Annotated in this window: 172 protein-coding genes, 1 tRNA gene and 3 pseudogenes (2 of these 176 only partly in view); 76 read left to right on the top strand and 100 right to left on the bottom strand. The window is 41.4% G+C overall.

Features of this window, described 5'->3' with window-relative positions; genetic code table 11:
- From LK453_RS11645 to xseA, 8 genes are all read right to left on the bottom strand, one after another.
- A protein-coding gene (locus tag LK453_RS11645; RefSeq protein ID WP_201534060.1) for a D-alanine--D-alanine ligase family protein crosses the window boundary here: on the bottom strand, positions 1–62 show its start. Its footprint begins 1,093 nt before the window's first position; only the first 62 of its 1,155 coding nucleotides appear in the window; it begins with the start codon at positions 60–62; the stop codon falls past the left edge of the window.
- Positions 63–168: 106 nt separating this feature from the next.
- Complete coding sequence (ggt, locus tag LK453_RS11640) at positions 169–2,034, bottom strand: gamma-glutamyltransferase (RefSeq protein WP_227673744.1); 1,866 nt, start codon at positions 2,032–2,034, stop codon at positions 169–171.
- Between the two features lie 65 nt (positions 2,035–2,099).
- Entirely contained in the window at positions 2,100–3,329 is a 1,230-nt protein-coding gene (locus tag LK453_RS11635; protein WP_201534057.1) for a glycerate kinase family protein, read from the bottom strand.
- Positions 3,330–3,369: 40 nt separating this feature from the next.
- The gene (locus LK453_RS11630; RefSeq protein ID WP_265088892.1) at positions 3,370–3,945 is read right to left on the bottom strand and encodes a GntP family permease; all 576 of its coding nucleotides are present in this window, start codon (positions 3,943–3,945) and stop codon (positions 3,370–3,372) included.
- 10 nt (positions 3,946–3,955) lie between these two features.
- Complete coding sequence (locus tag LK453_RS11625; RefSeq protein ID WP_227945213.1) at positions 3,956–4,924, bottom strand: IS4 family transposase; 969 nt, start codon at positions 4,922–4,924, stop codon at positions 3,956–3,958.
- Between the two features lie 153 nt (positions 4,925–5,077).
- On the bottom strand, positions 5,078–5,929 hold the full coding sequence (locus LK453_RS11620; RefSeq protein ID WP_265088901.1) for a GntP family permease: 852 nt from the start codon (positions 5,927–5,929) through the stop codon (positions 5,078–5,080).
- A gap of 110 nt (positions 5,930–6,039) precedes the next feature.
- Positions 6,040–6,312: an exodeoxyribonuclease VII small subunit gene (xseB, locus tag LK453_RS11615; RefSeq protein ID WP_227673745.1), complete on the bottom strand. Its 273-nt coding sequence runs from the start codon at positions 6,310–6,312 to the stop codon at positions 6,040–6,042.
- A gap of 160 nt (positions 6,313–6,472) precedes the next feature.
- The gene (gene xseA, locus LK453_RS11610) at positions 6,473–7,984 is read right to left on the bottom strand and encodes an exodeoxyribonuclease VII large subunit (protein WP_201534054.1); all 1,512 of its coding nucleotides are present in this window, start codon (positions 7,982–7,984) and stop codon (positions 6,473–6,475) included.
- Positions 7,985–8,297: 313 nt separating this feature from the next.
- Between xseA and LK453_RS11605 the strand changes: the two genes are divergently transcribed.
- Together LK453_RS11605 and LK453_RS11600 are read left to right on the top strand one after the other, a co-directional pair.
- Positions 8,298–9,968, top strand: a complete 1,671-nt coding sequence (locus LK453_RS11605; protein WP_201534051.1) for a fatty acid--CoA ligase — start codon at positions 8,298–8,300, stop codon at positions 9,966–9,968.
- Positions 9,969–10,375: 407 nt separating this feature from the next.
- The gene (locus tag LK453_RS11600; RefSeq protein ID WP_201534048.1) at positions 10,376–12,046 is read left to right on the top strand and encodes a fatty acid--CoA ligase; all 1,671 of its coding nucleotides are present in this window, start codon (positions 10,376–10,378) and stop codon (positions 12,044–12,046) included.
- Between the two features lie 786 nt (positions 12,047–12,832).
- Here the strand turns inward: LK453_RS11600 and LK453_RS11595 are convergent.
- A complete protein-coding gene (locus LK453_RS11595; RefSeq protein ID WP_201534045.1) occupies positions 12,833–14,275 on the bottom strand; it encodes a right-handed parallel beta-helix repeat-containing protein in 1,443 nt (480 codons plus the stop codon).
- Between the two features lie 262 nt (positions 14,276–14,537).
- Entirely contained in the window at positions 14,538–15,329 is a 792-nt protein-coding gene (locus LK453_RS11590; protein WP_201534042.1) for a metallophosphoesterase family protein, read from the bottom strand.
- Positions 15,330–15,777: 448 nt separating this feature from the next.
- Here LK453_RS11590 and LK453_RS11585 point away from each other — a divergent pair, with 448 nt between their 5' ends.
- From LK453_RS11585 to LK453_RS11570, 5 genes are all read left to right on the top strand, one after another.
- On the top strand, positions 15,778–17,016 hold the full coding sequence (locus LK453_RS11585) for an enoyl-CoA hydratase/isomerase family protein (RefSeq protein ID WP_227674424.1): 1,239 nt from the start codon (positions 15,778–15,780) through the stop codon (positions 17,014–17,016).
- 175 nt (positions 17,017–17,191) lie between these two features.
- The gene (locus LK453_RS11580; RefSeq protein WP_201534023.1) at positions 17,192–18,400 is read left to right on the top strand and encodes an alanine racemase; all 1,209 of its coding nucleotides are present in this window, start codon (positions 17,192–17,194) and stop codon (positions 18,398–18,400) included.
- Positions 18,388–19,551: an FAD-binding protein gene (locus LK453_RS11575; RefSeq protein ID WP_265088900.1), complete on the top strand. Its 1,164-nt coding sequence runs from the start codon at positions 18,388–18,390 to the stop codon at positions 19,549–19,551. Before LK453_RS11580 ends, LK453_RS11575 begins: the two co-directional genes overlap by 13 nt.
- Entirely contained in the window at positions 19,548–19,715 is a 168-nt protein-coding gene (locus tag LK453_RS14350; protein ID WP_265088899.1) for a D-arabinono-1,4-lactone oxidase, read from the top strand. Before LK453_RS11575 ends, LK453_RS14350 begins: the two co-directional genes overlap by 4 nt.
- A 167-nt stretch (positions 19,716–19,882) precedes the next feature.
- On the top strand, positions 19,883–21,001 hold the full coding sequence (locus LK453_RS11570) for a WG repeat-containing protein (RefSeq protein WP_201534020.1): 1,119 nt from the start codon (positions 19,883–19,885) through the stop codon (positions 20,999–21,001).
- Positions 21,002–21,104: 103 nt separating this feature from the next.
- On the opposite strand, the gene LK453_RS11565 is transcribed toward LK453_RS11570, so the two are convergent.
- The 5 genes from LK453_RS11565 to LK453_RS11545 all read right to left on the bottom strand — a co-directional run bounded on the left by LK453_RS11565 (position 21,105) and on the right by LK453_RS11545 (position 26,514).
- Positions 21,105–21,734, bottom strand: coding sequence for a glutathione S-transferase family protein (locus tag LK453_RS11565; RefSeq protein ID WP_201534017.1), 630 nt, complete (start codon positions 21,732–21,734; stop codon positions 21,105–21,107).
- 11 nt (positions 21,735–21,745) lie between these two features.
- Positions 21,746–22,423, bottom strand: a complete 678-nt coding sequence (locus tag LK453_RS11560) for a type 1 glutamine amidotransferase domain-containing protein (protein ID WP_201534014.1) — start codon at positions 22,421–22,423, stop codon at positions 21,746–21,748.
- Between the two features lie 69 nt (positions 22,424–22,492).
- Complete coding sequence (locus tag LK453_RS11555) at positions 22,493–23,572, bottom strand: NADP-dependent oxidoreductase (RefSeq protein ID WP_227674423.1); 1,080 nt, start codon at positions 23,570–23,572, stop codon at positions 22,493–22,495.
- Positions 23,573–23,769: 197 nt separating this feature from the next.
- Entirely contained in the window at positions 23,770–24,978 is a 1,209-nt protein-coding gene (locus LK453_RS11550) for an iron-containing alcohol dehydrogenase (protein WP_201541888.1), read from the bottom strand.
- Positions 24,979–25,824: 846 nt separating this feature from the next.
- Positions 25,825–26,514 carry a TetR/AcrR family transcriptional regulator gene (locus LK453_RS11545; RefSeq protein ID WP_007393568.1) on the bottom strand — a complete coding sequence of 230 codons (690 nt, stop codon included), beginning with the start codon at positions 26,512–26,514 and terminating at the stop codon, positions 25,825–25,827.
- Positions 26,515–27,134: 620 nt separating this feature from the next.
- Between LK453_RS11545 and LK453_RS11540 the strand changes: the two genes are divergently transcribed.
- The 3 genes from LK453_RS11540 to bilR all read left to right on the top strand — a co-directional run bounded on the left by LK453_RS11540 (position 27,135) and on the right by bilR (position 34,565).
- On the top strand, positions 27,135–32,000 hold the full coding sequence (locus tag LK453_RS11540; RefSeq protein WP_201534008.1) for an NAD-glutamate dehydrogenase: 4,866 nt from the start codon (positions 27,135–27,137) through the stop codon (positions 31,998–32,000).
- Between the two features lie 205 nt (positions 32,001–32,205).
- Entirely contained in the window at positions 32,206–32,487 is a 282-nt protein-coding gene (locus LK453_RS11535) for a colicin immunity domain-containing protein (RefSeq protein ID WP_201534005.1), read from the top strand.
- Positions 32,488–32,600: 113 nt separating this feature from the next.
- On the top strand, positions 32,601–34,565 hold the full coding sequence (bilR, locus tag LK453_RS11530) for a bilirubin reductase, long form (protein ID WP_201534002.1): 1,965 nt from the start codon (positions 32,601–32,603) through the stop codon (positions 34,563–34,565).
- Between the two features lie 111 nt (positions 34,566–34,676).
- On the opposite strand, the gene LK453_RS11525 is transcribed toward bilR, so the two are convergent.
- Together LK453_RS11525 and LK453_RS11520 are read right to left on the bottom strand one after the other, a co-directional pair.
- Positions 34,677–38,693, bottom strand: a complete 4,017-nt coding sequence (locus LK453_RS11525; RefSeq protein ID WP_201541886.1) for an AAA family ATPase — start codon at positions 38,691–38,693, stop codon at positions 34,677–34,679.
- Positions 38,694–38,802: 109 nt separating this feature from the next.
- A complete protein-coding gene (locus LK453_RS11520; protein ID WP_201533984.1) occupies positions 38,803–40,437 on the bottom strand; it encodes an exonuclease SbcCD subunit D C-terminal domain-containing protein in 1,635 nt (544 codons plus the stop codon).
- Positions 40,438–40,669: 232 nt separating this feature from the next.
- Here LK453_RS11520 and LK453_RS11515 point away from each other — a divergent pair, with 232 nt between their 5' ends.
- Both LK453_RS11515 and LK453_RS11510 read left to right on the top strand, forming a co-directional pair.
- A complete protein-coding gene (locus LK453_RS11515) occupies positions 40,670–41,881 on the top strand; it encodes a methyltransferase (protein ID WP_201533981.1) in 1,212 nt (403 codons plus the stop codon).
- Between the two features lie 269 nt (positions 41,882–42,150).
- Positions 42,151–42,924, top strand: coding sequence for a SpoIIAA family protein (locus LK453_RS11510; protein ID WP_201533978.1), 774 nt, complete (start codon positions 42,151–42,153; stop codon positions 42,922–42,924).
- A 452-nt stretch (positions 42,925–43,376) separates the two neighbouring features.
- Here LK453_RS11510 and LK453_RS11505 read toward each other — a convergent pair whose 3' ends face one another.
- The gene (locus LK453_RS11505; RefSeq protein WP_201541884.1) at positions 43,377–43,922 is read right to left on the bottom strand and encodes a hypothetical protein; all 546 of its coding nucleotides are present in this window, start codon (positions 43,920–43,922) and stop codon (positions 43,377–43,379) included.
- A gap of 100 nt (positions 43,923–44,022) precedes the next feature.
- Here LK453_RS11505 and LK453_RS11500 point away from each other — a divergent pair, with 100 nt between their 5' ends.
- The gene (locus tag LK453_RS11500; protein ID WP_227945173.1) at positions 44,023–45,042 is read left to right on the top strand and encodes an IS701 family transposase; all 1,020 of its coding nucleotides are present in this window, start codon (positions 44,023–44,025) and stop codon (positions 45,040–45,042) included.
- Between the two features lie 74 nt (positions 45,043–45,116).
- On the opposite strand, the pseudogene LK453_RS14415 reads toward LK453_RS11500, so the two are convergent.
- Both LK453_RS14415 and LK453_RS11490 read right to left on the bottom strand, forming a co-directional pair.
- Positions 45,117–45,209: pseudogene (locus LK453_RS14415) on the bottom strand (type II toxin-antitoxin system YafQ family toxin); the annotation flags it as partial.
- A 1,186-nt stretch (positions 45,210–46,395) separates the two neighbouring features.
- The gene (locus tag LK453_RS11490) at positions 46,396–46,857 is read right to left on the bottom strand and encodes a winged helix-turn-helix transcriptional regulator (protein WP_201533972.1); all 462 of its coding nucleotides are present in this window, start codon (positions 46,855–46,857) and stop codon (positions 46,396–46,398) included.
- Between the two features lie 275 nt (positions 46,858–47,132).
- On the opposite strand from LK453_RS11490, the pseudogene LK453_RS11485 reads away from it, so the two are divergent.
- Positions 47,133–47,309: pseudogene (locus tag LK453_RS11485) on the top strand (DsbA family protein); the annotation flags it as partial.
- Between the two features lie 240 nt (positions 47,310–47,549).
- A complete protein-coding gene (locus LK453_RS11480) occupies positions 47,550–48,506 on the top strand; it encodes an alpha/beta hydrolase family protein (RefSeq protein WP_201533955.1) in 957 nt (318 codons plus the stop codon).
- Positions 48,507–48,804: 298 nt separating this feature from the next.
- On the opposite strand, the gene LK453_RS11475 is transcribed toward LK453_RS11480, so the two are convergent.
- The 3 genes from LK453_RS11475 to cysG all read right to left on the bottom strand — a co-directional run bounded on the left by LK453_RS11475 (position 48,805) and on the right by cysG (position 51,590).
- Positions 48,805–49,011, bottom strand: coding sequence for a hypothetical protein (locus tag LK453_RS11475; RefSeq protein ID WP_201533952.1), 207 nt, complete (start codon positions 49,009–49,011; stop codon positions 48,805–48,807).
- A 125-nt stretch (positions 49,012–49,136) separates the two neighbouring features.
- The gene (locus LK453_RS11470) at positions 49,137–49,703 is read right to left on the bottom strand and encodes a hypothetical protein (protein ID WP_201541597.1); all 567 of its coding nucleotides are present in this window, start codon (positions 49,701–49,703) and stop codon (positions 49,137–49,139) included.
- A 408-nt stretch (positions 49,704–50,111) separates the two neighbouring features.
- Positions 50,112–51,590, bottom strand: a complete 1,479-nt coding sequence (gene cysG / locus LK453_RS11465) for a siroheme synthase CysG (RefSeq protein ID WP_201533945.1) — start codon at positions 51,588–51,590, stop codon at positions 50,112–50,114.
- A gap of 206 nt (positions 51,591–51,796) precedes the next feature.
- Here cysG and LK453_RS11460 point away from each other — a divergent pair, with 206 nt between their 5' ends.
- Positions 51,797–52,156: a hypothetical protein gene (locus LK453_RS11460; protein WP_201533942.1), complete on the top strand. Its 360-nt coding sequence runs from the start codon at positions 51,797–51,799 to the stop codon at positions 52,154–52,156.
- 147 nt (positions 52,157–52,303) lie between these two features.
- Here LK453_RS11460 and LK453_RS11455 read toward each other — a convergent pair whose 3' ends face one another.
- The 3 genes from LK453_RS11455 to LK453_RS11445 all read right to left on the bottom strand — a co-directional run bounded on the left by LK453_RS11455 (position 52,304) and on the right by LK453_RS11445 (position 55,339).
- Positions 52,304–52,933 (bottom strand): phosphoadenosine phosphosulfate reductase domain-containing protein, encoded by a 630-nt coding sequence (locus LK453_RS11455; protein ID WP_007393548.1) that lies wholly within the window; start codon positions 52,931–52,933, stop codon positions 52,304–52,306.
- Positions 52,934–53,070: 137 nt separating this feature from the next.
- A complete protein-coding gene (locus tag LK453_RS11450) occupies positions 53,071–53,664 on the bottom strand; it encodes a DUF934 domain-containing protein (RefSeq protein ID WP_201533940.1) in 594 nt (197 codons plus the stop codon).
- Positions 53,657–55,339 (bottom strand): nitrite/sulfite reductase, encoded by a 1,683-nt coding sequence (locus LK453_RS11445; protein ID WP_007393546.1) that lies wholly within the window; start codon positions 55,337–55,339, stop codon positions 53,657–53,659. Before LK453_RS11445 ends, LK453_RS11450 begins: the two co-directional genes overlap by 8 nt.
- 376 nt (positions 55,340–55,715) lie before the next feature.
- Between LK453_RS11445 and sat the strand changes: the two genes are divergently transcribed.
- The 4 genes from sat (at position 55,716) to LK453_RS11425 (ending at position 59,846) form a co-directional block, all read left to right on the top strand.
- Positions 55,716–56,975 (top strand): sulfate adenylyltransferase, encoded by a 1,260-nt coding sequence (gene sat, locus LK453_RS11440; protein WP_201533937.1) that lies wholly within the window; start codon positions 55,716–55,718, stop codon positions 56,973–56,975.
- Between the two features lie 419 nt (positions 56,976–57,394).
- The gene (locus LK453_RS11435; RefSeq protein WP_007393544.1) at positions 57,395–57,763 is read left to right on the top strand and encodes a hypothetical protein; all 369 of its coding nucleotides are present in this window, start codon (positions 57,395–57,397) and stop codon (positions 57,761–57,763) included.
- Between the two features lie 202 nt (positions 57,764–57,965).
- Positions 57,966–59,405: a cardiolipin synthase gene (gene cls / locus LK453_RS11430; RefSeq protein WP_201533919.1), complete on the top strand. Its 1,440-nt coding sequence runs from the start codon at positions 57,966–57,968 to the stop codon at positions 59,403–59,405.
- A 39-nt stretch (positions 59,406–59,444) separates the two neighbouring features.
- On the top strand, positions 59,445–59,846 hold the full coding sequence (locus LK453_RS11425) for a hypothetical protein (RefSeq protein ID WP_201533916.1): 402 nt from the start codon (positions 59,445–59,447) through the stop codon (positions 59,844–59,846).
- A gap of 313 nt (positions 59,847–60,159) precedes the next feature.
- Here the strand turns inward: LK453_RS11425 and LK453_RS11420 are convergent, their stop codons facing one another.
- Entirely contained in the window at positions 60,160–60,696 is a 537-nt protein-coding gene (locus tag LK453_RS11420; RefSeq protein ID WP_201533913.1) for a hypothetical protein, read from the bottom strand.
- Between the two features lie 112 nt (positions 60,697–60,808).
- Between LK453_RS11420 and LK453_RS11415 the strand changes: the two genes are divergently transcribed.
- Entirely contained in the window at positions 60,809–61,480 is a 672-nt protein-coding gene (locus LK453_RS11415) for a hypothetical protein (protein WP_201533910.1), read from the top strand.
- A 70-nt stretch (positions 61,481–61,550) separates the two neighbouring features.
- Here the strand turns inward: LK453_RS11415 and LK453_RS11410 are convergent, their stop codons facing one another.
- Entirely contained in the window at positions 61,551–62,297 is a 747-nt protein-coding gene (locus LK453_RS11410; RefSeq protein WP_201533907.1) for a M48 family metallopeptidase, read from the bottom strand.
- Positions 62,297–65,617 carry a type I restriction endonuclease subunit R gene (locus tag LK453_RS11405; protein ID WP_201541595.1) on the bottom strand — a complete coding sequence of 1,107 codons (3,321 nt, stop codon included), beginning with the start codon at positions 65,615–65,617 and terminating at the stop codon, positions 62,297–62,299. The genes LK453_RS11410 and LK453_RS11405 overlap by 1 nt, the downstream gene beginning before the upstream one ends.
- A 332-nt stretch (positions 65,618–65,949) precedes the next feature.
- On the opposite strand from LK453_RS11405, the gene LK453_RS11400 reads away from it, so the two are divergent.
- Entirely contained in the window at positions 65,950–66,525 is a 576-nt protein-coding gene (locus LK453_RS11400) for a hypothetical protein (RefSeq protein WP_201533883.1), read from the top strand.
- 110 nt (positions 66,526–66,635) lie between these two features.
- Here LK453_RS11400 and LK453_RS11395 read toward each other — a convergent pair whose 3' ends face one another.
- The 9 genes from LK453_RS11395 to LK453_RS11355 form a co-directional block, all read right to left on the bottom strand.
- The gene (locus LK453_RS11395; RefSeq protein WP_201533880.1) at positions 66,636–67,148 is read right to left on the bottom strand and encodes a hypothetical protein; all 513 of its coding nucleotides are present in this window, start codon (positions 67,146–67,148) and stop codon (positions 66,636–66,638) included.
- A 245-nt stretch (positions 67,149–67,393) separates the two neighbouring features.
- Positions 67,394–68,074, bottom strand: a complete 681-nt coding sequence (locus tag LK453_RS11390; RefSeq protein WP_201533877.1) for a hypothetical protein — start codon at positions 68,072–68,074, stop codon at positions 67,394–67,396.
- Positions 68,075–68,295: 221 nt separating this feature from the next.
- Positions 68,296–69,222, bottom strand: coding sequence for an Abi family protein (locus LK453_RS11385; RefSeq protein ID WP_201541594.1), 927 nt, complete (start codon positions 69,220–69,222; stop codon positions 68,296–68,298).
- 408 nt (positions 69,223–69,630) lie between these two features.
- On the bottom strand, positions 69,631–70,269 hold the full coding sequence (locus LK453_RS11380) for a hypothetical protein (protein WP_201533871.1): 639 nt from the start codon (positions 70,267–70,269) through the stop codon (positions 69,631–69,633).
- Positions 70,270–70,367: 98 nt separating this feature from the next.
- Complete coding sequence (locus LK453_RS11375; protein ID WP_227953999.1) at positions 70,368–70,553, bottom strand: restriction endonuclease subunit S domain-containing protein; 186 nt, start codon at positions 70,551–70,553, stop codon at positions 70,368–70,370.
- Between the two features lie 166 nt (positions 70,554–70,719).
- Positions 70,720–71,340 carry a DUF3239 domain-containing protein gene (locus LK453_RS11370; protein WP_201533866.1) on the bottom strand — a complete coding sequence of 207 codons (621 nt, stop codon included), beginning with the start codon at positions 71,338–71,340 and terminating at the stop codon, positions 70,720–70,722.
- Positions 71,341–71,366: 26 nt separating this feature from the next.
- Positions 71,367–72,569, bottom strand: a complete 1,203-nt coding sequence (locus LK453_RS11365; protein ID WP_201533864.1) for a restriction endonuclease subunit S — start codon at positions 72,567–72,569, stop codon at positions 71,367–71,369.
- Complete coding sequence (locus tag LK453_RS11360; protein WP_201533854.1) at positions 72,559–74,097, bottom strand: type I restriction-modification system subunit M; 1,539 nt, start codon at positions 74,095–74,097, stop codon at positions 72,559–72,561. The genes LK453_RS11365 and LK453_RS11360 overlap by 11 nt, the downstream gene beginning before the upstream one ends.
- 44 nt (positions 74,098–74,141) lie before the next feature.
- Positions 74,142–74,579, bottom strand: coding sequence for a hypothetical protein (locus LK453_RS11355; protein ID WP_227678557.1), 438 nt, complete (start codon positions 74,577–74,579; stop codon positions 74,142–74,144).
- 359 nt (positions 74,580–74,938) lie between these two features.
- Between LK453_RS11355 and LK453_RS11350 the strand changes: the two genes are divergently transcribed.
- The 3 genes from LK453_RS11350 (at position 74,939) to LK453_RS11340 (ending at position 76,571) form a co-directional block, all read left to right on the top strand.
- Positions 74,939–75,223 (top strand): hypothetical protein, encoded by a 285-nt coding sequence (locus tag LK453_RS11350; RefSeq protein WP_201533848.1) that lies wholly within the window; start codon positions 74,939–74,941, stop codon positions 75,221–75,223.
- Between the two features lie 5 nt (positions 75,224–75,228).
- Positions 75,229–75,912, top strand: coding sequence for a WG repeat-containing protein (locus LK453_RS11345; protein WP_201533845.1), 684 nt, complete (start codon positions 75,229–75,231; stop codon positions 75,910–75,912).
- 314 nt (positions 75,913–76,226) lie between these two features.
- Entirely contained in the window at positions 76,227–76,571 is a 345-nt protein-coding gene (locus LK453_RS11340) for a hypothetical protein (RefSeq protein ID WP_201527406.1), read from the top strand.
- A gap of 128 nt (positions 76,572–76,699) precedes the next feature.
- On the opposite strand, the gene LK453_RS11335 is transcribed toward LK453_RS11340, so the two are convergent.
- Together LK453_RS11335 and LK453_RS11330 are read right to left on the bottom strand one after the other, a co-directional pair.
- The gene (locus tag LK453_RS11335) at positions 76,700–77,839 is read right to left on the bottom strand and encodes a thermonuclease family protein (protein ID WP_201533841.1); all 1,140 of its coding nucleotides are present in this window, start codon (positions 77,837–77,839) and stop codon (positions 76,700–76,702) included.
- 198 nt (positions 77,840–78,037) lie between these two features.
- Positions 78,038–78,580, bottom strand: coding sequence for a hypothetical protein (locus LK453_RS11330; protein WP_227674351.1), 543 nt, complete (start codon positions 78,578–78,580; stop codon positions 78,038–78,040).
- Between the two features lie 512 nt (positions 78,581–79,092).
- Between LK453_RS11330 and LK453_RS11325 the strand changes: the two genes are divergently transcribed.
- The 5 genes from LK453_RS11325 (at position 79,093) to LK453_RS11305 (ending at position 84,823) form a co-directional block, all read left to right on the top strand.
- Positions 79,093–80,214 (top strand): sulfate ABC transporter substrate-binding protein, encoded by a 1,122-nt coding sequence (locus LK453_RS11325; protein ID WP_379652737.1) that lies wholly within the window; start codon positions 79,093–79,095, stop codon positions 80,212–80,214.
- Positions 80,215–80,625: 411 nt separating this feature from the next.
- Positions 80,626–81,738, top strand: coding sequence for a sulfate ABC transporter substrate-binding protein (locus tag LK453_RS11320; protein ID WP_201533836.1), 1,113 nt, complete (start codon positions 80,626–80,628; stop codon positions 81,736–81,738).
- Between the two features lie 310 nt (positions 81,739–82,048).
- Positions 82,049–82,933, top strand: a complete 885-nt coding sequence (gene cysT / locus LK453_RS11315; protein WP_201533833.1) for a sulfate ABC transporter permease subunit CysT — start codon at positions 82,049–82,051, stop codon at positions 82,931–82,933.
- 114 nt (positions 82,934–83,047) lie between these two features.
- Positions 83,048–83,995, top strand: a complete 948-nt coding sequence (gene cysW, locus LK453_RS11310) for a sulfate ABC transporter permease subunit CysW (RefSeq protein WP_007393529.1) — start codon at positions 83,048–83,050, stop codon at positions 83,993–83,995.
- A 105-nt stretch (positions 83,996–84,100) separates the two neighbouring features.
- Complete coding sequence (locus tag LK453_RS11305; protein WP_007393528.1) at positions 84,101–84,823, top strand: sulfate/molybdate ABC transporter ATP-binding protein; 723 nt, start codon at positions 84,101–84,103, stop codon at positions 84,821–84,823.
- 172 nt (positions 84,824–84,995) lie between these two features.
- On the opposite strand, the gene LK453_RS11300 is transcribed toward LK453_RS11305, so the two are convergent.
- Both LK453_RS11300 and LK453_RS11295 read right to left on the bottom strand, forming a co-directional pair.
- Positions 84,996–85,973 carry a universal stress protein gene (locus tag LK453_RS11300; RefSeq protein ID WP_227674349.1) on the bottom strand — a complete coding sequence of 326 codons (978 nt, stop codon included), beginning with the start codon at positions 85,971–85,973 and terminating at the stop codon, positions 84,996–84,998.
- 129 nt (positions 85,974–86,102) lie between these two features.
- Positions 86,103–86,375 (bottom strand): ArsR/SmtB family transcription factor, encoded by a 273-nt coding sequence (locus tag LK453_RS11295; RefSeq protein ID WP_007393526.1) that lies wholly within the window; start codon positions 86,373–86,375, stop codon positions 86,103–86,105.
- 148 nt (positions 86,376–86,523) lie between these two features.
- Between LK453_RS11295 and LK453_RS11290 the strand changes: the two genes are divergently transcribed.
- The 3 genes from LK453_RS11290 (at position 86,524) to arsH (ending at position 89,461) form a co-directional block, all read left to right on the top strand.
- Positions 86,524–87,813: an arsenic transporter gene (locus LK453_RS11290; protein WP_201533828.1), complete on the top strand. Its 1,290-nt coding sequence runs from the start codon at positions 86,524–86,526 to the stop codon at positions 87,811–87,813.
- Positions 87,814–87,953: 140 nt separating this feature from the next.
- A complete protein-coding gene (locus LK453_RS11285; protein WP_201533825.1) occupies positions 87,954–88,484 on the top strand; it encodes an arsenate reductase ArsC in 531 nt (176 codons plus the stop codon).
- 182 nt (positions 88,485–88,666) lie between these two features.
- Positions 88,667–89,461, top strand: coding sequence for an arsenical resistance protein ArsH (gene arsH / locus LK453_RS11280; protein WP_227674348.1), 795 nt, complete (start codon positions 88,667–88,669; stop codon positions 89,459–89,461).
- A gap of 160 nt (positions 89,462–89,621) precedes the next feature.
- Here the strand turns inward: arsH and LK453_RS11275 are convergent, their stop codons facing one another.
- From LK453_RS11275 to LK453_RS11265, 4 genes and pseudogenes are all read right to left on the bottom strand, one after another.
- A complete protein-coding gene (locus LK453_RS11275; RefSeq protein ID WP_044297934.1) occupies positions 89,622–90,365 on the bottom strand; it encodes a peptidase in 744 nt (247 codons plus the stop codon).
- A gap of 118 nt (positions 90,366–90,483) precedes the next feature.
- Complete coding sequence (locus LK453_RS11270; protein ID WP_201527428.1) at positions 90,484–91,269, bottom strand: transglutaminase family protein; 786 nt, start codon at positions 91,267–91,269, stop codon at positions 90,484–90,486.
- A gap of 3 nt (positions 91,270–91,272) precedes the next feature.
- On the bottom strand, positions 91,273–91,992 hold the full coding sequence (locus LK453_RS14410) for an alpha-E domain-containing protein (RefSeq protein ID WP_265088890.1): 720 nt from the start codon (positions 91,990–91,992) through the stop codon (positions 91,273–91,275).
- 87 nt (positions 91,993–92,079) lie between these two features.
- A pseudogene (locus tag LK453_RS11265) lies at positions 92,080–93,606 on the bottom strand (circularly permuted type 2 ATP-grasp protein); the annotation flags it as partial.
- Between the two features lie 246 nt (positions 93,607–93,852).
- Here LK453_RS11265 and LK453_RS11260 point away from each other — a divergent pair.
- Positions 93,853–94,278 carry an MgtC/SapB family protein gene (locus LK453_RS11260; protein ID WP_007393516.1) on the top strand — a complete coding sequence of 142 codons (426 nt, stop codon included), beginning with the start codon at positions 93,853–93,855 and terminating at the stop codon, positions 94,276–94,278.
- 5 nt (positions 94,279–94,283) lie between these two features.
- The gene (locus LK453_RS11255; RefSeq protein ID WP_201533819.1) at positions 94,284–95,063 is read left to right on the top strand and encodes a YidX family protein; all 780 of its coding nucleotides are present in this window, start codon (positions 94,284–94,286) and stop codon (positions 95,061–95,063) included.
- Between the two features lie 125 nt (positions 95,064–95,188).
- Here the strand turns inward: LK453_RS11255 and gdhA are convergent, their stop codons facing one another.
- The 3 genes from gdhA to LK453_RS11240 form a co-directional block, all read right to left on the bottom strand.
- Positions 95,189–96,541 carry an NADP-specific glutamate dehydrogenase gene (gdhA, locus tag LK453_RS11250; RefSeq protein ID WP_007393514.1) on the bottom strand — a complete coding sequence of 451 codons (1,353 nt, stop codon included), beginning with the start codon at positions 96,539–96,541 and terminating at the stop codon, positions 95,189–95,191.
- Positions 96,542–96,823: 282 nt separating this feature from the next.
- Positions 96,824–98,275, bottom strand: a complete 1,452-nt coding sequence (locus tag LK453_RS11245) for a DHA2 family efflux MFS transporter permease subunit (protein WP_201533816.1) — start codon at positions 98,273–98,275, stop codon at positions 96,824–96,826.
- A 134-nt stretch (positions 98,276–98,409) separates the two neighbouring features.
- Complete coding sequence (locus LK453_RS11240) at positions 98,410–99,279, bottom strand: alpha/beta fold hydrolase (protein ID WP_201533813.1); 870 nt, start codon at positions 99,277–99,279, stop codon at positions 98,410–98,412.
- Between the two features lie 338 nt (positions 99,280–99,617).
- On the opposite strand from LK453_RS11240, the gene yghU reads away from it, so the two are divergent.
- The 3 genes from yghU (at position 99,618) to LK453_RS11225 (ending at position 103,399) form a co-directional block, all read left to right on the top strand.
- Positions 99,618–100,463 carry a glutathione-dependent disulfide-bond oxidoreductase gene (yghU, locus tag LK453_RS11235; protein ID WP_201541588.1) on the top strand — a complete coding sequence of 282 codons (846 nt, stop codon included), beginning with the start codon at positions 99,618–99,620 and terminating at the stop codon, positions 100,461–100,463.
- Between the two features lie 486 nt (positions 100,464–100,949).
- Positions 100,950–102,440, top strand: a complete 1,491-nt coding sequence (locus LK453_RS11230) for a DEAD/DEAH box helicase (RefSeq protein WP_379652736.1) — start codon at positions 100,950–100,952, stop codon at positions 102,438–102,440.
- Between the two features lie 248 nt (positions 102,441–102,688).
- On the top strand, positions 102,689–103,399 hold the full coding sequence (locus LK453_RS11225; protein WP_201541586.1) for a DsbA family oxidoreductase: 711 nt from the start codon (positions 102,689–102,691) through the stop codon (positions 103,397–103,399).
- Positions 103,400–103,531: 132 nt separating this feature from the next.
- Here LK453_RS11225 and LK453_RS11220 read toward each other — a convergent pair whose 3' ends face one another.
- Positions 103,532–105,010 carry an L-serine ammonia-lyase gene (locus tag LK453_RS11220; RefSeq protein WP_201541584.1) on the bottom strand — a complete coding sequence of 493 codons (1,479 nt, stop codon included), beginning with the start codon at positions 105,008–105,010 and terminating at the stop codon, positions 103,532–103,534.
- 578 nt (positions 105,011–105,588) lie between these two features.
- On the opposite strand from LK453_RS11220, the gene LK453_RS11215 reads away from it, so the two are divergent.
- From LK453_RS11215 to LK453_RS11205, 3 genes are read left to right on the top strand one after another with little or no spacing between them, the layout of a single operon-like run.
- Positions 105,589–106,434, top strand: coding sequence for an amino acid ABC transporter substrate-binding protein (locus LK453_RS11215; protein ID WP_201541582.1), 846 nt, complete (start codon positions 105,589–105,591; stop codon positions 106,432–106,434).
- Positions 106,431–107,168 carry an amino acid ABC transporter permease gene (locus LK453_RS11210; RefSeq protein ID WP_320157892.1) on the top strand — a complete coding sequence of 246 codons (738 nt, stop codon included), beginning with the start codon at positions 106,431–106,433 and terminating at the stop codon, positions 107,166–107,168. The genes LK453_RS11215 and LK453_RS11210 overlap by 4 nt, the downstream gene beginning before the upstream one ends.
- A gap of 27 nt (positions 107,169–107,195) precedes the next feature.
- A complete protein-coding gene (locus LK453_RS11205; RefSeq protein WP_201541581.1) occupies positions 107,196–107,939 on the top strand; it encodes an amino acid ABC transporter ATP-binding protein in 744 nt (247 codons plus the stop codon).
- Between the two features lie 115 nt (positions 107,940–108,054).
- Here LK453_RS11205 and LK453_RS11200 read toward each other — a convergent pair whose 3' ends face one another.
- The 5 genes from LK453_RS11200 to LK453_RS11180 all read right to left on the bottom strand — a co-directional run bounded on the left by LK453_RS11200 (position 108,055) and on the right by LK453_RS11180 (position 113,882).
- A complete protein-coding gene (locus LK453_RS11200; RefSeq protein ID WP_201533788.1) occupies positions 108,055–108,708 on the bottom strand; it encodes an anthranilate synthase component II in 654 nt (217 codons plus the stop codon).
- Between the two features lie 139 nt (positions 108,709–108,847).
- A complete protein-coding gene (locus LK453_RS11195; RefSeq protein ID WP_201541601.1) occupies positions 108,848–110,233 on the bottom strand; it encodes an anthranilate synthase component I family protein in 1,386 nt (461 codons plus the stop codon).
- Between the two features lie 184 nt (positions 110,234–110,417).
- The gene (locus LK453_RS11190; RefSeq protein ID WP_044298056.1) at positions 110,418–110,714 is read right to left on the bottom strand and encodes a Trp family transcriptional regulator; all 297 of its coding nucleotides are present in this window, start codon (positions 110,712–110,714) and stop codon (positions 110,418–110,420) included.
- 185 nt (positions 110,715–110,899) lie between these two features.
- Positions 110,900–111,589: a hypothetical protein gene (locus LK453_RS11185; RefSeq protein ID WP_201541579.1), complete on the bottom strand. Its 690-nt coding sequence runs from the start codon at positions 111,587–111,589 to the stop codon at positions 110,900–110,902.
- 22 nt (positions 111,590–111,611) lie between these two features.
- Positions 111,612–113,882, bottom strand: a complete 2,271-nt coding sequence (locus LK453_RS11180; RefSeq protein ID WP_201541577.1) for an ornithine decarboxylase — start codon at positions 113,880–113,882, stop codon at positions 111,612–111,614.
- A 449-nt stretch (positions 113,883–114,331) separates the two neighbouring features.
- Here LK453_RS11180 and LK453_RS11175 point away from each other — a divergent pair, with 449 nt between their 5' ends.
- The 7 genes from LK453_RS11175 to LK453_RS11150 all read left to right on the top strand — a co-directional run bounded on the left by LK453_RS11175 (position 114,332) and on the right by LK453_RS11150 (position 122,193).
- A complete protein-coding gene (locus tag LK453_RS11175) occupies positions 114,332–115,591 on the top strand; it encodes a DUF819 family protein (protein ID WP_201533741.1) in 1,260 nt (419 codons plus the stop codon).
- A gap of 254 nt (positions 115,592–115,845) precedes the next feature.
- The gene (gene capB / locus LK453_RS11170) at positions 115,846–117,624 is read left to right on the top strand and encodes a caprolactamase subunit beta (RefSeq protein ID WP_201533738.1); all 1,779 of its coding nucleotides are present in this window, start codon (positions 115,846–115,848) and stop codon (positions 117,622–117,624) included.
- Positions 117,625–117,683: 59 nt separating this feature from the next.
- A complete protein-coding gene (locus LK453_RS14335; protein ID WP_265088887.1) occupies positions 117,684–118,487 on the top strand; it encodes a hydantoinase/oxoprolinase N-terminal domain-containing protein in 804 nt (267 codons plus the stop codon).
- On the top strand, positions 118,385–119,776 hold the full coding sequence (locus LK453_RS11165; protein WP_265088889.1) for a hydantoinase/oxoprolinase family protein: 1,392 nt from the start codon (positions 118,385–118,387) through the stop codon (positions 119,774–119,776). The genes LK453_RS14335 and LK453_RS11165 overlap by 103 nt, the downstream gene beginning before the upstream one ends.
- Positions 119,777–120,029: 253 nt before the next feature.
- Positions 120,030–120,989, top strand: a complete 960-nt coding sequence (locus LK453_RS11160; RefSeq protein ID WP_227953998.1) for an AraC family transcriptional regulator — start codon at positions 120,030–120,032, stop codon at positions 120,987–120,989.
- Positions 120,990–121,023: 34 nt separating this feature from the next.
- Positions 121,024–121,776: a M90 family metallopeptidase gene (locus LK453_RS11155; RefSeq protein ID WP_201533732.1), complete on the top strand. Its 753-nt coding sequence runs from the start codon at positions 121,024–121,026 to the stop codon at positions 121,774–121,776.
- A gap of 231 nt (positions 121,777–122,007) precedes the next feature.
- Positions 122,008–122,193, top strand: coding sequence for a hypothetical protein (locus tag LK453_RS11150; protein WP_227674347.1), 186 nt, complete (start codon positions 122,008–122,010; stop codon positions 122,191–122,193).
- 19 nt (positions 122,194–122,212) lie between these two features.
- Here LK453_RS11150 and LK453_RS11145 read toward each other — a convergent pair whose 3' ends face one another.
- From LK453_RS11145 to LK453_RS11125, 5 genes are all read right to left on the bottom strand, one after another.
- A complete protein-coding gene (locus tag LK453_RS11145; RefSeq protein ID WP_201533729.1) occupies positions 122,213–122,914 on the bottom strand; it encodes a hypothetical protein in 702 nt (233 codons plus the stop codon).
- Positions 122,911–123,774, bottom strand: a complete 864-nt coding sequence (gene bioD, locus LK453_RS11140) for a dethiobiotin synthase (RefSeq protein WP_201533726.1) — start codon at positions 123,772–123,774, stop codon at positions 122,911–122,913. The genes LK453_RS11145 and bioD (LK453_RS11140) overlap by 4 nt, the downstream gene beginning before the upstream one ends.
- A 170-nt stretch (positions 123,775–123,944) precedes the next feature.
- Positions 123,945–124,703, bottom strand: coding sequence for a dethiobiotin synthase (bioD, locus tag LK453_RS11135; RefSeq protein ID WP_201533723.1), 759 nt, complete (start codon positions 124,701–124,703; stop codon positions 123,945–123,947).
- Between the two features lie 41 nt (positions 124,704–124,744).
- Complete coding sequence (gene bioA / locus LK453_RS11130) at positions 124,745–126,049, bottom strand: adenosylmethionine--8-amino-7-oxononanoate transaminase (protein ID WP_201541599.1); 1,305 nt, start codon at positions 126,047–126,049, stop codon at positions 124,745–124,747.
- Between the two features lie 792 nt (positions 126,050–126,841).
- The gene (locus LK453_RS11125; RefSeq protein ID WP_201541575.1) at positions 126,842–127,972 is read right to left on the bottom strand and encodes a flavin monoamine oxidase family protein; all 1,131 of its coding nucleotides are present in this window, start codon (positions 127,970–127,972) and stop codon (positions 126,842–126,844) included.
- Between the two features lie 341 nt (positions 127,973–128,313).
- On the opposite strand from LK453_RS11125, the gene LK453_RS11120 reads away from it, so the two are divergent.
- Together LK453_RS11120 and LK453_RS11115 are read left to right on the top strand one after the other, a co-directional pair.
- The gene (locus LK453_RS11120) at positions 128,314–129,231 is read left to right on the top strand and encodes a homocysteine S-methyltransferase family protein (protein ID WP_265088888.1); all 918 of its coding nucleotides are present in this window, start codon (positions 128,314–128,316) and stop codon (positions 129,229–129,231) included.
- A 4-nt stretch (positions 129,232–129,235) separates the two neighbouring features.
- Positions 129,236–130,573 carry a basic amino acid/polyamine antiporter gene (locus LK453_RS11115; RefSeq protein ID WP_201541572.1) on the top strand — a complete coding sequence of 446 codons (1,338 nt, stop codon included), beginning with the start codon at positions 129,236–129,238 and terminating at the stop codon, positions 130,571–130,573.
- A 126-nt stretch (positions 130,574–130,699) separates the two neighbouring features.
- Here LK453_RS11115 and LK453_RS11110 read toward each other — a convergent pair whose 3' ends face one another.
- Both LK453_RS11110 and dkgB read right to left on the bottom strand, forming a co-directional pair.
- The gene (locus LK453_RS11110) at positions 130,700–131,284 is read right to left on the bottom strand and encodes an NAD(P)H-dependent oxidoreductase (RefSeq protein ID WP_201528750.1); all 585 of its coding nucleotides are present in this window, start codon (positions 131,282–131,284) and stop codon (positions 130,700–130,702) included.
- A 35-nt stretch (positions 131,285–131,319) separates the two neighbouring features.
- Positions 131,320–132,123: a 2,5-didehydrogluconate reductase DkgB gene (dkgB, locus tag LK453_RS11105; RefSeq protein ID WP_201541570.1), complete on the bottom strand. Its 804-nt coding sequence runs from the start codon at positions 132,121–132,123 to the stop codon at positions 131,320–131,322.
- Positions 132,124–132,254: 131 nt separating this feature from the next.
- Here dkgB and LK453_RS11100 point away from each other — a divergent pair, with 131 nt between their 5' ends.
- The gene (locus tag LK453_RS11100; RefSeq protein WP_201541568.1) at positions 132,255–133,154 is read left to right on the top strand and encodes a LysR family transcriptional regulator; all 900 of its coding nucleotides are present in this window, start codon (positions 132,255–132,257) and stop codon (positions 133,152–133,154) included.
- Positions 133,155–133,223: 69 nt separating this feature from the next.
- Here LK453_RS11100 and LK453_RS11095 read toward each other — a convergent pair whose 3' ends face one another.
- Together LK453_RS11095 and LK453_RS11090 are read right to left on the bottom strand one after the other, a co-directional pair.
- Positions 133,224–133,934: a DarT1-associated NADAR antitoxin family protein gene (locus LK453_RS11095; RefSeq protein WP_201528745.1), complete on the bottom strand. Its 711-nt coding sequence runs from the start codon at positions 133,932–133,934 to the stop codon at positions 133,224–133,226.
- A 260-nt stretch (positions 133,935–134,194) separates the two neighbouring features.
- The gene (locus LK453_RS11090) at positions 134,195–134,581 is read right to left on the bottom strand and encodes a DUF962 domain-containing protein (RefSeq protein WP_201528743.1); all 387 of its coding nucleotides are present in this window, start codon (positions 134,579–134,581) and stop codon (positions 134,195–134,197) included.
- Between the two features lie 217 nt (positions 134,582–134,798).
- On the opposite strand from LK453_RS11090, the gene LK453_RS11085 reads away from it, so the two are divergent.
- Positions 134,799–135,794: an IS4 family transposase gene (locus LK453_RS11085; RefSeq protein ID WP_265335061.1), complete on the top strand. Its 996-nt coding sequence runs from the start codon at positions 134,799–134,801 to the stop codon at positions 135,792–135,794.
- On the opposite strand, the gene LK453_RS11080 is transcribed toward LK453_RS11085, so the two are convergent.
- From LK453_RS11080 to LK453_RS11055, 6 genes are all read right to left on the bottom strand, one after another.
- Positions 135,772–136,185, bottom strand: coding sequence for a hypothetical protein (locus LK453_RS11080; protein ID WP_201541730.1), 414 nt, complete (start codon positions 136,183–136,185; stop codon positions 135,772–135,774). The genes LK453_RS11085 and LK453_RS11080 overlap by 23 nt on opposite strands.
- A 410-nt stretch (positions 136,186–136,595) precedes the next feature.
- The gene (locus tag LK453_RS11075; protein WP_201528739.1) at positions 136,596–138,278 is read right to left on the bottom strand and encodes an AMP-binding protein; all 1,683 of its coding nucleotides are present in this window, start codon (positions 138,276–138,278) and stop codon (positions 136,596–136,598) included.
- 250 nt (positions 138,279–138,528) lie between these two features.
- On the bottom strand, positions 138,529–139,599 hold the full coding sequence (locus tag LK453_RS11070; RefSeq protein ID WP_201541732.1) for a CaiB/BaiF CoA transferase family protein: 1,071 nt from the start codon (positions 139,597–139,599) through the stop codon (positions 138,529–138,531).
- Positions 139,592–141,763: a 3-hydroxyacyl-CoA dehydrogenase NAD-binding domain-containing protein gene (locus tag LK453_RS11065; RefSeq protein ID WP_201528735.1), complete on the bottom strand. Its 2,172-nt coding sequence runs from the start codon at positions 141,761–141,763 to the stop codon at positions 139,592–139,594. Before LK453_RS11065 ends, LK453_RS11070 begins: the two co-directional genes overlap by 8 nt.
- A 115-nt stretch (positions 141,764–141,878) precedes the next feature.
- Positions 141,879–143,087: an acetyl-CoA C-acetyltransferase gene (locus tag LK453_RS11060; RefSeq protein WP_201528733.1), complete on the bottom strand. Its 1,209-nt coding sequence runs from the start codon at positions 143,085–143,087 to the stop codon at positions 141,879–141,881.
- Positions 143,088–143,354: 267 nt separating this feature from the next.
- Positions 143,355–144,506, bottom strand: coding sequence for an acyl-CoA dehydrogenase family protein (locus LK453_RS11055; RefSeq protein WP_201528731.1), 1,152 nt, complete (start codon positions 144,504–144,506; stop codon positions 143,355–143,357).
- A gap of 195 nt (positions 144,507–144,701) precedes the next feature.
- Here LK453_RS11055 and LK453_RS11050 point away from each other — a divergent pair, with 195 nt between their 5' ends.
- From LK453_RS11050 to LK453_RS10975, 16 genes are all read left to right on the top strand, one after another.
- Positions 144,702–145,373 carry a TetR/AcrR family transcriptional regulator gene (locus LK453_RS11050; protein WP_201528729.1) on the top strand — a complete coding sequence of 224 codons (672 nt, stop codon included), beginning with the start codon at positions 144,702–144,704 and terminating at the stop codon, positions 145,371–145,373.
- 355 nt (positions 145,374–145,728) lie between these two features.
- The gene (locus tag LK453_RS11045) at positions 145,729–146,976 is read left to right on the top strand and encodes an NRAMP family divalent metal transporter (RefSeq protein WP_201528727.1); all 1,248 of its coding nucleotides are present in this window, start codon (positions 145,729–145,731) and stop codon (positions 146,974–146,976) included.
- Between the two features lie 78 nt (positions 146,977–147,054).
- Positions 147,055–148,329: an NRAMP family divalent metal transporter gene (locus tag LK453_RS11040; protein WP_201528725.1), complete on the top strand. Its 1,275-nt coding sequence runs from the start codon at positions 147,055–147,057 to the stop codon at positions 148,327–148,329.
- A gap of 416 nt (positions 148,330–148,745) precedes the next feature.
- Positions 148,746–149,504, top strand: coding sequence for a hypothetical protein (locus LK453_RS11035; RefSeq protein WP_201528723.1), 759 nt, complete (start codon positions 148,746–148,748; stop codon positions 149,502–149,504).
- A 149-nt stretch (positions 149,505–149,653) separates the two neighbouring features.
- A complete protein-coding gene (locus LK453_RS11030) occupies positions 149,654–150,610 on the top strand; it encodes a LysR substrate-binding domain-containing protein (RefSeq protein ID WP_201528721.1) in 957 nt (318 codons plus the stop codon).
- Between the two features lie 405 nt (positions 150,611–151,015).
- On the top strand, positions 151,016–151,909 hold the full coding sequence (gene prpB / locus LK453_RS11025; protein WP_201533642.1) for a methylisocitrate lyase: 894 nt from the start codon (positions 151,016–151,018) through the stop codon (positions 151,907–151,909).
- A 103-nt stretch (positions 151,910–152,012) separates the two neighbouring features.
- A complete protein-coding gene (gene prpC / locus LK453_RS11020; RefSeq protein WP_201533639.1) occupies positions 152,013–153,143 on the top strand; it encodes a bifunctional 2-methylcitrate synthase/citrate synthase in 1,131 nt (376 codons plus the stop codon).
- A 187-nt stretch (positions 153,144–153,330) separates the two neighbouring features.
- On the top strand, positions 153,331–155,982 hold the full coding sequence (acnD, locus tag LK453_RS11015) for a Fe/S-dependent 2-methylisocitrate dehydratase AcnD (RefSeq protein ID WP_201541750.1): 2,652 nt from the start codon (positions 153,331–153,333) through the stop codon (positions 155,980–155,982).
- A 141-nt stretch (positions 155,983–156,123) separates the two neighbouring features.
- A complete protein-coding gene (locus LK453_RS11010) occupies positions 156,124–157,887 on the top strand; it encodes an ATP-dependent nuclease (RefSeq protein ID WP_201541734.1) in 1,764 nt (587 codons plus the stop codon).
- Between the two features lie 56 nt (positions 157,888–157,943).
- Complete coding sequence (prpF, locus tag LK453_RS11005; RefSeq protein WP_201533630.1) at positions 157,944–159,191, top strand: 2-methylaconitate cis-trans isomerase PrpF; 1,248 nt, start codon at positions 157,944–157,946, stop codon at positions 159,189–159,191.
- A 225-nt stretch (positions 159,192–159,416) separates the two neighbouring features.
- A complete protein-coding gene (locus LK453_RS11000; protein WP_201537689.1) occupies positions 159,417–159,944 on the top strand; it encodes a GNAT family N-acetyltransferase in 528 nt (175 codons plus the stop codon).
- Positions 159,945–159,949: 5 nt separating this feature from the next.
- A complete protein-coding gene (locus LK453_RS10995) occupies positions 159,950–160,450 on the top strand; it encodes a GNAT family N-acetyltransferase (RefSeq protein ID WP_201537691.1) in 501 nt (166 codons plus the stop codon).
- A 50-nt stretch (positions 160,451–160,500) separates the two neighbouring features.
- Complete coding sequence (locus LK453_RS10990) at positions 160,501–162,348, top strand: ABC transporter ATP-binding protein (RefSeq protein WP_227674393.1); 1,848 nt, start codon at positions 160,501–160,503, stop codon at positions 162,346–162,348.
- Positions 162,349–162,462: 114 nt separating this feature from the next.
- Entirely contained in the window at positions 162,463–163,047 is a 585-nt protein-coding gene (locus LK453_RS10985) for a GNAT family N-acetyltransferase (RefSeq protein WP_201537693.1), read from the top strand.
- 366 nt (positions 163,048–163,413) lie between these two features.
- Complete coding sequence (locus tag LK453_RS10980) at positions 163,414–164,754, top strand: DUF2868 domain-containing protein (protein WP_201537695.1); 1,341 nt, start codon at positions 163,414–163,416, stop codon at positions 164,752–164,754.
- A 58-nt stretch (positions 164,755–164,812) separates the two neighbouring features.
- Positions 164,813–166,459 (top strand): DUF3482 domain-containing protein, encoded by a 1,647-nt coding sequence (locus LK453_RS10975; RefSeq protein WP_201541736.1) that lies wholly within the window; start codon positions 164,813–164,815, stop codon positions 166,457–166,459.
- On the opposite strand, the gene LK453_RS10970 is transcribed toward LK453_RS10975, so the two are convergent.
- From LK453_RS10970 to LK453_RS10950, 5 genes are all read right to left on the bottom strand, one after another.
- Complete coding sequence (locus LK453_RS10970; protein ID WP_201537699.1) at positions 166,456–167,466, bottom strand: ArsA family ATPase; 1,011 nt, start codon at positions 167,464–167,466, stop codon at positions 166,456–166,458. The two genes, LK453_RS10975 and LK453_RS10970, sit on opposite strands and share 4 nt — an antisense overlap.
- Before the next feature lie 50 nt (positions 167,467–167,516).
- A complete protein-coding gene (locus LK453_RS10965; RefSeq protein ID WP_077450315.1) occupies positions 167,517–167,783 on the bottom strand; it encodes a cory-CC-star protein in 267 nt (88 codons plus the stop codon).
- 149 nt (positions 167,784–167,932) lie between these two features.
- Positions 167,933–169,600, bottom strand: coding sequence for a carbon starvation CstA family protein (locus tag LK453_RS10960; protein WP_201537701.1), 1,668 nt, complete (start codon positions 169,598–169,600; stop codon positions 167,933–167,935).
- A 259-nt stretch (positions 169,601–169,859) separates the two neighbouring features.
- Positions 169,860–171,716 carry an efflux RND transporter periplasmic adaptor subunit gene (locus LK453_RS10955; RefSeq protein ID WP_201537703.1) on the bottom strand — a complete coding sequence of 619 codons (1,857 nt, stop codon included), beginning with the start codon at positions 171,714–171,716 and terminating at the stop codon, positions 169,860–169,862.
- Between the two features lie 52 nt (positions 171,717–171,768).
- Entirely contained in the window at positions 171,769–173,523 is a 1,755-nt protein-coding gene (locus LK453_RS10950; protein WP_201537705.1) for a TLD domain-containing protein, read from the bottom strand.
- A 295-nt stretch (positions 173,524–173,818) separates the two neighbouring features.
- On the opposite strand from LK453_RS10950, the gene LK453_RS10945 reads away from it, so the two are divergent.
- The gene (locus tag LK453_RS10945) at positions 173,819–174,481 is read left to right on the top strand and encodes a hypothetical protein (RefSeq protein ID WP_201537707.1); all 663 of its coding nucleotides are present in this window, start codon (positions 173,819–173,821) and stop codon (positions 174,479–174,481) included.
- A 244-nt stretch (positions 174,482–174,725) separates the two neighbouring features.
- Positions 174,726–175,292 (top strand): hypoxanthine-guanine phosphoribosyltransferase, encoded by a 567-nt coding sequence (locus LK453_RS10940; protein WP_077450320.1) that lies wholly within the window; start codon positions 174,726–174,728, stop codon positions 175,290–175,292.
- A gap of 123 nt (positions 175,293–175,415) precedes the next feature.
- On the opposite strand, the gene recD is transcribed toward LK453_RS10940, so the two are convergent.
- The 5 genes from recD to truC form a co-directional block, all read right to left on the bottom strand.
- The gene (gene recD / locus LK453_RS10935) at positions 175,416–177,761 is read right to left on the bottom strand and encodes an exodeoxyribonuclease V subunit alpha (RefSeq protein ID WP_201541738.1); all 2,346 of its coding nucleotides are present in this window, start codon (positions 177,759–177,761) and stop codon (positions 175,416–175,418) included.
- Between the two features lie 84 nt (positions 177,762–177,845).
- Positions 177,846–182,345: a UvrD-helicase domain-containing protein gene (locus LK453_RS10930; protein ID WP_201541740.1), complete on the bottom strand. Its 4,500-nt coding sequence runs from the start codon at positions 182,343–182,345 to the stop codon at positions 177,846–177,848.
- Positions 182,346–182,444: 99 nt separating this feature from the next.
- Positions 182,445–186,908: an exodeoxyribonuclease V subunit gamma gene (locus tag LK453_RS10925; RefSeq protein WP_201541742.1), complete on the bottom strand. Its 4,464-nt coding sequence runs from the start codon at positions 186,906–186,908 to the stop codon at positions 182,445–182,447.
- Positions 186,909–187,257: 349 nt separating this feature from the next.
- Positions 187,258–188,364, bottom strand: coding sequence for an RNA-guided endonuclease InsQ/TnpB family protein (locus tag LK453_RS10920; protein WP_201537715.1), 1,107 nt, complete (start codon positions 188,362–188,364; stop codon positions 187,258–187,260).
- 136 nt (positions 188,365–188,500) lie between these two features.
- The gene (gene truC / locus LK453_RS10915; protein ID WP_201537717.1) at positions 188,501–189,271 is read right to left on the bottom strand and encodes a tRNA pseudouridine(65) synthase TruC; all 771 of its coding nucleotides are present in this window, start codon (positions 189,269–189,271) and stop codon (positions 188,501–188,503) included.
- 229 nt (positions 189,272–189,500) lie between these two features.
- Here truC and LK453_RS10910 point away from each other — a divergent pair.
- Positions 189,501–189,576 (top strand) — tRNA-Arg (locus LK453_RS10910).
- Between the two features lie 140 nt (positions 189,577–189,716).
- Here the strand turns inward: LK453_RS10910 and LK453_RS10905 are convergent.
- The 3 genes from LK453_RS10905 to LK453_RS10895 all read right to left on the bottom strand — a co-directional run bounded on the left by LK453_RS10905 (position 189,717) and on the right by LK453_RS10895 (position 194,022).
- Positions 189,717–190,358, bottom strand: a complete 642-nt coding sequence (locus tag LK453_RS10905; RefSeq protein WP_201541744.1) for a hypothetical protein — start codon at positions 190,356–190,358, stop codon at positions 189,717–189,719.
- Between the two features lie 1,146 nt (positions 190,359–191,504).
- A complete protein-coding gene (locus tag LK453_RS10900) occupies positions 191,505–192,572 on the bottom strand; it encodes a 2,3-butanediol dehydrogenase (protein WP_201541746.1) in 1,068 nt (355 codons plus the stop codon).
- 307 nt (positions 192,573–192,879) lie between these two features.
- Positions 192,880–194,022, bottom strand: coding sequence for a M14 family metallopeptidase (locus tag LK453_RS10895; RefSeq protein ID WP_201541748.1), 1,143 nt, complete (start codon positions 194,020–194,022; stop codon positions 192,880–192,882).
- A gap of 301 nt (positions 194,023–194,323) precedes the next feature.
- Between LK453_RS10895 and LK453_RS10890 the strand changes: the two genes are divergently transcribed.
- Positions 194,324–195,319, top strand: a complete 996-nt coding sequence (locus LK453_RS10890; protein WP_265335061.1) for an IS4 family transposase — start codon at positions 194,324–194,326, stop codon at positions 195,317–195,319.
- 128 nt (positions 195,320–195,447) lie between these two features.
- Here LK453_RS10890 and LK453_RS10885 read toward each other — a convergent pair whose 3' ends face one another.
- The 9 genes from LK453_RS10885 to LK453_RS10845 form a co-directional block, all read right to left on the bottom strand.
- Positions 195,448–196,581 carry an ATP-binding response regulator gene (locus tag LK453_RS10885; protein WP_227674498.1) on the bottom strand — a complete coding sequence of 378 codons (1,134 nt, stop codon included), beginning with the start codon at positions 196,579–196,581 and terminating at the stop codon, positions 195,448–195,450.
- 42 nt (positions 196,582–196,623) lie between these two features.
- Complete coding sequence (locus LK453_RS10880; protein WP_227945203.1) at positions 196,624–197,151, bottom strand: IS630 family transposase; 528 nt, start codon at positions 197,149–197,151, stop codon at positions 196,624–196,626.
- Between the two features lie 26 nt (positions 197,152–197,177).
- Positions 197,178–197,681 carry a winged helix-turn-helix domain-containing protein gene (locus LK453_RS10875; RefSeq protein ID WP_201534378.1) on the bottom strand — a complete coding sequence of 168 codons (504 nt, stop codon included), beginning with the start codon at positions 197,679–197,681 and terminating at the stop codon, positions 197,178–197,180.
- Positions 197,682–197,719: 38 nt separating this feature from the next.
- Positions 197,720–198,712, bottom strand: coding sequence for a hypothetical protein (locus LK453_RS10870; RefSeq protein ID WP_227953997.1), 993 nt, complete (start codon positions 198,710–198,712; stop codon positions 197,720–197,722).
- Between the two features lie 54 nt (positions 198,713–198,766).
- Positions 198,767–199,408: a response regulator transcription factor gene (locus tag LK453_RS10865; RefSeq protein WP_201530123.1), complete on the bottom strand. Its 642-nt coding sequence runs from the start codon at positions 199,406–199,408 to the stop codon at positions 198,767–198,769.
- Between the two features lie 418 nt (positions 199,409–199,826).
- Positions 199,827–202,568, bottom strand: coding sequence for an Ig-like domain-containing protein (locus LK453_RS10860; RefSeq protein ID WP_201542227.1), 2,742 nt, complete (start codon positions 202,566–202,568; stop codon positions 199,827–199,829).
- Between the two features lie 319 nt (positions 202,569–202,887).
- Positions 202,888–212,169: a Calx-beta domain-containing protein gene (locus LK453_RS10855; protein WP_379652669.1), complete on the bottom strand. Its 9,282-nt coding sequence runs from the start codon at positions 212,167–212,169 to the stop codon at positions 202,888–202,890.
- Positions 212,170–212,400: 231 nt separating this feature from the next.
- Positions 212,401–213,768 (bottom strand): Calx-beta domain-containing protein, encoded by a 1,368-nt coding sequence (locus LK453_RS10850; protein ID WP_201542002.1) that lies wholly within the window; start codon positions 213,766–213,768, stop codon positions 212,401–212,403.
- A gap of 92 nt (positions 213,769–213,860) precedes the next feature.
- Positions 213,861–214,775, bottom strand: a complete 915-nt coding sequence (locus LK453_RS10845) for an OmpA family protein (protein ID WP_201530127.1) — start codon at positions 214,773–214,775, stop codon at positions 213,861–213,863.
- A 613-nt stretch (positions 214,776–215,388) separates the two neighbouring features.
- Between LK453_RS10845 and dnaE the strand changes: the two genes are divergently transcribed.
- From dnaE to cysE, 3 genes are all read left to right on the top strand, one after another.
- Positions 215,389–219,006, top strand: a complete 3,618-nt coding sequence (gene dnaE, locus LK453_RS10840; RefSeq protein WP_201542003.1) for a DNA polymerase III subunit alpha — start codon at positions 215,389–215,391, stop codon at positions 219,004–219,006.
- Positions 219,007–219,138: 132 nt separating this feature from the next.
- On the top strand, positions 219,139–220,041 hold the full coding sequence (locus LK453_RS10835) for an RNA methyltransferase (protein WP_201542004.1): 903 nt from the start codon (positions 219,139–219,141) through the stop codon (positions 220,039–220,041).
- A gap of 168 nt (positions 220,042–220,209) precedes the next feature.
- Positions 220,210–221,082, top strand: coding sequence for a serine O-acetyltransferase (gene cysE / locus LK453_RS10830; protein ID WP_201542005.1), 873 nt, complete (start codon positions 220,210–220,212; stop codon positions 221,080–221,082).
- Positions 221,083–221,133: 51 nt separating this feature from the next.
- Here cysE and LK453_RS10825 read toward each other — a convergent pair whose 3' ends face one another.
- From LK453_RS10825 to pheA, 6 genes are all read right to left on the bottom strand, one after another.
- A complete protein-coding gene (locus tag LK453_RS10825; RefSeq protein WP_201542007.1) occupies positions 221,134–221,790 on the bottom strand; it encodes a hypothetical protein in 657 nt (218 codons plus the stop codon).
- 79 nt (positions 221,791–221,869) lie between these two features.
- Entirely contained in the window at positions 221,870–222,250 is a 381-nt protein-coding gene (folB, locus tag LK453_RS10820) for a dihydroneopterin aldolase (protein WP_201542009.1), read from the bottom strand.
- Positions 222,251–222,342: 92 nt separating this feature from the next.
- Positions 222,343–223,296, bottom strand: coding sequence for an EamA family transporter RarD (rarD, locus tag LK453_RS10815; RefSeq protein WP_201542011.1), 954 nt, complete (start codon positions 223,294–223,296; stop codon positions 222,343–222,345).
- Positions 223,297–223,542: 246 nt separating this feature from the next.
- Positions 223,543–225,840, bottom strand: a complete 2,298-nt coding sequence (locus LK453_RS10810; RefSeq protein ID WP_201542013.1) for a bifunctional prephenate dehydrogenase/3-phosphoshikimate 1-carboxyvinyltransferase — start codon at positions 225,838–225,840, stop codon at positions 223,543–223,545.
- Between the two features lie 126 nt (positions 225,841–225,966).
- Positions 225,967–227,070: a histidinol-phosphate transaminase gene (gene hisC, locus LK453_RS10805; RefSeq protein WP_201542015.1), complete on the bottom strand. Its 1,104-nt coding sequence runs from the start codon at positions 227,068–227,070 to the stop codon at positions 225,967–225,969.
- A gap of 76 nt (positions 227,071–227,146) precedes the next feature.
- On the bottom strand, positions 227,147–228,325 hold the full coding sequence (pheA, locus tag LK453_RS10800) for a prephenate dehydratase (RefSeq protein WP_227674456.1): 1,179 nt from the start codon (positions 228,323–228,325) through the stop codon (positions 227,147–227,149).
- A gap of 310 nt (positions 228,326–228,635) precedes the next feature.
- Between pheA and LK453_RS10795 the strand changes: the two genes are divergently transcribed.
- Entirely contained in the window at positions 228,636–229,583 is a 948-nt protein-coding gene (locus LK453_RS10795; protein ID WP_201537822.1) for a transaldolase, read from the top strand.
- A gap of 151 nt (positions 229,584–229,734) precedes the next feature.
- On the opposite strand, the gene LK453_RS10790 is transcribed toward LK453_RS10795, so the two are convergent.
- Both LK453_RS10790 and LK453_RS10785 read right to left on the bottom strand, forming a co-directional pair.
- On the bottom strand, positions 229,735–230,322 hold the full coding sequence (locus LK453_RS10790; protein WP_201537814.1) for an adenine phosphoribosyltransferase: 588 nt from the start codon (positions 230,320–230,322) through the stop codon (positions 229,735–229,737).
- 55 nt (positions 230,323–230,377) lie between these two features.
- Positions 230,378–230,686: the 3' portion of an RNA-guided endonuclease InsQ/TnpB family protein gene (locus tag LK453_RS10785; RefSeq protein WP_227953996.1), read on the bottom strand. The gene runs 798 nt beyond the window's last position; only the last 309 of its 1,107 coding nucleotides appear in the window; the start codon falls outside the window, past its right edge; it ends in the stop codon at positions 230,378–230,380.

Here is a 230,686-nt window from a genome sequence, read left to right as displayed (position 1 = left end):
TGACCACCTAAAATAATAGCAACGTGTTTTTTTTGAGAGCTGCTAGAGGTTTGAGTTGTCACTTTAAGTTCCTTTGTCGTCTTTTATGAATCTGGCCTTAGGCCTGTACGGTGTTAATTAGGTATAGTCTAAATTATATTGCATATAAATGCTTTAATTGATGATTTTTTAATATCCTACGACTGCTGAATCAACAAGTCTCGGATCAGTCGAGCCATATTTTCCTGATGGCGTTATCATAATCGATTGAGTAGAGCCCATGGTTTCTTTCGGTGTTATTGTATGGCCCATAGACTCAAGCTTCTTGATGGTATCAATATTGAGTGCCTTCTCAATGCGAATTTCATCTGGCATCCATTGGTCATGTATTCGCGGTGCGTGCGTCGCTTCGGCAATATTTAAATCGTGATCGATTACGTTAGAAATAATTTGAGTCACTGTGGTGATTATTCGACTACCACCAGGGCTACCGGTCACAATATAAGGTTGGCTATTTTTGAACACAATAGTCGGGCTCATAGAAGAAAGAGGGCGTTTATTACCCGCTACGGCATTGGCATCGTTGCCCAAAAGTCCATAGGCATTAGCTGTACCAGGTTTGGCAGAGAAGTCATCCATTTCGTTGTTTAACAAAATCCCCGTTCCTTCAGCCACCAACCCTGTCCCATACGAGAAGTTCAGAGTGTAAGTATTAGAGACCGCATTACCTAGACTGTCCACCACTGAAAAATGAGTGGTTTCATCACTTTCGTAAGGTAAAGGATTATTGGGTTTAATAGCGGTAGCTGGCGTGGCTTTATCAGGATTAATGCCACTGCGAAGCTTTTGAGCATAGGCTTTAGAAGTAATGCCTGTTAAAGGTACGTCAATAAAATCTGCATCGCCTAAATACTCAGACCTATCCGCATAGGCCAGTTGCATCGCTTCGGACATTAAATGAATGGTTTGTGCACTATTATGTCCGTAGTCTTTGAGAGGGTAGCCTTCTAATATATTTAGAATCTGGATGATATGTGCGCCACCCGAAGAAGGTGGGGGCATTGAGGCAATTTCATAACCGCGGTAAGTACCCCGAACCGGTTCGCGTTCAATGGCTTTATAATTAGCGAAATCTTCTAAACTCATGATTCCACCTGCCTCGTTAATAGCTTTAACAATTTGTTCGGCAGTTTTACCTTTATAAAATCCATCAGCGCCTTGATTTGAAATAAGTTTCAAAGACTGAGCCAACTCTGGTTGATATAAGCGTTCGCCTACTTGATAGGCACTTCCATCGGGCTTAAAGAAGATTTTAGCGGTACTCGGCCATTTTTTGAGTCTTTTTTCTAGTGCTAATAAAGAATCTGCTAGCCCAGGAGTGACTTCAATACCTTCTTCAGCCAGTTTAATTGCTGGAGCCATGACTGTCTTAAGGGGAAGGCTTCCGTGATTCTCTAAAGCGCTAACCAACCCAGCCACCGTACCGGGAACGCCCACTGCTAAACCATGGTAACGAGACAGATCACTATCTGCATTACCCTGTTTATCTAGATACATGTCTTTGTAAGCTTTGCTTGGGGCTTTCTCACGATAATCTAGCGCAATGGTTTTGCCAGATTTGGCGTCATAAATAAGCATAAAACCACCGCCACCGATATTACCGGCACGAGGAAGGGTAACGGCTAAAGCAAACCCCACAGCGACGGCAGCATCCACCGCATTGCCCCCATCTTTTAGAATTTGCAGCCCAATATCTGAGGCCAATGCTTCTTGTGAGGCCACCATGCCATTTTTAGCCCACAAAGGATGCTCAATAGCATTTGATGAGAATATAGCTGAATCAACAGTGGGTTGACTTGTAGCCACAGCGCTGTTGTGAATAGGAGGCAGGACTTTATAGGTTTTGTTCTCAGATATTTGCAACGATTGGCTGTCTGCACTTGCTAGACTTGCTAGCCCTAGTCCTATACCGAATACAAAGGTTAACACCAGCTTTTTACCCACTTGATGAGGCGTATTTTTTGCTGTCATTGATTTTTCTGGATTATTTTTCATATGAGCTACTCATTTCCTTTGAGAGTGGGGTGCTGTAAATTTATTTTCAAAATCTATTTCATTGGCTATCGAGACTTAATGGCTGCAATATTCTTACCAAGTTTTAAGGCAGTGGCTATCTGATACGCGGTATGTGCCACATTACGGTTAGCGTTGGCAAAAACTTGTTCTAAGCTATCGAGCTTTTGAAGACTAGGAACCACTATATCAAATAAATCGGTCTCAAATTGCAGAGACGTTAATAATGGAGACTCATCGATGCTGGCGGACTTTATGTCGTTCGTAGTGGCAGCAGACAGCTCATTGGGTCGATCAACGGCGCCGCAAATAGCAATGACAGGTACGTTATGTTGCTTGGCACATTTCGCCACGCCACTGGCAACTTTACCCATCGCTGTTTGAGCATCAAACATGCCTTCTCCTGTGATAACCACATCGGCTAATGCTAAATGTTTGTCTAATTCAACGATATCAGCAATAGTATCAAATCCAGATTTGAGCTTAGCATTACAATAAGCCATTAAGCCAAAGCCTAGACCGCCAGCAGCACCGGCACCCTCAAACTCACGGCAGTCAGTCTTGCTGATATTATGGGCATTAGTTACTTGTGCAAAGATTCCTAAGGCGTTATCTAAGCTCTGAACCTGTTCAGGTGTTGCGCCTTTTTGTGGACCGAAGACATGACTGGCACCCGTAGGGCCACATAGCGGGCTTGTCACATCACAAGCAACAGTAATCGTAACGTCAGACAGTAGATTATAAAGTGCTTGGTGCTCAATACTGTGCAGCTGAATGAGGTTACTGCCTCCTGGTTTTAGCGCAGTGCCTTTAGCATCTTGTAATTTGACCCCCAACGCTTGAAGCATGCCAGCCCCCGCATCATTGGTCGCGCTACCTCCTAGACCGATTAGGATATTTGTCGCCCCTTGATCAATTGCATCGACAATCATCTCGCCCACACCAAAGCTACTGGCAATTAGGGGGTTGCGCTCATCTTTAGTTAATAAATGTAGGCCACAAGCTTCAGCAATTTCAATAACAGCTATACCATCAGCGGTAAGAAAATACTTTGAAGTAATCGGCCGCATTAAGGGGTCATGAACCTGAATCTGTCGCCATTGACCGTCTAAAACGTAAGATAAGACGGCAGAGGTGCCTTCGCCCCCATCAGCAAGGGGCAAAAGCGTGTAGGCGGCCTCGGGGAACACGTTGCTAAAGCCTGCTTTTATTGCTTCGCACACTTCAATGGCTTCTAGGCTCTCTTTAAATGAATCTGGGGCGATTAGGATGTTCATATTTATTTAACCATTCACAGCATATTATTAAGAGGTCAGATTATAAGAAAACAAGAGTCAATAACCAGATAAAGATAATACTGGTGACCCCTTGAATACCTGTTGCCACAGAGTGGGTTTTATACGCTTGAGACACACTCATACGGCTAAATTGGCTGACAATCCAGAAGAAGCTGTCATTTGCATGAGAGACAGTCATCGCACCGGCACCAATGGCCATGACCACAAAGACTCTGCCCAGCTCACTGTCCAAGCCAATTTGACTCAGTAGCGGAGCCACCATGGCCGAGGTGGTCACCAATGCCACTGTGGTTGAGCCTTGGGCTGTCTTTAATGCCGCAGAGACTACAAATGGCATGAATATACCCAAGCCTAAACCTGAAAGCGTAGTGCCTAAATAGTCACCAATGGGTGTCACTTTCAACATAGCGCCAAAAGCACCACCAGCGCCAGTAATTAATAAAATAGGGGCGGCCACTACCAGACCTTCTGAAATAGAAGTGCTGACTCGTTGAGTTTTATTTTCGCCCTGAATCAGTAAAAACGACAAAAATAGACCAATTAACAGAGCAGTTAATGGATTGCCTAAAAAGATAATAATATCAACTCTGCACACGACAAAAAAATCATCCCCACCGGATTTTCATAGGTTTAGGGGTTAAAAAGCTAACTAACTGTCGAAAGACAGTCTTATCATTGTTAAAAAACACCAAACGAAGACCTTCAATCAATAAATCCAGACCAAGCGCAAACAAACTGGCTTGAGGTCGAGCGTTTGACTTCAACTTGCGTTTTAACGGCTTATCTTTGTCTTTATAAATACCGACATGATAAGCCCAACAAAATGCTAAGGCGTTCACTGCGACTAATTTACTGACCCGATCAAGATGGGTTAAGTGGGTATCTTCAAGATTAAAGCCACTCCCCTTTAGACAAGCAAATAAAGTCTCAATTTCCCAACGCTTGCCATAGCTTATCATCGCATCCACTGTTTCTAGTTGATTGGTTGCCACAATCACTAAACCGTAGTCTTTATCACGCTTGGCAAATACTCGAACCAAACAACCATCGACAGTCAGTATTCGCCCATGTCGATATGTTTCTTGATGGCCAACATGGCGAAATAACTCTTTAATCTGTACCAACTTGCCATGATGATTCTTAACTTTACTGTTCTTCTTAATCCGTATGGCAAAGGGTATGTGATTATTGGTGAGCCAGTTAAACCATTTTTCGCCAACAAACTCTCTGTCTGCTACTATCATCTCAAGGTTATCTTTGCCAAATTGTTTGATAAACCGCTCAATAAGTTCACAGCGTTCAAGATGGTTTGTATTACCTCGCTTATCTAGCATTTGCCAGTATAAGGGGATGGCTATCCCTTTATATACCACCCCTAGCATAAAGATGTTGAGGTTACTTTTACCCCATTTCCAGTTGGTGCGGTCAATGGTTAAGGTGACTTTGCCTAGCCCAAACAGTCGATATATCATTAAAGCTAATTGATCATAGTCTATCCTCGCTTCGGCAAAAAATCGCTGTAGTCTGCGATAGTGACTGTCGGTCTTGCCACCCTTAGGAATGTGTCTTGCTATTTTTTTTAAGATTACTGCTTTGAGCAGTAATCAGGGCTATTATCATTAAGCTCAAACATGTGATTCTTGCCTTGTTCATACTCAGGTTTTGGGTTAAAGTTTCACTAAGTCTGTTAAAGTTTGGCATGGTCTGATTCGTCTTAAAAATTACTATTATGCCTTTGCTTTAACAGACTTTTTTGTTTTTTTTGTCGTGTGCAGAGTAATATCAATTAAACTGCCATCGCCGAATGGTTTGCTCGGGATATTAGCCACTGAGGACAAGCAAATTAAAACAATGGGTACGATAATCGGTAAAAAGGCCATCAATGCTGAAGGCATATAAGGATAATCAGCTCGAGTTTTTTGATTTTCAGGCAATATTGAATCGAGAGCATTTACTGCATTGGTATTATCCGGCTCTACATTTAAAAATCGATTGGACCACCACCAGCCAGCCATAACCGCAACAAAGGTCACGACTACTCCGACCATAATGACCAAACCTAGGTTGTTTTCTAAGCCTAAGTTCCCCGCTGCTGCAATAGGGCCTGGGGTGGGTGGCACAAAGGTATGGGTGGCGTAAAGTCCGGTTGCTAGCGCCACACTCATTGCCACACTAGATACCTTCATGCTTTTTGCTAGTGATTCTTTTAAAGAGTTTAGAATCACGAAACCTGAATCACAAAAAACAGGAATAGAAACCACCGCGCCAACTATAGACATGGTCAAAGTGGGAAAGCGTTTTCCAATCAGCTTAATCACCGACTCAGCCATAACGATGGCCGCGCCTGTCTTCTCCAAAATTAAACCAATAATCGTCCCAAAAACGATAACTAAGCCAATATAGCCTAAGATGCCGCCAAAGCCATCGGAGATAATCTTAGCCACATCGGCAATAGGTACTTGGTAAAACAAAGCCACCAAAAATGCCGACAAGATTAGCACTAAGAAGGGATGCCATTTTAATTTTGCAGTGGTAAAAATAATAAAAATAATGGTCAATAGTAACCAAATGACGGTCATAGTATTCCCCAAGCAGTGACAGGCTGGTGCAGCTATTTAACTAGCTATTTCGTCGATTTTTGTTTCAATATTAAAAATTGGTGGCTTAATTTTTAATGAGTATTAGCGGTTTATTCAGCTCTATTATCGACACTGTCGTTTTCAGCTTCATCCACATCATCAGAGTCAGTCTCTGTTTCTTCATCAAAAGCAGCATCTAAGGCTTGCTGTACTGCTTCAATGCGAGCTTGGCAAACTTTATAAGCGGCTATAGATTGCTCAACCGTATCCATTAAATTATCAATATCTGGCTCATTTGAGTTTTGCAGTTCTTCTGCATTGGTTTTTAGGATTTGGTAAGCAGCTTTAAACGTTTTTGGGGCGACTTTCTTACGAACAGCCATCATAGACTCCTTATAAAATGTTGGGCAGAAATATAATAAAAATAAATGATTTTAAAAAAGACTAAAGTTTAAAAAGTTAACATCAACGGTAAATGGGATTAAAAAACGAATAGGGCTAAGGCAAAGTAAAGACAAATAACACTATTGGTGAACGTTCTGATTATGAGTTTTGGTCATTAAGGACATCATAGACCACTGCCTTAAAGTGGCCATCGCTCATGGCGACAGTAACGAAGTCGCCTTTGTCGATGCTTTCCACTGAATTGAGGTAAGTATCTTCAGCATTTTTGACAAACGCATAGCCTTGATTGAGCAAACGGGCAGGGTTCTGAATTAATACCACTTGTTGGTAGTAACGGACTTGTTTTGCCACTTCGCTGAGCAGTTTTTGACTGTTGTATTTAGTACTGTGATGAAGCGACTCGATAGAATCAGTGGTACGTGCTAACTGGTTATAGCTCATCTGACGAATGCGATGCATATTGCTTTCGGTTGTCATGGACACTTCACGCAGCTGAAACTTCGTATGCTGTTCAATGCTGGTAAAATGACGGTCACTTAAGTGTTGCCAATGCTGCAAATTATGAGTGCTTGAGCTTTGTATCGCCGAAAACTGGCGTTCAGTGGCCATGGCAGCTTGCGTCAACTGCTGTTGGCTCAAATGTTGAATCGCATCAGCATAGCTTTGGGTACGCTGCATTAGGCTGGCAAGATGGTTAACGATACCGGCGATAACTTTTGAGGGAGTATCAAAACTGGTGTGCGCCACCTCATCTAAAATCACCGAATCCCGCTCATGACCAATACCTACCCAAACTGGGACAGGCTGCTCGGCCACCAAGGCTGCCAATTCGTAATCATTTAAGTAAGCTAAATCCCCAACGGCACCACCGCCACGAATAATAACCATCACATCTGGGTCACGCTCATATTGCTTCCTAAAGGTGAGCATGCCTTTGGTAATGGCATGTCTAAGCTCTTTGGGCGCATGATTGCCTTGGAAAGTGGCGTAATGATAGTGAAAATGACAAGCGTTGGTACTCTCAAGCTTATCCGCATCGGCTCGGAAATCACCAAGCCCTGCGGCTTTCTCTGGCGCGATAACTAGGACATGCTCGATATCAAATGGGGCAGGGAGTTGCTTGTTTAAATTGAGCAGCCCTTCACCGCTTAAACGCTCAAGCATGGCCGCATATTGACGCGCCAAATCGCCTAAGGTGTAGCTGGGATCGATGTCATTAATGGCCAAAGAAAAGCCATAAAGAGGGTGGAAGCTTGCGGTAACATTAAGCAATACGGTGACATCACGCTCAAGTTTCATACCTGTCGCACGTTCAAACTTAGTAAGTACCCGAGCCGCTTTAAAGCGCCACAAGTTACCACGGCAACTGGCGATTACCTTACCATCATCGTCTTTTTCGGCCAATTCAAAATAGTAATGGCCGCCCTTACTAGACAGATTGCGAATCTCTGCTTTGACCCAAACGCTGTGGCGAAAAGTTTCTTTAATTACCAGCTCAACCGCGGCTAAATAGTCGCTTAATCTGAGAACGGTATTCTCAAGCTCATTGTCGATTGAGTCATTAAAGTTATCTGCATCAAAACTATCAACATCAAAGTCGCTATCCTGTGAGGATAAAGTATCAAGGCGAGACAAATCTGGCTTAGGCATAGTTATTAGTCTTAATCTTAAAGTTTATACTTCAGTGGCTGTAATAGGGAGAGCATACAAATAGGTCTGCAATAGCATAGCACTTAAGCTAGGCTTTTAAAAAGGCGGTATTTAAGCATAGTCTGGCTAAAAACAATAGTTCGTTAAAAATAACAACCAATAAGGTTAGCGTCGCTTTAAAATCGCTCAAAGTAATACTTTTCTTTACATATCTCTTTGAGTTGATTATGATTATTCGCGATTAAAAAACATACAAAGCTTAGACCATCTAAGTTCATCAGCCCATATCGATAACCAAATAATGGACTATTCAATGATCAATCATTACACTTCCGCCCCTCAAGCTTATAGCTTTCCTTTAACTATCAAGCAATTATTAAACCGTACAAAAGCCACTTCAATGCATGAAGAAATTGTTTATGCAGATAAAGTACGTATGACTTACACAGAAGCGTTTAAGCGCGTTGCCAAATTGGCCAACGTCCTTGACGGTTTAAATTTGCAAAAAGGCGATGTTATTGCTGTTATGGATTGGGATACGCACCGCTTTTTAGAAGCCTATTATGCGGTACCTATGTCGCAATATATATTACAGACCGTAAATATTAGACTGTCTCCAGAAAAAGTATTGTATACCATCAACCATGCCAAACCTAAAGTGTTGCTGTTAAACTCTGAATTTGCACCGATGGTAAAAGACTACCAGTTTGAGAACTCATCAATTGAGCACATCATTTGGATGGATGATGCCGGTATGAGTAGCGATGGGGTTTTTGGTAAAAACCAATCATGGGTATTAGGTGAGTATGAGTCTCTACTTGAAGAGGCCAGTGATGAGTTTGAGTTTGAAGATTTTGACGAAAATACCATTGCCGTAACTTTCTATACTTCAGGTACGACCGGTAATCCAAAAGGGGTGTTCTTTAGCCACCGTCAATTGGTACTACATACTTTAGCGGAAACCGCTATTTTGGGGGTACAGCCACAGAAGCAGGGATTGGTATTGGGTGATGTTTATATGCCAATGACACCTATGTTCCATGTGATGGCGTGGGGTCTGCCTTATACCGCCACTATGCTAGGCTTAAAACAAGTTTATCCTGGTCGTTATGCACCAGATGTGTTGGTCAAACTTATTAAAGAAGAAAAAGTGTCGATCACTCACTGTGTGCCTACCATCTTGCAAATGCTATTGAAGCAGGCTGAGGCCGAAGGGTATAAGTTCGAAGGGCTTAAAATGGTTATTGGCGGTTCGCGTCTTACTGAAGGCTTGGCCAAACAAGCACTTAGCGCTGGCATCGAGGTCTATACCGGTTATGGTATGTCAGAAACAGCACCGCTTATTGCGTTAACTGAATTTAGAGCTGATGATCCGGAGATGACATTAGAGGAAGAGGCTAAGCGTCGTAGCTTTACTGGTAAGCCTATCTTTATGGTCGATGCACAAATTTGGGAGGGTGACAATAAATCATTACCACATGATGGCAAGCAAACCGGTGAGTTGGTACTGCGTGCTCCTTGGTTAACTCAAAGCTACTTCAAAAATGCCGATGCGGGTAATGAGTTATGGGAAGGCGGCTATATGCACACCCAAGATATTGCCAACATGGATGAAACTGGCGTAATGAAAATCACAGACCGTCTAAAAGACGTGATTAAGTCAGGTGGCGAGTGGATTTCTTCATTGGAGATTGAAACGATCTTATCGCTGCATCCTTCAGTAGCGGATGTGGCTGTCATCGGCGTTCGTGATGAAAAGTGGGGCGAGCGTCCATTGGCTGCCATCATTCTTAAGCCCCAATGCCAAAATACAACGGTAGATGACATTAAAGCCATGGCGGAGCAAGCTGCAGAGAAGGGTATGATTCCTAAATATGGCGTACCTGAATACTTCAAGTTTGTTGACGAATTACCCAAGACTTCTGTGGGTAAACATGACAAAAAATTGATCCGAGAAATGTTTGTGGGCCAAACTGAAGTTTAATTTCTATTAAATTGACAGCCGAGGAGTGAGCGCAGAATATTAAAACAATAATCTGTTCTCACTCCTTTTAATTCTATAAGTAATCAACGCTTTATCGTTTTTTACTCTATTTTTTGTTCTACTAGTTTTTTCTGTTTACATCGTTGAATTAATTGACTATGATTAATTACTGTCACATGGATTTGGACAGTATTGTCATTATTCTGATTTTAAGTGTCAGTTTGCTCTTAACAAATACTGCTATAGTGACAGCACTTCAGACTGTTTAACCTAACTTATCAAATTTTTCTTATTGTTAAAATTTACTTGTTTGTAATTTTTACTTGTAACGGTTAAATAGGCTTAGTGGACCTAATAGTGATAATACTAAATATCCCCCTTTAATTTATGAAATAACGGACTATATCATGAGTAATCTTTACCCTTCTGCAGCACAAGCTTATAACTATCCTCTAACAATCAAGCAATTACTTAACCGCGCTAGAATGACCTCTACACAACAAGAAGTGGTCTTTGCAGATAAACAGCGTATGACTTATGAGCAACTTTTTGGCCGTATTGCTAAACTTGCCAATGTGTTAGATGGGTTAAACCTTGATAAAGGCGATGTTGTTGCCGTAATGGACTGGGATACTCCTAGATTCCTCGAATCATATTTTGCTATTCCTATGTCGCAATACGTTTTGCAAACCGTAAACGTGCGACTCTCTCCCGAAAAAATTCTGTACACCATCAATCATGCTAAGCCTAAAGTTTTGCTATTAAACTCTGAATTTGCACCGATGGTAAAAGATTATCAATTTGAAAACTCTTCTATCGAGCACATCATTTGGCTTGATGATAATGGTGTGACCTGTGAAGATGTTTTACCTGGAAGAAAATCTATGGTGCTGGGCGAATATGAAGAACTATTAGAAGCGGCCAGTGATGAGTTTGAGTTCCAAGATTTTGATGAGAATACCATTGCTGTAACTTTCTATACTTCAGGCACAACCGGTAATCCAAAGGGAGTGTTCTTTAGCCATCGTCAATTGGTATTGCATACCCTTGTTGAGGCCGCCTCTTTAGGTACTTTACCTCAAAAACAAGGCGTGGTACTTGGTGATGTCTATATGCCAATGACCCCAATGTTCCATGTTATGGCTTGGGGCTTCCCATATACCGCCACCATGTTAGGTTTAAAACAAGTTTATCCAGGACGTTATGCACCAGACTTACTGCTGAAATTGATTGAAACTGAAAAAGTCAGCATTACCCATTGTGTACCGACTATCCTGCAGATGCTATTAAAACAGGCAGAGGCAGAAGGCAAGAAGTTTAATGGTCTAAAAATGATTATCGGTGGCTCTCGCTTAACCGAAGGTCTGGCTTCGGCGGCGCTATCAAGTGGCATCGAGGTATATACTGGATATGGCATGTCAGAGACTGCACCACTGATCAGTATTACCGAATTTAGTAGTGATGAGGGTGAACTTAGCTTTGAAGAAGATGTCAAACGTCGCTGCTTAAGTGGTAAGCCTGTAATGTTGGTTGAGCAGCAGCTATGGAATGGTGAAGGTAAGGCAGTGGCTCATGATGGAAAAGAGACCGGTGAGCTGGTACTAAGAGCCCCTTGGTTGACTCAAAGCTATTTCAAAAATGCAGATGCTGGCGATGAATTGTGGGAAGGTGGCTATATGCACACTCAAGACATCGCTTCGATTAAAGCAAATGGCTGGTTAAACATATCTGACCGATTAAAAGACGTCATCAAAACGGGCGGTGAGTGGATTTCATCACTGGAGATTGAGACGATTTTATCACTACATCCATCAGTAGCCGATGTCGCGGTGATTGGTATTCAAGATGAAAAATGGGGCGAGCGTCCGCTTGCTGCTATCGTGTTAAAACCAGGCGCTGAAGATACCAATCCAAAAGACATTATTGCCTTGGTAGAACAAGCCGCCGAAAATGGACTAATTGCTAAATACGGCGTTCCTGAAAACTACATGATTGTTGATGAATTACCTAAAACTTCGGTGGGTAAACATGATAAAAAAGTGATGCGTGAACTGTATGCCAATCAGACTGGTGTTTAATTTCTTTTTTATATACCAACAGTCTTAACATTTGAATGTTGTATAGACTTAATGGCCGTCACATGATTTTGTGGCGGCTATTTTGTTTAAGGAGTGAGTGATCTGTATTAAAGTAAGGGGTATATAAACCTTAAGAGATCAAATAATATGAAACAGATAATAACTGTCTTAATGGCAGTAGCTTTAACCGCCTGTAGCTTTAGGGGTTTTAAACCTGCAACTAGTCCTTATTGTTAGATATTACTTGGACTTGAAAATATGGGATTTAAAGGTAATGAATATATAGATAAGAAATGAAAGAATGCGGTATAGATCCTTATGTAGGTAATCCAAGCGGAAACACAGTTAAGTATAGTGGCATAATATTAGAATTGCCTATCATTTAATATAATTTAAATTCCAATTAAGGAATAACTTAAATGCCTACACTATTTTTTGTTAGTGCTGCTATCATAATACTTGCAGAAACCCATTTAAAAGACAGTAAATATCTAATTATAATACGTTTAATTACGATTCCAATATGTTTAGGCCTAGTATTATTAGGAATACTCGGAAAGCTAGAGTAATTTTTATACAGCTATGATTTGTAACTTTAAATCGGAACTGATTAAAGGAAGGCAGTTATCGTATGCTTAACTTGCGAAATTAAACTCAAATACTTATTCAAGCCTAATTTTTCATCATAACAATGTAGTAGATAAAACAATCGCGCTAATCTTTGGGAATTAACTTTTGGTAGTTAACTAAGGCACAGTTAAAAAAACCACATTTAACATCTGCATGCTATTTGCATTGTTGCAATACTGCACATTTCTCAAAAGCCCTACTACTGTTAAACTCTTTATTACCTAGTACCCATATTAAGGACGAATTACTATTGTGAGGCAGATAACGGTTATTTTGGAAGCTAACTTCGCCGCGATCAAGCTGATTGGCAATGATAATATAGCGTGATGGTGAGCTGGTAAATGTATTATCCTTAATAGCTAACTGTTGAATATTAAATTGCAGTAGTAGCTGTCCACCTTGCTGTTTACCAAGGTCATTGTTTGTGACCGTATTATTAACAAGGGTGATTTGTCTGACGCCGCCGCGTTGCTCATCATAGCCACCCACTGCAAGACCAGCATAGATGCTGTTGATGACCGTATTGCTCTCTACCCAGACCTCTTCTGTCAGCTTTTGGAAGTTTTCACTGGCGACTTCGATACCAATATCATTGTTAGTCACGGTATTGTTCTGAATAAATACCTGTTTGCTACCATCGACATAAATACCACCCGCTGAAGGGTCTTCGCCTTTGTAGCCGGGATTGCCACTGATACTATTGCGCGTGACCGTATTGCCGATGATATCGCCACGTCTAGCATAGTCGTTATCGGTCGTGGCTGTCCCTTCAAAACCAATGATGTCGATACCAATATTATTGTTATTATTGACTTGGTTGTTGTTCACTTCAAAGTTAGTGACATCCCCATTTATGACCACCGCTTCACTATGACCTAAGCTGAGGTTTTCTACTCGATTATTATTAATTTGAATGTCTTTAATAGGTCGAGTACCGTAAACCGCAATGCCATGCGCATTACCCTTGTCATTGTTAACACGCGTACCTAGATCATGAATATAATTGTTCTCGATCAGGAGGTTATGACTACTGCCAGTAACATAGATGGCAGTGGGCGTAATCTGCTCGTTATTTGTCCAAAATTTAGTAAATTCTAAGCCGCGAATGATCACATAAGCTTGATTTTCGATATGGAACAGATGCTCATCAGCCACGCTTGGCGTGCCGGTAATGATAACTTTGGCAGCTTGCATTGGCTCAAAAATAATCGGCTTCGCCAGTGTTCCAGAATTTTCAATATACACAGGGCCTTTATAAGTGCCTGCGGCAATATGTACCGTCGTACCCGCAGTTGCCAGATCTGCGGCTCTTTGTAGAGTCAGAACAGGTGAGCTGGCACTACCTGATGCGGTATCACTGCCCGTTGTCGCCACGTAGATATGCTGACGGGTACTGTCATCGAGTTGTAAATTATCAAGTGCTGAGCTGCTATCATAAAACGCCTGGCCACTAGATATCGGTGGTACATTTAGCGTTGTAAGAGCTGTGACTGTGCTCAGTTCAGAAGTAGCAGGCAGGTTTGAAGCACTGGAATCTTCCACCGAGTAACCAGCGCCACAAGCCGGTAAGGTAAAAAATGCTAATACCAGTAAACTCATCGGCAACAATGTTGCGAATTGGCACTTTGGATGTGACGTTGACCGACTGGTTTTAATAATATTTCCTTAGGGTGTGTTGAACATTGGGAATAAAATGCTGAAAAGAGCTTAATAGCTATGACCACATGAATCGTTCTCATTCAAAATAGATGCTTAAATATTTTGGCTAGTAGCCCCAATGGTTTGTTTGAATAAAATTGTCTTAGTTACTTGTGAGTGTACATATGGCTGATATTACGAGATTATTATTAATTTACTATACTTATAAAGTTCGTCCAGTTCTTAACGCAAACTCCCAATCTTTGCGATTGTTTTCTAAGGCTAGTTTAGCTGCTGCTTCAAAATCGTAAGGGACTTTGATATGTTCGACTTTCCAATGTTTACCTTGTTCGGTTTCAATAGCTTTTACAAGAGCATAGCTTGCATCAGGGGAGTAATTTTGCATCTTATGGACAACGGGCAAATCATCAGTATAGGCAGGGTAGCCTACACTCCCAGTATTAATTACAATTTGACCTGTCGATAACTTTACCATACGGGGGGTGTGAGTATGACCGCATAGGATAATGGGCTTATCAATATCGTTAAGTAGGCTCAAAATATCTGAATCACTACGAACTATTGGCTGCCCAGTTTCTACATTTTCTAACAGACATACCATGTCATCAGTTGGTGAGCCGTGGCATAGATAAACATCCTCATCTAATTCATAGTCGAAAGGCAAACCTTTCATCCATTGAATAGCCTCATTGGGTAAGTCCTCTACAATAAACTGTAGCGTTGGGTTGCTATTAATATCAGCCGTTGTAGCTTCATAAATCTGCCTATCTTGGTTGCCACGAATAGTAGTAATATCTTTTTGATGTTTCATCAATAATTCATAAGTGGCTTTAGGCGCAATTGGACCGTATAAAATATCTCCAAGGTTTACAATATGAGTAGCATTTCTTTGTTTAATATCTTCTAGTACAGCTTCGAGAGCGAAAACATTACTGTGTATATCAGAAATGGCCGCTATAGTAATTATCGGCTTAGCTTCTTTGCAATACGACATTACAATTATTTCCTTTAAAAGGTTTTTTTAGAATATGCAAGTATACCCTAGCTGAACCATTCAGGTGCTGCCTCTAATTGGATAATAGACCAGCTAAAATAGACAAGATACATTCGAATATGAAATGGTAAATTAATTAATAAGGAGTATGAATAATTATTACCCAAGGTCTATATAAACCGTTTCTATAAAAGTAGTATGCATTTATCTATCACTAAAAGCCGCCGCATAATATGCTGCGGCTTTTTGTATGTCAGGCAGTATGCTAGTATAACCACCCTTTTATTATAGAGTCATAGGCAAGATAAAAGTTACAGCGTTAACCTGACTAAGCCTACCATAGTAGTACTTGTATTCGGTTGCCTTGTACCTCATTTGCCTGCCTATGATGACAGTGGGCAACTATAATTCATATCAAAACAACCATAAAATCAGGGCAATGATAGTTATGAGAAATGATGAAAACGTGTCTGTGACTAAGACATCGAAGGGGGCAGCGACACACTCTTTAAGCTCGGTTACTGATAACGATGAAGTGCTGTTTGAGACGATTGATATTCAACAAGGGCTCAGAATAGGCTTAATAACGTTAAATCGAGAAAAATCACTCAATGCGTTAACCACTTCCATGTGTCAACTTATTAGTGTCCAGCTGACGATATGGGAGACCGATGATAGTTTGGTTGCGATAGTTTTGCGCGGCGCGGGCGAGCGAGCTCTGTGCGCTGGTGGAGATATTCGCAATCTATACGCTGCACGCCAGCAATGGGACGGGGAAGGTATTGCGCCTCCAGAAGCGGTGGATTTCTTCACTAATGAGTACCATCTAGACACCCAAATGCATGAATATCATAAGCCTATTATTACTTGGGGCAATGGTATCGTGATGGGCGGCGGTATGGGCGTACTCAGCAGCAGTAGCCATCGTATTGTGACTGAAACCACTCGGGCGGCGATGCCAGAGGTGAATATTGGCTTATTTCCTGACGCAACAGGAAGTTGGTTCTTACAGCGTTTTCCAGCAAAGTCAGGACTATTTATGGGCTTAACAGGCGCAGATGCCAATGCCAATGATGCCTTACTGTGTAACCTAGCTGACTTCAGAATGAACAGCCAAGATTTTGACAAGATGGTTCAATGTTTGGCAGAGGCGGACTGGAGTAATGTGGTCACATTAAAAAACAAACAGTTCCAAAGCTTAAAGCTAAATAATGTCGTGACTAAAGCATTGAGTCAATGCAGTATGGAGTCGATCAAAAATACAGACTTTGCGCCGAGTAATATTGCCAAGCACTTGTCTTCTATTCAGAATCTTATGACCTGTGGGGGTTTGGATAAAATCGATAGTATTTTGATGTCAGATGAACAGCTACAACAGTTTTGTCCCAATTTAGCCAACGATCCTTGGTTTAAATCAGCGCTTGGCAATTACCGTTACGGTTGCCCAGTGACTAAAGCCATTACTTATGAGATGTACCAACGTGCGCACAATTTGTCATTAAGTGAAGTAATGGCCTTAGAAACCAACGTCGCACTACATTGCATTGTCTATCCTGACTTTAGTGAAGGGGTAAGAGCCTTGTTAATAGATAAAGACCGCAATCCAAAATGGAGCCGTACCATGGAAGAGTGTTTGGATCTTGAAGGTCAGGCTTATATTCAAGGTCATTTTGAGGAACTACACTAGATTAACAAGCTTAATGCCAAATTAGGCGGGTTATATGTGACAATAGCAGCAAGATAAAACTCAATTTGTCTTGCTGCTTTTTTATGCTTTATGATTAACGTAATCTGTTAGCATAAAGGGACTGCTATAGAATCGCACTTTAATAGTTTTTAAATTGTTGTTAAGGACCATAAAAATGGATTTTGCCCAACTACCTGCACCGTCTATGGTAAGTGCCTGGCTAGATATGGATGCGCTAGATCATAATATTGAACTGGTTAATCAAAAGACTCAAGCGATCAATTTACGCATCGCAACCAAGTCAATTCGTTCTATTGATGTTCTGCGTTACATTCAAAAAAAGACCCCTCATTTTATTGGCCTCATGTCTTTTAGTGCTGCCGAGTCTGTGTATTTGCTGCAAAATGGCTTTAATAATATCTTATGTGCTTATCCCACTTTAGACGCTCAAAGCGTGGCGCAGACGCTTGAATATACTCAGCAAGGTGCCACCATGATTTGGATGGCCGATCGCATTGAGCATTTGCGTCTGCTGGATGAGATAGGCAAGCAGCATAGTCAAAATATTGAGGTGTGTTTGGATATTAATATGTCGATGCCATTGCCGAAGCTGTATTTTGGCACTAAGCGTTCAGCACTGATGCGTAAAAGTGATGTCAAAAAGCTAATGGAGAAGGCAGGCGGTCTATCGCATATTAAGCTAAATTCGGTGATGGGTTATGAGGCTCAGATTGCTGGATTGCCAGAGTATCTGCCCGGTAAATCACTGCTCACGCCTGCCATTAAAGTATTGAAAAATGGCTCAAAAAAGCAAGTCAGCCGACGTCGCTCAAGCATAGTGCGCTGGATCACTGAGCAGTGGCATCAGCTTGATCTAGTCAATGGTGGTGGCAGTGGCAGTATGGATTTCACCTCAAGCCAGCCTGAAGTGACCGAGATTACGGTGGGGTCAGCCTATTACAAGCCAGCTTACTTTGACTATATGGACAGCATGAAAGAATTTAAGCCTGCTGCAGGATTTGTTTTACCCATCACTCGGCAACCTGAAAAAGGTGTGGTTACTTGTCAGGGTGGCGGCTTTATTGCGTCAGGGTCGATTGGTATTGATAAGGCGCCCGTCATTCATTACCCAACAGGGTTGTCTTTTTTGACCGATGAAGGCTTTGGGGAAGTGCAAACGCCGCTTGCTATCGACTCCAACCTTATAAAAAATGGCAATGCGCCCACAATTGGGGAGGCTGTCTGGTGTCGTCATGCCAAAGCGGGCGAGTTGTGTGAACATTTTAATGTGCTGTATTGTTATCGACAAGATGCTCAATTAGAGGCAGAAGGAACTGCCTATACCATGACTACCTATCGAGGAGAGGGGAAATGTTTTCATTAAGCCAGTGGCAAGGGAATGCCAAATGGAAAAACTGGGTCGGCTACGTAACGGCTAAGCCAGAGCAGAAGTTAACCCCCCATTCAGTAGAGGAATTACAGAACATTGTGAAGCAGGCACGTCTTGCTAAAAAGCGAATCCGAGTTACTGGTGCGGCTCACTCGTTTAGTGGCTGTGCAAGGCCAGAAGAGATAGCAGTGAGTTTGCACAACATGCGAGGGCTTATTTCAGTAGATAAAGTCAATAAATTCGCTACATTACACGCTGGCACCTATTTATATGAAATTGGGCCTGCTTTGGCTGAGCATGGTTTGGCGCTGGAAAATATGGGAGATGTACAAGCGCAAACCGTTGCAGGGGCAGTAAGTACCGCCACCCATGGTACCGGCATTACTTTAGGTTCCGTCGCCAACCAAGTTGTGGCTTGGGAGTGGATAGATGGTACAGGTAAAGTGCATACTCATCACCGAGGCGACCCTGTGAGCGACGAGCTGGGCAATGCACTGCATGTCAGCCTAGGTATGCTCGGTATCTTCACTAAGCTGACTCTAAAGGTAGTCGAGCTATATGGGTTAAGAGAAATCAATCAGCGTTTGGAATTTGAGCAAGGGCTGGCAAGCTTTCATGAGATGACGCATGACCACCGCCATATGGAATGGTTTTTGTTTCCAGGGACCAATAAGCTACAACAAAAAACTTTGTCTGTGATACCGCCTAAGGCCATGAAACAGGGTCAGAAAATAAAAGACCAGTTTCAAAGCTTATTTATGCTAAATGGTGCTTTTTATCTGCTGTCAGAATTGGCACGTTTTCAGCCCAAGCTAACCAAAAAAGTCAGTCAAATATCTGCCAGTTCTATTCCTAACACTTTTAGAGAAGGGTATAGCTACCAAGTCTTCCCAACGCCACGTGGCGTAAGGTTTAATGAAACTGAGTATTTTATTAAGTTATCCGACTTTGAAGCCTGCATCACTGAAATCAACAATATCTTGCTTGCTAATAACAAAAACTCCCACTTTCCGATAGAAGTCCGAACTCATAAAGGGGAGACAGGCATACTCAGTCCGACTCAAGGTGAGGACTGTGCCGATCATTTCATGTCTATAAAGGTATGGATTGTGAGCCACTATTTGATTGGGTTTATGATTATATGAAGCAATGGCAAGGTCGTCCTCATTGGGGCAAAGTTAATAAACTCAGTGCCACCGAACTTCGTGAGTTATATCCACAAATGGAGCGATTCTTAGAAATTCGCAGGCAATATGACCCCGATAATGTGTTTATGAATACTTGGCTTGAACAAAAGTTCTTATCTTAAAAACTGATTATCAAACAAACATAATCAATTTATATGCGCTTAAAGTATGTGAAACAGAGTTTCGTTATTGCTACTTGATTGCAATGTTTTATTATAAACATGGTATATCTATTTAAATTCTGTTATTTTTCAATAAACACATAATACTTTTATTACTTCTTTGAGATATGATATTAAATACAGTTGATAAAATAGAACCTCAATCTAACCTTATTAAATTCGCTGATCGTTCTAAACGATTGGTGTTTAACTCTTCACGCACCATAAAATCGCTTTCATTTTGCGCTGCATTAGGGGTAATAAGCGTCCCTGCCTATGCCTGTCAGGTTCCGAAAAGCTATTATTCCAATGTCTTTTGTACCTCAAGTAGTGAGTACTTCTTGGCACTAAAAGATTCAGGTCAGCCCGTCGCCTTAATTGATAAAAAGGGCAGGAGGGTGGCTGATTTATCACGCTACAATGGTATCGATGTCAGTAAACTCAAAGACGGACTTATTCCTGTTCAAAGAATGGGCAGAGTAGGCTACATTAATACTGCAGGCCGAGAGGTCATTCCTGCTATCTATGATGTCATTACCGGAGATGGTAAAAATAAAGGCTGGGCACGCGCGGTAAACAATAACCGTATCGTGGTAAAAAAAGCCGGTAACTTTGGCGTGATCGACACCAGTAACCGAGTCATTGTTCCTTTTTCAGCCAACAACCAAAGTATCAGTGATTTTAGTGGCTACTTGGCAAGTATCACTACCCGAAACGGTACTCAGTGGGTTGATATTAATGGAAGACCTACCAATAATCCCGTTAAGACTGTGCCTGCTCGCAACAATACAATGACAGCATCATCGTCTAATAATAAGACTTCAACGCCTCTTAAACGAGTGGTACAGACGCCAACGGTCGCGCAAAGTACAACGATTACTCAACCGCCTATTACAAATTCAAGCTATGCAAATAGTGAGATTTGGCAAGTAGAACAGCGTGATGGTAAATGGGGCTTTGTGAACAGTAATGGCGTGCCTATGATTAAGTTTTTATTCGAGCAAGCTGCTCCCTTCTCAGAAGGATTGGCTGGGGTGCGTATGGAAAATAAATGGGGATTTGTGAACTTAGCAGGGGAGCTGATTATTCCATTTAAATTCGAAGAATCAAAAGTTCGCCGGAATAGAGGCGCCACTTACAAAGGGGTGCAACCTTTTGTGTTCACTGGTGGTAAAGCCTGGGTGGGTAACGCACCTAATGGTGCGCAAATGTGTGTTGATACTAAAGGTGACTTTGTCGGTTGTTAGTCAGTGGTCATGCATTGAACCTTTAACTATAATTACCTTGACCTTAATTAAAAAAAACAGCCCCAAAAGGAGCTGTTTTTTTGTTTAATTGGTTCAGTACAATTTATTTTGACTCGTCATATTCAGCTTCTAAAGCCAAAGCACGTTGATAGCTGTCAATGTTAGACAGACCATCGGCATAGGCTTTAATGTGCGGATAGTCATCCAATAGGCCACGCTGCGCCAACATAATTAAGTCGAACGATAGCATAAAGTCAGCACCGGTTAGTTTGTCACCGACAATGTAAGTTTTACCTTCAAGCTCATCATTTAGATAAGCCAGTAGATTGTGCTTCTCTTTGGCGATATAGGCCGATAAAAATTCATTGTCCGCCACGCCTGCTTTGTTGGTGAATAACTCAAGCAGTAAAGGCACCATCATCGAACTTTCGGCAAAGTCCATCCACTGCAAGTATTGGGCATAGTCATTTGAGTCAACTGTAGGACGTAGACGATCTGCTGCGAAGCGTTCAATCAGTACTTGAGTAATCGCGCCAGACTCTGCAACGACTTGACCATCTAGTTCAATAACGGGCGATTTTCCCAAAGGATGAATCTGCTTTAAGCTTTGCGGCGCTAAATTCGTCTGGGCGTCACGCTGATAGCTCACCACCTCATAAGGCTGATTCAGCTCTTCGAGTAACCACAACGTACGTAACGAGCGAGATTGATTTAAATGATGTAATTTAATCATTCATTAGCTCCTTAAGCTTGTAGTTTGCGAATCAAATATTTAGCAGCGTCTTCAGAAGAAGCTGGGTTTTGACCAGTGATCAATAAGCCATCTTCGACCACATAAGACTGCCAATCTGCGCCTTTCTCATAATGACCGCCATTTTCTTTCAGTGCATCTTCTAGTAAGAAAGGTACCACGTCGCTTAGGCCAACGGCTTCTTCTTCGGTATTACTAAAGCCGGTTACTTTCTTATCTTTAACAAGATATTCGCCATCAACTTTTACATTTTTCAAGGCGGCAGGCGCGTGACAAACAAAGGCCACTGGCTTGTCAGATTTTACGAAGTCTTCAATTAACGAAATTGACTTTTTGTCCACGGCCAAATCCCACAATGGCCCATGACCACCAGGATAAAATACAGCATCGTAATCATCGCTGTTGATTTCAGCCAATTTATGAGTGCTGGCTAAATGCTCTTGAGCCGCGGTATCTTGTTTGAAGCGATCAGTATATTCAGTTTGAGCATCCGGCGTATCACTACTAGGGTCTAAAGGAGGTTGACCGCCTGCTGGAGAGGCTAAGGTAATATCGGCACCTGCATCTTTGAAAGCATAATAGGGTGCTGCAAATTCTTCTAACCAAAAGCCAGTCTTTTTACCAGTGTCCGCTAAGCGATCATGTGAGGTTAATACCATTAAAATTTTCATAATTTATCCATTATTTATTGTAAATTTATTGTTTTATAGATTTCATGTTATAGATTTCGTGCTCAACTACTACTTTGGATCTGCCACTTTAACCACTGTTTTACCAAAGTTATTGCCGTACAACATATCGACGAAACCTTGAGGCGCGTTTTGTAGACCATCAACGATATGTTCTTTGGTTTTTACTTTATCTTCTGATACCCATTTGCCCATAGTCTGTAAGAACTCTGGGAAGTGGTCACCATACTCTTCAAAGATAATAAAGCCTTTCATAGTCAGGCGTTTTCTTAGGATATTACTCATCAGTAGACTTAGACGGTCTTTGCCCTCTGGTAACTCGGTTTCATTGTAATGAGCAGCAAGACCACATACTGGGATACGAGCATGGGCATTTAATAAAGGTAATACCGCGTCAAATACTCTGCCACCAACGTTTTCGTAGTAAATATCGATACCATTTGGACACGCTGCGGCTAATTGCTCTTCAAAGTCATCGGCACGGTGATCGATACACTGATCAAAGCCAAGCTCTTCTACTGCAAATTTGCATTTGTCTTCGCCGCCTGCAACACCGATAACCTTAAGGTCATGTAGTTTGCCCACTTGGCCGACAGTAGCACCAACTGGACCGGTTGCCGCGCCTACCACTAAAGTTTCACCTGCTTTTGGTTTACCGATATCTGTTAAGCCCATATAACCGGTGAAGCCTGGCATACCTAACACACCAACACCATATGAAGGTTGGCTCATATCTTTGGTTAGTTTATAGACGCCTTCGCCATTACTAACGCTATAGTCTTGCCAGCCTGAACCGGCAATAACTAAGTCGCCTTCGCTGAAGTCTTTAAGATTTGAAGTTACTACTTGTGAAACAGTAGCGCCTAGCATTACGTCACCTACTTCTAGAGGGTCAGCATAGCTTTCGGCATCACTCATACGACCACGCATATAAGGGTCTAATGACAGATATAAAGTGCGTAATAGCATTTCATTGTCGCCAGCACTAGGCACCTCACTGGTGGCCAACTCAAAGTTGTCATCTGAGGGTTTGCCATGCGGACGGCTAGGCAGTTTAACTTGACGATTGATATTGTCTGATTGAGTATTATCGAATTTGGTATTATCAAATTTAGTATTATTAGAGCTCATAGTGCTAATCCTTTGTCTTATTATTGGTTGTAATTTATTTGTTATAAAAACGCCATACAAATGTATTGTAAAGAGCCCATAGAACAGACCTGTGGTGCTTTTGTATGGCGCTTACCCATGAACGATTAGCCCATGGGTAATTTATTATTATCTTCCTATTGAATAAGGCAAGTTCAATAGGACAGAATGCTCAATAACTAAGCAGTAGCTGCACGTTGTAAAATACGGCGTGACACGTCTAAGTCATTGGCTTTATGTTCGCCTAATGCCACCATGCCATGTTCTTTAAGTTGGCTAACAATAGGGTCAATGGCGCTTTCATCTAGCTCTACATCGGCAAAGTTGACAGGTAAATCTAAAGTTCTGAAGAACTCTTCAGTAAGGGTAATGGCCTTCTCGATGATATCATCCTCGCTTAATTGCTTATCATCGTTAGTGATGTTCCAAACATTGCGAGCATATTGAAGTAACTTGTCTTTTTTGCTGTCTTTTAACTCACGCATAACGGATGGCAACACGATGGTTAAGGTGCGGGCATGATCAATGCTATGCAAAGAGGTTAGCTCATGACCAATCATGTGAGTGGTCCAGTCTTGTGGTACCCCAGTACCAATTAGACCATTCAGTGCCATGGTTGCAGTCCACATAATGTTTTTGCGGATTTCTAGGTTTTCTGGATCTTCTTTAACCGCTAGGCCTTCAGAAATAAGAATCTTAAGTAGGCTTTCAGCAAAGGCATCTTGTACTTTCGCATTCACTGGATAGGTCAAATACTGTTCCATAACATAGACAAAGGCATCAGCCACGCCATTCATTACTTGACGTTCAGGAAGGGTTAAAGTCTTAGTGGGATCAAGGATAGAGAATTTTGGATAAACAAGAGGGTTGCCAAAAGGTAGCTTCGCTTGACGCTCACTATAGTTGATTACGCCACCTGAGTTCATTTCAGAGCCAGTCGCCGGAATGGTTAAGACTGCGCCTAAGTCTACCGCTGAATCTATGTCTCTAGTATAGCTGGTCAACGCATCCCAAGCTTGGTCACGAGACACTGTGCCATCTTCTTCTTTTAAGTGTGAAACTAACGCCACAAATTTACTACCATCGATAACTGAACCGCCGCCTACCGCTAGAATAAAGTCGATATTTTGTTCATTCACCATGTCAGCCGCTTTTAATAAAGTGGTGAACTCAGGGTTTGGCTCAATACCGCCAAATTCAAATATTTGACGCTCGCCGCCATTCTCTAAAGCGGTCTTAACTTCATCAAGGGTACCGGTGCGTTTTGCAGAGCCACCGCCATAAGTGATTAATACACGAGCTTTGGCAGGTACTAAGTCCGCCAATTGTTTGATTTGACCTTCACCAAATACAATGCGTACTGGGTTGTAATATTGAAAATTGTTCATAAATGTCCTTTGATTTTTGAGAGATTATATTGATAACTATATTTATTAGATAAGATTTATTGGCTAAGCGTTAAGTCTGTAAATAACCGAACATTAAATCACTAGCAACTAAGGATTGAATAAATTGAGTATGGGATATTAACTCAATAAGTTACAGGCTAGGCCTGTTAGCTTTGTTAGCAACAACGTAAATCAATCTAAAGTTGACGTAACAATCAATCCTAAGTTGCCATTTATGTGATGGCTTAACGCTAGTACTAGCTAATCAAATACAATGGCGTCATCTGAGTTTGATTAACTGTTGGTAAGTATTATATAGATAGATTAGACCGGTCGTCTAGTAAGTCTACAAAACTATATACTTCAGGAATATTGTCTAAATCAGGATGCGGTTCACGCTGGGCTAGAGTCCTTAAGTGAGGTTGAGGTTCAAAATAGAGTCTTGGTTAAGTAAGTTTATCGTTCAAATATGACAATTTCGTTAGATAAGCCAACATACTATGTTAGATAAAAGATTAAAGAATTATTTAGACAATAAGCTAGATAATCCTCTATATAAGTACAAAGAAAACTATATAAACATAAAGTAGATAAGGATCAAATAAAGCGGATAAGAGGAAGACAATAAGCAATAGAAAAGACAAGCTTTATTCAAAGATGAACAGGTTATAACCGATTAAGAGATATAACAGAGAAGGTTATAGATAGCACACAGGCTTGGCTATTGGTCGAAGACAGGCAGACTAGAGGATTGGCTATTGATCAAAGGCAGACTTTGACCAATAGTAGTTACGTTTTATAAGGGGGTTTAATAAGCAACGCAGCAGTTAATCAAAGCGGCTTTAATTAACGGCCCAGCTCAGTGGCTGTCATTTGCCAGACTTCAGCTAAAGGTAAATTACTACGGCTGGTCTTAGCGATAAGACTGGCACCTAGCCAAGCATAGTACCAACGCTTGGCGATACTTTCGGCGGCAATATTAGCTACTTTAGGGATAGAGCCATCCGCCCAGCCTGCTTTGACTTGTTCGCCTATCCAATTAAGGGTTTGTTGATATCCGCCCTCTAAAGCTTCTCGCATAGGCTCTGAGATATCCGATACCTCACCGCTTAGCTTAACCACTAAGCACTTTTCATGGTCGCACTCGTTTTGCTGAGTGTCATACCAATACTGAAAATAGTTATACAGCTTTTGTTGCGCGCTAATATCTTGAGCCGATATGGCTTGTAAACGGTGTTTGTAGTGCTCAAAGTAGCTTTGAATAATGGCTTCGCCAAACGCTTCTTTGGAAGCAAAGTAATGATAAAAAGAGCCTTTGGGTACGCCAGCGGTATCGAGTATTTGTTTAATACCCACAGCGGTAAACCCTTTTTGGGCCAATAGTTTATAGCCAGTCGCTATTAAATGCGATTTAGTATCGCTAGCAGCTTGTTGGAAAAACTCAGTATTTTTTAGGGTAACTGGCGTCTTATCTTCTGCATGATTCTCTAGTTTAGAATGATCTAGATCAGAGGCAGGCAGGTTAGAGGTAGTCATAGCGTGTCCAAGTTGGATATTTAATTAATAATTGATTTAAAAGTCTAAATAGAAAAAGTCTATTCACTGTACGGTGTAATAAATGAAGTGTCATTGAGACAATGCATTAAACATGTTTAACTAAAAAGGAGACTTTATCCAAAAAATAAAATGATGCAATAAAAGTAAGGCAATAGAAATAATAAAGTTAAGACAGTTAAATAGAGAGTATACCTTTTATATGGTGACGAATTTGCATATTTCTATAGGCGTAGGTTGCTTTTAGACCATTCAGTCTAGTGAGTATGAATGGAAATGTATAGTTCTAATGGCAGTCTTAAGTACAGTCGTCTATATGATAGTGAACAGCTATGAATGTTATTTCTGTTCAAATATCCATTTTTCATCGCTACTGTCATGCTGTTATCAACGACACCTGACACCCTAACTTATAAGTTAATAAGCGTTATAAACCAGTATAGGCCAATGTAGAGTAGTGCAACCTTTTTAAACACTTTTGTCTCAAATCAATACTCAGTAGCGTTAATGCATCAAGTAGAATATAGGCATAGAGTCAACAGTCTATATTGCCAAAGACTCTTATCTTAAAATTTATAATAAATAATTAGAAAGGATTCCAAATGAAGAACACGTTTTCTTTAAGCGCTGAACGTCTTGAAAACATTAGCAATATTGCCAGTGGCTATGTTAATAAAGACCAGAATCTAGTACAAGAGTTTATCGCTGTCTATTACCACAATCTTGAAGCTCGTATCGCTCAAAGGGAGTCTGATGCAGATTTGGCAGGCATGGCACTGCATCATTTTGTGCTGTTGAAATCTTATCAGGACAATCAGCCGATACTGCGCTTGTTTAACCCCTGTGTTGAAGAGCAGCACTTTCATAGCAGTCATACTATCTTGCAAGTGGTCGCCTTTAACCGTCCATTCTTAGTAGATACGTTAACTATGTGTATCGAAGAAGAAGGGCTTGAAGTACACCGTATTCACAACACCATTATTGATATAGAGCGTAATGAATCAGGTGAAATTATGAGTATTGAAGATGTGCAAGACAGTGATACTCATTATCTGTCGTTGATACATTGTGAGATTGAACGTACCGATAGCGAGACCATGGATGCCTTACAGCGAGTTATCAAAGAGAGAATCACCACTTTGGACACGGTGGTCGGTGACTGGCAGGCCATGTGCAGTAAGCTGAAACAAATTACCGAAGAGATGGACACGGTCCAAGTTCCTGAGGTTTATCATACTACTGAGGAAATTAAAGCCTTTTTGCAGTGGATTGCAGAGGATAATTTTATCTTCTTAGGTTTTAGAGAATATCGTATTGAAGGTGTAGACAATACTGAAAAACAGGCATCTGCAGTGCTCTCTGAAGAAGCGGCGGCTGACATAGATTTAATCTCTGTGGCCCATAGTGGACTGGGTCTATTAAATGGGGTTTCTGAAGACACACCTTCAAGAAGCTTTGCCCAATTGCCCAATAGTTTAAAAGCGCTACTGACCATTCCGCGTGTGGTATTGCTATCGAAATCCAGCCAGATGTCTCCGATTCACCGCTCTGTGTACATGGACTTCTTGGGCATACACAAATACGATGCCTCGGGTCGTCTGGTTGGAGAATATCGCTTTATTGGTTTATTCACCTCACAAGCCTACCAGTTAAGTGTACAGCACATTCCGCTACTGCGTGAAAAAGCTAATAAAATCATGGAAAAAGCTGATTTTCCAACCAATGGCTACAACTACCATAAATATATGCATATTATTAATACCTTGCCGCGCGATGACTTATTCCAGGCAAGTATTGATGAGCTGTATCCAATCGTATCAGGCATTGCTCAATTAAAAGACAAAAAACGTCTGCGTTTATTTAGCCGTGTCGATCACTATCAGCGCTTTGTGTCGTGCTTGGTCTATATTCCACGCGATAAATTTAACACCAGTATGCGTATGCGAATGCAGCAAGCGTTGGTAGATGCCTTTAATGGTATCTCCTCTGGCTTTACCACGGAATTTGACGAGTCAGATCATGCCCGCGTTCATGTCCACGTCCGTACTGAGCCTGGCCAGATTAATGACGTTGATTTAGAACAATTAGAAGATGATCTTAATGCCTTAATGGAAGGCTGGAGCGATCAATATCAGCAGGTGATGCTAGAGACGTTAGGGGAGCAAAAAGCCAATAGTTTGTTCAAGCGTTATCTACATACTATTCCCGCCGCTTATAAAGAGCGCTTCGATGTACGCACAGGGGTAACAGATACCAAGCGCTTGGCCAGTTTAAGTCGCAGCAACCCAATGATTTGGAAACTGTACCAGTCGACAGGGGATGAGAGTAATCAACTACATTTAAAGCTATATGGTCTAGATAAGCCAACTATTTTATCCAATATTTTACCTATTTTAGAAGACTTTGGGGTATCCGTTGTTTCTGCGCAAACTTACGAGTTTGAAGTGCCAGAGCAGCCTATGTGGCTACAAGAATATGAGCTGACTCTGCACAATGCCAAAAGCATTGATTTGGCCGTGGTACGCGAGCAATTTGAAGACAGCTTGGCACAGATTTGGGCAGGTCGAGTAGAAAGCGATTCGCTTAACGAGCTGATTTTGGCAACCCGCTTAGGTACTTTCGAAGTCGTGATACTACGTGCGTTAATGCGTTATATCTTGCAGGCCAAAGCGCCTTTCTCAAGCCAATATATCAAACAAACTTTAGTCAAAAATGGCGACATTGCGGTAATGATAGCCGACTTGTTTGATGCCCGTATGAATCCTGAATACAGTGAGCAGGAACGAGTTTCAAAAACAGCAGCCTGCCAAGAGCAATTAAAAACCGCATTGGCCAACGTTGAAAGCTTAGATGAAGACCGAATCTTGCGTTGGTATTTAGATTTAATCAATGCGATGCTGCGCACCAACTTCTACCAGTGTGATAGCGATGGCAACCGTAAAGACCGCTTGTCCTTTAAGTTTGCTGCCAGCGAAATTCCTAACTTACCCAAACCCAAACCTATGTTTGAAATATTTGTGTATTCGCCTCGCGTAGAAGCCATTCATTTACGCGGTGGCAAAGTGGCCCGTGGTGGTTTGCGTTGGTCAGATCGTATGGAGGACTTCCGTACCGAAGTACTGGGCCTTGTCAAAGCACAAATGGTTAAAAATGCGGTGATTGTGCCAGTCGGTTCCAAAGGCGGCTTTATTGTTAAACAAAAAAGCCCAGCTGATGGTCGAGACGCATTCCAAAAAGAGGGAATCGAGTGTTATCAGACCTTCTTACGCGGTATGCTTGATGTGACTGATAACTTAGTCGATGGTAAGGTAGTGCATCCTGACAATACCGTGCGCCACGATGAGGACGACCCTTACTTGGTAGTGGCCGCCGATAAAGGCACAGCCAGCTTCTCAGACATTGCCAATGGCGTAGCCGCAGAATACGGATTCTGGTTAGATGATGCTTTCGCGTCAGGTGGCTCAGTAGGTTATGACCACAAAGCGATGGGTATCACTGCTCGCGGCGCATGGGAATCAGTCAAGCGTCACTTTAGAATGCTCGGAATGAATATTCAAAATAAAGATGACTTTACCGTGGTCGGTATTGGCGATATGAGTGGTGATGTATTCGGCAATGGCATGCTGTTATCGAAGCACATCAAACTACAAGCCGCCTTTAACCATCTACACATCTTTATTGATCCTAACCCTGATACCCAAGCCTCTTATGCAGAGCGTGAGCGTTTGTTTAACCTATCCCGTTCAACGTGGGATGATTATGACAAGTCCTTAATTAGCCAAGGCGGCGGGGTGTTTTCTCGTCAAGATAAGTCGATTAGCATCAGTGATGAGATGAAAGCGGCTTTTGATATAGAAGAAGACAGCCTAAATCCCAATGAGTTAATCAGTCGCTTACTAAAAGCCCCTGTTGACCTTATCTGGAATGGCGGCATTGGTACTTATGTCAAAAGCAAGGACGAGAGCCATGCTGATGTGGGTGACCGTGCCAACGACGCAGTACGTGTTAATGGAGAAGATATTCGAGCCAAAGTGCTTGGTGAAGGCGGTAACTTAGGCTGTACTCAGCGAGGGCGTATTGAATTCGCCTTACAGGGTGGTCCTGATAACCAAGGCGGTCAGTTATATACTGATGCTATCGATAATTCAGCGGGTGTCAACTGCTCAGACCATGAAGTTAATATCAAAATCTTACTGGGCAAAGTCGTTGAACAAGGGGACATGACCACCAAGCAGCGTAATGAGCTGTTAAAGAGTATGACCGATGAGGTGGCTCAGCTGGTGTTGCGCCAAAACTACTTACAACCTCAAGCCATAGAGTTAAGCCATCTTGATGGGGCAGATAACCTGACCGATCATAAGCGCATCATTGACTATTTAGAAGCAGAAGGTCGATTGGACAGAGCGATAGAGTTCTTGCCGAGTGATGAGATTATTGAGCAGCGTATGGCAGCGGGCACTGGCATGACGCGTCCTGAACTGTCGGTAATATTAGCTTATGGCAAAATGTGGGTCTATGAGCAACTGTTAGAGTCTGACTTACCTGATAATCCGTACTTTGCTAATGAGCTGCGTAAATACTTCCCTGATCAGCTGGCAGGTGAATTTTTCGATGAGATGACCCGTCACCGCTTACATCGTGAAATCATCAGCACTTATTTGACCAATAGCGTGGTTAATCGTTTGGGCATTGAAGCTATATTCCGCCTGTTTGAAGAGACCGATCAAGGTGTGGCGACATTGAGTCGTGCCTATGCCATTGTTAGAGATATCTTCCAAATTAGTGATAGCTGGAAAACGCTTGAATCACTTGATAACCAAGTAGATGCGGCAACCTTATTACAGCTAGAATTGAGAATTCGTGCGGTAATGGAACAGGGTATTGTGTGGTTAATAAATGCCTTTGGTAGTGAGCTGCAAGTGGCCGATACTATTGAGCGTTTCCAAAATAGCGTCGCTGAACTAATCCAGCCTCAAGGTATCATTGCTACTCAATTTGAGTCGCATTTAGAACAAGATGTGACTGAGTTAACTGATTTAGGCTTAGATAATGATAATGCGCAAATCTTCGCTATATTGCCTTATGCTATCGATGCATTGGACACGGCTTTATTGGCAGAGAAATATGACCGTCCTGTTGAAGAGATTACTCAGCTGTATTTTGAGGTTTACCAAAATCTTCATATTGACTGGCTAATGCTGCAAGTGGAGCAGTTACCACAGCAGGATCACTGGGACAGAAGGGCTCGTTATGCGTTATTTAATGAGTTAAGTCGTAGCTTGCGTCAGATGATGACCACGCTATTGTCGCAGCAACAACCGGTTGACGCATTGCAGCAGTGGCAAAAAACGCACCAGCAGGCTATTGATACGATGGCGAGCCAAATGTCTAAGCTTAATGGCACACAAGTAAGCTTGTCGGCTTTATCGGTGATGATTAGTGAGATTAATAAGCTGATTGCTGAGTAAGACACTTTATAATTTATAAGCCAAACCATAAACAATCCCTCTTTTAGTTAAAGGGGGATTTTTATTGTTAGAAGTTTTAACTGACTTATCTGTTTTAACATATGACTTTTTTTGAATGTTTTATTCAAATATATTTTTAGAGATATTATTTTAGGGGATAGTTGCAGGATTAATTAACCAAAGTAACTAAAAACGGAGTGCTAAGATGAGTATAGTTTTATCTAAGTTTGCTGAATCCTTTGTCAACGAAAGACTAACTGCTGATATATTTGCAGATGCTTACATTGAATTATGGAAAATTGAAAGGGATTTAGATCTAGCTTCTAAGGATTCAGGGATATTAAGTCAGGTCAACTCAACAATATTTTTAATGGCAGATCTTTATAATCCTGAGTCTGATAGAGAGGATTATGAATTTGATGAAGATAAATTGCGTTTAAATGTTAAATTAGAGTTAGATAAATTGAAGTTAGATAAAATAATTTAAGAATTGATCTAAGATTCTATAAGATTAACATTTATGAATTTACCCCGACAGATATTGGCATTATAGATATTGAAGCCATCATTGGCTCAAGCCAGAGACACTTAGAGAACACCATGAATATATTACAGCCTATCACCATTAACGGTCACGTTTTTAAAAACCGCGTCTTATTTCCCCCTTTAACTACGGGTTACGAAGACAAAGACGGCACCATCAGTGAGCAAAGTCGCGCCTTTTATACTCGCCTAGCAGAGGGCGGTGTCGGTTATATCGTGTTAGGCGATGTGGCGCCCATTCCTAGCTTTGCAGTTACCCCAAAACTTTATGAGGACAGTCAAATCGACAGCTTTCGACAATTGGCTGACAATGTCCATGCTTATGGCGCAAAACTTGGGGTACAGATATTCCATCCTGAATATAACAGTGAAGCGCTTAATGCCTTATTTGCGGCGGGTAAAATGCAGGAAGTGCGATCTCAACTGCATCATGACATGGATCATTTTGTGAATGAGGTAACGCCAGAGACACTAGATCAAATTATCGATAAGATGTGTGCCTGTGCCTTACGTGCTCAGCGGGCGGGTGTTGATGTGGTTAGTATTCATGGAGACAGATTGGTCGGAGCATTGTGTAGTCCAATCATGAATACCCGTAGCGATGAGTTTGGGGGTTCTTTAGAGAACCGTACTCGATTTGCTCTGATGCTGGTACAAGCCATGAGGGCTACTGTGCCTGAAATGGTCATTGAATACAAGCTACCGGTAATTACGCCTGAACGAGGCAAGGGTGGGGTAAGCATTGATGAAGCACCGATATTTGCTCAGTGGCTTGAGCAGGCTGGCGTAGATATGCTGCATGTGGCTCAGGCGAATCACACGGGTAATATGGCGGATACTATTCCGCCGATGGGTGTGCAGCCTTATTGTTTCTTTGCAGATATCACTGCCTCAGTAAAGCAGGTGATTTCAATTCCAGTCAGTACTTCTGGACGCATTATAGACCCTGCTATGTCAGAAGCACTACTGAATGAGGGCAAAGCGGATATGATCGGTATAGGCCGCGCTTTACTTGCTGATCCTGATTGGGTAAATAAAACTGTTGCTGGTCGTCCGCAAGACATCATCCGCTGCATAGGCTGTAATGAAGGCTGTGTTGATACTGTCCTCAATCGTTCGTTTATCGCTTGTGTGGTGAATGCCGAGAATGGTTTCGAAGCGGTTCGATTCATTACCCCTGCTGAGCAGCGTAAAAAGGTAGTGGTAATTGGCGGTGGTCCTGCTGGACTAGAGGCGGCTCGAGTGGCCGCTACTAAAGGTCACGAAGTGACGCTGTTTGAAAAGCAAAACTATCTGGGCGGTCAGCTTAATATTGCCTCAATACCACCTCGGAAGATTGAAATTCGTCGCAGTATCGAAGATTTAACTCAGGCCTGTCATCAAACTGGCGTACAGATTCACCAAGGTTCTGAAGCTGATACGGATAGTATTCTCGCTTTATCGCCAGATTCAGTAATCGTTGCTACTGGTGCCAATAGCTTTATGCCGCCTATTGTTGGTATAGACGACTCTCAAGTTTTCGATGCTTGGAAAGTGCTGGCAGGTGAGCAAAAAGTTGCAGGGCGTGTGGTTATCATCGGTGGTGGCATCGTTGGCTGTGAGACTGCTGAATACCTTGCAGAGCAAGGATGCCAAGTAGCGATTATCGAGATGAGTGATAAAGTAGGGGCGGGCATCGGTATTACAGTATTGCCGAGTGTCCTAGAAACCTACCGTCGTTATGGGGTTACTCAGCATCCAGGTCTTAAGGTGACTCGCATTGAGCCAAAGCACTTTCAGGAGGCTCAAGAAAATCAATTATCATCGTATGAATTAAATATTGCTTGTGAAGATCAGCAAGGCAACATTATTCCTTTTTTTGCGGATTATGCGGTTATCGCTAGTGGAGCACGTCCACAAGTCTTTGATAGCAGTGACTTATTGGCACAAGGCATTGAGGTTGTTGAGGTGGGAGACTGTGTGAAGGTAGCGGATATCTCGCATGCGATAAAAACTGCCTATGATGCTGCTAATTGGATATAGAATTTAGCTCTTTAAATCTGAGTTGTGTTGTTTGAGCAATTTCATTTGAAGTGATCTATCTGAGCGGTTTTGTTTTGGGGTAGTGGCATCATAGTCCAAAACCCCAAAACTCTAAACCCGCAAACAACCAGGACCACTAATCTGACTGTGCCCACCTGAAAGTTTCTCCACCTTAATCTGTGTATGAATACGTTCTTTCAAGGCTTGAACGTGAGAGATAACCCCGATTAGTTTCCCTTCCTGTTGTAGGCCAGTTAAGGTGTTAAGGGCGATATCCAACGAATCCTCATCTAATGTACCGAATCCTTCATCTAAGAACAGTGAATCAACTCGGATATTATGGCTAGCCATATTAGACAGTCCCAACGCTAAAGCCAGACTGATAATAAAGCCTTCACCACCAGACAAGTTTTTGGTACCGCGAACCTCGCCAGCTTGATAATTATCAATAACATTTAGCTCTAACGGACTTTCTTCATCTCGTATTAACAAGTAACGATCGCTCATCTTCTGAAGTTGGGTATTGGCATTGGCAACCATGATGTCAAACGTCAGCCCTTGAGCAAAGGTGCGGAATTTCTTACCGGTAGCAGAGCCGATTAGTTCATTTAACTGTTGCCAGACTTTAAGGTCTTGCTTCTGTTGAGCAATGATTGCAAGCTGTGATTGCTGCTCGCCTTTACGTTCCTCATTGGTTTTAAGCTGCTGATTAATAGCGCCTAATTGTTCGATTAGTTGATCAGCCAACTTCTGTTTTTCAGCACGTTGATTTTCAAGTACGAGTTTATCTTCTGTGGTTAATGGGTTTTCCTGTTTCTCTCTAAGCTTGGTTTCAGTCGTTGAGACCGAGTTTTGTGCCAACTGTAATGCTTGAGCGATTTGCTGCTTTTGGCTGCTCAGTTGGTCACGTTCGTGTTTAGGCAGGCGAGCTTGTAAGAAGTCTTGTTCATTGTCAAAACATTGTTCAGCAAGCATTGAGGTAAACACTGTTTCTTGCTGGCTTAGGTCAGTATTTAACACACCCAGTTGATCTTCTTTTAGGGTCTTACTGTCAGTCAATTGTTTAATTTGATACTCAGTAGCAGAGTGTTTTTCTTTGATTTTCGTTAGCGTGTTTCTCGCTATATCAAGCTGTGAGCGTAATTGGTTTTCTTCTGACTGTAAGTCTTTTTCTCCAAATAATACGCTACGTCGTTGGCGCAATTGTTCAATCTGCTGCGACTGCGCTGAGATAGTTTGGCTTAACTGTTTGATGTCTACTTCAGTCTCTGAGATTCGATGTTCTCTGTCTGTAATTTGCACCGATAAGGTTTCAAGCTGATTGGTAATTTGCAGTTTAAGGTCAGATTTTGCCTTATAGGTGTCGAGCATTGCTTTTAACGAGGTGCGCAGATTACGCAGTGGCGTAAGTACTGACTCTTCATGATTCTCGGATAAACCTTGTTTATTAGCAATACTGCCGTGTAATCGATTCAAGGTCTCAAAGGTTTGCTGCAGGCAATGTTGCACATTATTAGACTCATCATCAGTATGATCTTTATGGGTTTGATATTTAGCGACTAATTGCTGTAACTGATCAACACCAGTAGAAATAGAATCATAAAAACCAGTGATTTGTTGATCTACTTCTAGCAAGCCTTTTTGTAAATAATCCAAGCCATATTTAATATTATTACTATCACTTATAATAATTTTCAGCTTAGAATCAAGGCCTCTGACATCGTCTTCAACCTGCTGTTTCTCAGTTGTCAGTTCACTATCATCTTCTATTGTCTTTTTAATGCCTTGTTTAAGCGTGGTTAAGGCTTCAATAGTCAATCTTATCGATTCAATAGCGGATTGTGGGCTATCTTTAACCGCACTAAGTGTTTGCTGAAGTTGACTTAAATTATTACCGTCCAAACCATTAAGCTGAGTCACTAGCATTTCAATAGGCGCGATAACTTGGAATTTAGCGAGCAAACTCTGCACTGAGACTGCATTATTGCCATAGTCAGTAGCGCTGTCTTTAACACTAAAAACTTGCTGCTGACATTGACTGACTTTGGTATTGAGCTGATTGATAAAGTCGTTAAACTGATTTTGCTTTTGGTTCAGATCATGCTCTGCAGTCGCCAAATTGACTCTGCATTGACTTAAGTGAGTATCAAGCTGTTCGATTTGATCGTCAACAGTCTGTATTTGTTGGTTTATTTCGGCCAAAATTGCCTGTTGTTCAGAGTCGCTCTTATTAGCAGGGTGAGTAAGATTGTCATCTTCGCTATCCAAATAGGGATGTTTCGTAGAGCCACACAGAGGGCAGGGCTTATTCGTCTCAAGTAGGTCTATATAGTCCTCTAGCTTAGCTTGAAGCTGGAAGATTTGTCGCTGTTGCTCTAGAGTAAGCTGTTTATCTTTACGTTGTGACTTTAAGTCAGACAACTTTTGCTCATACTCATTTATTTGCTGTTGCTCTTCATCAGTTTTGATTTTTAACGCTGCTGTGGTCTGCTGATTGGCGTCAAGTTGGTCTCGTAACTGTTCAATGTCGTTTAATTGCTGGTTGAGCTGTTGCAAAAGGGCAGAGGTATGATCAATATATTCTTGTTGCTCTCTAAGGTTGGCTATTGATTGACCCTGCAATAAGGCTTCTTGGCGTTGTTGTAAAGATAATAGCTTGGACTGCTTTTGCTTAAGTTCAGTTTCTATATCCGCTTGAGTAGTGATTAATGACTCTAACTTGGCATGTTGTTCATGTTGTTCATTAAGCTTATTTTTTTTATTTTCATAAGCGGTTTGGGCGCTTTGAAGCGTACCCTTTAATTGAACGCAAAGTTTGTCGAGACTTATAATGTCTTCTGCTAATTGCTGATACTGACTATTTTCCGTGAAATATTGGTTAAGACTAGCCAATTCAAGGTGCTTATTATCGCACTCATTACGGTACTGTTGAAGTTGTTGATTTAGAGCGGTTGATGCATTGCTAAGCTTGTTTTTCTGAGCATTGTTTTGATCAAAGCTGTATTGTTGCTGAGCAATCTCGGCATCTAGTTCACGGGTTTTGGCAATGATTGGCAACGCTTTATTTAATTTATCAGCAGCCTCTTTTTCAGCCTTTATAGACTGTGATAGCTGCTCAGACTCTGTGGTCAGTTGATGTTGGACGACAGGAAGTTGTTCATCTACAGTATGCAACTCTTTGGCTAGTGACTCATGCGCTTGGCGTTTATGTTGTAATTGATTAAATACACCCTCAATCTCTAATGCTTTATTGGCATTGTCCAAACGTTGCGCTTCAGCAGTAAAGTCTGCTTGAGCTTGTTTGCTTTGTACTAAAGTTTCCTGAAACTGAACCAATTGTTCGCTCAATTCACTGACGTCTTCACACCATTTTATTTTTTTGTTGAGGCTATCAATCTCAAGGCGATGCTCATTAAGGGTTTTGGTTAGAGTGTTAGCCTCTGTCTTTAATTGAGCTTCTTGTTCTGGATCTAGTAACGCTAAGCCTTTCAATGTGGCTTCCAGTTCGCTCAACTTAGCTTGTTTATCACGCACCTTCTCAAACGTACGTTGGGAAATAGTCGCGTAAATATCGGTACCGGTAATCTTTTCTAAGATATCGGCACGTTCATCCGCTTTGGCGCTTAAAAATGCCGCAAAACTACCTTGAGCCAATAAAATAGACCGAGTGAACTGCTGAAAATCCATGCGGGTCAATTCAATAATTTTTTTCTTCGTCAATGAAGACTTATGTTCGATAATCTCGCCCGCCTTGACCGAGCCCTGACTGTTGGCATGAGAGATTTCATGCGTCGCATCTTGTAAGTTGCCATCAACCTTACCATGCGCACGGCGTTGGCTCCAATGACAGCGATAGTGAAAGCCATCTATATCAATGACTATTTCGGCAAAACAGTCGGCAGTTTGACGGGTCATCACTTCATTAGTCGACTTACTGATATTACTAATACGCGGGGTTTCGCCATATAATGCTAGGCAAATGGCATCTAAAATAGTGGTCTTGCCAGCACCCGTTTGACCGGTAATGGCAAATATACCTTCATTAACAAAGGCATCATCACTAAAGTCAATGTGCCATTCTCCCTTGAGAGAGTTTAGATTTTTTAGTCGTAATTCAATCAGTCGCATGGATTTGGAAACCGTTGGTTGTATTTAATACTCATTAAATGTGTTTTATAGATAGGACTTATTCAGTATCACTGTTTAATTTTAATATCTGTTGCTCACTGCCAATCAGTTACTCTGCCATTTTATCTTCATGATGAATCTCATGAAGTATTTCAGAGTAAGCTTCTAGTAAGCTAGGTCGCTGAGAGTCAGGAATTTTATTTAAAGTTAAACAGCGTTCAAATACCTGCTGTTCGTTAAGGTCCTGTAGCGTTTCAGAAGTTGATTCAGCAGTGAGAATTTTATTGTACACATTGATGTTTTTGATTTTCAGTACGTCAAACGAGGTATCTTCAATCAAAGCATGTATTTGCTCACGTAAATCACTAACAACCTCATCGCCTTTATAAATAACTTCTAACCAAATACTTTCAGACTTAGGCAACTGTTGAATGTGAGAGGTTATTTGCTGCAAATCACCTGAGATTTGCTGCAATTTTTGGAAGCAAGGAATGGCCAAAGAAATGACGTGCATTTGCTTATCGTCATCTGAATGCAGCAGTTTTATTTGTTCGGTTGAAGGGCTATGAGTTATTACCTCATCCGCCCATGTCTCATTTGAATCAATATGAAATTCATTTTCTGACGCATCGTCTAACTTATCATTTAAGCTACTGTCTAGGTTCAAACCATCATCTAAGTCTTCTTCCAAATCAGCAAATAAATCTCCGACGAAGAAACTGTCTTTTTTCGATGCAGTACTTTTGGATGGTTTGTTATTGGAGAGCTTGTCGTTAGAAGATTGCTCATTAGAAGATTGATTATTAGGTGCAGATGAAGAAAGCTCAGCCAATGGTTCAGATTTAAGCGGTTGTGTAATAAAACTGTCTAAGCTAACGCTTTCCGCAAATTGGATAAGTAACACCTGCTTTTGTTGACGAGCTTCCCCAAAGCCCATGGCAATAGGGGAGCCACTATAGCGTATGTGTTCACAGTTCCCCACTTTTTGTGGCACATGTAGATGACCTAGTGCCACGTAATCGAAGCATTTATCAAACATATCGACCGAAACCTTGCCTAAAGAGCCGACGTAAAGGTCACGTACCCCATCATCTTCTGTGGTTCTGCCCCCAGCGGTGAAAAGATGACCGGTGGCTATGATTGGCACATAATAGTTATGTTGTTCAATAAGCTGACTTTGCTTAGCTTTGGCAATTTCAGCAACCTTATCATAGTGCTGATTAATACCGGTCAGAACATTGGCGTCTTTGTCTTGTCCTGATTCACCCGCTTGGCTACTTCTCACGTCTCGATCACGAAGGTAAGGTACCGCTGCTATCACACATTGAGGTTGATTATTTTTATCTTTTAATACCAACACCTCATCTTCTATATTCTCACATGCCGTCCCAATCACATGAACATTTAAGAATTTAAGAACATTGGCCGGCGCGTCCAAAAAAGTAGGGGAGTCATGGTTACCAGAGACAATCACCACATGTTCGCAATATAAGCTAGAGACCGTGCCTAAAAACTGGTAGTACAAACTTTGAGCACGGTTACTCGGCGTCATAGTATCGAAGATATCACCCGCGACAATTAGCACATCTACCTTTTGTGCTTCAATGGTCTCAGTTAGCCAGTTCAAGAAGGCTTGAAACTCGTCATAGCGCATTTGTCCATACAACCTACGACCTAAGTGCCAGTCTGAGGTATGCAGTATAGTTAAGGGCTTAATAATAGGATGTTTGTTAGAGTTCGACATAGAGACAAATACAACGCAATGAGGGGTGAAAAATCTGCTCAAGTAAAGGCAGTGCTGAGGACTAAAATATCATACCACAAATAATTTTAAGCGGGTTTATGACTGCTCAGATAACCAGACGTATCGTTATACAGAGGCGAATAATAAAGAGATAGAATTGAATAATAAAACTGGGTTATTGGAAGGTCGCAGCGTATTTAGTGTATGATGCCTGATTGAAATACTATTAAATATGTTGAAATATAAAGGTAAGTCCGTGTTAATAAAATCAAGTCAATATCTACAGTGGGAAGAGGGCAGTACCCAGCACAAAGCCCGCTGGTTATCACAAAGTAACCATGCTCCGCCCAAACGTATTGTTATAGTCGATGACACCACCACAGCCGATGAAGCCTATCGCTTGGCGAATGCCGGAACCTCAATGCTGTGGCGCGGTGACTATCACAATGCCAAGCAACTAATCCAAGCTTTACAGCGTCGCATTGACCAGGCTGAACAACGCAAAGTAGAAAAAGCCAATAAAAAAGCTAAGCAAGAGTCGGCTGACTCAAAATCATTGGCAAATTCAGAAGATCTTCCCAATCTATTTCATCAAAACCGCCAAACGCAATCGCAACGTTCGCGACTGTTAGGCCGTCTGCTATTACAACTAGATGCCGGTTATAAAAGCCAACTACGCCGTGCTCCTGATATAAGCGCTGATTGTACTGCTGCTTTTGGTGAGATGGATGAGTCTTGCGTACTCTCCTTTCGCGATCTGCAAGGCGCACTAGGAGCCGCACAATGGCGTAAAAAAGGCGTTCCAGTTAAATCCTTGGGCATATCGGTCCATCCCCATTACGGTGTGTTTGCACCTACCCGTCAGGAATATGTGCAATTACTGCTTGATGCACCTTTACCTGATAGCTGTGATGTTGCTTATGACATTGGTACTGGTACAGGTTTACTGGCCATCGTATTGGCCAAGCGTGGTTTTAAGCAAATTATTGCTACTGACTTAAATCCGCGTGCCTTGGATTGTGCTCAGGATAATTTTGATCGTTTAGGTCTATCCAATGTACAGTTGCAGCAAGCTGATTTATTTCCGAGCGATGTTCCTAAAGCCAATCTAATAGTTTGTAATCCGCCTTGGTTACCTGCCAAGCCTAGCTCGCCATTAGAGTATGCAGTATATGATGCCAATAGTGCCATGCTTCGTGGCTTTTTAATGGGAGCAAAGCAGCATTTGACAGAGTCAGGAGAGGTTTGGCTAATACTGTCAGACTTAGCCGAGCATTTACAGTTACGTACTCGTGAGGATTTAATAGGCTGGATTGAAGATGCTGGCTTGAAAGTTAAATATCGCCTGGATACTGAACCAACGCATGGCAAAAGCCAAGATGAAAGCGATCCGTTATTTGCTGCGCGTAGTGCGGAGGTGACTTCACTTTGGTGTTTGTGGTAAACGTACTGGGCTATCAATAGCTTTATAGCTATCAAACACGCCCGTTTTTTTTATCTAACTTTGACCATCAGTCTTATAAGAGATATAACTATGAATTTTTATCTAAACAGAGCAAAAAGTCGATGAACACGAGTAGTCCTTTATTCAATACAAGCATTCGCTCACTTGAGCGTTTAAGTGCAAAGCTATGAGCCTTTGATAGCTAAAGAAGAACTACTGTTTGCTAAGCTTTGCTAAATCTGAAAGTTAACTAAAATAAGGATGTTAATATGTTAAAGCAAATAACGGCACCAGATCATGTGATCGCCCTAGCACTCGAAGGCACTTTAACCGGCGAAGGATTGCAAGGATATCGCAAAGTTCTTGAAAAAAAACTACAAGAGCATGATCAAATTGGTCTCTACATCGACGTTACAAAGCTGAATGACATGACCGCAAACTCGATAGTAGAGGGGACTAAAGCGGACATGGAACTATTTAGGCATATAAAACAGCTTAATAGATGTGCTTTTGTATCGGATAAAGAATGGCCAAAAGCTGCTATCTCGCTTGCTGATCGACTATTTCCTATGATAGAGATGAAAGTATTTTCCTCAAATGAATCCGATGCCGCGCTAAGTTGGGCGGCCGAGAAGTCTGAGCTGTCTTTAGCAAAGAGCAGTGCTATTCGTTTTTTACCTACCAATAAAGGCAATGTACTTGCTTTTGAAGTAGACGGTGTGTTGTCTGCAAGTGAAATACCGAACATCATACAGAGAGTTGAAGCATTTCTTGAGGGTCAGGATAGCGTAAGGCTACTTGCTAGAATGAAAAACTATAGTGGTTTTGAGCCTTCTATTCTAATGCATAGTGGCGGTTTGTTATCTATGAAAATCGATACCATGAAAAAGGTAGAGCGTTACGCTATCGTTGGGGCACCAAACTGGATGAGTAAACTCGTTGAGACAGTAAACCCATTATTCCCAAAAATGGATATGCAGGCCTTTACCGATGATCAGGAAAGTGAAGCACTCGCATGGCTTGACGTTGAGCTGGTGAAATAGTCTCTATAGAACGATAAACCACATACTTACTTTTAATGACAGTTCTTCAAAAGAGGGGCTGCTCTATTTAGGCGTCGATCTGCCCAGATATAACTTCAACGTATATAGGCTGAGCATATAATTCAAGGCTATTGATATCATGCACTACTTCACCGTTCCTACTCTTGTGAAAAGTGAAAGTTGCAAACTTCCCAATCTCATCCTCTTGAAAACCTATTATTATATTAACTCTCTCTAAAGGGAAATCTATAAGCCATTTTTTCTTGAATTTGTTAGAAAATATGATGGACTGGATGAACGGGTCTTGGTCTGTAAAATCTTCTATATGAAACCTATTAGTCGAAACTTCATATCCCGAAAAATCAGTAAACTGTCTTTCGATCTCATGTTCTTTAATTGAACAGCGAGCATAGCTTGAAGGGAATATTTTTTCTAAAAAAGAGTACGCCTTATTAAGGATTATTTATTTTTATTTTCTCACCTATATTTATAGGAGGTATATAGCTCTCATTAGAAGTATAGTGATCGAAATCCACATAAACATGAACTCCATCTACATAACTGAATATTTCGTTAAGCTCGATATCTTCTTGCAATATTAAAGAGAAATAGAAATCGTCCTCCATTGGCTTTAAAGAACTATTAGTAACAATATCAAAGAAATATAAGCTACATAGCCCTCTAACCCAACATCTAAAAAGAAAAGAAACATCATCTTCTGTAATACTATTAAGGTTTAACTTGCTCAGTTTATTTAATCTTTTTTCTGTATCAGTCATTCCGTAATAAAGCAATGAATCCCTATTACTATCTAATTCTTCAGATATAATTATATTAAAAGCTAGACTAGTATACCCATAGCTCTTAAAAGGCTGCGTAAAAAAGTCATAAAACATTTTTAAAAACTTAATAAAGCTATTTTCTAGTTTTAAATAATTACTAATTTCTATATGACCATATATTTCTACGTAATCAACAATATTTGTCCATTTGGACATGAACTTATGTTCATCAGAACCATATCTTGAAATTTTTAGGACTTACGCAAAACCAGAGATATATTGCCAACCTAAAGCACAGCGTAGTACCATAATAGTCATGAAGAAGCCTAAAGTAACCCGACTAGATTATTGCCAATATCTCATGGTGAGCCAAATAAACTACACCATCACCAACTATGCTGATCATCATCCTGAGAACATCAGTCATGACCGTATCAACCGTTATATTAAAGGTGACAAGCTCAAACCTCGTCTAGTATGGGAACAAGTTAAACAAGACATTGTCGCCGATGCTGAGGGTTACTTGCTCTTTGATGACACCGTATTAGACAAAGATCACAGTCATAAGATAGAACTGGTCAACCGCCAATATAGTGGCAATGCTAAACGATTAATTAAAGGCATTGGTCTTGTAAACTGCATCTACGTTAACCCGCATACCCAGCAGTATTGGGTTATTGACTACCGTATTTACGACAAAGCCATCGATGGTAAAACCAAGCTTGATCATTTAGAAGATATGTTACGACACACGATCGAGTACAAGCAATTGGTATTTAAAACGGTGCTCATGGACAGCTGGTATGCCACTAAAGATATCATGCTGACCATTGATGGTTTAGGTAAAATCTTTTACTGTCCGCTTAAGAGCAACCGTTTGGTTGATGATTCTAAGGGGCAACGCGCTTATACCTCAGTCAGTGCTTTACAATGGACTGAGGCCGAACAAGATAATGGCAAATTAATTAAGATCAATAAATTTCCTAAACACTATAAAGTGCAACTGTTTCGGGTTGTGGTGAGTACTCACCGCACGGATTGGGTCGTAACCAACGACACCACTCAAACAAATCGTGATGACGTACAACAGGTGTGCGCCATACGCTGGAAAATTGAGCAGTTTCATCGTGAGATTAAGCAATTAACAGGTATAGAGTCTAATCAGTGTCGAAAAGCACGTATTCAGCGCAATCATATTTGCTGTTCTATATTAGTTTGGATAAGTTTGACCCGTATTGCTAGGCAGACAAAGAAAACGGTATATCAGTTAAAACATGGCTTGCTGGATGACTATCTCTGCGAGCAGTTGCGCTCGCCTAGACTGATTGTTGCGTAAGTCCTAATTTTATAATAATTAAAACTCATTAATCGCCTACCTTTTGATTAAAAGTATCCAAATACTCTAGACAGTCAAAAAAGCTCACTATGGCTACCTAACCTATGTACTAGTATGTCACTACCTTGTATTTCATATATCAATACTAAATCAGGTTTAACGTGACAGTCTCGACAGTTTGACTAGTTGCTAGCTAGTAATGCATGGTCTTTGTATTTCTCAGGCAAGGGTTGTTCTTTAGCTAAACAATTGATTATTTCAGCCCATTGAGGGGTTAATAGCTGAAGATAGTGTTTTACGTAAAGCATCAACTAAATAATTTTTTCACGCTGAAAGTTGAAAGAAATATGTATTGTGTGCATAGCATTATAATTGTAAAAGCCAGTGCATATAATGTAGAAAATAAGATTCCTATTAATAATCCAAATGATAACCCTTCACCAAGAGAACCCAGATATGTGAACATACACAAGACAATTATAAATCCTATTATGCCTAATACCCATATCACTCGTAGTATTCTCATTGTTAAATCTTTATTTTGTTTCATAGGCCTCTTATATTAATAATCTAGTTTTTCGTTTAGATTCAAAACTTTTTGAATAGATTATAAAATCTATTCTAATTGTTTGTTTATTGTAGTTTAAACATACTATCATGTTACTGCGTAAAAAGCTGTTTATTGAATAATATTTTAATTAAATACTAACTAAATTTAGCGCCTATTCAAAATAAGAAACATTAATATTAAACAAAAACTATATAAGATTTTGGCGTACTTAATAGGATACTCTGCAATTTTACTTATTTTAAAGATAACTCAAGTTTGAACTGAGTATCCACTTGCTGGCTTATGTGTGCAAATATGATTTGTCTTTTGCTTTGGTTTAATATATTTATCACATTGATAGCGATATGATATTACCAATATTAAACCCCTTTGGGGTCATGTATTAATAATAGGCTGTCATCATCAGAGTACCTAACATACTTGGTAGGTGGTGATTATTTAGCTATAGATTTAACACTACTATTAGGAAGCGAATAATCCTTTCTCTTACTCGTATCTATACCTATAAGACTTAAATTGTAATATATGACGCTATGTATAATATTATTTACAACATTCTATAGGTGATAGTAGGTAATGCTAAAAGATAGTGGCTAATCACCTATACAGGTATTGAGCTGCTAGTGTTAGATAAGGATTTAATGAGTATGCAGTTGTCAGAGTAGTTCATATTCTCCCTATTCTAAATTCTGTAATAGTCCATAGGTAAGTGCTAGTTCAAAGTGTGTGGTGATTCCTTTAGCTTGCAATTTTTTAGCAGAACCCTCTCTTGATAGACCAAACTAATCCCCTCCTATCCAGTCAGGTCCTATTTCAACCTCAATATCCCGTGCATTAATTGGTTCATGGCATTCTGAACATACCGTTACGGGATGCATTATTTGGCCACATTCTTTATGCCTATGTAGCAACGGCGCACCACGTTCATCAGCCATGTGCTTATCTCCCCAGCTAACCAGTGCCAAAACGACTGGATGCAAATCTAAGCCACGCTCTGTCAACCGGTATTCCTCACGTAGTGGGTGCTGTTGATAAGCTACTTTTTTCAGAACGTCATATTCAACTAGCTTACGAAGCCGGTCGGATAAGACATGACGTGTGATGCCTAAGCGTTGCTCAAATATATCAAAACGTCTAACACCTAAAAAACAGTCACGTAAAATCATTAGTGTCCAACGATCACCAATGACTGCCAAAGTGCGGGCTACTGAGCAAGGTTGTTTATCAAGTTCATCCCAACGCATATGCTACCTCCTATATGTATAAGTAATAGATTAGCTTGACAGAGTCTAAAAAGGAAGCTATATTTTTGTAAGTTCTAAAAAGGAACCTATAAGAAAATAGAGATGTATTGAGCACCTTTAGCGGTTGTAGGTGGTGCAGGCGATGCCACTGGTAGCGCTGTTGTGAGACGTTTTACAAGAGAAAGTTTTCCCTTATGCGTGACCGAAAGGAATGTTGAAAAAATTAGCTCACTGTTCAGTGATATTGGAACCGCTAGTGGAATAGTAAAGGCACTGACGTGACTGATTTTATGGCACGTATTAGCGAGACTGAGTTTCAGGAGCGTTTGAAAGATACTACTGAAGAAGCTGCGGCAAGAGGTATTTTTGGTACGCCTATTTTCTTCATGAACGGTAAAATGTTTTTTAAGCAAGATCGCTTAGGTTTCGTTGAGACTGCTTTAAAAGCTTAGTCTTAACTAGCAACGATATTGAATAAGTTGAGAGCGCTTAAATTGCGCTCTTTCTTAATGATGACAAAAATCATTGCCATAAAGTATCTATCACGAGGCTGCTACTACACATTGGCAATGATTTATCACTTTTCAACTACCCTATTTTCGGATTTAAGTATTACTGACTCATCGCAAATAATAGCCAATCTTTGCTAATGAAGTGGATCAATAAAAACAAAAGAATATTAAGGTATATTTATGGACGACACTCTCTCATCATCTTTTGAAAACCTAAAGTCACAAGGCAATATTATAGAAGCAACTACTGGCGCTGATATTAAGACTGAGATAGAAGTTTATTCACTGAGCATTCTGACTGATCGCGATAAAGTGCTGGCAGCAACCGTGTATCGTCCTAAAAGTGCGGTGAAAAAAGCGATTATGATGGCACCTGCAACAGGTATTAAACGTCAGTTTTATCATAACTTTGCCACTTACTTAGCAGAACATGGGTTTGGTATCCTAACCTATGACAATGAAGGTATTGGCGACTCGCTTACTACCGACTTGGCAAAATCTGACGCATCGTTGATAAGCTGGGGACGCTATGATATGCCGGCCGTACTCGATGCTTTGCAAGATGAATTTGCCGACGCTTCTTATCATTTGATTGGTCATAGCGCAGGCGGTCAACTGTTTGGCTTGATGCCAAATTATGAGTCTATCGCCTCAGTATTTAATGTCGCTTGTTCCTCAGGTCGCATTAAAAATATGAGGATGTCCTATAGACTTAAAGCTAAGTTTTTTATGGACATATTTATTCCCCTAAACAACCTGATTTTAGGTTATACCGCTTCAGATAAAGTCGGCATGGGTGCGCCTTTACCTAAGAATGTCGCTCGTCAATGGAGCGAGTGGTGCAATGGCGCAGGTTATATTAAAACGGCGTTTGGTAAAAGTATACATACGCACTTTTATAACGACATTGCCATGAAAGCACTATGGTTAGGCTTTAGCGATGACGACATTGCCAACAGCGAAAACATGGATGACATGATACGAGTGTTCAGTCAGATGCCAGTAGAAAAACGCTTTTTTGACCCTAAAGAATTTGGTCTCGATAGTATAGGTCATATGCTTTACTTCAGTCGTAGAACAAATAAAAAAGCACCTGAACTATGGCAGATGGCTGTTGACTGGCTTAAGGCCGCTTAAGCGTTATCTTGCATTACTAGCGGTAGCGGCTATCTCAAATAACTTACCATTTCAGATAGCCGTTACATTCTTCAACCGCTGTTTAATAATTTTGGAACTATTTTGAATATAAATGACATGATTAAAAATCAATAAAAAATCTATACTAATTTCTCTGATCCTACAGGGCTTTTAAGGCTTCAAGGATTGTACCCTAGCACAACTATCCAAGTGCTAATTGTAGTGAGAGAATAGACCCTCTAAAATAGACTGTCTAATGCATTTAAATCTAATTGGATGGCAGCTCATAAGCATAAACTTATCGCCTAAGTAACGATTGTTCTAAAACATGACCCCGATGTGCAGCTAAATTCATTTCAAGCTCATCTCGTACACCTTGTAGTAGCATACTATCGTTGTTTACATCGGAAATTTCATTTTCATCTAGCTCACCAGATTCTACAGCCTGTTTCCAAGTTTCAAGCCTGAAATCAACTGCTTGTAAGAAAATGCGAGCAGATTCCAAAGGTAGTACTATGAATTCTGAAAATCGAAATATCTGTATTGTGGTATTAGAAAGGTAGGGGTGATATGAGCCAAGTTTAAGCTAAAAACTTGGCTCTAAAAGGTAAATACAAGATAAAAGGTAGTTTAAAATTCACTGTAGTCCATTTTAACAAGTTTAGATTTATTAACCTTTTTTAGTTTGAATGTTTTGGTTTTTTCATCCCAAATATTGACATGATAGGTGATTAGTTGTTTACCGGTGGTTTCGTTAACTTTCTCGCCTTCACAATTGCGAGTAATAAATAAGCGGCTGTTGGGATAGAAAGCCAAACGCTCGTCGTCATCAAGTTCCGCTCCGTCTGCTACGCATTCCATGCCACTTTCATAAGGGGTGAGCCCTTCTTCAGTTTCACCTAATGGGATATCGTAGACTTTGCCAGTACGTTTATCAATCATAGCCCCTGATACACAGCTTGTACCACAACCCCAGGTTGTTACGATATAGTTACCTGCAAAATTAATTTCACTATCTTTATGAGCTGCTTTCAGACGAGTACGAAAAGAGTTCCACTCACCTAATTTTAAAGGTGCTTTTTTACCCTTATAAATTTTAGCAGGGTATTTTTCAAAGCTGTACCCAGCGATGGTTTCAGCATGAGAGGTAGACATACAAGCCAAGGAAAAACAAAGACAAGCTACAAGCTTTTTCATAAAAATTCCTTTTTTAAAAGGGTCAGCATAGAAAACAGAAATTATAATAGGGTAAGTACATTTTTTTGATGCTAAATCAATAAACCTAAACAAGTTTTTCTAAAATCACTTGTTAAAATAATAATATATTGAGATTTAGTCAAGTCTTAAAATATAAAATCATATATCAGTGATTTCGAATACTTTTTTAGTCGACTAAATTTCTTAGCAGGCTATATGGTCCGAACTATGTGTTGATCCCTCTTAATATGTAATATCTAACCAAAAAATAAAGTTTTTTCAAAAGACATTGGCCTTTGTTAGAAAAACCAAAAAGAGTATTTATCCTATAAAATAGCAATAAAAAAGGGTTTTATCTATGACAGATAAAACCCTTTGGCTTAAATCAGGCAGACTGACTCTAAAGCTTTAGACCATATTTAGCGCATGCGCCTGTTGGTCGGTATCCACAATATTCTCTCCAAACCAAGCCAGTTCATCGTGCAGTTGAGCCACTGCACCGACAATCAATAAAGCAGGGGTCGGTAGTGGATTGGCCTCATGTTTGGCAACGATGTCTTGTAGAGTACCGGTCATGACTTGCTGCGTCGGCAAGCTGGCTTGAGAGATAATCGCAATCGGCGTATTGGCATCTCGTCCCGCATCCATAAGACCCTTGGTCAATCGCTCAATCGAATGCAGCCCCATATAAAAGACCACCGTTTCCTCAGGATTGGTCAAAGCAGCAAAGCCGGTATTGGGCTCACCGGATTTTAGGAATCCAGTCACGAAGCGGACTGACTGAGCATGGTCACGGTGGGTCAACGGAATCCCAGTATAACAAGAGGCAGCCCCAGCGGCAGTAATACCAGGCACTACTTGATACGGAATGCCAGCAGCACGTAAGGCTTGTATTTCTTCACCGCCACGGCCAAACACAAAAGGGTCGCCGCCTTTGAGACGCACCACACGCTTGCCTGATTTGGCAGCATCAATCATTAACTGGTTGATACCTTGTTGCGCTACGGCATGATTGCTGCGTTTTTTACCGACAAATACCTTATCAGCATCACGGCGACACAGATCAAGTACTGCATCAGACACTAGAGCATCGTGATACACAATGTCAGCTTGTTGCATTAAGCGTAGCGCCTTAAAGGTCAGTAGCTCAGGATCGCCTGGACCAGCACCAACAATATACACTTCACCAATATTGGTCTGGTTGTCTAAATCAGTATTAGAGCCATCATTGGTTTTTTGGTTTAATAATCGACTGTGCGTGGCTGCTAAGTCTTGTTTTAACGCTTGTTCGGCATCGGCTTCACGTCCGGCAAACATCAGCTCGCTAACTTTACCCTCAAACGCTTTTTCCCAAAACTGACGGCGTCCGGTTAGGGTTGGTATTTTTGATTTAACTTCATCACGCATATCACCGGCTAGCTTGGCCAATTTGCCATAACCTTGTGGGATTAGGGTCTCTAAACGAGCACGGGTTAAGCGTGCCAGCACTGGGGCTTTGCCATTTGAAGAAATGCCAATGACAATGGGATTTCTATCAACGATGGCGGGGAAGATAAAGTCACATAGGGGCGGGGTATCAACCACATTGACGGGGATATTCAAGGCTTGGCAGTCAGCATGCACGTGATGGTTTAACGCTTCATCGTCTGTACCAGCGATAACGATACGCTTACCCGTTAAATACTTTTTATCATATTGCTCAGCGATTAAGCTGTGTTTGTCATCGGACAGTAGTTGTTTTATTTCTTCGCTAATATGGGGTGCTAAGATAGTAATGCGCGCGCCAGCACGAGATAACAAGTCCGCTTTACGCTGAGCGACTTCGCCACCACCGACAATTAGCACGGGTTGATTGGTCAATTTAAAAAATAGGGGAAAGGTGTTCATAACTCAGAAACTTAAAATATAGAATATGAAGTCATTATGGCTTATTAACCTATAACTAACATCATAGAAGTTGATATTACTTAATTCATATTTATCATAAGAAATTGATTTTAATATTTAAATACGACTTAACAAGCCGATATATACTTAGATTATTGCGATGGACAAACTCCACTGCATTACCGCACTTTAATTTAGGAGACTGTATGAATAAAAATCTAGACAATCCTAAACCAGAACAAGATCTAAGAATTTATAGCTACATTGGCTTAGCACTGGTTACTATATATGGCGCAGCCTATTATTTATTCCCTGATACTCTACCTAGAGGTTCTTTCGATATAGTGTTAGGGGTTACGCTTATAGTATCTGAGCTGCTTAAAGCCATTAAGGGCGGCGATTATCATTTGTGGATGATGGTGCTTGCAGGATGGATTACTTTCAATGGGTTAGAAAAAGTTTTTAATCTGGATAGAGGTATAAGAAATACTTTTTTAATGATAATGGGAGGTATTCTTCTGGTTAAGTTTCTTCATAATGCGGTAAAGGGTAAGTATGAGCCTTAACAGCTATTCGTCTGAAAAACTAATATTTGACTGATGCATTAAATTCAAAAATCTCTCTCATAAAAAAACACCGCCTAACATAAGCTAGGCGGTATTTTTTGTTTTAAAGTTATTGAAGCTTAAAAGCTATTAATTAACTAATAAAACTTATAGCTGAGTATGTAGACCACACTCACGATTTTCTTCCACTTTAGTAGGGTCGAAGTAATCGAACTCGTTAGGTAAGTTGTTTTCTTCTAAGTAAGCGTCTAAATCTTTATCGTTTTTGTAGAACAAAGGCGCTACTTTCAACACACCGTCTTTTGACTGACTTAGCACATCAAGACCTTGACGGAATTCAGTCTGATCTTTACGAATAGCGTTAAACCATACGTCCGGCTTTAACTCGCTAAGCGCACGTCTAAATGGTTCAAGCTTAACCTGCTCTGTAAACTCATCATGTAGTGGATTATTGACACTTGGGATGCCGTTCATGGTCGCGTCACGGTGAGCACTGGTTTGCTGAGGGATATAAGTTACCACGTTTAGGTTTAAGTCTTTGATAAGCTTGTTAGCGAAGTCATAAGTAGCACGGGTGTTATAACCAGAGTCTACCCACAATACCGTGATGTCTGGTTTTTGCTTAGCCACTAAATGCAAGATGGCTGATTCGTAAGGACGGAAGTTAGTAGTGATGATTGGGTTTTCGGCTTTGGCCAATGCCCACTCAACGATTTGCTCTGGGGTTTTGCCATGAAGCTCTTGGTTGGCTTGATCAAGATTAATTTCGATAGTCATACTAAATCCTTAATTATTGGTTTTAAAATCAAAAAAATTAAATAGGTTGTTATGATTAACTTACTTGTTTCACTTATTTGTTCAAATTATTGCGTATTTAGTTAAATTATTGGTTCAGCCCTGATTTGCTAAACCCACTATCTAAACATCGGCAACTGACTGGCAACGCTGCCATCGTACGAAGACGGTAGGGCATGGAACGCACTAACGATGTCATCGGTCAGTTTTTCATCAGGGATTACGAAGCTATTCACGCCAGCACGTTTTAAATAAGCAATCTGATCACGGCCAAAGTCGCCACTGATACGTATCTCACCCTCAAAGCCTTGCTGACGTAAGTGACGAGCTTGGCTGAAGCTACGACCATCGACGAAGCTAGGCTGATACAACACGATAAGATCAAGATTGTGTAACAACGGACGCTCAGCGTCTTTGCAAGCTTGCAGTAATTGGTCTAACTGTTCAGTACTAACGCTGGTGTCGGCCCACAAGCCCATACGGCTGGCGCGTGCGGTAATAATATCTAGAAGCTCATTGAGCAAACCTGTCGGTGCAATAACGCCCGTTAACGGCAATATCACATCTAAACGTTCTTCTTTATGAAGTAACTCGCTTAATTGCAGGCTTTTGATAGATACTGGCTCTGGAAGCTCCGCTGTCTCAATCGCATACCAGCTATCTTCAACGGTGATACTGGTGGCTTCCTCATTTAAGATATGATAATTACCCATATACCGCCTCCTTAAATGGCTTGATACCCACGCGTTGAACAAAATCAGCAAATGGCTCGGGGGCATCGCCTTCAACATGGCGCTGATCGGTGTATACGTTTAAGATTTTCTCTAAAGTAGGAGCAACTTCTTCTGTCGCCACAGAGCGACCCAAGATGTTACCCAAACGAGTCTCAGCCTTCGAGCTACCGCCCAAACTTATTTGATACCAATGCTCGCCTTTTTTGTCGACGCCGAGGATACCGATGTCACCGACATGGTGATGCGCACAAGCATTCATACAGCCTGACATATTGAGCTGGATATCGCCTAAGTCATACAGATAATCTAAATCATCAAAATGCTTTTCGATTTGCTCAGCGATGTTATAAGTGGTGGCATTGGCCAGCGCACATAAGTCAAAGCCTGGGCAGACGATCATATCGGTCAAAGTACCGATGTTCGGACGGGCAAGGTTAAGCTCAGTCAACTCTTTCCATAACGCATAAAGATCGGTTTGTTTAACATCAGCAAATACTAGGTTTTGTTGATGAGTACCGCGAATCTCGCCAAAGCTATATTGGTCAGCAAGATCAGCAAGTCGATCTAATTGATGTTCGGTGATATCACCGGCTGGCACATATTTACCATCAACCAAACCGGCTTTTAACGACATAACCACACCGCGATAACCGGCTACTTTATGCGCCACTGTATTGCGTGAATACCAATCGGCAAAAGCTTTGTCTTCTAAATGCTTATTAAGCTCAGTCTGACTTGCCAGCTCATCGATATTTTCATAATCGAATTCTGGGAAGTAGCTTTTAGCGGTTTCAAAGTTTTCATCAGTCAGAGTAAGCGGACCATCTTTAGTAAAGGTTTCCCACTCTTTTTCGACCAGCTTAGTAAATTCTCTGGCACCCATGCTCTCAACTAAGATTTTGATACGCGCTTTGAATTTATTGTCACGGCGGCCATGTAAGTTATAGACGCGTAAGATAGCATCTAAATAGCTTAACAAATGCTGACGAGGCAAGAATTTATTAATGGTTTTACCAATGATAGGGGTACGACCTAACCCACCACCAACGATAACCTCAAAACCAATTTCACCGTCTTCATTTTTTAGAACATGCAGGCCAATATCATGCACTTGAGTCGCTGCACGGTCCTCTGGCGTACCAATGACCGCAATTTTAAATTTACGCGGTAAGAAGGCAAACTCAGGATGGAACGTTGACCACTGACGGATAATCTCACAGTACGGACGTGGGTCTTCAACCTCGTTGGCATTGATACCGGCGTAAGGGTCAGTAGTGGTGTTACGAATACAGTTACCTGAAGTTTGGATGGCATGCATCTGTACAGACGCCAACTCCGCTAAGATATCTGGCACTTCTTCTAATTTTGGCCAGTTTAACTGTAAGTTAGTACGGGTGGTAAAGTGACCATAGCCCCGATCGTAACGACGGGTAATGTCGGCAAGCTTACGCAATTGGTAGCTGGCAATTAGGCCATAAGGCACAGCAATGCGTAGCATAGGAGCATGACGCTGGATATAAAGGCCATTTTGTAGGCGCAGGGGCAAATATTGCTCTTCGGGAAGTTCTCCCGCTAGGAAGCGACGGGTTTGGTCACGAAACTGCTCAACCCGCTCATCAACCATGGCTTGGTCCGCATGAGTATACTTATACATAGTTAAAATGCCTTTGTGTATCGAAAAATCTTGTCATCATACTACCTAGCTAACTTCTGTTTGCTAAATTCATATCTGATATATCTATATCCAAAGTCAGCATAGAAAAGAATAAGTTAAATTGGTTAGTCTAATCGCATCATCATTTATATATGAGTGTAACGGATTGATTACTCATTAAAATTGTTCATTAAAAAGTCAGTTATTAATTGAATATGGTTGTAAATAGTTAATGATTGCCAGCTAATTCGCTAATTGATTTTACTGATTAATAACAAGCGGTTAATAACTGCCAGAGCCATTAATCAAAACCCACGTTACTTCTTAATATAAAGCCACTTTGAAACCACTCAAAACAAAACAATTGGATTTAGATATGACAGAACAAAAGATCGTAAAGCGCCTTGGAAAAACCAGTATTGTTCCGCCACACGGTAGCGACGTGCTAAAGCCTTTGTTGCTAGAGGGCGATGAGTTAACCCAAGCATTAGAGAAGGCCAAATCACTACCACAAATCAAGCTAAGCTCACGTGAGCGTGGTGATTTAATCATGTTGGGTATCGGCGGTTTTACCCCGCTTGACGGCTTTATGAATCAAGCAGACTGGCAAGGGGTGGTCGATGAGATGACGCTTAAGTCTGGGTCTAATAAAGGTTTGTTCTGGCCAATTCCTATTACCTTATCAACCAGTAAAGCGCAGGCCGATACTCTAGCGCCAGGCGATGAAGTGGCATTAGTTGCTGAAGATGGCGAGATTATGGGTGTGATTACCGTTGAAGAAACCTACACCATTGACAAAGCCCATGAATGCCAACAAGTATTCACTACCACCGATGAAGAGCATCCTGGTGTAAAACAAGTCATGGAGCAGGGCGAAGTTAACGTTGCCGGTAGCGTTAAAGTATTCAGCCAAGGCGAGTTCCCAACATTATATCCTGAGATTTATAAGACACCTGCTGAAACTCGTGCTTTATTTGAAGAGAAAAACTGGCAGACAGTAGCCGCTTTCCAGACCCGTAACCCAATGCACCGTTCACACGAATACTTGGCCAAAATTGCTATCGAAATCTGTGACGGGGTCATGATTCACTCACTATTGGGCGCGTTAAAGCCAGGTGATATCCCTGCCGAAGTGCGTCAAGAAGCGATTAAGACCTTGATTGATAACTACTTCAAAAAAGATACCGTTATCCAAGCCGGTTATCCGCTAGATATGCGTTATGCTGGTCCTCGTGAAGCGTTATTGCATGCGTTATTCCGCCAAAACTATGGCTGTAGCCATCTGATTGTTGGCCGTGACCACGCCGGTGTTGGCGATTATTACGGCCCATTTGACGCTCAGGCTATCTTCGATGAGATTGACAAAGATGCGATGTTGACTCAGCCGTTGAAGATTGACTGGACCTTCTGGTGTAATGGCTGTCAGGCGATGGCTTCTACCAAGACCTGCCCGCATGATGCAGATCAACACGTTAAGGTTTCAGGCACTAAGCTGCGTAAAGCATTATCTGAAGATCAAGAAGTCCCTGAAAACTTCAGTCGTCCAGAAGTATTGCAAATTTTACGTGAGTATTATGCCGGTATCGCCAAAGAAGAGCGTGCTGAGGTACATCTGGTAGGGGCGTCTGCTCAGTAACCTTACGCTTAACTTCAGCTGGTTCACTTGTTGCAGTTATAAGGATTATATGAGCTAGGTCGGTTATATTGTGATTTGACCTCAAATGTGATTAGTCTTTTAAGCTCATTTTTGAGGTCAATAATTCGGTTAATTGCTTAACCTTAAAAGCAAGCCCTCAATCGAACCATTTACCAAAAACCTAACATAAAAAAACCAAAGTCGGCTATTGCTGACTTTTTTATTTTGTTACACTTATGTGTCAGAAATTTGTTACAGTACGCCCTTAGATTAACGCTTCTCCATAATGGACAATGGGTAAGTGTTATAATCAATAAAAGTATAATGTTAAATCATTAACTTTTAGCCTTTGATTTGCGTGTAAGTAACGTAATAAGTACTGTAATAACAGTACCGAAATAAACGACAGCGAGTTTTATATGTGGAATAAGGTAGCAGCCATAAGCAGTGGTCTATTATTAAGTACCTTAGCGACTGCAGCTGACCCTAGGATTGAGGCCAGTAAAGCGTATTTGTATGTGGGTAAATCGGTAATGGCCTGTGGCACGTTGGCTGAGATTAATCATTTACCCAACCGTCATTATATGAATTTTGATAAAAAGTATCCCAATCAGTCGTTAACTGCTTTGATATGGAATAAAGACTACCGTTGGTTTGAGAACCGTTATGGTAAGATCGATAACTTTGTGGGCAGCCGCTTTTGTGTGATTGGTAATGTGGCGCCAACCCAAAATTACTTACAAATCAACGTGACTAACCCGCAGTTTTTAAAATTAATGGCCAACTAAACTTATTGAAGACTGAACTTATTAAGATTGCCATTACTTCATACTGTTCTATTGAAACCAGCTTAGGCTGGTTTTTTTATGGTCCGTTAAAAGTTGTCCGTTAAAAGCTGGTTTAAGGCAACATACTGAAACTAAACTATTAATTATGCTTAGGTATACTCATAAAATGATCCTGTTAAAAAATAATCAAGGACGATAGCTTATGCTGCTAGATTTACTCGTTGCGCTTCACATACTCACTTGGCTGGCGGTATCACTTCGGGTGCTTTCCCGGCATGATCTAACAGCACAAGCCCGTTTGGCATGGATGGTCGTGCTATTTGTGCTGCCTTATGGCGGGGTAGTAGTGTATTGGATGTTTGGTGAGGTGCATCTAGGCTTTAACTTCGAGCACCGTTATAACAAGATTACTCAGCAGCTAAACAGCAATTTTCCAGCAGTATTGGGCAATAAAGACACCCTGTCTAAGGTCATTGACAAAGAGTACCAGCCGGCGTTTGCTTATTCGGCGTCAGTGAACGGTTTCCACACTACTTTGGGCAATAAAGCGGAGCTAATGCCAGACCCTAAGACTACGGAGGCGCGGATGATAGCGGACTTCGATGCTGCCACCGATCACATTCATGTCATGTACTATATTTGGTTGGACGATGGCATGGGGACCGCCATTGCTGAGGCGTTAATGCGCGCTGCTAAACGTGGGGTGCAGTGCCGAGCCATGGTGGATGGTATGGGCTCTCGTAAACTGTTGAGATCGCCATTATGGGAACAGATGAAGCAGGCAGGGGTAGAGGTAAGTGTGGCACTGCCGATTGACAATATCTTTAAGATATTGATGTTTAGCCGCATTGATTTGCGCAATCACCGTAAGATTACTATTATCGATGGCAAGATTGGTTACGTCGGTAGTCGTAACAGTGCTGACCCTGAATTTCGGGTGAAGCCAAAGTATGCGCCTTGGGTGGATATCATGCTGAGGGTACAAGGTCCTATCGTGGCCCAAAACCAGATGCTCTTTGCCAGTGACTGGCTCATGGAAAATCCTAATACCCCGTTTGATACTTTTCCCTTCTTACTAGAGTCACAAGCAGATGGCTATCCTGCGCAGGTCTTCGCTGATGGTCCCACGCAGCGTCAGGGCACCACACCGCAGTTTTTGAGTATTTTGATGGGGCATGCAAAGCAGTCTTTGATTATCTCAACTCCATACTTTGTGCCAGACTTTACTTTGATAAATATGATTTGTGCGACCGCTTATCGCGGCGTCGATGTGACCATTATTTTTCCGCGAAAAAATGACTCGTTTATCGTTGCTGCCACCAGTCACAGCTATTATTGGCAATTGCTTGAGGCGGGGGTGAAAGTTTATGAGTACAATCCTGGACTACTGCATGCCAAGACATTGACCATTGACGACCAGATTAGCTTGGTGGGTTCGACCAACTTAGACCTGCGTAGCTTTGACTTAAACTATGAGAATAACGTCATCTTCTATGACAAAAAGCTAACCAAAGAGATAATTACTCGTCAGAATTCTTACATTGCCGATTCGGTCGAGGTCACGCGCTCTGAGGTAAGAAGATGGCCAATTTATTACCGCATTTGGATTAATATCGTGTCAACTATGGGCCCGGTTTTGTAGGCTAGAATTTGGAACGCACCGTAAGATAAGGATAAAAGTATGAATTCAGAATCTGTAGTTAAGTTAACCATCATCAGTGTAATCACCGCTGTGATATTAATACTTATCGTGATGGCAGGTTACCCATTTTATAAGGTATGGTCGCAGGAAATGCGTGGTAAAGCAGCTTTAGCTGAGGCTACTCAGTCGAAGATGATACAAATTGAACAGGCTCGAGCAGAATTAGAATCGGCACAATTAAGGGCTGAAGCAATTAAAATCATCGGTAAAACTGCCAAAGAGTACCCTGAGTACCGTGAGCAAGAATTCATTGGTGCGTTTGGTGAGGCATTACGTGAGGGCAAAATTAATCAAATTATCTATGTACCGACTGAAGCAAACTTGCCGATACTAGAGGCTGGCAAGCGTCAGCCTAGGGTTGAGACGGCTGATAGTAAATAGTCGAACTAACGCTATTCGATTCGCTGCTTATTTAAGCGAAATAGCAGAAAAATTTAAAGCCACAAGCATAAGACCAGTGTAGCTTTAACAATGGGTCAAAGCTCAATACTCTGATAGAGATCTGATGAATACAGATATCTGACGAATACAGATATAGGTTATTGACGCAAATATTTTGTTAGGCCTAGAAGTGGTTGAGCTATTTATAGTGAAATAGCTTAGCTAACGATGAAAAACAATAATACAAGCCTATAATTTGTTCTAGCTATTGACTGGTTTTCAGATCTGTTATTAGCTTATGAAAAGCCAGTTATCATACATTACCATTAGAAGAGCCTCTATAGAATCCACCAAGAGCACAGATTGTTTTAGCTATTGGTTCCTCACTCTTGTCAGGTCTTCTATCATATTGCTCACCTCCAGCGCCTAGACGAAGCTGAGATATTTGTTTGTGGTCAGCATTATATTTAAAGTCAAACAGTCTTTGGCCATATCCTTCTTCACAAAAGAAACGATAAGTTGTCAGGGTGTAAGTATTATCGTGATTTAAAAACTTAACTGTACCTGTCGCTGTGTTTTTGTTGTGGTGCGCACCTTTAGTGTCAACGAAAACTTTTCGACCATCTTTTAGAGTATCAACATACAGCCATTCATATTTAAATGGAGATGAGTCTGTAACAGTTTCAGTCTCAGCCCTTTTGAGAATGGCTTCATACTCAGCTTTGGTTGGAGATACAATATCAAGTGCTTCTTGTTCTAGTTTAAGATTGCTTTCGTCAATCGCCTTCATGATAGTACAGCTGGTTAATGCCGTTAAACTTAGGACAGTTGCGGTCAGTAATTTAATCAAATCTATTCCTTTAATAAAAGTTTAATATAGGCTTCTATACTCCTTAAGATTCAAGTATATATTTATTAAGAATAATGTCATAGTACAGATTCTTATATCGCTAAGGATAGTAATGAATAAGATTATTTTAAGCGCATTAATTGGATTGTTTTTAACCAGTTGTGCCAGTACAGGCAATTTTGATTATAACCCTGCTAAACCTATTGCAGAGGGTTATTATCCCGTTGAAAAAACGATGATGAATATATTCATAAACGATGATGATCGTGTTGAGAGAGGCATCATAAAAGGAAATAAAGATGAGATAAGGACTATTGTTACTAAAAAAGGGCAGATGATTTACAATGGTAATAAAGTCTATGCCTCTGAAATGGTGGTAATACGCTATACGAATGATGATGAGGATTATAGAGACTCTTCGACGCATTTTTACACCTTGAACCCCCTTACTTTTAAGGGACTTATAGGTTCATATGGAGATAGATTTTCTAAAGCTAATCAATTTAAACCATTACCTGATTACGCAAAAATTGGGGAGTCCGAAGCTTTTGTTACGGAAAATGTATACTCTGATAAAGAGTTTACTCATAAGAATAAGTCATATACTCAATCTTGGTCTTTATCTAAAGCCAGTGAGAATACGGCATGGTTTTGTATAGCGACTATTGAAGAAAACGATATAGATCCTACTTATACGGAGTGCTACGAAATTGATAATCAAGGGCATTTATTAAGGTTTAAGGACGAGTTCACCAATATGCCAATTTATAAATATGCTAAATAAATCCTTATAGAAATTATCTAATACATATTTATAAAACTTATAAAATAGCTACATTCCCAAAATATCTTACTTACTCATTTAGATAAAGCTCAGCCATACCATCAAGTTGAGTTTTAACCGCTTTCCAGTTTGGCATCACTTGAGTCAATAGTCGCCAAAATTTATCACTGTGGTTGTGCTCCGCAATATGACATAACTCGTGTAATATCACATAGTCGATACACTCTTTGGGGGCTTTGACCAAGTGCGGATTTAGTACCAAATTGCCTTGAGTGGAGCAGCTTCCCCATTGTTTCTTCATTGATAGTAGTCTAAATGAAGGCGTACCTTGAACCCAGTCGGCCTTAGGTAGCATCGCCAGTAAGCGCTCATGAAACACCGATTTGGCCTTTTTCTGATACCATTCATCGAGCAGCTTCTTAACTTTGGCCGCTTTATCCTCGGGTTCATCAGTCAGATTGACAGTAAGTTTGCCGCGATACAGCTTTACTGCTTCTGGCTGCTCAGGGTTTATCGTCACCTTTAATACGTACCTGCGACCTAAATAAAACTGAGTTTCACCACTGACATAACGTCTCGGCAGCACGTCGTTTTTTTGATTGGCAAAGTCTTGTAGGTGTTGCCATATCCAGCCTGCTTTTTTAGCTACTGATGTTTCGATAAAATCATCTGTGGTCTCTACCGGTACAACGACCACCACCTGCTGATCTGGGTGTACTTTGATGCGTAATTTGAGGCTATTGGCCTTGCGCACCACTTCATAATCGATAACATGTTGTCCGTAATGTAGCTTGCGACTCTTACCACTTTCTTTCATTATTTGCCTCGTGACAAACCAAGACGAGCAATATTAATCACTTCCTTAGCGAGTTGTTTGGCATTGTCTATCCCAATCTCTCGGAATAATAATTTTAAGATACCTGAGGTAATGTCATTCTCCATTTGCGTGGGATTTAGTGAATTTTCTGTTACCGCTTTATTGACTAGGTCATCTATCTTGAACGCATAATCGACCAAGGCATCTTCGTTTAAGCCCTTATCTGCCAAATAAGAGTCACCAAACAAATACTTAAACAGGCCAAAGTAAGCCTGAGCATGTTTATTATGCGTCCCTGACTGATCAACAAAGCTATTAGGCACATCTGGCATCTTACGAGCTTTGACGTCTTGCTCAAAGTCGGCGAACATCATGTACTGTTTAACAGGCGCATCAAACATGGCCTTAGCCTCTTCAATCGCTTGTTTTAATAGCTTAGAGAAGTGCTCTTGAGCATAGGGATCGTCGGCTAGGTCTACCTCGATTATTCTGGTGACGCGGCTGGTAATTTTATCGGTCTGGTTACGGGCTTCGTCGTCACTAAGCTGTTCAGGCTTAAGGTCTTTACCCATATTACCGACCAGATAAGCACCTTCGGGCTCTTTAACTTCAATACCGGCAATGTGCTTATTGAGCAGGGTACGAATATCGTCCTCATACTCATCAAAGTTAATGGTCTCGTTAGCATCCTCACGCACTTGTTTACGCAGCTCAACAAAGGTCTTTAAATCCTTTTTGTACAGGTCACGCTTGTTATCGAAGAAGCTGTCATCGAAGTAGGACGCCGATTGTAGCGCCACTTTCATGGTGTTAGAAAATTCAGTTAGTGCCGAATAAAAGTCATCACGTCTTTTAAGGTTGGTATCCAACACGACACCATCTCGCTCTTGCATTTTAGGCGATAAGGATTGACGTAGGGCATGACCATCTTTTTTATTGGGCACGTTATCAAACATCGCCCAAAGCTTCTTATGCAGCATCGGTAGCTTCTTGTACTCGGTCTCCATTGAGCTGTACATCCCTTTAAGATCCTCAATATCGAATCCGCCTTGCGTACGTTCAGCCAGGTTTTGATAGTCCTCAATGGTGGTGTCTAACTCTTTAAGAATACCTCGATAATCAATCAGATAGCCAAATTGTTTTTTGCTGTGCAAACGGTTGACCCGAGCGATGGCCTGAATAAGGTTATGGCTCTTTAGGGGCTTATCGATATATAGCACCGTGTTCTTAGGTTCATCAAAGCCGGTTAATAGTTTATCGACCACGATCATAATATCTGGACCATCGTCTTGGCTAAAAGCTTCGATGATGTCCTTGGTATATTGCACATCATCCATACCGTATTTAGGGGCGACATTATTTAGCCACCAGTTTTGGACGATATCTTTACTTTCTACATCGACCTCTTGATGACCTTCTCGGGTATCTGGGGGCGACATAGCGACCACAGAGGTCACTTTACCTATGTTGTCTAAGGCTTGCTTATAGCGAATGGCTGAAGCTTTGGAATCGCAAGCCAGCTGACCTTTTAGTCCTTGCTGCTTAAAGTTTTGAAAATGGTCTGAGATATCATGGGCGATCAGTTTAATACGACCCTCGACCTGATAAACCTGTCCTTTTTTGGCGAACTTGCGTTTAAGATCGGCCTTTTGCTCAGAAGTCAGCTTTTGGGTAATACGGTCAAACCATTTATCGATGGCCATATCGTTGGTATTTAGCTCGGGAATACGCTCTTCATACAATAAAGGGGTGACGGTCTTATCCGCCACTGCTTGCTGCATGGTATAAGAATGAATAATCTTACCGAATTTGTTTTCGGTCTTATCGTCTTTGAGCAGAGGCGTACCAGTAAAGGCAATAAAAGCCGCATGGGGTAATGCCTTTTGCATCAGGATATTATTGGCACCGTTTTGGCTACGGTGGCCTTCATCGACCAAGACGATAATGTTTTCACTAGGGTTATAGAATTCGGGGTATTGAGCTGCAGCCCCAAATTTATTGATGATAGAGAAGATAATGCGTTCGTTGCCTTGACCAACCTTTTTTGCCAAATCGCGACCTGATAAAGCCTTGGCTTTTGCTTTGTCTTTATCACTGAGCGCTCCAGCTGAGATAAAAGTGCGAGCAATTTGGTTCTCAAGATCAATACGGTCAGTGACCACAAATACCCGACATTTCGCCAATTCTTCAAGCCAAATAAGTGCTTTGGATAAGAACACCATAGTAAAGGACTTACCACTACCGGTGGTATGCCAGATAACCCCACCTTCACGGCTACCATCCTTGTCAAATTGACTAATGCGCTTTACCAATGCCTTGATACCGAATACTTGCTGATAACGCGCGACAATCTTGCCGGCACGACTGTCAAACAGGGTGTAAAAGCGGGTCATATCCAGCAGTCTATCAGGGCGCAATAAGCTAATGATCAATCGGTCTTGATCAGTCACTACCAGCTCGCCAGCATTGATAAGCGACAGATATTGTTGCTTATCATTGGGTCTACGTTGACTGAATAGGGTGTCAATCTGAGAGGAATCTAAACGGCTATTTTTGAGGCGTTGAAACTCAAGTTCATTAATCTCTTCTTCCTTCCACTTCGCCCAAAATTTCTCAGGCGTATTGCACGTTGCATACAAGCCTTCATAGCCGTTAATGGCCAGTAGCAATTGGCTATAAGCGAATAGGTGTGGAATGTATTTTTGACCTTGATTTCGCAGATGCTGGGATATAGCTTGGCTATTGGTAGATTGATGCGGATTATTAGAATCTGGGCGCTTGGCTTCAATGACGACCAGTGGCAGACCGTTTACAAAGCACACAATATCAGGTATGACATTGCCTGTGGCTTCAGCGTTTTGTACTACCATTTCTTCAGTGACATGATAGGCATTATTGTCGATATTATGCCAGTCAATGAGCTGGATAGTGGGTGAGGTCTTTTTTCCGTCAATAAATTCGGTAACTCCAACGCCATAGAGCAGGGCATCATAGATTATTTCGTTGGCTGTGCTCAGCCCTTGGTTTAGGGCAGGGGTAAGCTGATGCACAATCTTATCAATGCTGGCGTCAGATAAATGATGCCGCTTGCCTTCAAAGGGAAAGGTTTGCTTTGCCAAGAACTGACGCAATACCGGCAGTAGCATTACTTGATTGGTACTTTTGGTCGTTGAATAAGCTTGTAGGTTACCTTTTGGGTCGCGCAGAGCCACACATTGTGCTGGCGTGAGATAGGTATAACCCAATGTCATCAATAGTGTTAAGGCAGGTATTTTGGCACTAAACTCTTCTCTAAAATTAACGGTTGGGCTGGTGTCCATACAAGGCTCGATTCAGTATTTAGATTAAGAAAGGTGGTGATTGCTTATAGTTATTCATTTAATTGTAATCTAACGGGGTATTTAATCAATAGATAGCCAAGCTATAGTGTTTGTTGTATTAGATAAAAAATAATTTTAACAGGAAAACTTAAAGCCAAAATAATTTTTGATAAAAATTCTCCATGTTATATATTATGAATGTTATCTTACCAGTGGGTTAAGTTAATATTCTTTTTACTTACTCATCTATTGCATTTATTAAAGGCTTAATAAGTGTCAGATCAATAAGTGCTGGAGTGATGATTTGTACAATACATAAACTAAGGACTGTTATGAAATATAAATCCCTTTCTTTATTAGTGGCTGCTTGCAGCATGTCTTTATCAATGAGCTGCGCTGCTGGATCAATTAGATTAGGTGATATAGTCAATGAAGTAGTGAGAGTTATTACCACTCCCAGTACTCAAGCTACAGGCAATACTCAAAGCACAGCTCAAGCTACTAAGTTAGATGCTTATTTACAACCTATGTTAAATGGTTGTGAAAGTATCGATATAGAAAAGTTGATACGTGAGCAACGTTCTGCGATTAACGATATCCAAAGAAAGGGTGATCCCAATGCTGAAGGGGATGAGTTGATAACGACGGTTAGTTTTAGAAATGCGACTGCCTTTGGCTATCCTGTAACTAAAATTGAGAGACTGATAGGTTATGAATGGAGCCATACCAAGTTGTACTTTAATACTGATCAATTTGTGAGTTTGCGTCCCGCATTTAAGTTACCTACTTATGATAGTGAGCACACGGAAGTAGTATGGAATAATGCTACAGGCTATCAATATGGGGATGACTGGTATGGTTCTAGGTTAACCTTTGATAGACAAAATAGAACTATTCTTTGTGAGTAATAGACTTACTAATAGGTTATAAGAAGCTCAGTTTAATAATAAAAAAGCCGTCTATTTGATTAAATAGACGGCTTAAAAAATCATAATCAGGTTGCTTAATTTTAGAAACCTTAGAAAATAACCTCTTCAGCTGGCGCGCAAATTTCCCAAGCCGGTGATGCTTTCTCTTGCATACAGCTTAAAGTCCCTTTAGGTGCGCCAGTTTCATATTTTGCTGCAACATTTTTGGGTACTACTTTTAAAGACGATCCATAGCGATATTGAACAACTGCTGGTTTTTCATTTAATGTAATACTAGTATCAAAGATTGCAGAGCCAGTACGATCTGTAAGTATATTACCTTTTTTATCTGTTTTAGCGTTCAAGCTCTTTTCAGCATTAAATTTCGACTTACTATTGGCTAGCTTAAAATCATAGCCTTGAAAACCAAAGTTACTATTTGATGCGAAAGAAGATTTATAAGAACATTTTGATTTGCTAACCAATTTACCTTGTTTTAATAAATAGCATGTGGTGCTCCCTTCCGACTCTCCGCCAGAAGCGTATGCGCTAAAAGAAACTGCAGCCAATACGCTAGAAACTAAAGCGATTGATGCGCCTTTAAATGCCTGATTAAAATTCATTAGCAAAACTCCTTCTGTTCATCTATTTTTAAAAATGGATTATGAGTGATATAACTGATTTTACAACAATAGTTATAATGTACTATTTGTTTAATTAATTATGTAAATTTTTTTAACAGCAAGAGTGATATTTACATTTTTAATTATTAAAAAATTGGTTTTAAGCTGAGACAAAGAAAAACCGCCAAGATTGCGCGTTACCCATAGGGTACTAAGCGTGGCGGTTGTTTTGTGGTTAGAATAACCTAATCGCGACAATTCTTATAAGTAGTAAAAGAATCGTTCCAATCAGCTTTTGTTTGTACGTCCTTATTTGGTAGGTATTTATACTCTACAGTATGGACAACAGGATCAGATTCGTAATTGAAAGCCCCAGTTACGCTTAGTAAGTTAGATGAGTAGGGTGTTACCTTAATAACTTTAAAGCTCTGAGTTCCATTGGGAGAGCCTTCATTATCGCTTAGGAAAGCTTGACTACGCCCCTTCTTAGGATATTCACATTCACCCCAAGAGCCTTGATATTTTTTTGGGACGATACTGGATTGTTTTGAATAAACGTAAGAGCCATTAAAAGCTTTCTCAACGGAAGTACAATTATTTAAGCTTTTCAATTGAATTTCATTAGGCGTAAAAGATACCTCGACTCGGCATCCTAAATTGGGTTGGTAGTCCAAGTAACCACTTTCTGGTACAGAAAATACAACGGTTTGATTGTCTTGGATAGGCTTAGCTTTACTGGCTATAACAAAACTTGAATCACCAATAAGATTGGCAAGAAATAGCTCATAATGTTTAGAGCCTTCGTAATTAAAACTGCTCAAATGTACTCTTTTATTGGTGCCGCTAACATAAGTGCCTTCTACTACAGGTGCCGCCATAGCGGTTAAAGGTAAAACAGAAAATAAAACTAATGCTTTCTTTAACATGTGACCCTCTTTAAAGGTATTGATTATTTAAATTGGTGTTTTAAATATTTAAAACTTAATTCGCTAAAACTCGCTTTTAAACTGTCAAAATCTCCCACGTAAAATAGTTTCTTTATCTTTATTTCAGACGAGGAATAACCGCTAAGGTTGCGCATTAAACATACCTTGTGCCTTGTGCGTCATAACAAGAATCAAGCAATCATTTAACGTACCCATAAACATTACCTCCAAAGAGGGTGCTCGGTCCAATCTTCAGGTATACCCATGGCAGCTCTCCATCTTTTTTTAGTCGCTAATGGGCTTATTAATTTATCTATTTCTGTTTTCCAATCTTCTCCATTCCCCGTTGCTTTTAACAAATGCCTTAGCATTAAAGGAATATAAAAAATCTTATCATTCCTTGGAGTCATGGGCGGAAGCCATTTTTTATCCTTGGTCTTATCTGGTCGTATTGCTAAAGTTCTATTCCATAATCGGCTATGATGCGCGCATACATTTCTGACATAGGTTAATGTATGCAGCCAATCCTCCAGTTTCTTGTGGTGAAGATTGAAGTGATTGGCAATTAGCTTTTTATCTTCTATTCCCTGAGCTTGATTGTTAATCAAACCTCTATAACCAAATGATAATGCGCCCAATGACATGACTTCTGTTAACATCCAAATAGGCACTATAGGAAAGCCTGTATATTTATTATTGAAATGCTCAATAAAATCATCACTTGATCTGTCTACTTCAGACTTAATTTTACTCAGCCATTTATTGTGATCGAAGCCTTTATGGAAATTCTCACTATTCGTATATCCAAAGGCACCATATTTATGTCCCATTTGGTAAGTAAATTGAGTTCTCACTGCTATTTCAACACGTTCAATGGCATCTAATACAAGCGAGCGTAATTTACGGTCGAACTCATATAAAGAAACGACTTCATTAAAATTCGTTCCTGGTTCAAATTTACTTGTGATAATATTTTGTGAATTGCGAATGCGAAAAGGATACCAATAGCCACTTAAACGGTAGTAGCTAATACTTGCTAGCTTGGCTTCAGCATGTTTTTTGTTTTCGAAGAACATGCCCTTATTCTCTAGACGTGTGATTTGCTGAGAAAAGGTAAGAGGGGATTTGTCATAGGTTACTTTATCCATAAAGTAAACCTCTTGGTATGCGAGTAGCAAATTTTAGGCAAAGAAAAACCGCCAAGGTTGCGCGTTACCCAGAGGGTACTAAGCGTGACGGTTATGTTGAGTACATTATAGGCGATAATACATAGCGAGTCAATGTGTTTAATCAAGAGGTGTGTATATCCTTGTTCTAAGTGATTTGCAAAATATATTCGCTTCAATCGGGGTTATATCGAATCTAAGGCAACGCTGACAATCCTAATATAAAGCATCACGGCTCTATAATTTGTTAAAACTATGGACTAGCTTCAAGCCTGTTAAAAATGATCCATCCTTTCCAAAGAAGGATCGGAATGGATTTTAGTTGCTGGAGTCTAATATCGATACGCATAGCACTTCGCAGTTTTAATAGCTTGAATTTTTAGTTAAATATTAATTATATCTTTCTAATAATTCTAAATCCGAAAGTTCGGGATTCTGTTTTAAAACAACCTCATTATCGATAGTTCTGAGCCAAACAATTTGTGTAGGAGATACGTTTGCTTTTAAGACTATTCTCTTTGATTTATCTATACTATGGAAGTGTTCATACGCATAACGTTTTGCTGTATCAAAATCTGTTGTCCAAGATTGATGAATAGTGCCTGTCTCATATTCTATTTTGTCACAACCTCTATATATAGTTATATGATTAGGTAAAGTTTTTGAATAGTCCTCAAAAGGCTTATGTAGAATAACTACAGGAAACCATGCATTACCTCCACGATTCACGTGGCTATATAAATCCTTAATAAGCTCAATCCCTTCTAATGTCTGATAACATTTAAAACAATCAAACATAGCCTGTAAGAATTCATTTTGCTCATCATTACCGTCTTCATAAAAATCAACTATATCATTAAACGGGGAAGATTGATTTGAAGCATTTAGATAACTGAGTAGAAGCTTATTAGCAATTTCTTTAAAGCTATTATCAAAACCTTCATATTTACTGTAAAAGTGATCCATATCAATTTGCATATCGTTCTGCAAACAGTCGAGGATAGCTGGAGGTAGTGTAGTAGAATTCATCAATAAGCCTTTCAAGTTTTGAAGTTAACCATTAGGTTATCAGCTTATTAACGCTAACTAAAAATTTAATTTTAAATAGCCTATCCCTACACCAAAACCTACTTCTTCCCAGTCAAAAGCTGCTGAATCAAAGCGTTCTTTTCCTGCTGTAAATCAGCAAGCTGTTGTTTAATAAGCGATTCGATCTCTTTGTCAGAGCTAGTTAATACTGCAGAGATTTGTTGTTGCTCTTTGATTGAGAGTGGTGGGATAGTAGTAACCGTAGGGTGCGCCACGCGCACCATTAAGACTATTGTGTTTATCGGTGCGTGGAACGCACCCTACCTATTAATCCGCCTTAACCCGTTTCTTACCCGTTAGAACCTACTCATTCAACTCAACCATTCTAAACAATGTTTCAGATGTATTTTGCAACTGGTATGCCTTAGTTGGGGGTTATATTAATTCTAGTTAGTGCTCTGATTCATTCCAATCACTATCTTCGGTATGAATAAGATACAAGCCTTCTTTATAGGGTGGTTCAATCTGCTTAATGTATTGCTTTAAGTTTTGCAGTTGCGATTTTGAGTAGCTTTGCATTGCTTTATTTATGGTGTTTTTATCATCGGTGGCATAGCGTACAGGAATAGGATTAAAGTTTGGCCAAAATGGAAAGTCGAGTTCTTCGTAATTTTGGTACGATGCGACGGTAGGTAACATATCACCGACGTGAACGCCTTTAAGTTTAGAGCATTTTATAATTTGTATAGCAGGATATGAGCCAACCCCTTTGGTTAAGTCTGTATGAACCGCAATCAAAGTTGGTTGAGTGCCGACTACCAATCCGGGGTTTGAATCTGCTTGAAAATGCTTTTTAACGCCCATCCAGTGAAAGAAGGTCATGACGATAACGACAATAACAAAAGCTATCGACCTGATATCGTAATACAATCCCACGATAGATAAAATGAACAGCAAGCATAAGAAGATACCTATAGTGGGACTGTGACGAAACCACACCAATGGTTTTACTTCAACATCGACAGGATTGGATGAAGTAGTATCATTGCTTATTGTGGTTTTTTTATCCATATGCTTGCCTAGAGTTAATGACTCTATCAATCCACCTTCACCCGCTTCTTACCAGTCAAAAGCTGCTGTATCAAAGCCTTCTTCTCCTGCTGTAAATCATTAAGCTGCTGCTCAAGCACTTCGATCTCTCTATCGGCGTTGGTTAATACTGCGGCGATTTTTTGTTGTTCTTGCAAGGTTGGAGGGAAATATAAAAGCTGCGACTCAAAGTTAGTCTTGTTAATAATGGGTACTGCTTGAACAGCAGCACTATTCTGAATTTTTTTTGCATTTAATAACAACTGATAATATACGTATTCGTTCGAATAGTTACCTTTAGGAATAACAGAATTAATTTGTTGGTTAGTCGCAAGATCTTTTCCTGCTATCCCTAATTTACCAATAGTTGAGCCAATACAAGTAAATAATGAACTGCCTTTAGGTATTAATCTGGTTTTATCGATACCTGAGTCAGTTAGAGTTTTAGCGGTTTGACTTATATATTTGTTGGAACCTAAATCGGAAGGAGATACAAAGAGGTGTTCACCTCCGTAATAATCACTATTTTTAGTTGAAGGTGTACTACCCGTAATTACATTAGCAATTTCAGCAATTGATTTCTTTTCCCAATCCCCAGAAAAACGCTGACCCGAATCATCAAGTAAACGCTTTTGTCCGGTAAGCAACTGCTGCATCAACGCCTTTTTCTGCTGTTTGCTGTTTTCAATCAAACGCTCAGTGGTATTAATCGCTTTATCCCAAGTGGTTAGGATTTTGGCGATTTTTTGTTGTTCGGGTAGGGGTGGAAGTGTAACCTCGCATTCACCAATCTCACCTAAGTTTATTTTTTTTGGGAATGCAACATGTATTGTTCTTTTCCAAAGTTCAAGTTTAAATAAATCACTATTAATATAGTTCTCAAGGAAGCTAGAATTAAAGTAAGTGCTCTGCTTTATTAAAGCTAAACTAACGTAAAACGAAGCTCTAACATTCCAATCTATAAGCTTGGCAGTACCAATATCACCAATACGTGTCATTAGGATATCGTTTTTCTCCAATACGACACGCTTTGATTCTTTTTCAAACACATCCTCAGAAATATATTTGGTATTCGTAAACTGCTTACCTGTTAGATGTTCAACACTATAGAATGGCACTCCACTTTCTACATACTTAGGCGTTTGATGAGTTCCGTCATAAATTTTAGTTATTTCATTAAGTTTATATTTTTCCCACCCACTAGGCACCATAACCCAACTCCTTTAAAAAGCCTTCCATCTCAGTTTCTAACTTAGCCATTTCAGCTTTAAGTGCCAAACGCTCTTTGCGTACCGCTTCCAAATCAATCTCAGCTTCTGGCTCAAAGGTATCGACATAACGAGGAATGTTTAAGTTAAAGTCGTTTTCGGCAATCTGTTCGAAGTTGGCAACATAAGCATATTTATCAACAAACTCGCGGTTTTGATAAGTCTCGACGATTTTCTCTAAATTAGCTTCAGTTAATCGGTTTTGATTAGAACCAGATTCATACTCACGACTGGCATCAATAAACAGTACTGATTTGTCCGTTTTATTCTTCTTAAACACCAAGATTGCCGCAGGGATACCGGTACCGAAGAATAGCTTCTCAGGTAAGCCAATCACCGCATCGAGTAAGTTTTCTTCAATCAACTGTTGACGGATTTTGCCCTCACTAGAGCCACGGAATAGCACCCCATGCGGCACGACCACACCCATACGACCAGTATCATTCTTCAAAGTTTCAATCATATGCGTGATAAACGCATAGTCGCCTTTGGTCTTAGGCGGTAGACCACGGTGAAAACGACCATGTGGATCATCGGCAGCGTCTTCATAGCCCCATTTACTTAACGAGAAGGGCGGATTAGCAGTCACCACATCGAACTGAAGTAGGTTGCCTTTATCATCAAGCAATAACGGATGACGTAGCGTATCGCCCCACTCAATAAGGTGGTTGTCTTCCCCATGCAAAAACATGTTCATTTTTGCCAATGCCCACGTAGAGCCAATGGCCTCTTGTCCAAACAGCTCATAATTCTTTGAGCCAGTAGACTTACGTACCATCGCCCCACATTTGATGAGCAGAGAACCCGAACCGCAAGCTGGATCACAGATGGCATCACCCTCAGTAGGCTCAAGTATTGTCGCTAGCAGAGTCGATACCTCAGGCGGTGTATAGAACTCGCCCGCACTGGCACCAGAGTCAGCCGCGAAGTGTTTAATCAAGAATTCATAGGCATTACCGATGACATCCAAGCTACCCACACGCGAAGGGCTAAGATTCATCACATCCTTACCGAAGTCTTCCAGCAAATGACGCAATAATTCGTTTTTCTTCTTCTCATTGCCCAAGCGGTCAGTATTAAAGCTGATGTCTTGGAACACGTTTTTTAGCTTATTGCCATTGGCTTCTTCAATCGCGTGTAGTGCTTCATCAATACGTTGACCATTGCCTGGCTGGTGACGCTGCTCGTATAAATCCCAGAAGCTTGCCCCGTCAGGTAACACAAAGCGTTGATTGCTCATCAGTTCTTTTACCAAGTCCGCATCACCGTATTCCGCCATAAGCGTGTTGTATTCATCTCTATACACATCCGATAAATACTTCAAAAACAGCATGGTTAAGATAAAGTCTTTATAAGTATCGGCACTGATCACACCGCGGAAGGTATCACAGGCATTCCAGACCGCTTTGTTAATCTCACTTTGTTTAATAGGTTCAGGGTTACTGGCAGAAGCGTTTTCTAGATCGAGCATGTTTGTTAGATCCTTGGGATTATTTTAAGAATAGTTAGTTTAATTTATCGCAAAATTGCATTAAGACAGCTGTCCGCATTCATCTTGATGTCTGCCAAAGCTCGATGATTTTGGTCCGCATAGGAGTACACCATCGTATAACTATTGGCGAGCATAAACTTATTGGGTAGATAATAGTCCACACAAGCTTCTTTTAACATTTCTTTGGAGGAAAGCTTATCGGCAAGAACGTCCCTTTCATCGGCAGTTAACGGCAAGGTGTACAGCACAGAGACGTTACCATAATAGGGCGTTAATATCAGACTTTGAATGCGCGTGTAACTATTGAGATCCATAGGTAGCGATTGGGAGTAATCATTGTTGACCACGCGAAAAAACTCAGTAATGAGCTCTTTATGTATATATTCATAATTTTTATTGATAAGACCAACCGACAGTAGCGCCTCATCCATTTCAGAAGCAGCAAATGTCGTAGGAGCCACCAGTAAACTGAGCGATAATAATATTGCCTTTTTTATCATTAAAGCTCCTAAAGTGGTCATTTATAGCAGAAGGGATAGGGTAGACTTTGGCTATTCATATAATAAGCGACCAGCCAAAATTAGTCTATCGCAATAACCCGTTATACGACACAATATGTCGTCAAAGCGGCTCATCGAAATTTAAGCATCATTTAAGCATCTATAAAATAAAATGAAGAAAAACTTAAATTTATTATTGACTAAAATCACAATAATTTGTTTAATACAAAATTAGTGATATCCAGACTAATAACAAGGGATTAACCTCCCTAATTTTATTAAACATACCTTTTACTAAACATACCGAAAAGGAATTTGCCGTGTCTACCAAACCTGCCTTAGCTTCATTTACTACCAAACTTATTCCACTTGTTACTGTTATTGGTACAGCTTGTTTTGCCCTGCCAGCTCAAGCCAATTATGAAGATGACTGTAAGCCGCCGAAGACTAGCTACCCACAAGTTGATTGCACAACTGATGGCAACTACTTCATTGCCAAAGATAAAAACTATAATTATCAAGCCTTATTAAACAAGCAAGGTAAGGCCGTTGCTAGTTTAAAAGGCTATGACTCTGTGAGCTGGACTGTCAGTGATGGGTATTAGCGGTCATGAAAAATGACAAGGTGGGTTATATCAACACCCAAGGCAAGCTAGTAGTACCGGCCATCTATGATAACTTGATTGACCCTGATGACAAGTATGATGAAACTTGGTCACATGACGCTTCTGAAGGCCGTATCGTCGTTGCCAAAAATGGTAAATACGGCATCATTGACACTTCAAACAAGGTAATTCTGCCGTTTACCAGTAAATACAGCTTTATCGATGGCGTAAAGGGAGGTATGGCACTAGTGCAGTCACAATCCGGTAAATACGGTTTTGTCGATAAAAACGGTAAAGAAGTGATTCCTCCTAAGTATCAAGGTACCAGTGGTCACTTTGGCGGTTATTATGGATTCCAGCAAGGACTAGCTGGCATGTATGATGGCAAAAAGTGGGGCTATATTACTAAAAGTGGTAAAGTAGCGGTGCCTTTTATCTATGATGAAATTAGACCTTTTAGTGAAGGTGTCGCTGGCGTACTTAAGAATGGTAAGTGGGGCTTTATCGATGGGTCCAATAAGACTGTCATTCCTTTTCAGTTCTCGGACAAAAACGTGGCGCGTTACAGCGTAAACTATATGGGCGCCAACTACTTCGTCTTTGATAATGGTATTGCTGAAGTGGCCATGATTAATGATAGGGAAATTTGTATCAATAAATCCGGTAAATCGGTGGCTTGTCCTAACTAGGGCTTAAAGCGATAGATTATGAATTGATGCGCTATTACTGGATGCTCTATAAACTGTACTCCACAAATTAAGGCGATCTACTAAAATTTCTCCTTATTAAAGAAACGGTTAGTGAAACCTTTTAGCAATTGTTAAGAGGTTTCGCTAATTTTGCCCTATAGCAACCTTAAACATACGAATAGTTATGGTTGTAGTAACGAATTATCAATATACTGACACCACTAGTATTAGATTATCCCCCAAGGGCAGTCTTTGATAATTTACATAAAATATTTATCACAATGCTAAATATTAAAATTAGAGGATTTTAGAGTATGGCCAATTTAACTATGACCCCAAAAAGCAAAACCTTAGCAGCCGTTGCATTAGCAGCAACAATGATGCTACCTGCTATGGGTGCACAAGCGGCAGACGATGACCTGAATGAAGTTTGTGTGGATATCGCCAGTTTAGCCGGTAATATTATGGACGATAGACAAAATGGCGTTTCTAAAGCTCAAGTGACTAAGAAAACCAGCAGCGATAACGATGCTTACCAAACTTTAGCCAAAAACATCATTGCCGATGCTTACAAAGTACCACAAGCCAAATCAAAAGCTGACAAAGACAAGCAAGTAGATAGCTTCATTCGTCTGTACTATAACAAATGTGCTAAATAAGCCAAAAGCTAGCTAAGCTTCAAGCTACTGTATAATTAATATAGTGCTACAAAAAACCCAGTGTTGAATAAACACTGGGTTTTTTATTTGTCTGTTGTTTAACTATAGCCAAGACAGTAACATTAGCCTTAACCGCCGGGACAAATACTTTCACAAGGCACCCCATCTTTATCCCCATCGAGCCGAGTATTGCCACACGCCAACTGAAACTTTGCCTCCTCACATGAGCTCATCTGACCACATGTCTTCTTAATCATTGACCCACAGTCAAGACCCTGACTAGACATAGCGGGGGCAGGCAAGAGCTTATTGGGTTTGTCCTGAGTCTTAGTCTCATTTCGGTTAGTAGATTGTGAGGGCTTAGTAGGTTTCAAATCTGTGGTACGGTGCAAAGCGGTAGATTGGCCGGTTCTGGTACAGCTCGCACCATCAACACGGTATAAAGTATCGTCATATTGATAGCGTGGGGAATTGCCTCGGCGATAGTCCCAAGGGGCAACGACTGTCGAACTGGCCCAAAGTCCAATGGCTTGCCGGCGGGCATTCACCTCAGCATTGGCATAATTTAAGCGGTCAAACTCAGATTGGCTTTGTTGATACTGTTTATAGTGCCAAGCCGCGCCTTGTTGAATCTGATTAAGGTTGCAGTCGACCCCATTGGCGCGCACCTTACCCAATAACCGCTGATAACGGTCTTGTTCAAACCATTCAACGGTGACTTGCCCTTGATTTACGCACTGCTGTAAGGTTTGGGTACTATAGGTACCGTGCGCTTGATTGGACTCAGGGGCATCAATACCTAATAGTCGGATACGCTCAGAGGGGCCTTCAGTAGGGATAATCTCTAAGGTATCACCATCGATTACCCGCACACTTTTGGCAGTAATAACATTACCGCTTATCGGACAGTCAAAGTTGGCCACTTTTGTTGGCTGAGTATTTGCAGCGTTATTGCTGTTCACCCTTTGAGCCATACTAACGGCTTGAGCAGCCTGCACGCTTTGAAGATTTGTTGATTGCTGCTCTTGTAATTGATCGCTTTCTGATTGATCGCTATCTAAAGAGTCACTAGAGCGCTCTGTGGCAAAGGGATTACCAACAGTCTCTTGCTCAGAAACATTATTAGCAGAAATGTTATTAGCAGTTTGGGAGGTAGGGGGTAAAGAAGCCGAGGTCTCACTATTGCTCTCACAGGCCACTATTAAGGTAGCCGCTGTGAGAACAAGCAAGGTAGAGTATTTGAATTTTAAAAAGTCAAAAGGCATCATGCTAACACCTCTATCTAAATCTAAAACGTTTACTCTTAATCGTCCAAGTTCAAGCTCAATAGTTTAAGCGTTATAACTTATGCTCAATGACTTGAGCTTCACAACTTAGACTGTTAGCAACACAAGAATAGATAGCAACACAAGGATAAAGCTATCAAAGCTGGTATAACAAGTCAGCTGTTACCCAGTGACGATACGCTATTTCAGCCTAGCGTAATCGCCGGTTAGCTCAACCTTGCCTTGGCACAATAGGCTTAGTGCCTGAGGGTTATTGCTGTCTAAGCTTAAAACATTGTCTTTAAAGCGGAAAAATAATAGCCCTTTGTCATTGGGAATATTTAAGTTAGGGGCATTGTTAGCACTAGTAAGGCTGCTCACAGGCGCAGTATAAATCATGCCATGTAACGCATCTTGACCCATCAAGGTAGCCGTGCCTTGATAATGGCAGTTGCTACCAGTCGCTTGAGAGCTAAGGTTTATCTTGATCTCTTTGGCAGGCAGGGCAAGACCTGTTTTGGCAACATCAATAATGACTGCCGAATCAGTACCGCCTTGACTAAGCGCATAACGGCCCACAGGCATAGTCTCAACGTCAAAGTTTTGCATTTGCGTCGCTTTTGAGTGTCCTGGAATACCTGTTTGAGAGTGAGGCTGTACATAACAAGCAGTCAATGCTGCTGAACATAGCGCACTAACTAATAAGACTTTCATACCGGTTATCGGTTTCAAGATAGAGTTCATAAATATACCGCCTTGAATGCCATACATGGCTTAATTGCGACTAGCAGCATCCTTGCTACAGTGAAAAATGCCATTAACATGCCAAATTAAAATAAAGTAACTTTAATTAAGTCCAACCCTTGAGGCTTAGATTGCGTCTTGCGATACATTAAAGTAATACATCAAGTAATTTTACAATCTAACCGGGATATTAATGAGATATACAATTGCTCACCTAATATTATGTAGGCAAAAACAATTTTTACAAGATTTAACACAGTAAAAAACACTGATTATGCCATAAATAAGTTAATTTTCCCAATATTTATGCGTCATTATAGGGCATATTCTAATTATTCACATAGATAGCCTTATTTGCCATTAAACATACTAAGGCGCTACTGTTAGCATAACCATCATTGACGATTAAAAAATTTGTATATTTGCGTTACTTATCCCTTTATTTTCTTTTATTTATTAATTAATTAATGCTATTTACCATTTAATGCTATTCAAGGACCTGACTCATGGCGATGACTATTAAATTCGGCCAAACTCCTTTTGCTCAAGCCTCTTTCTGTAAGGCAGCCAAGCTGGCTTCAATTACCACCGTAGCGACTTTGGCGTTGGGTCTAAGTGCCTGTGGTAACCAAAAAGAAGAGGCTAAGACTGATGCGGCCGGTAATACCACGGCAGCTTCAGCAGATGCCAAAGACATTGAACTGCTAAACGTCTCATATGATGTGGCACGTGACTTCTACAAAGACTACAACCCGATGTTTGTTAAGCACTATCAAGCTGAGCATCCTGGGTCTAACATTACTATTAAACAGTCGCATGGTGGCTCAAGCAAACAGGCATTATCGGTAGCCAATGGTCTACAAGCCGATGTGGCAACCATGAACCAAGGCTCTGACATTGAGCTGCTACAGAAAAAAGGCTTAGTAGCCGACAACTGGACCGATGCTTTCCCTGATTACTCAGTGCCTTTCACCAGTACCATTGTGTTCTTAGTCCGTAAAAACAACCCAAAAAATATCACAACATGGGAAGACTTAACCAAGCCAGGTGTTGAGATCGTAATGGCCAATCCAAAAGTCACGGGGAATGGTCGCTATGCTTTCTTAGGTGCTTATGGCTACGGTCTACATACTTTCAATAAAGATGAGAATAAGACCAATGCATTTGTTAGAGATGTATTGAAGAATGTCAAAGTATATGAAAACGGCGGTCGTGCAGCGACTACGACGTTTGTACAGCGCAATATCGGTGATGTGCTGATTACCTTTGAAAACGAATCAAACTTAGCGGCCACTCAATTTGGTAAAGGCAAAGTAGACATCGTTTATCCTAAATATTCTATTAAGTCTGAAAGCCCAGTCGCCGTGGTAAATGCAGTGACTGACAAAAAAGGCACGACAGAAGCCGCCACAGAATACTTGAAATACTTATGGAGTGATGAGGCGCAGCAGCTAGCAGCAGATCTATACTTACGTCCTAGCGTGAAGTCAGTACTGGATGCCAATAGCGACAAGCTACCACCAGTTGATACCTTCCGTCCAAATGATGTGTTTGGTACCTGGGATGAGATCATGGACAAATTCTTCAGCGATGGTGGTGTGTTTGACCAACTAGCGTTTAATGCTCCTAAATAACGACAGACCTTAGCTATTTAACACCCATTTATACCAAATTGGCCAATATCTTGTAATTACTTAACACCTAACTAAAAGTATTGGCTAATACCTTGCAGTGCGCTCAAGCGGTTGTCTTTCTTAAGATAACTAGCCTTGGGCCACTGCTTTTTTTTGTTTAAATTCTGCTACTTATTAAAACCTTATGACGTTTAATTATTAACCTTTTTGCCCATTTTAAAGACGAAAATAGCGCTAGTGTTTCAGGCAGAGTTAAACAATTTCTATATTCCTATTGCTCATTAAGATAGATTTATTAATCACTAAATATAATAAAGAGCGACTGTTAGCATTGGCTTTATGATTTTACAGCTGTCTGTGAATCACAATACTTATAACCGCAGACTTAAGACCACATAGGAAAAACAAATCATGGCCAATACCGTATCTTCTAATGCATACCCCGTGTCAGTGTCGCTAAAGCAGTGGGCCACTATCGTTACCTTGAGCACATTAACGCTGGGGCTGACCGCTTGTGGCAATCAAAAGCAGCAAAGCACCGTGACCAACAGCGATGGCAGCGTTACCACCATTGATAACAAAGATGTACAGCTGTTAAACGTCTCTTATGATATTTCGCGTGACTTTTATAAAGACTACAATCCGCTGTTTGTGAAGCATTATAAGGCGCAGCATCCGGGTAGCAATATCAGCATTAGTCAGTCACATGGTGGCTCAAGCAAGCAGGCGTTATCTGTGGCAAATGGACTTCAAGCTGATGTGGTCACCATGAACCAAGGCTCTGATATTGAGCTGTTGCAGAAAAAAGGCCTAGTGGCGAATGACTGGAATAAAGCCTTTACCAATAACGCGGTGCCATTTACCAGTACCACTGTGTTTTTGGTACGTGAAGGCAACCCCAAGCAGATTAAAGATTGGAGCGATTTGGCCAAACCTGGGGTAGAGATCGTTATCGCCAACCCCAAAGCATCAGGCAGTGGTCGTTATAGCTTTTTAGGCGCCTATGGCTATGGTTTACATCAGTTCAATAATGATGAAGCCAAGACCCAAGACTTTATGAAGCAGCTTTTGGGCAACGTCAAGGTCTATGAAAATGGCGGCCGTGCGGCTACTACCACATTTATGCAGCGTAATATCGGAGACGTACTGATTACGTTTGAAAACGAAGCCAATTTATCAGCAACCAAATTTGGTAAAGGTCAGGTACAAATTGTCTATCCAAGCTACACCATCCAGTCTGAGACCCCAGTGGCAGTGGTCAAAGCAGTGACCGATAAAAAAGGCACTACTGAGGCAGCCACTGAGTACCTAAATTACCTGTGGAGCGATGAAGCCCAACAGTTAGCCGCTGATCTGTATATGCGTCCTACCAATCCTAAAATCTTGGCCGCCAACACTGATAAGCTTCCGGCCATTGAGACCTTCCGTACTAATGACGTGTTTGGCACTTGGGATGAGGTAATGACCAAATACTTTAAAGAGGGCGGTGTTTTTGATCAGCTGGCTCAAACCAAAACTCAGTAATTAGTTAAATAACTGGTTGGCTTACTGACTATCTGTCTGTCTAACTAGGCTATTAGTTTACTGAATTCAAGACCCTGTAAGTGCTTTGACTAAAGCCAACAGGGTCTTTTTGTTTCAATAGTTTGGCTAAGATTAGGCATAAGTAAGCACGATATTTGATGCCAATCGGCTATATTCCTTTTATTCACTACGATAGCCTTATTCATCATTAAACTTAATAACTAAGCCCTGTTAGCATGATGACCATTACTAAAAGTCTGATTATTTGGCTTTATAAGTAGCAAACTTAAATAAATGTAGTGAGACCTCCATGACCCAGCAAGCCCCATTGACAGCGACTCCTATACGCAAACGCTCTTGGCTGACCAAGCTGCGTCAACGTAACGTGTTACCAGGATTTGGTCTCTCTATGGGTATTACGGTATTGAGCTTATCGCTATTGGTGATCCTGCCATTTGCGATGATGGCCTATACCACCACCCAAATGGGTTGGACAGGCTTTATTGAGGCCATTAGCCAGCCACAGGTCAAAGCGGCGATTATTTTGTCATTAAAGATGTCGTTTTATGCGATGTTGACCAATATGATATTTGGCACCTTGGTAGCGTGGGTCTTGGTGCGCTATGAGTTCTTTGGTAAGTCGTTAATTAATGCGCTAGTGGATTTACCTTTTGCCTTGCCTACTGCGGTAACAGGTATTTCATTGGCCACGTTATATGCCCCCAATGGTTTGATTGGTCAGTTCTTTGACAAGATTGGCATACAAGTGGCGTTTACCCCGATTGGTATTTGGTTGGCCTTAGTGGTGGTCAGTTTTCCGTTTATTGTGCGTGCGGTACAGCCGGTGTTAGAAGAGCTGTCGGTAGAATATGAAGAAGCCGCTGCGGTATTAGGCGCCAGTCGTCTGACTACTTTTCGTACCGTGATACTGCCAGAGTTATTTCCTGCGTTATTAATGGGTGCTGGCATGATGTTCGCTCGGGCGACTGGAGAATACGGATCGGTCATCTTTATCGCTGGTAATATCCCCATGCAGTCAGAGATTTTACCGCTGATTATTATCAGTAAACTTGAGCAATTTGATATTCAAGGGGCGTCAGCGGTAGCGTTATTCATGCTGATGATCTCCTTTGTTATCTTGCTAGCGATTAACCTATTACAGTGGCGTTTGTCGCGCCGTGTGGGTGCCAAATAAACGCTATGTGATACCTCTTAGCTTTATTGAATACTAAATATTAACTACTACCTCTAAATCGTTATACCTTGGCAATGGCCACCTAAGCAACAATTAGAATACTAGGACTGTGTTATGCAAATCTCTAATGGCTACAACTATCAAGACAATGCCGCGACTCGCGATGCCCCTTGGGTGCGTGCCTTATTTATTGGTGTCGCAACGGTGTTTATGATTGTGATGTTGGTCATTCCACTGATGGCAGTGTTCTATGAAGCGTTCAAAGGGGGTTGGGAATTGTATTTGGCGGCATTGGTCGAGCCTGAAGCGCTGCAAGCGATTAAGCTGACACTATTGACCGCTGCTATTGTGTTGCCTATCAATATCGTGATGGGTTTGGCGATTGCTTGGCTAGTGACCCGTTATCAATTTAAGGGTAAGCAGTTAGTAACTACTTTGCTCGATTTACCATTTTCGGTATCGCCTGTGGTCGCTGGTCTGATGTTTGTGTTGCTGTTTGGGCTTAATTCAAGCTTTGGCGGTTGGCTTGAGTCGATGGGAATTCAAGTTATCTTTGCGGTACCAGGTATCGTATTGGCCACCTTATTTGTGACCTTTCCGTTTATTGCCCGTGAGCTGATTCCACTGATGCAGTCGCAAGGTGATAGTGAAGAGCAGGCAGCATTAACCTTGGGTGCGTCAGGTTGGCAGGTGTTCTGGCACGTGACCCTACCCAATATTAAATGGGCACTGTTATACGGCATTATCCTAACCAATGCGCGTGCCATGGGCGAATTCGGAGCGGTGAGTGTGGTTTCCGGTCACATTCGCGGTGAGACCAATACCATGCCATTATTGGTAGAGATTGCTTATAACGAGTATAACTTTACTGCTGCCTTTGCCTTATCAAGCTTACTGGCCGGATTGGCATTATTGACCTTGTTAGTACAGCAGATTATGACCAAGATGCAGACCAGAAAATATGAAAAAGGTATCAATCGTGATGCTATTGCTGCACCGAAACTGGTGGTCACTCCCAATAGCAAGCAGACGGTTGCGGCAACGTCAAACTCTACTGATTAATCTCTACTGACTAGTAAAGCAAACCGCATTAATAGATAGGGTATGAATAATGAATAGCCCTATTTAAAAGATTAGCCCTATATTAAAAATTATAAGAGTATAACCATGAGCATAGATATCCAGAACGTCCATAAAAGCTTTGGTAATTTTGTCGCCCTAGAAGATATTTCGTTAAAAGTACCGACCGGTAAGTTAACGACATTATTAGGTCCGTCAGGATGTGGTAAGACCACATTACTGCGCATTATTGCCGGTCTTGAGTATGCAGATAGAGGCCGTATCTTATTTGATGGCGTAGATGTCACTGATACACCTGTTCAGAAGCGCCAAATTGGCTTTATGTTTCAGCACTATGCGTTGTTTCGTCATAAGACCATCGCGGAAAACATTGCTTTTGGTCTAAAGCTACTGCCAAAGGACCGTCGTCCTAGCAATACCGATATTAAGAAGCGGGTCGATTATTTATTAGAACTGGTACAATTGCCAACATTGGCCAATGCTTATCCGCATCAGCTCTCTGGTGGTCAGCGTCAGCGTATTGCTTTAGCACGGGCGTTGGCGGTAGAGCCTAAGCTATTGCTTTTAGATGAGCCCTTTGGAGCACTTGATGCCAAGGTTCGTAAAGAGCTGCGTACTTGGCTGAAGAATATTCACCATGAGCTGGGGGTTACCAGTATTATGGTTACCCACGATCAAGAAGAAGCACGTGATGTGTCTGATGAAATTGTGGTTATGAATCATGGGTCAGTCGAGCAGATTGGTAGCCCAGAGGAGCTGATAGCGAATCCATCAAATGAGTTCGTTGCTGACTTCCTAGACTTAGTGTAACTGTAACTACCTATCTAGGCTAGCTTGAATTAATAGAAGCTTGTTTCTATATAAAGAAACCTAAGAATACGATAGCGTGTTCTCAGGTTTTTTGTTTTGTAAGAGGCATAAAAAGGTCAATTAAAGTAGCCGTTTAGCATAATCGTTTAATGCAGCCATTTAACGCAGTCGCTTAACGTAATAAGATTACTGGGGCAGTGGTCTTGGTTAGAAGCTTGGTAGTGGTACTGCCCACGAAGAACCGGCGCCATTTAGAATGGCCATAAGCCCCAATCACAAACATACTGATGTTATGGTCATTGCGGAAACTGGTTAAGGCGGAAACCACATCGCCATTGCCTACTTTTTTGCTGTCAATCAGGTGAGCGGTGATATTAAAGCCCTCATCACTCATTTTCTTATGGGCTTTATAAAGTTCAGTCTCATTGGCAGTGTCTTTGTTGTCTACCATGACGATATGACCGACTAAGTTTTTGGCAATCTCGTTGTCACAGATGATTTGTACTGCCCGTTTGGCGGTTTCACTACCATCAAATGCAATCATAAAAGACTCAGGGGTGATAAAGCCATCAGAGCACACCATGATAGGACGATTGACAGCGCGGACTACATTTTCAATCTGACTGCCAATATTAACATGGTCATTTTGATGGTCCTTACCTCGTCGACCTATGACGATAATTCGGGTGTTGTCTGCATAATGATTGATGGCTGGTAGCAGTTTGCTACGGCGTAGATAGCTATAAACGTTTGCCTGTGGCAGTGTTCTTAGAATATGTGCCTTAGCATCTTGCAATAACGCCTCACCATGCTTATTGGCAACACGCGCAGTCTGCTCATCCAGCGAAGTCAGCTCTTTAAGTAAGCTGCTGCGACTGTCCATACCGATAGAGCCACTTAGATCATGACGATAGGATTTGGGAACATCGATGACATGAAGCAGGCTAAGTGGCAAGTTTAATTCATTGGCATACCACGCTGCATAATCACATACTGATTCTGTCACACTAGAGCCATCTATACAGGCCAGAATAGTACCATCAGTAATTACACTAGCCTCAGCGGTGTGAGTAGTATCAGTAGAATGAGTACCCTTAATGTCAGTATTTGAGGTGTTACTATTCGGGTCATTGCTCATAGAGGAGGTCATATCAAAGTCCTTTTTTATTATAGTCAGACGTTTATTATCATTAGCCACTGTAAAGCCAGTCGATGTAAATTCAATATACAACCAATATAATTTTTATAAACTTAATTATCAATAGGCTTTAAGTTGTGCTTACACGGAGTCAACTTTAATACTACCAATGGTATCCAGACACCAGTCGGGTAATTGCGGCGAGAGGGCGTACCACATCCAAGTCCCCCTACGCTCAGAGGTTACTAATCCCGCTTTACGTAGGTGGCTCAAATGACGCGAAATAGTCGGTTGTGGCTGATCTAGCTTTTCTATTAAGTCGCAGACACAGATAGCGTCGTGCTGTTTAATCTCTACGATAAGCTTAAGACGGGTAGGATCTGATAATGCTTTAAAGAAGGTAACGGGCTGCATATGCGACCTCTTAAGTTAAAACTATAATTAAAAAAACATATATTCGGTTAAGCGAATATACTATACTTGTCGTAATTCGCCTACCATTATCCCTATTCTCACACTTTTTTGTGTGTTTTATTAACCCTTAACCCCATAGAGAGGTCCTATGTTCCTTGCTGCTTTTATATTTATTGTCACTTTGATACTGGTTATATGGCAGCCGCGTGGGTTAGGGATAGGGGTTAGTGCTATTTTGGGTGCAGTATTGGCGCTTATCGCTGGTGTGATTAGCCTTGATGATATTCCCGTGGTATGGGACATTGTGTGGAATGCCACTTTTGCGTTTATTGCTATTATTATAATTAGCCTGCTCCTTGATCAAGCGGGTTTCTTTGAGTGGATAGCCTTGCACGTGGCCCGCTTCGCTGGCGGTAATGCTAATACTCTGTTTGCCCTAATAGTGCTGCTAGGTGCAGTCGTCTCGGCACTGTTTGCCAATGATGGGGCAGCGCTTATTCTGACGCCTATTGTGATAGCGATGCTATTGAAGATGAGAGTCTCTGCAGCGACTACGTTGGCGTTTATTATGGCCGCAGGGTTCATTGCTGATACCGCCAGTTTGCCACTGGTCGTCTCAAACTTAGTTAATATCGTGTCAGCAGATTTCTTTAATATCTCTTTTGATCGCTATGCGCAAGTAATGCTACCGGTGAACCTAGTCTCAGTATTCAGCTCTCTGGTGGTACTATATTTATTTTATCGCCGTGATATTCCTAAATCATATGATGTGGACAGCTTGCCTGAGCCTGCCACCGCCATCAAAGACAGCGCTACCTTTTACATGGGCTGGCTAGTATTGGCAGCATTATTGTTAGGTTTTTTTGTATTAGAGCCTATGGGTATGCCTATTAGCGTGATAGCGGGAGTAGGGGCGGCGACGTTGGTCATCACCGCGCTAGTGAATAAGAAGCTATCAGTGCCTACAGTACTTAAAAGTGCGCCCTGGCAAGTGGTGGTGTTTTCATTGGGTATGTACTTGGTAGTCTATGGGCTTAAAAATGAAGGATTGACCGATTATCTAACACAAGCTTTGGATGTTTTAGGTCAACAAGGACTATGGATAGCGACAATAGGGACCGGCTTTATGTCGGCAGGCTTGTCCTCAATTATGAATAACATGCCGACTGTATTGATTCAGTCTTTGGCGATAGCCGATACCACTCAGCCCGACACCATTACCCAAGCGATGGTATATGCCAATGTGATTGGCTCAGATTTAGGGCCAAAAATTACCCCCATTGGCTCATTGGCCACTTTGTTATGGCTGCATGTGCTAGCAAGTAAAGACGTGGTCATCACTTGGGGGTATTACTTCAAGGTCGGTATTATCCTAACTGTGCCTGTTTTGCTAGCAACACTGACTGCGTTGGTACTGTGGCTACCGATGGTCAGCTAATCAGTTGGTTGCAATCGTCTAGTTGTAATCAGCAAGTGGCGATAACCAGCATTCAGGGCTGATAAGTAACAAGTACCAAGTTAAAACCATCATAAAATAGCCTAAGCAAATAAAACTAAACCTTATAATGGAACACCCTTATGACTCCTTTAAAAATTCTATATATCTGCACCCACAACCGTTGCCGAAGTGTGCTATCCGAAGCCATTACCAATCAATATGCTATAAAAGACCAGCAGCAAGTAGAGCAGAGAACACAAAAAGCTAAACCCAAACTTATCGCTAAAAGTGCAGGCAGTACGCCTTCAGGTGAGGTTCACCCATTAACTCTACGCTATTTAAATGAATCGGGGTATACGACACAAGGGCTGAGCAGTAACGCTTGGGATGATAGCGACTATATGGGCGACTTTGAGCCTGATGTACTAATCACAGTCTGTGATAATGCGGCAGGGGAGACATGTCCTGTATGGCTCGGAACGTTACCACGCTTAACCAAGTTGCATTGGGGACTGGCCGATCCCTCAAAAGATACCGGGGATGAGCAACAAACCAAAGCCAATTTTGAGCACACCATTGCTACCATTGAACAGCGCGTCGTACAGTTATTAGAGATTGCTAATTTGCCGGATTTAGAGCGTAAACAGGCGCTGTTAGACTTGATTGAATAGCGTGTTGTTTTTAGGCTTATAGATATCTGATAAGTTTGATAGCCGTTGGATAAAAGCCTAGCCGTTACTTACTGTATCAATTAGTACAATATAAAATAGCCTAAGCAAATAAAAATAACACTATCTCAAACACCTTTCCACATTCATCATCAAAATAACCAACTAAGAAGAAAATAACTCAGATGAAAAATTCAACAAAACCAAATTTAAACAACTTAACAGAAAAGTCAGCAAATCAATCACTAGGCAAAAATCTTCCAAACATCAACCCAGAACAATTCAAAATTCCTTCTATCACGGACTTTAAGCAGCAACTATCGACTCATAGACCAAAATTTGTATTGCTGTACGGCTCCTTACGGGAAGTATCCTATAGCCGATTGGTAGTAGAGGAATGTGCTCGCTTATTAACGGCAATGGGTGCAGAGGTTAAAATTTTTAATCCTACAGGGTTACCTTTGCCGGATACCGAAGACACTACTCATCCCAAAGTAATTGAACTGCGTGACTTAGTGCAGTGGAGTGAGGGTATGGTCTGGTGTTCTCCTGAACGTCACGGTTCGATGACCGGTATCATGAAAGCACAAATAGATTGGATACCATTATCACTCGGAGCGGTACGTCCGACTCAAGGCAAGACCCTAGCGGTGATGCAAGTTTGTGGCGGCTCGCAATCTTTTAATACTGTCAATCAGCTTAGGATATTAGGTCGTTGGATGCGGATGATTACTATCCCAAACCAATCTTCAGTCCCCAAAGCGTTCTTAGAATTTGAGGACGTAGAAGACGAGCAGGGAAATATCACCAAGCGTATGAAGCCTTCTGGGTTTTATTTGCGCATCGTTGATGTGATGGAAGAATTGGTGCGATTCACACTACTGACTCGGGATCAGTCTGATTATTTGGTCGATAGATATTCTGAAAGAGTGGAGAGTGCTGAGGAGCTGATGAAGCGAGTCAATCAAAAAGACTTGTGAGCTATTATAAATGTGATGATATCAAATAAATATTGCTAGAAAAATATAACCAAAAAAGAGTCAAAACCGTAAAATGGTTTTGACTCTTTTTCAATGCTTTATAACAAAATGATTTGTCAGTTAAGACCGTAAGAAATGTCGAATATTAATTATTACTGAGTTAGCGTTGCCAATAATCTTCTGGGTAATTTGGCAAGTCTAATAAGGCTTGGCGTAACGCATTTGACCATTGAGCACTAAGATCACTAAAGTAAGTATCGTGTTCATCAATACGTCGAATTTCAGGAATTTTTAGACTGTCATTTTCATAAATAATCATGTCAATGGGCATGCCGACTGATAAATTAGAGCGTATCGTAGAATCAAAAGATAACATCAATGCCTGCGCAGAGTGGTATAAATCAGCGTCATAAATTACAGAACGATCTAAGATGGGTTTTCCATATTTGCTTTCACCCAACTGGAAAAATGGCGTATCTGTAGTAGCCCGTATACAGTTACCCTCAGGATAAATCATATACAATTCAGTGGGCTGGTTCTTTATTTGGCCACCAAGCATAAAAGAGCTAGTAAAGTTGGCATTGTTGGGCTCATTGGCGACAGCTTGTGCATTACTGGTAATCTCACGCATGTAGCGTCCTACCAATTGAGCCGCATCAAATAAAGTGGTAACTGTATGCAGATTGGGCTCTTGGTTTTGATTAATATCATTTTGTAATTGGGTAAATACTGCTTGAGAAGTGGCCAAATTCCCCGCAGTTTGCAAAACGATAAATCTTTCACCTTCAACACCATAGGTGTATATTTTTCGAAAAGTAGAGATGTGATCAACGCCTGCATTTGTTCGGGTGTCACTCGCGAAAATCATGCCTTCTTTAAGGCGTAAAGCGGCGCAATAAGTCATATAATTCCTGTCATTAAAGAATTCATTAATCAGTACATTTATTTTTAATGATTAACAAATATTGAGGGGGTTGATAAAATTTTAAAATCACTAATAATAAAAAATGGTTGATAAATCATCAGTCAATACGGTTTACCATAACTTGGCTGTATAGGCTTTCATAACCACCACCAATACGCACACCGCGTACCGGCGCTGCATCTAAATAATCTCGACCAATAGCGACATAGACGTGATGACTTGGCTGGAAGAGTTGATTAGAGATATCAAAGGTATACCAATACCCATCTAGATAAGCTTCTGCCCAAGCGTGACTCGACATATGGTTTTGATCGGCATCATACAGATAACCAGAGACATAACGTGCTGGTATCTTTTTATCACGCAAGCACCCCAAAAATACATGGGTATGATCTTGGCACACGCCGGCCTTCATCTCAAAGCTTTCTTCGGCCGTAGTCCCTACGTGAGTCACATTTGTGGTATAGGGCATTTGAGTAATAAGCGCACTTGCTAAGCCTCGTAAATTCTCGAGCGTTACTGTTTCTAAATAAGGTGCAGCAAAGTCCCGCATACTTGTCGAGCAATAGGTAAGGGGAGTCTGTACTGTAAATAGTAGATAGGGAATTTCTCCACTGTCTTCAACATATTGAGTATCGGTATTAATTTCGACAATACCTGACGCCTGTATTTGCAAATTATCGTGTTTTTCATTGCGACTCAGCGTAAACCAAGTGTTGCCAAAACCATCCTTTTGTAAGGTAGCTAGTTTGGGTAGCATCACTGACCAGGTATGCACGATTTGATGTGGTAGGGCCATTGGCGACATTCGAATATATTGCACACTACGTTGGGCGAACTCTTTGTAGTAATAGTTAGTTTGATGATCAATACTAAGTTTCATCACTTATACTCCTTGCTGTAATAAGGCATTGAATTCTTCACTCAACAGCAAATAATCATCAAAATTCTTAGATTTAATCAGCTGATTGGTTAAACGAATAAGTTCACGCCAGCGCGTATTTTGAGGAAGGTCGTTGACGCAGGCCTTAAATTGGACGCTTATCTCAGAGAAATCCTGATCCAGCAAAATAGTACGTTCTAAAGCTTCAAAATAACGACCTAATTCCCAAAAATAAGTCACCGTTTGATTCTCTTGTTCCATAGCCGCATTACAGGCTTGTAGCTGTAAAGTCGCTGCTCGATATGTGCCCGCACTGGCCAAACGTTTGATTAAGTTATATAGCTCAGCTGTGTCTTTTCCAATGATGCCTTTTACTTCCTGTACATTAGTTTCAATAGCTTCAATAACCTCAGGAATCTGATTGCTCTCTAAATCTCGTAATACCGCTAATTTGTACAGTTCAGGATTGGACTCATCGGCAATTACCATATTTGCGCCTATTCCCAAGCGATTAATAAGCTGATGTATCTGACTAGAATTCAATTCATTACGAACAATTTTCTTCATTATTGCATCATAATAGTGCAGTCTTTCACTATATCGACCCAACCAAACCAAATGGTTGGCTCTAGATAGCAATAAAATGATAGGGGCATCAGGTGTATTGTCGTAGCCAACTTCAACAGGATAAGAGGTGACATTAAGGTATGACGCATGGCGCATTGCCGCTGAACCTGCAAAACCATTGTCACTATAGGTATCACTATTAGATTTCGAGACATCGCTGTCATCAAGTTGTTCTTGAGTTAAATCGATGACCCAAGTGTCTTTTATACCGCCACCTTGTGAGGAGTTGACCACCAATGAGCCTTCTTTCATAGCGACTCGAGTAAGTCCACCAGGAACAATATCAACCGAACCGTCACCATGACTTAAGATAAATGGACGTAAATCAATATGCCTTGGCGCAATACCGCCATTGACTGTGGTGGGATTGGTTGATAGTGAAATGGTAGGCTGGGCGATAAACCCTGCAGGATTATCAAGTAAACGCACTCGGTAATCTTCAATCTCTTGTTCTGTCGAAGTAGGCCCAATAAGCATGCCATAGCCACCTGAACCTTGGGTTTCCTTGACCACTAACTTATCTAAATTTTCTAAGACATATTCAAGTTCATCAGGTTTGCGGCACTGATAAGTTTGTACATTGGGTAATATAGGTTTTTCTCCCAAATAAAACTCGATCATATCTGGAACGAACGGATATAGGCTTTTATCATCGGCCACACCTGTACCAGGAGCATTAACAATCACCACATTACCGGCACGATAGGCACTCATTAAACCAGATACGCCAAGGATGGAGTTGGCGTCAAACCCTAAAGGGTCCAAATAAGGATCATCAATACGGCGGTAAATAATATCGACGGGTACTTTGCCGCGCACTGCTTGCATATATACTTTGCTGTCTTCCACAATTAAGTCGTAGCCATGTACCAAAGGTACATTCATCTCATGTGCCAAATAAGCGTGCTCATAATAAGCACTGTTAAATCGACCTGGCGTTAAAATAACAATTTGCGGATCATATTTATCAGTAGCACTGGCCAAACAGGCTTTTAAGCGCTCAGGATAATCATCAATGCTTAATACAGAAGCCGACTCATATAAGTCTGGCAATAACATTTTTGAGATATTACGACTTTCAAGCATATAAGAGACGCCAGAAGGCATACGTAAATTATCCTCTAATACACAAAACTTGCCCGCTTCATCACGGATTAAATCGATACCGCTAATATGAGAATAAACCGGTTTTTCCAAATTAATATTCATCATCCAAGGTTCATAACAACCACTGGCATAAACATAAGAGTCAGGCACGACACCAGCTTTCATAATGCGCTGCTCATGATAGATATCATCTAAAAACATGTTTAACGCATTAATACGTTGCTTACACCCAGCTTCCACTTGTTGCCATTCTTTGGCGTCTATTACCCTTGGAATAATGTCGAAAGGAATCATTCTTTCGATATTTTCCGCATCACTATAAACGGTAAAGGTAACGCCTTTGCGATAAAAAATGTCGGCTGCTTGATCGTTATATTGAGCCAATCGTTCTATGCCAGCTTTATCCAACCACGTACCAATTTTTTTGGCCACTGGGCGGTATTGAGTCGTTGTGGCTTTTAACTCATCAAAACTTGAACGAGAATAAAAGTCTTGAGAGAATTTTTGCTGAGACTGAGACTGAGACTGAGACTGAGACTGAGACTGCTGTTCTTCATTTTTTTGGGTAGCGGGTTTCGATGTTTCTTTATTGGTTTCTGCCATGCTACACCTCCTATTATTTTCTTATTACTAACTGTTAAATACTAAACAACATTATTAAGCTGCACTATTAAAGGGCATTATTACTGTCCTTACCCAAATTAATTATTGCAAATGCAGTATCAGATCTTCTTTTATATGCCATATTCAGGATAAATATGGTTGTATATTTGATACTTTGGTATGATGATTTGATTGCTTTGGTCATATGTTGTTCATAAGTAGTGCTTATCAAGGAGGCAAAACATCATGGAATTTGATATTAATTTTCAGCTAATGGGCTATCATTTAATACAGCTGGTTATCGCTTTCTTGTTGTCATTACCCATCGCTTTAAATCGTGAAATGAAAGACAGTGGTGCTGGCCTTAGAACCTTTCCTTTGGTTACCATTGCCTCTTGTGCCTTTATGCTAGTCGGTATGGATATTTATAAAGGGGATGCAGAAGCCCGTATAATGTATGCCATTATCACTGGTATGGGCTTTATTGGTGGCGGCGCTATATTCAAAAGTGAAGAAGGCGCTAAAGGTACTGCTACTGCCGCCAGTTTATGGAATACAGCGGCTATAGGTATATCGGTAGCGACCGGTCGTTATGAAATTGCCATCATATTATCTATCGTTGGATTTGTTATCTTGCAGTTCTCTGAACCCTTTAAAGTCAAAAATAGATAGGAATAATGAATAAATCAGAAACCAAGTGGTTAAAAATTTTGGCCATGGCTTGTACTGGATTCGGGGCTATAATTTTGCCGAGTTGCAGTGTTTATAGTACTAACTCAGTTCAATCTCAGAGCCAATCTATCTTCTCCTCTAAAGCCAATCAACCAATGGAAGTGGAGGTCATTCGTCATATCGGCTATCCGACTGACAATGGCGTAAGACAGAAGGGCAGTGTACTTATCGGCGACCATCACTCCTATTTAATTTCGACAGGCAGTGATGCGTTAACTCTATTAACCGAGTTACCTTCAAAAAACCTACATATACAGCAGCCTATACGAATTAACCGCTATTCTGATAATAGTGTGCATATCGATTTAAAGTTTAATTATCAGAAAACCAGCGGTTCATATAGCGAAAATGAGCGGGCTATTTTTTCGCAAATTTGTCCAACGAGTTTAACCACTAGTTTAAGTCCTAGTTTGACGGGTACTTCGCTCAACAATAATTCGCACAATACTTTGAATAGCACTTTAAACAACACGCTCTCTAATCCACAAAATACTTGCCAGCTTACTCTGCAAGGTGGTATGTATGCGCCGATTAGTCAGGCCAATTTAAATAACTCGTCTATAAAGAAGGATGCCAATTTAAAGTTAGACCAAGGCTTAACGGCTGAGATATATACTATTAACAGCAAACGGGCTAGAACGCCTGCTGAAATAGCGGTTATTCCTTGGAAAGTTGTTGTTGAGACATTAGAGCTACCTTTAGAGATACTCTCTATTTTTAAATAGCTTTATTTTCAAAAAATGTCAGCTATAACTATAAATAGAAGACAAAGATAGCACGCACAAAAAAGGGTGAACAGTATACTGTTCACCCTTTTAATTTATTTGCTATTAGCACAGATAGGTTTAGTTTAGTTCAACATACCAAATGCGACTAATGCATTAGCAACACGCTTATAACCTGCAATGTTGGCACCTGACATATAGTCAATGCAGCCATCGCAAGTGAAGCCATATTCTTCAGAAGCCGCCGCGGCATCATCATGGATGTTTTTCATAATGACTTGAAGTTGATTATCAACGTCTTCAAAAGTGCGGTACTGACGTACTGAGTTTTGTGACATTTCTAGACCAGACACAGCAACACCACCCGCATTGGCTGCTTTGCCAGGTGCATAGTGCATTTTTTTCTCACGAACGAAATCAATGGCTGCGGCGTCTAGTGGCATATTAGCGCCTTCTACCACATAGCGAATGCCATGATCATACATAGCTTCTGCATCTTCTGCAGTCACCTCATTCTGAGTAGCACACGGGATAGCGATGTCACCATCGAATCTCCAAGGTTTTTCGCCTGGCAGCCACACACCGCTACCACCAAATACTCTATGGTACTCAAATAAAGGCTGACGATTGGCTTTTTGCTCTTTCACCCAATCTAGCTTCTCTTGATCAAAACCAAACTCATCGTACAATGTACCTTTAGAGTCTGATAGGGTAATAACTTTAGCACCTAAAGCAATGGCTTTTTCTGCTGCATGTACTGCAACGTTACCGGCACCTGATACTAAGACTGTTTTGCCTTCCATTTGATCATTGTTTGCTTTAAGCATGTTTTGTAAGAAGTAAACCGCGCCATAACCTGTGGCTTCTGAACGACATAAGCTGCCACCGAAGCCCACACCTTTACCGGTCAATACCCCTGTATACTCATTGGTAAGGTTTTTATACATCGCAAACATGTAGCTAACTTCTCTACCGCTCACACCGATGTCACCTGCCGGCACATCCATGTCTTTACCGATGTAACGATAAAGCTCACGCATGAAAGCATAACAAAAACGACGGATTTCGCTGTCTGATTTACCATGAGGGTCAAAGTCTGAACCACCTTTAGCGCCACCCATCGGTAGGCCGGTCAGAGCATTTTTAAAGATTTGTTCAAAACCTAAGAACTTTAGAATAGATTCGTTAACGGTAGGATGGAAACGGATGCCGCCTTTGTAAGGACCTAAAGCATTGCTGAACTGAACTCGCCAACCACGGTTGATTTGGATATTACCTTCATCATCTTCCCAGTTGACACGAAAACTAATAATACGGTCGGGCTCTGTTAGGCGTTCAAAAACTTTGTGCTTAGCAAAGCGTGGATCGCGATCATATACAACGTCAATAGTGCTCGCTACCTCTTTTACCGCTTGAATAAACTCAGGTTGGTGTGGATAGCGTTCTTCAATGCGTTCAATGACGTCTTGCATGCTCATAGGCCCTGTCCTTATCAGATTAATTACATGTTTGTTACACTAAAAAAATACTGTAATTTAATAATAAATTCAACAATTTTTTATACCTTACAGTTCAGTCATTACTAAATGATATGTTTATAATTAGTAAAAGTTATTAAAACTATGATTTTACTGTAAATTCGATCCTCAAAAAGGGGAGTCTCTTACCCTCATTATAGGACAGATTTACGATTATTTCTTAAAATATAAAAATGTAAATCTTAAAGGTGAATCTTGAATATGATTGTTAATACAGGGTTGTTAATACAGGCCTCGACCATCCTCAGGTTTTAAGCGTAAAAATGACAGTCCCGAGATAATAGTAATAACACCCAACACATAATAGGTGGCATGGAAAGCACTAATAATTTCAAAATTTAATCTATCATTAAAGACCGTCAATATAGCGGCCCCAAATGCAATACCGAAGCTAACCGCAAGCTGCTGGTTAACGGCCATTAAACTATTGCCGCTACTGGTTTGAGATCCTTTAAGATCGCCAATAGTGATGGTATTCATGGCACTAAATTGCATTGAGTTACACGCACCCATAACCACCAACAACGGTGCGATATAATACCAAGGCATTGAGGCATCTAGCTGAGCCAGTAAAATGATTAAAGTACCCAAAACCGTAGTATTGATAACCAATACTTTGCGGTAGCTAAAGCGCTGAATAATTTTACTCACCCAAGGTTTGATGCCCATAGCACCTACTGCAATAGGGGTCAATAACCAGCCTGCCTGCGATGGCGTATATTTAAAAGCCACCTGTAGTAGTAGCGGCATCAAATAGGGGACGGCACTAATTCCAAGACGGGTAAACAAGTTACCGGTAATCCCAATTCTAAAGGTACGGATATCAAATAACGACAAGGGAAAGATAGGGTTAGTGGCTTTGCGTGCATGACGGGCATACATCAGCAATAAGCTAATGCCAATTGCCACTAGGCTAACGCCCCACAACGCCTTATCTGGTTTTGACAGCAATTCAACAGCAAGCGTTAGTAGACCGGCCGCGATGGCAAATAATCCAAAGCCTAACCAATCCAACTTGCCTGTCGCTTCTCGTAAGTCTGGGACCAATTTAAAGCCGATTATCATTCCTAAGATTCCCATAGGAACGTTTATCAAAAATATCCAATGCCAACTGGCATACTGTACCAAATAGCCACCAACCAACGGTCCTACAAGGGGTGCAATTAGCGCCGGAATTACAGCAAAGTTCATAACCGTCAGTAATTGATTGCGAGGATAGGACTTTACTAAGATGAGACGCGCAACTGGGGTCATCATAGCACCGCCAATGCCTTGAAGGATGCGTGATGCCACTAAGATATCGAGACTGGGGGACATGGCACAAAATATTGAGCCAATGCTAAACAGCACAATCGCGCTTAAGAATACTTTACGAGTGCCGTATTTGTCAGCCATAAAGCCACTTATAGGGATAAATATGGCTAGAGTTAAAGCATAGCTGATAACTGCCCACTGCATTTTTAGTGGAGATTCGCCTAAGGCCAGCGCCATTTCTGGCAAAGCCGTATTTAAGATGGTGGCATCTAAAATTTGCATGAACAAAGCCACTGCCAGTACATAAGGCAAGAATTTGGCTTGAGAGGGTGATAGCTTAAATTTAGGCTCTGTATCAAGTACGGCCGAAGAAGACTTGGAAACAGAAGTATCTTCGGCATTAGGGAGGTTATTGGGCATAGGACGACCTAAAAAATTAGGTTTAATTAACTGAAGGATGATTTAATTTATTAAACAATAAACAGCTGTCTATAATATCATGAAGCCGCTGCTCGCTATTTAGTGTTTTAGTTATGGGGCGACTGTTATAAATACTAACGGTCTAAAAACGTTAAATGACGACAAAGGCTATCAATAACAGGAGCAGGCTGCTTGACCCAGATACTATGCGGATTGCCTTTGGTAGCTAGCAGGTTATCCTCCAGTTTAACGCTTACTATCTTAGGTTTGGCACACAAATTCGCCAATCCTTGCATTGACGTCATCGGTGCAAAATGGTCGCCCTCAATATTAATATATAACCCTTTACTATCTTTAGACGTCAGCGGTATGGTCATAAATTTAAATGTACCGGTTAGGGCGGTCTGGCACCACTGCTGCATTAGAGTCTTCGCTTCCTTATCGCCAAATCCAATCTTATAGCCCGGTAGATAGCCATAAATTTTTAACAGTATTTGGATAGCGGTTACTGCTGAGAGTACCCTTAATTGACCACGGAGGTCTGACCAGTTTTTGTAATGCACATTACCGGTCGCGATTCCGATAAAGGGTTGACCAGAGTTAGCAGAATATAGGGTGGCTATATGCCCGCCTAAACTATGTCCTACCAATATAATTCGATTATCAGGATATTCAGTTTGAGCTTTATTAATGAGCTTGGGAATAAAGTCTGTCACTAGGTGGTTATAGTCATAATCTATCCCTTTTTTAATGGTGGGTTTGTTTTCACCACAGCAAGGATAGTCCGCACTAAATACCGTAAACCCTTTGGCAGACAAGCCTTCGATAAACTTCTGGTATTTGTTACGGGTGACCCCCAGCGCATTCAATAAAATTAGGGTGGTGTTACGGTTCACTTCATTGGTTTGTTGCGAAGCGTCTAACGAGAGAGTAGATAAGGCAGAGGCGATGTGCACTTTGACAGGATACGTTCCTTTTTCAGTGTTAAATTGAAAACTGCTCATATAGATTGTCCGTAATCAGTGGTATGAAAGTCCTAGAGGCTTAGATTTTCTAGTCTAAAGTCAGAATAGCAACTCTTATGGCTATAATCCATAGCAGCAAACAGGATAAAAGGTACAAAGTGAATCGATGCGACACCTTAATAAATGCAACATATTCATTCTTGATTCCATAATGTACACTGATATTCTGAATATCTAATATTAAAATGACTAGCATCAAATGTTGTTGACTGAATTTGGCTTAACCAAGACTTACTATCGATCATTAGCCCTGATTAGTTCAATAACATAGCTGGTTCAACAATATTTAGGCTAATAACAATGATTAGGGAAACGCTATGACTAACCAATCTGATAATCCTATGCAAAGTGAAGAGACAACTTACACCCCGCCAAAAGTATGGCAACCGGTAGAAGGCAATGGTGGAAAATTTGCCAATACCAATAAGCCAACAGCTGGCGCTCGCCATCAGCAAACGTTACCAGAAGGCGATAATCCGCTACAACTATACTCTTTGAATACCCCCAACGGGATTAAGGTAAATATTCTGTTGGAAGAGTTGGCTGAACTAGGTGTGGCTGGGGCAAAGTATGATGCTTACAAAATAGACATCATGGAGGGCGATCAGTTCGGCTCGGATTTTGTCAGTATCAACCCTAATTCAAAAATACCTGCCTTAGTCGATTACAGCAACCCGCAAGCCCCCGTCAAGCTATTTGAGTCGGGCGCTATTTTGATGTATTTGGCTGAGAAGTTTCAGAAGTTCATACCTTATAATAGTGATCCACAGAAGTACGCCAATTATTTAGGCTGGGTAATGTGGCAAATTGGTAGTGCTCCATATGTGGGTGGTGGTTTTGGACATTTCTTTAGCTATGCACCATATCCCATGCAATATCCTATTGATAGATTCACGATGGAGACCAAGCGTCAGTTAGACTTACTTGATAAGCACTTGGCCAATAATGAATACATGTTAGGCGAGGGCGATGACAACTATAGTATTGCTGATATGTTGATATGGCCTTGGTATGGCAGTTTGGCACTAGATGAGTCTTATGAAAATGCCGGTGAGTTTTTACAAATCGCCGACTACAAGCACTTACAGCGCTGGGCAAGACAAATTGCCCAACGACCTGCTGTAAAAAGAGCAGTGGCTTTAGAGCTTAAGCCGATTAAATAGCTGATTAGATAAGTGTGCAACCCTATCAAATAAAGGGTGTATAAGATAAAAATCGGGGTTGTTTGAATTAATTATCAAATAATCCCCCTATTTAAATTAGTTGTGCTATAATCTGCGCTTGCTGATTGATAACATCGCCCGCAATTGTCGTCTGGAGAAGACACCTTTTAAAATTGTTGCCGATGATTTTGCTGTTAGCCTTTCCAATAACCTCTCTAATCAATTATTAATATTAGAAGATATTGACGCTAACGATTCACCGGTAACAACCACCAAAATACGTTATTAACTTGTACATAGGATGTACTTCTTAATTTACGCTTATCTGTGTTGTACCTAAAAACTTTAACTGTGCACTACTGGCCCTCAGCATTGGCCGAATTAATAGTGGCAGTAACTTAATGGACACACATATACATGTCAAATTTAGACACTCTTTTAGACAATGCCGCAAACGAAGTAGATGGTATCGTAACCACTCAAGACTTGAATGACAAAACCCATCCAAACACCAATGTAGATATTGAAGATCAAATTACCTTTGTTGACCTTGATTTGGCACCAGAGCTTCTTTCTGCCTTAACTTCAAGTGGCTACGAGCACCCAACTCCTATTCAAGCACAATCAATCCCGCCAGCATTAGCCGGTCGTGACTTATTGTTGTCTGCGCAAACGGGTAGTGGTAAAACTGCTGCATTCGTATTGCCAATGCTTGATAAAATCATTCGCGATAAAGCAACTAACAAAGTTGTGCATACTGTAATTTTGACACCAACACGTGAACTTGCTAACCAAGTAAGTGATAGCGTTCGTCAATACAGCTCAAAAACACGCAATATCTTCAGTGTACCTCTAGTAGGTGGCGCACCTTACGGTGGTCAGATTCGTGCCCTTAATAAAGGTGTACAGATTATTATCGCCACACCAGGTCGTTTCATCGATCACATGAACTCAGGTCGTATCGACTTATCTGAATTAGATATTCTAATTCTTGATGAAGCGGATCGCATGTTAGACATGGGTTTTGCTGATGACATCGAAAAAGTAATGTCAGCTGCGCCTAAGTCACGTCAAACTATTATGTGTTCTGCAACTTGGGATGGCCCAGTCGGTAAAATTGCTGCCAGCTTTACCAATAATCCAGAACGTATTGATATTAAAGCTGAAACTAAGCACATTGATGAGTCAGTATATTATGCTGATGACTTCAACCATAAAAACCGTATTTTAGATCATTTATTGACCCAAAAAGACGTGAACCAAGCAATTATATTTGCTGCTACCAAACGTAGCTGTGAGACACTTGCTAAGAGTCTTAAAGAGCAAGGCCATAAAGCCAGCTTCTTACATGGTGATTTACCACAAGCAAAACGTACTCGTATCATCAATGATGTGAAAGCGGGCAAAATCAGCATCCTAGTAGCCACTGACGTCGCTGCTCGTGGTATTGACGTAAGTGGTATCACTCACGTATTTAACTATGATCTTCCACGTCAAACTGAAGATTACGTGCATCGCATCGGTCGTAGTGGTCGTGCTGGCCGTACGGGTATCGCTATTAACATCTGTAGCATTGATGACCGTCCACAGCTAGATGCCATCAACCGTTATCTAAAACGTACCATGTCAGTTGAAGAAATTGAAGGTATGGAACCTAAGAAAAATACCAAAGACATGCACGTAGGCGCAGCAGCCAAACGTGGTCGTGGTGGCAATCGCCGCGGTGGTCCAGGTGCGGGTAACCGTCGTGGTGGTAATGGTGGCGGTGGCTACCGTGGCAAGTCTAACGACAATGCAAGCGGTGAAAAACGTGGCGCAGGTGCCGGTGCAGGCCGTCCAAGTGGTAAGCCCGCCGGTCGTCGCTTCGGTGGCAAACCTGCCGGTAGCGCAGGTGCTGGTAAACCAAGCGGTCAACGCCGTGCAGCACCTTCTCGCTCAGGCGAAGGCCGTCCAGCCCGCCGTAGCAATAATGGCTAGTTAATTGGTTTATATCCATTAACTTGTTAAAAAAAGACCAACCTCAAAAGGGTTGGTCTTTTTTATGTTTGGCCGTTAATAGACGCTCCATTTAAGCAAAGACCTATTTATCTTAAGTCTCTTGATTTACTGTTTTCAGGCATCATTAATTCTATTATTACTTACTTAATTAATTACTTACTACATGTTTAATCTTTGAAAGCTGAAAGATTATAAAATAGAGAATATAAAACAAAGAGTACAAAACAATGAAAATTACCTATTGGTCTGACTATGCTTGTCCTTATTGCTATATCGGTGAGGTAAGGCTAGATAAAGCAATCGAACGACTTAAATTGCAAGGTGAGCTACCAGAGAATATTGAAATTGAGTTAAAAGCTTTTCAATTAGATACCCATGCACCGCTTACTGCTAATGGTCCCACTCAACAGCGCTTTGCGAAAAAATATGGCATTAGCTATGAACAGGCCGGCCTACAAATACAAAAAATATCTCAATTAAGTAAAGAAGAGGGCATAGCCTTTAATTATGCCAACACTTTATTTACCAATACTATGGATGCGCACCGTTTGACCAAGTACGTGCAACAAAACGCACCTGAACAGGTTGATAGGTTCAAGAGAGCAATTTATAAGGCGTATTTCACAGATATACAAGAATTGGCAAACCGTGAGGTGTTAATTTCGATAGCTGCAGAGTTGGGGCTAGATGTGGATGTTGTTACTTTACTTGAGAGTAATCGATTTAAAGATGAGGTAATGGCTGATCAACAAGAGGCAATGCGTCTTGGGGTACGCGGTGTCCCTTATTTTGTCATTAATGAGACTTATGCGATACCGGGTGCTATATCTCAACAAGATTTTGAAAATACTTTAAGACAGGCTTATAGGGAGCAACTGGCTGATAAGCAACAAGATAGCTTTGTGAGCTGTGACACTGAAGGCTGCGACATTAAATAAAAGCAATGAGTAAGCCAATGATTGATGACAGCTAGATATTGAATTAAAGACCAGCCTTTGTCGGGCCGGTCTTTTTTTATTTAACTTAAATATGTCAATAAGCGTAGTCTAAAAGCTAATTTGAAATTAAGTCTAACACTGCGGATAGCCCACACCGACTTCAACCATATCTATACGATTTTCATCATTATTGTTGGCATAAACCGCCAAGCCGCCCATCGCCGTCTCTTTATACTTGTCCATCATATCAGCACCGGTGGCTTTCATGGTGGCAATGGCTTTATCCAAAGACACATGATGTTCGCCATCGCCGCGACTGGCCAAACGAGCAGCGTTAATCGCTTTCACCGCACCCATGGCATTACGCTCAATACAAGGGACTTGTACTAGCCCGCCGATAGGGTCACAGGTCAGCCCTAGATTATGCTCAATACCAATCTCTGCCGCATTAGTACACTGTGCAGGAGTCAATCCCATAACGTGGGCCAGACCCGCGGCTGCCATAGAACAGGCAGATCCCACTTCACCTTGACAGCCAACCTCTGCGCCAGAAATTGAGGCGTTTTGTTTAATGATGGTGCCTATAGCTGCTGCGGTTAGTAAAAATTCACGGACGCCTTGCGGGCTATAACTCGGTAGAAAATCGCGATAGTAATGCAGTACCGCAGGAATAATACCCGCTGCACCATTGGTTGGGGCAGTAACCACACGCCCACCATTGGCGTTTTCTTCATTTACTGCCAGAGCAAACAAGTCTACCCAGTCCATCGCCATTAATTTATCGCTACTACTCTGAAGGTTATCTAGTTCATTAAGCAGCTGCTTATACATGGTTTTGGCACGGCGCTTAACTTTTAAGCCACCAGGTAAGATGCCTTCACCTTCGCAGCCATTTTTAACGCATTGCTGCATTACCTCCCACACCTCATCTAAATAGGCATAAATAGTTGCCTCATCTCTAATAGCAAGTTCATTGGCCATCATCACGTCACTGATGCTTAAGTTATGATCTCTACATTGAGCCAATAATTCATTACCATTGGCAAAAGGATAAGGTACTGCGCTGTCACTGGTTATGGCAACGCTGTCAGCCGCATGAGTGTCAGAAGCTTCTAATGACTCATCAATTGTAGGCTGCTCGAATTCATCTTCGGTGGCCACAAATCCGCCACCAATAGAGTAATAGGTTCTAGTTAAGCTTTGGCCATCAGTAGTATAAGCGCTAAAGCTAAGACCATTAGGATGATGTGGTAGGCTGCTTTGAGGATGCCAAACAATATCTTGGCCGTAATTAAACTCAATGGGATGGTTGTCCGCAAAGTTTAGGACATTATCATTAAAGACAGGCGCTAAGTATTGATCTACTTTGGTGGTATCAATGCTATTGGCTTTAAATCCTAGCAATCCAAGAATACAGGCAGTGTCAGTCGCATGGCCTCGACCCGTGGCTGCCAGTGACCCATACAAATCAACTTGTAATCGCTTAATATCCGCCAAATCAAAGTACTGTTGTAATTCGTCGATAAACAAGCCAGCCGCTACCATAGGTCCCATGGTGTGTGAGCTTGAGGGGCCAATGCCAATTTTAAACATATCAAACAAGCTAATCATTTATAGGGTTCCACTTTTTTTATAGATAAAAATAGTCTATTTATAGACAAATGTTTGGGTGTATTATAACTAATTGTTTGCTACTAAACCGACTATTTAACCAACTTATTTATCACGCTTATGCAGTTTAAACCGTGACTTTACCTGTATCTTAACATCTAAAGACTACAATTAAGGAAAAGCATAAATAGAGGCCTTTAATACTTAACCAGAGTAAACATGTACTGTCCAACCGATTATCGCCACAAAAAATAATTTGGTTTACGAATAGTAAGAAATGCCCGAGCTTGGCATTAACTTTGTTAGAATGACAAACAGTCACTATAAAAACCCATTATAAAGATTGAGGCCCCATCTTTAAGCCAATTCTATAGGGGTATAGGATGGCGATAAGCGTTAATAATCAAATGTAATATATAAATTCATAATAGGAATTAATAACAACATTGATTATTTCCTTATCAAACCCATCAACTGCAGATTGTTAAATTTATTACTTTTATTGATTTACTTTAGCGATAGGTTTAGATTTAACTGAACTTTAATCGAATTATTTATTATTTATTTGAGGAACGGCTATGAAATATAAAGCATTGAGAAATATCACGGCGATGGCGACGGCCGCTATCTTATTGGCGGCTTGTAATCAAAGCCCTTCAACTGACTCAGCTCAAGACACAGAGGCGGCGAAAACCAGCAAATCTGACTCAGATTTATTGACCCGTATTAATAATGGCGGGACCATTAATGTGGGCACTGAAGGCACATACCCTCCATACACCTATCATGATGAGCAAAACAAGCTAACTGGTTATGACGTTGAAGTTACCAGAGCGGTCGCTGATAAACTTGGTGTTAAAGTTGATTTTAAAGAGACTCAGTGGGATGCCATGCTTGCCGGCCTAGATGCCAAACGTTTTGATATGGTGGCCAACCAAGTTAGCTTGACCACCCCTGAGCGTCAAGCCAAATATGACAAAGCCGAAGCTTATAGCTGGTCGGGTGCTGTGGTATTGGCCCCAAAATCAGACAGCCGCTTTAACTCGTGGGAATCGCTAAAAGGATTAAAATCTGCACAATCACTAAGCAGCAACTACGGTGAGTTGGCACAAAAATACCAAGCAGAGGTTGTTCCCGTAGATGGTATGGCTCAAGCGGTTGAATTGGTAAAACAAGGCCGCGCTGACTTCACTCTAAATGACAACTTGGCGGTACTAGATTACCTTAATAAATTCCCAAACAGTGATTTAGAAATCAAACTAAAAGCACCAAAAGAGGAAATGACAGGGTCAGGTCTGGTGTTATTAAAAGGCAATGATGAAGTGGTTACCAAACTTAATCAGGCCATGAAAGAGCTACAAGAGGATGGCACATTAACTAAGTTGAGCCAACAGTTCTTCGGTGAGGACATCAGCAAACAATGATATCCTCGATATTGACTGCTATTAAAGATCTGCTCGCCATGCTGCCATTTATGTCGCCTGAGCGAGCACAGATTGTTATCGAGTCTTTTTGGCCTATGCTAAAAGGCGCCATTTACTATTCAATCCCTTTGGCCATTGCTTCTTTTATCATTGGTATGGGGATTGCGCTAGTGGTGGCGCTTATCCGTGTGGTGCCTCGTAATGCGCTGTGGCATAAGATTGCTTATCGTATTGCACGCGTTTATGTCTCTGCCATACGTGGCACGCCCATGCTGGTACAGCTGTTCATTATTTTCTATGGACTACCTAGTATTGGTATCATGTTGGAGCCATTTCCAGCGGCTATCATTGCCTTCTCATTAAATATTGGTGCTTATGCTTCAGAGACCGTCCGAGCCTCTATTTTGTCTATTCCCAAAGGTCAGTGGGAAGCGGGCTCAACGGTAGGGTTAAGCTATTTGCAGACGTTTCGTCACGTTATTTTGCCGCAAGCTTTAAGGGTGTCTGTGCCGCCATTGTCTAATACCTTTATTAGCTTGGTAAAAGACACCTCATTGGCGTCATTAATCTTAGTGACTGAGATGTTTAAGCAGGCACAGATTATCACTGCCCGAAACTATGAGTTTATGTTGGTATATACCGAAGCGGCGCTTATTTATTGGGTAATTTGTCTGGCACTAAGCACGATACAAGGCCGATTAGAAACCCGCTTAGACCGCTATGTGGCCAAATAGCCAATACAAAAGGGCATTAGGATAATTATGATAAAAATTACCAATATTCAAAAAGCCTTTGGTGACAATGAAGTATTAAAGGGCATTGATTTAACCATCAAAAAAGGCAGCGTGGTGGTGATACTCGGTCCCTCTGGCTCCGGGAAAACTACTTTTTTGCGCTGTCTAAATGCATTAGAAGTCCCTGAAAAAGGGGTAATTGAGTTTGAGGATGGCAGCTTGACTGTTGATTTCTCTGCCAAGCCTTCAAAGCAGCTGATGCGCCGCTTACAACAAAAATCTGGCATGGTGTTTCAATCGTATAACTTATTTCCGCATAAGACGGCCATTGAAAATCTGATGCTAGGCCCCGTTATCGCCCAAGGCAAAAACAAACAACAGGTGCGTGCTAAGGCGCTTCAATTACTAGAAAAAGTTGGCCTGTCAGATAAAGTAGATTTATATCCATTTCAACTTTCAGGCGGGCAGCAGCAGCGCGTAGGAATTGCAAGAGCATTGGCCATTGAACCTGACCTGCTATTGTTTGATGAGCCGACCTCTGCACTTGATCCTGAACTGGTACAAGAAGTGCTAAAGACCATGCAGCAATTGGCTTCTGAAGGGTGGACCATGGTTGTGGTTACCCATGAGATTAACTTTGCACGCAATGTGGCAGATGTGGTGATGTTGATGGAAGATGGCTACGTGGTAGAAGTAGGCCCTCCTGAACAGCTATTTGAGCACTCAGAGCACCCACGTACCCAAGCTTTCTTGCAGCGCATTAAGAGCTAGGTATAATTAATAAATAGTTAATAGTCTTATAGAACGATAAATAGATGATAAAAAGGGTTAGTGGCCAAGCCAACTAACCCTTTTTGTTGATCATAAAAATCTGGGCTAAATAAAATTATACCTGCATCAAGAAGTTGGCCAACAGACGTTTGGCGCCCTCAGTAGCAAAAGACTCTGGGTGAAACTGTACCCCTTGGATAGGGAACTGCTTATGACGAATGCCCATAATTTCCTCACCCTTGTTAACGCAGTCGATTAAGCTGTCATTTTCAAATTGCTCATTAGAGACCACCGCGGTGACTTCAAGACATTCAGGCAGAGTGTCTGCTTTCACCATTAATGAATGGTAGCGCATAATTTCAATATCCTGAGGCAACCCTTTATATACCCCTTGTCCATCATGACGAATGGGAGAAGTCTTACCATGCATAGGCACGCCCGCCCGTACCACATCACCGCCGAACACATGAGCAATACCTTGCATACCGAGGCAAACCCCCAGTAAGGGAATAGACGGTCCCAACTCTTTTATCACCTCACTACAGACGCCAAAGTAGGCGGGGTCCTCTGGCGAACCTGGGCCAGGGGAGATGATAATACGGTCATAGTTTTGTGATTTGATATCTTCTAGCGTAACTTCATTGTTACGTTTGACGCTAACTTTAGGGTTACCCGGCGCTTGGCTTAATTCGGTATGCAATATCTCGCCCACATACTGGTATAAGTTGAAGGTAAAAGAGTCGTAGTTGTCTATAATCAAAACGTTCATCAGTGTTCCTTGAAGGGTCTTATAGTCTTTTATTTATAGGGTGGTAAACGTTGTAAAACATAACGTTAATATCGTTAATATATAGTTTTTTAATATACAGCTATGCGGCTTAATGGTGGATTGGTGTAATAACGTATGGCTATTTGGACTCAATAAAGCTGTCCAATACCACCTTCATCGCTGACAGCTTGCGTTGAATTTCCAAGTACTCATCTTCAGGGTTTGAATCATAGACGTTACCGCCACAAGTTTGCGCGTAAGCTGCTTCACCATTGATAAACAAACTGCGGATAGGAATCGCAAAAATACAATCGCCATTAAAATTAAAGGACCCTAACGCGCCGCCATAAGCACCACGCCCATCTGGCTCTAGCTCATTAATAATCTTAATCGCTTCAATTTTTGGAGCACCTGACAACGTTCCTGCTGGGAAATTACTGGCCAAAGCGCTAAACATATCTTCATCAGGATGTAGCACCCCCACAATCTCAGAAGAAATATGCTGCACGTGAGAATAGCGTTTAATGTCCATTAAGCTGCGTACTTTGACCGTACCAAATCTTGCCACACGGCCAATATCATTACGGTGCAAATCGACCAACATATTGTGCTCGGCAATCTCTTTAGGATCATTGAGTAAAGCGCGTGCCAATTGACGGTCCTCAGTCTCATCTTTGCCCCGTTTAGCGGTCCCTGCCAGCGGATAAGTTTCCATTTCACCTTGACGTAGGCGGAACAGCAGCTCAGGAGAAGCGCCGATAATACGCTGGGTACCAAATTTCATAAAATACATATGTGGAGAAGGGTTCACTTCCCTTAGTTTTTCATAGATAGGAATATGGTCGCCACTTATTTTATATTTTGATTTAAAGCCCACTTCGCATTGGAAAATACGTCCGGCAATAATATCCTCTTTAACCCGCATCACAGCCTCAGCATGCTGTGCTTGGCTCATACCATCACCGATGAATTCTACGCTTGGGTTGGTATAGCTAGGTATAGGAGCTTGCAGTAAGGACTTTACTTTCTCGATACGATTTTGCTGCTGCTCAGTAGGATAATAAAAATAGAAGATTTCGCCGGTCATCTTATCTAAAGTCAGACCATCTAAATAAACCCCAAATTTGAATGCTTCAAAATGCTCACTAGACTTGGCGTTGAGACTGGGCTCAAAGAAATTCACACTGTCATAACCAAGATAGCCGACAAGTCCCCCAGTCTGGTCTCGTGCCAGCACGTGTTGCGGGGTTATTTGACGCAATAACTGATAGGGATTGTCGGTATTATAGTTTTTGACCTCACCTGTTAAGTTATCGGTAATCGATAGCGTGTTACGGTCTGTCGCTGCCACAGTCATGGCAGGCGAGAAACCAATAGCATGGTGACGAGACATATGTCCTTCAGCACCTAACGACTCTAATAAATAACAGGTCTCAAACTCGGCCTCTATACGTTTAAACAACGCGAAAAAATCAATGTCTTGGGTCAGCTTAATACGAATGGGTTTACTCGGGATATCAATCATCGCAGGTTGGTCGTTTAGTAGTGGCTTAGTGGTAGGCTGTTTGTTCTGTTCTTTATTTAGCTCTTTATTCGGTTCTTTATTCAGCTTGTTATTCATAATTAAATTCCAAAAATCTGTGATACAGTAAAAAAAGGGAGTAGGGTTATTGGCTAAATATTAATAGATTTAATATTAATCGGCTCGATTACTCTTTGCGGTTTCGGTGCAGGGTCAGTAGCTTGTCAATGGTATTGCCTTCATGGCGTTGTAAGGCTTTAGCACCACGAGACACTGTGGCAATGCCCACACCTAATTGCTGAGAGATAGCGCGCTGGGTTACCCCTTGTTGCAATAAGTCAAAGATTCGCACCCGATTGGCAATCTCTTGCAGTTCTTTATCGGTCAATAAGGCAGCCAGAACCGCCTCTATTTCATGGCTATCGGTAAGCTGAGTAAGGTGTTGTACTAAGCTTTGATACGCATCTATATTGTTAGTGGTCATAAGGTTGGTCATCTCTACTGGCTAAAAGAACAGCCGTAATAAATAAGTTGTATCAGTATTCTAGTACACTAGAACTAACCTGTAAACCCAAGAGTGATAACTTTTTACGACCAATCCATCAAAAAAGCAGCCCATAGGCTGCTTTTTAATCACACGAACAAAATTTACAGTTTAATAAACGGGCCCTAGTTAACACAGCTTAAGTCAAAGTCTTCATTCACTAAGATAGTGCGCACTATTTTGCCTTGATCATCTTTTTCATAATCAACAAAAATAGGACGGCCTAATTTAGAATCACAATTAGGGATTAAAGCCTTTGGGGTCATAAAACGCATGGTAGCAACTTTGGCATCGCTTGGGATATTACCCTTATACCAAGTGTCATTTAAGCTTTGTTGTGACTCATCCTCAAACTCATCGCCATAGGCGTACAGCTCATTACTTTGAGCTAAGAAGCACTTTTCTTGCTTGTTCAGCTCAGACAAAGGCTTAGGCGTTCTGTCATATAGATTGACCCAAGTGTCTGATAACCCATACTTCTGGCTTTGCTGAGTCAGCTTACCTAAGTCACAGCTACCAGCTTTAAAAGCCGTACTTAAGTCTTTAATCTCGTTAGACGAAAAGAAGTAAGTCTCTTTTTTAGGCTGAGCGGCCGGCAAGTTTTTTTGACTTTTACCGGCAGTATGATTTTTACCGTTACTGCCACTGTTGCTCATAGAAGAGACATTATTTTGATTAGACGCGTCAATACCTTGCTGAGTGGCACACCCCGTTAAAGCTAACAACAGAGTGGTTAAGCCTAAACAAGAAATTTTTGACACTAATTTTATTGCTGCTGAGTTCTTTGCTGCTGAGTTAATGGGTACTAAGTTCATTGATCGCTCACAAATTATTGGTTTAAATATGACCAAATGGGGTCAGGGCTTCTTGCTTATTTAAAAACACATCACTATCTAATTCAGCGTCCAAATCAACAGGACTGTCATGCATTTCAAATTGTGCATCTAACGCAGGTTTAGAATCATCCTTAAGAACGTATGCCCAAGCACGTTTACGGCCATTGGCATCATATTCCCAATACACACCTTGTACTTCTGGTTCAAAACCTGGCAGTGAGTTAACACCTTCCTCAAGGGCTAAGAAGTACTTCAGCACCGCCCCGCCCCAAATTTCACCTGGAACAATACAGTACACGCCAGGCGGATAGGGAAGAGCGCCCTCCATCGCAATACGACCTTCAATATGAGACAAAGGCACTAGTTCGATATCATTACGCACAAAAGCATTGTGTGCATCGAAGGCACGCATTGCAAACTTAGGACGGAACTCACGCTTAAACATCTGCTGCTGCAATAGATTTAGTTTATGCTTGGCATAAAAATCATGCAACCGTTGGCACAGCTCATTAATACCCAACTTACGGTATTGTGGGTAGGACTTAGCTAAGGATGGTAAAACTTCACTGACCAAACTATTGGCTTTAATGTGCGCTTCAAATCGAACGATGCGCGCCACTAAATGCTGAAACTTAGCCAAAGTTTCGGCGGGAGTTAATAAAAACAAGATCGAGTTTAAGTCTGCTTTTTCAGGAATCACAGAACTTTCGCGCAAATAATGGGCCAATAATGGCGCAGGCACACCGGTTTCTTCGTACTCACCGGTCTCCATATTAATCCCTGGTGTGGTTAATAACAGCTTACAGGGGTCAATAAAGTACTGCTTGTCTGCATACTGCTCAAAATCATGCCAGCGCTCGCCCGTCTTAAATTCAAAGAAGCGAATGTCATTGGCAATTTGCTCAGTATCATAATCCTGCCACAGCTTACCATCAATGGTTGGCGGCACGAATGGCTTAATTAGGGTACAGGTATCAAGTAGCATCTTACGGGCTTCAATACCGCCCACCACGCACTCGTGCCACATACGTTGACCGGCTTTGCCTTCATGCATCTTCGCATTGACATCTAATGAGGCAAATAGAGGGTAGAATGGACTGGTAGAGACATGCATCATAAAGGCATTGTTAAAGCGTTTGTGGTTCACATAACGCGCCTGCCCACTGATATGGTTGTCTTTTTTGTGAATTTGAGAGGCTTGAGAGAAGCCGGCTTGCTGCTTATGCACTGACTGGGTAACAATAATGCCGGGATCGTCAGGGGTCAATTCAAGCAGTAGTGGCGAGCAGTCACGCATCATCGGTATAAACTGTTCATAGCCCACCCAAGCACTATCAAATAAAATATAATCACATAAATGACCTATCTTATTCACCACTTGTCGAGCATTGTATATGGTACCGTCATAAGTACCTAACTGAATAACCGCCAATCGAAAAGGACGTTCAGCATCAGCGCGTTCAGGGGCAACCTCACGAATGCGGTCACGTATCTCAGCCTCGTCAAAACAATGCGACGCAATACCGCCAATAAGCCCATAAGCATTACGATCAGTTTCTAAATAAACCGCCGTACCACCACTCATAGACAGCGCGCCTTGATAGACCGACTTGTGATTGTTGCGGTCAAATAGAACCAGGTCGTCATGTGCCACTAAGGCCCCAATGGCAATTTTGTTAGAAGAGGAGGTACCATTTAACACAAAGTAAGTTTTGTCTGCATTAAATACTTTTGCAGCATGAGCCTGTGCTTGAAACGCCGGTCCTTCATGAATCAATAGGTCGCCTAGACCCACGTCCGCATTACAAGAGTCAGAGCGGAATAGGTTTTCACCAAAATATAAGAAGAAGCGTCGGCCAGAGGGATGACGACGGAAAAACTGTCCGCCTTGATGTCCTGGACAATCAAATGCCGCATTACCATAATCGGTATATTCGCGTAGGGCTTGGAAGAATGGCGGATCAAGAGTTTCGATATAGTGAGCAGCAGCGGCATTTACCAACTGACCATTGTAATATTTTTGGTCATCGGCAAGCTCTAATACCCCATATACATGAGGCAGCCATTCATCCGGCACACTGTCCCCATATTTAATGGCAACGAAAATCGGAATGGAAAAACCCAAATCTTCGATTTCAGCATGGGCTTTAGGCAGATCTTCCATAGTCACGACAATGACGGCGATATTGGTAAAATCCGTTGCCTCAACTTCGGTCAGTCGGTAGTTACAGTTGAGTGCATATTCGATGCCATCGCTGACGGCTATTTTCATTATACTTTCCTTTAGAGTGTCGAAGGCCTTTAAATTTACCCGGTATTTTAACGGATAACAGACGCAGTGTATTTTCAATTAACGAATACTGTTGGGGTATAACCCCCATTATTTCGAATAAAAAAGCAGTTAGCAAATTTTTTGGCCATTTTACGCTAATTATCTGACTCATTCATTGCTTTGTGTACGCCTTTAATAAATCAGTGTTCTACGCCTTTTAATTAAATAGGTAAATTTTATTTTGGGTGCGTAAGTTTTGTAAGAATAGTAAAGGCTTCTAGTATACTGCCATATAAAGTATCCCTAATGGCCGGTGCAGCGTAACCTTTTGGTTAGTGTTATTTTTAATGTTGTTTAGTAGGGTGTTGCAGCACTTATGACGCTTCTTTATACTGACTGCTTTTTATTTTTATACTCCCTTCATTCTATAGCCTTGCTGGAGCTAGTCGATGCCAGATCTCTCTCATTTACCCCTTAATAATCTAGCCATTGATAGCCTGCCGTTAGCTTTTGGCATTATCATGGCGGTTATTGGGCTGGTTTTTTATACCCAAGGACTACCAGGTAAGTTTTGGCGCCGATTTTATGCCGTTCTTCCCGGTATCGTTTTATGTTGTTTTATTCCAGCTATTTTAAACAGTTTAGGGGTTTTCGCTGAAGGCATTGGCAGTCAAATATATGGCTTTACCGCCACTTATTTGTTGCCGGCGAGTTTACTGCTGATGACCTTGTCTATGGACGTGCCGAAAATATTAGGTCTCGGTTGGAAAGCCATTGCGATGTTTTTTGCTGCCAGTATGGCCATCATCATTAGTGGGCCAATGAGTCTGGGTATCGCCAAATGGATCTCTCCTGAGATGTTTATGGATGATACCTTGTGGCGCGGTTTTTCTGCAGTAGCCGGTAGCTGGATCGGGGGTGCAGCCAACCAAGCGGCCATGAAGGAGCTGTTCGGGGTTAGCGATGATCTGTTCGGTATGATGATCTTGGTTGACACTACCAATGCCTCTTTGTGGCTACTGGCACTGTTAGTGATGGCCAAACACAGTGATAAAATCGATAGATTTTTACGGGCAGATACCGGTAGCATTGAAAAGGTAGTGGCAGCTGTGGAGAGTTATGAGCGTGAAAACGCTCGACCTGGGTCCTTAAACGACCTAATGGTTATGTTTGGTCTGTGTTTTGCCATGGTGGGCTTGGCTCATTTTATTGGGGGACAAATAGCTGAATTCTTCTCCCCTTATAGCTGGGCAGTACAATACAGCTTTGCAAGTTCATTCTTCTGGATGGTGGTGATTATCACATTAATAGGTGTGGGCTTTTCGTTTACCAAAGTGCGCCGACTAGACCATATTGGTGCCTCAAAAATGGGCACGGTGTTTATTTTCATATTGATTGCGGCCATTGGGATGCAAATCAATCTAAATGGACTTGTCTCACAGTGGCGTCTGCTATTGATAGGGCTATTGTGGATGTGTATCCACGTGGTGATTATATTTATAGTAGCCAGACTCATCCGTGCGCCATTCTTCTTCTTAGCAGTGGGCTCTAATGCCAATACCGGCGGCGCTTCTTCGGCACCGATTGTGGCCACAGCGTTTCACCCGTCATTGGCCCCAGTTGGTGTATTCTTGGGTATCTTAGGCTATGCTGTGGGTACTATCGGTGGTTATGTATCTACTCAGTTGATGCGTTTGGTTGTGGGTTAGCTTATTTCACAAAACGTCCTCTAAAGTTTATAAAATAAAAAAAGCAGTGCTAAATAAGCACTGCTTTTTTTATTGCTTTCACTGATTTATCTAGCGGTTTTTAACAGATCAAGTTGTGCTGTGCACGCTAGTCCTAAAACTGTGCACTCTGAGTCATTTTTTTGGGTATAACCTCGCTATATTGAAAACTCTTAGTCATTAGGATGAATGACTAAATAGCCGTGTTATTACACACATTAGACAGGGAGTCTTCTATGAGTACATCTCAACGATCAATCGATCCTATCACTTTATCTGTCGTCCGTGGTGCTTTAGAAACTGCGCAGCGTGAGATGACCACCACCTTAGAAAAAACGGCTCGATCTAGCGTATTTAACCTAGCGCATGATTACAGCAACGCCTTATTTGACCATTTACCAGAAATGATTTTGCAAGGTCAAGATATTCCTATCCATCTAGGCTCATTAATGCCTGCTATGAAAGCAGTAGCCGAGTATTACGGCGATGACATTCATGAAGGTGATGTAATTTACCATAACGATCCAGTATTTATGGGAAGCCATATCTTAGACTGCTGTATGTATAAACCAGTTTTCTATGAAGGTGAACTGGTTTTCTGGACAGTTTGTAAAGGACACGTGACTGATATAGGAGGGCCTGTCCCAGCAGGGTATAACCCAGATGCTAAAGAGATTTATGCTGAGGGTCTGCGAATCCCACCAGTAAAAATTTGGGAAAAAGGAGTAAAACGCAGGGATGTTATCAACTTGATACACAGTAATATGCGCTCACGTCGTAACCAAGAAGGCGATTTAAACGCTCAGTACGGCGCTTGTTCGGTAGGTGAGCGCAATATGATTGCTTTGTTAGATAAGTATGGGGTAGAGACGGTCAGAGCTGCCATTGAAGAACTTAAAAATATGGCAGACAACCATATGCGTACTTTAATCTCTTCTATCCCTGATGGGCAATACCATGGTGAAGCGGTATTAGAGGACTCGGGACATGGATTAGGCGACTTAACCATTAGTGCCGACATCGAAATTAGCGACAGCAATGTACATATTAGAGTTACTAGCCCGCCACAAGTGCCTTATTTTATTAATTCTTATGCAGGGAACTCAATGTCAGGAGTACTACTTGGTCTGATGATGTTTGCTCAAGTAGACCCGCCTTACAATGAAGGACTGTATCGTTGTGTAACTGTCGACTTAGGTGAGCATGGCACCTTATGTAATGCCAAAGAGCCTGCCCCTCACGTTAACTGTACTACCACACCTATGGAGACCTTGACCGATGCGGTGCGAATGGCCTTCGAAGCTGCAGCACCAGATAGAGTAATTGCTTCGTGGGGACATGCCTCAGGAATTAACATCTCAGGTATCGATCCAACCACAGGTGAGCAGTACGTTACTATGATTTTAGCCTCTATTATTTCTGGGGCTGGTGCAACACAGCAAATGGATGGCTGGCATGCTTGTGGTCCATTATGCTGCTTTGGAGCGCTCAGCTCAGGAGATATAGAATTATTAGAATATCAGTACCCAATTTTGATCCACAAATATGGTCTGGCAGAAGATAGTGGCGGAGCTGACAAGTATAGAGGTGGCTGTGGCACAGTTTGGGAAGTTGAACCATTAGGACATGAGATGACGGTGGTTGCTTTTGGCGAGGGACGTGAATATCCGACGATGGGGGCGGCTGGAGCTGAGCAAATATCTCCAGAGCTGAAATTAGGACGTCTAGAGATTATTCATGAAGAAGGGGTAACAGACTTATATAAACAAAACACTATGACTCAAATCTCTCCAGGTGAGCGGGCACGAAATACTAACCCAGGCGGTGGGGGTTACGGCAACTCATTTGAGCGTGATATTGCGGCAGTTTTAAAAGATATCAGAGAAAGAATTATCTCTATAGAAGCAGCAAAGCTTGAGTATGGTGTGGTAATAGACCCTAAAACGCTGGAGGTAGATCATCAGCAAACTACCGCCCTGCGTCAACAACAAAGTCAGCGAAAATTTACTGCTTAAAGCAATTTAAAACAATAAATACAAACTACTAGACCAATTAATTAAGTTAAGGATGACTTATGAAAAATGATTTTCGTATCGGAGTCGATGCCGGCGGTACTTTTACTGACTTTGTGTTAGCTGAAAGAAGCGGTGATATTCACTTATTTAAAGCACCTTCCACACCACAGGATGGCACGTTGGCCATTGCTAACGGCTTGCAACAGATTGCAGATAAGTTTGATCGACCTATTGAGGAAATTATTGCCGCTTGCGACCTATGTATCAATGGCACCACAGTCGCCCTAAATGCGTTGATTCAAATGAAGGGGGTTAAGGTTGGCTTGCTATGTACCCATGGTCACGAGGACAGTATAGAAATCCGACTGGGTCATAAGGAAGAGGGTTATCGTTATGATGCTAGCTATCCGCCAGCGCCACAGATTACGCCTCGAGACCTGCGCTTTCCGGTTAGAGGTCGAATACTTGCGGATGGTACAGAGTATGAACCGTTAAATGAACAAGACATCTTAGATGCCATTGAAGTCTTCAAGCAGAGAGAGGTCGAAGCAGTCGCCATCTCTTTTGTGTGGTCTATTCGTAATCCAGAGCATGAATTTCGCGCTAAACAGCTAGTTGAAGAGCATATGCCTGGAGTCTTTGTTTGTTGCGGCAGTGAGGTCTATCCGCAAATTAAAGAATATACCCGAACCTCAACTACTTTGGTAAACGCCTACTTAAGCCCAGTCATGTCCTCGTCATGTCCTCTTATGTACATAAGATTGACGATTATTTTAAAAAGCTTGGTGCTCAACAACCTGTACGCTATTTTCAATCTAATGGCGGGCTCGCTGTGGGTAATATTATGCGAGAAAGAGCAGTGAATGCTATCAATTCAGGACCCGCTTCTGCCCCTCAAGCGGGATTATATATTGCCAATCCCTTTAACATTGATAACATTATCACTGTGGATATGGGTGGTACTTCATTTGATATTACGATGGCCAAATCTGGGCGCACTAGCCTAAACCGCGACATAGACTTCTTACGCAATCGTATTGGTGTGCCAATGATTCACGTTGAAACGCTCGGTGCAGGTGGCGGCTCAATAGGACACGTTAATACCTTTGGTATGCTAGAAGTTGGACCACAAAGTGCAGGGGCTTCTCCAGGACCGGCCTGTTATGGCAAAGGTGGCACTTTACCCACAGTGACAGATGCTAATTTAGCTTTGGGTTATTTAGAGCCAAATGCGGTGTTAGGAGGCAGTGTTACCTTAGATAAAGAAAAGGCAGAAAATGCTCTACAACAACATATTGCAGATCCTTTAAGTATTTCTTTGCAAGATGCAGCCTATGGGGTGAATGCCATTGTCAATCAAAATATGGCAAACGCCATTCGCCGCATTACCATTGAAAAAGGTTATGATCCCCGTGATTTTGCTTTAATTTGTGCAGGTGGAGCGGCTGGCATGCATATCATCAGTCTAGCGGAAGAGATGGGGATTAAGACAGTGCTAGTACCTAAGATAGCTTCATGCTTATGTGCTTTTGGTCAGATTATCTCTGATATCAAATATAATTATCTAGCCACTCAAATGATGATTATGTCTACCTCTGCTAACTTGGATGGATTAAACAAAAAGCTTGAAGAGTTAGAGCAGCAAGGGATCCAAAAGTTGCTAGAAGATGGCTTTTGTGAGTCGGATATAGTCATTGAGAGAACTATGGAAATGCGCTATGTTGGACAAGTTCATGAGTGTAATGTGTTAATCCCCAACGGTCATATTGATGCTGAGAAAGCACAAGTTATCTTAGATAGGTTCCATAAGCGTCATAAAGAGTTGTATACCTATGATGAGCTAGACAGCAAGGTGGAGCTTGTAAATATAGAAGTTTCAGTGATGGGTAAAATCAGTAAACCGCAGCTACCTAAGCTGGCATCTCAATTAGGAGATATCGCTCAAGCACAGACAGGGACTCGTAGTATGTTATTTGATAGAGAAGAAGGCTGGTTAGATACGCCTATTTATGATGGTGAAAAGTTCGGTTCAGGTGCACTAGTAACCGGTCCTGCATTAATTCAAGAGCCTACCACAACTTTAGTGATTAAGAGTGGCTGGCAAGCTGAGTTACATCAGACGGGCACTTATAAGCTTAGCCCAGTTAGTTGATACTATTTTTCAAAGTTTTATTAGCACTAATTAATAGCGTAAAACACGACCGTGTTTTACGCTATTTTTATGATTCAGCTAATTAGTAAATATTTAGGAGGTAACGATAAATTTAGGAATCTTTTTAAGGTAATTATAATTTATTGCTAAGTTTGAAGTTAACGATATTTGTGATAGCTTAAGTAGGGTGATGACAGATTGATAACTAACTACTTATGAGTGTTCAAGGATGAATACATACCCAAGCTTGCCTATGAACTTTGATCTTTGGCAGGAGAGTAAAAGCAACCTGCCTATACCTAATGATAGGTTAGGCGCTCTTGGCTGGCAACATATCATTAATGATACTTATTTTGACTTGCAGGTAAGCTTTTTACAGCCGCAATCATTTTTTGGTAGACTAGAACACGTAAAATTGAATCAAGTTGGTGTGTCTTATTATCATGCTAACACAGTGCATTACAAGCGCAATTTGATAACAAATCCAGACCCTACAGAAAGTGTTCTTATCACTTTTCCTATATCAGGAAAAGTAAATTTTAATCAGCATAAACGAGAATTGATATCCGGTCCAGGAGCATTTTTTATTGAGCTATCGCATTTACCTTATGAGTTTTATCATAGCAAGGCTGCCAGTTTATACGTTATAAAAACACCTTTATCATTATTATCTTCACAAATAAGCCATATTGAGCGTGAGTTTGCTCGTAGCTTATCTCTTGAGACGGGTGTGGGGAGACTGCTGTTTTTCCAAATTACTCATATTATTAATACTATTAATCGATATGAACTAACCGATCTAGAGCGACATGTCTTGGAGCAGCAGTTATTAAATCTGTTGGTACTACATCTAAGTTCCCCTACTGAATCACTTATTAGCACCAATACTGATATGCAGTCAGCTCATCTAAAGCGTATTGAAAGCTACGTTTATAGAAACCTTCATAATTCAGATTTGTCTCCAGCCGCGGTGGCTAAAGCCTGCCATGTATCAGTGAGATATTTGCATAAGTTATTTGTAAATCTGCCGTATAGTTACTCTGATTGGGTAAAAAGCTTGCGTTTAAAGCAAGCTCACCAACTGCTAAAGAGTCATCCATTTTCTAGTATCCAAGAGGTCGCTCAACAGGTGGGTTATAGTGATCAAAGCTACTTTTCTCGTATCTACAAAAAACACTTTGGTTATCCCCCGAAAGATACTATTTATAAGTAATACCCTTAAAGGAAAGGTTTAAAGGATATACTCCATGTTCGATAAAATCAAAGAATGGCAGGAACAGCGCATTTTAGATAAAAACCCCTATAGCGCTGAGAGTTGGCAACAAGTTGCTAAACAGCTACGTATATTGGATCGTCTAAGTGACAATGAGCTAGAGCAACTAATAGATTTGGCCATACTGTTTCTACATAATAAATCTATTAATGGCGCGCAGGGCTTTGGCGTTACAGATAAGATAAAACAATCTATTGCGTTACAAGCATGCCTGCCCATACTTAATCTGGGTTTAGAGTGGTATAAAGGCTGGACTTCTATCATTATTTACCCAAGTTCCTATGTCTCTAAAACAACTAGCACCGATGAGATAGGGATAGTACATGAAGGTACTCAACATCGAAGTGGTGAAGCGTGGCTACGCGGCCCAGTAATCTTATCTGGGAAAGATGTAAAGAACTCAGGTCACTTAGATGGTCATAATGTGGTGATTCACGAGTTTGTACATAAGCTTGATATGTTAAATGGCCGAGCCAACGGTTTCCCACCTCTACAATCTGGTATGGACCCTACGCAGTGGACTCAAATAATGGAGCAGGGGTTTGCTGATTTTCAAAGCAACCCTAAGCCTGGTATTGATCGTTATGGCGCTACCAACCCCGCTGAATTTTTAGCGGTTATTAGCGAAGTGTTTTTTGAAAGACCACAAGATTTACAACAGGCTTACCCTCATATTTATGAGCTTTTGGCGGATTTCTTTAAGCAAAATACGTTAGAAACCTATTAATTACGAGTATGTTTAATCTAGACTGTAATTTTGGTGATTGTTTGATGGCAAACCCCACTTGAATTAAGTTCAAGTGGGGTTTGTTGTTACAAGGCTTTAGAGGATTTTATAGAGACAGAAATTATTGAAAAAGTTACCAATAAAAAACTAACTAGTAAAATCAGATATTTGTTCAGATTACGCTGAACCAACTGTATAAGGCTTGTCTACCCCGAGCATACGCAGGCAGGGATGTTCATTTGGGTGGATGTGGGGTGCGATACCGCAAAACTTGCTTTACAAGCTCATAATGAAGGTTGGTTAGTTGCACTTGGACTATTATTTACGCCCAATGCTGAGTCCTCAACTTATTTACGTCTCAATGTCGCGACCACCAGTGATGAGTTTTTGGAATGGTTAAAAGCCTATACCACCTGACAGAAAGCCATTATTAAATTTAAACCGTCCATTGGTCATTGATAATAGCCACTAGATAATATTGTCCTTGATATTCCTCAAAAACTAAGCGTAGGGCCCGCCAGTCCATACCTTGATACTCTGGGTTCATACCTGGATTGTAGAATTCAACGAACTGGGCGTTAGGGTAGGCCTCTTGTAAGTTGTTAAGACTATTACCAGAGCCTTGAAATTGATTGTAAGTGGGCGATATATTATTAAAATCTTCTGCTTTGACCCACGTGGTTAAATAATCGGGAAGGGGAGTAACATACAAATCTCCTTTACCATCCTTATGACCCCAAGTAAATTTGATTCGAGATTGCTTCAAATAAGTCTCAAATTGCTCACGACTAAAAACTTTATCGACTCCGGGTTGCACATAAGCGTACATACTAAAACGCACCCCTTTAGTGGGATGCAAAAAGGAGATAAGTTTATCAAACTGACCTTTGGCCAAATAGCTTTGTACTTGCTTAGAGTGTTCGACAATTAGTCTTTTTTTATTTTCAGCTGATTGATAAGAAGTATTTGGTACAGGTTGGCTAGTAGATGGACTGGTAGTAGGTTGAAGGGTATCAACTGGATTGATAGCCGCTGAAGGCGTGCTACTACAAGCTGCCAATACAGTAGTTAATACTGCTAGTGCTGTCATCGATACAGGTCTACTAATGAGATGAGCTGTTTTATTTTTTATCATCATTTCTTTGCAATCCTTTTGTATAAAGACTCTGCATATAGGGTGTTATCAGCAATTTCTTGAGCATACTTTTCCATAGTATAGAAAGGCATATTATTTTTATCTGCATTCATCTTTTGATATAACGTAGCATCATCAGTAAATTTGATATGTGGTAGTTCCACCCAAAAAGTATCGGGATGATGCTGTTTTAAATAATGCTGAAGATAGGACCGAGTCTTTTCAGCCAACTCAGTTTTTACACGATGGTGGCTATATTTTTTATCATATAGTTTTTCATCTTGTAGTACTTCTTCTGTAGCTATCTCATCAAAGCTTTCATCTTCTTCTTGAAATTGGTTGTAAATGACAGCATGAAGCGGTAAACCACGTTGGGCAATCGCTTGTAATGCCAGAAGGGTGTGATTAATACTTTCTAACGTTGCCGCAGTTACTAAGACAATAGGGTGGCCCTGCAAGGCCATATAATCTATGGTGGATAATGAATCGGTTATAGGCGTCATAATACCGCCTGAAGTTTCTAATAGCACCACCTCGTATTGTAGCTTTAGCTGCTGAGTGGCCACCGATATACGATTTGGGTATAAGGTCACATGCTCCAATTCTGCGGCTAAATAAGGTGGGGCAGCTGCCTTAAAAACGTAAGGGCAGCTAATATATTGCTTATCAACCGGTTGAAGTGATATCTTCATAAGATCCCTATGTGCACTAATATCTTCAGAAATCTCATCCTCACAGCCGGTTTCAATTAACTTTTGAGTGATGACATTAATGCCATGTTCCATAAGCTGCTTGGCCAGATAACCTGTTGCAAACGTTTTGCCTATTTTGGCATCAATTCCTGTAATAAAAAAAACACTCATAGTTATACTTTCTACTTCCTAAGCTTATATTGACTCTATAGCCCACTTTAATAAGTTTGTTGCCTTAAGTTCAATAAGAGTTCTGTGATTTACTCAAGTATTGAGCAGCTAGCACGAACATTACCGCATCTTTGATTTAAAATATTTTATTCTTTATACCATGCCTCTTTTTAGAGTTCATTGATAACCGCTTGAACATAATCACCCAAAGAATGGTAAGGATTATTTGTTGTATCCTTTATCGTACGGTTGTCAGGTGATATATACGGCAGATCGACCCAAAAGGTATCCGGATAATTATGCTTTAAATAAGTCTGCAAATAGTCTTTGGTACTGTCGACAATATCCTGATCAGGTTCATAATTAGAGTATAGATGCTTGTCCGGCTGCCAGTGATTGTATATTACCGCATGCAGCTGTAGCGAACGGGACTTTATTGCTTCAATGCTTAATAGCGTATGATTGATACTGCCCAATCTGCCTGAGGTGACCAGAACTACTGGATAACCTCGTTCAGCGATGTAATCTAAAGTTAGGAGCGACTCTGTAATAGGCACCATGAGACCGCCAGCACCTTCTAGCAAAACAATTTCGTATTCTGCTGCTAGCTTGTGCGTATTGGCAGTGATTAATTCGGGGTCGATTTGAATGTTTTCTATAGTAGAAGATAAATGCGGTGATGCAGGCTTACTAAAGACGTAGGGACAGGTCGTGCCATCTTTATCTAGCGCTTGTAAGGGCATGCCCATAATATCTCTATGAGTGATAATATCCTCAGCGATACCTTCGCAGCCAGTTTGTACTAATTTTTGAGTAATAACCTTGAGCCCTCTATTATACAAGGCTTTGGCTAGGACTCCTGTCGCGTAAGTTTTGCCAATATCAGTATCAATACCACCTATAAACAAGGTGTTATTAGAGTAATTCATTAGGTTGCCTATGAATGCAAATTAAAGTCAAAATAAATAACTTAAAAGTAATCCATTAATACCTGTGTTAATCGCTCACACAACAGCGAAACCTCTTCATCCGTCATAATTATCGGTGGCATGATATATACCAGCTTGCCAAATGGTCTAATCCAAACCTTGTTCTTTATCAGAAGTTTTTGGAAACGTGGCATATTAACAGGGTCATACAATTCAATAACGCCTATAGCGCCCAATACACGCACATCAGCTACCTGTTCACAACTATTTAACGGCTCTAAGCGCTTTTTTAGCTGTTTCTCAATATTTAAGGCGCGCTGCGGATAATCATTGTCTTCTATCAGCTTAATAGAAGCCAAAGCAACAGAACAGGCTAGGGGGTTACCCATAAAAGTAGGACCATGCATTAATGCCGAATATTGACTATTAGCAATACTATCTGCGACATGACGTTGGCATAATGTCGCAGCAAATGTCATATATCCACCAGTTAACGCTTTGCCAACGGTCATAATGTCAGGTGATATATCAGCATGCTGGCAAGCAAACATTTTGCCAGTACGACCAAAACCTGATGCAATTTCATCTGCAATCAATAATATGTCATATTTATGACACAGATTACGTAATAACTTCAGATATTCTGGCGAATAAAAGCGCATACCACCAGCACCTTGGACGATAGGCTCTATAATAAAAGCCGCCATATCATGCTGATTTTGTTCAAAAAATGTACACAAATCATCTCTAGTACTAGCTGCTAACGGGGTGTTATAACCGGCATCAGGTTTGTCAACAAACAGTTGTACTGGCAGCTGTTTACCGTAGATACTGTGCATACCAGTTTCAGGGTCACAGATGCTCATGGCATGCCAGGTATCGCCATAATAACCAGAACGGGTAGTCGCTATTTGATTGCGATTAGGCTGATTATGTGTCAATTGATACTGTAGTGCCATTTTTAGAGCAACTTCAACAGCGATGCTACCGCTGTCAGCATAGAAGATAGCGTCAAGGCCTTGAGGTACTATAGAAAGTAGTTTTTTACCCAAATCTATAGCAGGCTGATGAGTTAAACCGCCAAACATGACATGTGCCATTTTATCTAGTTGATTGTGCACAGCGTCATTTAGTTTTGGATGATTATATCCGTGAGTGGCAGACCACCAAGAAGACATGCCATCGATAAGTTGCTCACCAGATTTGGTATAAAGATAGACACCATCTGCGTGATCAATGACGATGTTAGAATATTGTGCTGGTAACGTTGTGTATGGATGCCACAGATGATTGTGATCAAAGTCATCGAAGTTTTGATTTAACAGATTAGAATTATTATTTTGCATAGCGTGGGATAAGTTATCGTCAAAGTAAGTTTGCGAGAAATAGGATTGCCGAAACATGTTAGCATTAATATTAATCGATATGGATTTAAGATAATCATTAAGAGATATATTAAACGAGACAATAACTTGTATCAAAACGCATCAATGACAAAGTTTATGAAACTTCTAAAACCGGTTGGTTTGTTTTCGCATAATGTATATTATGTTAAATAAAATCTATTATGCTAATACCTATCGAATGTTGATTGGCTTATAAGTATAGATACTTGCTACTGATAACTATTGAGTTGTTAAATAATTTATATACTCACAATGTTCTATTACCTAGGTTTGGAAATGAATGATAAATCAGATGTGTCAATCGTCTTTGTATAAATATTCGCCTAATATCCTTATTTCATATTTGCACAGAATAGGACTATCACCCTACTTTAATTATTCTGTGCAAATCTGAGCGCACTTTAATCTTGGATTGATTCAATCATAGATTAAGAAATTAAATCCTTTTTTAACCCTTATCATCTTCTACTATTTTAGAAGTCTCATTCGTCAAAGTATATTTCAAACCTTTACGCTTATCCTGCCAGCTAAATAGATTAGCTAAGATAGAATCCGATATATTTATATTTCAAGGACGGCCATGCCTATTAGACACTATAAAAATAAATCTCTATATAGGCATGAAAACCATAAGTATATGCTGCTAATATTGCTTATTTGAATATCAACTTTACCTAAATATTCCAAACCCATCCTGCTCTATTATAATTATTCATCCAAGCATTATATTATCTATCGAAGTAAATCTTGAACCCCAAGACTTGCTGCTTCAACTGCACCAGCCACATAGCCTGGAAACTGACGAGACCATTCACTGCCAATACCTATCAGATTATATTGCCATACACCTGTTGTGGCTTTAGATGCTGGTGGATGCGGATGTTGACCGCCACTTTGAACGTCAATACTTGTCGCCGTGAATTCGTCTTGTGACCAGTCTTTGAAAAAATCAGCCACAGGTGTTTTTGCCTGAGTACCAAATAGTCGAACTAATTGTTCTCGACAATGAAACTTTAACTCGTCCGCTGAAACACTTTGGCGTACCTCAGGAGCAACTCCAAAGAAGCCAAATAATGCAGCATAACCATTAACTACAGAAGCATCATGAATTTCAGTTAAGGGGACTACAGTACTGTTGGCTGAACCAGAAAGACCTAGCTCACGCCAAAATGGCGTATCGTATATAGCAAAGTATTTGGCATGAGGCGCCATCCAGGTTGCTGTTGAAGCCCATTGTTCTGCCAAATCATCGGGTAATGCCGGCGTAAACTCTATGTTTTGTTCCGCCAAACGTGGTGGTAGCGCTAATAATACTTGTGATACTTGCCATGTTTTAATTCTATGGTGGCTTTGATCATCATCTGTAGCTATCAACTCAACCTCTAGCTCAATAGCCATCTCTGTTTTTCTTAATTGGCAGACCTTATGACCCGTTAATACTCGATCGCTATCCAAGCGCTGATAAAGTGCCTCTGTTAACGCAGCCATACCACCGACCAATCGCATGGAAGTTGGCGAACTTACGTAACCTTGCATACGTATTGGTGCTGTATTAGGCGATCTTTCTATCACCATGTCACCATCTTCGAATTGAGCAAAGCATTCAAGACCCAACTCTTCTACTAATTGCCCTAATTGTGGTTGATAACCAGGCCAAAACCAAGAAGGTCCAAGGTCAAAACAATCAGAGCTAGTTTTCATATCCATTACACTCTGACCATCAGCTGCAACCGAATGAATACGACCACCAATTCTATCTCGGGATTCTAAAAGCACATAGTCTATGCCCTGCTTTTCTAACAAATAGGCGGCATAAAGGCCACTCAGTCCTGCGCCTATGATGGCGATACGTGCTTTGTTCATTATTCGTTTTCCGCTGGGTATTAAGCCTATGTAATACCAAAGTAATTTGATTAAAAACAGCCATTAAAATGACTTGTCTGGTCTATTTATGCCTTATTAAACGTCAAAACAGCAAATGAAGAAAGTAAATATTCAGTTTAAGAATTTAGTAAACTTTTGTTTATCTCTGTATGCTATTGCGTTTATTGTTTCTGCCCCACTACTATTTTATTTTTTAAACTTAATCGACTTCATTTAAAAAGACCCTATTGGGTCTATTTCTTTTCTCTCAAATTAACTGCCGAATCCAATCAGGGTCAGTTATTTATAATAAAAAGGAGCTTATTATGTCATATGACGCAATTACAATTATTGATGGTGGAATGGGACGAGAACTTGCCAAGCGCGGCGCACCATTTCGTCAGCCTGAATGGTCAGCACTGGCAATGATAGAAGCTCCAGAAATCGTTCGTGATGTGCATCGTGACTTTATCCGAAGCGGTGCTGCGGTTATTACAACTAACAGCTATGCGCTTGTTCCCTTTCATATTGGTGCAGAACGATTTGCTGAGCAAGCTCAGGACTTGGCCGCATCAGCTGGAGGAATGGCCCGCAATGCAGTCGCATTAGAAGGAACAACCACTAAAGTAGCGGGTTCTATTCCACCTTTGTTTGGTTCTTATCGTGCAGATTTATTTGAGGCTGAGCATGTAGAGGATATTGCCAGTCCTTTAATCACAGGTCTACGTCCGTATGTGGACCATTGGCTAGTAGAAACTCAAAGTCTAATCGCAGAATCGGTGGCTGTTCGCGAGTTGCTTACAAAGCTAGATACAGACAACAAACCGGTATGGATATCCTTTACTTTAGAAGACAGTGAACATCTTGATGTGCCTCGCCTGCGCTCTGGAGAGACGGTAGAAGAAGCGGTAGCCACACTGTCAGAGCTTAATATCGAGGCCATATTGTTCAACTGTTGCCAACCTGAAGTCATTGAGCAGGCATTGGAAGTTGCACGAAATGTGCTAGAACAAAAAGACGCCAAGCAAATTAAGCTTGGTGCCTATGCCAATGCTTTTCCGCCTCAACCAAAAGATGCCACAGCCAATGATGGATTAGATGAAGTACGCGACGATCTTACCCCGCCTGCTTATCTAGTATGGGCAAAAAAATGGCAGACACAAGGTGCGTCATTGATTGGCGGCTGCTGTGGTATTGGCCCTGAACATATTAATGAGCTGAGCCATTACTTCACAGAGGCGGCAACAACACAGAGATAGCACCATGCAAAACGGACAAAAAATCGGATTAGCTATGCTCACCGCCATCGTTTTTAGCTCAATGGTTGGGGCGGGCATCTTTAGCTTACCGCAAAACATGGCTGAAGTTGCAGGTGCAAATGCCATTATTACCGCTTGGCTCATCACCGGTGTAGGTATCTTATTTCTCGCCGGCTGTTTCTTGCATTTATCACGTCTCAAGCCTGAGCTAGACGGCGGTATTTATACTTATGCCAAAGAGGGCTTTGGCGATTTAGCAGGCTTCTTTTCGGCTTGGGGATACTGGTTATGTGCCACCATTGGTGTGGTGGGCTACTTGGTGGTAGCGTTTGCTGCTTTGGGCAGTTTTGTCGACACCCCAAGTCAGACTATCTTTGGCGAGGGCAATACCTTATGGGCCCTATTGGGTGAGTCTTTCATCTTGTGGCTGGTACACTATCTGGTGCTGCGTGGTGTCAAGCAGGCAGCCTTTATCAACTTGCTAGCAACTTTGGCAAAAAGCTTACCCCTTATCGCTTTTATTGTATTTGCATTTTATGCGTTTGATATTGAGACTTTTAATATCGATCGCGCTGGCACGACTTTAAACGTACCTTTTATGGATCAAGTTAAAAACACAATGCTCATTACTTTATGGGTATTTACCGGTATTGAAGGGGCCACTGTCCTCTCGCAGCGGGCCAAGCGTCGCTCTGATATCGGACATGCTACCTATATTGGCGTAATTATGGCATTGGTGTTATATATTGCCATCACACTTCTTTCATTGGGAGTGATGAGCCGGGTCGATGTTGCAGCATTGAGTAACCCATCTATGGCTGGCATCATGGCACACATGACAGGCAGTGTCGGTAAATGGGTAATTAGTATTGGTCTTATTATTTCTGTGTTGGCCTCTTATTTAAGTTGGATTTTGTACTCTGCTGAAGTGCCCTATACCGCAGCTAAGTACCATGCTTTCCCGCGTATTTTTACCAAACAAAATGAGCAAGGCACACCGACAGCGTCGCTAACACTAACTAGCTTAACCGTGCAACTATGTCTATTAATGATATTTTTGACAGGCGAAGGTTATAACCTGTTAGTGGTTATCTCAACCTCCATGATTCTGATACCCTACTTCTTGGTCGGTGCCTATTTGGTCAAGATATCTTTTGCGCAATCAGAGCGATGGTCTATCAAGGCTGTGGGGCTTGGTGCAAGTTTGTATGGTATCTGGCTGATTTATGCTGCAGGTATCGATAACTTATTACTGTCATTATTGCTCTATATACCGGGTTTAATGATTTTTTACTATAGTCGTTATCAAGCACGCCAGCAGACCATACAAAACAAGCTATAAATATCGTGTGGCATACACAGTTCAATTAAAAAAGGCCCAAAAAATATGTTTTTCAGGCCTTTTTTAATTGTCTCGTAAATGAGTAAGTGGATTAATAATAATCTGATAAAAGCTAATTCCTAGCCACTAATGACCAAAGACGGCGGTCAAATGCGCTTGATAATTTTGTATATCACTATCAATAGTTGGGTTTTTGATGACATCATTACTCATAAAGGTGGGCAATGGTGTCATACCTAAAAACTGATAGGCTTTATGAGTAGCAATATAGACCCCGTCCACGCCAGCCGCTTCAAAGAACTGCTTAGGATCGGTAAAGGCAATGGCGGGCGCATTCCAAGTGACTGAAAGCATGTATTGCTTGCCTTGTAACAAACCGCCAGAGCCATATTTCTTCGCAGGATCTTGACGCGTGCGTCCATCGCTTTGATATAAGCGGCCGTGACCTAGAGTGAACACCTCATCGATATACTTTTTAACGATCCAAGGCACACCCATCCACCAAGCTGGGGCCTGTTGAATGACCACATCTGCCCAAAGCCACTTTTGTATCTCCTCCTCTACATCATAGCCGGCATCAATATGAGTCACTTTTACCTGATGACCCAAGTTTAGCAAGTGTGCTTCGGCAGTCTGCGTCATAGTGTCATTAAGTTTGCCGTGCGAATGGGCAAAGTTTTTACCGCCATTTAATATCAATATGTTTTTCATGTTAACTGCTCTATATCTATCCAATGTTTTTAATATTAATCCCAAATTGGTGCTAGACCTTCAGGATTCACTTCGCGGCTGTTGGCTTCTAACTGATCAATTTGTGCCATTTGCTCACCACTTAAAGTTATGTTTTGGGCTTGTAAATTGCTGGCAAGATTCTCACGCTTCGTGGATGAAGGAATAACCGCATAGTCTTTGGCCAGTGCCCACGCTAAAATAACTTGGGCAGGAGTTTGTCCGTTTTGCTCAGCTATTTTTTGGATTACCGCATCTTTTAGTGCTTTACCGTAGGCCAAAGTCATATATGAAGTGACCTTTATACGTTGTTGATGCATAAAACTAACCAATTTACGATTTTGTAGATAAGGACTAAGCTCTATTTGATTGGTTTCGATATTTTCAGCCCCTACCACATCGATGGCTTGTTGTAGTAATTCAATATTGAAATTAGACACTCCGATCTTCTTAGTTAGACCTAAGTTTTTTGCCTCAAGTAAGGCGATCATGTATTCTTCAAGTGGCACAGGACCTGAAGGTGCTGGCCAATGGATCAGGGTTAAGTCTACGCTATCAACGCCCAGGTTATTTAAGCTTTCTTTGAGACTGGGGACAAGAGCGTCTTTGGATAAATTATCTACCCAGATTTTGGTGGTAAGATATATAGACTCGGTAGCAATGCCGCTATTTTTTATCGCCGCACCAATGTCTGCCTCGTTGCCATATATTTGTGCAGTATCTATGGCTCTATAGCCTAAATCTAGTGCATTTTCTACAGAGTTGATAACGGTCTCTCCTTGCAGTCTAAATGTACCTAAACCGAATTCTGGAAGTCTCATATAATTCACCTGTCTTTTTATGGTAAACGTTAAGCTTATAAGCAATATTGCTTGTTGAGAGATAGTATATATAGACAGTTAATTGATAAGAAGGCACAGTAAATCAAAATTCTTTTGCATAAGAGTCAATAATGAAAGTCACCCTTAATGAGCTTGATACTTTTATAAGTATTGTTGACACTGGCAGTATAAGTCAGGCGGCTGAATACCTAGATGTTACGGTATCAGCAGTAAGCCGATCTTTAGCGAGGTTGGAGAGAAAGTTAGATACGGCATTATTTAGACGCACAACAAGACGCCTGGAGCTGACCCAAGAGGGTGAGATGTATTTAGCACGGATACGGGGTGTATTAAATGATCTAGAAGCCGCTGAGGATATGTTGATAAAAAACAAAGAGGTACCCTCAGGTAAGCTGAGAATCGACGCGGCTACCCCTTTTATGCTACATGTCATTGCTCCACTGATGACAAAATATAGCCAAGCCTATCCGCAAATCGATATCGAACTGGTAAGCAATGAAAGTCTGGTAGATTTATTAGAGGAGCGAACCGATGTGGCAGTGCGCATTGGAGAGCTAAAGGACTCTACCTTAAGTGCCACACCACTAGGCTTAAGTCAGATTCGAATTCTAGCCAGCCCAGAATATCTACAAAAATATGGTACACCGCAAAGTGTAGAAGATTTGGCTCACCATCAGTTATTGGGCTTTAATTCTCTACCCAAGCTAAATGATTGGCCAATATATGATACTTTTAATAATTTATTTCATGCTCAGACCAATATAAAAGCCGATAGCGGTGAAACTTTAAGGCAATTAGCCTTGTGCGGTACTGGCATTGTCTGCTTATCTGACTTTATGACTCAACAAGACCTCAAAGAAGGGCGACTGATTGAATTATTTGCTGCTAGTACAATAAAAATGCAGCAGCCCATTAACCTAGTCTACTATAGGAATAGAAAGCTATCACAGCGGGTCAGCTCATTCATTGAGTTTATAAAAAAAGAGCTGAGTACCACTAAGCGCTTTTAATACCATATGTTTATATGTGGTTTGTCAGGCTAACTACAATCAAACACGGGGCAAGTAACTGGTCGGTAGTTAAAACCAACCCTCTTCCAAAAGATGCTCGGTATTGCTTAGCTCAAAACCAGTAACCAAATCATAAAAGGTGCCAGGATCTTCAACATCCTCTAGCAAATCTCGCTTATGTAGAGCCACAAACATCGCCAGTGAGTAAGCCGCACAATGAACAGATCTCTTTGGATTAAACGAGATATCAGTGAAAGCTTGATACTGAACAACTTCTTCATGTAATTCTGGATGTTGTTTTAGCGCGTTGATATAAAGCCAGTCATAAAAAGTGGTTAATGGTTCGACACCCCATTCCATACCAAAATAATCATAACCAGTTAACTCACCCGATGAGATTAAACGGTCATCTTTTCTCGCCTGTCTAGGCTTCTCAGTCAGTAAGTCCAAATAAGGTCCACCTTGTTCAAACACCTTACTGGCCTGGAAAGCATTCTCAACACTGTACTTTTGGCCGTCGTCATTGGTAATTTGTAAGCTATAAGGACTTAATGGGAAGCTTAATTTATTGCCTGATTTGGTAGACAGTTCTAATACATTTTTAAAGCCATATTTCTTTTTGATGACTCGGTGCAGATCGTTAAGGGTCTTTTTCTTCTGTCTAGTAGCAAACCCCACATGCCGTTCAATTCGAACCATATCGGTTTTTACCAGATTATCACTGCCCACTCTTGGCATGAATACGGGTTTAGATTCCATGGGAGTTGTTGCTTGTTCCATAACGAGGTGCCTTTTACTTTAATGTACGTGCTATCAATAAATATTACTTAGTCTTAGCGAGGCAGTTTAGCTGATTCTTGATAATTTATCTTGTGCTATTTTTTAGTTTAATACAAAACATTAAAAACATACTAAGTATAAAAAACCGCCCTGATACTTAATATCAGGGCGGTTATATTTACATACAGATAAGAGATTATTGAAGTTGCCCACCTTTAAACACACTATGTCACTCCAGTAGTGACTAGTCGTTACTACTGTCAGCTAACTTTATCAAATTTTGGATCTTTTAGACTTAACCTACCGCGTAGTACATCTGCATACATTCTAAAGTCACTGCTAAAACTTTGTAGCGGATATTTAAAAGTGGCGGGTTTGTTTTTCTCGAAAAAGAAATGACCTACCCAAGCACAAGCATAGCCCGCTGTGATTCCTTTCAGTAGCGGACTTATTTTACCTGTGTTAATAGTAGTGGCCAGCCCAATTAGGCCAAAGCTACTACCTACAAAGTGCAGTCGGCGACAACTGATATTTTGATGTTGGCTCAAGTAAAAGCTATAGAAGCTTTCAAACTCCGCTTTGGTAGTAATTAAGGGGAAGTTATTAGTAGATTGTAATGTGGGTTTATTATCCTTAAAATTTTTCATAGTAGCCTCCTTGCTTATACTATCTATTTTAGTCCTTTTTTCTCTGCACACGACAAAAAAAACAAAAAAGTCTGTTAAAGCAAAGGCATAATAGTAATTTTTAAGACGAATCAGACCATGCCAAACTTTAACAGACTTAGTGAAACTTTAACCCAAAACCTGAGTATGAACAAGGCAAGAATCACATGTTTGAGCTTAATGATAATAGCCCTGATTACTGCTCAAAGCAGTAATCTTAAAAAAAATAGCAAGACACATTCCTAAGGGTGGCAAGACCGACAGTCACTATCGCAGACTACAGCGATTTTTTGCCGAAGCGAGGATAGACTATGATCAATTAGCTTTAATGATATATCGACTGTTTGGGCTAGGCAAAGTCACCTTAACCATTGACCGCACCAACTGGAAATGGGGTAAAAGTAACCTCAACATCTTTATGCTAGGGGTGGTATATAAAGGGATAGCCATCCCCTTATACTGGCAAATGCTAGATAAGCGAGGTAATACAAACCATCTTGAACGCTGTGAACTTATTGAGCGGTTTATCAAACAATTTGGCAAAGATAACCTTGAGATGATAGTAGCAGACAGAGAGTTTGTTGGCGAAAAATGGTTTAACTGGCTCACCAATAATCACATACCCTTTGCCATACGGATTAAGAAGAACAGTAAAGTTAAGAATCATCATGGCAAGTTGGTACAGATTAAAGAGTTATTTCGCCATGTTGGCCATCAAGAAACATATCGACATGGGCGAATACTGACTGTCGATGGTTGTTTGGTTCGAGTATTTGCCAAGCGTGATAAAGACTACGGTTTAGTGATTGTGGCAACCAATCAACTAGAAACAGTGGATGCGATGATAAGCTATGGCAAGCGTTGGGAAATTGAGACTTTATTTGCTTGTCTAAAGGGGAGTGGCTTTAATCTTGAAGATACCCACTTAACCCATCTTGATCGGGTCAGTAAATTAGTCGCAGTGAACGCCTTAGCATTTTGTTGGGCTTATCATGTCGGTATTTATAAAGACAAAGATAAGCCGTTAAAACGCAAGTTGAAGTCAAACGCTCGACCTCAAGCCAGTTTGTTTGCGCTTGGTCTGGATTTATTGATTGAAGGTCTTCGTTTGGTGTTTTTTAACAATGATAAGACTGTCTTTCGACAGTTAGTTAGCTTTTTAACCCCTAAACCTATGAAAATCCGGTGGGGATGATTTTTTTGTCGTGTGCAGAGTCCTTTTTTATATTAATAACTTGCATGCTAGGATAGCTCAAATCAATCTTATACTTGCTACCACCGCGATAAGCTTTGGCTTTAACAATACCCTGCTTCTCTTTATAGTCTAACTTTTCAACTCTATATCCCATGCTATTTAGTTTACGAGTAGCAAGCCTTTCTGCATTGGCTTTATTGTTGGTATTCTTATAGCCTTTGTTTTTATGATTATTGTGCTTATTTTTGTTTTTATGATTGTCGTGTTTTTTATAATCGCCATTAGGATGATAAACAGGACCATCTAAAATAAGCGGAGTCGAGGTACAACCCGATGCCACACTTAAAGCTGCAGCCATTAGGCCGGCAGAAATTAATTTTGTCTTAGTCATAACACTCACCTTTTATTAAAATATTAATCTTATTTAATGTTTGTACTTTAGATTGCAGATAGCTGAATTGTATATAGCTAAAATAGAGACCGTCTTATAAATATCTGTCGTGTATTACCCAAATAGGTCTAACAGTTAAGAACCACCGAAAATTTTGTGACAGATTTAAGACAATGATAGCCAACCAGTCTTTAACTCAAATGTCTGTACTGTAACCCAGTTGTAATCTACACAATTAAAAGGACTTACAGATCGATAGTAGTATGATTGCAATTAATTGATGGTCTTAAAGCCAAAAAAGCCAAACCAGATTGTGGTCTAGCTTTTTAGGAATAAAACAAGATGCTTAAAAATGATTCTTAACGCTCATCATTAAAGATGGCTATGCAATTATGGCTATTGTGCAATAACTATGCATTGCTCTTAGAGCGTAGTTCGTGTCTTAAAATTTTACCCACAGTTGATTTGGGTAGCTCATCAATGAACTCAACATGACGAGGACATTTATAAGCCGCTAAGTTCTTTTTACAAAACTCAATCAGCTCTTTTTTGGTTAAGCTTTTATCATCAGTGACCACAAACAGTTTCACAGATTGGCCTTGTTGCTCATCCTCCACACCTACTACTGAGCATTCTCTAACTTTAGGATGCATCTCTACAACGCCTTCAATCTCATTAGGATAGACATTAAAGCCACTGACGATAAGCATGTCTTTTTTTCTATCGAAAAGTTTAACATAGCCTTTTGCATCGATAGTGCCGACATCACCTGTCTTCAAATACCCATCTTTGGTAAAGAACTTACTGTTATCAAGATTGTGATAACCTTTGATAACGTTCATCCCTTTAATACCAATCTCACCTTCCTCGCCCACACCCAGTACGTTTTCTTCATCATCAAATATCTTGATATCGACGCCTGGAACAGGCATACCAATCGTACCGGTGAACTCTCTATTAGTTAGAGGGTTTGCAGTGCCAACACCAAGCGTTTCTGACATGCCCCACCCTTCATGGATAGGAACGCCAGTGGTTTCTAACCACTTACGTGCCATTTCAGGCGTAGCGGCCATACCGCCTGCCAAAGACAGTTTTAATTTTGAAAAATCAACGGATTTAAAATCAGAATGATTCAACAGGGCTTGGAACAGGGTGTTTACGGCAGGCAGCAGATGAAACTCTTCTTTTTTCAGCAATTTTACGAACGCATTAATATCACGAGGGTTGGTGACCAGTAAGAAATGTTGTCCAGTACGAAAACCGAGTAAAGAGATAATAAAAGCGAAGATATGGTACAGCGGCAAAGCGATAACTGAGGTTAACTGACCGTCTTTATTGGGATCATAATTTAATGGCTTGAACCATTCATCATATTGCTTGGTACCATAGACCACGTTATGGTGGGTAATCAAGATACCCTTAGCGACCCCTGTGGTGCCACCGGTGTATTGAATCATTGCCAAGTCATCAGGATTGATATCAGGACGGGTATATTTGAGCTTTTTGCCTTTCTTTAATACCTCTTTAAAGCTAATTTCTTGGCATTTTGAACAGCCTGATAAATCATACTTCGGCACTGCTTTTTTAAGGTGTTTGGCCGCTAAATTAATCAAGGTTCCTTTTGCGGTGCCTAACATATCACCAATAGCGCTCACAACGACCGTTTCTACCGGTGTTTTGTCAATAATAGAGTCTAGGCCATGAGCGAATGGTTCCAAAATAAAGATAAGTTTGGCATCCGCATCAATCAATTGATGTTTTAATTCTCGTGAAGTATACAGAGGGTTAATTAGAGTCAATACCATGCCGGCACGTAAAGCGCCAATAACTATAGGCAGATATTGATTAACGTTAGGCATCATGACCCCAACAGTTGAGCCTTTTGCTAATCCTAGACTTTGAATCCATGCGGCTATATTCTTTGATATTTGATCTACTTCGGCATAGGTATATGACACGCCCATATTGGTCATAAATTTGTTTTTAGCAAATTTTGTTAGGGTTTCATCGAAGTAGTCATTTAGCGACTGATTGAGAGGGGGTAATTCTTTAGCGACGCCTTCCGGATAGAATTCGGTCCAAAACTTATTCATAACTTACCTTCCATAGTTTATTATTACACTTCAGCCTTGAAGTGAGGGTCTAACATAGATATAAATAGCTCGCTAAACCACTTTATCCAAACTACTTTATATAGAAAAGTGAGATATGGGCAAGTAATATACAGACAAGCGAGCTACTGTTATTAAATACATTCAAGAGGTAAATTACAAGGATTAAGTAATTTACCTTCTTTAGGCATAAGAATTAACCTGCCATCTGGTCAACACTAACCCGCCCACTCTAACTCACCACTTGCCAACCTGCAGTAGCACCATACTGATCTTGATGGGCAAATAAGGGGTGTTGTTGTGCTTCTGCAAGCGTAAGTACCGGGGTTACGCAAACATCAGTGTCAGCAAAGACTTGTTGCCAATGCGATAAGGGCTGGCTTGCAAATTTCTCAGCCACGGTCTTCATGGCCGCACGGCTGTCTGGCATGTTCGGTAATACCCCACGTTGCCAATGCGTATTTTTTAAATCCGCTAACTCCAGTACATCACAAAGCCCCTGCCAAAATTTAAGCTCAAGCGAGCCTACTGCCATGTAACGGTCATCTGACGTCTTGTATAAACGATAGCAAGGCAACAGACCTCCTAAGAAGTCATACTGAGGAACCGGTTTTTTACCCGTCATCTGCTCGATAAGCTTACCGGTAGACTTTGGCATCACCATATGATGGTATAAGCTGTGGGTCATACTGATATTAATGTGACGACCTTTGCCCGTGGATTTGGCAGCAATAACTGCTGCCAATAGTGCTATCACTGCGGTATCACTACCCCCTGCTAGATCAGCAAACTGAATGTTAGGCATGGCTTGCCCGCCATCCGCTGTCTTTAACTGGTCGAGCACACCACTCATCGCCATAAAGTTAATATCGTGACCGGCTTTTTGACTCCAGTCGTGAGTTACGGCCTCGCCATCTGCATGACCATAGCCCGTAATAGATACCATAACCAACTTTGGATTAAGTGCGTGTAAAGTTTCTGCACTCAATCCTGTGGCTTCTAAGACCCCAGGACGAAAGCTGTCGAGCATAACATCGGCATCTTTTATCTGCTCTTTGATCGCTTCGATACCAGCTTCATCACGGAAATCGACTTTTTGAGTGTCTTTACCATGATTTAGGGCGGTAAATAACTCACCAAACGCATGAGCGGGATCGCCTTGTGGTGGCTCAATCTTAACGATTTGTGTGCCAAGGTCTGCCAATAGCCTAGTCGCAAAGGGACCAGGCAAATTACGTGTTAAATCAACTACTTTAATGCCTTGAAGACAATCAGCCATTTGATCTAGTAGTGCACTACTCATCGATAAACTCCTGACCTTTTTCAGCCATTTCTACTAAAATGTTAGCGGGTTCAAAACGCTCGCCGTAGGCTGCAGCAAGCTCACGGCTACGCTCAACGAACTTTTTAACACCTACTGAGTTAATAAACTGCAGCGTACCGCCTTGGTTTGGTGCAAAGCCCCAACCGAAGATAGAGCCAACGTTAGCATCGGCAACTGAACGTACCACATTTTCCTCGTAACATTTGGCAGTCTCATTGGCTTGAACGTACAGTAAACGGTCAACTAAGTCTTGTTGTGAAGGTTGAGCCTCTTTGGTTGGATAAAGGTTGGTCAGCTCAGGCCATAAGCGTTTTTCACCATTTTCTGGATAATCATAGAAACCTTTGCCAACCTTCTTACCTTCACGTCCTAGCTCATTTACCATTTTTTCAACAACTGGCATGGCAGGATGCGCGGTAAAGGTTTTACCTTCGGCTTCTAAAGCACGCTTTGTCTGCTGCATAACATGCAGTGACAAGCTTAATGAAACCTCATCCTGTAGGGCCAATGGTGGCATTGGCATACCCGCTTTTAAACCGGCAACTTCGATGCTACGGGGGTGAATACCTTCGGCCAACATTGCAATACCTTCTGAGACATAGGTACCAAACACACGAGAAGTATAGAAGCCGCGACTGTCATTGACTACGATTGGGGTCTTAGCGATTTGACCCACATAATCAAAGCCTTTAGCTAAGGTGGCGTCATCCGTCTCTTCACCCACAATAATTTCAACCAAAGGCATCTTATCTACCGGAGAGAAGAAATGTAGACCGATGAACTGGTTAGGACGTTTGCTGGCTTTGGCCAATTCAGTAATCGGTAATGTTGAGGTGTTAGAGGCATAAACGGCTGTTTCTGGAATAACTGCTTCAGCATTGCGAGTACAAGCCGCTTTAACGTCGATGTCCTCAAACACGGCTTCAATAATTAAGTCACAACCTTCTAGGTCTTCATAAGATGTAGTGGTCTTAATTTTATCCAGTAAAGCTTGTTTCTTTTCAGCCGTTGAACGACCACGGCTAATGGCCTTGTCTAATAGCTTGGTAGAATAGTTTTTACCTTTTTCCGCGCCTTCAATAGAGGTATCTAAAAGCACAACCTCCATACCCGCTTTGGCAGAAACATAAGCAATGCCAGCGCCCATCATGCCAGCGCCAAGGATACCTACTTTGCTTACTTTAGAGCGCTCAAATCCTTCAGGACGTGACTGACCTTTTTTAATATTATTCAGCTGTGTCCAAAGGGTGTTGATCATGTTTTTAGACACATCAGATAAGGCACAAGCCACAAAATAACGCGACTCAATTTTGAGGCCATTATCGATGTCGGTTAAACAGCCCTCAAACACACTCGATAAAATGTGCGTGATGGCGGGATAATTGCCATGCGATTTTTGATTGGCCATGGCCGGCGCAATTGAGAAGACCTGAACCACTTTAGGATGCTTACTATCCCCTCCTGGAATTTTGAAACCTCTTTCATCCCAAGGCTGGCTAGCTTTAGGGTTGTTGTTGATCCATTCTTTAGCCTTACTGATAAGCTCTTCGTTGTCTTTGGCTGTATCATGGATAACACCAATTTCAACAGCTTGCTGAGGACGAAGCTCTTTGCCTTGAGTCATTAACTCTAGTGCTTTTTGAATACCTACTAGACGTGGCAGACGCTGAGTACCGCCACCGCCTGGCAATAGACCTAATTTCACTTCTGGCAGACCCAGTTTGGTCTTTGGTGAATCAATAGCAATGCGGTAATGACAGGCCAAAGCCAATTCTAAACCACCACCCAAGGCGGTACCGGTAATGGCGGCTACGACTGGTTTGCCTGACGTTTCTAACTTACGCAGGCTGGTTTTTAAATCTTCTACCAACTCAAAAGCGTCTTCTGCGGTTTTGATAGTGGCCAATTGATCGATATCGGCACCGACCACAAAGGTTGATTTACCGGAAGTTAAAATTAGGCCCTTGGCTTCTTCATCACTGATAAAAGCATCGGTCAAAGTGGCAAATGCTTCATTGAAGCCATCGCCAATCACATTCATTTTACGATCGCTTTGATCGATGGTAACGGTGATGATGCCGTTGTCTGCTTCTGCAGAGAAATTATTTAATGCATTAATGGCGTTTACGCTGTTTGTACTCATGTTATGTCCTTATTATTTCTACACTTTATGTAAGGCGTATGTTATGTCCGTATCTAGACGCTATAAGTTTGTGACCCTGCAATAGATAGCTTGGCAATCGATAGATTGAGCATTATTAAACACGCTCAATAATAGTCGCAATACCCATACCACCACCCACACACAGCGTGATCATAGCGGTATTTAAGTCACGGCGTTCTAGTTCATCCAGTACGGTAGTCACTAGCATAGCGCCTGTGGCCCCTAACGGATGACCCATGGCGATAGCGCCGCCATTAACGTTCACTTTGTCTAAGGAGACGCCAAAGTCAGCCGCGGTATTCATTGGTACCGCAGCAAAGGCTTCGTTAATTTCCCAAAGATCAATATCAGCAGCGGTCATGCCCGCTTTATCTAGGGCTTTCTGACAAGCTGGGGTTGGACCGGTTAACATAATAGTAGGCTCTGAACCAATAACAGAGGCCATGGTAATCTTGGCACGTGGCTTCAGACCGGCTTTCTCGCCAGCGGCTCTACTACCTACTAAGCACAAAGCTGACCCATCAACGATACCTGAAGAGTTACCCGCATGGTGAACGTGATTGATGTCTTCAATCGTAGTGTATTTATCTAAAATTACGCTATCAAAGCCCATCTTGCCAGGCATTGCGAATGAAGGGTTTAATTTAGCTAGGGTTTCGACAGAGGTATTTGGACGAATGGTCTCGTCTTTGTCTAATAATAAAAGACCATTAATATCGGTGACAGGAACCACTGACTTATTGTAATAGCCATTTTCCCAAGCGGCAGCCGCTCTTCTGTGGGATTCAGTGGCAAAAGCATCCACATCTTCACGAGTAAAACCACGCAAGGTTGCAATGGCATCAGCGCCAACACCTTGTGGCGCAAACTGGGTAGAAACGTTGACACGGGGATCCATATACCAAGCACCGCCATCTGAGCCCATTGGCACACGGCTCATAGACTCTACACCACCGGCAACTACCAAATCTTCCATACCAGACATGACTTTGGTAGCGGCTAAATTGATTGACTCTAGTCCAGACGCACAAAAGCGTGACAGAGTTAACCCGGCCACGCTTTCATGCCACTCGGCATCGATAGCAGCAATACGGGCAATATCAGAGCCTTGCTCACCAACTGGGGTGACACAGCCTAATACGATATCGTCTACTAAACTAGTATCTAAGTTGTGGCGCTGTTGCATCTCTTTTAATAGCGTGCGAACCAGCCAAATTGGTGAGGCTTGATGTAAAGATCCATCTTTCTTACCTTTGCCACGAGGGGTGCGAATGGCGTCATAAATATAGGCAACTTCAGTCATAAAAATCCCTTTTTGATTTTCTAAAATAGTTTTGAACCGATTGACAGTCTAGTGTTGCCTTAAAGTCTTGATCTAACCTTTGTAGCCTTTAAGGCAACACTGTCTTTAATTGATTATGGCACATTAAGCAGACACTCAGTGACCCGTTTTTATTAACCACAATAAAGCCACTGAGGTAAGTATGAATGCTTAGCAACCTTTTTGGCAGTCACCTTAAGCAAGTTAAGGTGACGCTATAAGGTAAACTAAGCATTACATGATGAGAGGCTACATAAAGCGAGAAGCCAACTCTTTCATAATCTCGTTAGTACCACCGTAGATCTTCTGTACACGAGCATCTGCGTACATACGAGCGATTGGATATTCGCTCATATAACCATAACCACCGAATAACTGTAAGCACTCATCGATTACTTTACACTGCTTTTCAGTGACCCAGTATTTGATTAATGAGGCTTGTGGTGCAGTAAGTTTGCCCTCAATCATGGCCTCAACAGCAGAGTCACATAGCGCACGTACCGCTAAATAATCGGCTTGTACTTCCGCTAATTTAAAGCGGGTGTTTTGGAATTTCCAAATAGGACGACCAAACGCCTCACGCTGTTTAACATAGTCAAGGGTCAGCTCTAACGCCAGTTTAATAGCACCGCAACCGGTTAACGCAATAATCAGACGCTCTTGAGGCAACTCTTGCATCATTTGGATAAAGCCAAGTCCTTCGACGCTGCCTAATAAGTTCTTTTGTGGTACACGGACATTACTAAAGAATAGCTCTGAGGTATCTTGAGCGGATAAACCGGTTTTCTTAAGATTACGGCCACGCTCAAACCCTTCTAAACCATCTGTTTCAACCACGATTAATGAAACGCCCTGTGCGCCCTTCTCACGGTCTGTTTTACAAGCCAATACGATTAGGTTGGCATGTTGACCATTAGTGATGAAAGTTTTAGACCCATTAATGATGTAGTCGTCACCATCTTTAACTGCATAGGTTTTAATTGCTTGTAAGTCAGAGCCTGTGGTTGGCTCAGTCATGGCAATGGCGCCCACATATTCGCCGGTAGCCAATTTAGGAATCCAAGCTTTTCTTTGCTCTTCAGTACCATGCTTTAAAATATAAGGTGCCACGATACCTGAGTGAACCATACCGCCAAAACCGGCTTGGTTGGCTTGTGCTTGAGCCAAAAGAATAGCAGCTTCATGACCGAAGTCACCACCGCCACCGCCGTACTCTTCTGGCATTGAGGCACATAAAAAGCCCATCTCACCTGCTTCATTCCACGCTTCACGGTCAATCTTGCCGTTTTCACGCCACTGCTCATCTTTATCTTCCCAACTTTGGAACATTTTTAAGGCACTTTCATATACCATTTCATGTTCTTCAGTCATCCAATTGCTTTTAAAAGTATCAATGCTCATATCGTCATTCCATAACGTGTTAGGTGAATAAAATATTTTATGGTAATAATTATTACCGTATTCCAAATATGTTAACTAGCTGTTTAAGCTTGCTATTATCGGGTTTGCAGACTTATACTACAAAAAAATATTTTTATTAGCAATAACTTACTTTTAAATGGTAATTATAATTACCTATCTTTAGTAGAGGAATATATGAGCAACAAACCTGTTACTTCTAAAGCCAAAACCGACGGTTTGAATGAAACTGATGTGGTAGACAATAAAACATTAGCCCCTTTATCTAAAATGCGCCCTGCCACCTTAGACAATATCGAAAAAGCAGTACATCAACTATTTGCTGGAGAGAATGCGCAAGAAGTCACCATGATTCAGATCGCAAAAACCGCAAACGTGTCTTTGCAAACCTTATATAAATACTTTGGTGATAAACAGACGGTGTTTCATACCATTATGGATAGAGTGCTTGGCCGGCTTGCGGTGCGTATGATGGACCACTTGCAGGGCATCGACAGTGTAGAAGATAGGCTTAGAAAGACGTTATGGGTAGTGTTTGATTTTGTAGACAGTCACCCCGATGCGATAACAGTACTGACCTCAGTATCTGCGACGGACATTCGCAAAATATCGATTTATGAAAATGAAGAGCTTATTACAGCATTTACCAGTGTGCTAGCAGACGGCCAAAGCCGCGGGGTATTAAATGACAATGTGCCGCTATACGTATTATTTGATGTGTTTATGGGGTTTGTGATGCGTATTGGCACCATGCAGGTGATTAGAAAGTCCACTACTCCTTTAACAGCTAATTTTGATGATTTATTTCAAATACTATGGCGGGCGATTTCCAAGCCAAACGCCTCGTAGCTTCTGCCATAGAATGTCTCATAACTCATGGCTTTATGCGCAAGCTTATCGTTAGGTTTATTTCAAATAATAAATGAAAATGATAGGTAAAAATCGCCATCCTAGGCATACTCATTTTATGCCGTACTTGATTAATCAATAAAATATAGTTATAACTTACAGAATTGGGAAACTAATAGTTTATAAGTGCATGTGCAACGGACGTAAATACAGTGTAACAGCGTAATAATGCTCTTATTTTCATAACCATAAGGTAGAGGCAGTATAACCATATTGAATAGTTTCCCAAATCATACATGCTAGTATATTGAGCTTTTCAAAATCAACCCACTACCAACTACTCATTGAGGTATATATGAGCGAAGTATCTCCTAACAAGGAAAAGCTAAACTGGCGAATTTTTGGGCCAGGTATCTTATTGGCAACAGGGGCAGTGGGTGGTTCTCACTTAATCTCATCGACCCAAGCCGGGGCACTATACGGCTGGCAATTGGCGATTATGATTATCTTAGCCAACTTCTTTAAATATCCCTTTTTTAAATTTAGCACAGACTATGTCTATGACACAGGTGAGTCGCTCATTGCGGGCTACGCCAAGAAGTCTATGGTTTATTTGTGGGTATACACCATACTGCTATTGGCTTCGGCGGTAATTAGCGTTGGCGCAGTGGCATTATTAACCTCTGTTATTTTACAGTTCATGTTACCTGAAGGATTAATGTCCATCACTCTGGTCTCGCTATTAGTAATGGGTGTGTCTTGGTTGTTTTTGGTGCTAGGCCATTACAAATTGCTGGACCAGTTTAATAAGTGGATTATGGCAGCGCTTATTATCACTACAATCTTGGCGGTGTTTATTGCTGCTGGCAAGCCAATTGCCAGAGTCCCCGACTTCGTAGAAATGTCACCTTGGAATATGGCTTCTTTAGGATTTATTGTGGCGTTAATGGGCTGGATGCCTGCACCACTTGAATTTGCCGCCATGACCTCGATGTGGACCAAAGAAAAAGTAAAAACCGACCACACCACGCACAGACAAGGCTTAATTGATTTCAATGCTGGTTATATCTCAAGTGCTATTTTGGCATTGTTTTTCTTGGCTTTGGGGGTATTTGTTCAGTACGGTTCTGGCGCTGAAATTGAGATGCAAGGTGGGGCTTATATTGGTCAGCTGATTAATATGTATACCGCCACCATTGGCGACTGGTCTAAATCATTGGTGGCCTTTGTGGCCTTTATGGTGATGTTTGGCACAACCGTGGCCTGTGCGGATGGTTATGGTCGCTCATTGGCGGAAAGTACGCGTCTTATCAAAGGCGGTGCTGAGGCGAGCAATAAGCAAATCTTATTTTGGACCACTTACACTGTATTGGGCGGCTTTATTGTGATCACTTTCTTCCAAGGTCAGCTTGGTAGCATGTTGAAGTTTGCCATGATTTCAGCCTTTGTGTTGGCTCCGGTATTTGGCTGGCTTAACTACTCATTAATCAAAAGCCAAAAACAGCTGTCAACGGGCATGACTGTTTATAGTATTTCTGGACTTATTTTTCTAGCAGCTGTGGCTCTATTATTTATGGCCCAGCTAACCGGTTTAATCGCTTAAATTGCAATAAATAACTCTAATGACTCTGCCTAGCAGACACCCTTTATCAGACACAACCGCATTTAAGGTAATTAACTAATGAGCACCTCTTCTACTCATTCAGCCCAAAGTTCAGCCCAAAGTAACGTTGGATTCAATTGGAAAAACTTTGGCCCTGGTATTTTATTAGCCACCGCAGCCATTGGTGGCTCGCATTTAATCTCATCGACCCAAGCCGGTGCATTATACGGCTGGCAACTAGCGATTATGATTATTTTGGCTAACTTCTTTAAATATCCGTTCTTTAAATTCGGTACGGACTATGTCTATGAGACCGGCGACTCTTTGGTAGCAGGCTATGCTAAAAAGTCAAAGTTATATCTTTGGGCGTTCTTTATCTTATCTTTAGCAGCATCGGTCATCAGTACCGGTGCCGTCGCCCTATTAGCCGCAGTTATCCTAGGCTTTATGTTGCCAGAAAGTTGGGGCTTATCTACCACGACCTTGTCTTTAATAGTGATGGGTGTGACTTGGATATTCTTGATCCTCGGTCACTATAAGATGCTCGATAAGTTGACCAAATGGATTATGGTGGCATTGACCTTGGCAACCTTAGCGGCAGTTATCATTGCTGCTGGCAAGCCTACCGCCATTGCGCCTGACTTTGTCGCCACTTCCCCTTGGAATATGGCGACCCTAGCCTTTATCGTGGCTCTTATGGGTTGGATGCCAGCACCGCTTGAGTTTTCAGCCATTAACTCTATGTGGATTTCTGCTAAAGTTAAAAATGATCACACCACGCACCGCCAAGGTTTAATCGACTTTAATGTCGGCTTTATTGCCACCTCTATTTTGGCCTTATTATTCTTAGCATTGGGCGTATATGTGCAGTACGGTTCTGGGGTGGAAATTCAAACTCAAGGCGGCGCCTATGTCGACCAGTTGATTAATATGTATACGGCCACCATTGGTGAATGGTCAAGATTGCTAGTCGCTTTTATTGCCTTTATGGTTATGTTTGGTACCACCATCACCTGTGCCGATGGCTATGGCCGAGTTAACGCTGAAAGCTGGCGCTTAATCAAAGGCGATATGGAAGTGTCACAGAAGCAAATTTTGGTGTGGACCACTTACTGTGCTTGGGGCGGGTTTATTCTCATTACCTTCTTTACCGGCCAGCTTGGTGCCATGCTTAAATTCGCGATGATTACCGCCTTTGTCTCTGCCCCTATCTTTGGGTGGTTAAACTATTCATTGGCCAAAAATCATCAAAAATTATCACCTATTATGAATTTGTATAGTATTTCAGGTTTGATTTTCTTAGGGGGTATTGCTTTGTTATTTATGGCACAGTTGATGGGCTTTATTGACTAAACAACCCCATCCTAGTTATAAGTAGCGATCAATACCTATATAAACCTTTTTAGGGCTGTTTTGAATCAAGACAGCCCTTTTTATTGGCCGTAATTTGTCTGCATAAAATTATGTGAGAAGCTCTATACAAGGTTCTATACAAAGCTTTGTACAGGGCTTTGTACAAGATTTTGTACAGCACTGTGCATCAGGTGCTGAGTTATTTAGGGGTTATTTTAGCGGCGGCATTATACGGTTTGTGAATTTGCAGTTGTATCCGCCGATGATTACGGTATATAGTCTTAACCACAATACGCTGACCTCGCTGTGACCCTATTATTTAAAATTGAATAAATTGAATAATAATCGAATAGACAATTAAAAGAATGGGTAACACCGCAGTTCAATAATTTTTAGGATAGGCATTGGAGGCTTATATGAAAGATTTAGGGTTTTCAAACGCTGCTGACAAGATTCAGCCTACTGATGCCCCCAAGCGCAAAGCTGCTGCTCGCTATGGCATTGCTCTTTTGCTCGCCTTGTGTGGTAGTCCAATATTACTAACTGGCTGTGATAGCAAGCCACAAAATCCAATGCTACAGACCATTCCCACCGACTCTGAAAAGTGGCAGGATAAATTAGGCGATACCTTAGATCAGCTCTCTGAAGAAGATAGGCAGCTGTTAAGCCGTTATATGCTACGCATGCGCTTGAGTGAGGCCTATGAAAAAGGTGCCATGCCAAGAATCACTGTCGGTAAAGCGCTAGAACAACAACGCCAATATGAAGCCCTGCACCCTACCAATCCAACAGGGCGCAAGAGCCCTGTTAGTCAAGGCACACAGCAGCAAGACTTTACCATCACCTTATTGCCTGCGCATACCAGTGAAACGGACAGCCTGAATAATGTGGAGTTGTCATTTGTTTTGGCCAATACGGCTGACAGCGCCATTACCAGCTTTAAGGGCACGTTGCTTTTACGCTATCCGGCATTTAAGAAGCCCAAACCAGTGGTCATTCCTTTGACTAAATTTGAGCCGCCCATCGCTCCCAAAAATGCCAATAAAATAGTGGCTGATGTCAGTATCTCAGACACTAATGTGATGAAAGCCATTCAAAGTCCTGAAAATATTGAGATAGTAATCACCAAGGGCAGCATGACATTCGCAGATGGCCGCGAGATTGTGTTTGAATAACATCTAAATCTTATTATGAGGGCTATCTTTGGGTGTATTTTTAAAGTCATGAGTATCTTTATAGCGACCTTAAAATAGTGACCCTAAGATTTGAAACAACAAGCTATTACCGATTACTTTAAATATTGCTCTAGCAGTGTGAGGCATAAATGCAATTAAAGAGACTGACAGCTTTTCATACAGTGGCACAGCTAAAAAGCTTTAGTGACGCGGTGTCAGTCACTCAATTGTCTCAGCCAACTTTAAGTCGATTAATTAAGCAATTAGAAGATGATATCGGCGTAGAGCTGATTGACCGTTATCATCGGCCACTACAGTTAACGCCTGCTGGGAGGTTCTTTTACGAAAAAGTAGACACTATTCTAAAGGAATTGGACAGTAGTATTACTCTAACTCAAAAAATGGCGCACCCACCGGATACACTGAATATAGGGTTTGTGCCCTCAGTATTGTATGGTTTACTGCCCACTATTATTTCACGGCTTAAGCAGCGTCTGCCGAACTTAGCAGTGCATCTAAAGGACATCAGCTCTTTTAAGCAAGTCAGTGCTCTAAAGTCTGGTGAAATTGATGTGGGCTTTGGCCGCTTTGCTCATGACGATCCCAACATCAAGCAGTTGTTATTGCGCCATGAGCGTTATGTGGCGGCCTTGCCTAATAGCCATGCGCTGGCTCACCACCAGATCATTCACTTGTCACAGCTACAAGACAGCCGTGTGATTTTATATCACCAGACCCACTTGCCTGCCGTCAGTACGGATCCCTCTAATAGCCTTGAGGCAGATAGCCCTGCTCAGATTAGTGAGCCGTTATTACATCTATTTGCCAAGCAGTCTGCTTTGCCGCATCAGACCACCTTTGTTAGTGACATTCAGATAGCACTGGGCTTAGTAGCTGCTGGTGAGGGAGTCACGCTTGTGCCTGATAGCTTAAAGTCGGTACGAACCGAACAGATTCGCTATCGTAAGTTAATCCATGAAGATGCCACCTCCCCGATATATTTGTGCGCTCTGCAAAATCCAACACATCCTGCCTTAGAAATCATGCTTGAGGTGATATATCAGCTTTATGAAGAACGCGGCGTCACTTACCGCCGAGTTCAATAAGGTTAATACAGCCACTACAACATAGTGGCTAACTTCCAAATTTAGAGGCATGAGTACCTAGCCTATGGATTTCCGTGAAATTCTCAGTAATTAGGTAAAGCAGGTAGCAATTTCAGATAATTGTAACAAAATGTAAAATTCAACACCCATCCGACCTCTCTATTAGACAAATACTAAATAGGTGACCTGCTAAAACCCTCTAAAATGAATATAATCATTCATTATCTGAATAATGTTAGTTAATACAGATAAATATATTAATTTATCTAAACAAATATTGAATCAAGCCTCTTCCCTATGTGTCTATTAAGCGGTAATCTATCTCAAAACAAAGACAATCAATTTTGTAATACTTCTTTTATACCACTTTTTTATAACACCCCCTCGCTGATCTAAGGACAGACTATGACCATCAATTCTGCAGGCAAGCGCTTCCGCGATGCCATCTCTGAACAAAAATCAAATAACCAACCTCTTCAAATCGTCGGCACCATCAATGCTTACACTGCAATGATGGCCAAACAAGTGGGCCATAAAGCGATTTATCTATCAGGTGCTGGCGTGGCCAATGCCTCTTATGGTTTACCTGACTTAGGCATGACCAGTTTGGATAACGTTTTAGAAGACGCTAGCCGCATTACCAATGCCGTAGATACGCCGCTATTGGTCGATATCGATACAGGTTGGGGTGGCGCATTTAATATCTCACAAACCATCAAAAAGATGGAAAAAGCAGGCGTTGCAGCCGTGCATATCGAAGACCAAGTGGCTCAAAAACGTTGTGGTCACCGTCCTAATAAAGAAATAGTTTCGACCAGTGAAATGGTAGACCGTCTTAAAGCCGCTCTCGATGCGAAAGTAGACTCAGATTTTGTAGTGATGGCGCGTACGGATGCGTTATCAGTAGAAGGCTTAGAGGCAGCAGTGGAACGTGCGGTGGCCTTTCAGGAAGCTGGCGCCGATATGATTTTTGCTGAAGCATTAACTGATATTGAAATGTATCGCAAGTTCACTGATGTTTTAGATATTCCTGTTTTGGCAAACATGACTGAATTCGGTCAAACTGATTTGTATACCACTGAACAACTATATAGTGTGGGCGTTGATATGGTGCTATACCCACTGTCTGCCTTCCGTGCTATGAATAAAGCAGCGTTGAACGTGTATCAGCATCTACTGAATGATGGTACCCAACAAGCGGTCGTTGACACCATGCAAACCCGTATGGAGCTATATGATTTCTTAAATTATCATGAATTTGAACAAAAGCTGGATCAGTTATTCGCTCAAAAAAAATAGAGTAAAGGAATCTACTCTTTATTTAGACAATAAACTTAATATTCTAAAAATCACTAGATTGAATGACTCAATCATACCGTCACCTCATTGAAAGGAAACTATTATGGCAGCAGGTAAACAGTTAACAGGCGCAGGCTTACGTGGACAAGTAGCCGGAAAAACATCATTATCTACCGTAGGTAAATCAGGCTCAGGTTTAACCTATCGTGGCTACGATGTAAGCGAACTGGCTGAACAGTGTATTTTTGAAGAAGTGGCGTATTTGCTACTTTATGGTGAATTGCCGACTCAAGCTCAATTGGATGAATACAAAGCCACGTTAAAACAGTTGCGTGATTTGCCCCAAGCTTTAAAAGACGTACTAGAGCGTATTCCTCAAGACGCACACCCAATGGATGTGTTACGTACCGGCTGTTCAATGTTGGGTAATTTAGAGCCTGAAGATAGCTTTGAGCAGCAATTGGACAAAACCAATCGTATGTTATCTGCGTTCCCAGCCATCATTAACTACTGGTACCGCTTTAGTCATGAAGGCGTAAAAATTGACTGTGTTACCGATGCAGAAACCATTGGTGGTCATTTCTTACAGCTTCTTAAAGGCGAAAAGCCTAGCGAGCTTCATGAGCATGTAATGAACGTATCGTTAATCTTATACGCTGAGCACGAGTTTAACGCTTCTACCTTTACTGCTCGTGTTTGTGCGTCTACCCTATCCGACATCTTCTCATGTATCACTGGCGCCATCGGCTCATTACGTGGCCCATTACATGGCGGTGCCAATGAGGCAGCAATGGAGTTGATTGAAAGCTTTGACTCTCCAGAAGCAGCAGAAGCTGGCCTAATGGGTATGCTTGAGCGTAAAGACAAAATTATGGGCTTTGGTCACGCTATTTATAGCGACTCAGATCCACGTAACGTGATTATCAAACAATGGGCAGAGAAACTTGCTGCTGATGTGGGTGACGAAGTGCTATACCCAGTCTCTGTACGCTGTGAAGAGGTCATGTGGCGTGAGAAGAAATTATTCTGTAACGCTGATTTCTTCCATGCTTCTACCTATAATTTTATGGGCATTCCAACCAAGTTATTCACCCCAATCTTTGTGTGTTCTCGCTTGACTGGTTGGGCGGCTCACGTATTTGAGCAACGCGCCAATAACCGTATCATTCGTCCGAGTGCTGAATACATCGGTGAAGAGCCAAGATCGGTAACGGCGATTGGCGAGCGTGGCTAATAGCTTCTTTAAACCAATAAAATATTAGCCCACAAAAACGCTATTCAAAAAAAGGGAGTGTCCGGCAATGGTATATTTAATGTCAGACACCCCTTTTGCAATTCAATAAATTAATTATTAAGGATGGCCCGTTATGCCAAATCAAAACAGCCAACAGCCAACGCTCACTCACAAACACCCGCAGCCGATGAATCAAGACTTCAAAAAGCCGCTACCTTTACCCAATGGTGAAGACAGTGGTTTGTATTACTTCGATGTTGAGCAAGCGGTTAATGATATTGAACCAGGCGCTTATGCCAAGCTGCCTTTTAGCTCAAAAGTCTTGTGTGAGAACTTAGTGCGTCGTTGCCCACCTGAGGACTTAAAAGAAGCACTATCTCAGCACATCTACCGCAAGCAGGAAGTTGATTTCCCTTGGTATCCAGCTCGCGTTGTCTGTCATGACATCTTAGGTCAGACAGCTTTTGTTGACTTAGCAGGTCTACGTGATGCGATTGCTGCAGAAGGCGGTGATCCTTCAAAAGTAAACCCAATTGTTCCAACTCAGCTAATTGTGGATCATTCATTAGCGGTTGAACATGCCGGCTATGAAGAGAATGCCTTTGAGAAGAATCGTGCGATTGAAGATCGTCGTAACGAAGATCGTTTTCACTTTATCAATTGGTGTGAATATGCCTTTGATAATGTGAACGTAGTACCGCCTGGCAACGGCATTATGCACCAGATTAACCTTGAGAAAATGTCGCCTGTGGTTCAGGTTATTGCCGATAAAAAAGATGGTAAGCCTGTGGCCTACCCAGATACCTTGGTTGGTACCGACAGTCACACCCCGATGGTTGATGCTCTAGGGGTTATCTCAATTGGTGTGGGCGGACTTGAAGCCGAAAGCGTTATGCTAGGTAACCCCTCTTATATGCGCCTACCTGATATTATCGGTCTAGAATTAACGGGCAAGTTACAACCTGGTATTACCGGTACAGATTTAGTGCTGGCTATGACTGAATTTTTACGCGATGAAGGCGTGGTCTCAGCTTATGTAGAATGCTTTGGTGATGGCGCTCGTAGCCTATCTGTGGGCGACCGAGCTTCTATCTCAAACATGACGCCTGAATATGGCGCAACCGCTGTGATGTTCTATATTGATGAGCAAACCATTGATTATCTGCGTTTGACTGGCCGTACAGAGCAGCAAATTAAAGTCGTTGAAGCCTATGCCAAACAAGCTGGCTTATGGGCAGATGGCATGAAAGAAGCGGAATACGCTCGCGTCTTAAAATTTGATTTATCTAAAGTTGTGCGTAATATTGCCGGCCCATCAAAGCCACATGCTCGTGTATCGACGACAGATTTGGTTAATAAAGGTATCGCCCAAGAGAACTATGATCCGACAGCGCCGGAAGATGGTTCAATGCCTGATGGTGCCGTTATTATTGCCGCTATTACCAGTTGTACCAATACCTCTAACCCACGCAACATGATTGCTGCCGGTATTGTGGCACGTAATGCCCTCAAAAAAGGCTTAGTGCGCAAACCTTGGGTAAAATCATCTTTAGCACCTGGCTCAAAAGCGGTAAAACTGTATTTAGAAGAAGCCAATCTAATGCCTGACTTACAAGGCCTTGGCTTTGACGTGGTCGCCTTTGCTTGTACGACCTGTAATGGTATGAGTGGTGCGCTTGAGCCTGAGATTCAGCAAGAGATTATAGACCGTGATTTGTTTGCGACTGCGGTACTATCGGGTAACCGTAACTTTGATGGTCGTATCCATCCTTACGCTAAGCAAGCTTTCTTAGCCTCACCGCCGTTAGTCGTTGCTTATGCTATCGCAGGCTCTATCAGATTTGATATTGAAAAAGATCCACTTGGTCAAGACCAAGATGGCAATGATGTCTACTTAAAAGACATCTGGTTTGATGATGCCGAAGTTGATGCCATTGTTGCCTCTGCGGTGAAACCAGAACAGTACAGCAAAGTCTATATCCCTATGTTTGATGAAGGTATTGTTGATGCCGAACGTCATGATGCTGTCACTGATCCTCAGTACAACTGGCGTGAGATGAGTACTTATATTCGCCGTCCTCCTTATTGGGAAGGCGCTATGGCAGAAGCTAATAAACTCAAGGGTATGCGTCCGTTAGCGGTCTTAGGGGACAACATCACCACTGACCACTTGTCACCTTCTAACGCCATTATGCCGGACAGTGCTGCTGGCGAGTATTTGGACACCATGGGTCTTCCGGCTGAGGACTACAACTCATATGCCACTCACCGCGGTGACCATCTAACCGCTCAACGAGCCACTTTTGCTAACCCAAAACTGCTAAATGAGATGGTTCGTGATGAAAATGGTGACGTTATTCAAGGCTCATTAGCCCGTGTTGAACCAGAAGGCGAAACCATGCGCATGTGGGAAGCGATTGAAACCTATATGGATCGTAAGCAGCCGTTAATCATCATCGCTGGTGATGGCTATGGTCAAGGTTCAAGCCGTGACTGGGCAGCCAAAGGGGTTCGCTTGGCGGGTGTTGAGTGTGTGGTCGCTGAAGATTTCGAGCGTATCCACCGTCAAAACTTAGTGGGCATGGGCGCGCTACCTCTTCAATTTGAGGCTGGCACTACCCGTAAAACTTTGAATATCGATGGTACAGAAGTGTTCGATATCGAAGGTGAAGTGTCTGCTGGTGGCACAATGACCCTAGTTATCCATCGTAAAGATGGCAGCGTAGACAGAGCCCCTGTCAAATGCCGCTTAGATACAGCAGATGAAGTTAAGATGTATCATTCAGGCGGTATGTTGCAGCGTTTTGCTAAAGAGTTTTTAGCAGGAAATGTGGCTTAGCGTTAATATATGTATTTATAAACAAGTATACCTACGATGTTGTATAACTATACAACATCGTTTTTAATTTAATATAATGATTTAAGATAATCTTTAGGTGTGTTAAGTATGTTTAAAATCCATTAGTTAAATAGGTAGTATATGCATAAAATAAAAAAACTCACTATTAGAAATTTTAAATCTTGTCATTATACTTCAATCAATCTAGAAAGTTATACACCTTTGGTTGGTTATAACAATGCGGGAAAGACAAACATTCTAAAATGTATAGATACTCTCGTACGAGGTAAAGCTCAGGGTGAATCAAGCTTTTATAAGACAGAAGACCCTATAGAAATTATAGCCTTAGTAGAAGGTCTGAATGAAACTTCTATGTCTCATTTGAGCTCTACACAAATTTCTAGCTTAGAGCCTTATATTGAAAATAATTCATTAAAAATACGTTTCTTTCAAAAAGAACCAGGCTTTGGGAAAAAATCTGTTGAAATGGGTGTAAAAAATCCCTCTGATTCAAATGATGATAACTGGGACAACCCAAATGGTTTGCCACAAGCTATCACCACTTTATTTCCTGAACCTACATTTATAAACTCGATGGAAGACTCTGCAGAGGATGTTTCTAAATTCAAAGCGAGTAATACAATAGGCAAACTAATATCTCATTTGCAAAAAGAAATAGTTGCTTCCAAAGCTTCCGAAATCAATGAAGCTTTAGAAGTTGTGGGTAAAAAATTAAGTTTAACAGGCTCTGAGAGACTTGAAGAATTTGCCAACTTTGACTCTTCTATCAATGAAAAAATAGAGGATTTTTTTCCAGGTCTTTCATTAAATATAGACATCCCCACTCCAAGTATTTCTGATTTATTTAAACAAGGAACAATTAAAGTAAGTGAAGTAGGTACTACTAGAAAATCTGATTTTGCTGATATGGGTCATGGTTCACAAAGAGCCATCCAAATGACTTTAATAAGACATTTAGCAGAGATAACTAAAGATGTCGATAAATCAGGAAAAACTAACTTGTTATTAATTGACGAGCCTGAATTGTTTTTGCATCCACAAGCAATTGAATTGTTACGATCGTCACTAAAAACTCTTGCTAATAAAGGTTATCAAATTGTATTCTCAACTCATTCTCCTTATATGATTGAGCAGTCAGATATACCTATTACGAATATCATTAGAAAAACGGATAAAGGTACTATTGCTACCACCAGGCTTAAAGAAGCTCTCAAAGATACGATATCTAATAATAATGCTCAAGCAAGAATACTGTTTGATACTTATAATCTAGGACAAATTTTATTTTCTGATAAAGTGTTAATAGCAGAAGGAGCAACTGAAAAAACTATTCTTCCAACTCTTTTCCATAAAGTTATGGAAAAATCTTTTGGTGAGTATAAGTTAGCATTAGTAATTGCTAATGGAGCAAGCAACATACCTAGGATGATGGAAATACTTGCTCGAATGGGTATTGAGACAAAGGGCTTAACAGATCTAGATTATGCCATTGTTGATGCAAGAAAAGATAAACTATTAGATCAAAATGACCCATCGATACTAGGATGCATGGATGTTTTAAAAACTATTCAGCCTAAATATGGTTTCAAATTACATACTAATGGTTTACCTTCAAAATGTGATAAGTATAAAGCCAGTGAAGTATATGAGTTAATGGCAAAAGAGAACGATGCATCAGAGTATATAATCCAATTAAGATCCAAACTAAAAAGTAAATCTATATGGGTTTGGTCTCAAGGTGCAATAGAACCTCATTTGTGTTTAGAAGCTAAAACAAATGAAGAGTGGTTAAGATTCAGAGAACGATTACATAATGAAAATATTGAAAGTTGTGTAGCTGATTTAGATGAGATAAGAAGCTTTTTCAACTGGTGTGTTAGCTAACTACATCTTAATAATTTAAATTTAAGACGGAAATCACGACTGTATAAGGGAATAGTATGTCGAAACAATTTAATCGAAAATTATCTTTCGCGCCACAAGTTGCGGTACCGGCGACTTATATGCGTGGCGGCACTTCTAAAGGCACGTTTTTCAAGCTGAATGACTTACCTGAGCGTTGCCAACAACCTGGTGAAGCCCGTGATAAATTTTTAATGAGAGTAATTGGTAGCCCTGATCCTTACGGCAAGCAAATAGATGGTTTAGGCAATGGCTCATCAAGCACGTCTAAGACCGTTATTCTTTCTAAATCGGACAAAGATGATCATGATGTTAACTATCTTTTTGGTCAGGTTAATATTGCTAAGCCAATGATTGATTGGGGTGGTAATTGTGGCAACTTAACCGCTGCTGTGGGTGCCTGCGCTATTAATATGGGCTTGGTCGATGCAGATAAGGTAACTGAAAGTGCTAAGACAGGTATCTGTGAAGTTCGCATTTGGCAGGAGAATATTAGCAAAACCATTATTGCGCACGTCCCAGTTTATGTAGATGACCAAGGTAAAGTTCAAGTACAAGAAACTGGTGACTTTGAATTAGATGGGGTGACCTTCCCTGCAAGCGAAGTCAAAATCGAATTTATTGACCCAGTGGATGCTTCAAGCGCCATGTTCCCTACCGGCAATCTGCAAGATGACTTCGATGTGTCAGGTTGTGGGTTAGATAAAGATACAGTAACAGCAACTTTTATTAGTGCCGGTATTCCCACCATATTTATGAAGGCTGAAGATTTAGGCTTTAAAGGCACAGAACTACAATCTGATATCAATAGTAACCATGAACTACTCAACAAGCTTGAGATTATCCGTGCCAAAGGTGGTGTGGCTATGGGTTTATTTAAAGATGTGAGTGAAGCGGAAAAAAGCCAACATATCCCCAAAATTGCTTGGGTAGCGCCGTCTCAATCTTATACCGCTTCTAGCGGTAAAGACGTTGAGGCAAGCGATATCGATTTAGTGGTAAGAGCGATGAGTATGGGTCAACTGCACCATGCGATGATGGGTACCGCCGCTGTTGCGATTGCTGCTGCTGCCACCACTCAAGGCACGCTAGTCAATGAAGCGGCTGGGAATGGATCGGCAAAAGAGCTGTCTGAAGTACGCTTTGGTCATCCGTCTGGTACGCTTCTGGTCGGTGGTAAGACGGAACTGGTGGATGGTCGCTGGCAGGCTAAGAAGGTCTCTATGAGCCGTTCAGCCCGCCGTATTATGGCTGGCCAAGTGTTTGTGCCTGGTGACTGCTTTTAATCTGTGGTTCTACAAGTTAACTTTTAGGTATAGTATTTATCTATCTGTTTGAGATGGTTTTCAAAAACAGTCAGTTTACTTATGGCAACTCTAATAGAACGCTATCGTATTTGGTTTGTATATCCTAGCTACTGTGGGCTAGCAATGATGGACTAGACCTCATAGACTTGATAGCAATTCATTAGCGTTGCCCTTATTCTTTAAGAGCCATGGTTAGGAGCCATTATGTTTACCAGAACGATTGATGATGATTTAACCTTGGCATTGGTTCAGCCTAGTATTGCAAAAGACTATTTACAGATAGTGACTGAGCAACGAGAAGAGTTATCTACCTTTCTCACTTGGCCCGCTAAAGCGCATGACGAAGATTTTTTTATAGAGTATATCCGCAGTGTGTTACATGCCTATGCTGAGGGAGAAGCACTAATTTGTGCCATCGTTTACCAAGGCAAGGTTATCGGTAGTATTGGTTTAAATGCTATAAACCACGACTTAAAAAAAGCCAACTTAGGTTACTGGCTGAGTAAACATTATCGAGGTCAAGGTATAATTACTCGTTGCACCTCAGAGTTTGTTAAGATCGGCTTTGACGAGCTGGGTTTAAGCAAAATTGAAATTAAAGCTGCCGTGGATAATAGTGCCAGTCGCGCAGTCCCAGAAAGACTGGGCTTTACTCTTGAAGGTATCATTACCCAATCTGAGCGCGTTGGAGACCGTATCTTGGATCATGCGGTGTATGGATTACGGAAGTAATAAAAATGAATATTAGAAGATTGGGAATAAAAGATGCAGAAGATTATTATTACCTAAGACTTGAAGCGCTTCGAAATCATCCTGATAGCTTCGGTTCAAGCTATGAAGAAGAAAGTACCCAAACTGTCCAAAACTTTAAAGAATTCCTTACTACTTCAACCCATTTATTTATTTACGGTGCTTTTGAAGACAACGAACTTGTAGGTATGGTCACACTGGTAAGAGAATGCTTACTAAAGTTAAAACATCGTGCAACCATTACAGCTATGTACATTTCACCTAAAAAAAGAAGTTGTGGTATTGGCAAAGCACTGCTTAATAGAGCTATTGAAAATGCTCGTTCAATTAAGGAGCTAGAGCAAATTTACCTAACTGTTGGTGCGAACAATATTCCTGCTAAGAATTTATACTCAGCTATAGGTTTTGAAGTATTTGGATATGAAAAAAATGCTTTGAAATATGAGAGCATTTATTATGATGAAGAACATATGATTCTGTTCTTATGATATCACCATAATTCCTTTAATCTGAAGTTTACCATCGTTAAGTATGTATTATGGCCTCACCACCTAAACGTGTCCCCTTAGACAACAAACCGCCCACCAAAAAATCTGAACGTGGCGCTTTGCTGTGGTCGATATTAAAACGCTTGGGCGAGTTTGCGCGGCCTTATCGGGGTCTATTTATTTTAACCTTGATATTGACCGTTTTGGGGTCGTTTACCGCACAGGTCAACGCCTTTGTGCTGCAGTACACCATTGATACCTTGACCGGTATTGTTGACTTGCCAGACCCTTGGGTTGAGGGCTTGAAACTGCTGACTCTTATTAGCACCATTTTATTGGTCAAAGAGGTACTTAACGTTGTTATCACCTTTGGTCAGCGTTACTTTGGCGAGCGTATTCGCATTAACCTATCACGGGATTTGTCCCAAAAAGTGGTCGATCGCATTTTGTCCTACAAAATGTCGTTTTATACCAGTGAGCAAAACGCTAGCGGTAAGCTGCAAACCCGTATTGATTTGGGCGTTAGTAGCCTGACTCAGTTGGTACAAAACTTTTTTATTGACATGTTGCCGCTGTTTGCCAGTGCCATCGTGTCGTTAATAATTATGTTTAACGCCAACTTTTGGGTAGGCATGGTCGGCTTAATCATTGTGCCGATTTACTTTTTTGTCAGTCAAAGACAGGCCAACCGCTTACAAGGCTTTCGTAAGCAAATGCGCCAATACCGTGAGACCAAAAGCGGTTTGGTTATCTCAATCATTGACTCGATTACCGTCATCAAGTCCTTTGTGCGTGAGCCTATTGAGTCCGAAAAACACTGGAAAATTCAAAAAGACATGACCACCAACCAGCTACGTATTCGCAGTATTGCGTTTATGTATAATGCTGGCAAAAGCTTTATTGAGCAAATTGGGGTGGTGGTTATTATTGTTTTAACCTCCTATTTTGTACTCAATGGCCAGATGACCATTGGCGCCATTATGTTTCATATCTTGCTGTTTCAAAACGTTGCCGCTCCCATTCGCGAGCTACACCGCATTTATGACCAAATTAATAACGCCCTAACCTATGCTGAAGGTTTCTTTGATATCTTAGATGATGATGACGCTATTGAAAGTGCCGGTAAGGTGGAATGCACCGATTTAAAAGGTCATATCGAGCTCAAAAACGTCAACTTCTCCTACCCGAATGGCAAGCAAGCACTACAAGATGTGAGCTTTGAGATTCACCCCAATCGCATTACGGCACTTGTGGGTTTAAGTGGCGCTGGTAAAAGTACTATTATTAGCTTACTGGTGAAGTTTTATGACCCCAGTAGCGGTACGATTTGCTTAGATGGCCATAATCTAGAGGATTACAACACTCATAATCTACGCGAACAAATTGGCTTAGTGCTACAAAAAAATCATATTTTTTCCGGAACCATTGCCGATAATATTCGTTATGGTAATATGCACGCCACCGATGAAGAGATTATTGAGGCGGCCAAGCAGGCTTCTATTCATGAACAAATTATCGGAATGCCGGAGGGCTATGAAAGTGAGGCCAAACTGCTTTCAGGGGGTCAACAGCAGCGTATTGCGCTGGCACGTATGTTCCTAAAAGACCCGCCGATTGTGTTCTTGGATGAGCCTACCGCCAGTCTTGATGCTATTGCCACTCAACAGATCAAGCACAGCTTAGACTTAATCAAAAAAGACCGCACTGTGATTATTGTCTCACACAATATCTCGCAAATTATTGATGCCGATGATTTGATTGTGATTGAAAATGGCCGCGTGGTCGAAACTGGTACTCATGAAGAGCTGTATGCCCAGCATGGTGCGTATTATGATATCTTCAACGCCATGTCCGACAGCTTGAATTTGGATAAAATCAGTCAAACTTTAAAGAGCTAATTTTTTACCCATTATTTTTGGACTCGTCTGATTTTTAATAGGCATCAAAATTAAATTCTGCCTAATTTTGACTAATACTCCTTAATAAAAAACTCACTCATAAGATGTATATAAATGACCGTTAAATATACCATTAAAGGCTTTGATGAGCTTAGCGCCGTTGATATTTACTATATCCTACAAGCCCGTTCTCAGGTGTTCGTGGTGGAACAACACTGTGTCTATCAGGATATTGATGAGCTAGATTTTGATTGCTTACACCTAGTGGCTCATATGGACAAAACCCTGATTGGCTACTGCCGTATTATTCCTCCCAATGTTGGCGGTAATGGTACCAATCCCAACCCGCGTATTGGCCGAGTACTGGTGTTACCAGACAACAGGCACCATGGCGTGGCTCGAGAGATTATGACCCGCGCTATTAAGCACTGTCATAGTAAATATGGTAAAAAACCGATTCAAATTGCAGCGCAAACCTATTTAATTCATTTTTATCAGTCGTTAGGTTTTGAAGCAGTAGGTCAACCCTATGAAGAAGATGGGTTAGATCATATCGATATGATTTTAAATGTGGCCAAACGCAAAAAAATGCCTGTGCCTGCTATTGCCAAAGAAGTGACAGTAAAAGGCGTTATGTCTAATTTAATATTATTTTTAATCGCCATTGGTATTGTGGGCCTATTGTACTTATTAATTTAAGGCTGACTAATTTAGTGTTGGCTTAGTTAGTGCTGACTTTATTAATAATGGCTCATTTAGGTATTTAAGAGCTTGGTAGCTAATTAGGGCTTAACGTTGGTTTGGTTTAATTCTGAAGCATTGCTGTGATAGGCAATGCTTTTTTATTTTATCGGCCATTTTACCAGCTATGTCTTTTTATTTAGTGCAGCATTTCAAACAGACTGCCTTAACGCTACCAGCCACTCATAGAAATTTGTGCTGAATATTGTTATAACAACGGTTTAGTTTTTAGCGACAATTAATAGTATCATTGGATGATGGGGCGTAAGCCATGCACGAAGACCTTCACCAGTCTATGATGAAAAATAGCCAAATAGGAATGCCATGCTATCCAAACAAGACCAACTGACCGAATTGGTGCGCAAACTTGAGACCAACAACCATGTTTTTGCCACAGACCCGTTATTGATTACTGAACGTCTTCAGGACGAGCAAGCCACGCCCCTACAAAAAATACATCGCCGAGCAGAACGCATTGATAGCAATCGCGCTTTGGCTGGCACGTTAAACAAAATTGATGGCCGTATTAAAGGCATTATTCTTATCATGAGTATTGCTTGGTGTGTCTCAGGCTTCTTAGGTTTATTTGCTCTATTGCAGTCTAACGTGGTGAACTTTTTCTATGTCTTGGTCTGTTTGCTGGGCTTTCATACGCTTATGCTGGCTGGTTGGTTGATTTTTACCATTATTAATAGAGGCAGCCAATCGCCCAGTATCATCACCAGCTTTATTAGTCCAAAAACGCTAATTAGAGGCAAGGACGATGTCACTCAAGCTGCAGTTGAGTTATACGATGAACAGCTGCAGCACACAGGAATGCGCTGGTATCTGAGCCGCTTTAGTCATCAGCTGTGGCTGGCAACCTTAACCGGCATGCTGTTCGCGATTATTTTCCTATTGATTGTGCGCCAATATAGTTTTAGCTGGGAGTCTACTTTACTTTCAGATCAAGCATTGATGACGTTAACCCATTGGCTGGGCTGGCTACCTAGTTTGGTAGGTTTTAATGTTCCTGATGCTGAGGCTGTGGTTCAAAGTCGATTGGTTACGGATGTTATGCCTCTGTCTATCGCTAGACAATGGGCAAGCCTGTTGGTAGGCAGCTTGCTAATGTACGGTATTGTGCCTCGCGCTATAGCTTGGGCTTTTTGTGCAGTGATGTTCAAACGTAAAAAAATGAAGTTGGATCTGAACCTACCTTACTACCAAAAGATCATTAGCTTTTGGCAACGTAAAGTGGTTGATAAAGATGATTTTGTGGAAAAAGTGCAGCCAGTTGCCCCTAAAGCTAAAGTCACACAAGGCGACAAGTTAGTGGCTTTATTAGAGTACAAGCATCATGATCCAACTTGGTATCATGCAGCTGGAGAACCCTTTATCAGCACGGTGCCTGAAGATTTTGGTATATTAGATGATAGAGAGGATATGGACCGAATGCTTCAGTATTTGGACAACCATAATGTACAGGTATTAGTAGGGATTCATGCCAAAGCGCTTCCCGATCGAGGAACTATGCGTAAGTTAGACAAGCTGGCTACTCATGCCAAACAAGGGGTTATCGTACAGCTACTACAGGATACTGATGCGTTAGAGGAAGACAATTCGGCACGTAGACAACAATGGCAAACGGCCTTGGCTGAGCGCAATATCGGCTTAGTTTCTTAACAGCTGCTAGTTTATAGCCAAAAACCTATTACTTTAATAATTATAATTTGAGCAACTTATGAGCACTCAAGACAACAACAATACAACTTCTAATTTGGGCGGTTTATTTAGTGATAAGGCCTTTAATGAGGCTCCTAATGACAGAGCCACTGCTACTGACTCAAAAACTGAAGCCGTAAATAATAGCGGCTCTGCTCAGCAGCAGTCTATAACTTTATCTGAATCAGAAACCAGTCAGAATGATGTGGCTGATAAAAATATGACCGACTACCTGCAAGAGGCCAGAAAAACCACAGTCTCTGAAGGTGAGCCTTTAAAGTTGGCTGTTGTGGGTCATACCAATACCGGTAAAACCTCCTTACTGCGTACCTTGCTGCGCGATATGTATTTTGGGGAGGTGAAAAACGAAGCAGCTACCACAAGGCACGTAGAACGCGCTTTGATTAAGGACAGTCAGACCGGTGAAAACTTAGTCGCCTTATTTGATACCCCAGGATTAGAAGATGCCTCAGGATTGATGGACTGGCTAGAGGCCAATACTGCAAGCCGCCGAGACGGTATTGAGCGTTTACAGCAGTTTTTAGCCAGTGACATTGCTCAAGGCGGTGAGCTAAGTAGTGATTTGGATGATTACTCTCAAGAAGCGAAAGTCATTCGTCAGCTACTCTCAAGCGACATGGCCATCTATGTCATTGATGCTAGAGAACCGGTCTTGGGTAAATATAAAGACGAGTTGGCGATTTTATCTTGGTCAGCGATTCCAGTCATGCCGGTATTTAACTTCACAGATAGCCAAGATACCAATATCAGTGACTGGCAAACCATGCTGGCGCGTCGCAATTTGCATATTTCAACTCGCTTTGATTCTGTAGCCTTCGAGTTTGAAGATGAGATGACGCTTTGGCAAAACCTAGCGACGATGCTGACTCATCCTGAAACTTTAAATCAGCTTATTTTGCGCCGCCGTGATGACTGGATTCAATTATATGAGCAAGCCTCTATTATCATTGCTCATTTCTTAATTGATGTCGCCGCCTATATGCGAGAAATCGATGAAGATGATGATCCCATGCCGGTACTGAAAGAAATGCAAGAAGCGGTTCGTCAAAGCGAGCGCGCCATGCAAGAGAAGTTATTAAACCTATATAAGTTTTACGATAACACCGCAGTGGTTACTCCGCTTGAGCTAAGCGAATATCAGCAAGATCCTTTTGACCCAGAATTGCTTAAGAGCTATGGGATACGCACTACTTCTGGGGCTGCCGCAGGAGCACTACTGGGGCTAGGTATTGATGCTGCCGCTTTAGGCACTACATTAGGGCTTGGCGCGGCCATTGGCGGTCTTGCAGGGGGCCTTTTATCTAATACTGGTACCATTGCCGATAAGCTGGCAGGTGTTAAACGACTGTTTATCGATCCGGCCACCTTGACACTGCTTGCTACCCGCTCTTTAGATTTACTGGCATCCTTACGCCATCGGGGTCATGCCGCCAACGCCGATACCCCTATTGCTGAGTTGCAGGAAACCTCTACCCCAACTTGGAACTCAAATAAATTGCCTAGCGAGCTAAAAAAAGCCCGTGGCAAGCCTCAGTGGAGCAGTTTAACTAGCGGTAAAAGTAGCCTAGCAGAAGAGTTGAGAGCCGATGCTGCTTGGTCTTTATCGGGTAAATTAAAACGCTCAAGACATGAGGAAAAAGATTAATTCAGTTTAGTGAGCGCCTTTTTTCCCCGCACATCTGAGGGCTGTAAGTAAATACCATAGATAGGGCAATCAACAAAATAGCTCTGGATATCTTTTACCAAGCTTTGCTGGCGTATTGCCCTATTTTGCCAAAACTGATCACTTTGCTCAGCCTCAATTAGCTGGTTGACCACTAAGGCAGCTGGGGCCAAATTGGCCTCTTTTAGCTGATTCACAGCTCGGCGCGTCTCCTCAATGGGCAAATTATCTGCGGTTAGCACCAATACCACCGCCGTTTTTTGTCTATCATGTAGCAGCTCACCTGCTCTTTTAAACAAATTCTTGCGAGCATTTAGCACATCAACCGCTTGTTGCCATTTATCCACCGGTTTGGCGTCTTCAAACGGGTTACTTAGTGCAGATTTTGTCTTTTTGGTTGCAAGGTTATCTGCTGCGCCTTTTAACTTAGCTTGGCGTCGCTGCTGAGTAAGCAGTCCATCGGTCCAAGCCTCCATCATCTCTGGTAGCATCAACAATCTTAAAGTGTGTCCTGTGGGCGCGGTATCAAAAATTATATGATGATAAATACCTTGCTCTACGCTGTCTACCAAATAGCGGCAAATGGCCTCTAGCATGGCCGCTTCTTGCGCCCCTGGAGCACTTTTTGATAACTGCAGATGCTCTCTAATCTTCGGCATCATATCGGGGTTGGCATAACTACTGATGGTTTTCTCGACCCTAGCAAAGTGCTCATCGATGATAAGGTCAGGGTCAAGCTCGAGCGCATCTAAATATTCAGTTAGCGCCTTGGGCTTATTCTTAGCAGAACTGCTGGCTAAGTTCAGAGCAAACACATCACCTAAGCTATGCGCCGGGTCGGTAGAGACAATTAAGGCCTTTTGCTGTTGCTCAGCAAATTTTGCGGCCAGAGCAGCTGCTGTGGTGGTTTTACCTACCCCGCCTTTACCGCCAACAAATATTATGGGTGTGTGTAACAGCTGCTGAACTAAGCTTGATAGTTTTTCCATAATTATTCTTCTTTAATTATTTTTAACTTGTTTGTGTTTGAGAGCCTCTGCTAGCAACACCCACCGTGTTGTAGTGGACAGCGCGGCATGCCCATACGTAGATGCCATTCGTGGAATTTTTCTAAAAATATAGGCTGTAACTCTAAAGTATAAAAGCTGGCAGGATTATCAATACCTAGGCTTTCTGAGAAAAGTAACAGCATAAATAAATCTTCTTCATCACGAGCCGCTCTAGCTAAGGTCTGACGGTAAGGCGCATGGTAAAACTCATTTAGCCCTTCTACAAATCTGCTAAATAGTGACCGCTGCTCACTCATGATCTTCTCCATCTAATATAAATTCCAATGATAGTTAATAAAATACCACATCCTATCGGTAAGTCGTCATAAAAAAACGCCAACCTAAGTCAGCGTTTCTTCAAATCCTAAATTCTATAATACTGCTACTGTCTTAATTCTAGATCAGTTTAACCTCTATGTTGCTTCCATTCACGGCGCAATACAGAGAAGCTCTCAAAGGTAACCATAATGGTGGCGATTAAGATGATGATATCCATCACGATCAACAGCCAGTTGCCCTCTAAGTAGAAACTCTTTAACTGAAGAATTAAGGCAAATACTGCCATTAATAATAAGAAAGTCAGTGGCGCTAAGGTATACCATACGGTCTTGCCTTTGCGTAATAAAATCACTGTAACAATCATCAAGGTTAAGGCAGCCATTAACTGGTTCGTTGTACCAAATAACGGCCAGATAATCATACCACCAGAACCATCGATACCACCGGCACCAAAGGCGATTAATAGACAGGTACCCACAGCCAGTAAGGTAGCAACCACACCTTTTTTCAAGGCAGGCAAGTTATAAACTTCACCAAACTCTTGGAAAATATAACGCTGTAAACGCACCCCAGTATCCATAGTAGTGCCCGCAAATAAGGCAGCCATTACCGTTAGAATAGTCTGTGATAGGACAATCTCAATTCCCATGCCATTATTTAAAATAGTGGCACCACCATCAATGAAGGCACCAATTGAGCCATCGCCGAATTTTTGATATATACCTTCCCACTCTGCTAGGGTTGCGAAGCCTGCTGTAGTCGCCAATACCGCACCCAGCGCTAGTAAACCTTCCCCTACTGCACCGAAGTATCCTACAAAACGTACATCTTCTTCTTTATCAATCTGCTTAGAAGTTGTACCGGTAGAGACCAAACCATGGAAGCCAGAGATAGCACCACAAGCAATCGTTACGAATAACAATGGCATAATTGATGGTGTGTCTACAGGCAAGTTATGGTTAAGGGCAGGCGCAACGATATCTGGCGTCGCTACTAATATGGCACCAAACAATAAGATTAGTCCCACGAATAACTGAAGACCGTTAATGTAGTCTCGAGGCTGTAGAAGCATCCAAACGGGTAATAGTGAGGCAACCGCAGCATATATAAATAAGAAGATAATCCATACCGCGTTATCTGGTAACCCAAACATAGTTTCAGGCAACACCACTGGTACTAGAGTGCCTATATAAATCAGAGCGTATAAGGCAATTACCCCCACAGTAGACACCAAAACCAGATTCATCTTAAAGCGATAAATACACTGACCGATGATGAAGGCAACGACTAAAGCACCCCAAACCGGGATAACTGCTGTCGGCGTCTTGATCATCATATTGGCAATGACCACCCCGAATACCGCGTTGACCATTAATAGCAGCAAGAAGATAACCACCATCATTAAGGTACGTACTCTGCCGCCCATTACCGAACCTGCAATGGAGCCAATAGATTGACCCTTATTGCGCATACTGGCCCATACAGCGGACATGTCATGGATGCCTGCCATAAAGATCGTACCGAGCACGACCCATAGTACCGCAGGTACCCAGCCCCAAATTACAGCAATAGCTGGTCCAATAATTGGCGCTGCCCCTGCAACTGAGGTAAAGTGATGCCCCCAAAGCACATATTTATTGGTCGGGACGTAATCAATACCATCCTTCATACTATGGGCAGGCGTGGGAATAGAGTTATCCAGCCCTAAAATATGTTTAGCAAAAAATTTAGAATAAAAGAAATAGCCGGCGAGCATGGCTAAAATGCCCAACAGCAATACAATTGCACTGTTCATACTTCACTCCTTGAAAAGCCTATATTGTTTATGACCAGCTGCTAAGGCTAGTGAAACAACTTAGTTTATAACTATAAAAGCTTAGTCACTTAAAGGAATCATAGGTTAAAGAGTCAGTAATGGTATTATTTTAAGTCGCTTACCTAAGCAGACTTTATTACTGAACTCTTGCTTCTGTGTAAATTAACGCATCTTATTATAGCTAATAAAAAAGCCAGTTAAATATATATTTAACTGGCTTTTCGCGGCTTTTATTGAATCACCTGATTTGTTGCAAGCTTTCAAACAAGATTTTGCCTTGTTCACTACCCTCACCTTTGTCATACCTTGACTTTAAATTTTCAAAATAACTCTGTAAGCTCACGCTGTTTGAATTAGAGGGCATAGAAGCGCCTGCTGGTAATGTTGCAAACATAGGCGCAGAGCTAGATACGTTGTCGTATTGAGTTAAGGCTTCTAAGCGAACCCCAGACAGCAAATCATTTGACCCATAAGGCAGACTTGTACTGTTATCTACTTGGCGCTGTGCCAATTGCCAAAGAATGCGCTGTCTATTGTCTAAACCATAGACATTACGCCATAACCATTTATTCTCTGCTAATGACTCATCCTTGATTGCATACTCAATAGCCGGCTTTTTTTCATTAGCTTTCTCATCGCTATCACTCTCTATGGTTTTAACAGAACTTAGGCTGTCTGGCTTAGTCACAAAATTTTCTCGTTTTGCTTTTTCAATAGCATCAAAAATTTTGGTGAAAATATGCTCACTACTAAAGTATTTGCGGTTATCCGTTTGCTCACTGTTATTTTCTGACTGAAGCAGTTGAGGGTATTTCTTTGTCATCTGATCATATACAGTGGTTAAATACAACTGCATACCCTCATTGTACTGTTGTTCAGTCAGATTTCGTTCAATTAATAGCGCGGCCTCATTTAAGTAAGGCTGATGCTTTTCATCTGGCTTAGAAGATTGGCTTTGTAGCTGCGAGGGAGATGTAAAGCGATACTGCTCTGCCGAAGCATTGGCATTCATTTTGTCTTTAGCCAATAGATGAGCCTTAAGCAAGTCTGGAAGGAAGCTTTTGGGTAGGCTACCATCATTTAAATCTATTTTGATCCACTTGTCTTTCATCTCCAAACCTAAATTTGGATCTATAGAAGAGGACAACATATAGGCAAAGGTCTCGGCCCATAAATATACCGCCCCCTGCTTGGCATCGATATAAATAAAGTGGCTATTTAGCATTTGCAGGTTGCGACTTTGATAAGCGAAAGTTGGCAGGATGCTTACTTTGCCCGTTGAAGCTCGATATACTCCAGAACCAGTAATACTCGTAGGATTTAATAAATAGGCATTTAATAGTTTGGCCTTGCGGGCATCTAGGTTGGTATGAGAGTCATCATAACCTGGCAAGGCATCAGCGCTAATGTCTCCAAACGGACTACTAAATGATTGTGAATCATCAATCGACTCATTAAAGCTCTCGAAATCCTCCTCTTCAATATCATCCTCAGCTTTAGCTAAACTTGCTTCTACCCTATCAGCTTCAGCTCTACCTGGCTCAATACCTGCTTCGGCATTGGCCAAATCAGCTTTTGCTTGTTGTACCGCTTGTTGTAGCCACTGCTCATAAGACACTTGTGAGTAAGGTTGCTCTAAAGCAGCAACACACTTTTGATAAGCGTGTTTGATGGCTTCTCTCTCTTCTGAATATTTGGCATCGTATATTTCAAGGCCAGCTTTCTCTACTTGCTGCAATAACTCAACATAAGCTTCATCATGAACATGTTCACAGTGATTGATGGGCACATCACTCATCGCTAACTGCTGCGGTGTGGCATTGGCAAGACGCTCTCTTCTTTGCTCATTAGAACCTAACACATTTACTTGGTAGGTATAATCACTACGACTTTGATTTTGCAATGCCTGCAATAAGGTATCTTTTGCCATTTGAGATTGTTGCTCGCTAGGCAATTGACTTACTTTAGACATAAAAGCATTTTGATCGCTGCTGGGCGCTACCTGACAGGCACTAAGCACTAAAGGGACTGCTAGAGATAACGCAGCCAGTTTGTTTTGTCTTCTATATAAGTCAGGTTTACTTGGGGTTTTCATGGAAGTCCTTAAGGCTATCAATTGTAAATTATGAGTTGAGTTATTGTGCGGCTTATTGCTCATATTGCTGCTCATAATCGCCTTCCTTCTCATAGTCATTCACATTGCCATAATCAATGATTCTAATAGAAGGTTGATAGGCCTCGTCCTCAATACTGTTTAGTGACTCATTACCCAACAACGCATCCTCACTGTCATAATCACTACGCGCAGCATAGGCTTGATTCAATTTATCTTTTCGGTCTTGGATTTTTTTAATCCACGCATTGCCATCTACGCTGGCAGGCGACTGTTTTGAAAAAGGTTGCCCAAATGACTGCTGATATAGCTCACTTAAAGGGTGAGATTTAAAGCCACGCTCATCGTATCGAGTCTGACTTAATAGCGTGGTTGTCGCCCCCATAAAATCACCTCCAGTCAATAAGCTTGATTGAGAGGCTATTAACTTTCCACGGCTATCAAAGTAATAATAATTACTTTGGTTGAAGGACAAAGGAGCCACTGCTTCGATTAGCTGAAATAAAGACCCTAGGTCACCGCTTTGGAATTTTTTATTGGTTTGTTGCCAGTTCTCCAAAGCTACTTTAATAAAGTTTGAATTTGGGTATAAATCAGGTCGTAAATCCACATATTCTTGCAGTGTGTCAGACATATGTTTTAGAGTGATGCCTAACAACTTACCGGTCTGTTTAGCGTCTAAGTTAAGCTTTACTGCTGAATGGGCCCCAACTTTCTTGGCATAAGCATCGTTAGAGATGTCTAAAGCGGTAAAGTTTGCCGTTTCAAGCTCACTCAGGCTATAACCAATGGCTGAAATAAAAGCATCGTATATCACTGATGGAGGAACTTGATCAATGATGTCCTGTGGCAGTTTAAAGGCCACGGTGGTAGCTTCAAGCTCTTCAGGCAAAGGAGCATGCTCGGGAGATATTATTGCCACTAATGGTAACAAAGCACTAGGGTCTAAAGTCAGCTCAGAGCGGTTGAAGTCCAGCGCTAAAGGCAACTGTATCGAATAGTAAGTTGTGGGCGAAGCAAAGTCATAGCTATAGACCATACTAAGTTTCTTATTAACTGGGTCAAACTCACTAATTTTATTTAAACTCATGTTTTGATTGAAATAATAATTGGTAGCTTCAATCTGTGCTGGCGTGCGGTTGTACCACTCGTATAAGGTGTCTATTAGTTGCTGATAACTCGTATCCTCTTCGTACTCGTCATACGGATTATCACTTTCATAGACATTATAATCCTCATACTCATCGGCATCATAATTTTTATAGTCATAATTTTCATCATGATCTTCATCATAATCTGACTCAATAAAAACAGCCTCTTCAGAACTACCCTCTTCTTGCCTATAAGCATCAGACTTTTCCCAATTCTCTTCATCAGAGGCTTCTTGTATCGCTATATCCAAAACAGTCTTATAGGCACTTTGTGAGCCCTCATCAATACTGCCCTTTTTAATAAAAGGTGAGTCATGCTTTAGAGTTTGACTAACCGACACGTGAGGCGTTACTAGATGATTGGTTATTGCCGTTAAAAGTCTCGATTTAGCTTCTTCGTCACTGTTAATACCTGAATCGGTGCTAAATTGATTTTGATAAGCTTGCTGGTTACGTTGAGTATTTTTTTGATAATCAACTGAGGAGATTAATGAGCCAGCTTGTAGGGTAGAATTTGGGGCAAACTGAGTTGATGATGATTGACAGCCCATGAGTGCCAGAACGCTACTTGATACCATTATCAAGGCAATCTTAGGAGAGCTCTGCGATACTTCAGAGGAGGCAAACTTTATTTTCATGATACGTAACTGTTCCTGAGGGGTGAGTTTTAGAGTTGCACTAGCAAAGGTCTGGCTACTCAACCTATTAAATTATAGTATTTAATTACAAACATTTAACTAAAGATTGAATAAATATTTTCAGGTGCCTATGCTGTCATGACTAGATAGTCTTCAAACGAATTACGTGGCTCTATAACAATTAAGTTATATTAGCACAATTAACTAAATACATTTAGTTGATGAACGTCTTGCTAAACAATACTTTTTGGAATATATTTAAAAACTGCATTAATTACTCATAAAAGGACTTACGATGACTTGCTATTTTGGATTTGAACCTACAGACAAGCTAGCAGATATGATTGTTGAAGCCGAGCACATTGTTGACTCTGGCAAAGATGTATCCTACTACCCTTTACGTAATGATATTGCACAACAAATTGGACGTGAACTGTTAGACAATATGTTGGTTAATTTGATTAGTGTCATTCCAGATCCAGAGCGTCAAGAAAAAATGCGCGGTATCGTCAATAAAATTGAAGGCGCCACCGAAACTATGCTGAATATTTTGTTGGGTAAAGATTCTAACAAAGAAGTTATCCCTAACTTTGAATATATGAAAAACGAAACTGTATTTGAGGATAATTCAGGCAATACTCGTGTTGGTTTTAAGATGGATGATGCCTCTGCCAAAACCATTCTAGAGGGTTTCGATGCAGTTACACCAGAATCTGTCGATAAAGAGAAATTGGTTAAAGCATTATTTGCTATGAATCATGCAGTTGTGGATCACTTTATTACTCGCTTTTCAGAAACCCTACCTTTGGGTCTAATTAAACGTAAATCTGTACCCGTGGCCAAAGCAGGAATTAACAAAGCTCTTGAAATGGCAATTAATAAATTGCTTCCTCAGTTACCAACAGAGTCGTTAAACCGTTTGGTAGGTTTTTATCGTCCTTTCATTATTGAAAAATAAACCATTTATTGCGTATTGGTAAAGATTGACAGGGCAAACGCACACTTTTAGGAATTCTATTTAAAATCAGATAGTTATGAATTTAGATTTTTATTTTCTAAGTTTATAAGTTACTGAAAATATTAATGTTTTTTAAAAGTATGCGTTTGCCCTGTAAAGATTGATAAAAAATGGATAACAGGGTTGGCTGAAATTGGCCAATCCTGTTAAAATAGATCCTTTTACTACTGCGTGTACACCGACTATGAGCCAAATTAGCAATAAAGAAATTGAACAAACCCTCCGTAATTCAGAATGTTTGATTAGTAGTATTGAGGTAGCAGCTGCTTATGAACGTTTGGCTGCCCAGCTAAATTTACATTATGCCGGTCTGAACCCTATTGTTATGGTTGTTATGAATGGTGGTTTGATTCCAGCAGGTCAATTATTAACTCATCTTACTTTCTACCATCGTATGCACTATATCCACGCTTCTCGTTATCGTGAAAATGAAGGCACTAACGAACTAGTTTGGAAATTTAAGCCAGATGTCGACATTTCTGGAGAGCATGTGCTTTTGGTTGATGATATCTTTGATGAAGGCATTACTCTAAAAGCTATCGTAGAAGAGCTGAAAAAAGAGAACCCTAAATCTGTTGATTGCTGTGTATTGTTAAACAAAGTACATGACCGTAAAGTAGAGGATTTCAAAGTAGACTTCGTCGGTCTAGATGTTGATGATCGTTACGTTTATGGCTGTGGTATGGATTTCCATGGTTACTTACGTCATCTTCCAGGTATCTATGCTATCAAAGAAGACAAACTGCCTTAATTAAAACTGTTAAATTGGAAACCTATTTAATTATACAGATTAATTAAATAGATTTTTCTAACGAGAAAAGCACCTAATCGCTAGGTGCTTTTTTTGTGTCCAAACTTAGTAGCTCTAGCCAATCTACCCTTTTTGCTGAAACTGTAACGCGAGCCCTGTGTAGCGTTGCGTTGGAGTTTGCACTGCTTTTTGTAGGGCACGTTTGGTACTATAAATACTTACCTTTTGTTTAGCACGAGTCACGGCTGTATAAATCAGTTCCTTGCTAAGTAATCGACTGTTACTGTTATCAAAGGTAATAGCGATATGATCAAATTCTGAACCTTGCGACTTGTGAATGGTCATCGCATACGCGGTGGCAATCAGCTCATCATTAAGTAAATTGACTGCAATACCTTGAGTTTTATTTTCAAAGAATACTTCTAAGCGACTACCCTCACCTTTTTGTTGCGTCTGCAAACAAATACCGATGTCTCCATTAAATAAACCCAACTCATAGTTGTTTTGTAGCACCATGACTGGTCTGCCATGAAACCAAGGACTTTTACCCAAAGGCAACTTGAGTTGCGTCATATGCCAGCGGGTCAGATAGTCGTTGATATTATGATCGCCCCACTCGCCATTATGTCCTGCGGTTAAGATACGGAAGCGATTAAACTCACTCATAAGATCTGAGATAGTGAGACTTACTGTTTCTGGTACGGATTTTGCTATTGGATTTTTTATTAGTAGATTAATTTTGTTTAAGTATTGGGTGTAATTTTGGGTGATTTTTGAGAGTATTTTTTTACTGCTTAGGCTATTTTCTAATTGAGCATTAGAAACGGATGTGTCTAAATCTTCGGCATAAATATCGCTAGCGTCAGCATTGATACCTTGAATATTAACGCTTTGGAACTGTAATGCCTCGTCATAGTTTAATAATTGCCAGACCTGCTGCATATCTGCTGGGCTCTTGTTAATCTCCGCAGCCAACTTACCAATACCTGAATCGGCATGGAAACGGCGGCTCTCTGTCAGCTGAGCATGGATTGGTTGCAACACATCGATACGGCACAAATCAGCGAGCACTGCCCCAGCGTCTACTGCAGCCAGCTGATTAGCATCTCCTAACAAGATTAGTCGAGCGCCAGGCTTAATAGCACTAACCAGATAGTTGGCCAACTCTACCCCAAGCATTGAGGCTTCATCGACAATAATGATATCTTCACCCAAAGGGTTGCCAGCGTGATAGCGTGGTCTACCATCTCTGCCAATGCCTAACAAGCGGTGAATAGTCTTGGCTTCTTGCAACTGTACTTCGACTTGAGCACTGTCTAGAGCCGCCTGCAATGACTCTTGCATACGCTGAGCTGCCTTACCCGTTGGCGCCGATAGAGCAAGCCCTGCGCTGTCTGTGCTAAATCGAATCGTAGCGCTCTCCCCCAATGCTTGCTGTGCATCACTATCTGCTTGAGCCTGCTGGAACGCAATAACCAACTGTGCCACAGTATAAGTTTTACCCGTGCCTGGTCCGCCAGTGATAATGCTAAAGGCATTCTCATTAGCGACTTTAACCGCCTGAACCTGTTGAGCTTTGAGATTATCAGGGATATTGATATCTAACGGCTTAATCGGCTGATTTAGGATGTTTTGTATGGTCTTAGCGAGGTTAAACTCAGCTTGCCAGGTGCGGTGTAGCCAAAAAGTTACTTCGGTATTTCGCTCTGAGTGATTGTTTTGATATATATTATTTTGATAGATAATGGGGCTTTGTTTTGAAATTAGATTTTTTTTGCTTAGGCTATTTTCTTTTGCTAGAGATGCTAATGATAACTGAGCAAATAAAGGCTGCTGCTCAATATGTTGCATAAATTTGCTTAGGCTATTTATTGTGCTTTGTTGATTCAATCCACATGTCTCATTATCATTTTGCATTAAGTCATATAGCTGCTGAACCAATTTAAAACGCTCAACCAACTGCGCTTTGTTGCTATTTGATAGGTTTAACTGTAACCACAGTTGCGTACCACGGGTAATCAAAATATTAAGCAAGTTAAAGATAGAGTCGCTGTCTTCAGGTTGTGTTAGTTCATCTTGATGATCGCCCTCTACTTGTGTCACAGCCGCCAGAGCCGTATCGCTATCAATCAAATCAAACAAAGGCGCTGCCAGACTTTGTAAAATATCTCGTTGCCAAGCATAAAGCGTAGCAACCTTTCCCTCTACCCTGCCCTGTAAAGCCAGTTCCATATCGTCTTGACGCAGGGTTAGCACGGTATGCCCCTCTTCCAATTGCTTAGCAAGCACCATAAACAGTGATTTAAATAGATAACTATCAGCCTCTACCAAGTTTGTTGAGGCGTTAGTAACATTCGGCTGTACATAGGCTGAATAAGTCTGAGCTCGGCGCTGCAAAATATAGTCACTAATAGTGCTCGCCCAGCTCTCTTCAACGCGCGTATTTGCAGTATTATTATTGGTTTTCATTAAGTTATCAGACCTATAAACAAGTAAAAAGTTAAACAGTAACCGTTTGGATTTAGTGAGTTAGTGAGCTAACAGCCAATCAAGCTACTGCGGCTTACCAAACAGCTTATCCAATGCTTTCACAAATTCTATGGGAATATCCCAAGTGACCAGCCCATAGCGGATATGATTATTCGTGCTTTGAGTTTCTGCTAAATGCTGATAAGTACCTCGTAAAAATACATATTCAACCGGGCCTAAGTATTTGGCTTCGTTGCCTTTATAATCAGCGATACGCATTGATAAGAAGCGGTGTAGTGCGACTTGGTAAATCGCTGCTTGTAGCCAATAGCCTGCCTTACTCATGGCTACTTTAAGAGTAGCTTCATCATAATTGCTTAGGCTATTTCCTAAAAAGTTACTTTTATAATCGACCACATAAAACTTGCCAGCATGCTCATATACCAAGTCAATCTCACCACGCAGATAACGGTATAATTGGCTGCTACTTTGGGCAGTTAAACGGATATGTTTGTCAGTCTCATGGGGCAAATGCTTCTCAAACAGGGTGTTAATCTGCTGCGCTTTAAAGGTTTCAGACAATCCCATATTAAAGCCCATCTCTGCAAAACGCTGCTTAGGTGAGATATCTACTAGCTTCTGCCCTGAAGCCAATAATGGTGTGTGTAAAATCTCATTAATCCATGTCATTAATGCCTGATGCTGAAGTCCTCTCTCATCGATATGATAAGTTTTGTTGTTAGCCCCTTGTCTCCCGCCTTCTAAAATACGCTTCTGATGCGCCACACTGGCATACGCTAAGGGTAACTGATAGCCACTGACGGCTCTGTCTATCACCGCAGGCCATTGATTAGGATCAGTAAAATGTATCTTCTCAAATATCTCATGCAAAAACGTACCGGCATTGGCACCTTTGACAAAACTAAAGCGAATGTCATCTACTGCTTTAACGGGTAGTCCTTGATCCTCTATCTGCGCATTTAAAGCGCCATCTGCCTCGCTAATATCGATATAAGTGGCATCATCGATACGCTCATCGACCACAGCCATTGCTTGTGTGGATTCATCTAATTGACGGGCGAGCGCGGTAAAGCTGGTTTTGGCCCAACCATAAAAGTAATCGACTCGCATCACATTGGAAAAATCATCGTATTTGATAGGCTCTAGGTTCGGTTGAGTAAGGGTGGCCTCAGTACTGTCAGTTAAGTTATGCGTTTTGCTGTTAGCATAGCTGTCTTCATAAAACTCATGTACTTTTTGGCCGCGTACCATACCTATCGTATTTTTGAGTCTATCAGGCAATTCAAACTTCGGCTCTGGTGAATCAAACCAATAAAACACTGGCTTTAGATCGAACCCAGTCTTATCTTTAGGGTCTCGCAGCACCACGTAAAGCAGCTCACTGGCACGGGTGAAAGCCACGTACCCTAGACGACGAAACTCCTCAAAATCTTCTTGAGTCTCGATATCTGTGTAATAGCCTGGTGTGGTAGCTGAGTCTTTTACCGGTGAAAAACGGCGCTGATTACCAGAAGACTTTTGAACTAGAGCATTAGGTGCTTGCTGAGCATTATACAAGTACAAGCCATAGTCTTCCTTATTTCCCGACTTGCGACTGGCACTGCCCATACCCAGTACATAGACAATAGGAAACTCAAGTCCCTTTGACTTGTGAATGGTCATTAACTGCACACCAGACTCTGTAGGCAGTGGGTATTGCTTGGCCCAATCACTGTTAGGTGCAGCATCAATGTTTTCCCTAAACCACGCCAGCAGCTCATGCTCGCCCATGCCTATACCATACTGCGCCAAGATATCCATCACATGACGCAAATCCATGATATGTCGATCACCTTCAGGGTGTGCTGCCAATGCCTGCCAGACACCTTGTGACTGTACCGGGCTTTTATCTAGCAAATAATGCATGGCTGATAAGATGCCAAAATTCTGCCAGCGCTGAGCCCCTTCTTTAAGATAGCTAATAAAATCTTGATAGCTTTTTTTGCTAGTATCACCTTGAGTACCAAGGTCAGCAGCAATATTCGTGTTAACGGCTACTTTTGTTGGCGTCTCATCGCTTTGTGCAATGCCTGACTCATGGTCGGTCATCATCGCTTTGACTTCTTTGATAGTCAGGCCATACAGATGGCTGGTCAATACCCGGTTAATCATGTCGTGACGGTATGGATAGAGCATAGCACTGAGCAGAGCAGCCACATCTTCGGCCATAATGGTCTCAAAGATACTAACGTCACTGGTAGTCAGAGTGGGTACATTTAACTTAACCAGTTCATCCTCTACCCGTTTTAAGTCTTTTTTGGCACGTGCCAGCACTCCGATGTCACTGGGCTGAATAGGCTTACCTTTTAAGGTCTGACCGCTGTTTAATAAAGCGGCAATATGGCGGGCGGTGACTTCATGCTCATCGTATTCAAGTTCTTTGTCATAAGGCAGATGCAATACGCTGACAGGCTGGGTAGAGAGTACGTCAGTAACTAAATCTGAGGTAGTTTCTAATAGACTGTTTTGGGCAATAGATTGATTATTATCTAAGTCATTAAACCAAGATAGCTGTTTCTCAAGCTTTGCCGCAGTAATGTGTTGATAATAAATTTGACTGCCTAGCTCAGCAAATTTGTTCTCGCCTGTAGTGGGCATCGGCATACCAAACCAACAGTTTAAGGCGTCAATGACCCCTTTGTTAGAACGGCGGTTAATATCAAGTGTCCATAGATTTTTTTTATCAAACTGAGCTTTCATATAGTTATAGTTAGCAACATCCCCACCTCGGAAGCCATAAATGGCCTGCTTCGGGTCCCCAACTAATAATAAAAACTCTTGATTGGACTTGGTATTAGTCGACTGGTTATCCTCATTACCTACCTGACTACTTAACTGCTGGCGTTTATTCTTTGGCAGATAAATACTTTCAATCATGATGGCTTGCTCGCCATTGATATCTTGTGACTCATCAATAAGGGCTACTGGATAGTGGTGGCGGATATAACGTGCTAGCTTCTCTCCCTGACGGCCGGTCAATGCCTGATTAAGACGTACCATTTGCAAGCTAAAAGTAGTCTCACCTCGCTCTTCTAAAATTACTGGTAATCTTTCGCGGACTGCCAGTACGATATGACGGTTAAGATTGGCCAATAACAATAAAACATGCTGATTCAAACCCTCTATCTTATCCATAATGGCCAATAACTGGCTTATAGTTTCTAAATCAAACAAGGCTTGATGCTGTTTTTCTTTATTCTTATTAAAGTTCTTTATTTTTCCGTCATCATCGGGGAACTGAGCATCTCTCAATGACCCTAGTAGTTTTTTCGCATCTTCACTTAGGTAGCTCTCAAAATTCAAACCTCTTTCAGCGATCACTTGATGAATTTCAGTAATATGCTCAAACCGAGTGAACAAACTTGATCGACCATTAAATCCTTGTGACTTTCTGTAATCAGGATTTAAATACGGCTGAACATCTATCAAATCAAGCTTAGCAAAATCCTCTAGCAGCCGCTCAAAGCTAGCGAAGTCGAAAGCCTCATTCAACTGTATTTCATCAATAGGCGCAGAAATAAAGTTAAGTGAACGGTTCACATACGATTTATGATCACCAACAGCTGTTAGTTTGCCTTGCTGCTCCATTAGTGCGTATAGCTTAGGCTGCTCGTAATACAAACGGCTTTGAAACTGACGCAGCTCATCATGAATAATGCTATCGGTCACCTGCTCAATACTACTGTCTTCAATAATCGCCATGCCTTGCTGATGACCCGTCTCACTGCTATATTCTGCTAGCCATTTTTGTGCCAGACTATCTAGCGTGCCCACAAACAGTTTATCGAGTGTGGTTAATACCAAGGCGGTGCGGCGAATGGCATCTGTCATCGGATAACTATATACATGATCGAGCAAGTAACCCACTAAATGCAGGTTAATCGGGTCCTGCATGATGTCATTTAGACGGGCATACCCTGCCTGCTCTACTAGCCACTGAGCACGATTCTTTTTAGCAGTGGCTTTTTGCTCTGCTTCTCGCTGCTTGTCATGCGCTAAGTCTTGGTTAAGCTCATCGGCACCAACACTGTCAGCACTTTTAGTATCGTCCTTTGAGTCTGCCTTTTTATCCGCCTGTCGATGATCCTTACTGCTCTCAGGGGCTACCTGCAGGATATCTGGATATAAGTGTTCTTTATTGGCCAAATCGGCACTTAGATTATTAACCCATTGCAACAGTTGATAAAAATCGACCAAGCGATCATGAATACGCTGACGCATTTCTGCTGCTGCCGCCCGAGTAAAGGTAGTGGCAATAATTTGCTCAGGGGCACGTCGCGCCTCAATAAGTAGTCGCAATACGATACCGGTTAAAGTCCAAGTCTTACCTGTGCCCGCTGATGCCTCAATAAGATGGCGACCGCTTAATGCCACATCGACAGCCGGTATTACATCTTTGTTATGCTCCTGGTGCGTCTCATTGGGCATATCGCTGTCATCATGCTCATGCAAGGTTAAGTGCCAACTATCCAACACCTCTTCTGCTTGCTGCTCTAAGTTATTGTTATCAGTCATGTCTGTCATAGGAAGATATACTTTTAATTATTATCTATAAAATCAAGGTCTTATATTATCTACGATTTAGCTTAATTGCTGTAACGTGCTGGTCTAACTGGTTAATCCTTAGCCTTCTAGCCCGTCAAGTGCGTCAAACATAGGGGCATACAAAGGCTGCGCCAAAGCTGTCAAAGAAGTAGCTAATGCTTTAAAGGCGTCTTGATCTCGCAAAATATATTGCCAAATAGCATGCTGCGAGCAGGTGTCATAGACCGCATCTGACATATAGTTAGGGAACAACCACTCTGAGAAATCACCTCGTTTTGGCCAATAGTCAGCGCCCTCATCCTCTTGCGCTTTTAAACAGTTATCCAAATAGCCAAGCGCATACTCTGGTAATAAGGTTAGCGGTATTTGACCAGACAGATTGGCAAAAATGGCCCATTTAACCAGTTCAATGACAGCGTCCTCATAGGTGATTGGGTCCAGTTTAAATGCCGCGGCTTTCTCAAGCTTTTTGGCCTTAGTGCCTGACTTATTAAAGCGCCAAATGCTCATGCCATCATTTAATACCACCTGCTTAGCTGTAGTACGTCTGGCAACCTGCCAATACAGATGCGATAACCAAAACTTGAGCAGATGTCTGGGACTGGCAGAATTGGGTAAGATATTAAACCAGTGTTTAGGCGACTGCTCCGCATATGACACGCCTGCCTTTAAATGCGCACTATCGCCATTAACCTGTATCGGTACAACGCCTTTGATCTTAATCGCTTTGGGTAAAAAAGCTAACAAGGATGCTTGGTCTTTTTGTTGAAATACACTGACCAAGTCCACTTGTATTGGATGTTCCGTAGTGGGCGTGATAATCGGCAGACTTGTATCCGCTTCTTGCACCTCAATGCCGTTAGCAATTAACTGCTCTCGAAAGGTTTGACATTGCTGCAGCAGCTTTTGTTGTTGATTGGGCAAAGTGGTATGGCGTGCTACCCCTGCTGGCATAATGTTTTGGTACATTAAAATTGGTGTGCTTTGAGCCGCTGATTCCTCTAGACTCTCTTCTTTGTCTAAACCTGTCGTTGGCACGGGGTTGGCCAACTCATGAATCAAATAGTCTTTGATCTGGTAAGTAGTCAAGCTATCCAAAAACAGGGGCTCTTGGTGTGCCATCGCCTCCTCACCCTGTACGATATGCACTTCTTGAGCCCGCAAAAAGGCCTTGGCGGGATGACGCACTTGATAGGCAAGCACCCCTTCAACGTCAATTTCACCGATATCAAACAGCACTTGAGCCAAGGCTTTATTCTGTTCATTACAATTCAGCTTAGCATCTATCGACAACAAATCATTTAAAACAGGTAAGTTTTGACTGTCGATATGCCCCAATTGACCCAAGCCAGCACCCAATAACTGAGCGATTGCCTCATAGTGTGCTTTGCTGGGTAAGCTGACCAGCTGAGGATGTTCACTAGAGTCACGAGATTTCAACGTATTAAATACCGCTTGCCATAACGGCGCTGGCGGGAACTGACGTTGCTGCGCCAGTTTGGTTTTTTGCATCGCTCTATCTAGCATGCCCTCTAAAGCATCAAACTCAGAAGACTTATTGTTAGGATCATTCAAAGCATTTGAATCAATTTCACTAGGCCCAGATTCATCATTTTCAGCCTCAAAATAAGACTCATGTCTTTCCTGTTCTACCGCTTGCTCAAATAAGCTTTTATCAAACGGCAATGCTGGGTGCTCGGTTACTAGCCACTGTTTGACTAGCTTTGGTAAATGACGTTTTAGGGTTTCGGTAGTCGGGTCTACCGTCTCTGGCAAGCTGTCTAGTGAATTGACCTGCCACTGCACCTCACCTTGTAAGAATTGCAACAGTTCGCTGACAGGGTTCGCCGGCAAATGCTCATGGGTATCGGTTAGGCTTTGACCGTTATAAAATATCCAGCAGGCACTGCGCGCACACAACAAAGCATCTAAAAACGCCCCATTGTCATCGTCTTCACTGACTCTATCACCGCGACGTGATAAGGTCGCCTTCATTAAATCATAACGATTGTCACGGTCTCGTGCGGGGAACTCAGATAAGTTCATATTGAGCATAACCACTAAATCAAAGGGCACGTTTCTTAATGCGCCGAAACGGCCGAAGGTAATTACCCCTGTCGGCTCCGCACTCACCTGCTGACTCTCAAGCTCCGCCTCGATACTATCAAGCATAAAGCTCAGCTTTAACGGTAACTGCTCAACTCTTGCTAGCCTTTGTTCAACCTCTCGGTTGTCCGTATTATCATTACTGGCATATTGCCGATAATGACGATTAGCGCGCAGGCTCGATTTAAAGCCGTTCATTGCATTATAAATGGCACGCATACTGCGGGTTTGATCCACATCACCAAAATAACGGTGAATCACTTGGCGCTCAATTTGATCGAGCCAATCTTCTGCTTTCAGCTTTTGTTTGTGATCATCGCGTCTCGCCAACAGCCCGCTATAAATGCGGCACAAGGCTTCAATAATCGGCGCATCATTGAGACTAACCTCAGGCAGTGGCAAGCTCATTTCAGCAATCGCAGTACTTGGCCATTGATGCGCTTCAAGCGGATATAAGCAGTCGCTCATTTCAGCTTCTGGCATTATCAGTCCCAAAGTTAATCTATCTAACGCTTGGGCAAAGCTAAAGCGGTAATCAAAATCATTGCCATCTAAGGTTTGCTTAAGATGTAATTCATCAAAACCACGGATGAAACCTGCCTCAACCAATAAGTCACAGCCACAGCTCATCTGATCATGGGTCAAGCCAAAGCTTTCATATAGCGGCGGCAGCATTAGCCAATCTAGCACCTCAGCGGCTTCAAAGCGGGCACTGTCACTGCCTAGCAGTTTATAAAACCCAATAATCGCCTCCCATAACTGACGAATGGAGGCATCGACCACACCGGTGACTTTAGCCGGCAGAGTTAGTCCATCTTGACCTTTTCCATTGACAAAAATTGAGCTAATTAAGGCATGATGTCGATCCACATCGGGCAGCAACACCACTATGTCAGAGATATGACGCTTTTTTGTGCCAGGCGGTAGCGGCTCATTCAGCCAGCGTCCAATCATAATGCGGAGCACCTCAAGTTGACGCTGCAAACTGTGGCATGAATGAATACTTAGGCTATTATCTTGTGAGGACATCGACCACAGGCGATCTTTCTCAAAGCGTTTGTTCTCAAGTACCTCATCTTCATACCAATCAGCTTCTTTAGCCTCATCAGCTTCATCAAAGCTTGGCTCAATTTGCTCGCTAATGGCCTGCGATACCTTAACTGCCGTAGCTTGTTGGGTTGAACGCTCATCAAGCATCAATACATCATTTTGCAGGCGTCTTAATAAGCTGGGGCTATTGTGGGTGCGATAAGAAGCGATATCTTGTTGGTTATAGTCGCTATCAATATCTGCCTCAAAACCAAATTCGTCATCCAACTCCTCAGACAAATCATCTTCGAAATTATCCTGCCAATCCACAACGGCATCTTCATACAACTCGTTACCAGATAGATTGGCAAGCATGGCGAAAGTATCACGAGACTGCTTACCCAGACGTGACAATAGACTATGCCCATAATCACGCAAAAATACACTTTCAGGATTGATAATCTGTTGACGCTGTAGCCACGACTTATCCACGATATCCGCCCAGAATAGCTTAGAGGGGTTATAGTGCAGCAAAGTGATGTCCATGTAACGCGACAAACGTTGTAAGAAATCTAGCTCGGTCTGCGGTAGCTGCTGAATGGTAAAAATACGCAGTACTTTGGGCAACTGGTCTTGCTCGCCCGCATTGTTACTCTCTAATGCTTTCCAAAAGGTTTTTTCTAACTGAGCACGGTATTGATGCACATCAGCGAACAGATGCGACCACAGATAACGCTGAGCGGCTTCCAATTCCACATAGTGCTCTACCAACCATTCTGGTGTACCACGCGCATACTCATCAAAGCGCAAAGACAGCGCATCTTTTTCTGCAATTAACGCATTCACATCAAGCGGTTTATTATCCGACCATAGACTTAACCAATCCTCACGGTGAGTTAAATAGCGGTTAAATACTCGCGCCAAATCACTTACCAGCTGCCAAATACGCGCATCTTGCTGTGCCTTGTCTGGCTCAACGCCTTGTTGAGGCTCATCAATCAATGACGACAGCAGCGGATATACCGGATGCTTATCGTCCTCGACAATAGTCTGCTGATAATAGGTCAGATAGCCAAACAGACGCCACTGCATCACAGTCGGCGACAGCACTGCCACCTCCGGCACGTTAAGGACCGTCGCATCAGGATTATTTTTCAATAGATAAGCATTATGCTGACTGAGTACATCTTGCATCAGTGTCCACTGATATTGACCCCAGAACTTAGTCATTACAAGCGTACTGATACCCGCACGACTGGCAATGGTTTTATCAAGCCAATCGCCTAAGACCATTGACGGTACGATAACCACAAAGGGATCAAAAATAGACTGCTGCACTGATTGATATTCGGCCAGCAGTTCATCGACTAAGTTTTCGGTGCGATGCGATTGGATAATCTTGAACATAGAGAGGCAATCTTTTGTTAAATGAAATTCAAATAAATAAGGTCATAGCAAAGACACGACGGTTATATAAGCATAACTCATTATGGTAAAAATAAAACCATCAAACACCACCATAACGTCAACTACTGTCGCAAAGAGTTGATGCCATTGTGGTTATGACTTTCGTTTTGAATCTCGTCAGAGTTAGAAATCATTGAAACCTATCAAAACAGCGTAGATGAGCGGTTTGCTATAAATATAATGCTAATTCTGACGATGTGTCGGTAAAAGAGAGGTTTGAGTAACTGAATTCTCAAATGATATTGTTGTTTTAAATACAGGCTAAATCTCAATTGACCTCCTCCCCTCGCTAAACCGAGGGGATTCCTACAGCTAGACGGTCAAGCCCGACCGCAAGGATATTCTTAGCAGCATTGGTATCTCTATCATGCCATGTGCCACACTCAGCACACCTCCATCCTCTTATTCGCAAACCTGCTCTACCTTTCGGACTACTGTCACTTATTTTATGGCAGCACGAACAGGTCTGGGTAGTGTAACTCTCATTTACGATCTCAAGCTGACAACCTGCATGCTTGCATTTGTATTCCAGTTGTCGTTTAAGTTCAAACCATCCTGCATCGTATGTTGATTTAGCTAGATTGGTTTTTCTAGTTGTAAATGAGCGTGATTTTATATCACCAACCACAATTAAGGCATTATCCTTAACTAATTGGGTGGTGAATTTATGAATTAAGTCTAATCTTGTATTTTTAATTTTGGCATGAATTGCTTTAACACGTTTTTTATTGTTAGCACGTTGAGCGATAGCAAGCTTTTTAGCCCATTTTTGAGTCTGCTTAATAGTAAGTTTATCACCCATTGAGGTAGTAGCAGACTCTTTTAAGCCCAAATCAATTCCAACGCTGCCCTTACCACTTACTTGCTTAGGAAAGTCTTTAACGGTAACACACGCATACCAACGATTACGACTGTCTTGTACTATCTCAAGCGTGTTGATTTGATATAGGCTTAGGTTGTAGCTATCGAATACATCGATGATAAGCTTTTGACCTTTAGATAGCGATAGCTGTATGGTTGATTTCAATGCCTTCTTACCTGTCTGCCTTGTTTGCAAATACTTGATAGCAGATTTTTTAAAAGGTATCCAGCCCAATGATTTACGCTTGGCATCAGCTCTATTGGTACGCCAGTTAAGTTTGGCTTTTTTAAATTGTTTACGTGATTTAGCTTGAGTCTCATTGATAGCCTGTAACGTCTGACTGTGTATTCCTAAATACTCACCGCTTCCTTTGGTGTACTCACTTAGATCATAAGCACTAAAAAACTTACCGGTACGTTTTAGATGCTCAAAGCACAGCGCATTGACATAGTTCCACACGAAGTTCACTGAACCGCTTAGACGATTCAGCTCTTTTATGTGTTTGTTTTTAATGCGTAGCTTGAGTGTTTTCATATGCTTAGTATGGCGAGGTTAATTTTAACTTACAACCCTTTATATACTGCTCACGACAGTATATGTCGCCTTATATCCACCCCCTGAAGTGGGTGGTTTTACGGCGACTGGTGATAAAGACAAAACCTAATATTGGCTAAGACTTAACACTATCTGTCCAAGAAAACTCTTCCAAAATGCAGGTCCATTGGTCATCAAAACCCGCTTCTAGCATTAATGGTTCGCCAGTAACAGGATGACTGAACGTTAAAGTCCGAGCGTGTAGCAGCATGCGCGTGCAATCATATTGAGTACGAAAGAATTTATTGTGGCGTCCATCGCCGTAGCTGGTATCACCTATTATATGATGAAACAGATATCTCATGTGACGGCGTAGCTGATGTTTTCGCCCCGTCTCAGGTATTAAGCGCATGAGACTATAACGGCTCGTATCATGTTTTTTTGATACTGCAAATGGCAGCTCAATTTGAGCTAAGCTCTGCCAGTGAGTGACTGCTTCTTGAGCGGGTTTGTCTAAGTTAGCAAACTTATCAGCGATGGCATCGGGCTTAAAGCTTAGCGCATAATCAACAGTGCCTTCCTCTGACATAAAGCCACGCACCACAGCTAAATACTGCTTAGCAACCTTGCGTTCAGTAAAAGCTTCAGTAAGGCTGCGTGCCACAGCAGAGCTTTTAGCAAACAATAATACACCCGACGTCGGCCTATCTAATCGGTGTACTGGAAATACATGGCAACCTACGGCATCACGAGTTAGTTGCATTGCAAATCGTGTTTCACCTTTATCTAGCCAACTGCGATGTACTAACAGACCCGCTTCTTTATTGATTGCTACTAGATGCTCATCTTCATAGATAATCTCTATTTGATTGTCAGTTTGGTTATCGATGCCGCTTTCTATATCCATCTTTTTAATAGAAACCTTCATTAATATCTATTATCGCCGCATTATAGCACTAGTGACTCTGGCTGGCTGCGTGCCTCACTGCTATGCTCTTCTTATTTTATTTACAAGACAATGTGAGAGTTTAAAATTGGCAAAACAGATTGATAACTGCTGTTAATTTTTACCTAACAATGCCGAAAAATTGGGTAAAAAAGCTGATTTGTTATGATAAAATAGCTCTTCTTTAAATGCGCTCATAGCTCAACAGGATAGAGCAGTTGCCTCCTAAGCGACCGATCGGGGTTCGAGTCCCTGTGAGCGCACCACCTAATTCTTGTATTGAAAATATTCACTTTTCACAAAGATTAAATTCTCTATTTGTAATATGTATATATTGCATAGTCCTTTTTTCTTAATCCTTACACAACCTCATGATCTTCTTTTATACTAAGTCTATTTTTTAATTCTATAAAGCAAAAATCACTCTAAGCCCTATACAGTCAAGATCTTCAGTGTCTGTAGATTGATAAGACAGTTCACTATCATTTACTTTTATTGCAGGCTCGATGGTTTCAGAAATATACCTAAGCTCTTCTATAAGAATATTTTGAGCGTGAAAGTCTAATACCATGCTGTTGAAATATATGCCCTTAGGTAGCTTTTCTAATACTTTTTCTACAACTATTTTAAGGGTCTCTTCTCTAGTTGACTCAATCTTTATAGGGCACACCTGAATAAAGTGTAAGATACCCTCTGTTTCAAGCAACCTCTTAATATCAAACGCATCTAAAGTAAACATACCTTTCGCTACATCTGAGCCTAATAAATCAACAACAGCTTGTACCTCATCTGATTGGCATTTTACTATGCCGTCGACGGTATTTAATGTCTCTAAGCAATTCTTATTGCTATGAGTCAGTATACCTATCAGACTCACGCACCCTGTTTTATCTTTTAGCTCTAAAAGCGACTTTTCATTCCATTTATCATCAATGATAAAGCAAGCAAAAGCGCATGGCGTATTATCAATCTCGCCTGGCTTGTATAACTTAGCTCTAATATAGCCCTGCTCTTGACTATTACTGACATAAATCTTATCGCTAATCACCGTTTATCACCTTATATAAAATATCTTTTCTATATGTCTCTTATCGTTGACCATAGTAATACTATAGCCAACAACCTAGAATATTTTTTTCTAGGTTTAGGCAGAATTATTTATAATTTATTCATATAGTCTATAAACTCTTTGTCTACGATCAATTTAATAAAAAGCCCTCCAAACTAAGCTTGAAGGGCTGTTATCCATACTTAAAAATAAGATCAACTCAATGATTACCGCAAATCGATAATAACTGCCTTCTTATCCAACTAACGAGTATTCCTCGGTAGTTGCTTTCTCGTCCAATTCACCTTCTTTATAAATATTTCTAATATGCAAGCCATTTGGACTTCCGCAAATTTGCGACAGTTGCTTATTTCTCTAGTTCGCCTTCTTTAAGCATATTATTAACGTACTTAACATTGGTTTAAAATCTGTATATAAAGAAATTAAATTCACAGATAAAGTGTAACTACACCCGAAACTATCGCACCTCTGCCATTTAGTTGATATAAAGATATACTAAATTTTTAAAAAGTAGGTCTAAAATGGATTAGTAAACTAATAGCCATAAACATTAATATTGTTATTATAAAACTGTAAAGTATGCGTTTTAACCAACTTAAATCATGATTTATTAATAATATTCCTGCAATTAAGGTATATAAAGGAAAAAAAACAATCATACCTACCAAAGATAGTCCATCATTTTTCCCTCCCGGGTAGCTAAGGTCAGCATTTATATAATCAAAGCTATATGCAATTGCATAAATTAATAGGCATATTAACGATAAAAAGTATAATAGTGAATGAAATTTCATTTTACACATCTGTTATCTTCTATTTTTTTAATTTTGATTGCCTCTTTAATATCATAAGTTTTCTGTAATAAGCTTTTAAAACCACATCTTCACTTTTAATTCTCAAAATTTATTATTCTTCTAAATATAACTCTGCTTCTGGATTATAGATTTTTATACCTATTAATACATTATTCGTATCATAAGTTATTAAAACTTCATAGCCAAATCTTTTATTATCAATTTGAACTTGAGCTTATTAGATTAATCTAATTTAAAAAAACGCCAACCTACTATAATAGGTTAGCGCTTGAATTTGATTATCTTGGTTAAAACTCAAATACCAAAGTGTCTATTTAAGATTAGGATTAACAATAATCTTAACTGCTGACTCATTATTATGAATCAATCTCTCAAAACCTTCAGACACTAAATCATCCAGTTTAATACGCTGAGTAATAAACGGTTCGAGGTCTATCTTGCCGTCTTCAACCAATTTAATCGTCTCTTCATGATTATTCACATAGGCAATCGTCCCGCGTACATCAAGCTCTTTCATAACCACACTGTGTACATTGACCGTCGCAGGATGGCTCCAAATAGATACAATGACTACCACGCCAGCAGGCTTGGTCAGCTCAACTAGAGAATCTAATACTTTATTGACACTGGTACATTCAAAGGTAACATCAACACCCTTGTCACCAGTAATTTTCATTACCTCTTCAGCTAAATCAACTTCAGAAGGGTCTAAAATATAATCAGCAACACCACTTTCTTTGGCTTTCTCTTTACGTTTTGCACTAAGCTCAGTCATGATAACAGTGATACCTTTGGCCTTTAGCACCGCAGACAATAACAGGCCAATAGGACCACCGCCGCCGACTAAAGCCACATCACCTTCTTGAGCACCACTGCGTACATAAGCATGGTAGCCAACGGCTAAAGGCTCAATTAAAGCGGCTTGATCTAATGGAATTTCATTTGAGATAGGGTGTACCCAGCGACGTTTTACAGCAATTTTTTCAGAAAGACCGCCACCACGACCGCCCAAACCAATAAAGTTCATATCTTTTGATAGGTGGTAATTGTCATCAGGACCCGTAGGCACATCATCCGCGATAATGTAAGGCTCAACCACCACATGCTGTCCTACCTCGATATCATCGACCCCTTCACCCACAGCATAGACCACGCCTGAAAACTCATGACCCATAGTTACGGGAGCTGACTCACCTGAGATAGGATGAGGATGACCGCAAGGTGGTATGAAGATAGGGCCTTCCATAAACTCATGCAAATCAGTACCGCATATACCACACCAGGCCACATCAATACCGACTGTACCGGGCTCTACTGTGGGCTCAGGAATGTCTTCAATGCGTATGTCACCTTTATCGTAAAAACGGGCAGCTTTCATAAGGTTCACCTTTAATTATTATTTAATTAAATCAACTAAGTAGGCCTAACAAAGCATCATTCATTAATCAGCTAAGATGCTCATACCAATAAGCTTATTTTATAAACCAAACTAAAAATAATTTTAAGCCTATTCGTTATTATCGTACCCCTCTATCAGCTTATCTGTCAAATGTTATGACCCTAATTAATAACGAGTTTCAGAACCCATTATTAAGCTCTGTATTCTTAAATAAAGGCTTACAAAAAAGCCTTTTAAACTATGTGGTAATAGCTTAAAAGGCTTCAATATTAAGAAAAGAAACTAACTAACGCAGCTCATCCACAACAGCAAGCATAGCCACAAGTGAAGCCTCGCCAAACTTAATTGAACGCTCAGGTGACCATCCTGTGTCTTTATTTGGCAAGTTATCATTGTCCTTAAAGGGCATCTCTAAAGTATTCGCAAGGCAATCAAAGCGTTCAGCAATCGCATTAGTTGCTACCGTCATATTGGCCTGACCTGGGGCATCAATCTCATAACCAAACTCTGTTTGGAAGTCTGCACTAGCTAGAAGCAATGCCTCTGCAAACTTCTCACGCAAACTAGCCAAACGCTTGCTATAGTTTGGCGTACCCTGCGAGCCTGCCAAGAAAACATAGGGCAATGCTTCATCACCGTGTACGTCATAGAATAAGTCTACGCCAGTTTGGTCCATCTTCTTCATAACGTGGAATACTTCAGGGCTTTTGTTCAAGCTTGGGCTTTCCCACTCACGGTTTAAGTTAGTACCCATAGCATTGGTACGTAAGTGTCCTCGTGCACTGCCATCAGGATTCATATTGGGTACAATATATAAGTTCGCTTTTTCAAGTAAAAGCTTGCCTGTAGGATTGGCCTCATCTAGTAAGCTATATAACAGGCCTTCAATTAGCCATTCGGCCATTGTTTCCCCTGGATGCTGGCGGGCTATAATCCAAATATTAGGCTTAGCTGTATCTGAGTTACTCTCCTCCTCATCACTCACTTTAACCAAGGTCAAATCACGTTTGTCTAAAGTTTCACCTAAATGCTCTAATGTCACTAGCGGATGGAGTTGAACCGCTGCTAATAAGTCTTGATGACGCTCATAGCTATACGGCGCAAAGTAGGCAATCTGAATGGTATCGCATTCCAACTCGACCTCGATACTCAGTTTACCGTCTTTGTAAGTCGTGGGCAAACGGAACCAATAATCACGGTCGTAAGAAGCAACCGCTTGGTAGTCATTCCAACCTTCAACGTAAGAGGCTTCGCCAGCATTGACGATATTTAGTACATACTGCTCACCTACTTCACCGCTCAAGCGAAAGTTAAACCATTGAAAAAACTCATCACCAAAGTCGGGACGAATTTTCAATTGAATATCTTGTTTATTATCTAAACTTATAACTTCGATATTACCGGCATCAAAATTGGCAGTGATATGCATAGCTTTTCCTTATGTTCCTTAATAGCTTTAAGGAGTAATAATAGTGATATTTTTAAAACACTAAGTCCTACCTAGCACTTAACCTATCCACTCAATAAATATAATGATAAGTATAATCTATTTTTCTCTGCACACGACAAAAAAAACAAAAAAGTCTGTTAAAGCAAAGGCATAATAGTAATTTTTAAGACGAATCAGACCATGCCAAACTTTAACAGACTTAGTGAAACTTTAACCCAAAACCTGAGTATGAACAAGGCAAGAATCACATGTTTGAGCTTAATGATAATAGCCCTGATTACTGCTCAAAGCAGTAATCTTAAAAAAAATAGCAAGACACATTCCTAAGGGTGGCAAGACCGACAGTCACTATCGCAGACTACAGCGATTTTTTGCCGAAGCGAGGATAGACTATGATCAATTAGCTTTAATGATATATCGACTGTTTGGGCTAGGCAAAGTCACCTTAACCATTGACCGCACCAACTGGAAATGGGGTAAAAGTAACCTCAACATCTTTATGCTAGGGGTGGTATATAAAGGGATAGCCATCCCCTTATACTGGCAAATGCTAGATAAGCGAGGTAATACAAACCATCTTGAACGCTGTGAACTTATTGAGCGGTTTATCAAACAATTTGGCAAAGATAACCTTGAGATGATAGTAGCAGACAGAGAGTTTGTTGGCGAAAAATGGTTTAACTGGCTCACCAATAATCACATACCCTTTGCCATACGGATTAAGAAGAACAGTAAAGTTAAGAATCATCATGGCAAGTTGGTACAGATTAAAGAGTTATTTCGCCATGTTGGCCATCAAGAAACATATCGACATGGGCGAATACTGACTGTCGATGGTTGTTTGGTTCGAGTATTTGCCAAGCGTGATAAAGACTACGGTTTAGTGATTGTGGCAACCAATCAACTAGAAACAGTGGATGCGATGATAAGCTATGGCAAGCGTTGGGAAATTGAGACTTTATTTGCTTGTCTAAAGGGGAGTGGCTTTAATCTTGAAGATACCCACTTAACCCATCTTGATCGGGTCAGTAAATTAGTCGCAGTGAACGCCTTAGCATTTTGTTGGGCTTATCATGTCGGTATTTATAAAGACAAAGATAAGCCGTTAAAACGCAAGTTGAAGTCAAACGCTCGACCTCAAGCCAGTTTGTTTGCGCTTGGTCTGGATTTATTGATTGAAGGTCTTCGTTTGGTGTTTTTTAACAATGATAAGACTGTCTTTCGACAGTTAGTTAGCTTTTTAACCCCTAAACCTATGAAAATCCGGTGGGGATGATTTTTTTGTCGTGTGCAGAGTCTATTTTTATATGACGCTAACCTTTACTGAATACAATACGCTATAAGACAGTTAACAAAACAAATGCTCAAGACACCTAAATCTTGTTATCAACAAGTTATTTTATCTTATAGTTTAGTAGTAAACTCTTTTAGCCTATGACGTAGAGTATCGGGGGCAATAGGCTTATGTAATAGTGATACCCCCATTTTCTGTGTGGCTTTAATGATTTCAGGTGAGGTATTCCCCGTGAACATCAAACATTGAGGCAAGGACTGTATACCATTTAAAGCCGCCATCATATTGATAGTTTTTAATACCTCCATACCTGTTCTATTGTCATCCAATTGATAGTCCGTAATTATTATCTGCGGCTGATGTAAACGATATTGGCTAATGGCTTCGGTCACATTAGAGGCGATTAATACCGTATATCCCCAAGATTGTAATAACAAATCCATGGAAATTAATACTGAATCCTCATCATCTACTACCAATACTGAAATTATAGCTGCTTCCTCAATTTTAACTGCCTCATTTACAATATGAATATCATCCTCACTTTGGCAAATTGTCAGATCGATAGAAAACTGTGTTCCTCGACCAAATTCAGATCTTACATTTATGGGCACATCCAGTAAGTTTGCCATTCCCTTTGCAATCGACAATCCCAATCCTAACCCTTTATTACTTTGGGTATGAGTTTCTAACTGATGAAAGGAATCAAATACTTTATATAACTCATCCATTTTAATGCCTTTGCCTGTGTCCCAAACGCTAACTCGGCACTTACATTTTTCGATATTATTTACCGCATTTTTGCTAGGTGTATAACGCACCCCAATTAAGATGCCACCTTTGGTCGTATACCGTATAGCATTACTCAAAAAATTTCTTAAAATTAAGGACAACATGGCTGGATCAGACATTACACACAAGTTGGTATGATGATAACGTAGCTCTAGACCTTTAAGCTCTGCTTCAGGCCTAAATTCATCAACCAGATTGTGTAAAATAATATCTAAATCTGTCGAAACAATATTGGGAATCATTTCGCCCGACTCTAAGTGAGCGTAGTCCAAGATAGTGTTTAACATGTCACTACTGGATTTACTAGCTGTTTTAGCATATCCAACAATTTTCTTTTGGGTGTCATTAAGCTCAGTTCTAGACAAGGTTTCAATAAATAAACTTAGAGCATGTGCAGGCTGGCGTAAATCATGACTGGCAGAGGCTAAAAAGTTAGTCTTAGCAGTACTTATCCGCTGTAACTGTTGTGATTTCGCTTCTAATTGATACCAATTCTAAAAAATAACACTCAAGTCGCACCACTCCCGCTGAGTGATAGACCTAATTAAGTTAGTCTGATTACACAATGCATTCCAAGCGTCACATGCCGCATCGACAATCGCATCATAACTCTCAAAACAGCGATTAGATAACCAATGCTGTTTAAGGTACTGCCATACCTGTTCAGCAGGGTTAAGCTCAGGTGAGTAGGGAGGCAATTTAAGCATGGTCACATTGTCTTGATCCAAACTTGGTTGGTGCCATAGCGCCCCATCCATAACCACCACGGCATGCCGACCTTCGGGAACAGCTTTACTGATTTCCTCCATATGCAATGCCATAGCTTGCTTATTCACATAAGGTAGAACAAGTCCAACACTCTCACCTGTCGCCGGATTAAAGGCACCAAATAGATAAGTTGATTCAAACTGCTGCTGCCTGACTACTCGAGGTCTTTGTCCTTTATAGTGCCAAACCCTTGTGATAGAGCCTTGTTGGCCAATACGTGTTTCATCCTGAAACCATATATCAACTTGCTTGATATCAACACCATCAGGTAGAACTTGCTTTATCTGCTCAAGGAAGTTTTTTTATATGCCTCCATGACTTTAGGATCTGCCTTAGGATGCCGACTACGCGCAGATACCCAGCTCATACCAATACGTTTCATGAGAGGATAGATCGCTTTAGGGGTATAGTTGGCGTTAAATTGCTCCTTGGCGATTTGTGCGATGTCTTTTGCCGTGAGCCTACCACCACCTCTTTGCTGCTGAGCTTCTACTATCGCTTGTTTGAATGGTTCTATGTCTTTTTCTGCTAAAAGACTCTTTCTGCCTCTGCCAGCTGCGTCATAGACACTAGTGATACCATGCAACCAGTATTTCCTTCTTATGGTATAGACGCTTCTAGGGTTATAGCCAAAGTTCTCTGCTACGGTCGCTATAGGATGACCTTGACTCAGTTGATGCAGCATGAGTAGTCTGATTCGTGCTCTGGCATTGCCTTCTGTTTTAGATAATTGCAGAAAATCGTGGTCTGTGAGTTTATGATTTCTAGGGGTTTTTTTCGGCATGTGATTCTATTATGTTGTTGAGTTGGTTATATTGTACCTTATTTTTTGGAATTGGTATGAGATACGAGATGGGTATTCTCCAGATAAATTTGAATGGTCTTGATTGAATTGAGCCAGTTATACTTTGCGAAGTAGGAGTGAGTAAATACAAAAATGATAATAACAACAGATAAAACTATCAGTTGCATGTCATCTATATATAGCAAAATAGCTGCCCAAGTTAACAGACTTGGTATCGAGAAAGCATTAAATACCTGCCGAAAAATGCCAATACTCGACATAGCACCGCTAATAATTGCAAAATTCAAACCAATTAAAACAAGCATCTGAACTGAAAATTCAAAATTATTGGTAATCACTTTGACCACACCGATCGCCCATAAACAGCCTAGCAATAACATGCAGGTAAATAACACTTTATAGGCGGTATAACTGGCAAGATAATCCGCTTCATGATTCGTTTTAGGTTCGAAATGTAAGTCTTGTAGATCAACGACGGCGATAACTGGAGACAATTGATTTGTATTTTGGAGATCACAAATCATCTTGTCGATGTTTTTACAATTAGAGTAACAAAGATAAAGACCCAAATTATGATAGAAGATCCAAATATAGAACAGCTTAGGTTGAATTTCTATAAGGCCATAGTACTGATTTAAAAAGAAGAATAAGAGACAACCTATAACATCGGTTATCAGAAAATAAGCTGTTAAATAAATAAAGGTGGTTTTTATAAATTTATGGGTTATGTGTGTAGAGCTGGACAAAGCTTTCTTCCATAGACCCCAGCATATTCCTATAGTCAAGCTATGACAAATGATCCAAGTAGAGTGCAGCGGCATACTAAATAAACTAGGATGTAAAGCAAACTCCATCATAAAAAAGAAAATAAACCCAGTGACTAACATCCCACTTAGAAAGTAAGGCAAGACTCGGTTCACGTGTTGAACTTGTTTTGATAATACCCTTTCTGCTGTTTTTTGATTGGTAATAAGTCTATTTAGGCCTCCTATATCATCCATTATTCTCATGATTACATTAACCTTTAATAGGGAAGTAAGAATAGAAACCAATCAGTTATCGAATCAATCAAATTTAGAAAGATATCCGGCCCGTTGTGCCTCTATAATAATTTGAGTGCGATTATGAACCGAGAAATGGGACATAAGAGTCGCAATGTGATTGCGTACTGTGTGCTCACTGATACATAAATGGTCTGCTATTTCCTTATTACTAATGCCTTCAGCAAGCAAGGCCAATACTTCCAATAGTCGGTTACTTAGCATAGGTTTAGGTTCATTGATAGCGGAACATTCTTCACCACTTCCATTATTAAAAGTTTTTTTCAGGCTTCTCTTTTTTAGTAGAGCTTGAACTGTTTTAATGATGACATCAGGCGCTGAATCTTTGTTTAAAAAACAGCTGGCACCAGATGCTAAAGCGGTATTGATATTTTCATGATAGTTTGAGGCAGAGAGCAACATAATCCGAGCATTGGGCCAATGCTTTTGAATGATTGACATACCCTCAAGACCATTAATACCTGGTAAACAAATATCGAGCAGTACCACGTCTATGTTTGTACTGACTAAACTTAAATCGCTAATTTTTTCTATTTCTAAAATATTGGCATCAGTTCTTGGCTCGAGTATGAGTCGAAGTCCTACCCTAAATAGCTCATGATCATCTATGAGAAGGATGTTTTTCTTATCCGTAGAATTATTCATTATAGTTTTTTCACTATTAGCTTATTATTAAAAGAGTGACAACCTAAATTTTTATTTTTTATTAAATATTTACTTACAAATAAACATCATTTTGTATAGTTTACATTAACATAATTCATAACATGGTTGACATAGTTTTCGACTAAACTCGAAAATTAAAACAACTTTTATTAGTCTCATATTTATTTCTCTTTAATTAACATCAACTTAACAATATTCACTTTTTAAACTGATAGTAGAGCTAATTTTTACTGTGCCTATATCTTCTTTATTCACCTCTATCTATTAATAATGACCCTATACATTAATAGCGTAAACGACCCATAAAAAAGCCACATTCCTATCAGAATGTGGCTTTCTAAAGTTTGAAAAATCAGTGATTGGCTAAACAATCATTAGCTAGTCAAATAATGGTTAATCAAATCACCATAACACCTTGTTCAATATAGACATCATTTAGCGCGCTCACAGCATTTGAATGCTGATACACGTCATAACTTACGCCAGCGACAACTTCGCTGCTAGCTAGGGACCAATCGCCCCCAGTGACATCATCCATTTTCGCCTTAGAAGCATCATCACTGCTCCAATTAGTTGACCCTAAGTCAACCTTACTTAAGTCATTACCATTGATAAATAATGCCGACTCACGGTCAGTATCTTGTAATAGATCCTCAAACCGGACATCTAAAACATTTTGGCCATTCAGTTCAACATTCTCGATACCCGTCAAATTCTCTGTGGTTGCATTGGTAATATGTCTATTGCCGTCTACCAAACGGCTGTCTAAACTGTAATCTAATATTAGGGTGTCTGTACCTGAGCCTCCAGCGATAAGACCTGATAAATCTGAACCACAAACCGTAATGATATCGTCGCCCATACCTAAATCTATACTTGAATCTCCTTTGACGCTATCTAAGACGCTCATGACATCGTTGCCATCTCCAAGGCCCACTGAAGCATGATTTAAAGTTGACCCTTCAACAACTAAAGTATCTTCCCCGTTACCGGTAATAATCGTTGAATGGTCTTCTATATGCCTTGCCACGTTAATAACATTGTCACCATCACCTAAATCAACAACCGCATAATCTTCAACATCTTCACCGACCGTTAACGTATCATTGCCTTCATAAGTAGTTAATCGGCTATGACCATCAATATCATCACCGGTGGTAATAGTATTATCACCGGCTCCTAAGTCAATATCGGCACGGCCATCAATTTTATGACCTACCACAAGCTCATCCACGCCAGCACCCGCTGTGATATGCGTTGCTCCTAAAATATTTTTGCCGAAGCTTAGCGAATTGTCACCTTCACCAAGATGAATTTCACTGTGATTGACCATAGATTTAGCCACATCGATAACATCATCACCATTACCCACTTGGATAGTAGAGTGGTCTTCAACATAACTGGCAATAGTGATTGAGTTATCGCCATCTCCTAAATCAATTGATGAAGAGTCTTCTGTATCATCGCCAATGACTAGGGTATCGACTCCACTACCGGTAATAATCTTAGACTGACCATCTAAATCATCCCCAATATCGATGTTATTAGTACCCTCGCCTAAATTAATTTCACTAGTGCCTTCAACAAAGGTGCCAATGTTAACATTGTCATTCCCATCACCACCAAAGACATGACCAAAATCATTTGCACCAGCATTTCCAAGATTATGGGTTATCGTCAGATAGTTGGTATGGTCAGCACTATCTACTGATGAAGCAGCTTGTTCATCTAAGGCAAACTCAACACGGCCTGCGCCTAAATCAATGACACCGCCATCATCCATTTCACCATAGACGGTCACCTCATCATTACCACGTCCCATAAAGATACGACCACCGTCTATTCCCCACCCTGTGACCTTACCTTCGCCATTACCACCGATTACCACAGTGTCATTACATTCTTCAGTATAGATATAGCTTCGAGCTTCAAGGTTGGTTTGAGCCTGACCCAATACCGCATCCATTTTACCTTGAACATAATAAGTATCATTACCGCTACCTAATTTAGCAGACGTATAAGCATTTTGATCCTCACGAATATGCACCAAATCATGACCGCCATAGGTTTCCAAACTCCATAATGCATTACCGTCTTCATGATCTCTTTCAAAGTCGCCATCCCAGGGAGATTTAATTAAATTGTCTTGACTATCAAAACCGGTATAACCGATGTAGATAGTATCGTTATAATCACTGGTTGCATAATTAATATCATCGCCATATTTACCACCTGTTTTGCCACGCGGGTCTGAAGGGCCTTCACTGTCTGTTAAGTTGGCGCCTAAATGCCATAAATACATCGGTGCAGCATCAATACCGGGTTCGTCACAAGGGTTAGTTGCTGGTAAATCTAATACAGCAGAATCGGTACTGGTGGGTGAGGCGTTTTCATACTGATCAATGATAATAGCGTCCACTATGACTTCTGAACCATCAACTGGGTTAGTAACCTCCGTAAATGAGCCCGTATAACCATTCAAAAGTATCTCATCGGTAACCACTATTTCTATGACATTATCAAGAACCACACCGTTTTCAGTATAAGTGGTGGTAATTAACAAGGTACTGCCTACAACAGTAGTTGAATCTACTGTTACCACATAATCTACAGTGTCTTGGAGCTCTGAGTTTTCGATAACCCCATCATCGTTAATATCTTCGGTAATGACAACATTGGGAGCAGCTGGCGGCTTAAGTTGTACATCGTAACTGTGCTCTATTTCACCGATATATGGGTCCTCCTGTAAATCAATTGCAAATGCCGCTATTGAAACGGAGTCGTCAGCTGCTAAATCACTACCCAATACAGATACTGAATAAGCATTATTTGAATCCAGATTGGCGGTATATTCTTGATTGTTTAATGTCACCTTTATTAAAGTAAGTTGCTCATAATTTCCCTCTACTGTTCCAGTTAATAAGATTTCTTGGCTGGCTTCAGAGATATTGACCACATTATCTTCAGTGATACTGTCAACCAAGACAGTTAGCACGTAATTAGGGTCTATCTCTAGGGTTTGTGGCTGTACAGAAATAGCGGCTATATCTGCATTATTATTTATACTTTTATTGTTAATGATGTTTTTATTATTAATATTGAATGCATCCAATATTACTTTTTGACTTATATTATTCATAATAGACCCTATGTGTAATTATTTGTTTATTAAGTTAAGTGGCGCTTAATTACTATAGGCTTAGGAGATACGAGTGTTTATAGTACAAACATGCTAATTAGAATTTTGTTTCGGTCATCCCAATTTAAGTCTGAAGTCTTGCACTGATGATAAGAATGAGAGTGAATTGAAATATTAAAACCAAAAAAAGCCAGAGTATTAATACTCTGGCTTTTTTACTGTCTGGCTTTTTACTGCCCGTTTTTGTTGCTATATTGCAGGACAGGACCTTTTCTTTCTAGATAACTGTTAGCGAGTAACCGCTAACCTTTTTTAGTGACTAAATAATATGATTATCTACTAAGTTATTAAAATCACCTGCGTAGTTATCAATTTGAATATTTAGATCACTTTGAGCGGCATTGTATCCACCACTAAAGTTACCATCTGCACTCACACTTAGTACTTCGGTTACGGCGTCCCAATTTAAATAATCTGCAAGATTGGCAGCATTACCTATGGTTTCACCTTGTAGTAAATCGCTTAGATTTAGCTTATCACCTGCTTCAAAATCAGTGATTATATCTAAATCAGGCGTTGATACTCCATCTATATCATTATTCGTCCAGATAAAGGTATCTTCACCTAGTCCACCCGTCAGTACGTCATCTCCAGATTTGCCTTGTAGAATATCATTACCATCCATACCTAGTAAGGTGTCATCTAATCCTTCACGGCCTACTAAGGTTTCTGAAGCATTAGTACCTTGAACCGTGCCAGTATCACCTTGTTGGTACTCGATGCTTACTAACGCTGAGCTAGAAACGTCATTTTCAGAAATTGTGTAATCGAATGAATTCACACCAGAGAAGTCAGTCGTGGTATAGATGACTGGATCAACACCTGAGGTTTGACCTCCATTAACATCAAAGGTTGTTGTTACTTCAGAGTTAGGTGAGGTATTGTCGTTACCTACCAATACCGCTTGATCTAACTCTAATATGCCCGTAGTGTCATTGGTAATGACGCTATCATCTTTAGCAGATAAACTGTAAACGAAGATAGTTTGCGTTGATTGAACACTATCGCCGTCATCGTCTATAAGGGTAAAGGTAATATCTTCTTGATAATCAACCACTAATGATTGAGTTTCATAGGTGTATTTACCTGTCTCGAAATCTAGCGTCATAATACCTTGTGCCTGGGTATTAATCATGACCGTTGTTGTTGATTGGTCATAGCTATATATGTCCGATGATGGACTAGATGCTACCATAGAGCCATCACTACCATCATAATCGTAGGTAATACCATCTAAGGTAAAGGTTAGGACGTGACCTTCATCAGCACCAAACAAGTTGCCATTAACCAGACCATAGTCTATGACATCAGGTAAGGTATCAATAAGGATATCGTCAAGTTGATTTAGATCAGTAATGCTTCTGGCAAGATCAGCTGCCCCTTGTTCACCAATCTGACCATCATAAGCAATGGGGTCAAGTTCGGCATCTAAATTATTATTATTAGCACTAGGACCGAAAGCAAAGGCATAAGACTTAATGTCATTAGCATTCAAAAAAGTAGTCCATAATGTTTCTTCTTGAGCTTGAATACCATTATCTGGATTACCATTGTTCTGTCCGCCTGTACCATTTAAACCTGACCCAAAGTCGCTTACGGTTCCTTGACCAAACGTTGGCTCGCCATCGGTTAGGAAATAAGAGTAGTTATTAGCACCAAATATACCTCCTGCATTATCGTAACTAGTCATAGCTACGTCTAAAGCAGCATCATAGTTTGTACCACCTCTAGCGTTTATGTCAGGTAGGAGGTCTTTTAGTTCGTCGATAGTCATCCATTGTGGCTGGGCCTGTGCCTCTTTAGCAAAGGTGATTAGCTGAACTTTAACATCGCCGGCCACATCATAACCGTCTAGTAACTTCACAATAGCCGCTTTTGCTAAATCGAGACGGGTTTCACCGCCACCACTAGCAACCTCTACACTCATACTGCCTGAAGTGTCTAGAATAATAGTGATATTTGAGTCTGATGTTGCAGCAGCAATATCAACGTCACTTTCTGATTGTGCGGGTCTATCATCCTCGACAGTAACCGCAAAGTTAGTACTCGCTGATTGCGTACCATCACTGACACTCGCTTCAAACTGAACGTCGAGCTGGTCCTCATCGTCATTACTAGAGTGGTCAATAGCATGTAACAATGTCGTACTGTAGTCGGCCATAAACCCACCTGAGCCGTCAGTAGTAATACTTCCTACATCAACTGTCATAACCTCTAACGATTCTCCTTCAATGACTACTTGGCCGGTTAACTGACTGGTTAAGTCATCCCAGGTCCAACTGACCGTCTCACCTTTTACAGTAATATCAGTTGGGCCCGCTAAATCAATAGAGAAGTCATTAGCATCAAAATTATCAACATCTGTAAAACTGATTGAACCAGTAGCTACTGCACTGTCCGTGGTATCGTTATTGCCTGTGGTATCGGGGATTGGATCGAACTCTGTTAGACCCTCTTCTGACACTGTCACTGAAGTAACGGTCGGAATGGCGCAGTCATTGCTACCTTTAATTACAATCTCTAATACCGCAATATCTGAGCCTGTACCATCTGTCATAGTGTAGTTGAAGCTTTCAGTTAGTGAATCGCCATCATTTAAGGCTTGAACGGTGGCATCGTCATCATTTACTTCATACACATAGGTTCCATCAGCATTGACCGTTAGCGTTCCATAAGTACCTACCAATGCCGTTCCTAATGTGCCAGCAGTGCCACTACCCTCAACTCCACCAACTCTAATATCAGTCACTATAGCATCAGTTTGGTCTGGATTATCATTGGTTAGCACGTTACCTGTCGCATCTTGAGAACCTGATCCATTATTGATACCTCCAGCTTCAATAGCGGCAGCACTATCGTCTACTGCTAATAAGTCATTATCAACAATAGTACCTATGCCACTATTTAAAATATTAGCATTTGTACTTGGATTACTGAGTGTTATGTCAAATGTTTCTGTAGCCTCCCATACTGCGTCATCTATAATAGGAACAGTAATGGTTTGGGTCAATGTTCCTGGAGTAAAGGTTAGCGTACCCATTGTGTTTGTATAGTCTGTACCATCTACTGCTGTAACATCGGCAGTTGCATAATCAACAGTAACATCAGCTACTGCAGCTGGGCCACTTAGCGTTACTGTGAAGGTCATTGTTCCGTCCTCCTCATTAACTGACTGACTATCAATACTAATATCGGTTATATAATCATCATTAATGATGGTCATATCAGCGGTGTTAGCGTCAGAATCAACACCAATGCTTTCAAAGCCGCCGCCTACAGGATTGCTGATAGTGATATCAACGATTTCATCATCCTCTGCTAGCAGATCATCTATTACCGTTAGGTCTAAGTTAACTGAGCTTTGACCGGCTGGTATAGTCACTTGGATAACGCCAGTAAAGTCATCGCCATTGTCAGCTGTGCCTGAGTAAGTCACATCAACTGTGACGTCTGTAGCAGCAGTTATTAAATCACCGTTTTGATCGCGCAACTCAATTGGGAAACTGCCGATATTATCAGGATCAACAGCACCTTCGTAGATTGAATCAATATTATCTACAATCGATACTTCAACTAGGTCAGGTGGATATTCATCATTGATAGTCCCTGTAGCACTGCTGCCACCTATGCTTAATGTGGTGGTTTCACCATCATCTGCATAGCTGTCATCAATGGTTGGATAAGTGACAGTAAAGCTTGTGACACCTGCAGGTACTGTAATCTCACCAGTTACTGCATCGAAGGTCACGCCATCGCTAAAGCTAACAGCCGTAGAGTAATCCACATTTTCAGTAGCTGTGCCTTCTGTTAAGCTAAAGCTGTAGGTTTCATCCGTCATGCTAGGGTTACTTAGCGTAACCATATGAACTAAATCATCACCTTCAAAGGCTGCACTCGGTTCGACAGTAATCTGAATATAATCATCACTAATGATGGTCATATCGGCGGTATTGGCGTCAGGATCAATACCAATAGCTTCAAAGCCACCGCCTACAGGATTGCTGATAGTGATATCAACGATTTCATCATCCTCTGCTAACAGATCATCTATCACCGTTAGGTCTAAATTAACTGAGCTTTGACCGGCTGGTATAGTCACTTGAATAACGCCAGTAAAGTCATCGCCATTGTCAGCTGTGCCTGAGTAAGTCACATCAACCGTAACGTCTGTCGCAGCAGTTATTAAATCACCGTTTTGATCGCGCAACTCAATTGGGAAACTGCCGATATTATCAGGATCAACAGCACCTTCGTAGATTGAATCAATATTATCTACAATCGATACTTCAACTAGGTCAGGTGGATATTCATCATTGATAGTCCCTGTAGCACTGCTACCCCCTATGGTTAATGTGGTGGTTTCACCATCATCTGCATAGCTGTCATCAATGGTTGGATAAGTGACAGTAAAGCTTGTGACACCTGCAGGTACTGTAATCTCACCAGTTACTGCATCGAAGGTCACGCCATCACTAAAGCTAACAGCCGTAGAGTAATCCACATTTTCAGTAGCTGTGCCTTCTGTTAAGCTAAAGCTATAGGTTTCATCAGTCATGCTAGGGTTACTTAGCGTAACCATATGAACTAAATCATCACCTTCAAAGGCTGCAGTCGGTTCGACAATAATCTGAATATAATCATTACTAATGATGGTCATATCGGCGGTATTGGCGTCAGGATCAATACCAATAGCTTCGAAGCCACCGCCTACAGGATTGCTGATAGTGATATCAACGATTTCATCATCCTCTGCTAACAGATCATCTATCACCGTTAGGTCTAAATTAACTGAGCTTTGACCGGCTGGTATAGTCACTTGAATAACGCCAGTAAAGTCATCGCCATTGTCAGCTGTGCCTGAGTAAGTCACATCAACTGTGACGTCTGTAGCAGCAGTTATTAAATCACCGTTTTGATCGCGTATCTCAATTTCGAAACTGCCGACGTTATCGGGGCTAGTGGCAGACTCATCGATTACCCCTACATTGTCAACAATCGATACTGACACTGTGTCAGGTGTAGGTTCATCAATGATAGTGCCCACGCCATTATTTAAAATAGTGGCGTTAACAGCGTTACTCAAGATCACATCATAGGTTTCAGGGAGTTCTGCATAAGCATCATCGATAATAGGCACTTGGATAGTTTGAGTAAATACAGTGGTACCCGCTGTAAAGGTTATCGTACCTGTTACTCCAGTATAATCTGAACCATCTACGGCCGTTACATCCCCTGTGGCATAGTCCACTGTCACATCAGCTGTTGGCGGTACATCACCGGCTAAAGTTACGGTAAACTCTGCAAAACCAGCATCTTCATCAACGGTCACGTCATCAATTTCGACAGAATAGTAAGGGGCGTCAATAATTGTGACATCAGCCACATCATTATCAGTATCAATAGCAATGGCTTCAAAGCCACCACCAGTCACCTCAGTGATAGTTATGACCACGTCTTCTAGGTCTTCATTTAAGGCGTCAGTTAAGGTCTCAATATTAAGGTCAACTGAGCTTGTACCTGCTAAAATAACAACTGTGGTACTGACTGTTGTGTAGTCAACACCATTGGCTGCCATGCCTGTGTACTCAACAGTAACGGTCACATCAGTGGCAGCAACAATTAAATCACCATTCGCATCGCGAAGCTCAATTGGGAAGATTGCCATCTCACCTTCATTGATATCACCTGTATCACCGCCTAAATAATCGTCTACAATCGACACTTCAACTGGGTCAGGTATAGGCTCGTCATTGATGGTGCCTGTGGCACTGCTACCTCCTATGCTTAATGTAGTGGTTTCACCATCATCTGCATAGCTGTCATCAATGGTTGGATAAGTGACAGTAAAGCTTGTGACACCTGCAGGTACTGTAATCTCACCAGTTACTGCATCGAAGGTCACGCCATCACTAAAGCTAACAGCCGTAGAATAATCCACGTTTTCAGTGGCTGTACCTTCTGTTAAGCTAAAGCTGTAGGTTTCATCCGTCATGCTAGGGTTACTTAACGTAACCATATGAACTAAATCATCACCTTCAAAGGCTGCAGTCGGTTCGACAGTAATCTGAATATAATCATTACTAATGATGGTCATATCTGCGGTATTGGCGTCAGGATCAATACCAATAGCTTCAAAGCCACCGCCTACAGGATTGCTGATAGTGATATCAACGATTTCATCATCCTCTGCTAACAGATCATCTATCACCGTTAGGTCTAAATTAACTGAGCTTTGACCGGCTGGTATAGTCACTTGAATAACGCCAGTAAAGTCATCGCCATTGTCAGCTGTGCCTGAGTAAGTCACATCAACCGTAACGTCTGTCGCAGCAGTTATTAAATCACCGTTTTGATCGCGCAACTCAATTGGGAAACTGCCGATATTATCTGGATCAACAGTACCTTCGTAGATTGAATCAACATTATCTACAATCGATACTTCAACTGGGTCAGGTATAGGCTCGTCATTGATAGTCCCTGTAGCACTGCTACCCCCTATGGTTAATGTGGTGGTTTCACCATCATCTGCATAGCTGTCATCAATGGTTGGATAAGTGACAGTAAAACTTGTGACACCTGCAGGTACTGTAATCTCACCAGTTACTGCATTGAAGGTCACGCCATCACTAAAGCTAACAGCCGTAGAGTAATCCACGTTTTCAGTAGCTGTGCCTTCTGTTAAGCTAAAGCTATAGGTTTCATCAGTCATGCTAGGGTTACTTAGCGTAACCATATGAACTAAATCATCACCTTCAAAGGCTGCACTCGGTTCGACAGTAATCTGAATAGTGCTATCTTTAATGGTTACATTAGCGGTATCGGCCATAGGATTAACACCAATAACTTCAAAGCCGCCACCCACGGGGTTACTAATGGTGATATCAACGATTTCATCACCTTCTGCTAACAGATCTTCTAAAGAGGCAATGTCTAAGTCAACTGAGCTTGCGCCCGCAGGAATAACAACTGTAAAGCTACCGGTATAATCATCGCCATTGGTTGCCGAGCCTGTATACTCTATCGTTACCGTAACATCGGTAAGTGCGACTTGTGGATCGCCATCAACGTTTGTCAGGTAAATAGGAAATGAGGCTAACTCGCCTTCATAAATTGAATCCACGTTATCAAAAATAGAAACTGTCACTGGGTAATTACAATCATCGACAATATTCATATCAGCGACATACATTACGGGATCTAGTGCAATGGCCTCAAAACCACCACCGGACACACTTGTGAGCTCAATATTAACAATCTCTGAGCCCTCAGCAATATTATCATCCAAAGTTTGTAAAATCAGATTAGTACTCTGAGCGCCTGCAGGAATTACAACACTGGCAATACCTGTAAAATCAGTACCATCAATAGCAACACCGCTATATTCAATATTAACTGTGATATCAGTGACTGCGTTGATAGCATTGCCATCCGCGTCCTTTAGAACAATTGGAAATAAGCCACTAGAAGCTTCTATAACATCAGTAGTAAAGTCTAGAATAGACACAAAAACTGAATCGCAATCATCTACAATATTCATGTCAGCAGTGTTATGGTCTGGATCAACGGCTATAGCTTCGAAACCACCACCTGATACATTGAAGAGTTCAATATTTACTAGCTCTGAACCTTCAGCAAAATTATCATCAATCGTTTCTAACACAAGGTAATTAGATTGACTACCTGCTGGGATAACAATAGTTGATATACCTGTAAAGTCCGTACCATCAATGCCTACACCACTATAATGAATATCTACTGTAGTATCGGTAATTGCACTTACAGGATTTCCATCTTGATCATGCAGCTCGATTGGAAAAACACCATTGCCGCCTTCAACAACATTAGTTACGAAGTCAAGAATTGAAACAACTACTGACTCTGCCTCACAGCAATCGTCGACTATATTCATATCAGCTGTGGCTTTAGTAGGATCAACCGCTATTGCTTCAAAACCACCACCAGTTACACTGTTTAATTCTATGTTTACAATCTCTGAGCCTTCAGCGATATAATCATCCAATGTCGTGATATCAAAATCCACACTCGAGCTGTTAGCAGGTATAGTGACACTTGTCACCCCTATATAGTCCGTTCCATCGATGGCCACACCACTATAATGTATATCGACAGTGACATCAGTTATAGCGGCATTAAGGTTACCGTCAGCATCTCTCAACTCTACTGTAAAGGTAGCAACCTCACCTTCATAAACCGAATCAACATTATCAACAATTGACACATAGACTGAGTCTAAATCTGTGTGACACTCATCAGTAATTGTGCCCACACCACTGTTTAGGATTGTGGCATTAACAGCATTACTTAGCGTCACACTATAAGTTTCAGCAACCTCAGCAATATTATCATCCAAAATAGGCACAGTAATGGTCTGCGTGAGTGTACCCAATGGGAATACTAAAGTACCGGTTACGCCAGTATAGTCTGAAGCATCCAGAGCAGTAACATCACCTGTCGCATAATCCACGGTCACATCAGCTGTTGGGGCGTCGCCTGTTAAAGTTACCGTAAATACTGCATTACCAGCATCTTCGTCGACCGTTACGTCGTCAATCTCAATAGTAGTGTATGAGCTATCGATAATATCAACGTCCGCGACACACTTATCGGCATCGTCACCAAGGGCTTCAAAGCCGCCGCCTGTCGCGTCAGTAACCGTAATAACCACATTTTCTAAGTCTTCGTCTAACAGATCAGTAAGCGTTTCTATATCAAGATTGACTGAACTTTCGCCTGCTAGAATAGTGACTGTGGTACTTACTGAGGTGTAGTCATCACCATTGATTGCCGTACCGGTGTACTCAACTGTGACAGTCACGTTAGTGGCTGCTATGACTAAATTACCTGCTTCATCACGTAGTTCTATTGGGAAGGTTGCCGTGTCACCTTCATTCACAGCGTCATAGTTATCGACGATAGATACTTCGACTAAATCTGGCAGTTGTTCTTCATCGGTAATCGTACCTATGCCACTATGTGAAATAGTTGCATTAACTGAGTTACTTAAGGTCATATCATAAGTTTCGTAAGGTTCAGCATAAACATCATCTATGATCGGCACCTGGACAGTTTGCGTAAATACAGTGGTTCCCGCTGCAAAGGTAAGCGTACCAGTTATACCTGTGTAGTCTGGACCATTTAAGGCAGTAACATCACCTGTCGCGTAATCAACTGACACGTCAGCCGTTGGTATGCCTCCTGTTAAAGTTACTGTAAATTCTGCATAACCTGCATCTTCATCCACAATGACATCATTAACTTCTACGCGCGAGTGGGGAATATCAGTAATGTCAACGTCGGCAACACACTTATCAGCATCGACACCAAGGGCTTCAAAGCCACCGCCTGTCGCTCCAGTAACCGTAATGACCACATTCTCTAAGCCTTCGTCTAATAAATCAGTAAGCGTTTCAATATTAAGATTGACTGAACTTGCGCCTGCTGGAATAGTGACTGTGGTACTTACTGTAGTATAGTCATCACCATTGATTGCCGTACCTGTGTACTCAACTGTAACGGTCACTTCAGTGGCAGCTACGATTAAATTACCTGTTTCATCACGTAGCTCAATCGGGAAAATTGCTGGGTCACCTTCATTGACAGCATCATAGTTATCAACGATAGATACTTCGACTAAGTCAGGGTATTGTTCTTCATCGGTAATCGTACCGATACCGTTATGATCTAATGTGGCATTAACAGGGCTACTTAAGACAACATTAAAAGTTTCGTCTTCTTCATCATAAACATCATCTCAAATAGGCACTTCGATAGTCTGAGTAGTCTCGCCTGGTACGAAAGTTACTGTTCCGCTTAATCCAGTATAGTCTGCACCATTGATTGCTGTACCATCCTCGGTATTAAAACTAACTTCTACTGTTTCCGTACTCGGATGTGACAAAGTAACTGTAAAGGTAGCAACAACGTCTTCTCCCATGAGACTTTCACTCACAGTGACATCATCAACACTAATACTTGGCATCATGTCTTTGTCTATAATGACTGTATTTACCGTATCGTCATTACCAAGTTCCGCACTACCTGTTACCCCAGTAATAACCACATTGTAATTTTCATCGCCTTCATAGACGCCGTCATCATTGATACCTACTTCAACCACAACACTCAATTGACCTGCGGGTATGGTGACTGTGGCAGTGGTAGCACCGGTGAAGTCGTTACTATCTGTGGTTTGATTTTGAACTTCATAGGTAACCACAGTATCGGTATCAGAAGCCTTATCTAAACTAATGGTATAAGTGGCAGGGCCATTGTTTTCATTAACACTGCTATCTCCAGATAAAGAAACGATAGCAGGAGACTCTACAACCGCTGAGTCACTGCTGGTTTCTGAGGCATTTTCTAGGTAGTCAACAACCTGGGCTTTTACTTCGATAGTTTCGCCGTTAGCAGGTGCTGGATATTCTAATACCAAGCCGTTGTCTTTAATATTTTGGGTAATAACAATCATATCCACAGACCCATCAGGGTTTGTTACTATTAAAGTATCACCAACCTGTGTTTTTTCATGGACTTCGATTAAGACACCCACTGTTCCGTCCAACTCGCCTGCTGAAATTATGCCATCATTATTGGCATCCTCAGTAATGGTCACAACTGGAGGATTAACGGGAGGAGTAGGAGGAGGAGGAGGAGAATCATCAGAGCTGCCAATTGAAGCAATACCTAATGCGGCTAAAACAGGCAGTCCGCCTATCCACCATGGCTGTACGAATTCTTCACCACCCAGTGCATTGCCTTGTACCGCACCATTTTGAAGTTGGGTCACAAAATCAGTTTGTTCAGCACTATCAGGAATGTAATAGTAAGGTTCACCCTCTTTTGACGCACCTATAAGCGCACTATTATTATTGGCAGTATTTTCTGTATAAAAGTCTTTGATAATAAGATCGTCTTCTGCACCGGTACGCTCAAAGGAAACCTTTAAATCGTTATCGACGCGCCGAGTGATAATATGGTCTGGGCCATATCCTTTGGCGTTATCAAAAAACTCATAGTTAGCATTCTTCGTAGCATTAATAACTGTTGGTCCGTTACCTGAAAGAGTATGTTTTGCAATTACTCCGCTTGAATCTACTGTTGTTACAATGATATTTTTCATTTTCTTTCCCTGTTGAATTTGAACTGATTTATGTTTGTTAGATAATTTCTTAAATTGGCCTGCTAAATCCTGTTCAACTAGGCCTTGTAATATTATTTTTGTTGTATTACTGCGACTACTCTACGGTTCATCTGTCTTCCTTCTGCAGTTGCGTTTGAAGCAATTGGCCGTGATTCTCCATAGCCAACCGCTTGAATTCGAGCGGGACTGATTCCGTATTGATTAATAAATACCTCTTTGACTGCCTGAGCACGACGTTTTGACAAAGCGATGTTGTAAGCATCGCTTGCATTACTGTCGGTATGACCCTCGATAACTACAGTCGTATCTGAATACTTCTGCATAAACTCGGCGGCAGTAGACAGGTCGCGTAGGTACTGAGGTTTAACCACTGATTTATCATTATCGAAAAGGACTTGAAGGTTTATGGTGACTTTTTCTTCTAAAATAGGAGCACTAGGGGGCTGAGGCTTGGGTTGTGGACGAAGCGCACAGTTTGGAATAACTTTGCTTATTTGATGAGATTGATAGGTCATGCCAGCCATAGCAGCACGGGCTTGATCCTCAGAAACGCGTTTTGATTTTGCAACGCGGTTTTTATTCACGTTTATTTCGTAATATTGAGTCTCCTTATTTTTGAGAGTTGAAGTGTTATGTTTTAACAATAAGTCATTGGTATTTAGCTCAGAGGACCTGTTACTCAACCGGTTGTCCCCAATGCAGGAATAAACTGTGGTAAAACTTCCAGGATGTAGGCTTACCTGATAATCATCGTTTATCGCGATATTGACCCCTGTCCTTGAGTCATCTTCATCCATAGGCCTATAGAAGACCAGTCGGGTTGTGCCCTCAGGAGTTGGTGTATTTAAAATAGTATCTACATCGACAACTTTATTGGGATACCAAGCAACATTGTTTACTCTAACCATTCCCTCTTCAGTAGCACATCCTTGCAACATAGAGGCTACCAATAAAGTGCCAATCCATCTTTTGGCTGATATTTTCACAACAAACTCCTTAATATTTGCAAGCGAAACGATTCAAACGAGAGAGCAAACAATTTTTTGTAAGGAATAACCCTTAAACTAGAGCGCTTCACTGATAGATCCTTTATCTTAAAAGCGATCTCTGATTTGTTTTAATAGTTAGGACAACAGAGGTTAAGCATTCATTGCTGTTTTTTGCCCCTTTTCTACGCTTACTCTTCGTAATTAAGAGAGATAGTAAATTAAGCATGTCTTACGAAATTTATGCATAATTTCCATATCTTCCTACCAATAATACTTACCGGACTTATGTTAGGTAATGGTATAAAGCTACTAAAAGAATCAGGGTATGAACGGGGTCGAAGCCGATTCATCTAAATACCAATACACTGGCAAAGACAGTCATTGCCTATGGCTCAATTACCATAAAAATGCTATAGTTCTACTTCCATTCAGCCCTTTAAATTTTTGATAAAACCTCAAATAAAATAATTCAAATCATTTCATTAAGTCTTTGACAATATTGAGTTTTATCGGCACTAGGGTTATATCTAACCCACATTTCTATCCGGCAGTGGTGACTAACACTACTTAGCCCATTCCGCTTTTTATTTATTAAACAATCAGGTCGTTTATGGCGTTTGTACATTTAGGCATCCACAGTGAGTTCTCCATTACGGACTCTATTATTCGAATCAAACCTCTGGTAAAAGCAGCGGCTGCTGATGGGCAGATGGCGTTGGCTTTAACCGACTTATCGAACCTATATGCCACAGTAAAGTTTTATCGCGCCTGTTTAGATGCTGCGATAAAACCTATTATTGGTGCAGAGATTATTCTTGATGAAGAGTCGACACGATTGACTTTATTGGCGATGAATAATGAGGGATATCAGAGTATTACTCGTATCGTGTCGCTAGGATTCACTGATGGCCGTATGAACCCAGAAAATAGAGGCATTCCTATCGTTAGCAAAGAGCATTTGTTGGCCAATAGCGAAGGCGTTATTATTCTATTTACCGAAAAATCGGATGTGGGCCAAGCGCTAATGGGTGCCAATCCGGAACGAGGACATCAGCTGATAGCTGAGTATCAAGCGGTGTTCGATGACCGTTTGTATTTTGCGATAAAGCGTACCCACCGCGCTGGTGAAGATACGTTTATTGAACAATCAATTTTTGCCGGTCAACGTCATGGCATTCCTATCGTGGCTCATAATGACGTTCGATTTTTGACGGAAGAAGATTTTGACGCTCATGAAGCTCGTGTTTGTATCGCTTCCTCTCATGTACTCGCCGATCCCAATCGTCCCCATGACTATTCAAGCGAGCAGTACCTTAAGACTCAGGCACAGATGACCGAGCTGTTTGCAGATATTCCTCAAGTAATTGATAACACGGTTAGTTTGGCCAAACGCTGTAACGTTACTTTGACCTTGGGTATTAACGTACTACCAGAGTTCCCGATTCCAGAGGGAGAAACGATTGAATCCTTTTTCCGTTCGGAGTCACAACGTGGGCTTAACGCTCGTCTGGATAAGCTATATCCTGTTGAGGAGCGAGATGACACTTGGGATGAGGTTAGACGGCCTTATGATGAGCGCCTAGAGCATGAATTGAACATTATTTTAGAAATGGGTTTCCCAGGCTACTTTTTAATTGTTATGGACTTTATCCGTTGGGCAAAAGCCAATGGCGTGCCTGTTGGTCCAGGACGTGGTTCGGGGGCAGGCTCGTTAGTAGCCTATGCACTAAACATTACTGACTTAGACCCCTTACATTATGACTTGCTGTTCGAGCGTTTCTTAAACCCTGAACGTGTATCAATGCCTGACTTCGATATCGACTTTTGTATTGAAGGTCGCGACCGTGTGATTGAGTATGTTGCCAGTCAATATGGTCGTGAAGCGGTATCACAGATCATTACCTTTGGTACGATGGCGGCAAAAGCGGTGGTCCGCGATGTGGCCCGAGTCCAAAGTAAATCCTACGGTTTGGCAGATAAGATATCCAAACTTATTCCAAAAACCCCGGGTATTACTTTAAAGGATGCGTTACTTGAAGAGCCTCAATTAAAAGACTTACTGTCTAACCCAGACAATATGGATTACGAAGACGCCAATGAAATCTGGGAAATGGCATTAAAGTTAGAGGGCATTACCCGTAACGTCGGTAAACACGCCGGTGGTGTATTGATTGCCCCAAATAAGATTACTGACTTTAGTGCGATCTATTGTGATGAAGAAGGTCACCGAGTCAGCCAGTTTGATAAAGATGATGTGGAATCCGTGGGTCTGGTTAAGTTTGACTTCTTAGGCCTCCGTAACTTGACCGTCATTAATGCAGCGGTGAAAAACATTAATGCACGACGTGCTCGTGAACAAAAGCCGCCACTTGAGCTTGAAGATCTACCATTAGACGATAAGAACGCCTATAAGCTACTGCAAGAGGCGAAGACCACAGCCGTATTCCAGCTAGAAAGCTCGGGAATGAAAAAATACTTAGCGAAGCTGCAGCCCACCAACATTGAAGACGTTATCGCGATGTGTGCATTGTATCGCCCCGGCCCGCTAGATGCCGGCATGGTAGAGATGTACATTGACCGTAAGCATGGCCGTGAAGAGGTGGTTTATGATCACCCTAACTTAGAGCCTATCTTGGAGAACACCAACGGCGTTATTGTGTACCAAGAACAGGTTATGCAAATCTCGCAGGTAATGGCCGGCTATAGTTTAGGCGGCGCTGATATGCTACGCCGAGCTATGGGTAAGAAAAAACCGGAAGAGATGGCCAAGCAGCGTGATATTTTTGTTACGGGGGCGACAGCACAAGGCATCGACCCTGTGGTATCGGGCGGTGTCTTTGATTTGATGGAAAAATTCGCAGGGTATGGTTTTAACAAATCACACTCGGCAGCTTATGGGGTTTTGGCCTATCAAACGGCTTATTTAAAACATTATTATCCTGCTGAGTTTATGGCAGCGGTACTTACCTCAGATATGAACAACACCGATAACGTGGTGTTCTTTATCAATGACTGCCGTGAGAACTTCAATCTAACCGTTGACAATCCTTCGGTCAACCGTAGTGAATGGCACTTCGTAGCCGACAAGCCTACCAATATTATTTATGGTCTTGGGGCGATTAAAGGCGTGGGTGAAGGGGCAGTTGAATCCATTGTCCAAGCTCGCAGAGTGGGAGGTCCTTTTACGGACCTTTATGACTTCTGTCGACGAGTAGACATCAAGAAGGTGAATAAGCGTACGCTAGAAGCTTTAATTAAATCAGGTTGTTTCGATGACTTTGCCATTACTTTACGTCCCGACTTAGAGGATGATCAACATCATCAAATCCGTGGCGCGTTGATGGCGCAGCTCCCTAAGGCAGTGCAAGCTGCTGAGCAAGAGCGTCAAAACAATGAAATGGGAATGATGGATTTATTCAGTGAACTGGATAACGCCACCACTGCCCCACCTCTGCCTACGGGACCCGATTTAATCTGGGGCGACAAGCACCGTCTAAAAGCTGAAAAAGATACTTTAGGGCTGTATTTAACCGGGCATCCTATTGATCAGTACCGTAAAGAAATTGCGGTTTATACCAGTAACGCCCGTTTGGATAGTTTATCTGACACCGGCTACAATGGCAGTATCTTATTCGCTGGCTTAATTATGGATATTGCTAACTTCGGTAACCGCTGTGTCATTACTTTAGACGATGGAACTGCCAGACTTGAAGTCAGCTGCTATGCTGAACGTTTTAACCGTATCAAAGACAAACTAAAAGTCGATGAAGTGATTGTCATCAAAGGCGGTATTAGAGACCGTGACGGACGTTTATTTGCCCGTTTAGACAACGCTTATACTTTACTTGAATGCCGTCAGCGCTGGGTTAAAAAGATTAGTATCAAGATTCATAGCCAGGATACAAGACTGTTAGATTCTCTGCAGCCTTTATTAAAACCCGCTCAATTGGATATAATACCGACGATTGCTGCCCCTGCTTTTGAAGAAGAGACCGATGATAATGGTGCTATGGAGGCTTATTATAATGAGCAGGACGCTATGAGCATCTCACCTGTGCCCTTAAATCAAAACGATGGCTGTATCCCTGTGGCTCTAAACGTCTATACTGATTTTGCCATTGCTAGCGTTAGTTTGAATGACAACTGGCGTGTCTACCCCACTGATGAAAACTTAATGCAATTAGGTATTATTGTGCCTCAAGAAAATTTATATTTTCACTATTCTTGATGAGTTATCCCTAACGTACCATAGCTTTTGATTTATCAATGCCTGCTCATGCAGGCATTTTTATTCATCTGTTTATATCGACCAAATAGATATGACTATACCTGACTATATACAACCTACTATAAGAAAACTATGACCTCTACTGCCTCAAACAAACAAACAACCGATCGCTCAGCTTTAGATACCTCAGTGCTCAATCAGCGTTTACAAAGTATTCGAATTGTTATGGTTAATACCACCTTGCCGGCCAATATAGGATCAGCAGCGCGTGCTATGTTAACCATGAAATTAACAGACCTTGTGGTCGTCGATCCCAAACATCCGATTGATGAGGACAGTGTGGCCCATGCCGCGGGTGCAAAAAGTGTGTTAGACAATTGCACTGTAGTAGAGAGTCTAGAGCAAGCATTGTCGGATTGCCAATTGGTATTTGCTGCCAGCAGTCGCCAAAGGCACATCCCTCGACCTGTGGTTACCCCTGATGATGCCGCAAAACTTATTTTGTCGCGCCCCGCTGAAGATACTAAAGTTGCAGTACTGTTCGGGCGTGAAGACCGAGGGCTGACCAATCAGGAGCTCGCTATGGCAGATTATCATATCCAAATAGATGCCAATCCTGATTATCCGGTGCTCAATGTGGCCTCCGCCATACAGGTTATTTCAAGCTTTTTTTACAGTCGCTTTTTACAAGACGCTCACTCAAAGCCAACTGCCTCTAATCCTGCTACCTCACTGCCAAGCTTGGCGGACCATACGTCAACCACATCAGCATCTGATCAAGATGAGGGCAATAAAATAAATGTCATACAAAGACAAAACTGGGACGCGCCAGCCATTACTCAAGACCAGAAAAGCAATCTGCAAAGCCGTATCATAGAGTTGATGAAGGGTTTAGAGTTAGTAGAAAGCACAGAACCTGATACACTAAGAGAGCTACCCAACAGATTATCGCGCTTGCTGTCTAGGGTGCAGTTGGATCAAAAGGAGTTTGAGATCATAAGTTCTATTATTGCGAAGATCAAACGGAAGCTGTGAGTTAATATTTTCAAAACATGACATTATTAATCTATAATGTTTTTTATAAACGGTACAGTATACTCTATACCGCCCTTATACATTTTTGGGATGAGATACCACCAGCCTAATAAGAAATTAAAAACAGTGTCAACTTTACTAATTAACAATATAAGATAAGACATTCATATGAGACTAATTAAAGCCATTCAAAAAGCCAAAGCCTCATTGCAAGAGGACATCGCCGCCGTATTCCAACGGGACCCTGCGGCAAGAAACAGCATGGAAGTTTTACTGACTTACCCAGGTATTCACGCCTTAATACTGCACCGCGGTGCACATTATTTGTGGAACAAAGACTGTAAGTTCTCAGCACGGGCTATCTCTTATGGCTCTCGTATGATTACTGGAATTGAGATTCATCCCGCCGCACAAATTGGCAGACGTTTCTTTATTGACCATGGCATGGGCGTGGTCATTGGTGAAACGGCTAAAATTGGTGATGACGTCACCCTATATCATGGCGTAACTTTGGGAGGCGTGTCCTTAGGTCAAGGCAAGCGCCACCCTACGTTAGAAGATGGGGTTATCGTAGGTGCTGGTGCTAAGGTTTTAGGCCCATTCACTGTCGGTAAAAATGCAAAAATTGGCTCTAACGCTGTCGTGGTTAAAGAAGTGCCTGCAGAAGCTACTATGGTCGGCAATGCTGCTAGAATGATTGCCGCCTCTACGGACCCTGACTCAGAATCCTCCGCTCAAGATAAACCACAAGAAACTCCGACCAATAACGTACCTGATTGTCCAGATGACAATAAAAACTATGCCAATCAGCTAAGTACTAAACGCTTGTCTGAGCGTGTCGACTTTACTGCCTATGGTTTAGACCCAGACTCCGAAGACCCAGTTGCTGAAGCTTTCAGCAAAGTCTTGAGTCATATCCAGCAGTCTGAAACCCGTATCAATGAGCTGCAAACTGCTTTATGTAAATTAGACCCTACCTTTAAACCAAAAGACTGTGTGAAACTCTCAGTTGACGAGTTAGAAGTCATTAGCAACCAATAAGGCACTGTCTTATTTATAGCTCTAATTCGATCTTCTGTTTAACTGACATTTCTATTTAATTAGCTTTTTATCATACAACTCTATAAGTCCTACCCATTCATGATGTTTGAATGGGTAGCGTTCAGCCACGGCTATTATGCCTTCTGACTCAGTCATTATCGCTAATATATCGATATCAATAATCACCTGTCTGTTCTTAGGCTCTACTATAGACTTTAACAGCGTATCTACATCCAATTTATTTATTTGTTCTGCCTGATGAAAATCTTGCTGTATCTGTTTCTCAAACACCTTACTGGCTTTAACAAGTTCTCCCAAACTCTGTGGTGTTTTGCCATCATCATGGTTATGATTAGGGTCAAGCTGTAAATAACCACATTGATTGGTATAGTCAGGCTTAGGATTTTCTGGCGTCGCCGTATAGTCGGGATTGATATATTCAGTGGACCAATGAGCACTGACGGCCTCAGCTTCTAATGCATCTCTACTCAGCTTTAAATGATGTTGAGCCTTTTGATTACTGCCCAGCTCAACTATATACCCTACTGGCAGATACTCTGATATTTCGATAAGAGGTTTAATCTGGGAGATGATACGTAGATGATTGCAGTCTAAATTGGATAAGCTATTTAGATCACTTTCTTTGCTTAGGCTATTTTTATTTGTATCATTAATAGAGCTGTTTTTAGATAATTCATAATTATTCATCAGTAGCTGACCCCTCACACTTCTTTTAATTTAATACCACCCTAAGCCTAATCTTTAACCTAGTGAGTCGATTAAGACTTTAGTCTGTGGTAGCAGTTCTAGCGATCTGAACCGCCACCGCCTCTGCAGCCTTAATAGCCGTTGGTTTGGCCACGCTAACTTCAACTTGAGTGGTATTATATTTACTTAAAATGTGTGCCGCTATCAGCTCCGCTAAGCGCTCAATCAGTAACGCTTTGGTCTGCTGACACAGCTCAGTAATATCATCACAAACCTCTTTGTAATTAATCGCATCGTTAATGTCATCGCTTTTGCCCGCTTCACTGATATCAGTGGCCATAGACACATCAATCAGCAAAGGCTGCTCTATGGCCCTTTCCCAATCGAAGACCCCTATTACTGCATTGACTTTTAATCCTTTAATTTTGACAAAATCGGTACTGCCTTGTGGCTTATTCATGACATTCTTCTCATTATAATGGGGTTAACATAATGCGGATAACAACGATAGTTGATAGTTAACGGTTGAGCATTTAGTGTTGAATGAAAATTTTATACTGTATTCTCTTTTTTAAGCAGTTTAGAGGGTCTGTTTTGCCATAAATCAATACTGAATAAAAACAAACCAAACCAAATTAGGCCAAAAATCATTAATCTTTGACTATCGAAAGGCTCATGGTAATAGAAAACTGCTAGCAAGAAGATAATGGTTGGGGTTAGATAATTCATAAAGCTCAAAATGCTAAATGCCACCATTTTGGTTGATTTATTATATAACAACAGTGGAATCAGGGTGATAGGACCCGCTAACATTAAGAACCAAATGTCTTTGCTCCACCAAAAGGACAGCGATGAACTCGCGACATCAGAGCTCATAAACCACACAATACAAATGGGCACGAGCAAGGCAGTTTCTAAAAATAAGGAATCTAAAGCTTGTAGTGGTGTGCGTCTTTGCATCACCCCATAAACACTAAACGAAAGCGCTAAGACCAGTGATACCCACGGCAAATTACCCAGCATAACAACTTGAATCAATACTGAGGCAATGGCAAATGCCACTGCTAACCACTGCAAAGGACGTAATCTTTCTTGTAAAAACACCAATGACAATAAAATACCAATTAACGGGCTAATAAAGTACCCTAAACTGGCTTCTAAAATTTGATCCGCATTAACCGCCCAGACATAAGTTAACCAGTTGGTGGCAATAATAAGGCTGGATAAAAAGGTTATGCCGATTAAACGAGGACTGGCTTTAAGAGTATCAATCCATTGCCAGCGGTTGGTTAATACCAATACTAAGCTTAGACAAACAAAGGTCCAGACAATACGATGGCCAATAATCTCAACAGCATTGTATTGTGCCAACTGTTTGAAATAAAAAGGAAAGCTGCCCCATATAACAAAGGCAATTAAAGCGGTAACAATTCCCTTACTGGTGGTATGAACCACCGTTGTTTTTGGTTTGGCTGGCACGGCATTATTAGGGGTAGCTAAAGACATATAAAAATCCAAACTATGACTTACTAAAAGGGTGTGGAACTGTTTTTTTGATTATGAGCCATCCATTATATAGCCTGCAAATGAACCGCTGTGTATTATCTTTATTAGCATGACTGTATTAAAGCGATTCGATAAAAAATCAAAAAAGCAAAGCCATCCTGAGCGAGGATGGCTTTACCTGTATTTTACATGATGTGTTTTATCGCATCTACTTTTAAACTTACCGGCCTAAGAGCTGAGTGACCTTTAGACAGACTTAGTCTCGATACTCATACCAATCTTATTGCATAAGTCTGCAAACCCTGGGAAACTAGTATTCACTGTTTCAACGCCCTCAATCTTAATGGTATCAGTGGCTCTTAGACTTGCTACTGAGAAGCTCATAGCAATACGGTGGTCATGGTGAGAGTAAATCTCTCCGCCACCAAATACTGGCTCCCAGTTCTGACTGCCTTTGCCTTCGATGATAATACCGTCTTCAGTAATGGTGCAATCAACCCCCAATTGAGTCAAACCATCCGCCATAACCGCAATACGATCAGACTCTTTGACACGCAACTCTTTGGCACCGGTTAGTACAGTTTGACCTTCTGCGCAGCTTGCAGCGATAAATAATACAGGGAACTCGTCGATGGCCAATGGCACCAGCTCTTCAGGAATTTGGATACCTTTAAGTGGCGCAGACTTAATAGTGATGTCTGCCACAGGCTCGCCTCCTACGAAGGTCTCATTACTAATAGTAATGTCGGCATTCATAAGCTTTAAGATATCGATTACCCCTGTACGAGTTGGGTTCATACCCACTTTGGTGATGGTAATTTCACTGTCTTTGGCAATCGACCCTGCGACCATAAAGAAGGCTGCTGAAGAAATATCAGCAGGGACCGCAATGTCGCAAGCGGTCAGTTTACCACCGCCGACCACACTGATTTTATTGCCTTCAACTTCGACATCATAACCAAAGGCGCTTAACATACGCTCAGTATGGTCACGGCTGATTTCGGGCTGAATAACTGTGGTCTTACCTTCCGCCCACAAGCCGGCTAATAACAAACAAGATTTAACTTGCGCAGAGGCGACTGGCATGTCGTAAGTAATGCCTTTTAATTTACTACCGCGCTTATCACTACCGGTGATACTAATCGGTGCTGTGCCACGTTCACCTGTGGTTTGTAAGGTAGCGCCCATCTCACGTAAAGGTTTGGCCACACGCTCCATAGGACGCTTCGATAAGCTGGCATCTCCTGTTAACACGCTGTCAAATGACTGCGCTGCTAAGATACCAGATAACAGGCGCATGGTAGTACCCGAGTTACCCATATACAAAGGCGTACGACTGGGCTTAAGTCCATTAATACCCACACCATGAATGGTCACTTGGCCATTTTCTGGACCTTCAATGGTGACACCCATGTCTCTAAAAGCTTGTAGAGTGGCTAGCGCATCTTCCCCTTCTAAGAATCCGGTTACTTTGGTAACGCCTTCTGCCAAACTACCAAACATGATGCTGCGATGAGAGATTGACTTATCGCCAGGAACAGAAATACTGCCCTTGATAGACGTACTTGGGGTAATAATGTATGCACTAGAAGCATGAGTCGACGTTGTCATAGAATTATCCGTATTTGAAGGGTCCGTTAATTTTTTAGTATAAGGGGTGTTGGTCAGCATATGACCAAAGTGTTTTCGTGCTGATTGGGCTCGGCCCAGTAAACCAAGTAGTTCAGTAGAGTCTTCATCGTTAATTAAACTGCGTAACTTTGACAAATAAAGGCTGTATTCATCTAAGGCATTCAATAAAGCAGGTTTGTTGGCGATAAAAATATCATGCCACATCACTGGATCACTGGCAGCAATACGCGTGAAATCTCTAAATCCACCGGCAGCATAACGAAATATGTCCATATTGTCATCATGACTGGCCAGCTGCTCTACTAGATTAAATGCCAATAAGTGAGGTAAGTGACTGGTATAGGCCAACACAGCATCGTGGTGCTCAACATCCATCTTCATGACAGTCGCACCTACGCCTTGCCAAAGCCGAGATACTTTTTCGACAGCTTCTAAACGGGTTGTCTTTAATTCGCAGATAATCAGGCTATGGTCGACAAATAAATCACCCCGCCTTGCGGTATAACCAGACTGTTCTGCACCAGCAATGGGGTGTGCCGGCACAAACCCGGTGGGTAATTGTGTAAACGCAGCTTGGGCAGCTTCCACCACATTTAGTTTAGTACTACTCACATCACTGATTATGCAATCGGCTTCGATAAGGCCTTGCTGCATCGCTTGATTGATGTCTTTAAAGACAGTCGCCACAGTCTTTACTGGCACTGCCACTATGATACAGTCACTGCCTGCCACTACGTCAAATAGGGAGTCGCTACCGGCATCAATGACATTCTCTGCTATGGCAGCCTCAATACTTGGTGCATGCTTGTCTACCGCTACCAATCTGCCCACTAGCTGTCTGTCTTTTATTGCTTGCGCCAAGCTTGCGCCAATTAAGCCCAAACCTACTATACAAACCTGTTCAAACAGCATCACTTATTAACCTATTTTTATTATATTTTTAAAAGCATTATATTTTTAAAAGCTTTCAGCACTTTATTCTCAGTGCCCAAAGCCTATAGTTAGCTTTCAGTACTCTATTTTTAATGCTCGAAGCGATTACATAGACTCTAAAGTGTCACGCAAGGTGTCAATGAGTCGGGTATTATCCTCAGGTGTGCCCACAGTGATGCGTAACCACTCATCAAGGCCATAATCAGCTAAAGGACGGACGATGACGCCTTGCTGTAGCAGAGCTTGGCAGATACCTGCGGCATCCCCCACATTGACCATCACAAAGTTGGCATAAGATTTCACAAAGCCTAAGCCTAGCGCATCAAACTGCTTACAGATCCAGCGCATTTGACCGTCATTAATCTTGTGTACTTTAGCAATAAAGTCTTGATCCGCTAAAGCAGCGACCGCAGCCGACTGTGCCAATAAGCTGACGTTGAATGGCTGTCTGATACGGTTTAATAAGTTTGCCACGTTAGGATGACTTAATGCGTAACCCACACGCAGACCTGCCAGCCCATAAGCTTTGGAGAAAGTTCTAACGATAATGACATTATCAAAATCATCAATTAACTGGCGATTATTACTCTCTGGGCAATATTCGATATAAGCTTCATCAAGCACGATTAATACATGAGAAGGCACCTGTTCTACAAAGTGCAAAATATCTTGTTTGCTTAATAAAGTGCCGGTGGGATTGTTGGGGTTAGCAATGAATACCATACGGACATTTTGATTCTGCTGTACTGCTTCTAACATTGCCTCTAAGTCATGACCATAACGCTTAGCGGGTACTTCAATACCTGTGGCACCAATCATCTTCGCTAGCATTGAATAGACAATAAAAGAATACTCACTGTAGACAATCGCATCGTTATGACTGACAAAGGTACGCGCAATAATATCCAATAAGTCATTAGAGCCATTGCCCAACGTGACCTGAGTACTATCAACATCGTTAAAATCAGCCACTGCCTGCTTTAAATCAGAACCATTGCCATCGGGATAACGGGCCAGCTGATCAAGCTTCTTAGTAATGGCCAACGTCACATAAGGCGATGAGCCCAAAGGGTTCTCGTTACTGGCAAGCTTTAGTACATCATTGACCTCGTCTTCACGCTTAATATCTTCCACAGACTTACCTGTTTGATAAGCTTGTAGCTTTGAAATGCTCTCGTAGGCGGGAGTCAAAAATGTTTTTTGGGTCATCGTATTACCTAATTTATAACCGAGTTTAAAAACAAGTAGCCAGTAGGCTGATTAATGGGACAAATAAAACAACTTTCTAAATAACGGCTTGAGGATAAGAGCCCAAGATTCTGACATCCCTGACTAACGGGCGAATCTCTTCAATAGCTGCTTTTACATTTTCATCTTCAATATGACCTTCCATATCGATAAAGAAAACGTACGACCATTTATTAGGGCGCTCAGGACGGGTCTCAATACTGGTCATTGATACACCATGCTTAGACAGGGGCTTCAATATTTCAATAAGCGCACCAGCTTTGTTGTGTGCAGAAACCAAAATAGAGGTTTTGTCCTGACCTGATGGGGCGATATCTTCACGACCAATGATTAAGAATCGAGTGGTGTTGCCTGGATTGTCTTCAATGTTTTCATGAAGTTTATGTAGCCCATATTCGGCTACCGCCACATCCCCTGCAATCGCCGCTGAATGCCATTCATTTTGCAATCTACGTGCCGCTTCCCCATTACTAGATACTTGAACACGCTCAACATTGGGATAGTTCACATCTAGCCAATGACGGCATTGTGCCAAAGACTGTTGATGAGAGTAAATACGACTTAAGCTGTCAATTTTGGTGTGTTCAGCAACCAAGAAGTTTTGATGGATAGGCAGCTCTACTTCACCGATAATTTTTAACGAAGAATTTAAGAAACCATCTAAAGTATGGTTAACCACACCTTCAGATGAGTTCTCTACCGGCACCACCCCATACATAGCTGAGCCAGACTCAACTTCACGGAAAACATCGGTAATGGTGGTTAAAGGAACAGTGGTAGAAGCTTTACCAAAATGCTTTAAGGCAGCCGCATGGGTAAAGGTGCCGACCGGCCCTAAGAAAGCGATTTTTTGCGGGGCTTCTAAGTCTAAGCACACTGACATAATCTCGCGGAATAAGCGGGCCATTTTTTCATCGCTAATAGGACTGTCTGAAGCTTGATTGCGCTTCATAATGTTCTTTAATACTTGAGCTTCACGCTCTGGGCGATAAAAAATAGGATTTGAATCCACCTCATCTGCGTGTTCTTTTTTGAAGACAGCCACTTCTTGAGCAAGCTTGGCACGGTTACTAATCAGCTGTAAAATTTCACCATCCACATGGTCAATTTTTTGGCGCAGCTCAACCAAAACATCTTCTGGCGCCGTGAACTGCTCCTTAGCAGGTGTGGTTTTACTATTATTATGGTTATTATCGTTATTTGTTGACGAAGTCATAAAAAAGCCTATGGGTCATGTTATGATAATTGGATACGTTACAAGTCATAATAAAGTAACTATAACAAACTTACGCCCTGTTAAGATAGCGTCGTTTGAGTTGTCGATACACTTACCTCCCATTTTAATCAAAAGTTTGGGGCGTTAAGTGTATTTTTAATTATATTCAGCACATAGCTAGTTTAATACTCTGGTAAAATTAACGCTAGAGGGCCAGCGTTTTTTGTAGAAAAAGTATAAATTAGCATATAACGCTGTAATGATACCCTTGATATTTTTTAATCTCATAGAAACAAATTAGGAATACATGATGAGTGCCTTATCACAATTACAATCCATGACCACCATTGTTGCTGATACGGGAGACTTAAGTGCCATAGCCCGCTTAAAGCCTGTTGATGCAACAACCAATCCCAGTCTAATTACCAAAGCACTCACCCACCCTGATAAGCAGGCCATGCTTTCTGACACCCTAAATCGTTACTCAAGTGATGGCGATGACATGATTGACAACGTCATCGATAACTTAACCATTCAAGTGGGCTGCGACATCCTAAAATTAATCGATGGTCGTGTTTCAACAGAAGTGGATGCTAGATTGTCTTATGACACAGAAGCGACCATTGCCAAAGCTCATGAATTTATGGAAGCTTATGCGCGTGCCGGCGTAGACAAAGACCGTATCTTGATTAAAATCGCTGCTACTTGGCAGGGTATTAAAGCCGCTGAACAATTAGAAAAAGAAGGCATTCACTGTAACCTAACTTTAATCTTTGGTCAGCATCAAGCGGTGGCCTGTGCTGAAGCTGGCGTAACGCTTATCTCGCCTTTTGTGGGCCGTATTCTTGATTGGCAAAAACGTGAACAAAACCGTCAAATAATACCTGTCAGTGAAGACATGGGTGTACAGTCGGTAAAACGCACTTATCAGTATTACAAGCAGCACGGTTACAAAACTCAGGTTATGGGTGCAAGCTTCAGAAGTGTGGATCAGATTCTAGCTTTAGGGGGTTGTGATTTATTAACCATCTCACCTGACTTGCTGGATGATCTAGCGGCATTAGATACTCATGTAGAGCAAGCGCTATCGGCGGATATGATCAGTGAAACCATGCCAAAAGTGAGTTTAACTGGTGATCAATTCAATGCAGAATATGAAAAAGACAGCATCACTCAGCATTTGCTACCTAAAGGTATTGATGGCTTCATCTCAGCGCGTGACGAGTTGGCCAAAGCTTTAATGCAATTAAGTAAATAATAGTCGTACTAACAACAGTCATAAAAAAACTCTACGTCAGCGTAGAGTTTTTATTTCATGTTTAGATTATCAGGGTTAAATTAACAGCCTTAACAATCAGTTAAAACCTAAAAAATATAACCCTAATAACTTTAATTCTAACAACTATAACTTAGCCTTCAAGTACGGTGTAAACTGGTACAGGAAACGCCGGATGTAAATCCACCAAATCAAGCAGCACCAACACGCCAGTCACATCATGGCCCGATTCTTTACATAAGTTATAAGCCGTATTTAAGGTACCGCCCGTTGCCAAAATATCATCGACCAATAGCACTTTTTTCGGTGTTAAGCCGCCTTGGATTTCTAAGGTATCACTGCCGTACTCTAAAGCGTAAGACTTATTGGCCACAGGTGGTGGTAACTTGCCTGGTTTGCGTAGCAATATCATCCCTTTACCTAGTCTGCCTGCCAATAAACTGGCAAAGACAAAGCCGCGTGCCTCAACTGCCACAAAGCAATCAATTTCGTCTAGCAGACCTTCTGGTAAAGCACCTAATAAGGCATCGATTACTTCATCAACCTGATCCAATAGCAAAGGTGTGATGTCATAAAAATCAATGCCAGGCTTAGGAAAGTCAGAGACAGTACGAATGGCCTTCCATAGGTCATGCTGTCTACGGGATTGTAAAACATCATTGTTAAGTAGCTTAGAAGTTGCATCTTGTTGATTCAAGATACTTTGAGGGGTATCACTCATAAGTTTTTCCAACAGTTAGGGATCAGAGAGTATCATGGTTGACTTCCTCCCCTCGCTAAACCGAGGGGATTCCTACAGCTAGACGGTCAAGCCCGACCGCGAGGATGTTCTTAGCGGCATTGATATCTCTATCATGCCATGTGCCACACTCAGCACACCTCCATCCTCTTATTCGCAAGCCTGCTCTACCTTTCGGACTACTGTCACTTATTTTAAGGCAGCACGAACAGGTCTGGGTAGTGTAACTCTCATTTACCATCTCAAGCTGACAACCTGCATACTTGCATTTATATTCCAGTTGTCGTTTAAGTTCAAACCATCCTGCATCATATGTCGATTTAGCTAGCTTGTTTTTTTTATTGGT

This window comes from Psychrobacter sanguinis (assembly GCF_020736705.1).
GTDB classification, from domain to species: Bacteria; Pseudomonadota; Gammaproteobacteria; order Pseudomonadales; family Moraxellaceae; genus Psychrobacter; species Psychrobacter sanguinis.
The sequence above is the reverse complement of the archived record's forward strand: the minus strand, read 5'-3'. Positions and strand labels throughout refer to the sequence as shown.

Bases quoted from the DNA above. Each gene is read 5' to 3' on its own strand.
- ggt (WP_227673744.1), bottom strand. From the start codon at position 2,034: ATGAAAAATAATCCAGAAAAATCAATGACAGCAAAAAATACGCCTCAT.
- LK453_RS11635 (WP_201534057.1), bottom strand. From the start codon at position 3,329: ATGAACATCCTAATCGCCCCAGATTCATTTAAAGAGAGCCTAGAAGCC.
- LK453_RS11620 (WP_265088901.1), bottom strand. From the start codon at position 5,929: ATGACCGTCATTTGGTTACTATTGACCATTATTTTTATTATTTTTACC.
- xseB (WP_227673745.1), bottom strand. From the start codon at position 6,312: ATGGCTGTTCGTAAGAAAGTCGCCCCAAAAACGTTTAAAGCTGCTTAC.
- xseA (WP_201534054.1), bottom strand. From the start codon at position 7,984: ATGCCTAAGCCAGATTTGTCTCGCCTTGATACTTTATCCTCACAGGAT.
- LK453_RS11605 (WP_201534051.1), top strand. From the start codon at position 8,298: ATGATCAATCATTACACTTCCGCCCCTCAAGCTTATAGCTTTCCTTTA.
- LK453_RS11600 (WP_201534048.1), top strand. From the start codon at position 10,376: ATGAGTAATCTTTACCCTTCTGCAGCACAAGCTTATAACTATCCTCTA.
- LK453_RS11595 (WP_201534045.1), bottom strand. From the start codon at position 14,275: ATGAGTTTACTGGTATTAGCATTTTTTACCTTACCGGCTTGTGGCGCT.
- LK453_RS11590 (WP_201534042.1), bottom strand. From the start codon at position 15,329: ATGTCGTATTGCAAAGAAGCTAAGCCGATAATTACTATAGCGGCCATT.
- LK453_RS11585 (WP_227674424.1), top strand. From the start codon at position 15,778: ATGAGAAATGATGAAAACGTGTCTGTGACTAAGACATCGAAGGGGGCA.
- LK453_RS11580 (WP_201534023.1), top strand. From the start codon at position 17,192: ATGGATTTTGCCCAACTACCTGCACCGTCTATGGTAAGTGCCTGGCTA.
- LK453_RS11575 (WP_265088900.1), top strand. From the start codon at position 18,388: ATGTTTTCATTAAGCCAGTGGCAAGGGAATGCCAAATGGAAAAACTGG.
- LK453_RS14350 (WP_265088899.1), top strand. From the start codon at position 19,548: ATGAAGCAATGGCAAGGTCGTCCTCATTGGGGCAAAGTTAATAAACTC.
- LK453_RS11570 (WP_201534020.1), top strand. From the start codon at position 19,883: ATGATATTAAATACAGTTGATAAAATAGAACCTCAATCTAACCTTATT.
- LK453_RS11565 (WP_201534017.1), bottom strand. From the start codon at position 21,734: ATGATTAAATTACATCATTTAAATCAATCTCGCTCGTTACGTACGTTG.
- LK453_RS11560 (WP_201534014.1), bottom strand. From the start codon at position 22,423: ATGAAAATTTTAATGGTATTAACCTCACATGATCGCTTAGCGGACACT.
- LK453_RS11555 (WP_227674423.1), bottom strand. From the start codon at position 23,572: ATGAGCTCTAATAATACTAAATTTGATAATACCAAATTCGATAATACT.
- LK453_RS11550 (WP_201541888.1), bottom strand. From the start codon at position 24,978: ATGAACAATTTTCAATATTACAACCCAGTACGCATTGTATTTGGTGAA.
- LK453_RS11545 (WP_007393568.1), bottom strand. From the start codon at position 26,514: ATGACTACCTCTAACCTGCCTGCCTCTGATCTAGATCATTCTAAACTA.
- LK453_RS11540 (WP_201534008.1), top strand. From the start codon at position 27,135: ATGAAGAACACGTTTTCTTTAAGCGCTGAACGTCTTGAAAACATTAGC.
- LK453_RS11535 (WP_201534005.1), top strand. From the start codon at position 32,206: ATGAGTATAGTTTTATCTAAGTTTGCTGAATCCTTTGTCAACGAAAGA.
- bilR (WP_201534002.1), top strand. From the start codon at position 32,601: ATGAATATATTACAGCCTATCACCATTAACGGTCACGTTTTTAAAAAC.
- LK453_RS11525 (WP_201541886.1), bottom strand. From the start codon at position 38,693: ATGCGACTGATTGAATTACGACTAAAAAATCTAAACTCTCTCAAGGGA.
- LK453_RS11520 (WP_201533984.1), bottom strand. From the start codon at position 40,437: ATGTCGAACTCTAACAAACATCCTATTATTAAGCCCTTAACTATACTG.
- LK453_RS11515 (WP_201533981.1), top strand. From the start codon at position 40,670: ATGTTGAAATATAAAGGTAAGTCCGTGTTAATAAAATCAAGTCAATAT.
- LK453_RS11510 (WP_201533978.1), top strand. From the start codon at position 42,151: ATGTTAAAGCAAATAACGGCACCAGATCATGTGATCGCCCTAGCACTC.
- LK453_RS11505 (WP_201541884.1), bottom strand. From the start codon at position 43,922: ATGTCCAAATGGACAAATATTGTTGATTACGTAGAAATATATGGTCAT.
- LK453_RS11500 (WP_227945173.1), top strand. From the start codon at position 44,023: ATGAAGAAGCCTAAAGTAACCCGACTAGATTATTGCCAATATCTCATG.
- LK453_RS11490 (WP_201533972.1), bottom strand. From the start codon at position 46,857: ATGCGTTGGGATGAACTTGATAAACAACCTTGCTCAGTAGCCCGCACT.
- LK453_RS11480 (WP_201533955.1), top strand. From the start codon at position 47,550: ATGGACGACACTCTCTCATCATCTTTTGAAAACCTAAAGTCACAAGGC.
- LK453_RS11470 (WP_201541597.1), bottom strand. From the start codon at position 49,703: ATGAAAAAGCTTGTAGCTTGTCTTTGTTTTTCCTTGGCTTGTATGTCT.
- cysG (WP_201533945.1), bottom strand. From the start codon at position 51,590: ATGAACACCTTTCCCCTATTTTTTAAATTGACCAATCAACCCGTGCTA.
- LK453_RS11460 (WP_201533942.1), top strand. From the start codon at position 51,797: ATGAATAAAAATCTAGACAATCCTAAACCAGAACAAGATCTAAGAATT.
- LK453_RS11455 (WP_007393548.1), bottom strand. From the start codon at position 52,933: ATGACTATCGAAATTAATCTTGATCAAGCCAACCAAGAGCTTCATGGC.
- LK453_RS11450 (WP_201533940.1), bottom strand. From the start codon at position 53,664: ATGGGTAATTATCATATCTTAAATGAGGAAGCCACCAGTATCACCGTT.
- LK453_RS11445 (WP_007393546.1), bottom strand. From the start codon at position 55,339: ATGTATAAGTATACTCATGCGGACCAAGCCATGGTTGATGAGCGGGTT.
- sat (WP_201533937.1), top strand. From the start codon at position 55,716: ATGACAGAACAAAAGATCGTAAAGCGCCTTGGAAAAACCAGTATTGTT.
- LK453_RS11435 (WP_007393544.1), top strand. From the start codon at position 57,395: ATGTGGAATAAGGTAGCAGCCATAAGCAGTGGTCTATTATTAAGTACC.
- cls (WP_201533919.1), top strand. From the start codon at position 57,966: ATGCTGCTAGATTTACTCGTTGCGCTTCACATACTCACTTGGCTGGCG.
- LK453_RS11425 (WP_201533916.1), top strand. From the start codon at position 59,445: ATGAATTCAGAATCTGTAGTTAAGTTAACCATCATCAGTGTAATCACC.
- LK453_RS11415 (WP_201533910.1), top strand. From the start codon at position 60,809: ATGAATAAGATTATTTTAAGCGCATTAATTGGATTGTTTTTAACCAGT.
- LK453_RS11410 (WP_201533907.1), bottom strand. From the start codon at position 62,297: ATGAAAGAAAGTGGTAAGAGTCGCAAGCTACATTACGGACAACATGTT.
- LK453_RS11405 (WP_201541595.1), bottom strand. From the start codon at position 65,617: ATGGACACCAGCCCAACCGTTAATTTTAGAGAAGAGTTTAGTGCCAAA.
- LK453_RS11400 (WP_201533883.1), top strand. From the start codon at position 65,950: ATGAAATATAAATCCCTTTCTTTATTAGTGGCTGCTTGCAGCATGTCT.
- LK453_RS11395 (WP_201533880.1), bottom strand. From the start codon at position 67,148: ATGAATTTTAATCAGGCATTTAAAGGCGCATCAATCGCTTTAGTTTCT.
- LK453_RS11390 (WP_201533877.1), bottom strand. From the start codon at position 68,074: ATGTTAAAGAAAGCATTAGTTTTATTTTCTGTTTTACCTTTAACCGCT.
- LK453_RS11385 (WP_201541594.1), bottom strand. From the start codon at position 69,222: ATGGATAAAGTAACCTATGACAAATCCCCTCTTACCTTTTCTCAGCAA.
- LK453_RS11380 (WP_201533871.1), bottom strand. From the start codon at position 70,269: ATGAATTCTACTACACTACCTCCAGCTATCCTCGACTGTTTGCAGAAC.
- LK453_RS11375 (WP_227953999.1), bottom strand. From the start codon at position 70,553: ATGGTGCGCGTGGCGCACCCTACGGTTACTACTATCCCACCACTCTCA.
- LK453_RS11370 (WP_201533866.1), bottom strand. From the start codon at position 71,340: ATGGATAAAAAAACCACAATAAGCAATGATACTACTTCATCCAATCCT.
- LK453_RS11365 (WP_201533864.1), bottom strand. From the start codon at position 72,569: ATGGTGCCTAGTGGGTGGGAAAAATATAAACTTAATGAAATAACTAAA.
- LK453_RS11360 (WP_201533854.1), bottom strand. From the start codon at position 74,097: ATGCTCGATCTAGAAAACGCTTCTGCCAGTAACCCTGAACCTATTAAA.
- LK453_RS11345 (WP_201533845.1), top strand. From the start codon at position 75,229: ATGAAAAATGACAAGGTGGGTTATATCAACACCCAAGGCAAGCTAGTA.
- LK453_RS11340 (WP_201527406.1), top strand. From the start codon at position 76,227: ATGGCCAATTTAACTATGACCCCAAAAAGCAAAACCTTAGCAGCCGTT.
- LK453_RS11335 (WP_201533841.1), bottom strand. From the start codon at position 77,839: ATGATGCCTTTTGACTTTTTAAAATTCAAATACTCTACCTTGCTTGTT.
- LK453_RS11330 (WP_227674351.1), bottom strand. From the start codon at position 78,580: ATGAACTCTATCTTGAAACCGATAACCGGTATGAAAGTCTTATTAGTT.
- LK453_RS11325 (WP_379652737.1), top strand. From the start codon at position 79,093: ATGACTATTAAATTCGGCCAAACTCCTTTTGCTCAAGCCTCTTTCTGT.
- LK453_RS11320 (WP_201533836.1), top strand. From the start codon at position 80,626: ATGGCCAATACCGTATCTTCTAATGCATACCCCGTGTCAGTGTCGCTA.
- cysT (WP_201533833.1), top strand. From the start codon at position 82,049: ATGACCCAGCAAGCCCCATTGACAGCGACTCCTATACGCAAACGCTCT.
- cysW (WP_007393529.1), top strand. From the start codon at position 83,048: ATGCAAATCTCTAATGGCTACAACTATCAAGACAATGCCGCGACTCGC.
- LK453_RS11305 (WP_007393528.1), top strand. From the start codon at position 84,101: ATGAGCATAGATATCCAGAACGTCCATAAAAGCTTTGGTAATTTTGTC.
- LK453_RS11300 (WP_227674349.1), bottom strand. From the start codon at position 85,973: ATGACCTCCTCTATGAGCAATGACCCGAATAGTAACACCTCAAATACT.
- LK453_RS11295 (WP_007393526.1), bottom strand. From the start codon at position 86,375: ATGCAGCCCGTTACCTTCTTTAAAGCATTATCAGATCCTACCCGTCTT.
- LK453_RS11290 (WP_201533828.1), top strand. From the start codon at position 86,524: ATGTTCCTTGCTGCTTTTATATTTATTGTCACTTTGATACTGGTTATA.
- LK453_RS11285 (WP_201533825.1), top strand. From the start codon at position 87,954: ATGACTCCTTTAAAAATTCTATATATCTGCACCCACAACCGTTGCCGA.
- arsH (WP_227674348.1), top strand. From the start codon at position 88,667: ATGAAAAATTCAACAAAACCAAATTTAAACAACTTAACAGAAAAGTCA.
- LK453_RS11275 (WP_044297934.1), bottom strand. From the start codon at position 90,365: ATGACTTATTGCGCCGCTTTACGCCTTAAAGAAGGCATGATTTTCGCG.
- LK453_RS11270 (WP_201527428.1), bottom strand. From the start codon at position 91,269: ATGAAACTTAGTATTGATCATCAAACTAACTATTACTACAAAGAGTTC.
- LK453_RS14410 (WP_265088890.1), bottom strand. From the start codon at position 91,992: ATGCGCCATGCGTCATACCTTAATGTCACCTCTTATCCTGTTGAAGTT.
- LK453_RS11260 (WP_007393516.1), top strand. From the start codon at position 93,853: ATGGAATTTGATATTAATTTTCAGCTAATGGGCTATCATTTAATACAG.
- LK453_RS11255 (WP_201533819.1), top strand. From the start codon at position 94,284: ATGAATAAATCAGAAACCAAGTGGTTAAAAATTTTGGCCATGGCTTGT.
- gdhA (WP_007393514.1), bottom strand. From the start codon at position 96,541: ATGAGCATGCAAGACGTCATTGAACGCATTGAAGAACGCTATCCACAC.
- LK453_RS11245 (WP_201533816.1), bottom strand. From the start codon at position 98,275: ATGCCCAATAACCTCCCTAATGCCGAAGATACTTCTGTTTCCAAGTCT.
- LK453_RS11240 (WP_201533813.1), bottom strand. From the start codon at position 99,279: ATGAGCAGTTTTCAATTTAACACTGAAAAAGGAACGTATCCTGTCAAA.
- yghU (WP_201541588.1), top strand. From the start codon at position 99,618: ATGACTAACCAATCTGATAATCCTATGCAAAGTGAAGAGACAACTTAC.
- LK453_RS11225 (WP_201541586.1), top strand. From the start codon at position 102,689: ATGAAAATTACCTATTGGTCTGACTATGCTTGTCCTTATTGCTATATC.
- LK453_RS11220 (WP_201541584.1), bottom strand. From the start codon at position 105,010: ATGATTAGCTTGTTTGATATGTTTAAAATTGGCATTGGCCCCTCAAGC.
- LK453_RS11215 (WP_201541582.1), top strand. From the start codon at position 105,589: ATGAAATATAAAGCATTGAGAAATATCACGGCGATGGCGACGGCCGCT.
- LK453_RS11210 (WP_320157892.1), top strand. From the start codon at position 106,431: ATGATATCCTCGATATTGACTGCTATTAAAGATCTGCTCGCCATGCTG.
- LK453_RS11205 (WP_201541581.1), top strand. From the start codon at position 107,196: ATGATAAAAATTACCAATATTCAAAAAGCCTTTGGTGACAATGAAGTA.
- LK453_RS11200 (WP_201533788.1), bottom strand. From the start codon at position 108,708: ATGAACGTTTTGATTATAGACAACTACGACTCTTTTACCTTCAACTTA.
- LK453_RS11195 (WP_201541601.1), bottom strand. From the start codon at position 110,233: ATGATTGATATCCCGAGTAAACCCATTCGTATTAAGCTGACCCAAGAC.
- LK453_RS11190 (WP_044298056.1), bottom strand. From the start codon at position 110,714: ATGACCACTAACAATATAGATGCGTATCAAAGCTTAGTACAACACCTT.
- LK453_RS11185 (WP_201541579.1), bottom strand. From the start codon at position 111,589: ATGAACTTAGTACCCATTAACTCAGCAGCAAAGAACTCAGCAGCAATA.
- LK453_RS11180 (WP_201541577.1), bottom strand. From the start codon at position 113,882: ATGAAAATAGCCGTCAGCGATGGCATCGAATATGCACTCAACTGTAAC.
- LK453_RS11175 (WP_201533741.1), top strand. From the start codon at position 114,332: ATGCCAGATCTCTCTCATTTACCCCTTAATAATCTAGCCATTGATAGC.
- capB (WP_201533738.1), top strand. From the start codon at position 115,846: ATGAGTACATCTCAACGATCAATCGATCCTATCACTTTATCTGTCGTC.
- LK453_RS14335 (WP_265088887.1), top strand. From the start codon at position 117,684: ATGAAAAATGATTTTCGTATCGGAGTCGATGCCGGCGGTACTTTTACT.
- LK453_RS11160 (WP_227953998.1), top strand. From the start codon at position 120,030: ATGAACTTTGATCTTTGGCAGGAGAGTAAAAGCAACCTGCCTATACCT.
- LK453_RS11155 (WP_201533732.1), top strand. From the start codon at position 121,024: ATGTTCGATAAAATCAAAGAATGGCAGGAACAGCGCATTTTAGATAAA.
- LK453_RS11150 (WP_227674347.1), top strand. From the start codon at position 122,008: ATGTTCATTTGGGTGGATGTGGGGTGCGATACCGCAAAACTTGCTTTA.
- LK453_RS11145 (WP_201533729.1), bottom strand. From the start codon at position 122,914: ATGATGATAAAAAATAAAACAGCTCATCTCATTAGTAGACCTGTATCG.
- bioD (WP_201533726.1), bottom strand. From the start codon at position 123,774: ATGAGTGTTTTTTTTATTACAGGAATTGATGCCAAAATAGGCAAAACG.
- bioD (WP_201533723.1), bottom strand. From the start codon at position 124,703: ATGAATTACTCTAATAACACCTTGTTTATAGGTGGTATTGATACTGAT.
- bioA (WP_201541599.1), bottom strand. From the start codon at position 126,049: ATGCAAAATAATAATTCTAATCTGTTAAATCAAAACTTCGATGACTTT.
- LK453_RS11125 (WP_201541575.1), bottom strand. From the start codon at position 127,972: ATGAACAAAGCACGTATCGCCATCATAGGCGCAGGACTGAGTGGCCTT.
- LK453_RS11115 (WP_201541572.1), top strand. From the start codon at position 129,236: ATGCAAAACGGACAAAAAATCGGATTAGCTATGCTCACCGCCATCGTT.
- LK453_RS11110 (WP_201528750.1), bottom strand. From the start codon at position 131,284: ATGAAAAACATATTGATATTAAATGGCGGTAAAAACTTTGCCCATTCG.
- dkgB (WP_201541570.1), bottom strand. From the start codon at position 132,123: ATGAGACTTCCAGAATTCGGTTTAGGTACATTTAGACTGCAAGGAGAG.
- LK453_RS11100 (WP_201541568.1), top strand. From the start codon at position 132,255: ATGAAAGTCACCCTTAATGAGCTTGATACTTTTATAAGTATTGTTGAC.
- LK453_RS11095 (WP_201528745.1), bottom strand. From the start codon at position 133,934: ATGGAACAAGCAACAACTCCCATGGAATCTAAACCCGTATTCATGCCA.
- LK453_RS11090 (WP_201528743.1), bottom strand. From the start codon at position 134,581: ATGAAAAATTTTAAGGATAATAAACCCACATTACAATCTACTAATAAC.
- LK453_RS11080 (WP_201541730.1), bottom strand. From the start codon at position 136,185: ATGACTAAGACAAAATTAATTTCTGCCGGCCTAATGGCTGCAGCTTTA.
- LK453_RS11075 (WP_201528739.1), bottom strand. From the start codon at position 138,278: ATGAATAAGTTTTGGACCGAATTCTATCCGGAAGGCGTCGCTAAAGAA.
- LK453_RS11070 (WP_201541732.1), bottom strand. From the start codon at position 139,599: ATGAGTAGTGCACTACTAGATCAAATGGCTGATTGTCTTCAAGGCATT.
- LK453_RS11065 (WP_201528735.1), bottom strand. From the start codon at position 141,763: ATGAGTACAAACAGCGTAAACGCCATTAATGCATTAAATAATTTCTCT.
- LK453_RS11060 (WP_201528733.1), bottom strand. From the start codon at position 143,087: ATGACTGAAGTTGCCTATATTTATGACGCCATTCGCACCCCTCGTGGC.
- LK453_RS11055 (WP_201528731.1), bottom strand. From the start codon at position 144,506: ATGAGCATTGATACTTTTAAAAGCAATTGGATGACTGAAGAACATGAA.
- LK453_RS11050 (WP_201528729.1), top strand. From the start codon at position 144,702: ATGAGCAACAAACCTGTTACTTCTAAAGCCAAAACCGACGGTTTGAAT.
- LK453_RS11045 (WP_201528727.1), top strand. From the start codon at position 145,729: ATGAGCGAAGTATCTCCTAACAAGGAAAAGCTAAACTGGCGAATTTTT.
- LK453_RS11040 (WP_201528725.1), top strand. From the start codon at position 147,055: ATGAGCACCTCTTCTACTCATTCAGCCCAAAGTTCAGCCCAAAGTAAC.
- LK453_RS11035 (WP_201528723.1), top strand. From the start codon at position 148,746: ATGAAAGATTTAGGGTTTTCAAACGCTGCTGACAAGATTCAGCCTACT.
- LK453_RS11030 (WP_201528721.1), top strand. From the start codon at position 149,654: ATGCAATTAAAGAGACTGACAGCTTTTCATACAGTGGCACAGCTAAAA.
- prpB (WP_201533642.1), top strand. From the start codon at position 151,016: ATGACCATCAATTCTGCAGGCAAGCGCTTCCGCGATGCCATCTCTGAA.
- prpC (WP_201533639.1), top strand. From the start codon at position 152,013: ATGGCAGCAGGTAAACAGTTAACAGGCGCAGGCTTACGTGGACAAGTA.
- acnD (WP_201541750.1), top strand. From the start codon at position 153,331: ATGAATCAAGACTTCAAAAAGCCGCTACCTTTACCCAATGGTGAAGAC.
- LK453_RS11010 (WP_201541734.1), top strand. From the start codon at position 156,124: ATGCATAAAATAAAAAAACTCACTATTAGAAATTTTAAATCTTGTCAT.
- prpF (WP_201533630.1), top strand. From the start codon at position 157,944: ATGTCGAAACAATTTAATCGAAAATTATCTTTCGCGCCACAAGTTGCG.
- LK453_RS11000 (WP_201537689.1), top strand. From the start codon at position 159,417: ATGTTTACCAGAACGATTGATGATGATTTAACCTTGGCATTGGTTCAG.
- LK453_RS10995 (WP_201537691.1), top strand. From the start codon at position 159,950: ATGAATATTAGAAGATTGGGAATAAAAGATGCAGAAGATTATTATTAC.
- LK453_RS10990 (WP_227674393.1), top strand. From the start codon at position 160,501: ATGGCCTCACCACCTAAACGTGTCCCCTTAGACAACAAACCGCCCACC.
- LK453_RS10985 (WP_201537693.1), top strand. From the start codon at position 162,463: ATGACCGTTAAATATACCATTAAAGGCTTTGATGAGCTTAGCGCCGTT.
- LK453_RS10980 (WP_201537695.1), top strand. From the start codon at position 163,414: ATGCTATCCAAACAAGACCAACTGACCGAATTGGTGCGCAAACTTGAG.
- LK453_RS10975 (WP_201541736.1), top strand. From the start codon at position 164,813: ATGAGCACTCAAGACAACAACAATACAACTTCTAATTTGGGCGGTTTA.
- LK453_RS10970 (WP_201537699.1), bottom strand. From the start codon at position 167,466: ATGGAAAAACTATCAAGCTTAGTTCAGCAGCTGTTACACACACCCATA.
- LK453_RS10965 (WP_077450315.1), bottom strand. From the start codon at position 167,783: ATGAGTGAGCAGCGGTCACTATTTAGCAGATTTGTAGAAGGGCTAAAT.
- LK453_RS10960 (WP_201537701.1), bottom strand. From the start codon at position 169,600: ATGAACAGTGCAATTGTATTGCTGTTGGGCATTTTAGCCATGCTCGCC.
- LK453_RS10955 (WP_201537703.1), bottom strand. From the start codon at position 171,716: ATGAAAACCCCAAGTAAACCTGACTTATATAGAAGACAAAACAAACTG.
- LK453_RS10950 (WP_201537705.1), bottom strand. From the start codon at position 173,523: ATGAAAATAAAGTTTGCCTCCTCTGAAGTATCGCAGAGCTCTCCTAAG.
- LK453_RS10945 (WP_201537707.1), top strand. From the start codon at position 173,819: ATGACTTGCTATTTTGGATTTGAACCTACAGACAAGCTAGCAGATATG.
- LK453_RS10940 (WP_077450320.1), top strand. From the start codon at position 174,726: ATGAGCCAAATTAGCAATAAAGAAATTGAACAAACCCTCCGTAATTCA.
- recD (WP_201541738.1), bottom strand. From the start codon at position 177,761: ATGAAAACCAATAATAATACTGCAAATACGCGCGTTGAAGAGAGCTGG.
- LK453_RS10930 (WP_201541740.1), bottom strand. From the start codon at position 182,345: ATGACAGACATGACTGATAACAATAACTTAGAGCAGCAAGCAGAAGAG.
- LK453_RS10925 (WP_201541742.1), bottom strand. From the start codon at position 186,908: ATGTTCAAGATTATCCAATCGCATCGCACCGAAAACTTAGTCGATGAA.
- LK453_RS10920 (WP_201537715.1), bottom strand. From the start codon at position 188,364: ATGAAAACACTCAAGCTACGCATTAAAAACAAACACATAAAAGAGCTG.
- truC (WP_201537717.1), bottom strand. From the start codon at position 189,271: ATGGATATAGAAAGCGGCATCGATAACCAAACTGACAATCAAATAGAG.
- LK453_RS10900 (WP_201541746.1), bottom strand. From the start codon at position 192,572: ATGAAAGCTGCCCGTTTTTACGATAAAGGTGACATACGCATTGAAGAC.
- LK453_RS10895 (WP_201541748.1), bottom strand. From the start codon at position 194,022: ATGCATATCACTGCCAATTTTGATGCCGGTAATATCGAAGTTATAAGT.
- LK453_RS10875 (WP_201534378.1), bottom strand. From the start codon at position 197,681: ATGCCGAAAAAAACCCCTAGAAATCATAAACTCACAGACCACGATTTT.
- LK453_RS10870 (WP_227953997.1), bottom strand. From the start codon at position 198,712: ATGAGAATAATGGATGATATAGGAGGCCTAAATAGACTTATTACCAAT.
- LK453_RS10865 (WP_201530123.1), bottom strand. From the start codon at position 199,408: ATGAATAATTCTACGGATAAGAAAAACATCCTTCTCATAGATGATCAT.
- LK453_RS10860 (WP_201542227.1), bottom strand. From the start codon at position 202,568: ATGAATAATATAAGTCAAAAAGTAATATTGGATGCATTCAATATTAAT.
- LK453_RS10850 (WP_201542002.1), bottom strand. From the start codon at position 213,768: ATGAAAAATATCATTGTAACAACAGTAGATTCAAGCGGAGTAATTGCA.
- dnaE (WP_201542003.1), top strand. From the start codon at position 215,389: ATGGCGTTTGTACATTTAGGCATCCACAGTGAGTTCTCCATTACGGAC.
- LK453_RS10835 (WP_201542004.1), top strand. From the start codon at position 219,139: ATGACCTCTACTGCCTCAAACAAACAAACAACCGATCGCTCAGCTTTA.
- cysE (WP_201542005.1), top strand. From the start codon at position 220,210: ATGAGACTAATTAAAGCCATTCAAAAAGCCAAAGCCTCATTGCAAGAG.
- LK453_RS10825 (WP_201542007.1), bottom strand. From the start codon at position 221,790: ATGAATAATTATGAATTATCTAAAAACAGCTCTATTAATGATACAAAT.
- folB (WP_201542009.1), bottom strand. From the start codon at position 222,250: ATGAATAAGCCACAAGGCAGTACCGATTTTGTCAAAATTAAAGGATTA.
- rarD (WP_201542011.1), bottom strand. From the start codon at position 223,296: ATGTCTTTAGCTACCCCTAATAATGCCGTGCCAGCCAAACCAAAAACA.
- LK453_RS10810 (WP_201542013.1), bottom strand. From the start codon at position 225,840: ATGCTGTTTGAACAGGTTTGTATAGTAGGTTTGGGCTTAATTGGCGCA.
- hisC (WP_201542015.1), bottom strand. From the start codon at position 227,070: ATGACCCAAAAAACATTTTTGACTCCCGCCTACGAGAGCATTTCAAAG.
- pheA (WP_227674456.1), bottom strand. From the start codon at position 228,325: ATGACTTCGTCAACAAATAACGATAATAACCATAATAATAGTAAAACC.
- LK453_RS10795 (WP_201537822.1), top strand. From the start codon at position 228,636: ATGAGTGCCTTATCACAATTACAATCCATGACCACCATTGTTGCTGAT.
- LK453_RS10790 (WP_201537814.1), bottom strand. From the start codon at position 230,322: ATGAGTGATACCCCTCAAAGTATCTTGAATCAACAAGATGCAACTTCT.